Origin of the sequence: Bacteriovorax sp. BAL6_X (assembly GCF_000443995.1) — a bacterium.
Taxonomy (GTDB): Bacteria; Bdellovibrionota; Bacteriovoracia; order Bacteriovoracales; family Bacteriovoracaceae; genus Halobacteriovorax_A.
In genome coordinates this window covers 1-230686 of the sequence record NZ_AUMC01000010.1, presented here as the reverse complement: position 1 = coordinate 230686, position 230686 = coordinate 1, and the positions used below count along the sequence as shown (strand labels likewise).

At 36.0% G+C, this 230686-nt stretch carries 214 protein-coding genes, 3 tRNA genes, 2 rRNA genes and 1 pseudogene (1 of these 220 cut by a window edge); 80 read left to right on the top strand and 140 right to left on the bottom strand.

What is annotated here, in order from left to right:
* The 15 genes from M902_RS11620 to ybeY all read right to left on the bottom strand — a co-directional run.
* Positions 1-965, bottom strand: partial view of a 30S ribosomal protein S1 gene (locus tag M902_RS11620; protein WP_021267924.1) — the 5' portion only. Its footprint begins 766 nt before the window's first position; 965 of the gene's 1731 nt are visible here — the first part of the coding sequence; the start codon lies at positions 963-965; its stop codon lies beyond the left edge, outside the window.
* Positions 966-1131: 166 nt separating this feature from the next.
* Positions 1132-2277: a hypothetical protein gene (locus M902_RS11615; RefSeq protein WP_040314742.1), complete on the bottom strand. Its 1146-nt coding sequence runs from the start codon at positions 2275-2277 to the stop codon at positions 1132-1134.
* Positions 2278-2282: 5 nt separating this feature from the next.
* On the bottom strand, positions 2283-3362 hold the full coding sequence (locus M902_RS11610) for a DUF3108 domain-containing protein (RefSeq protein WP_021268421.1): 1080 nt from the start codon (positions 3360-3362) through the stop codon (positions 2283-2285).
* A gap of 1 nt (position 3363) precedes the next feature.
* Complete coding sequence (gene lpxK / locus M902_RS11605; protein ID WP_021268038.1) at positions 3364-4437, bottom strand: tetraacyldisaccharide 4'-kinase; 1074 nt, start codon at positions 4435-4437, stop codon at positions 3364-3366.
* A gap of 9 nt (positions 4438-4446) precedes the next feature.
* A complete protein-coding gene (lpxB, locus tag M902_RS11600; protein WP_021268015.1) occupies positions 4447-5577 on the bottom strand; it encodes a lipid-A-disaccharide synthase in 1131 nt (376 codons plus the stop codon).
* The gene (locus M902_RS11595; RefSeq protein WP_021268146.1) at positions 5574-6521 is read right to left on the bottom strand and encodes a Gfo/Idh/MocA family protein; all 948 of its coding nucleotides are present in this window, start codon (positions 6519-6521) and stop codon (positions 5574-5576) included. The genes lpxB and M902_RS11595 overlap by 4 nt, the downstream gene beginning before the upstream one ends.
* Positions 6522-6533: 12 nt before the next feature.
* On the bottom strand, positions 6534-7328 hold the full coding sequence (lpxA, locus tag M902_RS11590) for an acyl-ACP--UDP-N-acetylglucosamine O-acyltransferase (protein ID WP_021268332.1): 795 nt from the start codon (positions 7326-7328) through the stop codon (positions 6534-6536).
* Between the two features lie 12 nt (positions 7329-7340).
* Positions 7341-7820: a 3-hydroxyacyl-ACP dehydratase FabZ family protein gene (locus tag M902_RS11585; RefSeq protein WP_021268699.1), complete on the bottom strand. Its 480-nt coding sequence runs from the start codon at positions 7818-7820 to the stop codon at positions 7341-7343.
* 13 nt (positions 7821-7833) lie between these two features.
* A complete protein-coding gene (gene lpxD / locus M902_RS16105) occupies positions 7834-8850 on the bottom strand; it encodes a UDP-3-O-(3-hydroxymyristoyl)glucosamine N-acyltransferase (protein ID WP_021268557.1) in 1017 nt (338 codons plus the stop codon).
* Positions 8851-8923: 73 nt separating this feature from the next.
* Positions 8924-9424, bottom strand: a complete 501-nt coding sequence (locus tag M902_RS11575) for an OmpH family outer membrane protein (RefSeq protein WP_021267868.1) — start codon at positions 9422-9424, stop codon at positions 8924-8926.
* A 16-nt stretch (positions 9425-9440) separates the two neighbouring features.
* Positions 9441-11735 (bottom strand): outer membrane protein assembly factor BamA, encoded by a 2295-nt coding sequence (bamA, locus tag M902_RS11570; RefSeq protein ID WP_021267833.1) that lies wholly within the window; start codon positions 11733-11735, stop codon positions 9441-9443.
* A 128-nt stretch (positions 11736-11863) separates the two neighbouring features.
* Positions 11864-12520, bottom strand: a complete 657-nt coding sequence (locus M902_RS11565; RefSeq protein WP_021268248.1) for an ABC transporter ATP-binding protein — start codon at positions 12518-12520, stop codon at positions 11864-11866.
* Complete coding sequence (locus M902_RS11560; RefSeq protein WP_021268295.1) at positions 12521-13714, bottom strand: FtsX-like permease family protein; 1194 nt, start codon at positions 13712-13714, stop codon at positions 12521-12523.
* Between the two features lies 1 nt (position 13715).
* Positions 13716-14829, bottom strand: a protein-coding gene (gene prfB, locus M902_RS11555) for a peptide chain release factor 2 (protein WP_232215064.1) whose coding sequence is annotated in 2 segments (ribosomal slippage) — positions 13716-14756 and positions 14758-14829 — 1113 coding nt in all. Because the reading frame shifts where the segments join, the coding sequence is not laid out codon by codon here.
* A 28-nt stretch (positions 14830-14857) separates the two neighbouring features.
* Positions 14858-15406: an rRNA maturation RNase YbeY gene (gene ybeY / locus M902_RS11550; RefSeq protein WP_021268453.1), complete on the bottom strand. Its 549-nt coding sequence runs from the start codon at positions 15404-15406 to the stop codon at positions 14858-14860.
* A gap of 72 nt (positions 15407-15478) precedes the next feature.
* On the opposite strand from ybeY, the gene mazG reads away from it, so the two are divergent.
* Together mazG and coaE are read left to right on the top strand one after the other, a co-directional pair.
* Complete coding sequence (gene mazG / locus M902_RS11545) at positions 15479-16285, top strand: nucleoside triphosphate pyrophosphohydrolase (protein ID WP_021268635.1); 807 nt, start codon at positions 15479-15481, stop codon at positions 16283-16285.
* A 2-nt stretch (positions 16286-16287) separates the two neighbouring features.
* Positions 16288-16938 (top strand): dephospho-CoA kinase, encoded by a 651-nt coding sequence (gene coaE / locus M902_RS11540; RefSeq protein ID WP_021267759.1) that lies wholly within the window; start codon positions 16288-16290, stop codon positions 16936-16938.
* Between the two features lie 32 nt (positions 16939-16970).
* Here coaE and M902_RS11535 read toward each other — a convergent pair whose 3' ends face one another.
* The 17 genes from M902_RS11535 to M902_RS11455 all read right to left on the bottom strand — a co-directional run bounded on the left by M902_RS11535 (position 16971) and on the right by M902_RS11455 (position 33995).
* On the bottom strand, positions 16971-19271 hold the full coding sequence (locus tag M902_RS11535) for a hypothetical protein (RefSeq protein ID WP_021268624.1): 2301 nt from the start codon (positions 19269-19271) through the stop codon (positions 16971-16973).
* A 208-nt stretch (positions 19272-19479) separates the two neighbouring features.
* Positions 19480-20265 (bottom strand): FliA/WhiG family RNA polymerase sigma factor, encoded by a 786-nt coding sequence (locus tag M902_RS11530; protein ID WP_021268065.1) that lies wholly within the window; start codon positions 20263-20265, stop codon positions 19480-19482.
* A 16-nt stretch (positions 20266-20281) separates the two neighbouring features.
* On the bottom strand, positions 20282-21178 hold the full coding sequence (locus tag M902_RS11525) for an AAA family ATPase (RefSeq protein ID WP_021267957.1): 897 nt from the start codon (positions 21176-21178) through the stop codon (positions 20282-20284).
* Between the two features lie 48 nt (positions 21179-21226).
* Complete coding sequence (locus M902_RS11520; RefSeq protein ID WP_156979830.1) at positions 21227-22690, bottom strand: hypothetical protein; 1464 nt, start codon at positions 22688-22690, stop codon at positions 21227-21229.
* 7 nt (positions 22691-22697) lie between these two features.
* Positions 22698-24773: a flagellar biosynthesis protein FlhA gene (flhA, locus tag M902_RS11515; RefSeq protein WP_021268270.1), complete on the bottom strand. Its 2076-nt coding sequence runs from the start codon at positions 24771-24773 to the stop codon at positions 22698-22700.
* A gap of 20 nt (positions 24774-24793) precedes the next feature.
* Complete coding sequence (gene flhB / locus M902_RS11510; protein ID WP_021268423.1) at positions 24794-25870, bottom strand: flagellar biosynthesis protein FlhB; 1077 nt, start codon at positions 25868-25870, stop codon at positions 24794-24796.
* Between the two features lie 10 nt (positions 25871-25880).
* On the bottom strand, positions 25881-26657 hold the full coding sequence (locus tag M902_RS11505) for a flagellar biosynthetic protein FliR (protein WP_021268508.1): 777 nt from the start codon (positions 26655-26657) through the stop codon (positions 25881-25883).
* Between the two features lie 10 nt (positions 26658-26667).
* Positions 26668-26937 (bottom strand): flagellar biosynthesis protein FliQ, encoded by a 270-nt coding sequence (gene fliQ / locus M902_RS11500; RefSeq protein WP_021267947.1) that lies wholly within the window; start codon positions 26935-26937, stop codon positions 26668-26670.
* A gap of 8 nt (positions 26938-26945) precedes the next feature.
* On the bottom strand, positions 26946-27695 hold the full coding sequence (fliP, locus tag M902_RS11495) for a flagellar type III secretion system pore protein FliP (protein WP_021268666.1): 750 nt from the start codon (positions 27693-27695) through the stop codon (positions 26946-26948).
* A gap of 31 nt (positions 27696-27726) precedes the next feature.
* Entirely contained in the window at positions 27727-28896 is a 1170-nt protein-coding gene (locus M902_RS11490; protein WP_021268701.1) for a flagellar biosynthetic protein FliO, read from the bottom strand.
* A 22-nt stretch (positions 28897-28918) separates the two neighbouring features.
* The gene (gene fliN / locus M902_RS11485) at positions 28919-29299 is read right to left on the bottom strand and encodes a flagellar motor switch protein FliN (RefSeq protein ID WP_021268549.1); all 381 of its coding nucleotides are present in this window, start codon (positions 29297-29299) and stop codon (positions 28919-28921) included.
* Between the two features lie 15 nt (positions 29300-29314).
* A complete protein-coding gene (gene fliM / locus M902_RS11480) occupies positions 29315-30337 on the bottom strand; it encodes a flagellar motor switch protein FliM (RefSeq protein ID WP_021267929.1) in 1023 nt (340 codons plus the stop codon).
* 67 nt (positions 30338-30404) lie between these two features.
* On the bottom strand, positions 30405-30938 hold the full coding sequence (gene fliL, locus M902_RS16100; RefSeq protein WP_021268075.1) for a flagellar basal body-associated protein FliL: 534 nt from the start codon (positions 30936-30938) through the stop codon (positions 30405-30407).
* A 290-nt stretch (positions 30939-31228) separates the two neighbouring features.
* On the bottom strand, positions 31229-31507 hold the full coding sequence (locus M902_RS11470) for an HU family DNA-binding protein (protein WP_021268333.1): 279 nt from the start codon (positions 31505-31507) through the stop codon (positions 31229-31231).
* Between the two features lie 119 nt (positions 31508-31626).
* Positions 31627-32064 carry a hypothetical protein gene (locus M902_RS11465; protein WP_021268012.1) on the bottom strand — a complete coding sequence of 146 codons (438 nt, stop codon included), beginning with the start codon at positions 32062-32064 and terminating at the stop codon, positions 31627-31629.
* A 91-nt stretch (positions 32065-32155) separates the two neighbouring features.
* Positions 32156-32947 (bottom strand): thioredoxin domain-containing protein, encoded by a 792-nt coding sequence (locus M902_RS11460; protein ID WP_021268568.1) that lies wholly within the window; start codon positions 32945-32947, stop codon positions 32156-32158.
* A 76-nt stretch (positions 32948-33023) separates the two neighbouring features.
* Positions 33024-33995 (bottom strand): hypothetical protein, encoded by a 972-nt coding sequence (locus M902_RS11455; protein WP_021268680.1) that lies wholly within the window; start codon positions 33993-33995, stop codon positions 33024-33026.
* A gap of 119 nt (positions 33996-34114) precedes the next feature.
* On the opposite strand from M902_RS11455, the gene M902_RS11450 reads away from it, so the two are divergent.
* Positions 34115-34816: a hypothetical protein gene (locus M902_RS11450; protein ID WP_021268158.1), complete on the top strand. Its 702-nt coding sequence runs from the start codon at positions 34115-34117 to the stop codon at positions 34814-34816.
* Between the two features lie 9 nt (positions 34817-34825).
* Here M902_RS11450 and M902_RS11445 read toward each other — a convergent pair whose 3' ends face one another.
* Both M902_RS11445 and M902_RS11440 read right to left on the bottom strand, forming a co-directional pair.
* A complete protein-coding gene (locus tag M902_RS11445) occupies positions 34826-35977 on the bottom strand; it encodes a SpoIID/LytB domain-containing protein (RefSeq protein WP_198011896.1) in 1152 nt (383 codons plus the stop codon).
* 77 nt (positions 35978-36054) lie between these two features.
* Positions 36055-36918, bottom strand: coding sequence for a uracil-DNA glycosylase (locus tag M902_RS11440; protein WP_021267973.1), 864 nt, complete (start codon positions 36916-36918; stop codon positions 36055-36057).
* Between the two features lie 163 nt (positions 36919-37081).
* Between M902_RS11440 and M902_RS11435 the strand changes: the two genes are divergently transcribed.
* Entirely contained in the window at positions 37082-37294 is a 213-nt protein-coding gene (locus M902_RS11435) for a hypothetical protein (RefSeq protein WP_021267851.1), read from the top strand.
* A 4-nt stretch (positions 37295-37298) separates the two neighbouring features.
* Here the strand turns inward: M902_RS11435 and uvrC are convergent, their stop codons facing one another.
* A complete protein-coding gene (gene uvrC, locus M902_RS11430; protein WP_021268274.1) occupies positions 37299-39179 on the bottom strand; it encodes an excinuclease ABC subunit UvrC in 1881 nt (626 codons plus the stop codon).
* A gap of 89 nt (positions 39180-39268) precedes the next feature.
* On the opposite strand from uvrC, the gene M902_RS11425 reads away from it, so the two are divergent.
* Positions 39269-39688: a hypothetical protein gene (locus M902_RS11425; protein WP_021268659.1), complete on the top strand. Its 420-nt coding sequence runs from the start codon at positions 39269-39271 to the stop codon at positions 39686-39688.
* Positions 39689-39864: 176 nt separating this feature from the next.
* Here M902_RS11425 and M902_RS16095 read toward each other — a convergent pair whose 3' ends face one another.
* Positions 39865-41664: a hypothetical protein gene (locus tag M902_RS16095; protein WP_021268116.1), complete on the bottom strand. Its 1800-nt coding sequence runs from the start codon at positions 41662-41664 to the stop codon at positions 39865-39867.
* A gap of 153 nt (positions 41665-41817) precedes the next feature.
* Between M902_RS16095 and M902_RS11415 the strand changes: the two genes are divergently transcribed.
* The gene (locus tag M902_RS11415) at positions 41818-42363 is read left to right on the top strand and encodes a hypothetical protein (RefSeq protein WP_021267818.1); all 546 of its coding nucleotides are present in this window, start codon (positions 41818-41820) and stop codon (positions 42361-42363) included.
* Positions 42364-42618: 255 nt separating this feature from the next.
* Here the strand turns inward: M902_RS11415 and M902_RS11410 are convergent, their stop codons facing one another.
* Together M902_RS11410 and murJ are read right to left on the bottom strand one after the other, a co-directional pair.
* Positions 42619-43059, bottom strand: a complete 441-nt coding sequence (locus M902_RS11410; RefSeq protein WP_021268496.1) for a DUF507 family protein — start codon at positions 43057-43059, stop codon at positions 42619-42621.
* Between the two features lie 80 nt (positions 43060-43139).
* Positions 43140-44801: a murein biosynthesis integral membrane protein MurJ gene (gene murJ / locus M902_RS11405; protein ID WP_021268558.1), complete on the bottom strand. Its 1662-nt coding sequence runs from the start codon at positions 44799-44801 to the stop codon at positions 43140-43142.
* Between murJ and M902_RS11400 the strand changes: the two genes are divergently transcribed.
* The 3 genes from M902_RS11400 to feoB all read left to right on the top strand — a co-directional run bounded on the left by M902_RS11400 (position 44800) and on the right by feoB (position 47645).
* Positions 44800-45345, top strand: coding sequence for a dCMP deaminase family protein (locus tag M902_RS11400; RefSeq protein ID WP_052607433.1), 546 nt, complete (start codon positions 44800-44802; stop codon positions 45343-45345). The genes murJ and M902_RS11400 overlap by 2 nt on opposite strands.
* A gap of 96 nt (positions 45346-45441) precedes the next feature.
* On the top strand, positions 45442-45672 hold the full coding sequence (locus M902_RS11395) for a FeoA family protein (RefSeq protein WP_021268024.1): 231 nt from the start codon (positions 45442-45444) through the stop codon (positions 45670-45672).
* Complete coding sequence (feoB, locus tag M902_RS11390; protein ID WP_021268300.1) at positions 45672-47645, top strand: ferrous iron transport protein B; 1974 nt, start codon at positions 45672-45674, stop codon at positions 47643-47645. The genes M902_RS11395 and feoB overlap by 1 nt, the downstream gene beginning before the upstream one ends.
* Here the strand turns inward: feoB and M902_RS11385 are convergent.
* From M902_RS11385 to M902_RS11375, 3 genes are all read right to left on the bottom strand, one after another.
* A complete protein-coding gene (locus M902_RS11385; RefSeq protein WP_021268444.1) occupies positions 47642-48742 on the bottom strand; it encodes a hypothetical protein in 1101 nt (366 codons plus the stop codon). The genes feoB and M902_RS11385 overlap by 4 nt on opposite strands.
* 104 nt (positions 48743-48846) lie before the next feature.
* Positions 48847-49344: a macro domain-containing protein gene (locus M902_RS11380; RefSeq protein ID WP_021267909.1), complete on the bottom strand. Its 498-nt coding sequence runs from the start codon at positions 49342-49344 to the stop codon at positions 48847-48849.
* A 24-nt stretch (positions 49345-49368) separates the two neighbouring features.
* The gene (locus M902_RS11375) at positions 49369-50064 is read right to left on the bottom strand and encodes a transglycosylase SLT domain-containing protein (protein WP_040314734.1); all 696 of its coding nucleotides are present in this window, start codon (positions 50062-50064) and stop codon (positions 49369-49371) included.
* A 157-nt stretch (positions 50065-50221) separates the two neighbouring features.
* Here M902_RS11375 and M902_RS11370 point away from each other — a divergent pair, with 157 nt between their 5' ends.
* Both M902_RS11370 and M902_RS11365 read left to right on the top strand, forming a co-directional pair.
* Entirely contained in the window at positions 50222-51169 is a 948-nt protein-coding gene (locus tag M902_RS11370; protein ID WP_021268638.1) for a D-isomer specific 2-hydroxyacid dehydrogenase family protein, read from the top strand.
* A 2-nt stretch (positions 51170-51171) separates the two neighbouring features.
* Positions 51172-52440, top strand: a complete 1269-nt coding sequence (locus M902_RS11365; protein WP_021268704.1) for an adenylosuccinate synthase — start codon at positions 51172-51174, stop codon at positions 52438-52440.
* Positions 52441-52899: 459 nt separating this feature from the next.
* On the opposite strand, the gene mtaB is transcribed toward M902_RS11365, so the two are convergent.
* Positions 52900-54222: a tRNA (N(6)-L-threonylcarbamoyladenosine(37)-C(2))-methylthiotransferase MtaB gene (mtaB, locus tag M902_RS11360; RefSeq protein ID WP_021268697.1), complete on the bottom strand. Its 1323-nt coding sequence runs from the start codon at positions 54220-54222 to the stop codon at positions 52900-52902.
* A 201-nt stretch (positions 54223-54423) separates the two neighbouring features.
* Between mtaB and M902_RS11355 the strand changes: the two genes are divergently transcribed.
* Positions 54424-54500 (top strand) — tRNA-Lys (locus M902_RS11355).
* 41 nt (positions 54501-54541) lie between these two features.
* Positions 54542-54619, top strand: a tRNA-Glu gene (locus M902_RS11350).
* 79 nt (positions 54620-54698) lie between these two features.
* Here M902_RS11350 and M902_RS11345 read toward each other — a convergent pair.
* The 6 genes from M902_RS11345 to M902_RS11320 form a co-directional block, all read right to left on the bottom strand.
* A complete protein-coding gene (locus tag M902_RS11345; protein WP_021268304.1) occupies positions 54699-55901 on the bottom strand; it encodes a site-specific integrase in 1203 nt (400 codons plus the stop codon).
* A 3-nt stretch (positions 55902-55904) separates the two neighbouring features.
* Positions 55905-56201, bottom strand: coding sequence for an AlpA family transcriptional regulator (locus M902_RS11340; protein WP_156979828.1), 297 nt, complete (start codon positions 56199-56201; stop codon positions 55905-55907).
* A 374-nt stretch (positions 56202-56575) separates the two neighbouring features.
* A complete protein-coding gene (locus M902_RS11335) occupies positions 56576-57328 on the bottom strand; it encodes a hypothetical protein (protein ID WP_021268079.1) in 753 nt (250 codons plus the stop codon).
* The gene (locus M902_RS11330; protein ID WP_021267993.1) at positions 57315-57794 is read right to left on the bottom strand and encodes a hypothetical protein; all 480 of its coding nucleotides are present in this window, start codon (positions 57792-57794) and stop codon (positions 57315-57317) included. Before M902_RS11330 ends, M902_RS11335 begins: the two co-directional genes overlap by 14 nt.
* Positions 57795-57802: 8 nt before the next feature.
* Positions 57803-58405, bottom strand: a complete 603-nt coding sequence (locus M902_RS11325; RefSeq protein ID WP_021268397.1) for a hypothetical protein — start codon at positions 58403-58405, stop codon at positions 57803-57805.
* Positions 58395-58889, bottom strand: coding sequence for a hypothetical protein (locus M902_RS11320; protein ID WP_021268286.1), 495 nt, complete (start codon positions 58887-58889; stop codon positions 58395-58397). Before M902_RS11320 ends, M902_RS11325 begins: the two co-directional genes overlap by 11 nt.
* 197 nt (positions 58890-59086) lie before the next feature.
* Between M902_RS11320 and M902_RS11315 the strand changes: the two genes are divergently transcribed.
* The 3 genes from M902_RS11315 to M902_RS16785 are packed head-to-tail and all read left to right on the top strand — an operon-like array spanning position 59087 to position 60399.
* Complete coding sequence (locus tag M902_RS11315; protein WP_021268578.1) at positions 59087-59866, top strand: hypothetical protein; 780 nt, start codon at positions 59087-59089, stop codon at positions 59864-59866.
* 39 nt (positions 59867-59905) lie between these two features.
* Positions 59906-60268 (top strand): hypothetical protein, encoded by a 363-nt coding sequence (locus tag M902_RS11310; protein ID WP_040314730.1) that lies wholly within the window; start codon positions 59906-59908, stop codon positions 60266-60268.
* Positions 60265-60399 (top strand): hypothetical protein, encoded by a 135-nt coding sequence (locus tag M902_RS16785; protein ID WP_021267826.1) that lies wholly within the window; start codon positions 60265-60267, stop codon positions 60397-60399. Before M902_RS11310 ends, M902_RS16785 begins: the two co-directional genes overlap by 4 nt.
* 424 nt (positions 60400-60823) lie before the next feature.
* Here the strand turns inward: M902_RS16785 and M902_RS11300 are convergent, their stop codons facing one another.
* Positions 60824-61603 carry an alpha/beta hydrolase gene (locus M902_RS11300; protein ID WP_021268560.1) on the bottom strand — a complete coding sequence of 260 codons (780 nt, stop codon included), beginning with the start codon at positions 61601-61603 and terminating at the stop codon, positions 60824-60826.
* A 34-nt stretch (positions 61604-61637) separates the two neighbouring features.
* Positions 61638-63170, bottom strand: a complete 1533-nt coding sequence (locus tag M902_RS11295; protein WP_021267987.1) for a DUF4105 domain-containing protein — start codon at positions 63168-63170, stop codon at positions 61638-61640.
* A 36-nt stretch (positions 63171-63206) separates the two neighbouring features.
* Here M902_RS11295 and M902_RS11290 point away from each other — a divergent pair, with 36 nt between their 5' ends.
* From M902_RS11290 to M902_RS11280, 3 genes are all read left to right on the top strand, one after another.
* Entirely contained in the window at positions 63207-63581 is a 375-nt protein-coding gene (locus M902_RS11290) for a PEGA domain-containing protein (protein ID WP_021268339.1), read from the top strand.
* A 779-nt stretch (positions 63582-64360) separates the two neighbouring features.
* Positions 64361-65245, top strand: coding sequence for a hypothetical protein (locus M902_RS11285; protein WP_021268484.1), 885 nt, complete (start codon positions 64361-64363; stop codon positions 65243-65245).
* Between the two features lie 201 nt (positions 65246-65446).
* Positions 65447-66886 carry a hypothetical protein gene (locus M902_RS11280; RefSeq protein ID WP_156979826.1) on the top strand — a complete coding sequence of 480 codons (1440 nt, stop codon included), beginning with the start codon at positions 65447-65449 and terminating at the stop codon, positions 66884-66886.
* Between the two features lie 11 nt (positions 66887-66897).
* Here the strand turns inward: M902_RS11280 and M902_RS11275 are convergent, their stop codons facing one another.
* On the bottom strand, positions 66898-67719 hold the full coding sequence (locus M902_RS11275) for an SDR family NAD(P)-dependent oxidoreductase (RefSeq protein WP_021268250.1): 822 nt from the start codon (positions 67717-67719) through the stop codon (positions 66898-66900).
* Positions 67720-67890: 171 nt separating this feature from the next.
* Between M902_RS11275 and M902_RS11270 the strand changes: the two genes are divergently transcribed.
* Positions 67891-68730: a lipid A-modifier LpxR family protein gene (locus M902_RS11270; protein ID WP_021267782.1), complete on the top strand. Its 840-nt coding sequence runs from the start codon at positions 67891-67893 to the stop codon at positions 68728-68730.
* Here the strand turns inward: M902_RS11270 and M902_RS11265 are convergent.
* Positions 68716-69261, bottom strand: a complete 546-nt coding sequence (locus M902_RS11265) for a GNAT family N-acetyltransferase (RefSeq protein ID WP_021267843.1) — start codon at positions 69259-69261, stop codon at positions 68716-68718. The two genes, M902_RS11270 and M902_RS11265, sit on opposite strands and share 15 nt — an antisense overlap.
* Positions 69262-69440: 179 nt before the next feature.
* Here M902_RS11265 and M902_RS11260 point away from each other — a divergent pair, with 179 nt between their 5' ends.
* A complete protein-coding gene (locus M902_RS11260) occupies positions 69441-69665 on the top strand; it encodes a hypothetical protein (RefSeq protein ID WP_021268098.1) in 225 nt (74 codons plus the stop codon).
* 77 nt (positions 69666-69742) lie between these two features.
* Positions 69743-70165, top strand: a complete 423-nt coding sequence (locus M902_RS11255; protein WP_156979823.1) for a MarR family winged helix-turn-helix transcriptional regulator — start codon at positions 69743-69745, stop codon at positions 70163-70165.
* Here the strand turns inward: M902_RS11255 and M902_RS11250 are convergent.
* The gene (locus M902_RS11250; protein WP_021267980.1) at positions 70162-71031 is read right to left on the bottom strand and encodes a radical SAM/SPASM domain-containing protein; all 870 of its coding nucleotides are present in this window, start codon (positions 71029-71031) and stop codon (positions 70162-70164) included. The two genes, M902_RS11255 and M902_RS11250, sit on opposite strands and share 4 nt — an antisense overlap.
* 101 nt (positions 71032-71132) lie before the next feature.
* Here M902_RS11250 and M902_RS11245 point away from each other — a divergent pair, with 101 nt between their 5' ends.
* On the top strand, positions 71133-72011 hold the full coding sequence (locus M902_RS11245; protein ID WP_021268747.1) for a hypothetical protein: 879 nt from the start codon (positions 71133-71135) through the stop codon (positions 72009-72011).
* A 30-nt stretch (positions 72012-72041) separates the two neighbouring features.
* On the opposite strand, the gene M902_RS11240 is transcribed toward M902_RS11245, so the two are convergent.
* The 5 genes from M902_RS11240 to M902_RS11220 form a co-directional block, all read right to left on the bottom strand.
* Positions 72042-73154, bottom strand: coding sequence for a hypothetical protein (locus tag M902_RS11240; RefSeq protein WP_021267835.1), 1113 nt, complete (start codon positions 73152-73154; stop codon positions 72042-72044).
* 22 nt (positions 73155-73176) lie between these two features.
* Entirely contained in the window at positions 73177-74130 is a 954-nt protein-coding gene (locus M902_RS11235) for a hypothetical protein (RefSeq protein ID WP_021268412.1), read from the bottom strand.
* A 40-nt stretch (positions 74131-74170) separates the two neighbouring features.
* The gene (locus M902_RS16090) at positions 74171-76219 is read right to left on the bottom strand and encodes a DUF4105 domain-containing protein (protein WP_021268585.1); all 2049 of its coding nucleotides are present in this window, start codon (positions 76217-76219) and stop codon (positions 74171-74173) included.
* A 133-nt stretch (positions 76220-76352) separates the two neighbouring features.
* On the bottom strand, positions 76353-76637 hold the full coding sequence (locus tag M902_RS11225; RefSeq protein WP_021268131.1) for a hypothetical protein: 285 nt from the start codon (positions 76635-76637) through the stop codon (positions 76353-76355).
* A 74-nt stretch (positions 76638-76711) separates the two neighbouring features.
* Entirely contained in the window at positions 76712-77320 is a 609-nt protein-coding gene (locus M902_RS11220) for a TetR/AcrR family transcriptional regulator (protein ID WP_021268273.1), read from the bottom strand.
* A 267-nt stretch (positions 77321-77587) separates the two neighbouring features.
* Here M902_RS11220 and M902_RS11215 point away from each other — a divergent pair, with 267 nt between their 5' ends.
* From M902_RS11215 to M902_RS11205, 3 genes are all read left to right on the top strand, one after another.
* Positions 77588-78241, top strand: a complete 654-nt coding sequence (locus M902_RS11215) for a lysophospholipid acyltransferase family protein (protein ID WP_021268247.1) — start codon at positions 77588-77590, stop codon at positions 78239-78241.
* A gap of 154 nt (positions 78242-78395) precedes the next feature.
* The gene (locus M902_RS16800; protein WP_021268702.1) at positions 78396-80102 is read left to right on the top strand and encodes an ABC transporter ATP-binding protein; all 1707 of its coding nucleotides are present in this window, start codon (positions 78396-78398) and stop codon (positions 80100-80102) included.
* Positions 80103-80209: 107 nt separating this feature from the next.
* Positions 80210-81184, top strand: a complete 975-nt coding sequence (locus tag M902_RS11205; protein ID WP_021268011.1) for a YheT family hydrolase — start codon at positions 80210-80212, stop codon at positions 81182-81184.
* A gap of 27 nt (positions 81185-81211) precedes the next feature.
* Here M902_RS11205 and M902_RS11200 read toward each other — a convergent pair whose 3' ends face one another.
* A complete protein-coding gene (locus tag M902_RS11200) occupies positions 81212-82357 on the bottom strand; it encodes a serine protease (RefSeq protein ID WP_021267960.1) in 1146 nt (381 codons plus the stop codon).
* Positions 82358-82548: 191 nt separating this feature from the next.
* Positions 82549-83478: a hydrogen peroxide-inducible genes activator gene (locus M902_RS11195; RefSeq protein WP_021268307.1), complete on the bottom strand. Its 930-nt coding sequence runs from the start codon at positions 83476-83478 to the stop codon at positions 82549-82551.
* Positions 83479-83544: 66 nt separating this feature from the next.
* Between M902_RS11195 and M902_RS11190 the strand changes: the two genes are divergently transcribed.
* The 5 genes from M902_RS11190 to M902_RS11170 are packed head-to-tail and all read left to right on the top strand — an operon-like array spanning position 83545 to position 89880.
* Complete coding sequence (locus M902_RS11190; RefSeq protein ID WP_021268199.1) at positions 83545-84954, top strand: sodium:solute symporter; 1410 nt, start codon at positions 83545-83547, stop codon at positions 84952-84954.
* A 60-nt stretch (positions 84955-85014) separates the two neighbouring features.
* A complete protein-coding gene (locus tag M902_RS11185) occupies positions 85015-87348 on the top strand; it encodes an NADP-dependent malic enzyme (protein ID WP_021268550.1) in 2334 nt (777 codons plus the stop codon).
* Positions 87349-87364: 16 nt separating this feature from the next.
* Positions 87365-87751, top strand: a complete 387-nt coding sequence (locus M902_RS11180; RefSeq protein WP_021268428.1) for a Rid family detoxifying hydrolase — start codon at positions 87365-87367, stop codon at positions 87749-87751.
* Between the two features lie 13 nt (positions 87752-87764).
* The gene (locus tag M902_RS11175) at positions 87765-88403 is read left to right on the top strand and encodes a YdcF family protein (protein ID WP_021267848.1); all 639 of its coding nucleotides are present in this window, start codon (positions 87765-87767) and stop codon (positions 88401-88403) included.
* A 19-nt stretch (positions 88404-88422) separates the two neighbouring features.
* Positions 88423-89880, top strand: coding sequence for a M17 family metallopeptidase (locus M902_RS11170; RefSeq protein WP_021268683.1), 1458 nt, complete (start codon positions 88423-88425; stop codon positions 89878-89880).
* A gap of 188 nt (positions 89881-90068) precedes the next feature.
* Here M902_RS11170 and M902_RS11160 read toward each other — a convergent pair whose 3' ends face one another.
* The 4 genes from M902_RS11160 to M902_RS11145 form a co-directional block, all read right to left on the bottom strand.
* A complete protein-coding gene (locus M902_RS11160) occupies positions 90069-92255 on the bottom strand; it encodes a bifunctional (p)ppGpp synthetase/guanosine-3',5'-bis(diphosphate) 3'-pyrophosphohydrolase (RefSeq protein ID WP_021268329.1) in 2187 nt (728 codons plus the stop codon).
* On the bottom strand, positions 92255-92821 hold the full coding sequence (gene gmk, locus M902_RS11155; RefSeq protein WP_021268205.1) for a guanylate kinase: 567 nt from the start codon (positions 92819-92821) through the stop codon (positions 92255-92257). Before gmk ends, M902_RS11160 begins: the two co-directional genes overlap by 1 nt.
* A 4-nt stretch (positions 92822-92825) precedes the next feature.
* A complete protein-coding gene (locus tag M902_RS11150) occupies positions 92826-93707 on the bottom strand; it encodes a YicC/YloC family endoribonuclease (protein ID WP_040314719.1) in 882 nt (293 codons plus the stop codon).
* Positions 93708-93812: 105 nt separating this feature from the next.
* Complete coding sequence (locus M902_RS11145) at positions 93813-94469, bottom strand: hypothetical protein (protein WP_021267976.1); 657 nt, start codon at positions 94467-94469, stop codon at positions 93813-93815.
* A gap of 200 nt (positions 94470-94669) precedes the next feature.
* Here M902_RS11145 and M902_RS11140 point away from each other — a divergent pair, with 200 nt between their 5' ends.
* Entirely contained in the window at positions 94670-95539 is an 870-nt protein-coding gene (locus tag M902_RS11140; RefSeq protein WP_021268705.1) for a flagellar basal body-associated FliL family protein, read from the top strand.
* On the opposite strand, the gene M902_RS16085 is transcribed toward M902_RS11140, so the two are convergent.
* On the bottom strand, positions 95528-96769 hold the full coding sequence (locus tag M902_RS16085; protein WP_021268594.1) for a sigma-54 dependent transcriptional regulator: 1242 nt from the start codon (positions 96767-96769) through the stop codon (positions 95528-95530). The genes M902_RS11140 and M902_RS16085 overlap by 12 nt on opposite strands.
* 53 nt (positions 96770-96822) lie before the next feature.
* Here M902_RS16085 and yihA point away from each other — a divergent pair, with 53 nt between their 5' ends.
* Positions 96823-97500, top strand: a complete 678-nt coding sequence (yihA, locus tag M902_RS11130) for a ribosome biogenesis GTP-binding protein YihA/YsxC (RefSeq protein WP_021268543.1) — start codon at positions 96823-96825, stop codon at positions 97498-97500.
* 1 nt (position 97501) lies between these two features.
* On the opposite strand, the gene M902_RS11125 is transcribed toward yihA, so the two are convergent.
* Positions 97502-97801: a hypothetical protein gene (locus tag M902_RS11125; RefSeq protein WP_021268648.1), complete on the bottom strand. Its 300-nt coding sequence runs from the start codon at positions 97799-97801 to the stop codon at positions 97502-97504.
* Between the two features lie 60 nt (positions 97802-97861).
* On the opposite strand from M902_RS11125, the gene M902_RS16080 reads away from it, so the two are divergent.
* Positions 97862-98782 carry a lysophospholipid acyltransferase family protein gene (locus tag M902_RS16080; protein WP_021268278.1) on the top strand — a complete coding sequence of 307 codons (921 nt, stop codon included), beginning with the start codon at positions 97862-97864 and terminating at the stop codon, positions 98780-98782.
* Complete coding sequence (locus M902_RS11115; RefSeq protein WP_021268483.1) at positions 98775-99719, top strand: NAD-dependent epimerase/dehydratase family protein; 945 nt, start codon at positions 98775-98777, stop codon at positions 99717-99719. The genes M902_RS16080 and M902_RS11115 overlap by 8 nt, the downstream gene beginning before the upstream one ends.
* 6 nt (positions 99720-99725) lie before the next feature.
* Here the strand turns inward: M902_RS11115 and M902_RS11110 are convergent, their stop codons facing one another.
* The gene (locus tag M902_RS11110; RefSeq protein ID WP_021268227.1) at positions 99726-101630 is read right to left on the bottom strand and encodes an alkyl sulfatase dimerization domain-containing protein; all 1905 of its coding nucleotides are present in this window, start codon (positions 101628-101630) and stop codon (positions 99726-99728) included.
* Positions 101631-101816: 186 nt separating this feature from the next.
* On the opposite strand from M902_RS11110, the gene M902_RS11105 reads away from it, so the two are divergent.
* Positions 101817-101902, top strand: a tRNA-Leu gene (locus M902_RS11105).
* Positions 101903-102369: 467 nt separating this feature from the next.
* Here the strand turns inward: M902_RS11105 and M902_RS11100 are convergent.
* The 5 genes from M902_RS11100 to M902_RS11080 form a co-directional block, all read right to left on the bottom strand.
* Entirely contained in the window at positions 102370-102771 is a 402-nt protein-coding gene (locus tag M902_RS11100; RefSeq protein WP_021268625.1) for a hypothetical protein, read from the bottom strand.
* A 119-nt stretch (positions 102772-102890) separates the two neighbouring features.
* Positions 102891-104996, bottom strand: coding sequence for a hypothetical protein (locus M902_RS11095; protein WP_040314718.1), 2106 nt, complete (start codon positions 104994-104996; stop codon positions 102891-102893).
* 87 nt (positions 104997-105083) lie between these two features.
* A complete protein-coding gene (locus tag M902_RS11090; protein WP_255345305.1) occupies positions 105084-105368 on the bottom strand; it encodes a restriction endonuclease in 285 nt (94 codons plus the stop codon).
* 22 nt (positions 105369-105390) lie between these two features.
* Positions 105391-106212 (bottom strand): S-formylglutathione hydrolase, encoded by an 822-nt coding sequence (fghA, locus tag M902_RS11085; RefSeq protein ID WP_021267930.1) that lies wholly within the window; start codon positions 106210-106212, stop codon positions 105391-105393.
* A 7-nt stretch (positions 106213-106219) separates the two neighbouring features.
* The gene (locus M902_RS11080; RefSeq protein ID WP_021268140.1) at positions 106220-107335 is read right to left on the bottom strand and encodes an S-(hydroxymethyl)glutathione dehydrogenase/class III alcohol dehydrogenase; all 1116 of its coding nucleotides are present in this window, start codon (positions 107333-107335) and stop codon (positions 106220-106222) included.
* A gap of 95 nt (positions 107336-107430) precedes the next feature.
* On the opposite strand from M902_RS11080, the gene M902_RS11075 reads away from it, so the two are divergent.
* Entirely contained in the window at positions 107431-108309 is an 879-nt protein-coding gene (locus M902_RS11075; RefSeq protein WP_021267781.1) for a LysR family transcriptional regulator, read from the top strand.
* Here the strand turns inward: M902_RS11075 and M902_RS11070 are convergent.
* Together M902_RS11070 and M902_RS11065 are read right to left on the bottom strand one after the other, a co-directional pair.
* Positions 108306-108791, bottom strand: coding sequence for a hemerythrin domain-containing protein (locus M902_RS11070; protein WP_021267889.1), 486 nt, complete (start codon positions 108789-108791; stop codon positions 108306-108308). The genes M902_RS11075 and M902_RS11070 overlap by 4 nt on opposite strands.
* Positions 108792-108921: 130 nt before the next feature.
* Positions 108922-109248 (bottom strand): DOPA 4,5-dioxygenase family protein, encoded by a 327-nt coding sequence (locus tag M902_RS11065; protein WP_021268739.1) that lies wholly within the window; start codon positions 109246-109248, stop codon positions 108922-108924.
* 85 nt (positions 109249-109333) lie between these two features.
* Between M902_RS11065 and M902_RS11060 the strand changes: the two genes are divergently transcribed.
* Entirely contained in the window at positions 109334-110746 is a 1413-nt protein-coding gene (locus M902_RS11060) for an anion permease (RefSeq protein WP_021268254.1), read from the top strand.
* A 97-nt stretch (positions 110747-110843) separates the two neighbouring features.
* On the opposite strand, the gene M902_RS11055 is transcribed toward M902_RS11060, so the two are convergent.
* From M902_RS11055 to M902_RS11025, 7 genes are all read right to left on the bottom strand, one after another.
* The gene (locus M902_RS11055) at positions 110844-112502 is read right to left on the bottom strand and encodes a methyl-accepting chemotaxis protein (RefSeq protein WP_040314715.1); all 1659 of its coding nucleotides are present in this window, start codon (positions 112500-112502) and stop codon (positions 110844-110846) included.
* 27 nt (positions 112503-112529) lie between these two features.
* Entirely contained in the window at positions 112530-114413 is a 1884-nt protein-coding gene (cheB, locus tag M902_RS16075; protein WP_021267982.1) for a chemotaxis-specific protein-glutamate methyltransferase CheB, read from the bottom strand.
* Positions 114414-114443: 30 nt separating this feature from the next.
* Positions 114444-116537 carry a methyl-accepting chemotaxis protein gene (locus M902_RS11045; RefSeq protein ID WP_021267787.1) on the bottom strand — a complete coding sequence of 698 codons (2094 nt, stop codon included), beginning with the start codon at positions 116535-116537 and terminating at the stop codon, positions 114444-114446.
* 35 nt (positions 116538-116572) lie between these two features.
* Positions 116573-117040: a chemotaxis protein CheW gene (locus M902_RS11040; RefSeq protein ID WP_021267899.1), complete on the bottom strand. Its 468-nt coding sequence runs from the start codon at positions 117038-117040 to the stop codon at positions 116573-116575.
* Between the two features lie 33 nt (positions 117041-117073).
* Positions 117074-119080: a chemotaxis protein CheA gene (locus tag M902_RS16070; protein ID WP_021268440.1), complete on the bottom strand. Its 2007-nt coding sequence runs from the start codon at positions 119078-119080 to the stop codon at positions 117074-117076.
* Between the two features lie 148 nt (positions 119081-119228).
* On the bottom strand, positions 119229-120065 hold the full coding sequence (locus tag M902_RS11030) for a chemotaxis protein CheX (RefSeq protein WP_021268567.1): 837 nt from the start codon (positions 120063-120065) through the stop codon (positions 119229-119231).
* Positions 120066-120077: 12 nt separating this feature from the next.
* A complete protein-coding gene (locus M902_RS11025; protein ID WP_021268216.1) occupies positions 120078-120491 on the bottom strand; it encodes a response regulator in 414 nt (137 codons plus the stop codon).
* A 378-nt stretch (positions 120492-120869) separates the two neighbouring features.
* On the opposite strand from M902_RS11025, the gene M902_RS11020 reads away from it, so the two are divergent.
* Complete coding sequence (locus tag M902_RS11020; protein WP_156979820.1) at positions 120870-122873, top strand: hypothetical protein; 2004 nt, start codon at positions 120870-120872, stop codon at positions 122871-122873.
* Between the two features lie 57 nt (positions 122874-122930).
* On the opposite strand, the gene M902_RS11015 is transcribed toward M902_RS11020, so the two are convergent.
* From M902_RS11015 to M902_RS11000, 4 genes are all read right to left on the bottom strand, one after another.
* Positions 122931-123962, bottom strand: a complete 1032-nt coding sequence (locus M902_RS11015; protein WP_021268380.1) for a pseudouridine synthase — start codon at positions 123960-123962, stop codon at positions 122931-122933.
* A gap of 105 nt (positions 123963-124067) precedes the next feature.
* Positions 124068-125588, bottom strand: a complete 1521-nt coding sequence (gene scpB / locus M902_RS16065; protein WP_021268297.1) for an SMC-Scp complex subunit ScpB — start codon at positions 125586-125588, stop codon at positions 124068-124070.
* A gap of 24 nt (positions 125589-125612) precedes the next feature.
* Positions 125613-126518 (bottom strand): ScpA family protein, encoded by a 906-nt coding sequence (locus M902_RS11005; protein ID WP_021268692.1) that lies wholly within the window; start codon positions 126516-126518, stop codon positions 125613-125615.
* Positions 126519-126551: 33 nt separating this feature from the next.
* Positions 126552-127211 carry a site-2 protease family protein gene (locus M902_RS11000; RefSeq protein WP_040314713.1) on the bottom strand — a complete coding sequence of 220 codons (660 nt, stop codon included), beginning with the start codon at positions 127209-127211 and terminating at the stop codon, positions 126552-126554.
* A gap of 138 nt (positions 127212-127349) precedes the next feature.
* On the opposite strand from M902_RS11000, the gene M902_RS16060 reads away from it, so the two are divergent.
* The 5 genes from M902_RS16060 to M902_RS10975 all read left to right on the top strand — a co-directional run bounded on the left by M902_RS16060 (position 127350) and on the right by M902_RS10975 (position 130223).
* Entirely contained in the window at positions 127350-127760 is a 411-nt protein-coding gene (locus tag M902_RS16060) for an NUDIX domain-containing protein (protein ID WP_021268652.1), read from the top strand.
* Positions 127748-128704: a hypothetical protein gene (locus tag M902_RS10990; RefSeq protein ID WP_021268490.1), complete on the top strand. Its 957-nt coding sequence runs from the start codon at positions 127748-127750 to the stop codon at positions 128702-128704. Before M902_RS16060 ends, M902_RS10990 begins: the two co-directional genes overlap by 13 nt.
* Positions 128701-129672 (top strand): hypothetical protein, encoded by a 972-nt coding sequence (locus M902_RS10985; RefSeq protein ID WP_021268319.1) that lies wholly within the window; start codon positions 128701-128703, stop codon positions 129670-129672. The genes M902_RS10990 and M902_RS10985 overlap by 4 nt, the downstream gene beginning before the upstream one ends.
* Before the next feature lie 135 nt (positions 129673-129807).
* Positions 129808-130020 (top strand): hypothetical protein, encoded by a 213-nt coding sequence (locus M902_RS10980; RefSeq protein ID WP_021268232.1) that lies wholly within the window; start codon positions 129808-129810, stop codon positions 130018-130020.
* A gap of 8 nt (positions 130021-130028) precedes the next feature.
* Positions 130029-130223 carry a hypothetical protein gene (locus M902_RS10975; protein ID WP_021268094.1) on the top strand — a complete coding sequence of 65 codons (195 nt, stop codon included), beginning with the start codon at positions 130029-130031 and terminating at the stop codon, positions 130221-130223.
* Between the two features lie 92 nt (positions 130224-130315).
* Here the strand turns inward: M902_RS10975 and M902_RS10970 are convergent, their stop codons facing one another.
* Positions 130316-131119 carry a hypothetical protein gene (locus tag M902_RS10970; protein ID WP_021268182.1) on the bottom strand — a complete coding sequence of 268 codons (804 nt, stop codon included), beginning with the start codon at positions 131117-131119 and terminating at the stop codon, positions 130316-130318.
* A 155-nt stretch (positions 131120-131274) separates the two neighbouring features.
* Between M902_RS10970 and trmB the strand changes: the two genes are divergently transcribed.
* The 5 genes and pseudogenes from trmB to M902_RS16055 all read left to right on the top strand — a co-directional run bounded on the left by trmB (position 131275) and on the right by M902_RS16055 (position 138950).
* Positions 131275-132027, top strand: a complete 753-nt coding sequence (gene trmB, locus M902_RS10965; RefSeq protein ID WP_021268719.1) for a tRNA (guanosine(46)-N7)-methyltransferase TrmB — start codon at positions 131275-131277, stop codon at positions 132025-132027.
* Between the two features lie 21 nt (positions 132028-132048).
* On the top strand, positions 132049-133941 hold the full coding sequence (dnaG, locus tag M902_RS10960; protein WP_021267916.1) for a DNA primase: 1893 nt from the start codon (positions 132049-132051) through the stop codon (positions 133939-133941).
* Positions 133942-133960: 19 nt separating this feature from the next.
* Positions 133961-134302: pseudogene (locus tag M902_RS16835) on the top strand (RNA polymerase sigma factor region1.1 domain-containing protein); the annotation flags it as partial.
* A complete protein-coding gene (rpoD, locus tag M902_RS10955) occupies positions 134276-135712 on the top strand; it encodes an RNA polymerase sigma factor RpoD (protein WP_232215063.1) in 1437 nt (478 codons plus the stop codon). The pseudogene M902_RS16835 and the gene rpoD, both read left to right, overlap by 27 nt.
* A 103-nt stretch (positions 135713-135815) precedes the next feature.
* Positions 135816-138950 carry a DEAD/DEAH box helicase gene (locus M902_RS16055; RefSeq protein WP_021268551.1) on the top strand — a complete coding sequence of 1045 codons (3135 nt, stop codon included), beginning with the start codon at positions 135816-135818 and terminating at the stop codon, positions 138948-138950.
* Here the strand turns inward: M902_RS16055 and M902_RS10945 are convergent.
* Both M902_RS10945 and M902_RS10940 read right to left on the bottom strand, forming a co-directional pair.
* A complete protein-coding gene (locus tag M902_RS10945; protein ID WP_021268529.1) occupies positions 138947-139687 on the bottom strand; it encodes an inositol monophosphatase family protein in 741 nt (246 codons plus the stop codon). The genes M902_RS16055 and M902_RS10945 overlap by 4 nt on opposite strands.
* A gap of 21 nt (positions 139688-139708) precedes the next feature.
* Positions 139709-140593: an aldose 1-epimerase gene (locus tag M902_RS10940; protein ID WP_021268619.1), complete on the bottom strand. Its 885-nt coding sequence runs from the start codon at positions 140591-140593 to the stop codon at positions 139709-139711.
* Between the two features lie 340 nt (positions 140594-140933).
* Here M902_RS10940 and M902_RS10935 point away from each other — a divergent pair, with 340 nt between their 5' ends.
* Genes M902_RS10935 through M902_RS10925 form a run of 3 tightly spaced genes read left to right on the top strand, consistent with a single transcriptional unit; the run spans position 140934 to position 146542 of the window.
* Positions 140934-141878: a methylenetetrahydrofolate reductase gene (locus M902_RS10935; RefSeq protein WP_021268464.1), complete on the top strand. Its 945-nt coding sequence runs from the start codon at positions 140934-140936 to the stop codon at positions 141876-141878.
* On the top strand, positions 141878-145552 hold the full coding sequence (gene metH / locus M902_RS10930) for a methionine synthase (protein WP_021268112.1): 3675 nt from the start codon (positions 141878-141880) through the stop codon (positions 145550-145552). The genes M902_RS10935 and metH overlap by 1 nt, the downstream gene beginning before the upstream one ends.
* A 9-nt stretch (positions 145553-145561) precedes the next feature.
* Positions 145562-146542, top strand: a complete 981-nt coding sequence (locus M902_RS10925; RefSeq protein WP_021268219.1) for a glycosyltransferase — start codon at positions 145562-145564, stop codon at positions 146540-146542.
* 18 nt (positions 146543-146560) lie between these two features.
* Here M902_RS10925 and M902_RS10920 read toward each other — a convergent pair whose 3' ends face one another.
* On the bottom strand, positions 146561-148273 hold the full coding sequence (locus M902_RS10920; RefSeq protein WP_021267822.1) for an ABC transporter ATP-binding protein: 1713 nt from the start codon (positions 148271-148273) through the stop codon (positions 146561-146563).
* Positions 148274-148342: 69 nt separating this feature from the next.
* Between M902_RS10920 and M902_RS10915 the strand changes: the two genes are divergently transcribed.
* A complete protein-coding gene (locus M902_RS10915; RefSeq protein WP_040314710.1) occupies positions 148343-148753 on the top strand; it encodes a hypothetical protein in 411 nt (136 codons plus the stop codon).
* Positions 148754-148763: 10 nt separating this feature from the next.
* Here M902_RS10915 and M902_RS10910 read toward each other — a convergent pair whose 3' ends face one another.
* A complete protein-coding gene (locus tag M902_RS10910; RefSeq protein WP_021268642.1) occupies positions 148764-149258 on the bottom strand; it encodes a hypothetical protein in 495 nt (164 codons plus the stop codon).
* A gap of 9 nt (positions 149259-149267) precedes the next feature.
* Positions 149268-149570, bottom strand: a complete 303-nt coding sequence (locus tag M902_RS10905) for a hypothetical protein (protein WP_021268662.1) — start codon at positions 149568-149570, stop codon at positions 149268-149270.
* 114 nt (positions 149571-149684) lie between these two features.
* Between M902_RS10905 and M902_RS10900 the strand changes: the two genes are divergently transcribed.
* Complete coding sequence (locus M902_RS10900) at positions 149685-150464, top strand: endonuclease/exonuclease/phosphatase family protein (RefSeq protein WP_021268411.1); 780 nt, start codon at positions 149685-149687, stop codon at positions 150462-150464.
* Here M902_RS10900 and M902_RS10895 read toward each other — a convergent pair.
* A complete protein-coding gene (locus tag M902_RS10895; protein WP_021268427.1) occupies positions 150428-151330 on the bottom strand; it encodes a phosphatidylserine decarboxylase in 903 nt (300 codons plus the stop codon). The two genes, M902_RS10900 and M902_RS10895, sit on opposite strands and share 37 nt — an antisense overlap.
* A gap of 114 nt (positions 151331-151444) precedes the next feature.
* Here M902_RS10895 and M902_RS10890 point away from each other — a divergent pair, with 114 nt between their 5' ends.
* Complete coding sequence (locus M902_RS10890; RefSeq protein WP_021268545.1) at positions 151445-152536, top strand: S1C family serine protease; 1092 nt, start codon at positions 151445-151447, stop codon at positions 152534-152536.
* 2 nt (positions 152537-152538) lie between these two features.
* On the opposite strand, the gene M902_RS10885 is transcribed toward M902_RS10890, so the two are convergent.
* From M902_RS10885 to lepB, 11 genes are all read right to left on the bottom strand, one after another.
* Positions 152539-153459: an iron ABC transporter permease gene (locus M902_RS10885; protein ID WP_021268688.1), complete on the bottom strand. Its 921-nt coding sequence runs from the start codon at positions 153457-153459 to the stop codon at positions 152539-152541.
* A complete protein-coding gene (locus tag M902_RS10880; protein ID WP_021267881.1) occupies positions 153456-154118 on the bottom strand; it encodes an ATP-binding cassette domain-containing protein in 663 nt (220 codons plus the stop codon). The genes M902_RS10885 and M902_RS10880 overlap by 4 nt, the downstream gene beginning before the upstream one ends.
* A complete protein-coding gene (locus tag M902_RS10875; RefSeq protein ID WP_021267952.1) occupies positions 154115-154900 on the bottom strand; it encodes an ABC transporter substrate-binding protein in 786 nt (261 codons plus the stop codon). The genes M902_RS10880 and M902_RS10875 overlap by 4 nt, the downstream gene beginning before the upstream one ends.
* A 10-nt stretch (positions 154901-154910) precedes the next feature.
* Positions 154911-155921, bottom strand: a complete 1011-nt coding sequence (locus tag M902_RS10870; RefSeq protein WP_021268081.1) for an ABC transporter permease subunit — start codon at positions 155919-155921, stop codon at positions 154911-154913.
* Complete coding sequence (locus M902_RS10865) at positions 155918-156877, bottom strand: ABC transporter permease subunit (protein ID WP_232215055.1); 960 nt, start codon at positions 156875-156877, stop codon at positions 155918-155920. Before M902_RS10865 ends, M902_RS10870 begins: the two co-directional genes overlap by 4 nt.
* A gap of 80 nt (positions 156878-156957) precedes the next feature.
* Positions 156958-158607, bottom strand: a complete 1650-nt coding sequence (locus M902_RS10860; protein ID WP_021268318.1) for an ABC transporter substrate-binding protein — start codon at positions 158605-158607, stop codon at positions 156958-156960.
* 122 nt (positions 158608-158729) lie between these two features.
* The gene (locus tag M902_RS10855; protein ID WP_021268314.1) at positions 158730-159428 is read right to left on the bottom strand and encodes a hypothetical protein; all 699 of its coding nucleotides are present in this window, start codon (positions 159426-159428) and stop codon (positions 158730-158732) included.
* Between the two features lie 47 nt (positions 159429-159475).
* Positions 159476-160159, bottom strand: a complete 684-nt coding sequence (locus M902_RS10850; RefSeq protein ID WP_052607432.1) for a bifunctional 2-polyprenyl-6-hydroxyphenol methylase/3-demethylubiquinol 3-O-methyltransferase UbiG — start codon at positions 160157-160159, stop codon at positions 159476-159478.
* Positions 160137-160532: a hypothetical protein gene (locus M902_RS10845; protein WP_021268546.1), complete on the bottom strand. Its 396-nt coding sequence runs from the start codon at positions 160530-160532 to the stop codon at positions 160137-160139. The genes M902_RS10850 and M902_RS10845 overlap by 23 nt, the downstream gene beginning before the upstream one ends.
* 17 nt (positions 160533-160549) lie before the next feature.
* Positions 160550-160993 (bottom strand): hypothetical protein, encoded by a 444-nt coding sequence (locus M902_RS10840; protein WP_156979818.1) that lies wholly within the window; start codon positions 160991-160993, stop codon positions 160550-160552.
* A 647-nt stretch (positions 160994-161640) separates the two neighbouring features.
* Positions 161641-162405, bottom strand: coding sequence for a signal peptidase I (gene lepB, locus M902_RS10835; RefSeq protein WP_021268276.1), 765 nt, complete (start codon positions 162403-162405; stop codon positions 161641-161643).
* 141 nt (positions 162406-162546) lie between these two features.
* Between lepB and M902_RS10830 the strand changes: the two genes are divergently transcribed.
* Positions 162547-162939 carry a hypothetical protein gene (locus M902_RS10830; protein WP_021268597.1) on the top strand — a complete coding sequence of 131 codons (393 nt, stop codon included), beginning with the start codon at positions 162547-162549 and terminating at the stop codon, positions 162937-162939.
* A 23-nt stretch (positions 162940-162962) separates the two neighbouring features.
* Here M902_RS10830 and M902_RS10825 read toward each other — a convergent pair whose 3' ends face one another.
* From M902_RS10825 to groES, 3 genes are all read right to left on the bottom strand, one after another.
* Complete coding sequence (locus M902_RS10825; protein ID WP_021267991.1) at positions 162963-163370, bottom strand: response regulator; 408 nt, start codon at positions 163368-163370, stop codon at positions 162963-162965.
* 257 nt (positions 163371-163627) lie between these two features.
* Entirely contained in the window at positions 163628-165268 is a 1641-nt protein-coding gene (gene groL / locus M902_RS10820; protein WP_021268326.1) for a chaperonin GroEL, read from the bottom strand.
* A gap of 28 nt (positions 165269-165296) precedes the next feature.
* Complete coding sequence (gene groES / locus M902_RS10815; RefSeq protein WP_021267794.1) at positions 165297-165584, bottom strand: co-chaperone GroES; 288 nt, start codon at positions 165582-165584, stop codon at positions 165297-165299.
* A 227-nt stretch (positions 165585-165811) separates the two neighbouring features.
* On the opposite strand from groES, the gene M902_RS10810 reads away from it, so the two are divergent.
* The 7 genes from M902_RS10810 (at position 165812) to M902_RS10785 (ending at position 174131) form a co-directional block, all read left to right on the top strand.
* On the top strand, positions 165812-167557 hold the full coding sequence (locus M902_RS10810; RefSeq protein WP_021267914.1) for a chloride channel protein: 1746 nt from the start codon (positions 165812-165814) through the stop codon (positions 167555-167557).
* Between the two features lie 138 nt (positions 167558-167695).
* Positions 167696-168193 (top strand): hypothetical protein, encoded by a 498-nt coding sequence (locus M902_RS10805; protein WP_021268003.1) that lies wholly within the window; start codon positions 167696-167698, stop codon positions 168191-168193.
* A gap of 384 nt (positions 168194-168577) precedes the next feature.
* A complete protein-coding gene (locus M902_RS16775) occupies positions 168578-168706 on the top strand; it encodes a hypothetical protein (protein ID WP_021268559.1) in 129 nt (42 codons plus the stop codon).
* 71 nt (positions 168707-168777) lie between these two features.
* Positions 168778-170424: a hypothetical protein gene (locus M902_RS10800; protein WP_021268437.1), complete on the top strand. Its 1647-nt coding sequence runs from the start codon at positions 168778-168780 to the stop codon at positions 170422-170424.
* Between the two features lie 25 nt (positions 170425-170449).
* Positions 170450-170974: a hypothetical protein gene (locus M902_RS10795; RefSeq protein WP_021268342.1), complete on the top strand. Its 525-nt coding sequence runs from the start codon at positions 170450-170452 to the stop codon at positions 170972-170974.
* A gap of 56 nt (positions 170975-171030) precedes the next feature.
* Positions 171031-173661 (top strand): hypothetical protein, encoded by a 2631-nt coding sequence (locus tag M902_RS10790; protein ID WP_021268097.1) that lies wholly within the window; start codon positions 171031-171033, stop codon positions 173659-173661.
* Positions 173649-174131 carry a hypothetical protein gene (locus M902_RS10785; protein WP_040314703.1) on the top strand — a complete coding sequence of 161 codons (483 nt, stop codon included), beginning with the start codon at positions 173649-173651 and terminating at the stop codon, positions 174129-174131. The genes M902_RS10790 and M902_RS10785 overlap by 13 nt, the downstream gene beginning before the upstream one ends.
* Here M902_RS10785 and polA read toward each other — a convergent pair.
* Positions 174123-176780, bottom strand: a complete 2658-nt coding sequence (gene polA / locus M902_RS10780; RefSeq protein WP_021268198.1) for a DNA polymerase I — start codon at positions 176778-176780, stop codon at positions 174123-174125. The two genes, M902_RS10785 and polA, sit on opposite strands and share 9 nt — an antisense overlap.
* Positions 176781-176853: 73 nt before the next feature.
* Between polA and M902_RS10775 the strand changes: the two genes are divergently transcribed.
* Positions 176854-177324 (top strand): GAF domain-containing protein, encoded by a 471-nt coding sequence (locus tag M902_RS10775; RefSeq protein WP_021268189.1) that lies wholly within the window; start codon positions 176854-176856, stop codon positions 177322-177324.
* On the opposite strand, the gene M902_RS10770 is transcribed toward M902_RS10775, so the two are convergent.
* The gene (locus tag M902_RS10770; protein WP_021267934.1) at positions 177321-177818 is read right to left on the bottom strand and encodes an RDD family protein; all 498 of its coding nucleotides are present in this window, start codon (positions 177816-177818) and stop codon (positions 177321-177323) included. The two genes, M902_RS10775 and M902_RS10770, sit on opposite strands and share 4 nt — an antisense overlap.
* A gap of 196 nt (positions 177819-178014) precedes the next feature.
* Between M902_RS10770 and trxA the strand changes: the two genes are divergently transcribed.
* The 5 genes from trxA to M902_RS10745 all read left to right on the top strand — a co-directional run bounded on the left by trxA (position 178015) and on the right by M902_RS10745 (position 180788).
* Positions 178015-178338 (top strand): thioredoxin, encoded by a 324-nt coding sequence (trxA, locus tag M902_RS10765; protein ID WP_021268010.1) that lies wholly within the window; start codon positions 178015-178017, stop codon positions 178336-178338.
* 45 nt (positions 178339-178383) lie between these two features.
* Positions 178384-178965 carry a D-sedoheptulose 7-phosphate isomerase gene (gene gmhA, locus M902_RS10760; RefSeq protein ID WP_021268590.1) on the top strand — a complete coding sequence of 194 codons (582 nt, stop codon included), beginning with the start codon at positions 178384-178386 and terminating at the stop codon, positions 178963-178965.
* Between the two features lie 111 nt (positions 178966-179076).
* Positions 179077-179727, top strand: a complete 651-nt coding sequence (locus M902_RS10755) for a MotA/TolQ/ExbB proton channel family protein (protein WP_021268125.1) — start codon at positions 179077-179079, stop codon at positions 179725-179727.
* 2 nt (positions 179728-179729) lie between these two features.
* Positions 179730-180257 (top strand): biopolymer transporter ExbD, encoded by a 528-nt coding sequence (locus M902_RS10750; protein ID WP_021267811.1) that lies wholly within the window; start codon positions 179730-179732, stop codon positions 180255-180257.
* Between the two features lie 21 nt (positions 180258-180278).
* Positions 180279-180788 carry a biopolymer transporter ExbD gene (locus M902_RS10745; RefSeq protein ID WP_021268040.1) on the top strand — a complete coding sequence of 170 codons (510 nt, stop codon included), beginning with the start codon at positions 180279-180281 and terminating at the stop codon, positions 180786-180788.
* A 99-nt stretch (positions 180789-180887) separates the two neighbouring features.
* Here M902_RS10745 and M902_RS10740 read toward each other — a convergent pair whose 3' ends face one another.
* The 10 genes from M902_RS10740 to M902_RS10695 form a co-directional block, all read right to left on the bottom strand.
* Positions 180888-182171, bottom strand: coding sequence for a hypothetical protein (locus M902_RS10740; protein WP_021268609.1), 1284 nt, complete (start codon positions 182169-182171; stop codon positions 180888-180890).
* A gap of 1 nt (position 182172) precedes the next feature.
* Entirely contained in the window at positions 182173-182934 is a 762-nt protein-coding gene (locus tag M902_RS10735) for an outer membrane lipoprotein-sorting protein (RefSeq protein ID WP_021268630.1), read from the bottom strand.
* A 159-nt stretch (positions 182935-183093) separates the two neighbouring features.
* A complete protein-coding gene (locus tag M902_RS10730; protein WP_021268649.1) occupies positions 183094-184980 on the bottom strand; it encodes an AgmX/PglI C-terminal domain-containing protein in 1887 nt (628 codons plus the stop codon).
* 9 nt (positions 184981-184989) lie between these two features.
* The gene (locus M902_RS10725; RefSeq protein WP_021268589.1) at positions 184990-185250 is read right to left on the bottom strand and encodes a hypothetical protein; all 261 of its coding nucleotides are present in this window, start codon (positions 185248-185250) and stop codon (positions 184990-184992) included.
* Positions 185250-186137: a hypothetical protein gene (locus tag M902_RS10720; RefSeq protein WP_021268406.1), complete on the bottom strand. Its 888-nt coding sequence runs from the start codon at positions 186135-186137 to the stop codon at positions 185250-185252. The genes M902_RS10725 and M902_RS10720 overlap by 1 nt, the downstream gene beginning before the upstream one ends.
* Positions 186137-188965, bottom strand: a complete 2829-nt coding sequence (locus tag M902_RS10715) for a tetratricopeptide repeat protein (RefSeq protein ID WP_021268235.1) — start codon at positions 188963-188965, stop codon at positions 186137-186139. Before M902_RS10715 ends, M902_RS10720 begins: the two co-directional genes overlap by 1 nt.
* Entirely contained in the window at positions 188962-190356 is a 1395-nt protein-coding gene (locus M902_RS10710; protein ID WP_021268138.1) for a hypothetical protein, read from the bottom strand. Before M902_RS10710 ends, M902_RS10715 begins: the two co-directional genes overlap by 4 nt.
* Positions 190357-190367: 11 nt before the next feature.
* Positions 190368-191081 carry an outer membrane beta-barrel domain-containing protein gene (locus M902_RS10705; protein ID WP_021268060.1) on the bottom strand — a complete coding sequence of 238 codons (714 nt, stop codon included), beginning with the start codon at positions 191079-191081 and terminating at the stop codon, positions 190368-190370.
* Between the two features lie 77 nt (positions 191082-191158).
* Positions 191159-194356, bottom strand: coding sequence for an exodeoxyribonuclease V subunit beta (locus M902_RS10700; protein WP_021267922.1), 3198 nt, complete (start codon positions 194354-194356; stop codon positions 191159-191161).
* Positions 194356-196662: a PD-(D/E)XK nuclease family protein gene (locus tag M902_RS10695; protein WP_021267862.1), complete on the bottom strand. Its 2307-nt coding sequence runs from the start codon at positions 196660-196662 to the stop codon at positions 194356-194358. Before M902_RS10695 ends, M902_RS10700 begins: the two co-directional genes overlap by 1 nt.
* A gap of 76 nt (positions 196663-196738) precedes the next feature.
* Between M902_RS10695 and M902_RS10690 the strand changes: the two genes are divergently transcribed.
* Entirely contained in the window at positions 196739-197587 is an 849-nt protein-coding gene (locus M902_RS10690) for an Hsp33 family molecular chaperone HslO (protein WP_021268249.1), read from the top strand.
* On the opposite strand, the gene M902_RS10685 is transcribed toward M902_RS10690, so the two are convergent.
* Positions 197584-198576 (bottom strand): hypothetical protein, encoded by a 993-nt coding sequence (locus M902_RS10685; RefSeq protein WP_021267998.1) that lies wholly within the window; start codon positions 198574-198576, stop codon positions 197584-197586. The two genes, M902_RS10690 and M902_RS10685, sit on opposite strands and share 4 nt — an antisense overlap.
* 105 nt (positions 198577-198681) lie before the next feature.
* On the opposite strand from M902_RS10685, the gene M902_RS10680 reads away from it, so the two are divergent.
* The 5 genes from M902_RS10680 to M902_RS10660 all read left to right on the top strand — a co-directional run bounded on the left by M902_RS10680 (position 198682) and on the right by M902_RS10660 (position 207212).
* On the top strand, positions 198682-200712 hold the full coding sequence (locus tag M902_RS10680; RefSeq protein ID WP_021268325.1) for a (Fe-S)-binding protein: 2031 nt from the start codon (positions 198682-198684) through the stop codon (positions 200710-200712).
* Positions 200672-202633, top strand: coding sequence for a hypothetical protein (locus M902_RS10675; RefSeq protein ID WP_156979815.1), 1962 nt, complete (start codon positions 200672-200674; stop codon positions 202631-202633). Before M902_RS10680 ends, M902_RS10675 begins: the two co-directional genes overlap by 41 nt.
* Positions 202620-203672, top strand: coding sequence for a hypothetical protein (locus M902_RS10670; RefSeq protein ID WP_021268403.1), 1053 nt, complete (start codon positions 202620-202622; stop codon positions 203670-203672). Before M902_RS10675 ends, M902_RS10670 begins: the two co-directional genes overlap by 14 nt.
* A complete protein-coding gene (locus M902_RS10665; protein WP_021268509.1) occupies positions 203669-204424 on the top strand; it encodes a hypothetical protein in 756 nt (251 codons plus the stop codon). Before M902_RS10670 ends, M902_RS10665 begins: the two co-directional genes overlap by 4 nt.
* A 121-nt stretch (positions 204425-204545) precedes the next feature.
* Complete coding sequence (locus M902_RS10660; RefSeq protein ID WP_021267810.1) at positions 204546-207212, top strand: valine--tRNA ligase; 2667 nt, start codon at positions 204546-204548, stop codon at positions 207210-207212.
* Between the two features lie 28 nt (positions 207213-207240).
* Here M902_RS10660 and M902_RS10655 read toward each other — a convergent pair whose 3' ends face one another.
* Genes M902_RS10655 through M902_RS10640 form a run of 4 tightly spaced genes read right to left on the bottom strand, consistent with a single transcriptional unit; the run spans position 207241 to position 209892 of the window.
* Positions 207241-207777: a GNAT family N-acetyltransferase gene (locus tag M902_RS10655; protein ID WP_021268136.1), complete on the bottom strand. Its 537-nt coding sequence runs from the start codon at positions 207775-207777 to the stop codon at positions 207241-207243.
* A 52-nt stretch (positions 207778-207829) separates the two neighbouring features.
* A complete protein-coding gene (locus tag M902_RS10650; RefSeq protein ID WP_021267913.1) occupies positions 207830-208762 on the bottom strand; it encodes a hypothetical protein in 933 nt (310 codons plus the stop codon).
* Positions 208737-209477 (bottom strand): EI24 domain-containing protein, encoded by a 741-nt coding sequence (locus M902_RS10645; RefSeq protein WP_021268580.1) that lies wholly within the window; start codon positions 209475-209477, stop codon positions 208737-208739. The genes M902_RS10650 and M902_RS10645 overlap by 26 nt, the downstream gene beginning before the upstream one ends.
* Before the next feature lie 10 nt (positions 209478-209487).
* Complete coding sequence (locus M902_RS10640) at positions 209488-209892, bottom strand: DUF309 domain-containing protein (RefSeq protein ID WP_021268377.1); 405 nt, start codon at positions 209890-209892, stop codon at positions 209488-209490.
* 126 nt (positions 209893-210018) lie between these two features.
* On the opposite strand from M902_RS10640, the gene hisC reads away from it, so the two are divergent.
* The 5 genes from hisC (at position 210019) to M902_RS10615 (ending at position 214678) form a co-directional block, all read left to right on the top strand.
* Positions 210019-211152, top strand: coding sequence for a histidinol-phosphate transaminase (gene hisC / locus M902_RS10635; RefSeq protein ID WP_021268302.1), 1134 nt, complete (start codon positions 210019-210021; stop codon positions 211150-211152).
* On the top strand, positions 211149-212153 hold the full coding sequence (locus M902_RS10630; RefSeq protein ID WP_021268244.1) for a fumarylacetoacetate hydrolase family protein: 1005 nt from the start codon (positions 211149-211151) through the stop codon (positions 212151-212153). Before hisC ends, M902_RS10630 begins: the two co-directional genes overlap by 4 nt.
* Positions 212153-213259: a homogentisate 1,2-dioxygenase gene (locus M902_RS10625; protein ID WP_021268410.1), complete on the top strand. Its 1107-nt coding sequence runs from the start codon at positions 212153-212155 to the stop codon at positions 213257-213259. Before M902_RS10630 ends, M902_RS10625 begins: the two co-directional genes overlap by 1 nt.
* Before the next feature lie 2 nt (positions 213260-213261).
* Positions 213262-213891: a flavin reductase family protein gene (locus tag M902_RS10620; RefSeq protein ID WP_021267767.1), complete on the top strand. Its 630-nt coding sequence runs from the start codon at positions 213262-213264 to the stop codon at positions 213889-213891.
* Between the two features lie 133 nt (positions 213892-214024).
* On the top strand, positions 214025-214678 hold the full coding sequence (locus M902_RS10615) for a hypothetical protein (RefSeq protein ID WP_021267841.1): 654 nt from the start codon (positions 214025-214027) through the stop codon (positions 214676-214678).
* Between the two features lie 36 nt (positions 214679-214714).
* On the opposite strand, the gene M902_RS10610 is transcribed toward M902_RS10615, so the two are convergent.
* The 17 genes from M902_RS10610 to M902_RS10530 all read right to left on the bottom strand — a co-directional run.
* On the bottom strand, positions 214715-215461 hold the full coding sequence (locus M902_RS10610; RefSeq protein ID WP_021267893.1) for a hypothetical protein: 747 nt from the start codon (positions 215459-215461) through the stop codon (positions 214715-214717).
* Positions 215462-215555: 94 nt separating this feature from the next.
* On the bottom strand, positions 215556-216836 hold the full coding sequence (gene tig / locus M902_RS10605) for a trigger factor (RefSeq protein WP_021268654.1): 1281 nt from the start codon (positions 216834-216836) through the stop codon (positions 215556-215558).
* A 103-nt stretch (positions 216837-216939) separates the two neighbouring features.
* Positions 216940-217704, bottom strand: coding sequence for a tRNA pseudouridine(38-40) synthase TruA (gene truA / locus M902_RS10600; protein ID WP_021268029.1), 765 nt, complete (start codon positions 217702-217704; stop codon positions 216940-216942).
* Positions 217691-218665: a hypothetical protein gene (locus M902_RS10595; RefSeq protein ID WP_021268422.1), complete on the bottom strand. Its 975-nt coding sequence runs from the start codon at positions 218663-218665 to the stop codon at positions 217691-217693. The genes truA and M902_RS10595 overlap by 14 nt, the downstream gene beginning before the upstream one ends.
* Positions 218646-219407 (bottom strand): CDP-diacylglycerol--serine O-phosphatidyltransferase, encoded by a 762-nt coding sequence (pssA, locus tag M902_RS10590; RefSeq protein WP_021268157.1) that lies wholly within the window; start codon positions 219405-219407, stop codon positions 218646-218648. The genes M902_RS10595 and pssA overlap by 20 nt, the downstream gene beginning before the upstream one ends.
* A 13-nt stretch (positions 219408-219420) precedes the next feature.
* A complete protein-coding gene (locus tag M902_RS10585) occupies positions 219421-219867 on the bottom strand; it encodes a hypothetical protein (RefSeq protein ID WP_021268110.1) in 447 nt (148 codons plus the stop codon).
* Between the two features lie 177 nt (positions 219868-220044).
* Positions 220045-220641 carry a hypothetical protein gene (locus M902_RS10580; protein WP_021267968.1) on the bottom strand — a complete coding sequence of 199 codons (597 nt, stop codon included), beginning with the start codon at positions 220639-220641 and terminating at the stop codon, positions 220045-220047.
* The gene (rseP, locus tag M902_RS10575; RefSeq protein WP_021267838.1) at positions 220641-222191 is read right to left on the bottom strand and encodes an RIP metalloprotease RseP; all 1551 of its coding nucleotides are present in this window, start codon (positions 222189-222191) and stop codon (positions 220641-220643) included. Before rseP ends, M902_RS10580 begins: the two co-directional genes overlap by 1 nt.
* An 8-nt stretch (positions 222192-222199) precedes the next feature.
* Complete coding sequence (locus M902_RS16050) at positions 222200-223018, bottom strand: phosphatidate cytidylyltransferase (RefSeq protein WP_021268267.1); 819 nt, start codon at positions 223016-223018, stop codon at positions 222200-222202.
* 11 nt (positions 223019-223029) lie between these two features.
* Complete coding sequence (gene uppS / locus M902_RS10565) at positions 223030-223785, bottom strand: polyprenyl diphosphate synthase (RefSeq protein WP_021268667.1); 756 nt, start codon at positions 223783-223785, stop codon at positions 223030-223032.
* Positions 223786-223800: 15 nt separating this feature from the next.
* Positions 223801-224358: a ribosome recycling factor gene (gene frr, locus M902_RS10560; RefSeq protein ID WP_021268360.1), complete on the bottom strand. Its 558-nt coding sequence runs from the start codon at positions 224356-224358 to the stop codon at positions 223801-223803.
* Between the two features lie 17 nt (positions 224359-224375).
* Positions 224376-225083: a UMP kinase gene (gene pyrH, locus M902_RS10555; RefSeq protein WP_021268728.1), complete on the bottom strand. Its 708-nt coding sequence runs from the start codon at positions 225081-225083 to the stop codon at positions 224376-224378.
* Positions 225084-225161: 78 nt separating this feature from the next.
* Positions 225162-226046, bottom strand: coding sequence for a translation elongation factor Ts (gene tsf / locus M902_RS10550; RefSeq protein WP_021268363.1), 885 nt, complete (start codon positions 226044-226046; stop codon positions 225162-225164).
* 26 nt (positions 226047-226072) lie between these two features.
* Positions 226073-226852 (bottom strand): 30S ribosomal protein S2, encoded by a 780-nt coding sequence (gene rpsB, locus M902_RS10545; protein ID WP_021268438.1) that lies wholly within the window; start codon positions 226850-226852, stop codon positions 226073-226075.
* A 185-nt stretch (positions 226853-227037) separates the two neighbouring features.
* Entirely contained in the window at positions 227038-229482 is a 2445-nt protein-coding gene (locus M902_RS16045; protein WP_021268009.1) for a DNA translocase FtsK, read from the bottom strand.
* A gap of 148 nt (positions 229483-229630) precedes the next feature.
* Positions 229631-229747 (bottom strand): 5S ribosomal RNA (gene rrf, locus M902_RS10535).
* A 114-nt stretch (positions 229748-229861) separates the two neighbouring features.
* A 23S ribosomal RNA gene (locus tag M902_RS10530) occupies positions 229862-230686 on the bottom strand; the annotation flags it as partial.

The following is a 230686-nucleotide window of genomic DNA, read 5'->3' as shown; positions in this document are numbered from 1 at the left end:
TCATCAAGTTCAATGAAGATACCGTAATCTTTAACAGATACGATTTCACCTTTAACTTTTGTACCAGCAACATACTTCTCGTGTGCAGCTTCCCAAGGATTTTCTTGAACTTGCTTAAGACCAAGAGATACTCTTTCTTTTTCTTTATCAAACTTAAGAATCTTAACTTCGATTTCGTCACCAAGAGTAAGGATATTTGATGGGTGCTTAACACGTCCCCATGACATATCAGTGATGTGTAGAAGACCGTCAATTCCACCTAGATCGATGAATGCACCGTAATCAGTGATGTTTTTAACGATACCTTTAACAACCATTCCTTCTTCAATTTGAGAAAGAACTTCACCACGTAGTTTACCTCTTTCTTCTTGAAGAATAGCTCTTCTAGAAAGAACGATGTTCCCACGTTTCTTGTTGAATTTGATAACTTTGAATTCCATCTTTTTACCGATGAATTTATCAAGGTTTCTAGTTGGTCTAACATCAATTTGTGAACCAGGTAAGAAAGCCTTAACACCGATATCAACAGAAAGACCACCCTTAACTTTTGCTACAACTGTACCAGTAACTGGAGTACCGTCTTCACATGCTTCAGAAATTTTATCCCAAGCTTTAAGGATTTGTGCTTTGTCCATTGAAAGAACTAGGTTACCTAGGTGAGACTCTAGTTTATCAAGATAAACTTCAATTTCGTCACCAAGTGCAACTTTTAGAGAACCATCGTAGTTAGTGAATTCTCTTTTTGGAACAAGACCTTCTTGCTTGTATCCAATGTCAACAAGTACATAATCAGGTGAGATGTTTACAATTTTACCTTTGAAAACTTCACCTTCTGTAAATGTTGGAGTTTCTGTCGAATCTAATAGCTTCGAAAACTCTGTTTCATCTCTTGTCTCAACGTCTTCGCCAAGAACAACTTCGTAACCTTGCATCCAAGATTGTTTTAGATTGTTTAAATCTGTCATAATTTACCTCACGGCAGACAACTGAAAGTGTCCAATCAGTGCCTTAATTTTTGATATCTAAAGGCAAGGCCTTTAGTGTAAATCTCTTCTACTGAAGACAATTTACTTTAAAATGATTTTGCGCATCTTATTATTTACGGGGCCCTACGTCAACAATAAAAACTTATTAATTATAAAACCTTAGGCGTTTATTCAGGTGTTTCTCGTACAGTTTAAATAGGTTATATTTATAGCCATCAATACCGTGCTCATTCCAAAGCTCATCGCGAGAATTTAAACAAGATTCCTTATACTTAGTATTATTTTGGACAATATCCTTAACCTTGGCCCTTAGCTCTCTGGCATCACCCTGACGATAGGTTGCAAGTGAGCCATGATAGATACGATGCAACTCTTCAGTTGTAGCATTTCGTGGCACAGCTGTAGGAATTCCCTTTAAAATTGCAAGAAGTGCATAATCTTCAATAGGCGACTTTGATGTATATGAAATCCAAATATCCGAGCGAATTTCATAAATATTGTCATGCTCATGAAATTCAACATAATTTTCAAGTTTGAATTCAGCAATCCTATCCTTGATGGGATTAAAGAGGATATTTCTCTCCCACTTTCGATTAGAGAAAATATGCAGCTTAAATCTCTTTGGTAATTCATTATCTAAATTTAGTGCCCACAAAGATTCTAAGCATACAGAAAGGTCGTTTAATTCAACTTCATGGTCATTTACCCAACAAGAGAGGTGAATGAGGTTTTCTTCGTCAAAAGTGTACTTTTTTTCAAAGTTAATCTTATCAACACCAAGGCCTGAAGAGTAAATTTTGCGAATTGGCACGTCCATATGAGTATTAATTGAATCAATCATTTCTCTAAAAGGAATGAAGATAAGATCAATCCTTCCAATCAGACGGCGATACCAAAATTGCTTGTAGAATTTACTAACTTCAAAGTTTATAGTGAAAAAGAGTGCGGTTAAATTTCTCTTTCTTAAAAACGAGGCCAGCGGCCATAAGAAATTAAGTTGGTAGCAGTGAACGATATTGATATCGTAGCGTTTAATTATACCTCTAAGTCTTGAGAGCTTGTACCAATTCCATACACGAAGCTTCGTTGTCCCTGTGTGAAAGATACAATCGATTCCGGCCTTTTTACATTCACGATGAAGAAATGAATCTTTTAGGCAGTAGATAAAGATATTATGGCCTATTTCTTTTAACAAAATACTATCTCTTAAAAGCATACGCTCCTTCGAACCTGAACTATAGGTTGGAGAAACGTAGAGAATATTTTGTTGTTTTCTAAAAATATTGACCATTAATTTTACTTACCAGTATCCTTTCCCGCTTTGTGAGAAATTAACTCCCCTTTAACTGTTCCAATTTTAACCTTTGCAGAGAACTTAAGTACAGTTCTACTTTCATCGGTTGATATCCAAAAATTAATATCGCCCGACTTCTTTAATACACCAGGGAATTCTGTTTGAGCCGTAATCTTATAGGCCTTATACGACTTCTCCATGACTGTAATATTTTCGATATCATCAACAGTGGCCTTAAGAAGCCAAGCCTTACCTCTTGTAATGATTGGAAAATCAAAACTTGTTCCAATCTTCATAGGAATACCTCGAATAAAATAAAGGGCCGAAAAAGAATCAGTAAAGTAACGCGGTAGATATTCAACCTTTTTTACTTTCTTAGTCTTCCCTTTCTTTAATCGATTATAGAAAAAGTACGTCTTTAATTCATCGTGATCAAATAGCTGAAGATCATCGACGATTTGGCCAGACTCCCGTTGCTTCATCTCATATTTTAAAGAAGAAAACTTCCCCTTATCAGCGTCAACATACACGTCTAAAGTATCTTTAAGTTTATAAATTCCTTCAAAATATTCAGCAGATTCTAAGAGCGCATTAACATGAAGAACTTCTTTTTCTCCAATTTTTGCCATTGGTTGAGTACTGATTGTTGCGATCCCCGCCTTAAAGATCGACCAACTAATTTCATACTTAAATTCTTCACCTTCAAAAAATATAGGTCTGTAAGAGTCCCAATATTTTTGTGATTCTTTATCAAAATTTAAAAAAACTTTCGGATAGTCTTCACTTTCTTGAGGGTTTACTTTTACCTTTGGAGTCTCTTTAACTACAGGCTTAGCTTTAACGACTTTTTCTTTTGCCTTCTCAACTCTACCTATTCTTTTCTCTTCAATAGAAGAAGAAATTGGAGGAGCTGTGGGTTTTTCCAATTCAGAATCGGTAGTTTTAAATTTATCAAGGGTCTCACTTTCTTCAGAAGAGAAGATCTCCACAAGGTCCACATCATCACTATCACTTTTCATAAGCGCACCAGCACAACCGAAAAGAAGTAAAGCAATAAGACTTAAAGAAAAAATATTTTTCACTCTAACCTCTAACAACCGAATTGATTCTATCTTTTACAAATTGTTCGCCTTTTATAAATTCGATACCAATTTGTAGGTAGTGAATTTTATCACTACTTGAGCACCTCTTCATTTTAACAATATCTTTCTCAGTTGTAAGAATGATGGCATCCTTTTCTTGTGCTAATTCGACAAGTCCATCTAACTCACTAACTTTATAGAGGTGATGGTCAGGAAAATTAAAATCGTCAACTATATTTGCATCGAGTTGCTTAACTAATTTTAAGAATGCTTCAGGAGAAGCAAGTCCGGAAACACAGATTACACTTTTGCCCTTTAGGTCAGTTAAAGCATAATCTTCTTCGTGAAGAAGATTCTTAATTGCACTTGGTGCATATTTAAAAAAGCCACTTGGTGTATTTGCTTTACAATTATCTAAAATATATGACTCTAGAGATTCTAGTTTTTCTTCGCTAACGAGATCGGCCCTACCGAATAAAACGATATCAGCTTCTTTTAATGCACTTACACCTTCTCTCAGGTATCCTCTTGGTGGACAATGATATTTTGACATTGGAAGTAGTGAGTCGAAAAGAACAATATTCAAATTGCGATTGATCTTTAAGTGTTGAAAGCCATCGTCTAGGAGGACAACATCGGCCTTTTCTTCCTCATAATATCTTCTTAGATTGTCACTTCGGTCTGCACCTACAACAACACTTGCATTTTTCAAGTTACGGCTCAAAACTAGGGCCTCATCACCAAAGACAAAAGGATTCTCGCTGATTTTCTTACCTGTTTTAATTATTCCACTCGATTTCTCAAGTTCACCTTTGTAACCTCTTGTTAAGACCATCGTTTTTTTATTTAGAATGTCATTTAAATAATTTCCGATCCAAAGAGTAAAAGGAGTCTTACCAGTTCCACCAAGAGAGAGGTTTCCAATACTAATGATAGGAACTTCAAATGATGATGATTTTAAAATACCCATCTTAAAAGCAAATCTTCTTAAGCGATAAATCCACTCCCACAAAAAACTAATTGGAGTTAAGGCCACAGAAAAAAAGTTAATGAGTTTTATATTAATATTATTCATGATTCCTCATTATAAATAAGCACTTTTAATTTTTTCGAGAAGATATTGAGAAACTTCGATATCCTCACCTTCTGTTAAGTCTCTTAGTTTCTGAAGTTCACTAAGAACAAAACCATAGCGTTCTTTGTCATCAAACAAGTCCTTGGCCTTACGAACAAGATTATATTCACTAAATCCTTCACCTAATAATTCCGGATATACTGCATGACCAAGAATTAAATTTGGAATTGAAACAAAGCCCTTATACTTAACGATATTTTCCGCAATAAACATATTGAACAAATTCAGGTCATACGCAATCACACTAGGAATGCGATATAAGGCCAATGAAAGGTTTACAGTTCCACTGGTTGCAAATGAAAAGTCCGCTTCCTTAAGAGCTGTATCTAATTCACGATCCTCATAAATCCTATCAAACTCACCTTCAAAGCGAGAAAATAGTTTATCATCAACCGAGCTGGCCTTAACAATGGAAAGCCTAAAATTATAATTTTCTTTCAATTTTCGGCAGGCCCTAATAAACTGAGGTAACATGAATTCAATTTCAAAGCGTCGGCTTCCAGGCAGAAGAAGTATATTAAAATCTCCATTCTTAAAATCAACTTCACGTCTTTGAAATCCCTCAAGAAGAGGCTTTGTTTTCTTGAGTAGCGGGTGTTCAATTGTAATGGCCTTACTTACACCACGATCCATAAACCATTTTTTTTCAAACGGAAGGATGCAAAAGAGTGTATCAACAGAAGCCTGAAGGTATTTTGTACGCCACTCTTTCCAAACCCAGGCTTGAGGTGCCACATAGTAAAGAACCTTGACCCCAAGCTTTTCAAGCTTCATGGCCAATTTAAGATTGAATGTTTGAAAATCAATTAAGATGGCAACCTTAGTTCCGCGCTTCTTTACTTCATCAACAATGCGATTATAGGCCCCATAATAAAAAGGAACTTTCTTAACTGCCTCTGTAACTCCCCAAGTAGAAAAATCTTTAAGATCATAAAGTAACTCAACTCCTTGCTCTTTCATAAGCTCACCCCCTACTCCGTAGAATTGAGTATCAGGAGCTCCCTTTGAAAGAGTCTCAAGGAATGTCATTGCATGTTCTTCACCAGATTTTTCACCAGCAATAATTAAGCAGCTTTTCAATTAAGTTCTACCTCAATATTTTTTTCAAGCGATTCATTAACGGCAGCAATTAATTCCATTGCAGCAATTCCATCATCAATTGTTACAAACTCTTTTGTGTCATTTAAGATGGCGTTATAGAAACGCTCTTGTTCGATTAGTAAGTGATCACGTTTTTCGTAATCAAATTCATTAATAATTTGCTCCTCACCAGCTTTAATATCTGTTGAGTAAGAAGCTTTATTATTTAATAGGTCAACTCTAAGAATTCCCTTCGCAGAATTTATTTGTACACTTCTCTCAGTCTTTACATCGTTTCTTGAGTTCTCAATTGTCACGAGACGATCGCCATAACTTAACAGCGCCTTAACATGATCAAACTTATCAGTAAGAACTTTCATCCCATAAGCTCTGATGCTCTTAGGTTTTCCAAAAAGCATAAGGGCCAGATCCAGGTCGTGAATCATAAGGTCTTCCACAACACCAACATCTGCGGCCCTTCCCTTAAAAGGAGAATTTCTAACAATAGTAGCAACACTAGAGCTTGCAGTAATATCTTTAAACTCTTCCAGACGCTCCCACACTTGGTGGCATCTCTCACTATGTCCAACTTGTAACTTAACACCCTTATTTGTAGCAATTGATTTTAGATCTCTTGCCTCTTCTACTGTAACTGTAACTGGTTTCTCACAAAAAACATGCTTACCTTCTTCAAGTAAGAACTTTGCAATTTCGAAGTGAAAACTTGTTGGCGTTGCAATTACAGCGGCATCAATATCTTCAATGACTTCTTTAATATCAGAGACAATCTTGATGTCAGGGTATTTTTCTTTTGCTTTCTCTTGGTTAGCGGCAAATGGTTCAACAATTGCAATTAACTCACAATTATCTAAGTTATATGCTTTTTGAGCATGCCATTGACCTAAGTGTCCATAACCAATTGAAGCAACTTTTACTTTAGACATAATTAATTCCTATTAGCTTAAAAATGGCGCAATACCCATTTTAGTCGTTACAATATGCTCTTTAATGCGCGCGATAATTTCATTATTTGCATATGGCTTCATTAGCTCTTCAGTTTCAACGAATGTACGTGGCGAGTATGTTGAAGCTTCCATATCACGGAAGAAATCAACAATTTCAGAAATTGCATTTCTTTCAACCCCAGCACGACGAAGACCGATGATATTGATTCCACGAAGCTTTGCGCGGTTACCATAGGCCGTACAATAAAGAGGAATATCTTTATCAATAGCTGAAGCACCACCGATATAAGCACCTTCTGCAACTTTTACAAATTGAGAAATATTAGTTCCACCACCGATGATAACTTTATTACCAACTTTTACGTGACCTGCAAGATTTGTTGAGTTTGCCATGATAACACGATCACCAACAACAACATCATGACCTAAGTGAACTTTTGCCATCAGAAGACAGTTATTACCAAGAGTCGTTTTTTGACGATCCTTCATTGTCCCTCTGTGAATTGATACATACTCACGAAGAACATTATTATCACCGATCTCAACTTCTGTTGGATCTTCACTATAAGTTAAGTCTTGTGGTTCTTCACCAATTGAACAGAATTGATAGATTTTATTATTATCACCAATTCTTGTAATACCATTAATTATTACGTGATTGCGAATGTCACAATTTTTTCCAATTTTAACTTTTGGGCCGATGATACAGTATGCACCAACAGTTGTTCCTTCTCCAATTTCAGCAGACTCGTGAATAATTGCAGTTGGGTGAAATCTCTCGCTCATGGAGGCTCCTTCTTAATTTTCTTTTACTTTAAAAGATGCAAGAACCTGACACTGGCTTACTAGGTCACCTTCGTGAAAGATTTTGCAATCGTTTTGTAAGAAACCAGTACGCATTTTTGTACATACAGTTTCAATATCTAATTTCATACCAGGGTGAACTGGTTTTCTAAACTTTGCGCCCTCAATTGATAATAGCGCAACTTCGAATTCACCTTCTTCTAAATTTTTGTAATAAAGCTTTAATTGAAATGAAGTAAATTGTGCCATCATTTCGACCTGAACAACACCAGGAAGAATCGGGTTTCCAGGAAAGTGTCCTGCAAAGATTGGGTGATCTTCACGAGTTGTATAATTTCCTTTTACAACTGCGCCAACGAGATCTTTTAACTCATTAACTTCCCCTACTGCTTCTACACTTGTAATCTCATCCACGAATAAAAATGGTTCGCGATGAGGGAGAATTTGCATTACTTGTTCTTTGTTTAATTGCATACGTTACCTTCCGTTAAATATTCTTTCGTAAAAAAGCAATTCCTCGTAAAAATTCACGCATAGGTCTTGCCGGATATCCACCAACGACTTCCTTCGGCTTCACGTTTCCAATAGCGATACTGCCTCCTGCAAGTTGAGCGGCCATCCCGACTTCTAAGTTGTCAGCGACAGCGGCCTTTCCACCAAGAACAGCGTAGTCTCCAATCTTTGTGCTGCCACCAAGTCCGACTTGCCCACAGAGAATAACTCCATTACCAATTTGAACGTTATGTGCGACCTGCACTTGATTATCAATTTTAGCGCCACTTCCAATACGTGTTGGTGAAAATGTTCCCTGGTCAATACTAGAATTTGAACCAATTTCAACATCATCACCAATTACAACTCCACCGAAGTGCCAAATCTTATGATGAACACCTTGATAAAAGTTATAACCGAATCCATCACTACCTATAGTCGTACCAGAGTGGATTCGACAATTCTTTCCAATGACAGTTTGAGGATAAATTGTCACGTTAGGATAAATTGTACAATTTTCGGCAATTTGAACATTTGGTAAAATCACACAACCTGGCATGATAGTGCAATCAGCAGCAATTTCGACACCTTCCCCAATAAAAGTATTCTCAGCTATTTTTACAGAAGGATGGATTGTGGCCATGCCACTTTTTCGGCCATCTAGATCATAGCTAAGTGAACCAAGTTTATCGTCGAAAAATATTTTTGATGCTTTTGTAATTGAGATAGGAATATTCGTTGAAGAGACTAATACCTTTGAATTCTCTTCAAGTTCCTTTTTCAATGAATCTTCTAGAGAGTCAAAGAGTTTTGCATCGACAATTAATGCAAGGTTATCGCTAGCTTTGGCCTCTTGATACTTCCTCAAGAACTTCTTAGCACCAATAAAGAGTATTCTTCCTTCAATAATCTCTTCCATCGAAGAAATTCCCGTCACTTCGTAATCAGAATTTCCAGATAGAAAACTCATATCGCTATCGTTTTCGATAATATTTTTAATCAGAATGGACATTTTATCCCCTCCTTTAAAACGACAAAAGGGAATACCTATGTATTCCCTTCATGAGTCTTTTTTTATTAGCAAATTACTTATGTTTTTTATCGTAAGCTTTAATTACATCTTCAGTAATGTCAGTTACTTTTTTGATGTAAAGAATTGGAGTTGTTGAAGTTTCATAAGTCCAATCTAGACCTTTGCTTTTTGATACTTCTTCTACAACACCTTTAATTTTATTTAAAATTGGTCCCTTTGCAGTTTGTTCCATCTTAGCAAGCTCACCTTGGTACTGTTGCATCTTCTGCTGGAAACCAAAGAACTTCTTTTGTAGTTCTTGACCTTTTTGTTGCTTAGTTTTTTCATTCATAACAAGAGCTTGTTTTTCAAACTTCTCTTTTTCTTTTACTAGAGTTTCTTCTTCTTTCTTAAGCTCAGCCTGCTTCTTATCAATTTCTTTTTGCAGCTTATCTTTGATTTTTTTAGATTCTTTCACTGTTAATAGAACTTTTTGAACATCAACACGACCAATATTCATTGCCGATGCAGCTAATGAAGAGAAAAGTAATCCAATCACTAATAAATTTTTCATATCGTCTCCTTACGAATTAGAATAATTGTCCAATATCAAAGTGGAATTTCGTACCGTCATTCATATCTGGGTCTGGGTTAATAGGAACCCCCCACTCAAATCTTAAAACACCAATTGGTGAGAACCAACGGAAACCAAAACCATAATCCATATATATCTTATCGATATCTTCTATTCTCTTTGCTGTACCAGCATCGAAGAATGTTACAAATTTAAGACCCGCTTCTTTTGCAAGAGGGTGCTCAAGCTCAAAAGTTGTAAAAGCTGTAAATGGAGCACCAATATTAAATGACTCTGTTTTATCAGGAGTCCCTGGGTCATTATCGTGATCATATGTCACAGACTCTTTTGGCCCAATATCTTCGATATCGTAACCACGTAAGTTTCTAGCACCACCAAGAGAGAATTTTTCATTTCTAGGAACTGGAATTCCTTGCTTTTCTTCAATTTTCCCCGTGTAGAAACGACTTCTAAACACTAGCTCTTTCCATACAGGATAAAAGTAGCGTAAATCAATTTCATTTTTCCACCACTTTTTATCACCACCTAAACCAGCGTACTCAGTTGCAAGGTTCCAGTAGTATCCATCTGTAGGTTCAAAACGGTTATTTCTCTTATCTTTTACAACAGCAAGGCGCACTGAAGATGTTACACCATCTTCATTTTCATCAACTGTTGGATCTTTAATATCTGTTAACTCAGTTTCTTCAAGTTTATAAGTTGTATAAAGTCTTGTATAATCGAAGATTGGGTAACCAATACGAGCAGCAAAACCATGCTTCTTATAGTCATATGAGTCTAGCTGAGTATCAACAGTTCTAAAGACCTCACCTCCGAGAGTCCATTTCGAATCCATAAAATATGGTTCAGTAAATGAAAGAGAGAAATTTTGCTGTTCTTTTGCGATATTAGTTGAAAACGATAGTTGCTGTCCTAAACCTCTAAAGTTATTTTGAGAAATCGAAGCTTGGAAGAAACCACCTGTGGCAGTTGAATAACCAGCACCTAATGAGATTTGTCCTGTACTCTTCTCTTTAACACTAATTTCAACATCAAGAACATCATCTTGCCCAGGAGAAGAGACCGTATTGAAAATAACACTTCCTGGCTCAAAGAAACCTAGGCGATTTACGTTTTCTTTCGACTCACGTAGCCCTGAACCAGAATACTTTCCACCTTCATGAATCTTAAGTTCACGACGGATGACCTTGTCTCGAGTTTTTGTATTTCCTGTTACCGAGATACGACCAAATTTAGCGAGCTTCCCTTTTTCAAATGAGTATTGGATATCAACTCTATTCTCACCTGGAACTAATTGGATATTTCTAATGACGTTGGCAAATGCATAACCTAAGTCTTGATATGACTCAGTTAAAGTTTGGATATCTTTTCTAAGTAATTCTTCGGAGTAAACTTCTCCGGCCTTAAGCTTAGTCTTCTCTCTTAACTCATCTTCTGTAAAAAGAAGTTCACCTTGAAAGTACACATCACGTACATCAAATTTTGGACCTTCCTTAATTTTAACAGTAATGAAAACCCATTTCTTATCTTCAGAAACTGTAACCTCAGGAACTGCTACATTAACTTGTAGGTAACCCTTCGTTGAATAGAAGTATTTAATTCTTTCGATATCTGTCTTGAAATTAAGTTCTTTGAAATTTCCTGAACCTGAAAGGAATGAGAAAAGACTCTCCTCTCTTGTTTCCATAATCGACTTAACTTCTTCTTCAGCAAAAGCAGTTAACCCTAGAAACGTAACCTTTTTAACTCGAACCTTATCGTATTCACTAATATTGTAAACAAGATGAACATTCTCTTTATCAACTTGTCTAATTTCATACGAAACATTTGCTAGGTAGAAGCCTTTCTCTTCATAAGTTTTCTCCATTTGGCGAACATCGGCTTGAATCGAGTTAACATCAAGAATTGAATACTCTCTTGTTTTAAGGCCTTCGCTCAAATCGTCTTTATCAACTTCATCATTACCTCTAAATACAATCTTAGCGATAATAGGCTTTTCAATAACTTTAAAAATTAGCTTGTTGCCATCTTGATGTGCTTCTACTGATTCGAAATATTTTAGGTTATATATTGTTTTGATATCATCAAAGAGTGTTTCATTCGTTAGAGTAAGGCCCGCACGAGAACGTAACTTATCGAGTACAGCTTCCTTCTCTACTTTCTTCAAACCTTGAACTTCAACACTTGAGATTTTAAATAAACGTACACGTGGTCCAATTTCACTTGCATGAATATTTAAGGTAATTGAAAAAACAATTATATATATAAAACTCTTCAAAGAGTTAATCATCTAGTCTCCGTGATCCAGCGATCTTGTCATGTGTGTGTGCAGACAAAAAATACTTGAGTAAAAAAATATCAATAATCTTACAAAGTTACAAAAAGAAAAACGAACATCCTGCACAAAAAAATGATAATTTAATGCAGAACCCCATCAATCATCGTATGAATACGACTAAACTTTCGAGACATCTCCTCATCATGAGTAACTACAAGAAGAGTTGTACCAAGCTCTCGAGATAGCTCAAAAATCAAGTCGGCCACAATTTTTGAGTTCTTTGAGTCAAGATTACCTGTTGGCTCGTCGCACAGTAGTAGCTTAGGACGCAATGATAGCGCACGAATTAGGTTAATACGCTGCTGTTGACCGCCTGAGATTTCATAAGGATAGCGCTTAAGACATTCAGCTACGCCTAGAGTCTTGGCCAGCGAATGAATATACTTCTTCACATTTGACACATCATGTCCTCCAAGACGTGCTGGAAGTAAAATATTTTCCAGGCAAGTAAGAGATGAGAGTAAAAAGTGAAATTGGAAAACAAATCCTATTTTGGAGTTGCGATAATTTGCTAGCTTCGCATCATTCATTTGGCCAATATTTAAGTTATCGACAGTAATTTGACCGGAAGTAATATTTTCTAGGCCACCTATCAAATACAAAAGAGTCGACTTACCACAACCAGATGAACCTTTAATAACACATTGTTCACCCTGAGATAATTCGAGATCAACACCCTTTAGGATATGTGAGTTTCCAAAGTCTTTGTAAACATTCGATACACTTAAAACTGCCATTTACGAAAACTCCTCTCTTAAACCTTGGGCCATTGATTTTGAATCTAGTCTTTTAAGAACTATAAAAGTTAAAAATATAATAAAGATAAATGAAATAAATCCAACAATAAAAATATCTCTTAATGATAAGAATAGCTCAATACGGTTTAAGTGGTAGACATCTGTTGGAAGAGAGAAAATATCAAGCGTCCCTAAAAGATAGTCAAATATTTCAACACAAATAAGCGAGCCTATAAAAGCAAGAAGCCAGATCCCAATATTTTGAACTAGCCATAGTGTTCTAAACTTTTTTGGAGATAGTCCAATTGCATAGAGTAAGAATATTTCTTGAGAGCGTCTTTCCTTAGAGAAAATAATAAAAGCAAGACAATTGAAAATGGCCAAAACAACCACAATTGAAAAGACAATTGAGATCATGTACTTTTCAAATTCGACGGCCTTAAGAAAAGTTGCAAAGTCACTCCAATACGGAGCGATGCTGTATTCATAATAGAAGACACTCTTCATATCGGCTACGACTTCATTAATCTTAGCTAAGCTACGATATTCAGGCCTTAGCCTTAGACTCATTAAATTGATTCGATCCTTAACCCCAAGAAGAGTTTGAATTTTTTTTAAATTCACATAAACAAAACGACTGCGGTACTCATGAATCTTAAAGGTTTTTATATCTTTGATTTTTAAGACTGCATTTGTTGGTAAATAACGTTCACCTAATTTCCCCGCAGAGAAACTAAACTTAAGAGTATCACCAATTTTAACTTTTAAATCCTGAGCAAGAAGATCACCGATAATAACTTCATTTTCTTTCGGTTCAACAAGTCCATTATCTAGTTGATTAATTTGTTTATTAACACCAACGACAAAGACAGCCTTTCCCTTCTCGTCTTTATTAACAAACGATTGGGTACGAAGCATTGGTATCTTTGTTTCTATTGGAAAATTATTAAGGTCTTTTTGTTCGTTTTCGTTTAATTCAAAAAATCCATTTGTGGCAGTAAGAATAATTTCACCACTTCCTGCATTTAGCGATTTTTTAAGGGTAACTCCAAAGCCATCCATTAGTGCTAAACTACAAAGAATGACTGCTAATGAAAACATTAAGCCTAATATTGTGGCAGCTATAAAGTAGCGTGACGATCGATCTCGAAAAAAAAGTAATTGAAAATCTTTAAACAGATAGAAAAAACTCAATTTACTCTTCCTTCATCCCATCAACTGACCATCTTAAGTAAGCATCCATAAAGCCATCAATATCACCATCCAAAACTTTTTCAGCTTGTGATGATTCGAAATTAGTTCTGTGGTCCTTAACCATTTTATAAGGGTGTAGAACATAAGAGCGAATCTGTGCTCCCCATCCAATTTCTTTCTTATTAGCTTCTTCTTCAGCAGCTGCTGCTCTTTGCTTCTCTAGTTCTAACTCGTATAAACGAGACTTAAGAACTTTCATTGCTTGAATTTTATTTTGTAACTGTGATCTTTCATTCTGACAGGTAACAACTAGACCTGTAGGAAAGTGTGTAATTCTAACGGCAGAATCAGTAGTGTTAACCGACTGTCCTCCAGCTCCACCTGAGCGATAAACATCAATTCGAATATCTTTATCAGCAACTTCAATTTCAATATCATCATCCACTTCTGGAGAGACAAATATTGAAGCAAACGAAGTATGGCGACGATTGGCCGAATCGAATGGAGAAATACGAACAAGGCGATGAACACCTGTTTCAGACTTTAAATTTCCGTAGGCGTAATTACCTTCAATTAGCATCGTAGCAGATTTAATTCCAGCACTATCACCATCTTGTACATCAAGAACTTGAACTTTAAAGTTCTTGTGTTCGGCCCAACGATTAACCATCCTAAAGAGCATACTGGCCCAGTCACATGATTCTGTTCCACCGGCACCAGCATTGATACTAACAATAGCATTATTTGAATCGGCATCATCGGAAAGAAGAACCTTCAGTTCTGCTTTATTAAATTCATCGACAAATTCATCAGCAATCTCAATCGCCCCAGTTGTAGAGTCTTCATCCCCTTCAGCTGCGTACTCTATTAAAATTTCGAATTCATCATATAAGTCTTTTAATTTTGTATAAGTATTAACGACATCTTCTAAAAGGTTTTTTTCTTTTTGAACTTTGGCAGCGTTCTGATTGTCGTCCCAGAAGCCAGGCATGGCCTCCATATCTTGAATTTCACTTATGCGTGCTGACTTTTGGTCAACATCAAAGTGACCTCCTTAAACTAGCAAGCTTATCATCGTAACTTACCATCAGTGACTTTTTCTCACCAAGGGCTATGCGAGTACTTTCTTCCATTTCTACTTTCCTATTTCTTTTGCCTAGATTTTTTAATTTTAGTTAGAATCTCTTTTTCAAGAGCTTCCATAATTTCTTCTTCCTCTTGCGAGATTTCGTGATCATATCCTAACAAATGAAGAAGTCCGTGACAAAATAAGTGAATAACTTCTTGCTCAAGTTCTAGATCAAACTCTCTAGCTTGTTTTGCTGCTACATTTCGACTAATGATTATATCACCAAGCATTACTGGCCCAGGAAGAACGAAATCCGTACTGTCTGGACGTAAGCTCTCATACATAGGAAAAGATAGAACATCTGTTGTTTTATTCTTACCTCGATGATCGCGATTAATTTGCTTCATGCGAGAATCCCCACAAAAATGAAGATCCACTTCAATCTCTTCATGAACTTTTTTATCTAAACAAGTGTTCTTTGAGTAAAGAAAATTACTTATGACAACAAGTGAGTCTTTTAGCATATTTTCACAGGCTTTAAGTCCCCAATCACTTCTAGAATTGTCAGCTAAGTTAACAATAAGTCTTGATTTGTTCACTTGAATAGTTGCGCTATGGGCCATTATTTCCAATCTCTTTTTAAGGGTGTATTATTCTGTCTTAGGTTACATAGATTATATTATCAAGGCAAAGTTATGTCACTAAGCGAAATGGAAAGATTAAGAGAAGTTGTTGCAAAGTTAAGAGATCCTAAAGATGGTTGTCCATGGGATCTAGAGCAAACTCACAAATCCCTTTTAAAGTATTTAATGGAAGAATCTTATGAGTTCATGCATGCAGTGGAAGACGGTAACTACAAGAAAATGGAAGACGAATTAGGTGACGTTCTTCTACAAGTTGTTCTTCACTCTCAATTAGCAAGTGAAGTATCTAAGTTTGATCTTAACTCTGTTGCCAAAACCATCGCTGATAAAATGGTAAGACGCCATCCCCATGTGTTTACTAATAACAAGGCCAAAGATGTTGCAGAAATTAAGCAACGTTGGGAAGAAATAAAAAAGGCCGAAAAAGCAAACGAAGAAAGCCTTAAGAAATATGAAATCTGTAATGAACTCCTCTCTTTTCCGGCCCTTACAAGTGCTGCAAAAATTGGAAAGAAAACGAATAAAATAAACTTTGACTGGGAAGATTACACGCAAGTAATGTATAAAGTTGAAGAGGAGTGGCAGGAGCTAAAAGAAGAACTCACTCCAGGGCGCGAGCTCAATAAAGAAAGAGTCCAAGAAGAAATGGGAGACCTTTTATTTTCAGTTGCACAACTTGCAAGACATCTTGATCTTGATCCTGAAGTTACATTGCGAGAAGCAAACTTAAAATTTAAAAGGCGATTTAATCAGCTTGAAGACATTGCCAGAGAAGAAGGCATTATCATTCGTGAAAGCTCTCAGGACGAACTTGAAACTCTCTGGTCTCGCGTTAAAGAAATCGAAAAAAGCAACTAGTTATGAAAGCATCATCTATTAAGCTAAAAAAAGAATTTATCACTCTAAAAAAAGATAAGCGTCTTTATCAAATGCCTTGTCCTGTTGTTGGACTAACTGGTGGAATCGCTACAGGAAAGTCAACTGTATCAAAGATATTACATGAAAAAGGCTTCCCTATTATTGATGCAGATTTACTTGTCAAAGAAGTATATAAAACACAAGAGTCTCTTGAGCACCTACAGAGTTACTACCCACGTGTTATCGAAGTAGATAGCACAATTAACTTTAAGCTACTACGGGAATATTTTTTTCAAGACATACAAATCCAAAATGATATCGAAAGCCTAATCTATCGTCAGCTTCCCGAAGCTTTCTTAAAAGCTTTTAAAGATCTCGGCTCTCCAAAAGTTGTGATCTACGACGTTCCTCTTTTATTTGAAAAGAATCTCGATTCTTTCATTGATCACAAGGTCGTAGTTTATTGCTCACGTGCAAAGCAAGTTGAGCGCCTAATGGCCCGTGATGGTATTGAAAAAGACTTGGCCTGTAAAATTCTAGCAAAACAAATAGATATCGAGGAAAAAGCAAAGCTTGCTGATACTGTCATCGATAACTCAGGTCAGCCTGAAGATTTGAATTTAAATATGTTTTTAGATCACTTTGATTTATAGAAATAAAAAAGGCTCCAATAAGGAGCCTTTTTTTACAATATTGGATTACTATCTGCAACAGTATGCTCTATCTCGCCATTTTGGCTACGAAGATTTTGGAAACTGCCATACAGCCCTCGAAGAGAAGAGATAAGTTCTTCATCTTCCTCTTGAGCAAATCGTGAAAGATGTTGAGTTTGAGTGGCCACATCATTAATTTCACTTCTAATTGCTTTGAAAGTATCTTTAATAGTACCAACATCTGGTACTTCTTTACTATCCATAATAATTTGAACCTTAGATAGGCCAACATCTAGCTGTGTTGAAACTTTTGAAAAACTTCCTAGTGTTGAATTAAATTCTTTAAGCTCACCAGCGAACTTCCCTACTGTTACATCACTAGCTACTCCACGTTGGATTTGATCAATAATTTGAGAACTTCTTGCTCTAAATAGCTCAACCTGTGACTTTAATGATTTAAATTGATCACGTGATCTTACAAGCCCTGCATAAGCTGCTTTATTCTCATTAATAATTTCAACAATCTCACCTGATCGTGTTGCTAATTCAATTTCTTCATCAAATAAGCGGTTTGTCATTTCGATCATATATCGATTCATTTCTTCAAACTTAGCTCTCATTTCGACAACTGATACAATTTTATCTTTTGCAATTTTAAATTTATTAATCGCATCTTTTTGTAAATCTTTTTGACCTTCAAAAATAATTCTAACGTCATCAATAATCTTGTATTGTTCAAATAAATTATTTTCTAGAAGCTCAATTTCTTTTAAGAATGAAGCTTTCTGCATTAAGAAATGGTCATTAACCTTTGTGAATTTCTCATATACATTATCAATTCCTGCTGCAGAAAAGTCTTGCTGTAGCTTCTCTCTAAAATCACCATTAAATTTATCATCAATAAGCGCATCGAGAGATTTCCAAACAGGAGAAACTACCGACTTCATCTGATTAGATAATGTTTCCTCTAAACTTCTTAATGGATAAAAGATAACCATAATACGTTTTTGATCTGCGTACTCAACTGGCGAAACATACATTTCGAAAGGAGCAGCTTCTTTGTCATTTTCTGTTTTAACTTGAATCTGATAGATGCCTGCTACACCATCTCTCACAGCACTTATAACCGGATCGTTTTCACCGAGATTTGTAAATGTACTTAAATAATCCCAAGTTATGCTCATATCTTTTTTAGCGCTATCGATACTCCAGTGTTCATAAAATAAAGAGTTGGCCCAAACAGCATTTAGATTTGAATCTAGAAGTAGTGATGAGAAAGGCATTGCATCTTGAAAAATTGAACCAAAACTCATTCTCTTGTGGATATAACCACGATATTTTTCAATCTCTTCTTTAAATGGATGTGACCACTCCCCTTTGAGTGAAGCTTTCACTGGTATTACTCCATCCTTTATAAGATCTAGCGAAGTTGCTTCAAGCATTTTCTTTGCTCTTTTTTCAGAGTAAGCAAACATAAAAAGTCCACCAGCAAAGATTGTCACTAGAATTCCAATAATTGCGACAAGTCCATAAAGAGTTGTTTGTGAAGTTTGATTTAATTCAATCTTTTGATAAGTCAGTTTTGGACCAAATTTCTCACTCCACGCAAGATAGCTCTTATTTGTAGTTTTCCAAATGCTATCAAAATCACGAAGTGTATTAAGAGACTTTTCTAAAAGATTTAATTCTGTTCTTAAAGTTCCAAGACGAACAACAATAAGGTTCTTATCTTCATCCGAAAGAACTGATCTCATTGTTACCTTTTCCATATAGTCCACATCACCTGCTATCGATGCATGTAGACGTTTTAAATTTCCGTAACTATAAAAATTAGAACTCTTAGTTGTTCCAACAGATATTTTCGTTTTAATTTTATTCGAAATTCTTGTTAGCGTTCTCCACTGATTATGGACAACAAAATTTTGGAAACCAATCATCTTCGTTCTAAGAACATTAATAAGTGTTGATTTATTTGCAGAAGTTGTTATGTCATCTAACTTTTTTCTAAGATCAGAGAAATTATTACTAAGAGTCTCATATTCAGTAATATTTACGATTTCATTTAGTTCTGTAATAGAATTTTGAAATTTTTCAAATTCAGAAGTTGCCTCTTTTGTACGATCAACTCTTACTAACTCTTTAATACCTTCAAGGGTATTAGAATTTTTCACTTCTTCAAACTTAGAAGTTGATTCGTACACCATTGTCATACGATCAAAATTAGCAGGGCCATTCTTCCAAAAGGACCAAACCCCGTAGGAAATAAGTGCTGTCGTTAGAATAAGAGAAACAGAGAAATAGATAAACAACGGCTTACTGAAACGAAGCTTCATTATAGGTCTCCTAAATGTCGGAATCGGAAAATCACTTCCATATGTTAACGGTCCTTCACATCCTGTGAACGTAAGAAATTTCTACATTTATTATGCAATTTTTTAATTGAATTTTAAAGACTTAATTAATTTATTTTATAGGCAAACAAAGGCCCTTTATATTAAAGGGCCTGAGTAAAAAAGTATGTTTTTTCGTTTTAAATTTTGATTAACTAACTAGTTCTTCATAACCTTCAAACATATTTTGCAGCTTAGCTTTAAGCTTCATTACAGCTTGAGTATGTAATTGAGAAACACGTGACTCCGTTACATCTAGTACCTGACCAATTTCCTTAAGGTTTAAGTCTTCGTAGTAGTATAGAGAAAGAACAAGTCTCTGCTTTTCTGGAAGTTGTTCGATTCCCTCTTTAATTTTGTCTCTGAAGTTTTTATTTGAAACAGCAGTAAATGGATTCATTGCTTTACTGTCTTCATTTAGTCCGGCCATTGCACGCTTATCATTGCGATTAAATGTCGCTGAGTCATCAATGTTAAGGATAGAGACTGATTTTGCTTTATTTAGCATCGTGTGAAATTCTTCTTTAGAACACTCTAGTTCTTTACACATTTCATCATCAGTTGCTGGACGGCCAAGTTCAGATTCCAACTTTGAATATGCACGATCAATTAACTTTGCCTTCTCTCTTACAGAACGAGGTACCCAGTCTTGAGAACGAAGTTCATCTAAGATTGCTCCTCTAATTCTAAATTCTGCATAAGTTTTAAATTTATTATCACGTGAAGGATCAAATTTTTCAATTGCATCCATTAGTCCAATAACACCACATGAAATTAGATCATCTAATTCAATATTTGATGGTAGGCGTGATGCAATTTTTTGTGCAATATACTTAATTAATGGAGCGTATTCTACTACGATCTCATCTTTTACTTTTGGATCTACAGTTGATCTATAATCTTTTAAATTCTTTAACTTTTTGGCCAACGATGACATCTCTCTCACTCCTTGATTAAGCTAGTTGCTGTGGGTTACTACCAGCACGACTGAATCCCTTCAGCAACGCAGGCGCGACTCGACTAGTACTGTCCTCGTCGGTAAATTTATTAATGATATTAGTGTAATATTTCGAAAGGGAATTCTTTTCCGTTTTCAAAAGAGCGTGATCAAATTTGTCAGATGGAATTTCTAAATTCTTCACACCTCCTAATACACTTAGGTTCGCTTGCATAAAGCTAGCAACAGTATCCACTAGAGATTTCACTACTTTTCGATACTGTTGATTTGAATCAACTCTATTCACAATGAGGTGATTATTTTTAATTTGATATTTTTGATTTAGAATTTTAATTAAGGCGTATGTATCAGTGATAGAAGAACGGTCAGGATTAACAACCATAAAACGATAATCAGCGTACGCCTGTAGATTTATCGTCTCTTTGTTGACGCCAGCTGGACAATCTAGAATCACGTGATCATATTCACTTCTATGTGCCGCAATAATATCGATAATAAATTTATCGTGCTCAAAGCTAGTATCGAATAAATCACTATTACCATTACAACCACTTAGAAGGTGTATATTTCCAAGTTTGTATAGACATTCATCAAATGATTTTTCTAGTGAAAGAAGGGAGTAAAAATTATCGTTTAGAGGTAGTCCTAATTTAACGGCAGTATTTGAAAGGTTATAATCGCAATCGATTAAAAGAACCTTCTTGCCTTTAGTACTAAGTTCGTTGGCAATCATTAAAGCAGTAGTGGTCTTCCCTACACCGCCTTTACCTGATCCAACTGCAATAATTTCACATTCTTCATTAAGGTAATTAAGAGGGGTTTTAACATTCAATTCGCAGCTATCATCACTACGGTGTGACAACAACCATGTTGAAAGATCGTTTCTGGACATCCTGTCTCCTAAACAAAACTTAAAAATTTAATCTAATAACAAAAAAAGCTACAGCTTAAAAATACCGGCCAAAATCCTTTCGGCGGTTGCAGCTTCTAGGTCATCAGGAACAATCTCACCCGTTCCAAAAAACTTATAAGGTAACGAGTTAAAGTCAATTGCAAGATTAAAGAGTGACCCATAATTCAAGCATTGATCTAAGTGTGTTACCACTAAACCATTTGCAATATTTGCATAACGATTTAGTACTTTTCTATTATACAACTCTGTATTGATTCCCGATAGACAGATTAAAACTTCCACATTTTCAAAACTACGTCTTAATCCATCAACGAACTTCTTGATTTCATTGATTTCTTGGTTTGTTGCCTTGTAGTCGATAAAAACATTTTTCTTTGTTTCTATTGATTTTCTTGTTTGAGCAACGATTTCAGAAATTGATTCACAGATATTTGATTCAACATTAAAAAACTTTTCAGAAAAAGAAGTATTATCTTTAAATCCTGTGTTGGCCTTATTTCTAATAATTACAGAGTCCTGCTTAAGAGCAGAAAGCTTTGTTAGCATAGAGCTCTGACCACATGAAGCATCAGAAATAAGAACTGTTACAGTTTTAGACTCTTCATTATCAACAGAAGAAAAAAGTGGCATTGCCGTTCTTACTTCCCCCATCATTTCTTTTAGTGCAAATTCGAAAACTGTATCTGGGTTTTCTTTTTCTTCATCAGATAATTCAAAATTTGCCTTACGTACAACCTTTTGAATATATCTTTCTTCGATATCTAAGCTTCTAAAGATTGTTACCATCTCTTTAACACCAAGGGCCTGAGGTTTAGTCATCACCTGAACACTTTGGCTTAATTCAAATATTTTCTTTTCAAGCTCATCAATTTTATTTCTTTGAGTTTCCATTAACTCACTTACTTCTTCACTATTTGCACGTGTTTCATGAAGAGGTTGAGACTGAACTGATCTTGCATGTTGAACCTGTGGTCTTTCAACAATAACTTCTTCCTGAATTTCTTCTTCAAGAGAGAAGTCCCCATTTAAAAAATCATTAAAGTGTTCAGACTCAGCATTTGCAGCGGCTTTTTTTACTTCTTCACGATCAATAGAATTTAGAAAATCATCAAGTCCAGAGTTTGCTTGAGAAGAGTTTTCTTCAACAGCACTCACCTTTCGGTTAAGGCCTAAACTTCCATATCCATTTAGTGAGTTAGTTTGTGCTTGTCCATTAGTATTTTGATCGTGTGAATTTATCATATTTGCAATATAAGATGAGTTGTTTTTATAAAATGAATCTTTTTGTTCCGGATTAAGAACGTTATCAACCTTGGCCTTCTTAGTGTAGTTTTTTTCAGAAATTGCAGCAGTGATTTCAATTTTCTTCTTTTTAAAAGCGCCTTTAATTCCTTTATTAGTCTGTGTCTTAAGAATAATTGCGTCAGGTCCTAGCTCGGCCTTAATATTCGCTAATGCCTCATCTAAAGAATCTGCTTCAAATTTTCTCACGTACATCCTATAACCTCACCGTTCCAAGTGACCTAATATTCACATCCGGACTTAATTCATTATGACTTACTACAATCAAGTTTGGTATGAATTTTTCTGTCAATTTCTTAAAGTGACCGCGAATAACTGGTGAGCAAAGAACAATCATCTTTTCTCCCATGTTTGTGGCCTCCTCTATTTTCTCATTTAAACTGGCCAAAATCGATTGGGTAATTCTTGGGTCTAAAGAAACTTGTTGACCATTTTCTGTTTGTATGAGATTGCCAGCAACCTGTTCTTCTATTTTACGATCTAACGTAAATATCGGCAAATCACCATTGGCAGACTTTATAGATTCAGTAATAGTGCGGTATAACGATTGTCTGACGTTTTCAGTCAGAAGATCTGTATCCTTAATTCTTGTGCCATGTTCAGAAAGAGACTCTAGGATCGTACGTAGGTCTCTGATGGAAACATTTTCCCTTAAAAGGTTCTGTAACACCTTTAAAACTGCCCCAAGAGGAAGGATTTCTGGAACAAGATCAGCAACAATTTTAGGATAGTGTTCTTTAAAATTATCCATAACTCGAACAAGTTCCTGGCGACCAAATAACTCATGTAAATTAGTTCTTAAGATCTCAGTTAAGTGAGTTGCTAGAACAGTTGACAGATCCACTACAGTATAACCGTTAAATCCGGCATCATCCTTCTGGTCTTCAGTAATCCATACAGCAGGTAAGCCAAATACTGGTTCAATTGTTTCAATGCCATCAATTGGCTCAATAACACTTCCAGGGTCCATTGCAAGGTAGTGATCTGGTACAAGTTCACCTTGAGCAACCTCCACACCTTTAATCTTTAGTGAGTATCCACCAGGAGCAAGCTCAAGATTGTCCTTAATTCGTACAGAAGGAATAATTACACCCCAATCTAGTGCAAATTGCTTTCTCATATAAGTGATACGCTCAAGAAGGTCACCATTTTGAGATGAATCCACTAGATTAACTAGTCCATATCCTACCTCAAGTTCAACAAGCTCAAGATTAAGAAGATCTTCTAGTGACTCAGGAGTTGATTTCTTTTCCTCTTCAACAACTGTTTCAGCAGCAAGCTTCTCTTGAACAATTTCATTTTCCATTTTATTTGAAACATAAACGAGGACCAGGCCTACTGTGATAAATGGAAGTTTAGGCAAACCTGGAATCATTGCAAAGATTAGAAGTACACATCCAGCAATTAGAACAGCTTTTGGGTGAAGCTTAAATTGCTTACTCATTTGAGCACCAAGATTATCTTCACTTGTATTTCTTGTTGCAATAATACCGGCAGCAGTTGAAATAATTAGAGCAGGAATTTGTGAAACAAGTCCATCCCCTACCGTTAGAAGAGTATATGTTTCAGCAGCACTTCCAAAACTCATTTTATACTGACCAACACCAACGATTATCCCACCGATGATATTAATGGCCGTAATTAAGATCCCTGCAATAGCATCCCCTCGAACAAACTTCGAAGCACCATCCATTGACCCGTAAAAATCTGCTTCTTCAGCAACCTCAGCACGTCTTCTCTTTGCATCTTCATCATTAATCAGACCAGCATTTAAGTCAGCATCAATGGCCATCTGCTTACCAGGCATTGCATCGAGTGTGAACCTTGCGCCTACTTCAGCAACCCTTCCAGCACCTTTGGTGATTACCATAAAGTTGATAATTACCAGAATAATAAAAACAATGATACCAACAACAAAGTTTCCCTCAACAACGAACTCGCCGAAACTTCGAATGATTTCACCGGCGGCACTCGTTCCTTCACTTCCTGAACGAAGTAGAATGTTACGAGTTGAAGCAACGTTAAGAGAGAGTCTAAATAATGTTGTTACAAGAAGAACTGCAGGAAAAGTTGAGAAATCTAGAGGTTTCTTAGTATAGACAGAAACCAATAGAATAATAATTGCGAATGATAGTGTAATTGCTAAAAGTAAATCGAGTACCACTGGTGGTACCGGAATAATCATAACGGCCAGAACTGCTAGAATACCGATCGCTACTGCGAGGTCTGAATTTTCTGTTAATACTTTTAATCTCTTAAAGATATCATCCATGATACTTTCCTAAAATTTAATTAGCTAATAGCTTTTTGCTTTTTCTTAAGCTTATAAACAAACGCCAGTACTTCAGCGACTGCTTTATATAAAGTACGTGGGACTCCTTCCCCTACTTTAACTGACTTATATAGTGCTCGTGCTAAAGGAACGTTTTCAACAATTGGAATATTATGTTCTTTAGCAATTTCTCTAATTCTAAGCGCAAGATGATCTGCACCCTTTCCAACAATACCAGGAGCGATCATCGTCTCTTGGTCATATTTTATGACAATAGAAATGTGAGTTGGATTAGTTACAATAACATCCGCAGATTGTACATCTGCAAGCATTCTCTTTTGTGCTTGCTCTCGTTGGATTTGGCGAATTCTTTGCTTCACTTCAGGAGAACCATCTTGCTCTTTTGACTCTCTCTTTGCTTCTTCTTTTGTCATCATAAGTTTTTTCTTATGAGCATACTTTTGATATGCGAAGTCTCCAGCGGCAACTACGACAAGACCTGCAAGGATTGAAAAACCAAGTTTTACCAGAATGTCTTTTCCAATAACAAAGGCTTGAAAAAAGTCAACGTGTAGAAAACCTACAAATTGCGTAATATCATCCTTCATATATAAGTAAACAATTCCAAGAACAATGATAAATTTAAAAACACCTTTAATTGCTTCAACAACTGCCTTCATCGAAAATAGGTTCTTGGTCCCTTTAATCGGATCTATTCTTTCTGGTTTAAATTCTAGAACTTCAGGTGCGTAGATAAATCCAATTTGAGCAACATTTGCAATGATACCAGCACAAAGAGAGACAATACAAACTGGTGCAGCACAAACTAAAGCTGTTGTAGCCGTTTTATTCGCAATTGTTTTCAGAGACTTCTCAGTGAAAGCAGTTGCAGGATCAAGGTGCATAATCCATCTAATAAACTCTTCCATTTCTTGATAAATAAAAAGAAGAGAAAGGGCCAGAGTCATGATACAGGCAGCCAGCACTAACACACTCGTTAGTTCTTTCGAAGATGCAACCTCCCCCTTTCTTTTCGATTCGTCAATTCGATGCTGGGAAGGGTCTTCCGTTTTTTCTTGATCTGTATCTTCGGCCACGACTTACCCCTTAAATGATAAAGTTAAACCACTCGCCAAGCCTTTCCGTATACATTCTAAATGCTACTTGAAAGAACTCATCGCTTGTTGCCGTAAATACTAGTAGACCTAGTCCAATATTGACGACAAAGCTAACCATAATGATATTCATTTGTGGAACAGTACGAGCAATAATTCCTAGAACCGTACTGATGAGCATATTTGTAAAAATTAATGGTGTCGCCAGCATAATTGCTGCAATAAAAATTGATTTGAATGCTTCGATATAGAAGATATGCGACTTTGCAAATACACCAAAATCATAAATATGAATCGTGTAAAAAGATTGAAAAATCCCTTTAAACATTGGTAATAAAGCACCTGATGAAACAACCATAACGAGAACAGTCCATTGTATTAGCCTTTCGAAAGGACCTACTTGCTGACCAGAAGAAGGATCGAAGTAGCGAATGGCCGCAAATCCAATTTGCTGGGTAATAATACTACCTGCAGACAGGAAGATACCCATAATTGATTTTACCAAATATCCAATTATCAATCCAATAAGTGTGTAAATAATAGTTAGGGCCCAGAACTGGTCCTTACCCACAAACATAATATCTTTGATTACTTCACCCTGAATATACGGATAGAAGCAAAAGCTCATCACTAGTGTCGATAAGATCTTAACAATCATAGGAATTGGTAAGTTATCGTAAATAGGAAGCTGAAAATTAATAGCCAGCAGTCTGGTAAAAATTAACCAGAATGCAATGATTGGGACAATGTCAGTAATTTGAATTGTCATCTAACTTGGCCTACCTTCCAGTAACAAGACTTGGAATAGAAATAATTAGATCTTTTGTAAATGTTGTTAACTGATCCGTCATCCACGGAGCAGTAAGAACAAGCGCGCCAACAATCACTAGGATCTTTGGAATAAATGAAAGTGTCTGCTCATTGATTTGAGTAACAGCTTGAAAAATTGAAACTAAAATACCCATAATAAGTGCACCTGCCAACATTGGTGCAGATATCATCAGTCCAATTGTAATTGCTTGTCTTGCGATGTCAGAAAAAAAGTCCATGATTACTCCTAATTAAACGAACGTAAAAGTGATCCAGTAACAAGTTGCCAACCGTCCACAAGAACAAATAGTAAAAGTTTAAATGGTAGTGAAATAACGACTGGAGGAAGCATCATCATCCCCATGGCCATTAGAACAGAAGCCACAACCATATCTAAAATTAGAAATGGAATATAAAGTAAGAAACCAATTTGAAATGCTGTCTTTAGTTCTGAAATAATAAATGCTGGAATTAAAAAGTGAATAGGTACATCATCAATTGATTGTGGTGCCTGACGATTTGTTACATCATAGAAAAGTCCAATATCGGCCTTACGAACCTGCTTATTCATAAACTTTCTAAGAGAACCTTCAATACGATCAACTGCTAAAGTTGTCGTAATTTTCTTATCCATATATGGTTTAACTGCATTTGCATAAATCTCTTCGCCTGTTGGCTGCATAACAAAAACAGAAAGGAAAAGGGCAAAGCCGATAAGAAGCTGATTTGGTGGCATACTTTGCGTACCAATTGCTTGTCTCATGAAAGACAGAACAACGATAATTCTTGTAAAACAAGTACAAAGAATTAAAACCGCCGGTGCAAGTGTTAGTACCGTAAAAAGAATTGTAAGTTCGATTGTATCAACGAGATCAACGCCCTGTCCGAAATTAACAGAAAGACCTGGAAGACCCAGGTTAGTTGATTGTTGAGCAAAGATCGTACTTAGCCATCCCCCAATACTAAATATTAATAATGCTCTTAAAAAATTATTCATCCAACTTCCTATTGAATTGATTTTAATAAAATTATTGTAAAGACTTCATGTCCTTAACTTTTTTCTTAATTTGTGCTGTTAAGCTAACTTTCTCTTCTTGATTAGCTTGTCCTGCAAGACTATTTAAAATGTCTTGTTGCGAAGAAGCTGTCGAGTTACTTGCTTCTTTCATATTTTGAGTAACTTCTTTCAGTTTAAATTCTTTTGAGCCAGAATTTGCCGTATCTAAGTTTGTATCAAAATTAGATCCAGTAAGAGCCTTCTCACCCTCTTTAAAGAATTCTGTAGTATCTTGAATCTCAGTTAAAAAATCCATTCCCTTTTCAGATTGGGCCATTAAGAAAACTTGTTTTTGAACTCTAACAACAAGAAGGCTTCTCTTTGGAGCAAGATAAGTTGTCGATAGTACCTCAACCATTTTTGCATTTGAGAAAAGACCAAGACCACCTTTTTTTAACATTCCCTTTCTAAAGAAATTCATTAGAAAAAAGATACCTGCTGCAAATAGAGCAAAAAACCCAATAAATTTAAAAATATAAGTCGACATCTGAAATCCACCTTTTTCAACACCTGAAGAAAGATTGCTTACAGTGTCTTCAATCTGCTCATTCTTCTCTTTAGCAAGAGCAAGTAAAGACTCACTAGTCTTTTCTAGCTTTACATTATTCTTGTTTTTATTATTTGTTACTTCTTCTTTATCTTTTAACAACTTAGCAAGATAGCCTTCATCATAAGCTTCAGCATTCTTTTGCTTAACAGGGTCCTTCTTAGTAGGAGCTGCTTTTGTTACTGCAACTTGTTTCTTATTTGCAGTGATAGGAAAGTACATCTTAATTTCATTATCACTAACTTCTAAACTAACTTTATCTTCATTACCTTTAATGTCATACGGGAGAATAGCGCGAACGCGAGCAACATCCTTAGTAAATTGATAAGCTAGAAGTTTCGTATCAAACTTTTCATTAACAGATACTTGCTTTTCAATCTTTGGCCATACGATTGTATCTTTTAAAGCTACTTGAATAATATCATCCTTAATTGTTAACTCAGGAGTTGTATCAAACTTCCCTTTGAGCCCAACAGTAACAATACCTGTTGAACCACTTTTAGTTAACTTAACCTTCCCTACTTCAACTCTAGCAAATGCATTCGTTGTCATAAGTGAAAGTGCTAAAAATAATAATTTAAGTTGTCTGGCCATGATTAATTCCTACGTTTCTCTACTACTTTAGATTTTCAATTCTCTCGATCGGCGAAATAATATCAGTAAGACGAATACCAAATTTTTCGTTTACAACGACAACTTCACCTTTTGCTACTAACTTCCCATTAACTAAGATCTCAAGAGGTTCACCTGCTAGTTTATCAAGTTCTAATACCGAGCCTTGCCCTAGCTGTAGAAGATCTTTAATGATTACTTCTGTTCTTCCTAGCTCTACTGTTACTTTCAGTGGAATATCTAGAATAAAGTCTAGGTTTTGAACCTTTAACTTATTAATGGCATCGTCACCTGCTCTGATTTCATCAGCAAGTTTTTCGACTTCCATAGTGTTAAAATTCTCTAGACCTTGTGTTTGGTTATTTAGTTCTGTTTGATCACTCATTTATATCTCCCTTAATTATTCGACTTCAATATCCATAGAAACTTTAGGTGTTTTATCAACGTGAGTTACCTGCACCGCTCGGTTTCCTTTGTATGTTCCAATGAGACACTTTAGTTTTTCCACACCTTGAATTGCTCCCTTTACCTCGCTTGATGCTTCTTGGTTAAGAGGAATAATATCTCCAGTTTGAAGAGTTAAAAGGTCTCCTACAGTCATTTCAGCTTCACCAAGTTTCACAACGATTTCGGCCTTTGTATCTTTAATGTGCTCATTCATAGCACTAGTCCAGATACTATCGGCCATATCATTATCAGTTTGGTAATTTGATGAAAGCTTTTGCTTAATTGGTTCAATCGTTGAGTAAGGAACAACAATCATAATTGTTCCAGAAGCTGATTCAAATTCAACTTCAAGAGTTGTTGCGATAATTACATCTGATGGAGGAACAACACCAACGAATTGTGGATTAATTTCAGTTCTTACGTATTGAGCATCAATACGGTGAACCTGCGCCCACGCCTCTTCAAGGTCAGCAATGGCCATATCCATAACTTTTCTCATGAATGAAAGTTCAATCGCTGTGAATTCTTTTCCTTCGATCTTTGTGAAAGGACGATCCGTACCACCAAAGTATGAATCGATAATTGCGTAAGCAAGCTTTGATTCAAATACTAGTAAAGCAGGACCTCTTAGTTCATTAAACTTCATGATACACATACACGATGGAATCGGAAGTGTGTTTACAAACTCACCAAATTTTAAAAGGTCTGTTGAGATCATCGAAATCGTCGAGATCTTTCTTAGAGAGTTTGAAAGTGATACACGAAATGAACGAATGAATCTTTCGTAGATGATTTCAAGAATAGGCATTCGCCCACGAATGACTCGGTCTTGATTTGTTAAGTCATAGGGCTGAATATTCTCGTCTTCAGCTTCATCATCGAAATCCCCACCTTCACCTAGAAAATCATCTGCGTCACCATCGTTTACAGCGTTTAATAGAGCGTCGACTTCGTCTTGACTTAAAACCTGTGCCATCGTTCCCCTCCTAGGATTTGATGATCTTGGCATCCTGCCAAAAATTAAACTTAATACTTTATATTAACTAGTTGATCTGGAAACCAACGTAGTAAACATCTAAAACTTTTCCATCAACTAAGTATGAGTTGATAGCTGATTTAATCTCTTCTTTTAGGTATTCCTTACCTTGAACTTTAAGAAGATCATTTGGCCTCTTAGAGTTCAAAATACTAATGATTGAATCTCTAATCTGAGGCTTTCTTGCCTTATACTCTTCCTCTTTTGCACCTAGAGAAAGTTTTAATACCGCGTTTAAACGGATGTAGCGTTGTGGCCCGTCACCTTGTGCAAGGTTGGCCGTGAAGCTATCAAGTGGAAATAGCTTTCCTTCCTCTTCCTGTGCTTCACCAGTTTGTACAACCTCTTTATCTTGAGATTGTTCGGCCATTTGTGCCTTAACAATATCTTCCACAGACGACTGCTGTGAGATCTTTAAATGTGTTTGGTACTGAAAGTAAGCGATAACACCCATTAATACGATATTCAGTAGTAGAGCTACTGTTAGTAGAGGGTTCTTTCCACTTCCTTGGTATGAATTGTCAGCACTTCCATCTGCCATAATCTATAAATCCTTTACTTCACACAGAAAAAAATTCCTTTAAAAACTGTGCCTCGTCAAAAATTATACATCTAGCGGCCATTTTCTACAAGATAGTAAAGTATGTTCCGGAAGATTCTGCCCATTAATTTTGAAATTTTAAGACTTTATGAGGAATGTAAAAAAGTGGTGGTGTCAAAATGTCGACGTTTTTTTGACGCTTAGGAGGATTGATAGGCAAAATTTGCCCTAAAAATAAGAAAGCCTCCATAATGGAGGCTTCTTATTATGAAACTAATTTCAAACAAAAATTAGAACATTTCCTTCCAAGCTTTACCTGGCTTGAATTTTGGAAGTGTCTTAGCTTTGATTTTAATTTTTTCACCAGTTGCTGGGTTGATACCAGTTCTAGCTGCTCTTCTTACTTTAGTGAAAGTACCAAAACCGATTAGTGAAACATCGTCACCTTTCTTAACTGCTTTCTTGATTGTTTCAAGAGTAGTTGAAACGAATGCATCTGCATCTTTCTTTGTTAGGTGGCTAAGTTCTTTGTTTTTTAAGATTGCTTCTACAAGTTCTTTTCTGTTCATTTTAACTCCAAATAGTTAGTTATTTAGTTGTTGTAGAAATAGGATGAAGTTTGAAACACGCTTTGACAAGGCTTTTTAGCGTTTTTTTTAACTTTTGAAGGTTTTTTTTATTTTAATGCTTATTTTAAGTTTTTTTCTTGCCAAACTACTATCTCTTCCTCTAATGCGATTCTCACGGCTTTTAGCCACTCTCCTTCAAGTTCTTTATGATCCTCAAGGTCTTTAATTTCAACAAAAAGTTGAATAAAAACAGGACCTAGTTGATGATAAAAAATTTTCATTGTTGGGATATTAATATCGACAGGAAGACGATGAGCAAGCTTATCCAAGCTTTTTTCAAGCTCTAAAATCTCTTGTGCTAAATCAAAAATAGAATTGATTTTTAATAAAGATGTTAGGTGATTAATGTAAGCAGAATTTAAAACATTTTGTTCTAATAAAGAATGTGGAATATCATCTTGAAGAAAATCTTCAATTGTATAATCAATTTGTCTTGCTGATTCACGAAAGAATTCTTTGTTAACTTTCACTTGATTCTGATCAAAGAAGTTTACCATTTTAACCTCCAATGATCATATTATAACACGGAAAAATAAAAAGGCCCACCAAGTGGCGGGCCTTAATATTTCAACTGAACTTGATCAGTAATTAGATATCAAGTTTACCTTTTTCTTTAAGAAGACCAAGAATCATCTCAAAGTGAGAAAGTGGGTAAGCACCTTTAACTGGAACTCCATTGATTACAAAACCAGGTGTTCCCTGAATTTCAAACTTTCTTGCTTCAGCTTCGTCTTGTGCAATTCTTTTCTCAACAGCTTCAGACTTAACATCCTTAGCAAGTTTCGTCATATTAACACCAAGATCTTTTGCAGTTTTCTTTAGGTATTTTTCTTTTAGGTTTCTTAGCTTTTGTTGACCTTCTTGAGTGAAAAGTACATCGTGAAATTTAAATGCTTTCTCTTCAGATTGAAGTCTAACTGCTTCGTAGTAAGCAGCTGCAATTCTCGCTTCTGAGTGGAAAGAAAGAGGAAGATGCTTGTAAATAAACTGTACCTTACCTTTGTACTTTTCAAGCATTGGTTTAACAACATTATCAAAGCCTCTTGTACAGTAAGGACACTGAAAGTCAGAGTACTCAACTAGAGTAATAATTCCACCTTTAGTACCTCTAACCGATTCGTCTTCTCTGATTTGTGGTTTAAGAGGGTTTTCAATAAACTCGTGAAGTTTTTTGTTTTCCTCTTCTTCTCTTTTCTTCGCCATTGCTTCTTTTGCGTTTTGAGCTGCAACTTGAAGAGCTTCCATAACTTCTGCAGGGTTAGCTTTAATTGCTTCTGCTAGAATCGTTGGATCATCTTTTAATGCTTTTTTGATTTCATCTTTACCTACACAACTCGTAAGTAAAACTAATGACATTACAATGCCTAATGCTTTTTTCATTACTATCCCTTTTGTTATTATGAACAAATTTCACATCAAATTATTATTATGATTTTACTTGAACAAAGTTAAATACTCAATCATCTTTTACTGAGTACTCTTTTTCCATATAGTCCAAATACTTGTTGATGGCACGCGTCTGATGACGAACATATTTGTAGCCGATAAGGTGAACTCTTGATGTATATCGTCCACTAATAAAAGATCTCATTGTCGCAAAAATACCAAATGCTGGAGTCGCAACTTTGTTATAAAGATAGCCCATGAAAAAGCCATAAGAAATAATATTGATAATAATCGTAATACCTACAATATCGTCCTGAATTAAGGCCATGTTACTAAAGTAGTCTTTAGTAATTTTACCATTCGTAAAGACTTCGTTAACCACAGAAATAACAGCATCAAAAAGAGCGTAATTAATAATTAAAATGATCATACCAGTTAGAATGCATGTGATGGCAACGTAGATACTCTTGTGGACAAAAAACATTGTCTCAAAGACTGGTTTATGTATCCTTCTGTATTTAGACGGAACTTCAATTTGAGTTAATTTCCCATTCATCCTCAGAGTCGAAGTGGTTGTAAAGAACCAATCACTAAAACTAGATAATAATCTTAACTCAGATTTAAGTTCCCCATCAAAAGAATTTACTTTTTCTTCAGATCCTAGAGAGTCCAAACAATACTGTGCAATCTCATCAAATGGTCTAAGCATCAATTGCGCAAGGACAATTCCCGCAACCAATAAGAAAGCAATGGAGATAATCATCCAAGGTAGAACTTCCAATAAACCAATTTGAAGATAGTCATAAATTAATGAATCAATAATATAATCAATATCCTTACGATAGGTTGTAATATAGATAATCGTTGATTTTAAAAGTATCCAGTTGAGTATAAATCCAACGATAATTGAAATAAATGGAATGATTGCAAAGATGAGCCCCATCTTTAAACGAAACTTTGCCTGGTCATCCTTTTTAAAATCTTTGAAGGATCCAGTTATAATCTTAAACATTGATTCTTTTACTTGTTCATAAGCTGTCATAATTACTTACTATTTCGGTTAATTTGAAAAAATTCTTAATTAATTTTATCAATTTCTAAAGAAATCCTTAATCCTCACCGATACAAGTAATAGCGTGAAAACTAATATTTGAGGATATTATGAAAAAGTTTAAATTATTAATGGTTTTGACAATTGCTTCAATGCTTGTAACAAGCTGTGGCCAAGACTCAAAAAGTAGCAGTGGTGGTTACTACTCTGGTTGGGGTAATAGCGGAAGTGGTTCAAATACAGGATCAACAGGTATGGACTCACAAGGACAGGCTTTATTTGATAGTATTATTAATAGCGGTGTTTTCAACTGTACCTACGGTCAAGATTCAAACAATATGTTTAACAATAACTACCTAAAAATTGGCAATAGAAGAGGAACAATCGTTGCTAATGTTCAGGGAGGCAACAGTTATAACAACTCAACAGTTGCAGGAAATATTCAAGAAGGGATGCTTCCAAATGAATCAAATCAACACTTCGTTGGTGTTAACGGTTTTGGTGACTTTGTTATTTTTACAAAAGTTTTAAGTGGAAATAATGTTGTTGGGTACAATATGCGTCTTTCACTTTGTTCACGATATTTTAGTTATCAAAACTATAACTTCCCTATCATTGCTGATGAACGAGGGCTTCAAGGCGTTCAGCTAAAAAACGCTGTGACTCTAGATTCGCCAACAAATTGTCCAGCAGGAACTGTTGATGCTGCTCACTTACTAGTTGTAGCTGATTACTACCAGTATTCACAACCATTCCAAGGACAACTTGATCCAGTAGGTATAAATGTAAGTTTTTCAACACCATGTCTTTAAGAGAATAGTCTAATAAAGTTTTAAAACATTTAATTTCGGAAAATAATGGGCCAGTATTTCACGATGGCCCTTTCCTTTTTGAGCAAGACCTAAAGAACCAACCTGACATAAACCAACACCATGCCCATTCCCCTTTCCAACAAAGTGAAGACCAGCTCCACCAACATCTACCATATAGAAATGGTTTGAAGGAAATTCAACTCGGCCAAAGTAGCGACGAAATAAACTCTTTTTGATTTTAATTTTCTTTACGCCATTTTGAACATAAAGATTTGTTTGATCTCTCTTATCTGGGTATAAGAATAACTTCTTCTTTAAACTTTGTTTCTCAATAAACTCTTTTTTCATTGCCCATTTTAGAAATTTCTTAAAGCGAAGTTTTGTAATTTTTGAATCCCAGTTTTTCTTCTTCTGGCAGTAGTCACACTTTACCGTTGAGTATCCATGTACATCATTTCTCCACACATCAGAAGGAACTAATGTCGTTCCTCCACAACTTGCATGAAAGAATGCTGGAACAAGATTCCCCTTTCCATTAGTAAGAACTAATCCTGCAGTATCTTTTGCGGCCTCAAGCGTACTTGCCGTCACATCATTAAATGTTCCATTAACTTGATGTTTTTCAGAATTTTCTAAATCATAAAGAGTGTCATTCTTAAGCCCTGAAATCATCATATGGTGAAGAGCATAAGTACGAGCGGCTACTGCCTGTGCTTTAAGGGCCTCAATTGGCCAAGAAGCATTCATTTCTTTTGCAAGTAGTGTTGCAATATAATCATCAAGATCCATTTCGTTGACAACATCACAAGAATTACCGTCAGCACTCGTCACAATATGCATCTGCCCCATAAATTGTTTACGCTCAAAACTAATGAGTCCTGTTTGAGATGTTAAAGATGCTAAGTACTGAGGTTTTACAGTTTTAAGAGATTGTAGATTTTGACAATTAACTTTTATCTTCTTAAATCCTTTAAAACTTTTGCGACTTCTGGTTGCGACTACCTTACGAGTAAGATCAACGCCTTCAAGAAGAACATTATCAAGATCTTTGGCAACTCTCACCTTTATTGTGTGACCTGATCGTATATTTTGTAGTGGGCTAATTCTCGCCAGAGAATTCAATGAAGAAAGTATAATGATAGAGATAAATAAATTTCTCAACGAATATCGTCCTGATTTGTGCGGCATCCTTGCCCTGCAACTTCTCTAGTAAATGATATATGATTTTACTAAGCTACTCAACTTGAGAGAAATTTTATCGCTTTTTGCATATCTGTCCATGCTGTTTTCTTCATGGATTCATTTACCTCTAGTAATTTAGGGTGAAATAGTGGCATGACATCGATTAACTGAGCATTCCCATCAACTTCTATTTGAATCGAGTGAAACTCTCCATGAACGTTAGCAAGACGAACACGTTTATCTAGGCATAAGTTTGTAGCAGCTGCACCAAGACTAATGAGTAGCCTAGGCTTAAAGTGGGCACAACAAGTGAAAAGGAATTCACGAGCATCTTTTTTAATAAATGGAACACGAATAAAGCGGCCACTTGAAATTTTCATGGCCTTAATCATTCGCCCCATAATATCTTGATCAGATTCAATCATTGATAAAGGTAGAAAGTCTGGAAGCTCCCCTTCTTCAATCTCATCAAGTCCAAAGAAGATAATATCAACTTCACCTTGATAGTCTTTGAAACCAGGAATTGATTCTAAGTCCCAAGAAGTACTATATTGTGAAAGGAATTTATTGATATCGTTATTAACTTTGATAGTACGAGAAGATTCAACGGTACTTGAAGCTGCTGCAATATCAATCTTACGCTTTGGAGGTGTAATAGGAACCTCTATTTTAGGCGCTAAGACTGTTTGCTCTACTGATGCAGCTTCTTGCTGAGGGACAACAACAGTCGGCTTAGATGCTTGTTTAAAAGCCACCGTGACTTCTTGCGAAGCCTTACTAGAAGTAAGTTTGCGCTCTTTTAGCTTAGGGTACCAAAGTGTATTTTCGAATAACTTGGCATAGTAATTCGGCTTCTCATCTCGTGTGAGTTTTAAAACGTTATTAAAATCTTTAGTTAATTTGGTTAAAAATTGTGCCATTACTTTATTTCCTATGGGTAAAATATCCCTAAGTCATTAAAAAAAAAAGCATAAATTTCAGAACATTGATAAGTCTCCGATAAATCAACTACATCCACTGCTTGGGACACTCTGCACAATCTCGAATCCCCAGTGGTAATTATTATTTAAAGGAGTTGCTACAATGTCATTCGATCCAGATTTCCAATTTGAAAACTTTGAAGAGTTATTTGGTGATGCCGATCAAGTACATAAGGTTTTAAATGATTGTCCAGTATGTGGCTCTAAGATGGTTCACACACACCTATCGGATTATAAAAACTTGTACATACACGAGAATTCGAGATGTACTGATTGCGGGCACGGCAATCGTAAAAAAATCCACCACCTAAACTAGACAATTATTTCTGAGGGAATTCGGCCATAAGCTTGGTATGAATTCTCTCAGCAATGCCTTCCTTAATATCCAATTTATGACTAATTTCAATTACCGACAACTGAGACAGTTCTTTTAGATTTAAGTCCATATTCTCGTGAATAGTTTTTAGCGTCTTCTCACCAATTCCTTCAATATCATCAAACCACGAAGTGAATATGCGATCCCTTTCTTTCTTATGGTGAAGTTTACGAGAAAAGCGGTGGGCCTCATCTCTCATTTGCACTACAATTCTCATAAGAGATGGTGTCTTCTTTAAGATATAAGGATTAATTCGATTTGGGATAATAAGCCTTTCATCAGAACTTGAGACCTCTTTATCTTTAAATGATTCCTGCTTACTTGTTTTAATCTTTGCAATTCCCACAACAGGAATATCAAGTTTAAAGTCTTCAAGCACGGCCAAGAAACTTGAGACTTGTCCCTTTCCACCATCAACGATAAAGACATCCGGAAGTTTTCCTTTTTTAAGTCTGCGTGAAAGTACTTCTCTCATCATCGCAAAGTCGTTATTCCCTTCAGGTCTTTCTTCTAAGTGATAATAACGATATTGTGTTTTATCAGGCTTCCCTTCACGAAAAACAATTTGCGAAGCTGTTGGAGACTTCCCTTGCCAGATGGCAACGTCAAAGCATTCAAGGATCTTTGGCGTCTCTTTTAAATTTAAAAGTTCTTTTAATTTATTTAAACCAACCCAAGGGCCATCAAGATTCTTCACTCTAAAGCGCTGGTGCTCTCTTGCGTGATCTAGTGTTAAATCATAAAGAGTTTTCATCTTACCAATAGGCTTTTGAACTTCAACTTCTTGATCAAGAACTTCATTAAAAGCTTCACTAATCATTGAAAGGTCAGCTTTTTTCTCATCGAGATAAATACGACTTGGAAGTTTTTCTTTAGTGTTTGAATAATATTGAAATAGGAATGTTTGAAAGAGTTCATGATTTTCACTCTCACTATCCCCTTTTCCAAAATGATAGTTTTTGTGACCTAAAAGAATTCCTGACCTCATCATATAGATTGAAATATCAACTTCTAACTCTCCAACGTGATAAGCAACAATATCAAAATCTTTCTCTGTTGAGAGTTCAACATTTTGTTTTTCATAGCTTTGAGAAAATGACTTTAGCTCTTCAATGCTATCGCGAATTTCCGCTGCCCTTTCAAAGTACTCTCTTTCAGCAGCGGCGAACATTTTTTCTTCTAGAATCTTTAAAACATTTCTACTTTGGCCCTCAAAGAAATTTATCACGTAATTAAGATCCTTGAAGTAATCTTTTTCAGAAATATAATCCACACAAGGAGCCGAACATTGCTTCATTTGATAAATAAGGCATGGGCGTTTTCTCTTTCGCATCTCCTCTATTGAGCAGTCTCTTAAAGTGAATGATTTAGTTAATATGCGAGATATCTTTAAAATATTACTTCCCGTTGTAAAAGGCCCAAATAACTTAATTTTCTTTTTTCTCTTTGGCCTTCTTGTGTAAACAAGACGTGGGAATTTTTCATTCAAATCAATCTGGATATAGGGATAACTTTTATCGTCTTTTAATTGAATATTATATTTGGGAATGTGCTTTTTAATTAAGTTATTTTCTAAGATGTATGCTTCGGCATCAGTCTTAGTCATAATAAAGTCAAAGTCTTGAATATGAGAAACAAGGATTTGGGTTTTAGGTGACTTTTCTGAACTATTAAAATAGCTGGAAACTCGACTACGAAGGTTTTTTGCCTTTCCGATATAAAGAATCTCTTCGATGCCGGCACGCTTACGCTTCATTAAATAGCATCCAGATTTTGTCGGTAAATGTTTTGCTTTTTCCAGCAGTGCTAAAGTATTTTTCTTCATTATAATTATCTACACATAACCTTTTATTCTCTTTACTTTAATCCTATTCACCATTAAATTGATCTAATTAAGCAAAAGGAAGAGAGAATATGTCAAAACTAGGTGTTGGTAAGGAAATTGTAACATATTGTAGCAAATGTAAATTAGATCTTGCTCATTTAATTGTAGCAATGAAGGATACAGATACTCCATACAAAGTTCTGTGTAATACTTGTAAAGCAACTCATGCTTACAAGCCAAAAAAAGTAGTATCTCCAAGTGCTACACGTCGAAAAGCTACGACAAAGAAGAGAATTTCAACAGAAGAAAAAATCATTAATGTTTGGGAAAATGCCCTTGAAAAACTTGAGGGTGAACCTATTACATATAGCATTCGCCACAAATTTGAAGTTGGCGACGTGCTAGCTCACCCAACTTTTGGGCCAGGGCTAGTCGAAAAAAGTCTCGATGCTAATAAGATCGAAGTACTTTTCAGAGGATCAATTAAAATTCTTATGCATAATAAATAAATATAAAAAGAGCTTGATAAGCTCTTTTTTTATTTATACGTCCTTCGTTTGAAATGAAGATATACACGAGAGAAAGACCTTTAGGTCTTTCGGTTCGTAACAAACGCAAAATTATACAAAGAAAAGCCTCCCATACGGGAGGCTTTCTTATAATCTCTCATCTCTCTATTTATTTTTTAGTTAGCACCCCAGTTAAATCCGGCACCACCATTTACACCAATACTAAATTGGCCATTAAGACCACCACCGGCCAATGATCCGTAGTTAGTCCCTGAATTATAGTAACCGTTATAAGAGTTAGCATAAATATTTTGTTGAGCATTGTATAAGTTCTGATACAGTGCTTGGTTAGCATATGCTACGTTTCCTTGGTTCTGGTAATTACCTTGAGCAACAGCTTGTCCTTGAAGCCCATTGATATAGCTTTGAAATTGTTGTGCTTGATAACCATTATTATAGTTTCCATTTGCACCCCAGTTTCCATTGGCACCCCAACCACCGTTAGCGTTACCATTTAGGCCCCAAGAGTTTCCACCATTAGTACCCCAACCTGCATTACCATTCATGCCCCAGCCGTTACCACCGTTAGATCCCCAACCTCCGTTGATTCCCCAACCGCCATTAATATTTCCGTTTCCACCTGGAAAAGTATTTCCACAAGCACATGGTGCTGAAATACACATACAAGCAGGGTTTCCACCACCATTGGCCCAACCGCCGTTGCCCCAGTTACCGTTTCCACCGCCGTTGATTCCCCAACCGCCAGAAATAACACCACCGTTTCCAGGATATGTTGGATATACTCCACCATTATTACCCCAGCCACCGTTGGCACCGCCGTTGATTCCCCAACCTAGGTTCACACCAGCATTGATACCTGTTCCAGGATACATTCCCCAACCAGATCCAGGGTACATTCCCCAACCTGCGCCAGTGTTCATCCCTGGGTATGCGCCAGTGCTACCAATATTAAGTCCAAAATTTAAACCAGTATTCATTCCGAAACCATTACCCATTCCGAAACCATTACCCATTCCAAAACCATTGCCCATTCCCATGCCAAAATTAGCACCAAAGCCAGTTCCAAAACCAGTTCCGTAAGGGTATCCACCCATTCCCATGCCCATTCCAAAGCCTGAGTTCATACCGAAACCTGGGTACATTCCACCGTAGATATTTCCTGGATACATTCCTGGGTGTCCACCCATACCCATTCCGCCATTGATATTTACACCAAAGCCAGCGTTACCACCTGTTAGGAGTCCAGCAAGTGCCGAACCGGCAAGAGAACCTAGTGGGTTCATATAAACATTAGCTTGGTAATTTCCACCAAAGCCATTGCCCATTCCGTTACCCATACCATTACCCATTCCCATGCCCCATCCGGCATTTCCATAGATATTACCACCGAAGTTAGGTCCACCCATTCCACCTAGGAATCCAGATGTGTAACCTTGGCCCAGCCAACCATTACCTACACCACCGAAAGCTCCAGCAGTAAGACCAAGTCCTCCGGCGTACATACCGTAGCCATAGCCGTTACAAGAATTAAGCATTGATGCTTGCTCTTTTGGAAGAACAGGATTTGCACCTCTTTCAATGTTATGATCTAAATAGTTATCGATTTGGCCATGACATGACTTAATTCCATTTTCATAAGCATTGGCCCTTGCTTCTACAGAATCGGCTTGGTGTTTAGTGGCGAAAAAAACACTCCCCATTGCTGCAAGTGAAGGAATTGCAACTTTTGCAACTTCGGCCCACTCATTTCTTTCAGGAAGTTTAGGTAAACAATCGACACAGAAGTCATTACTTCCAGAGCTTCCACGAGATGCTCTTGTTACACATGCTTGAGCGTCATCTTCATAGCCATTGTCTCTTAAATAGATACAATCACTGATGTCGATCTCAGCATATGTATTTAGCATCATCATCGCCAATAAGATGCTTTTAGTGCCAATAAGTCTTAACTTCATAGTTTTCTCCATAAAAACTTTAACAATCCTCAACTACTTAACGACACTTTATGAATGAAACTTGAGTAAACTATCGACTTTTTCTATAAACTATTGATTTAACTGATTAATATTACGTTTACGAAGCTTAAATTTAGCGATAAATTGCGAGTTATGAGTAATATTTTTTGGTGGATTCTCCTCATTTGTGTCTTAATTTTTGCTACTTATGCGGCATTTGTTATTAAAGGTGAAAAAAAAGTCGCCTTAAAGAATGCTGTAAGCTTCCCCTTCCATGGACTTGAAATTCCAATTCCACCTTGGTGGACCCTCACTAGCGACAGTAGTGAATTAAAAGTATTTGAAAGAACTGACACACGTTATGAATGGCAGTCTCGCTTTAGCTTTACTGATAAAAACTATGCTGATTTACAAGCGGCCTTTGAAGAGCTGGCCATAAATAATGAACTTGTCTTTGATAAAGATACGTCCATTATTCATGGACCAAAATCTTTTCAAAAATTATATGAACAAGGAATCGAAACCCTTCGCGTTGAAGGTACGGCCACAAAAGCTCATGAACTTCGTGTCTACTACGATGCTGCTCTTTTAAAAACTGAAGATGGAATTGTCATTTTAGAAAGTGAAAGTTCTGTCTTAAATGGTTTGCTTGAAGGACCGTTTTTCGAACAATCTCTACACAATATTAAAAAGCTATAAGGGTACGTCGATACTTTTCGACAATTCTTAGACTTACACACAATATTAAGAAGAATATTCAAAGCATTCCTTTAAAAGTAGTGAAATTTAAAGATGAAAATAAGTAAAGCTTTTAACAAAGTGATACTTTAATTAGACAGAGTAATAGTGACGTTTTTTTTAGTTTTTTATAAAAGAAAAAAATTATAAACCCATGAATTGTCGAAAAGTATCGACGTACCAAATACAAAAAAAGCTCCTTTCGGAGCTTTTTTATTAACGTGTCTTAAATGTTCTAATATTTTGTACTAGGAAGTTGTGAATTTCTTCGTCTGTTCCGAAGACATCATCAATGAATTCACAATCAATTAAGAATGCAGTCATACGATTTGCAATATTGTGTAGTGATTCTACTAAGTATAGACCACCAATATTTTCACCACTGAATGACTTAATAATTTCTTTACGAGCATGGTTGAACATTTCAGACTCAGTTACGTCCTCAGGCATATTATCTACACCCATTTTCTCTTCAACCTCTTCGATTGCTTGATCGCGAATATCTTCATCAGTTGCAAGTGATACACCAAATTCAGTCGCCATTGATTCGATAAGTTTTTCACGGTTTGCAATATCGAATTCAATAACACCCTTTTCCTTAAGTGTATTAATTGTATGACTCGCTAAATTTTCGAGTGTTTCAAAATTTGTTCTCATTTACTGCTCCAAATGTGTAATCTCTTTAAGTTTAACGACTTGCCACTCATGAAGCAAGAAAATTTATGATTACTTCCATTCTAATTTCGACGTATTATCTTATTTAAGAAGCGCTGAATTAAAACATAATCCCCTAAGACACTAAGCGCAATAATGTAGGCAATAGCACCTGCACATGCTGCAATAACGAAGGCCGCGAGATTATCGAGAGTCGAAAAAATATTATTTGGGAAGTATCCACGCACATACTGTGTAGCATAAAAAGCCAGTAATGAGCTCAAACCGATTTTAAAAAATCTAAGTGGGAAGAAGAATTGCAGCTTCAAGTCCAACAGTTTGAACAATAGAATCGACTGAACAAGGATGATAAAGATCATCGAAATCGAAGTTCCCATCGCAAGAATTTTAAATCCATAAGTATCAACAAGTGAGAAACAGAAGATAATGTTAATCCCAACAGCGATCGAAGAAATGATCACAGGAATTTTCGGCTTATCTAATGTGTAAAAGCTTGGAGAAAAGACTTTATAGAGCCCATAGAATGGCAGACCAAATAAGTAAGCATAAAGAGCTTCCGTTACCATCTTCGTATCATCAAGGCCAAATGCTCCTCGTTGAAAAGAAATAGCGACGCAGTCTTGAGCTAGAGCAAACATTAGTGCCATTGCAGGCATGAGAACAAAAAGACTCGTTATATAACTTGTTTGAAGTGCACCCTTCGCTTCTTCTTCTTTACCTCCCCTCCAAAGTTCAGAGAAATAAACTAGATTTGAGTTACCAATTGAAACACCAAGAATGCCGACAGGAAATTGAAAGAGTCTAAATGCATATTGGAGCCAAGAGACAGCACCCACAACAGTTCCCGTTGCCAAGAAGGTTGAAACTAAGAGATTAATTTGAGTGGCCGCTACACCTATTGTTCCAATACTCATGCGTTTTAAAATTTCTTTTACATCACTTGAAAAAAGCTCAATCCCATCAAGCTTTACAAGGCCCTTTGAAAGGAGCATTGGCACTTGAATAAGCATTTGTAAGAAGCCACCAACAAGAACACCTACACCAAGAGAAACAATTGGGTGAAGGTTTCGTGCCTCTAAGAACTTAGGTAGCGTTATCATTGAGGCAATCATGATAATATTAAATACGGCCGGGGCCATTGCTGGCGCAAAGAACATCTTATAAGTGTTAAGAACTCCCATAAACAAGGCGGCGACTGAAACAAATGCAAGAAAAGGCGACATCATTCTTGTCAATAGCACAGACATTTCCAACCGATTTACATCAGAAGTAAAAAGTTCATTTGTTAAAATCTGAATAATTTGTGGTGCAAAAATAAAAATCAACAAACAAAAAATTGAAGTGATAGCAAATAAGACGATGGCCATGGACCAAAGAAGTTTACGAGCATGCTCATCACCATCCTTCTTGGCCGAAGTAAATATTGGAACAAATGCAGATGAGAATGACCCCTCTGCAAATAGATCACGCAACATATTTGGTATACGAAAGGCAATTTGGTAGGCATCAGTAAGCCCTGAGGCACCAAAGAGCTTGGCCATTAAAATTTCTCTAGCAAAACCCAGAACACGACTTGATAGAGTCGCGATGGCCATCTTAATAGAGGATAGTAAAAAATTCTTCCTGTGTTCTCTTGTCATTCCAATATTTTGCACCACCCTATCTGACTTAACAAGCTTCCAGTAGTTGCCAAGTGAAGGATTATTAACTAATCTTGCTGCCATGAGAACAGAGCTTGAGAAGTCGATTAATCACATTCAAACAAAGAGTGCCGTAAACTGGGATGAATACTTTATGCTTCAGGCCATTATGGCAAGTTTCAAAAGTAAGGACCCGGCAACGAAAGTGGGATGTGTATTTGTTGATGAGAACAACCACCAAATAACTTTTGGTTACAATGGCTTTGTTGCGGGAATTGATGAAACTAAACTTCCTTGGGGTAAGGAGAGGACTCTCCCTCTTGAGCAACAAAAATATGGCTACGTTGTTCACGCCGAGGCCAATGCAATTCTTCACTCCAATCACAAGCTCTCTGGTGCAACTTGTTACGTCACCCTCTTCCCTTGTCACGAATGCGCCAAGCTTCTTGCTTCTTCAAAGATCAAAGAAATCGTATACTTACAAGATAAGCACGCGGGAACTGAGTCAAATCGCATCTCCCGTCGTATTTTTGATTTAACGGGAGTTAAGTATCGCCAGCTCTCACTTGGTGAGCACGTACTTGATTCACTTATCGCGCACTTTACAGATGCCTTCTATCGCGAGTAACCCATCTTATAAACATGGTTCATATCATTAAAGAGTTCCTAGACAAGTTTGACTAATAAAACTATAGTAAGCCTATTCAGACGTATGGAGCAAACTATGGTTTTATCGAAGGTTAAAAAAGGCGTAAATGTTAAGATTCTCTCATTTGATAAGGGGCTTAAACATAAAACAATCATGACAGGACTTGGAATTCTTCCAGGTGATGCTATTCAAGTAATCGCTCCTTCATTTCTAGGCTCTCCACTAACTCTTAAGTTAACAGATGGTGAAACTGTTGCACTTCGTCTCAGCGAAGCATGTCTCATCAATGTTGAGGAATTAAATTAATGAGAAAAATTTTACTTATTGGCCCTGCAAACTCGGGAAAGTCAGCGATCTTTAATCTTCTTTCAGGAGCAAATCGAAAGGTTGCAAACTACAATGGTATAACAGTAGATACTGCTACTGCGGGTCTAATTTCTAATGCACGACATGAAAAAAAATTAGCAGTAGTTGACCTTCCAGGTATCTACTCACTAGTTCCTTCTTCTATTGACGAAGCTGTAACTGTTTCAACTTTAATTGGAAGAAATAACCAAGTAACGGAATTTCACGATATCGTTTGTGTTGTTGACTGTGCACGCTTAGACTCATCTCTATCACTTGCCTTAGCTGTTAAAGAGCTTTTTGGTGGAAAGATAAAAATCATCTTCAACAAGTACGACCTTGATGTTACAAAAAATTATGATTTTGATAAAATTGGCGAACATATTGGTGTTCCTTATATAAAATTCTCGACAATGAGGGATAGTGGAGCAACTCTTGAGAACTTCTTAAGGGACAATGCTTCAGATGAAATTCTTTTACCTTCAGGAAAAATCAAACTTTCAAATGAATCAACAGAATACAATCCTTTCAATGTAAGCTTTGAGGAAGATCAATTTGTAGAACTTCAAAATGAAGTCTCGGCCCTTTCTCAAATTGAAAAATACCAAAGGGAAGCAAGAGATTTAAAAGCATCTTATGCTATAGGAAAGAATAAAAGCTTGATTCAGCTTTCAAATAAGATCGATCAATTTGTTCTGCATCCGCTCCTAGGTGGAATTATCTTTTTAGCGATTTTCTATCTAATCTTCCATTCTATTTATACATGGGCAGGTCCTGCTATGGATCTAATTGACGGCGGAGTTGGTGCGTTTGGAGAATATATTGCAACTCTTCTTCCAGAGGGAATGCTAAATAGCTTTATCGTTGATGGGATCATTGCAGGTGTTGGTGGTGTTGTTATCTTCCTTCCACAAATTATGATTCTATTCTTTTTACTTAGCTTATTAGAGCAAAGTGGATATATCTCACGTGCCTCAATTATCACAGACCGCGCGATGTCTTACTTTGGACTTAATGGAAAGGCCTTCCTTCCATACCTTTCAGGGTTTGCTTGTTCTGTTCCGGCCATTATGGCAACGAGAACAATTTCAGATAAGAAAGAAAGACTTGCAACACTAATGACAATTCCACTAATTACTTGTTCAGCAAGATTACCTGTTTATATTCTTCTAATTGGAACATTTGTTCCTGAGAAAACTGTTTTTGGAATCTTTAATTCTCAAGCACTTGCCTTTTTCTTCCTTTATTTCTTAGGAAGTATTGTGGCACTTATTATTGCAAAGATTTTCAGACTTACTCTTTATAAAGGAAGTACAACTTCATTTATTATTGAGTTACCACTTTATCAAATGCCAACTTTCAAGCCTGCATTTAAGTCAATGATCTTCAAAGGGAAAGTATTTCTTAAGAAGGCCGGGACAATCATCCTAGGTCTTTCAATGGTGATCTGGTTTCTTTCAACTTTTCCAAAACCAGCACAAGAGATGCTTGTTGGAAAAACAGAAGCAGAAGCTGCTGCGATCTCTCTTGAGCATTCAACGATTGGTCAATTTGGAAAATTAATTGAGCCAGTTATCAAGCCTCTTGGATACAATTGGAAAATGGGAGTTGGTATTACGGTTGCGATGGGTGCCCGTGAACTCTTCGTTTCAACTCTAGGAACTATCTATGCTCTTGGTGATGTGGATGAGGAATCAACAACTCTAAGAGAAAGATTAAGAGCTGAAATTGATCCAGAAACAAATGAGCCAGTATTTAACACGGCCGTTGCTTGGTCACTACTAATCTTTTTTGCCTTTGCTATGCAATGTATCTCAACACTTGGAATTGTTCGCAGAGAAACAGATGGATGGGGACATGTCTTCCTAATGTTTGGATATATGACAATTCTCGCCTATGGTGGAGCATTTGTTACTTACCACCTACTCATTTAATTACAACTTTTATCTTTAGATACTATCGATAACCTCACGGCATCACTTAGAAGTAAGCCGATGTCGCGAGGGTCTCTTTCAAAAATTACTGTCACCATTTCATTCTCTTTAAACTCATGCTTTCCTAAGCCTAGCCAACCACTCTTATTCTCGGGCATATTATAACTAACAAAAGTCGTAAAGATTTCCACATCTTCTTGAAAGATACTCACTTTAACATTCGACAAAGCACCAACTATAGTTGGACGATATATTTGTAAGCAATAATCAGTTCTCTTTGGCATGAAGTTATAAGTTGAATAGGCATAGTCATCTTCACTCATGCGCACACTATTGCCTTGTGCTCCTTTAAGTTTACTATCTATCCATTCACCATATTCTCGATATCCATCCGTTCCTTTAAAAGTTTTCTGATCAACGGCCTTGGCCACAACCGTTGCACTCTCATCAAGCTCTTTATAAATCGTTCCTTGGCAATCTTCGTAATCACCAAGCTTTTTGAAGATAACCTCATCAGCTCTTAATAGAAGTGGGTCTTCAGCACCCTTTGAAATAATCACACGGCCCTCCTGACCAGAGGTAAAAGAGAATTCACCTAAGGGATAAAGGCCTTTCTCACCAATTGGTAGCCTTAGGCTAAAATTGGCCAGACCAATTTCTTCAACACCATCAAAAATATCAACGATTACACTGTCCGTTGCATTCATTGATGGTACTCGGTAGTACCAGATACAATATGTAGAATCCCCTAATAGGTCCGTTGTATATATTGCCCTTGCACTAGAGTCATTAGTATATCGGCTAATACTTCCCTGATAACCTTTTAGAGTATCCTGAAACCAATTCCCCTCTTGTATAAAACCGACACTATCATCGAGGGAGTTTGGTTTTGAGATATCAAAGAAGTTTCCAATAACAACTATCTCTTCGCCTTCGACAAAAGTACTAGCGGGTACTCTTGAGCTGACATTTAGTGATTGATCGACAATCATCTCACTTTTTACTTTTCTAAGATTGTGCCCCCTTCCAAGACAGGCCACAAGGAAAGTGATGGCCAACAAGGGGAATAAAATAGTGAACACTCTTCGTTTTTTCATAATTGTGCCTCTGATATCTACCTTATCAGTTGTTCACAGAAATTCTAAAATGAAGAAGGGTAAATTAACTCAAGTATTATTAAGAGATCACTCTTTTATAGAGGCTACAGAATTGTTTTGTAGATCTCATAACTTTCATCATCAAAGCAACAGAAGATCACATCATCAAATTCTTCAATAGCATCAAAACTCTTTACTGCCGAAGTTGCAGTAATGGCCGCCTCAATTTTTGGATAGCCAAAGATACCTGTTGAGATACATGGGAATGCAATTGACTTACATTCATTCTCAAGGGCCAAAGATAATGCGTAGATATAGCATTTTTCAAGTAAGTCTGCTTCACCATTTGCTCCACCTTCCCACTTTGGTCCAACAGCATGAATGATAAATTCCGCAGGAATATTATAGGCACGAGTCAATCTTGCTTCCCCAACAGGACAACCACCTGCTTCAGCAAGCTCCTTGGCAAGTTCTTCGCCACAGGCAGCATGAATGGCACCATCAACGCCTCCTCCAGCTTTAAGTTCACTATTAGCTGCATTCACAATGGCATCAACATCAAGAGTTGTTATATCGGCTTTAATTACTTGAATATTTTTCATAAGGAATTTCTAGCACGAATCAGTTTAGATTTCATCGTAAAACTTTAAGATTGTGCGTGCATACCAATATTTTCTCTCTCCAGGCTCTCCGTTGTAGTCAACTAATGCCTCGTAATAATTGGTTATTAGGTCATCTTGGAAGTTCTTTGCTAAATAGACCTTTAGTAGAATTGCCCCATAAACAAGAGATAGGTCGAGATCATCTAAGAATAGTAATTTCTGCTGTGTCCAGCTCCTCTCTCGAAGCCACAAATGACTCCAATCAGGCATGCCATCTAGTAAAATATTATTTAGATAGAGAGTATTATGTAAACTTGCGTAACTTGGGCCTCGTTGACCCAGTTGATCAGATACTTCCTGGGCACCAATTGACGTGAATTGAGTTAGTCCCACAGCACCAGTTGGAGAGACAGCTTCACGTATGAAATTTGACTCCATTCGAATTAGCGCAAGAAATAGCTTCGCATCCACTTCGAATAGCTCAGCAACTTCAATAACTCGCTCAGTAATCAGTGTGGCCTCGGCCACTGTAACGGCCGGATTCTGCTCTAAAATATATGATAGGAAATCCCTTTTCGAGTACTCTCGAGTAATTTGATAATTCCTAATCATATCCTCGTGACTAACAAAGTATCCCTCAGGAATATAGGAAGCAAGAGAAGCTGATAAAAACAGTTGTGTGAATATAAGTATACCTAATAATTTCTTTAAAATTCTCATATTTTTCAAACTATTAATTTTTTGCATCATGGTAATTATGGTTAACGAAAAACTAAATAGCAACTTACAAAAAGTTTCTAATATTAGGGTTACATGTAGCAAGTTGCGTTCTATAATCGCAATACAAGAAAAACTTAAAAAATCCATGGAGGCCTGAGTGAAACCATTTATCGTCGTTTGTGATGGAATGGATGCAGAAGTTTTTGCATCTCTGCAAGCTATCAACGAATTAGAAGTTCACCCAAAAGCAAAGTTAACTCAAGACGAGATTAAAGAATTACTACCAAAAGCAAATGCTCTTGTTATTAGATCATCAACAACAATTGGAGAAGAATATCTTGAACTTGCTCCAAATCTTAAATATGTAATCCGCGCAGGTGCCGGAACAGATAATATTGATAAAGTTAAATGTGGCGAGCGAGGAGTTAAAGTTTCAAATACTCCAGGTGCCAATAATAACTCTGCAGCAGAACACGCTATCGCACTTATGATGACAGTTCTAAGACATACAGCTGCAGCAGACGCCACAATGAAAAATGGTGGATGGGATAAATCAAAGTACACTGGAAACGAATTAGCTAATAAAAAAATTGGTATCGTCGGCTTTGGACAAATTGGAAAGATCGTTGCTAAACGTCTTCAAGGATTTGATCCACAAGTTAAATTCTTTGATCCATTTTGTGAATCAAGTGAACTTGATTATGTTTCTAAAGCAAATACTGTCGAAGAAATTTTTGAAACTTGTGACATCATTACACTTCACACTCCACTAATGGATGCAACGAAAGGAATGGTGAACAAGGACCTATTTAATAAAATGCAACCTCATGCAATTCTTGTAAACGCTTCTCGCGGTGGAATTGTTAACGAGGAAGATCTAGCTGTTGCTCTAAAGGATAAAAAATTTAAAGCTGCTGGCTTTGATGTTTTCGCAACTGAGCCATTAGAAGAAGACTCTCCTCTTCGCAAGATTTCTAATCTTGTACTAACACCACACCTAGGAGCTTCTACAGATGAAGCTCAATTAAGAGTTGGAGAGATGGCCGTAAATCAACTGAAAGAATTCTTTTTAAACGATAATTTACTACATGAGGTTAAAGCTTAATTATGAAATCACTTGCGATTATTGGCTCTCAATGGGGAGATGAAGGTAAAGGAAAAATCACTGACCTACTTGGTTTAAAATGCGATGTTGTTGTTCGCTACCAAGGAGGAAACAACGCTGGTCACACGATTATCGTTGGAACAAAGAAAGTTGTCCTTCATTTAATTCCTTCAGGTATTTTACATGATCACTGTGTATCGGTTATTGGTCACGGTGTTGTTCTTGATCCAGAAGCATTCTCTAAAGAATTAGAAAATGTAAAAAACTCTGGGTTATCAGTTACTCCTGAAAAGCTAAGAATATCTTCAAACACTTCTGTTATCACTTACTACAACCGTCTACTAGATGGTCAACGTGAAGCGAAGGGACCTGTTAAGATTGGGACAACAGGAAAAGGAATTGGCCCAGCTTATGAAGATAAGATTTCTCGCAAGGGAATTAAAGTAAAGGATCTATTTAACAAGGAGATCCTAACTGAAAAATTAAAAGCAAATCTTTTAGAGAAAGAAACTCTTTTTAAAAATCTCTATGAGTGCGAATATCCAAGTGTTGAAGAAGAGGTTGAAAGACTGATGACACTTGCAAAAGAAATTGAACCATTTGTTTGCGATACATTTAGCTTCCTAGATGAAGCTAAACGAACTGGAAAGAAAATCCTTTTTGAAGGTGCTCAAGGAGTGCTTCTTGATATCGACTTTGGTTCATACCCATTCGTAACATCTTCATCAACAGCATACGCAGGTATCTATTCAGGAGCAGGTCTTCCTGGTGGAACAGTTGAAGAAGTCCTAGGGATTACAAAAGCCTACACGACAAGAGTTGGAGAAGGGCCATTCCCAACTGAACTCTTTGATCAAATGGGTGAAGATATTCAAACTAAGGGTGGCGAGTTCGGTGCAACTACAGGACGCAAGAGAAGATGTGGATGGCTAGACCTTCCTCTTCTAAAATACTCTGTTAAATGCTCAAACCTAACTTCGATCGCTTTAACTAAACTAGATGTGTTATCTGAGATGGGACCTCTTAAAGTTTGTACAGGATATGAGTACGAAGGTCGTACGATCGATTGTGCTTACCCAGGAATTGATCTAGCGAAGGTTAAACCAATTCTAAAAGAAGTAGCAGGCTTTAACGATGACTTTAAAGGTGAGCTTTCACAAGAAGTTAAAGACTATATCGCTCTTATCGAAGAAGCGATCCAAATTCCAGTTGGTATCATCGCCTTCGGACCGGAAAGATCAGAAATCAAATTCCTAAAAGAATATTTTTAAGTATAAAGAACTTCGGCCCTGAGTTACCTCAGGGCCTATATCCATCTTGTGTCGGTTTTTTTTGAGATGGCCGTCGCAGAAAACCATCATTGAGACGAGTGCCTAATTCAAAGCTACTCATAGATTGTGTGTGGTATATGCTCTATCGCATCTTTATAAGCGCGATGGATTTAAAATTTACAAAGCCCTTGTGCTACCGCGGGAGAGAGAGATGTACGCAGTAGCACAAAGATTTTTTATCAGTAAGACACTTCTTCAGATTCAGAGAGGGACTTGAGAAATTAAAATCGGCAAGTGGAGTTTTTAAAAGCAGAACAAAAAATTCTAAGGCTTGCCAACCTTGTTTCCTACTGACAAGACTAGAATACAAAACCTCACCTACCCAAGTGTTCAAGTTGTGTTAGGAAAACGTTTTTAAATGTTAATTAATTGTCAAAAAGACCGTGCGCGCTGCGGCAACTAGCATAATTCAGCAAAAACTTTATTGTCTTTAAATTCAATTAAGCGAACTTGATGAATTTGATTCTTTAAATCACCATCATGTGCAACTTTAACGCGAATAAAATTTGAAGTATAACCTTCCCATAGGCCTTGCTTATCTTTTCTTTCAAAAAGGACTTGCGATATCTCTCCGATAAAGTCTTCTGAAAACATATTAAGCTTAGCATCTCCAAGCATCATCAGAGTCTTCACTCGACTCTTTTTAACTGGGTGCTGAATGTGATCTTCCATACGTGCAGCAACAGTATTCTTTCTTTTAGAATATGGAAAAACATGGAAGTGAGTAATTGGTAATTCTTTTAGCAGGTTAAAAGTATCTTGAAATTGTTCGTCTGTTTCTCCAGGGAAACCACAGATAACATCTGCACCAATACCTGCGTTTGGAAAACGCGTGATAATCTTATTAATGATTGTTTTATAATCTTCAACAGAATACTTACGCTTCATATTTGTTAGGATCTCATCATTTCCACTTTGCATTGGTACATGGAAGTGATCAAGAAACTTAGGATTAGCTTGCATATAATCAAGAAGCTCATCAGTAATTGTATTTGGCTCAACACTCCCCAGTCGAATTCTCTCTAAACCTTCAAGAGCATTTAACTCTTGTAAAAGGTCTAAAAGTTTTTCACCGGAAGTTGTTTCATATTCACCGATATTTACACCAGTAAGAACAATTTCTTTAAAGCCTTGAGCAACGACTGATTTTGCTTCTTCTATTGCCTGTGCAATTGAAACTGCTTTAGAGCGTCCACGGGCAAAAGGAATAATACAGAATGAACATACATAATTGCATCCATCTTGAATCTTTAAGAAAGCTCTCGTGTGCCCTTCTTCTTTAGAAGTAGCGGCTCCAAAGAAATCTTTCGACTTATCAATATGAATTGTATCTGTTTCGTCTTCGCTTAAGTAATCAAAGACTTTATATTTTTCACTTGTTCCTAAAACAAGATCAACGCCTGTCATCTTTGCAATTTTTGGTGCATCCATTTGAGCGTAACAACCGGCCACAACAATCTTTCCATCAGGAGAAGATCGATGCGCTTTACGAATAAGATTACGACAAGTCGAATCTGCACTATCTGTTACAGTACATGTGTTAATAAAAGTAACATCAGCTTGCTCTCCAAATTCAACAACTTTATACCCACGCTCAACAAAGCCTTGAGAAATTGTTCCTGTCTCAGAAAAATTTAAACGACAACCCAAAGTATGAAATGCTACTTTTTTTCCGTCCAAATTTTCTAAATCATTATTTATAGAATTTACTTCTGTTGTCACTGAAGCCTACCTCTTAAAACACTAGTAATAATGGGCTAAATTAGCTCACAAGGCCTTTAATGACAAGGTGGGCGATAAAAAATACTAAGGGTAAACAAAATTAACTTCTTAAAAAAATTACACTTTTTTTTTATTTTTTTTAAATTCCCTGTTGACTTCTGAACCAAGATTACTTATATTCAATCTCACCAAAACACAGATGGTCTCTTAGCTCAGTTGGTTAGAGCATCTCCCTTTTAAGGAGAGGGTCCTGCGTTCGAGTCGCAGAGAGATCACCATTTTATGTTTTTTGGTTTCCAAATCCGGGAAATAAGTTAGCGCTCCCATCGTCTAGCCCGGTCTAGGACACCGCCTTTTCACGGCGGTAACAGGGGTTCGAATCCCCTTGGGAGTACCAGTTTTATAAAGAAGCCAGACCTAGTCTGGCTTTTTTATTTTCTAGACCCTACTTGGTCTGTTTTGGTCTGGTCGACCACCTAACCACCACATTTAAGCTCAATTTCATTTAAATATTCAAAGACATCATTTACGGCCTTCTTATTGGCCTCAGTCGGTAAACTCGCATATTGCTGAGCTACTTGAATATCCTTGTGCCTCGTTACAGCTTGGGCCATATCCACACTTCCGGTCACTCGCCTTGTGATCGTTCCCATACTATGTCTCATAATATGAGTCGAACTAAAGCGATCTGCTAGTCCTGCTTTTCTTAGGGCCTTATTGTATTGAAACTGAATCTGTCTGTAAGTTAGAGGCTCACCATCTTTATGAAAGACAAAGCCATTTTGACTAAGTGGCAATCTTCTTCTCATAATTTCCTCAATTCTCTTATTAATTGAGGCGTAGCTAATTTCACCGTTCTTAGTTGTCTCTTTTAGATAGTCGAACTTCTTCGTTTTGTTCGACCAGATACACACATATTGAACACGAATCTCCATTTCTTTTAAATCCACGCACTCGGCTTGAAGGCCTGCAACTTCACTTACTCTTGCCCCCATATAGAATTGGGTTTCGGCAAAGTCTCTCCAAAATTCAGAAAGCTCACTAAAGAAAGCAATTAGCTCCTCTGGTTTAAGCTTCTTATTTCTCATTGGAGTTTTCTTTATAAGCCCTGCTTGCTTATGCCTTGGAAGAATTGGAACGATAAACATTGCATCGTAATTAATTCGGTACCAATTTAGTAGTGCCTTAAGACATTTAAGATCATCGTTGAAGTTATAGCGTTTACTCTTCTCTTTAATGGCCTTTTCTTTATGATCAAACATAAAGCGATCTATTAAAGACGCATTTATTTCAACCATTAGATAATCCATTAAAGGATTGTAAAAACTTAACTTAGAAAGCCTATGCTCCATTGATGACTTTTCTAAAGACGGCAAATGTAATTCCTTATACAGCTCCCACACATCCCTAAAGCGATAACCTAAGTCTTCGCCGTTTGGTTTTACATGCAGCTTTGGAATAAACAATTTCTTCCTTGGCCCTAATTCTTCACACTTAGCTTCCAATAATTTAGCAGGAAGTGCAGGGTGAAAACTATTACGCCAAAAAAGTGCCTGCTTTAAGGAATCGAATTTCTTCGAATACTGTTTTCCATTTAGATATTTGATAGCTAAATATCTTCCGTTCTTCGTGTCTTTTTTAATTCCTGTGTAGTTTGAAAGTTTTTGATACTTACTCATTTTTTAATCTCCTTCGTAAACCCAATCAAGGATTTCCTCAGGAATAAAAAACAGTAGTCCACCTTTCTTTCTCTTTGGTATTTTCTCATCTGATACAAGATTATAGATATGCCCCTTTGTGCACTCTAGGAATCTTGCCACATCATCCACTCGCCATATTCGTTTTTTAAAGAGCTCTGAGACGCCACCAGATTGGCCAAATAAGCCATCTAAACTTATGCCCTCACCTAATATCATCTCTTGGCCATGATACCTTGATAAGCAGTATTTGCAATGTATATCAAAACTATTTTTCTTCAACTCCCCTCCTTCTAACAACTTAACTCCAAAAACCTTACCTACGAACTACATCCTTCCCCCCCCATGTTAGCGCCGGAAATTGACTCCATCTCTAAAAGCAACGAGAGAGAGAGGGAGTCAAATTCTCGGCGCGGATTATATGAATTATTCCCATAGCTTAACGAAGAATAAAAAAATCATATCCTCTTCATTCAACACAACATCACATATCAATCGACATGCAATCGCTGCTCATTCGCAAAGCCAAATTTCTACATACAATGCTTAAATTCGATAAATCAATAGGCTGTAACCACGGTGGTTATTTATTTTATAAGTGCGGGAATTTAGGTGGCGTGAAATGTTCACGGTGAACAATAGAATAGTAAAATATACTACATCATCTTAGACTTAAATAAATCAGTATTTCTAATGTATTCTCTTGCTAAATCGGAAGTTGGGTTTAATACATAATTCGCCCAGGCTAAATTTTCAATAAGTAATAGAGAAATTGTTGTTAACTGAAAACCAACTCCAGAGCTATAGTTTCCAAGTACATTTGAACTTTTTAAAAATCCTTTAGAAATGAATGAGTCAATGACAAATACAGACATAGAAAAAGGGTCTTTACCAAACTTCTTAAAATAAGGGTTTGACTCTAAGTTGAATACTTCTTTGGAAATATACATTCTAACTGAATCATCTCCATTCATTTTAAGATTATTCAAGTCATCCATATTTAAACTATGCTCGGAAGTGTCTTTTAAGGATACTAGAAAAATCATTAGAAACATCTCGACTTCTAAATCATCTACATCACCCAAGCCACGCAATAAGACAGATTCGCTATATGGAGAAGAATTAAATAGTTTAGAATTATTAAGTGTAAATAGCCTCGAAAGAGCTAATCTTGTAATATCTGAAGTACTTTCAATTGATTTTTTTACATAATCAAAAAGCTTATTTTTTGAAAATTCAGTTTCAAACCAACTTAAAAACTCTACTTCCTGAGAAGGGTCTAAAATTCCCTCCGACTCTAAAGATTTTCTACAGCCATCAATAAATTTATTGAAGCGTATTTCTTGAATTTTATTAAAAACCTTTGTAACTACCTTATAAGAATTTTTAACTACACTAATTTCCTTCATTCTTATCCAAGAGTGGCTTTGTTCTCAGATCAGTAATTTCAATATTCTGACCAACATCTCGAACATAATTTACCAAGTTATATGACGGAATTATAAAAGTAACCATATTTGAATAAAGCATCCCATGAAGCTTCTCTCTTACAAATGGAAACATTGACGCAATCATATTCGCAACAAGAGGAATCTCATTAAGTTTTGTTAGCCCCAGAGGAACTTCTCCATTTAAAGTGAAGTCTGCTCTACACTCTGCCTGAACTAATGAGTTCCCAATCTTCTTATCCTCTCCAACTACATTTGTAAGTTGAACTCCAAATAAGATTACAACTCTTCCTTCTTCATCAATTGTTGCACCAGCACGATAAGCAGGGGCCCAATTAGAAAGGTCATTTCCTTGATCTTTAATAGAACAGATCATGTCAGGGAATCTAACTGTGCGCATATTATAACTTGTAATTTTATTACTCATATCTCACCTTAAGCGGCCATTGGCATTGCATAATCATCTGCAGTATTATCTGTAGGATTAATCATCCATAAATAAGACTTATCTTCTTTTGAGCGGGTAGCATTATTGTTCTCGTATGTATGCTCATTCATTTCATCAACCTGCACGGCTTCAGCCTTCACAAGGAAATGATAGTCAGCGAGATCAAATCTAAATGCTTTATCATGTAACTCTTTTACAAAGTTAAAGTTTTCTTCACTTCGTGCAACAAGTCTCATTAATAAATCGGCAGACTTATTAGGACTTGAGTACCCTTTCTCCCATTTAATAAAAGCCTTATGGTTAAAACAAAAGAATTTTGCAGCATCTGCCTTGGTTTTAAAAGGCATAGATTCTCTGATTTCAGCAATTCTAGCAGGTGTTAAGCTCTCGTAACTTAATTCTTCAATTTTTTCATTAAGCGCCTTTATCTGCGCCCCACTCATCCACTCTGATCCACATTTCTGACATCGACACATCTCAGCGTCTTTAATAATAATAGCTTCACCATTTGGTTTCTTTTTATCAGAAACAAACTCAAAGTTAATTACATCGTAATCAATAGAAAGACATTCTAAACATTTACTTTTCATAATAAACCTCGTTTCCTTTTGTATCTTCGTGAAAACTAATACCAACTGAACCTATCAAACTACGGTCATTGACCCAATCATTACTACTACATTCAAAAATAAGAACTAGTTTAAAATAACAAAGCTCATCTTTATCGCATAACTTCATACAGAGCGGCATCTCGAAAGCCTCACGCTGAAGACAATCATTATGAGTTGAGTATATAGTTCTATGTAAACTCAATTGTTCTGCAGCAATACCAAATAATTCTTCACCACCGCCAATATTAAATCGTGCAACATTCTCATAGGTGGCACTTGATACGCCCGACTTACCTCTATGCAAAAAAGCTATCTCAGAAGGTTCAAAATCAAAACCGCATATCTCATTAAATAGCTTTATAATTTCATTAATTAAAGTTGGGTCACTAATTAAAATTGCCCCCTTGGAAGCTTGCCAACTTTTAGCTGTAGCCAAATAATCGACATTCTTCTCTGGATTCATTTTAACACTCCGACCCAAAAGGTTCAATATTGCACTTTCGGACATTATAATATTTATAGGTAATAAGACAAGCAGAATTCAGACCCATAACCACCTGATATTACACCAGACATAAGATATTTTCTCAAATTTCAACATTTATGTAAATAAATTCACTATAATAAAAAACATGACTAACTATTTAGATAGAGTACTTAATGAGTGAGCCAAAAAATTGTCATTACCTTTCAAGATCATTAACAAAGCCATGGGAATGCGAAAACACAAGAAAACTTAGAGTATATGACTTCAATGAAAACAAGATTGTTGAGCATTCATCAAAAACCTACTTCTCAAGAGACAGCCTCTTAACAAAAGAAGAAGAACATTTTTTTAGAGACTATATAGAATCACCTCTAGGAATGTATAAATCGACTCTGATTGGAAGTGGTGAGACTTCGAACTGGAAAATATGGCGAGCTCTCCATATGTATATTATCTTCCAAACGGCACGAATCAGTTTACTTAAATCTGATAGAAGCTATATGGATCAACTGATAGGAATGTCAGAAGAAGAAATCGACTTGATTACATATAAAAGATTTGAACAGAATAATATTTTAGAATTACCTATTGATAATTCAAAATTTCTCTGCGTTCCTGAAATAGGATTCTTTGGATTCCTAATACCATCACTCAAGCGTTCAAATTCAATATTTGAACGAATAAATATTGTTCCAATAACACCCTCCAACGCATTAATAGTAGCACCTAAATCAGTGACTAAAGAACAATTGCTATCAATAAGAGAATTGATCCCACAACTTTCAGTTGGCCCCTCATCAGATCACAATAAAGTAATAATCCCCTACAGCTTAGATGCAAGAGATGAAGAGATTATAGATTACCTAAATAAAACAAAAAGTGGGTTAGATGGAATATTTAAGGAAATTTTAAATTTTGAATATGAATTAAAACATATCCTCAGAAACGAGTAATTCATCAGAGAAACTCCCAAAGCATGATATAATTGGTTTATGAAGTTAAATGAATGGACTGTTATACTAACAAATGAAAGTTTGAGCATCGACAATGGATATCAATCTAAGGCTTATCCTCGATATACCTACGTTAACAACCAGCAATATGAAATCTTCAAGCGATATGATGACATAAAGACTTTTGATATATTGCTAAACTTTTTTGAAGAGTCATTTAGCGATTACAGAAAGAGCTATAGCGACACATTTTTATCAAAGATTCTTAAGCCCAAAGTATTACTAAAGTATCCACATTCATTAAGAGAGAGCTTACTTGGCTTTGAAGAAGCTATATTTAGTGAGGCAATAGAAACAGCTGGAGCAAGAGAAGTTATCTTTGAAATATTGGAAGACCAATGAAAAATTTTAAGAAATGGATATGGGATGACGCCAACTGGTCATTCAAAGATAATTGGCTCGCTTATATGACAATAGTACTGATTATACTTCCTATTATAGGAACATATCTTCTAGGACAAATTCTCGAATAAAGGGCTAATTATGTGGCTTGAAACCTTCCAATCATATTCAGTAGAAGGATGGGAGATGCAAATGGCTTTCTCACTCCCCTTTATATTTATACTTTTTTACTTCTCTCATAAGCTTCGATCAGCAAAAGAAAAGCTATCACTCGAAAGAGTTGAGGAGAAAAGAAACTTTTATAAAAAGCAAATTAGGGCAATAATACTTAGTGCTTCTCTAATTTTCATCTTATGGGCATCTATTCTACAACTGATCTAACTAACTTGGTCTGGTCAACACATGAAATGCCATGAAATCAAATGAAATACGATGAGAGGAAAGAAAGATAAACGACTGATTTTACTCCTAAGCCTTTGTTAATATTGAATTATTTTTTGTATCTGGATATCCCCTTGGGAGTACCAGTTTTATATTAGGCCCTAATATCTTTGATCACTTCTTAAGTTTTTTAATGAGAACTTCTTTATTTTGGTAACTAATGCGAGAATGAGCATAAGTATCAGATATGATTACATCTTTTTGTTTAGAGCTTATTCTTCCATACATTTCCATTGTTGTTTTAAATGGAATAACATGATCCTTTTTATTCACTAAAACAATAACTTTCTTTCTATTATAGTTAGCTTCAAGAGTTCCACTCTCTAGAATAACTTTTCCAATAAACTTAACGACAGAGTTTGAAGCTTTATCATCTACAAGCTTATGAAATGAATCAAAACTAGATTCGAGAATAATCGTACTACACTTTACATTGCTCCTCTCACTCAATACATATGCGACTCCATAGCCGCCTAAGGATTGGCCATACATAATACAATTATCAACTTCACGACTAAAGTAATCGACAAAAGATAGCGTATCTAACTTGAAGTTATTAAGTGTCGCACTTCCTTCAGATGAGCCATAGCCACTATAGTCTAACATATAAACTTTATAGCCCCTATCAACTAGCCAGTTAATACTATGAATATGAGCAGAGTTATTTTGAGCATTACCATGAAAATGCAAGATTGTTCCTATGGCTTCACCTTTTGGAATTATTTTCCAGACACTTAGACTATTACCAGATTTTGATTTTATGAAAGTCTTTTGAACTTCATTTTCAATTGGAGCTAAGTCAAGATAGTCTTCTTGGTCTGGATGAAAAATTAAAAATCGACTACAGGAACTTAAAAGTGTTGTAAGTAATAAGAAGAGAACTATTTCTTTCATAATTAAATATATAAGAAACAGTTTATGTACACAGTTAAAGAATATCTAAGTAATATTTAAAACCTGTTAAGATCTCTGTATTGTTAGAATCGTTCTTTATACTCATCTCTAAGTTATAGTTACGAATAGAATATAGTATTTTAAACTTATGAAAAATATCGTCTATGTTGCCATATTCTGCTGAGTAGATTGCTCTTAGCTCATTAGTTAAATCTGTAAAAAAAGATAATTTTAAAAATGTATCGTTTAAAGTGTTAAACCCGACAAGTGGTATAATAGAGTACTCTTCACCAAAGCGTAGACCGAAAAATAATTCACCTTCAATTTCTTCTTCGTAATATGAATTTAAGTTCCAACTTATCTTAGGTAAAGAAGTTGTAAAAATTGGATAATCAGATACATCGATAATTCTTATATTTGCATTCGCCTTTTCAGAGTCAATTGTTAACCCAAGACCTAATAGTTCAAACGAAGTATATGAGTTAATATTAAATTGCTGATCCTCTATATTTTTAGAAACTAGTTTAAAATGAAATCGAGATCGTTTATCTGTACTATAAGTAAATTCAAGAGAGCTTCCTAAATTTTTAAGATTTATATTATCGAAGTAATGATTATCAATAAGCTCAACATCTGTTTGACTTTTATAAGCATATTGAGAGTTCCATTTTTTTTTATACATAAATTGATATTCATCAGAGTAATACTGTGCCGTATCATCATTGCTAGCGAGAAGAATTTTATCAACGGTTGTACGTGCTACAACAGCAGATTTGTTCTGAATCCTTTTAAACAATGAAAAAGGTGCATTGAGATATTTTGGTTTATGAAATCTTTCATCAACATTTCCAAGGAGTCTTGATAGAAAATAGGCACAGTTTTTTGTGAAAAAATAATAAGGTAGTTTTATCTTTTGTACTTCATACAAACTTAGAATTAAGTTATCAATTTTTTCACGAGAATAATTAAGGTTAATATTAATAAAATTACGTTGTTCTTGAATCGAATACTCCAATAAACTTATTGAGTATTTTTTACGTGAATAATATCCATCAAATTGCCCAGAGATACCATTTTTCAAATATTCAATAGCACCGATATTTTCCGGTGGCCGGGCAGAAAACTCAATCACATCAGCATCACCATCTGGTGTAATACTATCGTGAAATACAATTAATATATGGCCAAAAGAAGAAGCTGGTCCATTTATAGATTCAGTAGCAAATGTCAAAGAAACAAACTGCTTTTGAAATGAGTCATAAAAGGACGCCAGTTTGGGACACGACCTTAAGATATTCTCAATTTTTTCTTTCTTATTAATTCGTAAATATCTAAATGGATAATTACATTTGTACTTCTTCTTATGTTCAAGAGACACTTTTACATTCTCATTAATTTCTGATGGAATTGTATCTTCTTCCCCCAAATAAAAGTAGTTGCTATTAGCCAGTTTTCTATTATCATCAAAGAGTAAAGAATTTACTAAGAAACGATCATTTAATGCCTTATTATCTAATGCAAAAACATTAAAACTGAACGAAAGAAATATGAGTAAATAATTTATCATACGTCAAAATAATATCACTACAGGAGGGAGAAGTTTATGAGAAATCTATTTATTTTAGTAACATTATTTGTCTTAACATCATGTGCAACTGTATTAAAAGGTACAGATCAATCGATTACATTCACAAGTAGCCCAGAAGGTGCTGTTGTACTAATTGACGGAGTAGAAAGAGGAGTTACACCTCTTACTGTTAAGCTTAAAAAAAATCAATTTGATACAATAATGATCAAAAAGAAAGGCTACAAAACTGTTTCTAGACCACTTGAAAAGAGTTTTGATGGCGTAGCTATTATCAACGTATTCTGGGATCTTTCAACAACAGATGCAGTCACTGGTGCTATTTATGAATATTCTCCAAATAGCTACCACTTTGAACTTAGAAAAAAATCTAAAACAACAGCTATGAGATGAATAAAATTTGAGCATAAACTACTAGAAAGAAATGAAGTAAACAAAGAAATTAGAAGATATATCTATAGTTACTTCAATGAGTTAAAAAATTGTAATGAGGATTGTTATTATAATAAATATCTAATGAATAACTTGGATATCACGGCAAACGATTTACAAGAAAAAGTACTTAAATCAAATTCTGCTTATAACCTAATTAAAAATCTTAAAGTAAACGAGGTGGCACAATAGGCCACCTTCTTTTCACACGGTAACAGGGGTACGAATCCCCTTGCGAATATCTGTTTTATAAAAGGCCCTAATTATCTAGGGATTCAAACTTTCACTAAATTAATATTTCCCAATTTCTAGCTTCGCTCTTTGACTTCTTAAAGCACATTCATCTGTACTTTAAAACTCATTATATACATCAACAGACTTCTATATAGCAGGACTTTCAACAGGTGTAATTCTTCGTTCATATGAAAGTTTGAAGTTTCACCTTAGGTACTCCTTAAAATTTTATGTACCAAAACAATATGAATACCTTGAAGAAGCAGCCCTTGATACCTCATATCGTATTAACAAGAGATTAGGTTTTATCTTTAGTCTAAATGCATCTGAAAACTCCACGAGAAGTATCCAATCAATCAAGCTAGACTTGAATTACTACCTTTGATACGTGGTATGTACCTTCATTTTTACACACTTCGTTTACAAAAAGACTCAATAAAAACACTCTCAACTAATCTAGCAAAATTTACAAAGACATATATCAAAGCTCTAAATATCGAGGAATTATGAAAAAGCTTATTTTAATTTTACCAATTATCTTAATTGCGATTTATTACTTAGTCGTAAATCCTAAGCAAGCACAAGATGACATTTTAACGACAACAACAAAAGAAGTACAAAAGGCATCGATAGAATCATCTTCGACTCCCCTAGTAGAAAATAATACATTAAAGAAAACAGTTGATACACCTGAGGTATTAAGTGAAAAGAAAGTACTTATCAAAAAACTTTTGAAAGACCTTTCAAATGCTAAACTCAATCAAACATTTGAAAACGCATTTAAAAATAAAAAATTTAATGAGCAGTCCCCAGAAAAAAAAGAAAAGCTACTAGAGCTTGTAAGAAATTTTCCATTCCAAGAAAAGCTTGAAAAATCATACGAGAACTTAAGTCTTGATGAACTTGAGGCCATCGCAGAAATTCAAGATAGTGAGACTTCTAAAAAGCTTCAAGAAAATGCACAACAAACTCAGGAAAAAATAGTCGACCACATTACCAATGGCAAAAATTACGAGCTTCCAGAAGACAAAAAAGAGTTAGTGAATGGCATTATTGATGAAGCCTCACTTCTTGAGCAGTCTACTGCCTCATCTAAGAGCTTAATTCAGGCCATGATGATTCATACAGAGCAAGAAAAGAGTCCGACTTTAAATATAAATGAAGTCGTTAGCAATGCTCAAAAACAAACAGATGCGATCTTGGCCGCGCAGGGAAAGAATATAAAGATGGCACTCGATATGTCATACGATAGTCTCTCAAAAGAAGAGCTTGAATCTCATCTGCATATGCTCCAAAAAATCGATGCAAAGAAAGCCTACCAAGCGGCCCTTAAGGCCAGCAACTCCGTTTACAAAGAGTTTATGATTGAGTTCTTAAAAGTTATGAAATAAACCAAGGCCGCTTCTTTAAGCGGCTTTGTTCTTTCCATCAAGGTCACTAAGTTCACTTGAATTTTATAACTCATTAAAATTACGTTAGCCAATACTGGACTAAATATGTACTTTTTTAAAATATAATGTATTGTATAATAATTATAGTTTTAAGAGGTTGTAACTACTAGTTAGTTAATTATGTTTGGACAGGGCAAGATTTTGGTTAATGATTATTACCATTTAGATCAGAAGTATCGAGAATTCTTCGAGATGCACTTTCTCGCAGGCCTTCTAATGTCTGTTCTGTATGTTGTATTCTATTTTTATAATATAGAACCACACCTATTAACTACGTTCAATTATATGATCGCCTTCGACCTCATTATGGCAATTGTCTTTTACAAGAAACTTTTTAAAAATAACCTTACCTTTGTCATTTTCTTCTCAGTAGTTGTCGAAAGTCTACTCTGGTCGATCTACCCTCGCTTAGCTGACTATTCAGCAACGAGCTCTCTATGTTATATTGCGGGAATCATTGTGTTGGCCTTTCACCTCCAGCACACAAATATCAAGTACTGTCTCATCCACTTTATAATTATAAGCACTAATAACTATTTTCTAGAGGACCAGAATCTCGTTATCGTGACGTTTCTTCATATTTTCATTACAACTGTTAGCTCGATTCAGTCGATTACCTTTAAGGAGAATGCTAATCAAATTTGGCATAAGAAAGAACTTCACAAAAATATTTTAAACTTAAAAAGTTACTTTACTCACAATTTATTAAATCCTATCAACAATATGCTTGCTATGATTTCCTCTGGCCTTAATGACAGAGATAAGATTAAAAATAGCTTAAGGGTTAATAGTAGTCGTATTGAAGACTTTCTAAAGAAAGAATTTGACGATGTTGATCATTTACTTGACCACCAAGTTGATATCTTTAATGTACCAATTTTTAATAATTTCAAAAAGTCTTCAATAATCGTTATTCTATCGATGAGCCTCTTTTATACTTTCTTTGCTGTTGATTTATTTAAACCGATTTCAAATATTTCTTATTCTGGTTTAGCGATAGTTTTAAACTTTCTACTCTTTGCTTTTCATCTATACAAAACGACAAATCACTTTTCGATTCAAAAGATCAGCTATATTTATCTCTTCAATGCTCAACTATTATTTACTCTTAAATTTTACTTGAACTCAAACTCTCCAATTGCGCTTCCACTACTTTTAAGCAGTTACTTGTTTACGATTGTCTTGGCCGCCAACACTAGAGTTAAATATATCTACAGTCTCACACTAACAGCATGCCTACTTTCACTGGCCATTAACGACATTGTCGATTCTATATTATTTATATCTTTTATTGTTTACTTCTCAAAAGTTGTAATTGGCTTCTTTCATAAACAAGAGTCAATTTATAAAAGTATTAAAAAACTTGTTAAGCAAGAAACTTCAATGATGTTCTCTCAAGAAATTGAAGCAAAACTCCTTCCTCTATTTCAAAAACTTCAAGATAGCATCGATCACTATTTATATAATGAAGAGCTTGAAAACGACACAGAGGAAGTCATAGAAAGTGCCCACAACTTCACAGAAGTTATCCACTTATTAAATAATAATGATCATATTAAGAGAACACATAAGAGCCTATAATCAAAGTGAAGCTAGCTTCTTTGAGAAAGAGAAATTGCTTCTTCTATTTCACTGCCCTTAAATCCGCGACGTTCAATATAGCGCCTAAAAAACCCACTCGCCTTCGCAACGAGAGTCTTACGCTTCGGAATAACGACAAGCTCTGCTCTCTCCTCTATACCAGTAATAATATCAGAGATAACCTCCTCAATAGTAATCATCTTCCAAGGACCTTCTTTATTACCGCCCCATAGTTTATTTCCAACTGGATCGCTTGTGACCCCATCCATTAATGGAGATGGAAAAAAAGTTGGATGATAACTACCAATACCAACTCCTAAATGTTTCACTTCCATTCGGACGCTGTTACAAACAGCATGAAGACCTGCTTTACTAGCGGAGTATGAAGCCTGTAGTGGACAATGGACAAATGAGGCCATCGAACATATTGCGGCCATATAGCCAGAACTATCAGAAATATAGGGAAGAGCAGCTTTAAAAGTTCTCCAGGCCCCATTTAGGTTAATGTCGATCACTCGTGAAAAATCTTTTTCACTTGAGGAAACCATTGGGGCAATTTTTGTAATACCAGCATTTGCAATAATGATATCGATTTTTCCAAAGTGCTTATTGACCTTTGCCATTGCAAGCTCAATTGAATTAAGGTTTGTCACATCAACTTCAAGTGCTAGGCCACCCAGCTCACTTGCTTGTAAATTTATCTTTTCAGAATCAATATCCATCAAGGCCAATAGAGCGCCCTTTTTCGCTAACTCTAAACAAAGAGCTTGGCCTAGACCTCCTGTAGAGCCAGTAATGGCAATGACTTTATTCTTTAGGCAAATTCTATTCATAATGAAATACTTATAACATGAAGAAATCAACAATGAGATTTATTGTAAACAATACAAGATATTCTTAATATAGCCTATATAACTTATTAAAATTACGGCCATATATTTTTGTAAACAAGCAAAGTTGGCCATCTCTAATTACTTGGATATTGAAAGTGATATAATTATCTGATGAAGTTGTTCTTCATATTAACCCTATTCAATTTGGCCATCTCGACTTTTGCCCAAAGTAAGCCCAAGAATGAGTTTTCAATAAAAATTGAAAACGATGCTGCTTTTCAGACGGATCGATACTATTCCAATGGCCTTGAGCTTATGTATCAAAGGAGATTTTATTCCCAGGGCTCCCTTACGAAGTTTCGCCTCGGTGTCTCCCACAAAATCTACACCCCAGAAGCGACGTTAAGTACGACAGTTGTTGAAGGCGATCATCCATATACAGGACTCCTCTACGGAATATTAGGTTTTTCCCACGTTAACAGTAACTATTATTTCCGCGCTGATCTTTGGACTGGACAACAAGGGCCAAATGCGAAGGCCGGTATCTTACAAAATCTCTTTCATAAGATGACTCCCTCTTCACAAGTGAATGGTTGGCAAAATCAAACAAGTAATCAATATTTTTTTAATGGTGAGTTTAAAATTATTAAGATAAATCGTGGCCCAATTTTTGAGCTATCTCCATGGCTACAAGGACACTATGGCGGCCTTAAACGTGACATTGAAATTGGCCTAAAACTTGGGATGAGGCTTGGGTTCTTAGAATTCTTCGCCAATGGCTCAGCTGTTGCAAATTATTTTGATGCTGTCCTTCAGGGCTCAAAGAAAGTCAATTCGGTCTATGTTATTTCAGATGAAGACATGGAAGATATTTACTATAAAGCAGACGCAGGATTTAACTTCTTCTTTAGTGCTATGAGAATAACACTAAAGGCCAACTGGAATGGAGCTCAGTTTAAAGGGGCCTCTAACCACACATATGCAACCCTTGAGACATCATTTTACTTCTGATCTTAAAATTGAATAGTACTTCATATCCCAATGCTTCCCACGATGATAGATTTCATTGCGAAGTAGTCCCTCATACTTAAAACCTAGCTTTTGCATGACCCTTTCACTTTGTATATTCTCGGCCTTACATCGACACTGAATTCGCTCAATATCAAAGTTCTCAAAGCAGTAGCTAACAACTTCCTGGGCAGCCTCAACAACAATCCCCTTTCCCCAAAAGTCATCATTAAGTACATAGGCAAGTTCCATGCACTTGTTTTTTGTTGAAACCCAAAAACAACCAACACAACCAATTAGCCTATCATCACCTTTAAGGGTAATTGCAAATGGCTCAGGAACCTGTTGTTCGTAGTTTGAAAAAGCATACTTCTCAATAAAGTCGACACTATCTTCTACCGTCTCATGAGGCTCCCAAAGGGTATACTTCGAGATATGTGGCTTCTTTCCATATTCAAATACCGCATCCTTGTCACTGAGCCTTACTTCTCTTAGTACAAGTCTTTTTGTTTCAATTCTTGGTGGTTGCCACATAATTTACCCTTCTATACCCGATCTTAACTGACAGATTTTATTATAACGACAAAAGTTTTACACAAAAAGTGTATTTTTTTATTGTACGGAATTTAGGAAAGGAATAATATATAACCAAGTTATATAACTGGGATATATAATTACATTATATATTTAACATAAACCAATGAGGATTAATTATGAAAAAGTTATTACTTCTAGTTCTACTATCATCAGCTTTCGTTTCTTATGCTAATGAGGACTGGTCAGATTCAGTTGCTACAGATGAATCAGCAGTAGTTGAAGAGTCTTCTCCAGCAGCCGACTGTACAGTAACAGGTGATTGTGTTGAAACAACAGAAGCTTCAGATACATCTCTAGATGCTGAACTTTCAGACGATTCTGATCTGGAAGTTGTGCAATAATTAAAAAACCTTCCGCAGCAGCTCTCCAGCTGCTGCATTAATTTACGATCGGTGTCTCCTTGGTTTATACTAAAGACGTGAAAGACCTAGAATTTTCAAGAATACTTTTAGATGTAATGCCAATCATTATCCGCTCAATTCGTAGTGAGCTCAGACAAGCGGCATCCCCCCATATCTCCTACCCTCAATTTAGGGCACTCTCTAATATTGGAAGAGGATTAAATACAGTTGGGGAGTTGGCCGACCACCACGGAATTAGCCAGCCGGCCATGACTAAAACAATTAATATTTTGGTTGATGAAGACCTTGTGACCAGAAATAAGTCGAGTGAGGATGCGAGGTTGACGATCTTAACTCTTAGTACAAAAGGTCAGAAGTTATACAATGATGTCTGGAGCGAAGTTCAAGAAAAGATTTCACTTAAGCTAAGAGACTTTCCAATCAAAAATCGTAAGATGATGGTTGCAAATCTTCAAAAGCTAAAGAGTATTATTGATTAATTTTTTTGAAAACGATTGATATACGTACAGTGCTGACAAAATTTCTCAACACGAATATTATTATCGAAGCCCTGTCTCATTGCTACAGCTCTAGGTGAACTAAGAATGTTTTTTAAATTTTCATCTAAAACATTACCAAGTGGTATCTGGCTCTCTTTATCAAGACAGCAAGGAACAACTGTACCATCTGCATGAATCCCAATATGAGTCTTTAAAGCGTGACACTTCCCTGTTTCCCCTTGATGAGGTAAATCCCAAGATGGCCAATCGAAATGAGTGTCAAAATGAAGATATACCTTATTCCAAATCCTCTTACTCTTTATCGATTCAACCTGCGTACGCCGATTTATTTCAATATCGTAGAAGCGCTCTAGAGTCTCAAAGACCTCTTCATTTTCTTTTATGATTTGTTCACTTCGCCCAAGATTCCATAAACGATAATTTACATAAGTTTCAGGAGAGACTTCATGAAGTTCTCTAGAGAATTCTAAAATTGGTCTTAAATATGTATTAAAATCTCGATTAGGAAAATTATCCTTATAACTTTGAATAGAGAAGTTGATTTGTCTCAAAACTTTACTCTTTAAAAGAACATCCTTACGTCCAGCAATGACAACTCCATTAGTCGTAATCTGCACAGGAACACCATTGTCTTCACAAATCTCCATGATCTTTGTAAAATTAGGATGGGCCAAAGGCTCACCCATTAAGTGAAGACATACTTGTTTCGCCAGGGGCTTGGCCTGAACGAGAATTCTTTCAAAATCCTCTGGACCCATAACCTTCTTATCGCGCTCAACAACAGGACAGAACGTACACTGTAAGTTACAAATATTTGAAATTTCGATAAAGATTCTGTCTAGCATGAGACTTTCTAACACGCTTCATCAAGATTTGTCAGGTTTTTTTGACGAAGAAGAATTACGACTCGATAATATTTATATTAATTAAATTCAGGGAGGAAGAGATGAAACAAGTTCTATTAGTCGTGATTATATCTTTAATTGCATTTGCATCGGAGGCCAACCTTGATTCATTCTGTGCTACAAAGAAAGGCGATACTGGCCATTACAAATCCGGAGATAATTACTATATTTTCAAAGGGCCATTTCTTTATAAATTCGAAGAGGATCAAATTAGGTTAATCTTTTCAAAGTACGAGATTCGTTCTGTTAAAGAGTATAATGGAAAGCTCTACATCCTAACGCCAGATTATGTTTTTGTTCATAGTCTAAATGATTACGAATTCATCACAAGCTTTCCAACATCAAACCAAAATATAGTAAAGAAGCATCAAACGGCTCAAGATTTGACTATCATGGATGATAAACTCTTTATCGCTCATGGCTCCCTTGGACTCATTAAGATTGATCTTGCTGCTTATAATATTGAATCAATTCATAATTTTGATCTTCCACATGATCCAAGCCAAGTATCGACTGCAACTGGGATCGACAACGATGGGGAGAAGCTCTTTGTTATGCTCGATAATGTGACTTATAATTTCTCAACAAAGAAGAGGGCCTTTGAAGGACTTGTAATTTTAGATAATAACATGAATCAACAAAAGGTAATTTCGATTCGTCAAAGTAGAGAAGCACTACATATGCCAAAGGCAGTCATTCATGACGGATATTTAGTTTCAAAAAATATTCAAAATTTATATTTTTATAAAATCAGTGACTTTGGAAAGGCCAAAACGCTTTGGCCGAAAAGAAGGCTCTTCGACTTTGCTGGTGACGACCTAGCTTCAACACCTGCAATTATTGATGGGAAGGTCTATGGTTGTTTTAATCAATATGATGGAATCAGTTTTAAATACTTTCACAGAGAATTTAAGTTATAAAAAAAGCCTAGGTTATCCTAGGCTTTTTTATTATTTTAATCCGTATAGCGATTCTAATTTTTGATCGAGCTCTGGTACAGTTAGCCTCATCTTAATATACGTATCTATTAAGTTATCATTTAGAAGCAGATTTAAGTCTTCACCATTTTCAAGCTGTTCGTTGATATTGTGGCGAATCAGATCACGTAACCCCTCAAGTCCTTCAATATCACCTCTTTCAACCATGGCCTCAACTTGTGCTCTTTCTCTTCTATTGAAATCAAAAAGGTGTGAGATACCAGAAGTTGCCTGAGAAACGAGGTAGAAAGCAGCTCCAACACCTTCGGATGTTAAAGAAATCCCTTTTCCAGTGTACTCAGTACCCTTCTCAAGATTATCAGTACCAATTAAGATCTCAGTTAATTTTGATGATTCGATACTTGCTTTCTCAATCAAGTCTAGAATCTCCTCTAGAGTCATTCCTGTAATATCAATTGGCTTCTCAAGAACTTTTGATAGAAATTTGTTAAGATCAGTAAGTAGCTCACTCCCCTTAGTTGTTCCATCCAATGCTAACTCAATTAATTTTTCAATATGAGTCATTCGTGTCGCTTTTGAAAGAAGATCAGCGATCTCCTCAGTGGTCATTGTTGAAATATCAAGAGGCTTTTCAAGAACTCGAGATAAGAATTCATTGATATCTGTCAAAAGCTCCGATGCTTCAGATGTTCCCTCGAATGCGAGATCAATAATCTTAGTTAAGAACTCTTCTGTCTTATCTGAACTAGGCTCTAAATAAACATAGATCTTTCTTGAAACCTCAAGAGAAGATTTCGTCGCCTTACCTGAGACTTCAAAAACCATAGCAATTCCGTCCGCAGTTAGACGAAATGCTGGTTTTGAAAACTCTGAGAGATTAACAATTTCTTTAGCAACTTTTTCCGATGCACGATATGAAGATTGTAGACCTTTAGAGATTAGGGCCTCTAATTTCTCACGAGTAAAGTCCGCAACTTTAATTGTTTGTCTAGTTGTACTCTTACCTGCATCATAAATTACCTCTGAAGCTTTGGAAGAAGCATCAAATGCGGCGTCCCTAATATCGGCTCCTACTGCGTGAATAGATAATAGAGTGAGTAGAATTGTCGAAGTTGTCTTTTTCATTATTAATCCCTTTATATTTTAATTATTTTACAATTTGGTTACCGTAAAGCTCTTCTAATTTAACATCTAAATTAGGGACTGATAGTCTAAGCTTGATATAAGTATCAATAGCATTGTCATCAAGAAGTCTGTTTAGGTCTTCACCATTTCCAATCTCTTCATTGATATTGTGTCTAATTAGATCACGTAGTCCTGCGAGACCTTCAACATCTCCTCTTTCAACCATTTGCTCAATTTGCTCTCTTTCTTTTCTGTTGAAATCAAATAATTCAGAAATACCTGTTGTTGCTTGTGAAACTAGGTAAAATGCTGCACCAATCCCTTCTGAAGTAAGCGAAATCCCTTTTCCTGAGTATTCAATACCTTTTTCAAAGTTTTCTGCACCAAGAAGAAATTCTGTAGCTTCTGACGACTTCTCACTTGCTTTTCCAATTAGCTTAAAGATTTCTTCAACAGTCATTTTAGTTACATCAATAGGCTTCTCTAGAACTCTTGAAAGGAATTCATTGATATCAGTAAGAAGCTCAGAAGCTTCTGATGTTCCTTCAAATGCAAGCTCAAGAAGTTCTGTTAGGAATTCACCCGTTGCTTCAAGAGTCGGTTCAAGAAAGATATAGATTTTTTTTGATACTTTTAAAGTTTGCTTTGTTCCCTTTCCAGAGATTTCAAATACCATTGCAAGGCCATCAGCAGTAAAACGGAAAGCTGGTTTAGAAACTTCAGATAGTTTAACGATTTCTTTTGCTAGTTTTTCAGAAGCCTTATACGATGACTCTAAGTTCTTTGAGATAAATGCCTTTAGGTGCTCACCTGTGAAGTCAGCAACTTCAACTGTTTTATCAGTAGCACTTTTTCCAGCATCGTAGATTGCTTCAGAAACTTTAGAAGAAGCACCTAGAGTTGCATCTCTTACTTCAATAGCATTTGCTTGAAGTGCGATAAGTGTCATAAGTGTAGCCGTAGTAAGTTTTTTCATTGTTTCTCTCCTCTTTTGCGTTTTAAATTCCAGTAAATTATTAGTTATATGCTTTCATTGAAATGATTCTCGCTTGATCACGAATATTTCTAATTAAATCTAATAGTCTTGCTAAGTCCTGAACTTCTTTTTCATAATTACTTTTCACGTCTTCTAAAAGTTGATTTTCGATTTTTTCCAGCTCTGCGCTCTTCACATTATGCCTATCAAAGTCAGAGTCCCTTAAAACGAGAGGGATTCCATAGCTAGAATCATTGGCCTGCACGCGGCTAGACTTTCTCATTTCATTCCACTCTTGAATTCTTTTTCCAAGTGGTGTCTCATCTTCCATATTCTTGTCTAGAAAGTTTCCAACCTCTTCATCAATTGATGATTGTTTAATCTTAAAGATTGCACCTGTAAGAATTGAAAGATCATTTAGCTTTCCTTCAACATCAACTGTTTCACTTAAAGCATTTAATTCTTCGAATTTTTCAAATAAACGATCGACATCAAAATCTTCTAAGATATCTTTAATAAATTTCTCTCTTTTTACTGTCTTATACTTGTGATCACGTCCTGGAACACGACGTCTTCTAATGTTATAATCCGAAGCTTCAACTCCAAATAGAGACTTCTTCACTTCTTTAAGAAGCTCGATATCACTTGGAAAGAACATTCCTTTCTTTTGTGCATTCTCAAGGTTTTCAAGATCTTCTTCTTTTGAGAATTCACTTTCTGTAAACTTATCAAGTAAAGAATAAGGTAAGATTACTCTCTCATAAGCAAATTCATTATTTGGCAGAGCTGATTGAAACAGCTCATTTGATTCTGATGCACAGTTATTAGTGATAAATTTATAATCCCCCTCGTACTCCCAATAAATCTCTAACACTTTATTGATGAAGTCCGTCTTTTGTTCTTCTGAAAGATAAATTGGTTGGCTGATAAGATCTCTTAGCTCTCCACCGTTATATTCATTAATAACTTCAGGAAAAGAAAGCATGAATAAAACAGAGTCATACCCACCTAGAACACCCTTTAACATGTCACTTTTGATATCTGTTACGTTTGCACGGTAAGAAAGAACAACATGATAAAGCTTATCTTTTAAACATTTCTCGTCCACCTTCTTTCTAAAAGGTGCACAAAGAACGATACGAAACATTGAGTGACCAAATCCAGAAATCATTGAATCACCTTTTGAAGCTAATAAATAATCAATTCGATAAACACGACTTGGATCGATATCTCTAGTCACCTTTAGGTCATCCAGTACGATCTCAGAAAAGATCTTACAATTGAAATTAGGGAATGGAATATGGTTAAGTAGTTCGCTATAAAACTTGTAGTAAGATGGCCTTCTACACTTATACTCTTCGTCCATTAGGAAAAACTCAAAATTAACAGCATTATGCTCTTTTAAGTTTTCAAATTCATATGCATCAACCGATCGCTTTGATGAAAGATTCTTTGTCTTCTTAGAAAAGAAGCCTTTCTTCCAATTTGCAAGTTTATAGAATGAGAATAAACCACTAATTGAGTTTTTATTTGTATCCTGAGAAAGAATGGCACGACATTCATCACTTGAATGATTGCGCTCCTCTTTTTCCTTGCGACAAACTCTTGCTTTTTGCTTGTGCTCTTTAGTTCTAACTTTTTTTAGATCATATAGATGTGCTAGCTCATGAAGGATTGTTGCCTGTGCTTTTCTTACGTAGTTCTTATGGCCACAATTAAACTGTTCAATACTTTCATCACCATTAATAATTTCTTTGATAAAAAGAGATGTGATTTTAATCTCATCGCGATTAAAATAGCTCACGCTTCCGTACTTTACTGACACGGCTTCATTACAACGATCTTTTGGAAAATTTCTAATATTTTTATTCTCTTTAAAGTCCGAAAAAGTCACTTCGACTTCTTTCCCAATGGCATCTCTTATAGAGGCAGGAATTTTCTCATCAACCTGCGTGATAAATACTTCAAGAGTTTTTACGAATTCTTTTGGAACACTATCTCTATTAAGCTTAAGAATCTGCCCACCATAAGCAAATGTCGCACCCGTTAATAAAGTAGTCAGTAAACTCTTGAAAATTAGGTTTCGCATAATATTCCTTAAACAGTTGTACAAAGTTTGTTCAGCAATTTTGTCGATAGAAAGCTGTAACTTGGTTCAATTTCTTTTATTTGGAATATTATGTTGCAACTGGGATGCCAGTTTAGAATTGGTTCACTTAGAGTCAATAAAGACGTATTCGATCACTCTTTAAAGAACTTAGTTCTTCACCACATATATTAATTGGTGCTTGTCCTCGTGGGCCCAGTGGTACAGTCTCTAAAAGAGTTCCCTCCACATCTCTATCATCGACATGGCCACGGCATTCAATTGCACTTGATGTATATGAGATCACTTTGTATTGATAAATACTTGCAGGGGCCCTTAGCGGAGAATCGACTCCCTCGTTAAAACATGACAATAGGAGAACGATAAAGAATATGATTGAGAATATTTTCTTGAAGGACATATTATCTACTTCGGACAACTATTGATGAGAGCGGACTTAATAAAGGTAAAAAGGGAGCCGCAGCTCCCTTAAGATTAATTCGAATTAAGTCCACCTAGTAAGTGGCGTGAAGTGAAGCGTATATAATCAATACTCTCCTCTGCCCCAAAGGAAGAAGTATATGCATGAAAGCTTGATAAGAAGTGGTGCCACAGCATTCTTCTAAAACCTACTTCCTCTTCGGTGCGAATAATAATTCCAGCACTTCTAAACAGTGGTTGCACCCAGCCCCAATAGAGATCAACGATCTGCGGAGTCAATCTCGCGGCAACAGAGTCATTATCGGCCATATTTTTAGTATTGTACGCAAGAGATAAAAATTCATCAGCGATATTCTTATGAATCATTAATTCCTGAAAAATCGCTTTGTAATTATTTGCAAGGTTATCTGCGTTTGATTCATTTTCTTCAACGCGGAAAGGCTTGTTCGTAATTGCAGAATTTAAGTTTTCTCTAAATAGACTGAAGATGACATCCTCTTTCGACTTAAAGTAATTATAGTAAGTTCCAATCCCCAATCCACACACTTGGGCCAATTCTCGCATTCCTACTTCATCAACCCCTTTTTGAGTAAATAATTCCATTGAGTTTTTTAGAATCATTTCTCTCGTTCTCTGTTTCTTGATTTCTCGTAAACCTGCCATAACACCTCCTTCATGGTCAGCGTAGAACAAGTAGCTCCCGAGCTAATTGGTCGAGAACTCTTTCTATTTTGATCATAGTCGATTCATGGATGACGCTCATCTTAATTAAGTTAAAAGATGGTAATTCGTAGGTAAAATTTTAGTCAGCTGATCTTCATCATTGCCTATTATATGGACTTTTTGAGAGATTATTGTCTATTTTATAAACACTTATTTTTTTAAAATTGCTTAATTTACGAAGAATCTTAACTTTGAGATAATGACGAAATGTCTATATTATTAAAAATTGTTCCCACATTAGTTTCTTGGTACCTAAGATTTGTTAAACTCACATCAAAAATTGTTGTTCTAAATCCAGAGAATTTAGAACTTGCAAAAAAAATGGGGAAACACGGTAATTACACTTTAGCAGTATGGCACGAGCACTATCCTACTTCAGTTTTAACAGAGCTAGACACAGGACTAGTTACCATGGCATCACAATCAAAAGATGGAAGTCTGGCCGCAGACACAATTTCCAAACTTGGTTTTACTCCAACTCGTGGAAGCTCTTCACGTGGCGGAGCCAAAGCACTACAATCCATGATTGAGCAGATCAATGAGAAGAGACTTAATTCTGCAATCACTGTCGACGGCCCTCGAGGACCAAGCTATGTACCTAAAAAAGGGATACTTGTCGTGAGCCACGAATGCGAAGCGCCAGTTCTTTGTATCCAGTCGGTATCAACTCGTCGTTTCTGCATTTCCAAAAGCTGGGACAAAACAAAGATCCCTAAACCATTTGGTCGCATTTACATTGCCTATGGCCACCCATTTCAGGTAGACAGTCTAAACAATGACTATTTAACAACCTATTGCGAGCAAATTGTCACGACGCAACAATGCCTTTCTGATCAAATTAGCAAGTATGTAGAACTATAAAATATTGAAATCATATAGAATTACCGAGAATTTTTGATGAATTAAGTCGTGAAATAATGTGTCGTTAGTGGTACAAATTTAAGTTACTATAAAGAACCCAAAAAATTTTATTATAATTAAGAATTGATCAATATTGTTTAAAAAGTGAGATGCTATGGCAGAGAATATGCTGGAAATTAAAAACCTTACAGTTGAATTTCAAACAGAAGATGAAAAAGTTAAGGCCGTAAAAAGCTTAAACCTAAGTATTCCTAAAGGAAAAACTGTTGGGCTTGTTGGTGAATCTGGTTCAGGTAAGTCAGTAACATCTTTAGCAATTATGGGACTTATTCCTAACCCTCCTGGAAGAATTAGCGAAGGTGAAATTCTATTCAATGGTGAAGACCTAACAAAGGCTTCTAATGAAAGAATGAGAGAGCTTCGTGGTAATAAGATTGCAATGATCTTCCAAGAGCCAATGACATCTTTAAACCCTGTTTTTACAACTGGTAATCAAATTGATGAAGTGCTTATGCTTCACCAAGGAATGAATAAAGAACAAGCTCGTAAGAGAACAATTGAATTATATGAAGAAGTTGGTATTCCTTCTCCAGAAGAATCGGTTGATAAATATCCACACCAAATGTCAGGTGGTCAAAAGCAACGTGTTATGATCGCAATGGCAATGGCATGTGAGCCGGAACTTCTAATTTGTGACGAGCCAACAACAGCTCTTGACGTTACAATTCAAAAGCAAGTTCTTGAGCTAATGTTTGATCTTCAAAGAAGACATAATATGAGTATGCTTTTCATTACGCATGACCTTGCAGTTATTGCAGACATTGCTGATGAAGTTGCTGTTATGTTCAGAGGTGATCTCGTTGAACAAAATACAACGAAGGCACTTTTCGAAAATCCAAAACACCCTTACACAAAAGGTCTTCTAGCTTGTCGTCCAAGTCTAGATGAGAACCCAGTAAGACTTCTTACTGTTGATGACTTCTTAAATGCAAAAGAAGATATTGATGTATCAGCACTTGAAATGAAAAAGCCAAGAGAAATTAATGAAACTGATAACCCAGTTCTTCTTGAAGTTAAAAACTTCAACAAGCACTTCCCAATTAAAGGTGGAATCTTTGGCCGTACTGTAGATTGGTTTAAGGCCGTTGACGATGTAACTCTTCAAGTAAGAAAAGGTCGTACACTTGGTCTAGTTGGTGAGTCAGGTTGTGGTAAAACTACTCTTGGTCGTACAATCCTTAGACTTCTAGAGCCAACAGCAGGTGAAGTAATTTACGACGGTGTTAACGTAACAAACTTAAATAAAACTCAAATGAGAGAGATGCGTGAGAGAATGCAAATCATTTTCCAAGACCCATACTCTTCTCTTAACCCACGTATGACTATTGGTGATATTGTTACTGAACCAATGGTTATTCACGGAATCGGTGGAACAAAGAAAGAAAGATACGCAGTAGCTGCTGACCTTCTAGAAAAAGTAGGCCTAAAAGGTGATCACCTTAACCGCTACCCACACGAGTTCTCTGGCGGACAACGTCAAAGAATCTGTATTGCTCGTGCACTTTCTCTTAAGCCAGAGTTCATCATTTGTGATGAGTCGGTTTCAGCACTAGATGTATCAGTTCAAGCACAAGTACTTAACCTTCTTCAAGATCTTCAAGATGAACTAGGTCTTACTTATATCTTCATTTCTCACGATCTATCTGTTGTTAAGTATATCTCAGATGAAATTGGTGTAATGAACAAAGGTAAAATTGTTGAATACGGTCCAGCACACGAGGTTTACCGTAACCCACAAGATGAGTACACGAAGAAACTTCTAAGCGCTATTCCTAGAGGTGTTCCAAAAGAATTACTTTAATTAATTTTCTAAACTAAATTTTAGATAAATTTACAGGAAAGGAGGTCAATGACCTCCTTTTTTTATTTCCATTTTTTACGCTATAATAGAGAGACGGAGGAAACGAAATGCCTGTTATTGAATCAAGCTATACTTGTCATCAGTCTCTAAAGAATGGTCACCTACAAACAATCATTCCCTTTTTTATTAGAAGAACTCCAAAGCATGAATTTGAAAAAAGAACCCTGACAACACCAGACGGGGATTTTCTTCGATATTACAAATCATCGACAAACTCTCCTCTTGAGAAAAAACACTTAATCATCATTTCCCATGGCCTAGAGGGAAACGGTAGAGACCGCTACATTGTCGATATGATGAAGAAGTTTAACTCTCACGGCTATGATGTCATCTCATGGGATATGCGCTCATGTGGAGGAGCTCTTAACCGTACTCAAAAGTTTTATAACGCTCAAGACTATCACGACCTGAAATTTCTCATTGATAGTGTCACAGAAGACTATGTTCACGTGTCCCTGATGGGTATAAGCCTTGGTGGCGCCATCACAGCAAACTACCTAGGACGACACCCTGAAGCTGTAAATCATAAAATCTACCGTGGTTTTATCCTCTCATCACCAATGGACTTGAATGGCTGCTCAGTAAAGTTAAAAACTGAGATCTCACGTCATATCTATCGTCATGTCTTTGTTTACTCAATGAGAAAGAAAGTTATTGAGAAGGCCAAACTAATGGAGCTGCCAGTAGACCTCAATAAAGTAAGAAATATCAAACATATCGATGAGTTTGACGAGTATGTTACGGCACCGATTTACGGCTACCGCGATGGTTACCACTACCGAGAAGAGGCATCACCTATTGCCCACTTGGAAAAGATTCGTGTCCCACTCTACATACTAAATGCTTACGATGATCCCTTCTTATCAGAAGAAAGTTATCCTTATGAGTTGGCCCAAAGGAAGAGTAATTTATACCTTGAGGTCCCAAAAAATGGTGGTCATGTTGGATTTATTAAATCACCCTCAGAAAAATATTATTGGTATGAACAACGAATTTTAGATTTTTTAAAAATGAAGATATAAGAAAGGCCTCCAACTGGAGGCCCTATTTTATTTTTTAAATTGAACTTTATATTTTGCTTTTGATCCCGCGTAACCATAAACCTTGATATAGTAAGTATTAGAAGAATTCACTCTTAATCTCACGGCCTCATTGTCACTTGAAGATTCTTTACGAGAGACAACTTTAAAAGATGAACCCATTTTCTTTAAAACTTCAAAGTCTAAATCACCTTCACTATGAGAAAAGAAGATTCTAAAGTCTAAAACTTCACCTGCTTTCATTTCAGCTTTATAGAAATCAACATCTTCTTCACTGTCGATTTCAACATTTTCAGAGAATCCTGAACCTAACTCCGTTGCCGTTTGTGCAGTATTATTATCAGAGCTTGGTTTGTCTGTTGAATCGTTATCATCTTGATCTTGCGCTAAAACACTTGGGAAGTTTTCTAGGATAAATGGAACTATTCGACTCATTGATACTGCACCATTATAAACTCCGCGTCCTGCCCATCCGCCATAACCAGCGTGGTGAATAGCATATACCTTATCAGAGTCAGCATTAAATACTGGTGAACCAGATGATCCTCCTAAAGTATCAGCATCATATAAAACATCTCCTCTAAGCCCTACCACTTTTCCTTCAGATACTTTCTTCGTCCAGTCACAATTGTAATCAGTATAGTAATCACAATTTTGGTGGATAACATAAACACTATCTCCCTCAACCGGCTCAGTTGTATCTAAAACAACTTTACCGTAAGTCTGTCCAGGGGACCCTTCACACTTTACAAGAGCAAAGTCTAAATCCTCATCATTACCGATGAACTCATCACATGTGATCTCACCTTGGTTTTCCTTTGAAATACCTTTTTCATGTTTCATAAAAACTTTCATTCCAATGATATCAGCTGCGCTTGTGATACAGTGATGGTTTGTCATTAGAACGTTATCGGAAATTAAAAAGCCAGTGCAACGGCCACTGTTTGAGAATTGAATGTCAGCTACAGCTTTCGAATTCTTTCTAACATCTGAAGAATCATCAAAGGCTATCACTTCTTGCCAGTCTACATCACCAACAATAATAGATCCGGTTGCTACATCTGCATCTGCGGAAGCTGGAACACTTTTCCCACATGAAACTGTTAAAAATGTGGAAACAACAACTAATAAAAACATGCAACTTCTTACTGACATTACCCTCTCCTCCAATCTTCCTTATGGAATCTTTCAAGCCCTTTTATGAACTTGTTGACTGAGTAATTTATAGAAAATTAAACATGATATAAGAACCGAGGTGTCTTTTTTATAGGCCAATAATGGCCAAAATTAAGCAAATGTCAGAAATGATCAAAAAATTACAATAAATAGCGGTGCTAAAATGTCACCTAATCAATAGGAATTATTGAAACATCGGCATTTTTATAGCTCTTAAGCTCTTTTGGAATAACTTTAAGGATCATTCCTTCCAGTGCATCAATAACCTTCTCTTTGTAAAAGATTCGTCCGTAAACTATAGAGACTTCACGAGTTGGAACCGGAGGCGAAAATGAGCGAAGCATTTTCTTTCGAGCACCTGTTAAATCCAACATATCGAGATGAGGAATAATCGTATAACCACTATCCTTGGCCACAAGATTCTTAATTGTCTCTAGAGACCCACTCTCAAAGTGTTGAAAGCCTTTAACTTTCTGGCAAAGGTTTAAGACCTGGCCACGTAGACAATGACCTTCCTGAAGGAGCCAAAGTCCATCTTTGTCTAAGTCTGAGTAATCTAATTGACTCTTGTGATAGAGTTCGTGATCTTTAGCAATAAAGCCGTAGAGTGGTTCATAAAATAGTACTCTTTCAACGAGCTGATTATTATGAAGTGGAGTAACAAGAAGCCCTGCATCTAATTCATCGCGGTCAAGTTTCTCAATAATTTCATCAGTCGTTCTCTCTTCGATTATCAGATCAACTTTTGGAAACTCTTTTACGAAGCGACTTAGGAAAAGAGGTACAAGGTAAGGTGCCAAAGTTGGAATGACTCCTAGCTTGAACTCGCCTTCTATACCGACAATTGGATCACTTGCAATATCTTTTAATTTTTTAAACTCTTTATTAACAACCCTAGCTTGAGCAATAAATGTTTCACCCTCAATAGTTGGAACGATTGGATTCTTAGAGCGATCAAATATAACAAAACCTAAACTATCTTCTAGCTTTTGTATTTGCATACTCAATGTTGGTTGAGAGACATGACACTCTTCAGATGCTTTTCTAAAGTGACGGTGTTTATCGACTGCTAATACATATTCCAGCTGAGTTATAGTCATAACAAGAGTTCCTGAAGGTTGATTTATAATTTCTATACTATATCATACTTCATAATCGGAGACTATATGAACAACAGCATTGATTTATTTCAAAGTCTATCATCTTTAGACTTATTTATATTTTTTGCCATCTTAGGCTTAACTATTACCAGTGTTATTTATGGCCAATACCGTATGAATAAGTCCTCAGAAAAAGAGTCATTTCTCGATCTACTGATCATGGGAAGAAGACTTACACTGCCTCTTTTTGTGGCGACACTTGTCGCAACTTGGTATGGCGGAATTTTTGGAGTAACTGAGATTGCCTTTAATCAGGGAATTTACAACTTTATCACTCAAGGTGTTTTCTGGTACATCGCCTATATTATTTTTGCTTTCTTTCTCATTGATAAAATTGAGCCTTATCACGCAGTTACTCTCCCAGATCTAGTTGAAAAAATGTTTGGGCCTCGCTCAGCAAAACTCACTGCAGTTTTTAACTTCTTCAATGTTCTCCCAATTGCTTACGGAATTAGTTTAGGTATTTTTCTGCAACTAATTTTTGGTGGATCACTATTACTTAACACAAGTCTTGGAGTTGGGTTCGTTGTTCTCTACTCAATGTGGGGCGGATTGAGATCAGTTGTATTTTCCGACCTCATTCAATTCTTTGTGATGTGTATAGCAGTTGCTTTAGTTCTAGGATTCTCTTTCTTTGAATTTGGTGGCATCTCATATTTAAAAGCAAACCTACCTGAGTCCTACTGGTCATTAACTGGTAAAAACTCATTAGCAACTACTTTTGTCTGGGGTTTTATCGCCCTATCAACTCTAGTCGATCCAAATTTTTACCAACGCTGTTTTTCGGCCACAAGTGGAGAAGTTTCAAAGAAAGGTATTTTAATCTCAACTTTCATTTGGTTTTGTTTTGATATCTGTACGACGTTTGGAGCGATGTATGCAAAAGCCGCAATCCCAGACGCTCAGAGCGCACATGCTTACCTAACATATGCAATTCAAATTCTGCCTCATGGACTTAAGGGGTTTTTATTAGCAGGGATTCTTGCAACAATATTATCAACACTTGATTCCTACCTATTTATTGCAGGAACAAACTTGGCCTATGACCTTGCACCTAAGAAATACAAAGGTCGTATTTGGATTCACCACTTTGGTGTTATTTTTGTTGCCGTTTTAACTGTGATTATGTCTGAATACTTCCAGGGCAATATAAAATCTGTTTGGAAGACTCTTGGTTCATTTTCTGCATCATGTCTACTGCTACCAGTCGTTTATGGCTACCTCTTTCCGAAACGAATCAGTGACAACCAGTTTGTGACGGCCTGTTTAGTAGGTGTTGTCACAGTTGCCACATGGCGCCATATTTCAAGAACTGGCATTTACGCCAATATTGACGAACTCTATATTGGTATTATTGCAACAAGTCTAACTCTGCTCATTTATCACCTAATTAGGGATAAAAAGCTAGTCGGATAAGGGCCTCAAGTGTATCCTTTGTACTTAATTTCGTAGGATTTTAAGTTCAAAGGATTACATATGACTGATAATAAAAAAGTCACGGACAAACCGAGCGCGGATGCTCAAAAAATTGAAAAAGCACTAAATTACCACTCAATGGGACGCCCTGGAAAAATCGAAGTTGTTGCAACAAAACCATGTTTAACAGCATCTGATTTAACAAAAGCATACTCTCCAGGTGTTGCTCACCCATGTCTAGAAATTGCAAAGAACCCGGATGATGTTTACAAGTACACAGCTAAAGGAAATCTTGTGGCCGTTGTTTCAAACGGTTCTGCTGTTCTTGGTCTTGGAAATATCGGAGCTGCTGCTGGTAAGCCAGTAATGGAAGGAAAAGGTATTCTTTTCAAGCGCTTCGCCGATATCGATGTATTTGATATTGAAGTTGAAGAGTCAACTGTTGATGGAATGGTTAATGTTGTTAAGGCACTTGAACCAACTTTTGGTGGTATCAACCTTGAAGATATTAAAGCACCAGAATGTTTTGAAATCGAAAAACAATTAATTGAAAAAATGGATATTCCAGTATTCCATGATGACCAGCACGGTACTGCAATTATTGCAGCAGCAGGTTTCATCAACGCACTAGAATTATCTAAGAAAAAAATTGATAAAGTAAAAGTTGTATTCTCTGGTGCAGGTGCCGCTTCAATGGCATGTGCAAAGCTTTTCTTCCACCTTGGAGTAAAGCCAGAAAACTTAATTATGACAGATTCACGTGGTGTTATTTATAAAGGCCGTGAAGATGGAATGAATAAATACAAAGAAGAGTTTGCAAACGAAACAGATGCAAGAACTCTTGGGGATGCAATGGTTGATGCTGATGTATTTATCGGTTGTTCAGCTAAGGGTGTTTTAACAAAAGAAATGGTTAAGACGATGGCAAAAAGCCCAATCATCTTTGCTATGGCAAACCCTGATCCAGAAATTCTTCCAAGTGAAGTTGAAGAAGTTCGTGATGATGCAATTATGGCAACAGGACGCTCTGACTTCCCTAACCAAGTTAATAACGTTCTAGGTTTCCCTTCAATCTTTAGAGGAGCACTTGATGTTCGCGCACGTAAGATTAATGAAGAGATGAAGCTTGCTGCAGTTTATGCTCTTGCTGAACTTGCAAAAGAAGAAGTTCCTGACGAAGTAAAACTTGCTTACCAAGGTGAAGACTTCAAATACGGAAAGAATTATATTATTCCAAAACCATTTGATACACGTGTTCTTGTAAGACTTGCTCCAGCTGTTGCTAAAGCGGCCATGGATACGGGTGTTGCTAGAATGAATATCGATGATCTTCAAGAATACTCTGAGTACCTAGCAAGTCGTTTATCGGCATCAGGTGCTTTCATGAAAACTGTTCGTGATCGTCTTGCTTCACAAATCAAAGCACGTGATGGAAAGAAAGTTAGAATGGTTTTTGCAGAAGGTGTTAACACAAGAATTCTTCACGTAGCAAAAACTCTTGCAGAAGGTGATACAATTCAACCGATCCTTCTTGGGCACCCTGATGATATCAAAGCAAAAATTAAGTCTCTTAACTTAGAAGATGTTCTAGATGATAGCATTGAGATAATTCGTCCACGCAAAGCTCCAAACTTCAAAGAATTCTATACTGAATACTGTGAAATGAAGCAAAGAGAAGGTGTTTCCCTTAATGCGGCCGAAGACTTAATGATTCAAGAGAATTTTTACGGTTCAATGATGGTGAAGAAAGGGCTAGCAGATGCTTTTATAGCAGGGCCAACTCTAAATTATAGTGACTGCCTAAAGCCAGCACTAAGTGTAATTGGAGCTCAACCAGGTAAAAAAGCAGCGGGTGTTTTTATCCTAGTATTTAAGGACCGTGTTCTATTCCTTGCAGATACAACTGTACAACCTGATCCTTCAGCAGAAGATCTTGTAGAAATTGCAAAATCAACTCAGCATCTTTACAAGTCGCTTATGAGAAGAGAGCCAAGAATTGCTTTCTTAAGTTATTCAAACTTTGGAGATTCAAAACTTCCTGATGCAAAGAAGATGAAGACGGCAACAAAACTAGCGAAGGAAAAATACCCAGAGCTTAAGATCGAAGGTGAAATGCAAGCTGACGTTGCAGTAAATGCAGGAATTATGGACCACCTATTTGACTTCAGTGAACTTGGTGGTTCGGCTGATATCCTTATCTTCCCTGAGCTTAACTCTGCAAATATCTCTTACAAGCTTCTTGCTCAACTGAGTGAAGCTTCTGCAATTGGGCCAATTCTTGCTCCAATGAATCAGACAGTTAATATCATTCAAAGAACAGCTTCAATTAAAGAGATCGTTGACTCTTGTCGCTTAACGGCCCTTAGATCATTAGAAGAGCCAAAGCACGACTAATAGGAAGGATAATTATATGAGCTTTAAAAAGAATATTATTGCAACAGATAAGGCACCAAGCGCGGTTGGTACATACTCGCAAGGTGTTGAATATAATGGAACTTACTTCTTTTCAGGTCAGATTGGAATTGATCCAGCGACTAGTGAATTAAAAGAAGGATTTGTTCCTCAACTTAATCAAATTATGAAGAATATTGATGGTCTTCTAGAGTCTCAAAACCTAACTCGTGAGCACATCATCAAAACTTCAATTTTTGTTACTGACCTAGCCAATTTTGGTGAGGTTAATGCTGCTTATGAAGCTTACTTTACAGCTCCATACCCAGCAAGAAGCTGTGTTCAAGTTCCAGCACTTCCTAAGGGAGCTGTGGTAGAAATTGAAGTTATCGCAGCGAAAGGATAGATAATACTGTTTTATGTTTGATAAGAAGTATGTATTTGAAACAAAACAAACAAGATCTTGGAGAAAGGCCCTAGAGCTTTTCTCTAAGTTTGTTATTTTTATTCTAGGTTATTCACTTCTTTCTTATACTCTCATCCTCTACTCTCAAAATGAAAACGTTAAAACAAAAGAAACTTTCTATAAGAAACGACCTGATATTATCGTTGTCTTTACTGGAGATAGAGGTCGCATTCAAGAAGCAATTCGCTTAGCAAAAGAATACAATCAAGAGAATATTCTCATTTCAGGAGTTCATACAAAAAACAATGTAAGTACTCTTATACAAAGTCATCAAATCACTGATGAAATTAATCATGACTTTCTCGACATTGATTACAATGCAAAAAATACATATGAGAATGTATTAGAAACACTTCAAGCTCTTCGTAAAAAGAGTAATATTGACTCAGTATTAATTGTATCGCACGACTACCATATTCTTCGAATCAAATCGATTATCGAATATCGTCGTCGTAAAAGCGATCACTACAAGTTCTTTTTCTGGGGAGTAAAGTCACCACTAAACTCTTTCAGAAGTCTTAAAATTATCTACAAAGAAGTATTTAAATACTTCAGAACACTTACTTACTTGGCCTTGGCCAGTGAAGATTAAAATTTAAATAGGAGGAATAATGAATATCGTTCCATCAATCATGGCAACTAAGAAAAGTGGCCCAAAAACACTTCGTTCAACAGTAACGAAAATTTACTTACTAACAGCTAGCGCATTAGAAGAAAGTAATATCACTCATTCTGAGCATATCCCAGAGTGGATCATTGGTAGAATTGGAGAAGAGAAAGAAGTTAGTATCCTTGGTAGTGAAGGCCCTATTATCTTCAAGGTTATTGAAGAAGTTAAAGCTGAAGAGCAACATTATAACCTGATTGCAGATAGTAGCTATTCACTTGCAAGAGAGGCTCTAGGATCTCTTGTTGGTCAGATCACAAAAGAAAGATCGAAGAAAGTAGAAGTTAACTTCTACGGACTTGACCAAGAAATGATTACTGGTGCAATCGTAGGTTTGGAACTTGCCCTTTACCGTTTTAAAGAAGAATTAAGCTTTGGTGCAATCTCTTTCTTTAATGACGGAAAGAAAGTAACGAAGTCGATAGTAGACTCAGCTCTATCTATAGCACAATCAATTAATACAGCAAGGCACTTAGTTAATCTTCCTGCAAATATATTAAATCCTGTAACTTATGCGAATGCTGTTAAGAAGTACTTTGCAAAATCAACAACAATGAAAGTTACTGTTTACGATGAGAAGAAGCTTGCCAAGGAAAACTGTGGGCTAATTCTAAGTGTTGGACAAGCGTCTGCTACACCTCCAAGAATTGTTCATCTTAAATACAGACCAACTGGAGCAAAAGGGAAACCAACTGCTATTGTTGGTAAAGGGATCACATTTGACTGTGGTGGACTAAATGTTAAGAGTGGCGCAGGTATGGGCGTAATGAAAAAAGATATGGGTGGTTCAGCAACTGTTATGGGCTTTGCAACTTGGCTTGAGAAATCAGGCGTAAAAAAGAAGGTCGATCTTTACCTCGCTCTTGCAGAAAACTCTATTAATGAGTTAGCTTCTCGACCAGGAGACATCTACACTTCACGCAATGGCCTAAAGGTTGAAATTGGTAATACTGATGCAGAAGGAAGACTAGCTCTTGCAGATGCTATGGATATTGCAATCACTCAAAAAGAAAAGCCTGAAGTTCTAATTGATTTTGCAACACTAACTGGAGCAGCAAAAGTTTCGATGGGTGACTTTGTTACAAGTATGTTTGCAAACGATGACGAGCTTGCTGACAAGCTTCTAAAGGCCTCTCAAAAGAATGGTGACCTTTCTTGGCGTATGCCTTTATATAGACCTTACTACAAAGGCTTCAAATCGAACTTTGCTGATATGAATAATATGTCTAAGGTAAAAGGTGGCTCTATTGGTGCAGCACTTTTCTTAGAGAAATTCATTGGTGACACTAAATGGGCACACTTTGATATCTTTGGTTGGACAAGTGGATTTAGACCATCACTTGCTCAAGAAGGTGGTTCTGGTCAAGGTGTTGAAACTTTAATTGGATATTTTCAAAATTAATTGGCTAAGAGGAGCTTTCCCATTGCTCCTCAGACAACGTCCACTCTCGGCTCCTGCCTGCGTGGACATACCGTTCATCCTGAACATAAAAGCCGGGCCTGAACCCGGCTTACTGAATATAAATTTCATTTTATTGCGATGGGAGCTAGCATAGCGAAACATAGACTGGCTTTGGCCAGTCAATTTCGCTATCCTCTTGTAACAGAGATCACGGAGTCTAGTGCTTCAAGTCCAGAAATCGTCTTAAGAAGTTCCGAGTAATCCTTAACTTCAATTTCAAAGATTAAGCTCCCCTTTCTATCTTGCGTTGACTTCGCCATAGCTGAGCGAATATTAACACCAAGATTTCCAATCTCTTTAGAGATCATTGAAAGAATACCTGGACGATCATGAGTAAGAACTCGAATATTTACTGGATGCTTGAACGTAAAATTCTCATTCCATTCAACGGCAATTTGTCTTCCAACATCACCTACATCGTAGCGAGTACAGTCTGAACGATGAATCGTAATTCCACGGCCACGAGTGATATATCCTATAATAGGATCCCCTGGAATAGGGTTACAACAACGGGCCATACGAACCATTAGGTCATCCATACCATCAACAATTACAGCATTATCTTTATGGGCACGTTTTTTAGCAGTACGAGAAATTGTTGAAGTTAGAGAAGAAATTTCTTTCTTCTTTGCATCATCAACTTTTTCATCTTTAAGGCCTGGAATACATTCGATAACTTTATCAACGTGAAGTTTCCCAGCACCTACGTTATTGTAGATTTCACTATATGTTTTTACATTTGTTAAATTTTCTTTCGCATAATCAAGCTCATTACGCTTTAAAACGGCTTTTAAAGTCGTACCAAGAACCTTGAATGCCTTATCAAGAGTTTCCTTACCTACTTCAATATTGCGCTCTCTTTCGGCCTTAAGAAGCCATGACTTAATCTTGGCCTTTGCCTTAGAAGACTTAACAATATTTAGCCAGTCTTTATTAGGAGTTTGAGTTTTAGAAGTTAAGATTTCAATCGTATCCCCTGAGCGTAGAACGTACTTTAATGGTACCATTCTGCCGTTTACTTTCGCACCAACACAACGATGTCCAATATCGGTATGGACACGATAGGCAAAGTCTAGTGGTGTTGAGTTATCTTGTAATTCAAAAACATCCCCATTAGGAGTGAAGACAAAAACACCACCAACATCTAAGTCATTCTTAACATGAGACATGAACTCAGAACTATTATCAGTATCCTTATTGTACTCAAGAAGCTCTTGGACCCAATCTAGTTTTGTCTTTCCAGAAGACATTCCTTCTTTGTACTTCCAGTGAGCAGCGATCCCTCGTTCAGCAACTTCATGCATCTCTTGGGTACGAATCTGAATTTCAATTCTTTCTGCCTTAGGTCCAACTACAGTCGTGTGAAGAGACTGGTAATTGTTTACCTTCGGAATCGCAATATAGTCTTTAAAACGGCCAGGAATTGGTGTGAATGCGGAGTGGATTACACCAAGGGCCTTATAACATTCAGTAATATTATTAACAATTATTCTAAAAGCTAGAATATCGTGAATTTGTTCGAAATCAACACCACGAGAAACCATCTTCTTATAAATTGAATAAAAGTGTTTTGAACGCCCTGTAATGTCGGCCTTAACAGAGTATTCAAAAAGCTTTTCTGTTACAACCCCAATCGTGTCTCCAATATAGATTTCACGATCACTCTTTTTCATCGCAACTTTTTCGGCCAAGCGATAGTAAACATCAGGGTGTAAGTAGCGAAGACAAATATCTTCTAGTTCAATTTTAACTGAGTTGATACCTAGTCTCGATGCTAATGGAACATAGATATCAAGTGTTTCTTCGGCAATACGCTTTTGTTTTTCTTCACGTACATACTGAAGAGTTTTCATATTGTGCATGCGATCTGCAAGCTTAACAATAATAACTCGCAGGTCTTGTGCCATTGCAACAACCATTTTTCGGAAGTTTTCCGCTTGTGATTGCTCCTTTGACTTAAACTTCATTTTAGAGATCTTAGTGAGGCCAACAACAATTTGGGCAATCTCAGTCGTAAACTCTTTTTCAATTTCTTCAGGAGTAACACTACAATCTTCCACGACATCGTGAAGAAGGCCTGCAATAATCGTATCAAGGTCCATATGAAGCTTAACGAGGGTTGCAGCAACATTCAGCGGGTGAATGATATACTTCTCTCCAGAGCTTCGCATTTGTCCCTCATGAGACTTTTCTGCGAAGAGATAAGCTTTTCTTAAAAGAGTGAAATCCGCGTCTGGATAATAAGTTTCGACACGTCGACAAAGTTCATCAATATTTAATTCTCGCTCATGGGCGAAATCGAGTTGCTGGTACATTACTTTCTTAAGATTCCTTCAAAAATATCTTTTAATTCAATATATGCCGTCTCAAGGTCATCATTGACCACAAGATAATCGTAATCATTCTTTCTTAGTAACTCACGTTTTGCATTATCAAGACGAATATTTAAACTTTCATCTGTCTCGGTACCACGGCCACGAAGCCTTTGTTCTAATACCTCAACACTAGGTGGAGCAATAAAGATCACGCGTGCTCGGTCACCAAAGTACTCCTTAAACGAATCGGTACCTTGGACATCGAGATCGAAAAGTAAATTATGCCCTTTGGCTATTTCATTCTCCACGAACTCTTTTGATGTACCGTAATAATTCCCGTGAACCTGTGCCCACTCTAAGAATGCATCTTGCTCTTTCATAACAAGAAACTTATCTACTGTAATAAAGTTATAGTGCTTTCCATTATCTTCACCTTCACGTGCTTTACGTGTCGTAAAAGAAACAGATTCCAAAAGATCATGGAATTCATTTTTAATTCTCTTAATCAGAGTCGATTTCCCTGATCCAGATGGTGCAACAATAACTATAATTTTACCTTCACTCATAATACTACTCGAGGTTTAAACCTTGCTCTCGAATCTTTTCTAACTGAACCTTCATTTGAACAACAGCTTCAGAAATCTCTTGAAGAGTTGACTTCGATCCCGTCGTGTTCGTTTCACGGTTAAGTTCTTGAATAAGAAAATCAATTTGACGGCCAACTTCTCCACCTTTTGTCAGCAGATCATTAAGTTTAGAAAGGTGGGCATTTATACGATTAATTTCCTCATGAATATCCATCTTTTCTAAGTAGAAGATTACCTCTTGCATAAAGCGAGGTTCATCTACAGGCATCGCCGTTTTATACTCATCAAATCGCTTCTCAAGTCTTTCCTTTACGGCCGCTTGAAATTCATCTGACTTATCATTTACAATATTAAAATATTCTTCATAAGATTTTTGATGCTTTTTAATAACATCAACCATCTTCTGACCTTCAGTCTCACGTGATTCTTTTAAATTTTCAATAGCACCCTTAAGGGCATCAATTGCAAATTTATTCATCTCATCAATTGAAGACTCATCGACTTCTTTCATAAATTCATTACGTAAAAAATCAGTTGGCTTTATATCAATTTTAACTTCATTTTTATCGGCCAGGTTCTTCATCGAACTGATAAAAGCGTTCACTTTTTCACTATCAATATCATCAAAACGTGATTTCGTTTCTAGACGTTTATAGCTAACGTTTATATCAAAACTTCCTCGTTTGAAATTCTGTGAAATAAGATTTCTCATTTCAAGTTCAACACTATTGAATAGTGAAGACATTTTAAATCGAATATCTTTAAAACGATGATTTACAGTCTTGATCTCAACTGTAACTTGAAGGCTTTCACTACCTGCTTCGGCCTTACCAAAGCCAGTCATTGAATATATATTTTTCGCCATTTCCTCTCCCAATGAATGACTTTTTTAACTCAAATACACAGCGATATCAACCGCTAGAAGTAATAATATTCGATATTTATTATACTTCCCTAGCTATTTCCTAGACTACTCTAGAGACCAACCTTCTACCTTTCCTTGGCTAAAGTAGACATATTTACGGTCTCCATTTTCAAAGAAGGTCCAACGCTCATTTTCAAGCTGAGGATTACCTGCCGTGTCAACACGATGAGGATTCCCCCATCTATCAATTACATTCTTCTTATCCATTCCAAGAGCTATTTCGCGGTGGGCCTGAGCTCTTGGTGAATAATGAAAAATTGAAGCAGGCTTACGTGCATCAAATTTTCTTTGTTTCTCGTACTGTACAAGAGTTTTGCCATATTGTTGCTGCTCAGCTCTTGTTAGAGTTAAGTAGTAGAGCTTCTGCGAATCATTATCGAACATTCTTTCCTTGCGTTTAAAAGCTTCACGATCCTCAGGACGCATACTATCCAATTTTCCTTGAAGCTCCATTTTAAGACGTCTTTCTTGTGACCAGGCAGGATAATCCTTCTCGCTAGATGGTGTTCTTCTCATCATTTCATCCCTACTATATTTTACATAGCTTGGGTCTCCACCAACCGTATCAAAGGCTTCACCAGGGCTAAATAGTGAGAATCCCTCATCTTCTTCTCCCATTACATCAAGAAACTGGCGATCTATCGAGATCGGCCCACATGAAATAATGGCCAAAAGTGAAAGTAATGATAATGCTCTAAGCATGTCTTCTCCTTAAATAATTCTCCCCATCACCCCTTCTTTACGGTGTAATTATTGAGATTTCTTAAGAATCCATTCAGCTTCCTCTACATCCAGAAAAAACTTCCTAGCCTATTAAATTGCTCAAGAATTAACACCACATACTCAGGTATTTTGACCACTTGCCGATAAGTACTACAGAGATAGATTGGGGATATTTCGTAATGATGAATAAATGGTTAAAAATTGAAAAATATTTAAATGGTTTGCTTTCAAATCTGGCCATTTTTTTTACTGGAATTACACCTGATAAGATCAAGCAAATCTACCATAACTTCTTTGCCACATTTACTGGCCTTATCAAAAAACTTTTAGCTCTACCAGAGTTTCTGACGGGGCCAACGAGGAAATGGCTTAGGCTTAAACTTGCGGCATTCGTCACATTTATGCTGGCAAAGAAACAAAGTTTGGCAACTATTGGCGAGGCCATCAAAAACTTTAAACTCTCAGGTGAAGCTCCTCTTATGGCATACAATACCGTCAAGGGATTTTGGTCGAAGAATGTAGCGATGAAGCTTGCAGCAGTTTCACCAGCAAAGGCCGTTGGTATAACTTGTAGCCTAACGGTATTTTCACTTACAGGGATTTCTGTTTATCAGAATATTCAGGAAATCTCAGATAAAACTTCACCTAAGCAAGAAAGAAAAATAGCAAGTGCAGATGAACTTGAAAAAGCTAAATGGGGCCGTTCTCGTTATCGTCTTGCAAATAAGAGAACAATTTTTTTGAGAAACGTGGATGTTCCTATTTATATTAAAAATAGAAATGGAATGAAGTCTCTCCTTATCGATGTTCTTCTTGAGACTAATAACCGCTACACAGCACAGTATTTCTATAAGCCGGAAAATGAAATTTTAATACGTGACCGTCTTAACGAGTCTCTTCAAGCAGTTGTACCGAACTTTCCCCTTGAGCCTGAAGGTAAGAAGATCATCAAAGAGAAAGTACGCTACGAAGTCAATAAATTGATAGAAGATTTAAAAATCGACGGCAACGTTGAAAGAGTTTATATCGACTCAATTCTAAATGGATAAAACAGTTCGAAGAGTCTGATTTGTAACCCCTAAGACTTTTGCTGAAACTTTGATATTCTGATCACAATGATTATAAATTTTCAAAAAGTAATGGTACTTCATTTCTCGATAGGAATAAAATTGATGATCATCCTGAGATACCATTTCTATATGATTTAGTTTCATGAGTGATTCATCAATTTCACAATAAGTCAGAAGATTAGTCTTACCTTTCAAATACTTCTTTCTAAGATGAGCATTAAGTTGTCTAATATTTCCAGGCCATGAATAATTTTGATAAAACCTCTTTAGTTTCGGATGTATCGTTATACCATGTTTGAACTCATACGAGTTTAGCAGTTGATCTAAGCGTTTTTCGCACTCACGTAAAGAATCAAGTCTGATAACTTCCTCAGAAGAGACACGAAAGAAAAAATCTGCCCTCATCTTTCCCTCTTGGACAAGCTTTTCAAGAGATCTACCTGAGGCAACAATAACTCTTGTCTTTATAAATTCAGCTTGATTTGATCCTACAGGATAAAAAAGTCCATCATCTAGAAATAAGAGTAACTTAGCTTGCGTCTCCTTTGAAATAGAGTCAATTTCATCTAAGAATAGGGTCCCTCCATTTGCAATTTTTAATGCTCCATCTTTATCACTCAAAGCACCTGTAAATGACCCTTTCTTATGACCAAATAACTCAGATTCTAAAATATTTTGAGAATATGAACTCAAGTTTAAGTGCACAAAATTTCCACTGACACCACTCTGTTCATGTAGAGTTTTTGCTAAGTGCGTTTTGCCAGTCCCAGTTTCCCCTTCAATTAATACGTTAAGTTTTGGATGAACTCGGTAGTCAAGGCCAAGCTCCTGTTCAACATCATCACATAAGCAACGGATACGATTACGGCCAAAAGCTACTTCATCTCCTTTTCTTAAATAGGCATGGGATGAGAATGTACCATTAATTCTAAATGTCGCTCCATTTATTCCTGACAGACAGAATGTATCACCAACATTAGTCTTAACAATTGATAGATTATACTCGGCCTCTTCTTGTTCAGAAAGTATTGGTAGAGTGATGCTTAAGGGCTCAACAATGAGGTCCTTTCCTGTTAAATCAATACGATAGGCCGTTCGATTCAATAAAATCCGACGTTTTGGGCCGAATAAAGGTGTAATTTCTATAGAATTTCCATGGACACAAAATGTGTCTTTTACAAGCTTGTCTAACTTTGGTACTTCTAGCATATATAACTCCTTAGAATTTAAGCAAAATCGTTGATAAACGGAAGAGAAGTAAAATGGAATACAAAATTGCCAAAGGGACAACTCAATTCAAATACGGAATGACAGACGTTAACCAATTAATTGAATGGTTAAACGCAGAAAAACCAATTGGCGTTAGCTTCATTGGCCGCTCTAATGCTGGAAAATCATCAACGATTAATTCTTTATTCGGTAAAAGCACAGCTGTTACTTCTAAGACTCCAGGGCGTACACGCCAAGTTAATATCTTCTCTTTTCAATTAGAGAAAGAAGGTAAGGTTGTTGATGATATCCCACCGTTTTACCTATTCGACCTTCCAGGTTATGGTCATGCAAAAGTATCTAAAGAGATTCATGCTCATTGGGCAAATCTAATGGATGAGTTCTTTAGAAACTGCGGAGAACAAAACCTAATGCTTAATCTTCAAGATGCTCGTCATCCTAACCAAAAGGCCGACCTAGTTTTTAGAGACTACCTAAGTCCATTTGGCCACGAAGCATTTTTATTATTTAATAAGCTTGATAAACTTAAGACACAAAAAGAGCGAGCTGCTTTAAATAAGTTAAAGCCAGAAATCTTTAAAGAGCATAAGTGGGTAACTCAGATTCACTTTATTTCGGCCCTAAAAGGACAAGGTGTTCCTCAACTAGAAAATGCCATAATTAATTATTTGTTATTACAAAATGAGATAGCAAATACTCAACAAGGCTAAACTAGTCTTTTGAGCATTTCGACTTAATATTAGAGACATCTTCTTCTATGAGGTGAAGTTGATCTTCATATTCCTTAATTTCTTTTAAGAGCTCATCGACCCTTGGATTTTCCCACTCGAGAATTCCTGACTTTAAGTGCTTGGCAGCCAACTGCCCCAACTCTTGATACTTCTCATTAAGCAGAGTATTTGTATGGGATGCCGTAAGCATCTTCTTTCCGATAACAGTTGCTTTTGATAGTTCTTGAGAGCACTCATCAACTATTTTCTTAAGCTTGGTTTTCCATTCCTCTTTTTGCATAATTCACTCTTTCAGATAGAATAAATAATAGATCGTCCCCTATTTTACAAAAAGATATGTATGATTTCATTAGATTTTTTAGCAAAAAAATTTTCTTCTTTTGAACAGGTTCTTGAAAGCAAGCTTACAAGTTACAAGGACATGCTCACTAATGAAGAGAAAGACAATCTTGAAAAAACTTATAAAAGTCTTTTGGAATTATATGGACAAAGTGAAGACCCATGGGGGCTTAGTATACCTAAAGCGCGTAAAAGTTTTGAGATACTATACACTATTTATCGTCACTACTTTAAGGTACGACTTTTTGGAAAAGAAAATATCAAAGATGAACAATATATGGTCATTTCAAACCACTCCGGTCAAATTGCCATTGATGGCCTTATGATAGGATGTGCCTTCGCGTTTGAAAATGCTCCCCCTAGAGTTCTTCGGCCAATGGTTGAACGCTTTTTTACCGCACTACCATTTATCAACAAGTGGTCTTCAGAGTGTGGTGCTGTTCTTGGTGATCGCGACAATTGTCTAAATCTTTTGAAGCGTGGAGAATCTCTTCTAATCTTTCCAGAAGGAGTTAGAGGAGTTTCAAAAAGTACAAGCAACTTTTATAAAGTTCAAGAGTTTACACCTGGTTTTTTTCGCATGGCCTTAAAGAGTGGTGTAAAAATCCTTCCTGTTGCTGTTGTTGGAGCTGAAGAGATCTTTCCTTATGTCTATCAAGCAAGTTCAATTGCGAATTTTTTAAAGTTACCAGCTCTTCCGTTAAGTGCGAATTACTTTCCACTACCATCTCCTATAGATATTCACGTAGGAAATCCAATTGAGTTACCAACCGACATCAATTCAGATAGTGAAGATAGTTTGATCAATCCGCATATTCGTGAAATAGAAAGAATTATCCAATCAATGCTCAACGAAGGAAGAAAAAATCGAAGGCCATGGGCATTTACAAAAAAAATGTTAAAGGAAGAGATCGATGAATAGTACACGTTCAATCCTAATCATCGGAGCCTCGGGTGGTCTTTCAAATATCTTATGCGGACTACTAGCAAAGAGAATTCCTGATGCGAGAATTGTTGGAATAGATTCAAGATCAATGAAGAATGAAGTTGATTTTGAAAATTTCACCTTTCATCGAATGCGCTACACTCGCAGAAATTTTGAAAAACTGTTTCGTGAAAATAGATTTGAAACAATTTATCAGATCGGTAGAATATCTCCTCCTGGTGGGAGTGCCGAAGAACGCTTAAGTTTTAGTCTTATTAATACAAATAAGGTTTTAGAACTTGCTGAGAAGTATTCCATAAAAAAATTTATTATGCTCAGCACTTTCCATGTCTACGGGGCGCAAGCAGATAATCCAGTATTTATTAATGAAGACTACCCTTTAAAAGCTAGTATCAAACACCCAGAGCTTCGAGATGTGACAGAAGTCGATGCTCTTTGTACTAACTGGATGTGGAAAAACAGAGAAAATATTGAAACCGTTGTTCTTAGGCCATGTAATATTATTGGGCCACAAATTGATAATACAATTTCAAGATACTTAACCTCTAATATGACTCCTGTGCCTGTTGATTTTAACCCCATGATGCAATTCATTCATGAATATGACATGGCAAATATTTTATTTCAATCTCTCGATAAACTACCTACAGGTGTTTACAACGTTGCCCCTAGTGAAGCAATCTCACTCCAAGAGGCAAAAAAAATAACTGGCACTAGAGACTTTCCATTTCCAGTATTTACCTTAGAAGTTCTTTCAAAAGCGATTCGAAAGATCTGGCCATTCCCTAGCTACTTCATCGATTTTGTTATGTACTCATGTATTATTGATAATTCAAAAATAAATCAATTTATTACTGAAAATGTATATCAATATGACAGCAGAAAAACCCTTTCATTAATACGAAAGGGCTAAATATAATTATTCCTCTTCACTTGCTAGTGTTCTTTCTTTTACTGTATTTAAAGCTGGATCGTTTTCCCAATCATATATAACATCGAAATTAGAAAAGGCTTCTACAATTTCTTCTTTAGTCCCCCTTTCAATTCCAATATCAGCTGAAGCAATAAAGTCTTCGACTGAGCCAAGATTGTTGTACAGCTTTGTAAAAGTATCTTTATTCATATGAACTTCAAGATCTTTTCTCTTATCAATCCTTCTTCTATCACTTACAAAGTCGACTACTGCATTTCTAATATGCAGGCCATATTTTTCACCATAGCCGAAATTAATAGCAATGAATTTTTCAGTCCCTTGTGCTCGACTAGGATTAATTCTAATACGATAATTATTTACAAATGAACTAGCATTACTTCTTACTTGATTGAATGTTGCAGGAGCATTCTTAATAATTGCAACTTTTCCTTCCGCAGCTCTAGCTTGGCTTAATGCCCAACTTCGTGCTGTAGTAGCAAGGCTTCGGTATCCAATTTGTTTTAAACAATTTGCTTTAATTTGATTATTATCACTACTCTTATTTACACGAACTAAGTAATTCGCAAGCTGACAAGACCATTGATAGTCACCATCTCTATAAGCATAATCCGCAAGAGACTTGACTCTGGCCTCTCCCCCCATAGAAAGAACAATTCTCTTCGCTTCGTCATCAGGATGAAGTTTATAAAGAGTTGTTGCATCACGATTAAATTGTCCAAATATTGCATGATAAATACGTGGTGGCATTGATGAGAGTGGCCCATAGTTTTCAATCAATGTTGGTTCTGTTTTTAAGTAATCTGGAATTGTCACAAAGTATCTTAACTCATCTGGACCCATGCCCAGTGATATGCCCTTTAAAGTCTGATCTAAAACAAAAGAAAGCCCGTCTTGATAGTTTTGTAAGCGTTGAGCGACTTTATCACTACCCTTTATACTTGTAGAATGTGTACTCATAAGTATTTCAGGATTTAGCTTTTTAATAAATTCAACAGATCTCTTCCATTCTTCAGGGTTTCGATACTTTCCACCGCGAAGACTATAGATATTTGGAAACCAACCCCACATGACGTTATTGAGGACGGCCTTTTTAGAAGGTATATGAACTAGGACTTGGTTAGAAGTATCTGTCCCAACACCTTTTGTATAAAAAGTCATACCTACACCTGCAATCGTAAGACGTTGGCCATTCCTCACTGGTGTATTTACTGGAATGAAGCCATTGTTATCAGGAATAACCGTATTCTTAAACCTTGCATCGTCACCTTTATCGGGCAAGTATAGGTTAAATTGTTCTACAGACCTGGCCATGAGAACCCCTCCCACCTCAGGATGAAGTGCCTCAACACCACCTGAAGCGGCCATAACTTTATTTGTATTTGGGTGTCCAATAATCTTGATATTTCTATTTCCACGACGTCTTTCTTGCTCAACGAAGGATTTTGCTCCTAGACTATAATGCTCATGCGAATAGATAATGGCCCTAACAGGAAGTCTTGTTACCTTTCTCATCTCGCTATAGAAAATATTTGCATCGTGCTCGTTATCACCAGTATCATAAACAATTACTCCATCTTTACCGATAATAAAATGCGAGTTAACAATACTGTCACTGCCAATGGTATAGAGTCCACGTCCTAAATTAACGGTTGTTAATTTATCGTAAGATCCACGTTTTTCACTCTGCTGAGATAAATTCCAATAATTTAACGTCTCACTATCAACAAGTGCACCATTATCAAGTTTTGATAACTTCTTATCCTTTGCCTTCATCATAGGGTTATCGTAAATGAGGGTATTTACGCTTAGGGCACTTCCCATAAAGGATGTCCCTCTTCCCACAAAAAATGAGATAGCACACAGAATAAAAACAAGAAATCCGACTTTCATATTTCTTCCTTTGTAGAGTTTTTTCAAGAAGTCTTTCGACATAAAACAAGGGAAGGAAAACTAAAGTTCAGTTAACAAAAGTAATATAAACTTCATTTAAATCATGCAAGGCGTTGCAAAAAATGTGCATAACTTTTAACAATTGACTGATTTCCCTGAAATGAATAGACTTATTCTATTCTCAATGGCCCGGTGGTGGAATGGTAGACACAGCGGATTCAAAATCCGCCGGTAGCAATACTGTGCGAGTTCAAGTCTCGCCCGGGCCACCACCTCAAATTACACTATTTATTTTTACGAACAATAAAGGTCTACGATTTTACTGGCGCTAACGCTTGTAAAATCTCCACGAGATAGTAAACTCCAATGCTTCAAAACCCTTCGGCTTTTGCCGCACTGTAGATGCCCGGGCCACCACCTCAAATTACACTATTTATTTTTACGAACAATAAAGGTCTACGATTTTACTGGCGCTAACGCTTGTAAAATCTCCACGAGATAGTAAACTCCAATGCTTCAAAACCCTTCGGCTTTTGCCGCACTGTAGATGCCCGGGCCACCATAATAAAAAAGCCCAGGTTAATCCTGGGCTTTTTTATTATTGTTGTCTGGATATAGAATTTTAATTCGATTCGAGTTTAGGAGCAGGATGCGACGTTTGTCAGCGAAGGCGGGGCATCCAATTGCTCCTGTTTATAAGCCGAAGCTGACCAAGTCTCGCCTGCATAATTACAAGCTTCTACTCTAAATCATCAAATGAGATAGTCCACTTGTAAGGATTAAACCCACAAGAAGATCCAGTAACCGTTGCTCTCGAAACTTGTGTAAATGAGTTAATTAGTACAGAAGGAACTTCTACACGATCAAATAGATATACTAAAGGCGTCGCCTCACTCTCTTCTAAAAGATAAGTCATATTGCCAGTATTTAGAGACCATACAGCAGGGTTAAAACCCTTAACACTATCAATAATATCAAATTCAACCTTATTACAAGGCCCACTTACTTTAAGAGGAACTTGATAATTATTAGCAAGCTCAACTACCAGTTGAGTTTCTTCACTAGTTAGACTCTTAGATACTGCTTTAGCTGAAACATTAAACGACACAAATGCAATTAGAAAAATAATCATTGATTTCATCAATTTTCTCCCTATTAAAGTTAATATAATATTTCGTACTTATAGCACGTAAAAGTTATTAGACAATCAGGTGTAAATAAAATACACATAAAAAAAGGCCAGTTAATTCTGGCCTCTTACTATCTTGAAATTGTTGAAAGATTTGAACACTTATGGACTTTATAGAACTTTTGAAGCCCAACTGTTTTGTCACGATTATTGATGATTTCCATCATAATCTGACCGAGTCGATCTCCTCTAAGTCCCTTTTGTCCGAATTTATTATCTAGGTAATCCTGCGCTTCTTCTAGAGTTAGGGTTTTCCCATAGAACTCAATAGTACGAACAACATTCTCTGCTTGAGTAAGAGAGTATTTCTTACCTTCTACTTCAACATCTTCACGCCCAAGCTCTCTTTGCATTGCAATCTTCTTTAGGTAATTTCTTGCTGTGATAATACGACGAGCAAGGATGGCCGAATCATTGTGTGACTTGATTCTCTTTCTGTCTGCATTATCAGCATCACCAAAAATATCATTATTTGTTGCTATAAAGTCATAACCTAACTCCGATAGCTTTTGAGCATAAACCCAAATTTCTCTCGTTGTCTGTACATCAACACAAGCATTTAACTGGGCATCTTCGCCAAGATCAGCTGAGTCACCCGACTTAGTGATTTCGTAATTTTTCTCTAATTTTTTATACTTTTGATTAAAGTTTTTATTTTGCTCTTCTGAAAGACTTCTCATCTTATCTAAGAATTCACGTCCATATTTTCCGTATACGTGATTACGTACAACATCAAGAGACTTAATAATTTCTCTAAGATCACCATCTTTTGAATCTACCGAAGAATATTCTTTTTTTGCGATAATAGCAGCTAAACGATTATCTACTTCTGAAATAGCATTAAAAGCATCAGTGATTCCTTTTTCTCTCTTTTTTAGATCATCACTCTTAAGCAGCTCTTTATACTCTTTTACAGAGAGACTTTCTTCACCAAGAGAAATTATAAAAGTATCATCAAAATTATCACGGGCCTTCTTTCTCTTATCTTTAATATTGTTTAAAACTCGGTTAAATGAACTGGCCATGTCTGTAAGAAATTTCTGATTGAAATCCTTTACACTCATTTCCATTAGCTCCATTGCATTATCCAGCTTACTAAGTTTCTGTTTAAATAGCATATTTAAGAAACGATCTGCACCTTGAGATTCTTCGATATATTCATCTAAGTACTCTTCTAGTAGAGGCTTTAAATAAGCAAGCTCTCCAAGAATTTCAGCTTGTTGGAATGTAGCAGACTTTCCAGGCTTATCGGAAAGAGGAGTTTTCATTTTTTCATAAAGACCGGAAATTAACTTCTCTACATCAGCATCTACCTTTGCAACTTCAGCATCTTTAATCTTTTCAAACTCTACTTCAACATTATCTTTAGCTTTCTTCAGAGACTCAAGATCTTTCTTCACTTGGGCCACTAGCACCTCAGAAATTTCCTTATCAGTATAGTGTCTGTCAGTGTCAATATCAAAAACCTCAAGTGCTTTTACTTGGTTTCTAACATCATAGTAGGCACAATTAAGCTTAACAAAGGTATTGATATCTTCTTCGTTTTCAAATTGAAAACGGTCATTAAAAATACTATTCACAAATCTTAGAATTGAGGCGACAGCTAAACCACCATAAGCAACAGTTACACCAGATGGAGAATATAAACCAAATTGAGAAAAAGTCTGAATAACGTCAGCGGAGCGTTCTAAGAAAGATGTTCGATCAAGACTTGAACACTTATTATTTGAAAAGAGTGTGTTTACACCATTCATAACCTGCATAAGAGGAATACCATTTATATCAACTTGATCAGCAGAAGGAATCACATCAACGGTTTCTTTCCCCTGCTCTTCTTTTAGCTTATTTAACTCCTCTTCAAGTTCATTTGAACTGTTAAGAACTTGTTCTATTAATGACTCATTACCATCAAAACAGTCATCTTTAAAAACTGTAACAATTGCTTTTAAACTACTTAAGGCTTCTTCATAAGAGCGTGTATTATTTAAAGGACAGAACTCTGGACGCGTAAGCGGAAGTTTATTACGAGTCACAATATCCTTAATATCTCCACCAAGCTTAGGGTCGAGTTTGCTATATTTTAAGGTTTTTACATAATTCTCAAAATCACCGGCCGCAGCACTAACAGATGTTATTAATAAAAGTGATGACAGAAATGTAGACATTAGTCTTTTCATAATTATCTTCCCCATGATTACGCACGGCAAAAGTATGCCACTTTTATGAACGATAATTAGAAAATAAGAGTTATGCTGTAATTATTACTAAAGATAAACAACTGAAATCACATATTTCTGAGCACTTAACTTAGCTAAATAACGGGCATAAACATAGAGAGGTATCTTCACATCATTTTTATAATACTTTCGATTGTGAAATTTACATTCACAATAGATATCGCCGTCAGGCCTTTTTGCAACAACATCGACCTCATGGCCAACAAACTTACCTTTCTTAATGACAGAAACTTTCGTTTTATAGCCATTTGACTTGAACATTTCTGCACAAAGTATTTCAAAAGGATAACCTGTTGGCCCAAGTTTATAGATGGCCCTATCTTTATCTTATATCTTAAGAAATTAAGTGTTTTAAGTGATCTTCAATAAAAGAAGCAATGAAGTAATAGCTATGATCGTAACCTTCACGATAATTAACAACCAATTCCTGATTTAAATCAGCACATATATTCTCGAAGTTCTTTGTTTTTAACTGCTCTTCAAAGAACTCATCATCAAGGCCTTGCTCTATTAAAATCTTCTTAGAGTGAGTAATCCCACCTTTAACTAATTCACAAGCATCGTATTGTTTCCAATCTTCTTCGTTGTCCCCAAGGTAGCCAGTAAAAGCTTTCTTTCCCCAAGGAACTTGAGTTGGGTTTACAATTGGAGAAAAGGCAGAGATAGCATGAAATAAATCAGGGTTTTTTAGACCTATAATCAGTGCACCATGTCCACCCATTGAGTGGCCAGTTATGGAAAACTTAACATCACCATAAGACTCTTTTAGCATTGGTATAAATTCGCTAACGATATAATCATACATCTTATAGTGATCTCTATAACCTTCAGTCGTTGCATTGAGGTAGAAGCCCGCACCTGAGCCAAAATCGTAACTATCGTGCTCACCAGGTAGGTCAAGTCCACGTGGAGAAGTATCTGGACATACAATCATTGTCTTACTATCAGCAAGAAAAGCCTGTGCTCCAGCTTTTGTAATAAAGTTTTCTTCCGTGCACGTTAGACCAGACAACCAAATAATTATATTTTCAATTTTCTCACTAGCGGGCCTGAAGTATGAAAACTTCATATCTGTTTTTGTCATACTTGAAGTGTGGAGACAAAATGCTGTCTCCCCACCAAACGATTTATGTGATTTCAGTTTTTCAAATTTCATAACAACCCTACATTGTGTAATCAATTACCGTTCTAATTGATTTTCCTTCATGCATTAGATCAAATGCCTTATTAATCTCCTCTAATGGTAACTTAAAAGTTACAAGATCATCTAGATTAATTTCACCAGACATATAACGATCAACATACCCAGGAAGCTCTGTTCTTCCTTTTACGCCACCAAAAGCACTACCACGCCAAACACGTCCAGTTACGAGCTGGAATGGACGAGTACTGATCTCTTGTCCGGCCCCGGCAACACCTATAATAATTGATTCTCCCCAGCCTTTATGACAACACTCTAGGGCCGATCTCATTAAATTAACATTTCCAACACATTCAAATGAGTAATCTACTCCACCGTCAGTTAACTCTATGATGACTTCTTGAATCGTTTTGTCGTAATTTTTTGGATTGATAAAATCTGTTGCACCAAACTTCATCGCCATATCTTTTTTATCGTCATTAATATCGATTGCAATAATTCTAGATGCCTTGGCCATTTTTGCACCTTGAAGAACAGATAGACCAATTCCTCCCATACCAAAAACAGCAATTGTTGCACCCTCTTCTACTTTAGCAGTGTTGAAAACTGCACCGATTCCAGTTGTTACTCCACAACCAAGAAGACAGACCTTATCAAGAGGCGCCTCTTTACTAACCTTTGCTAGAGACACTTCTGCAACAACTGTATACTCGGCAAAAGTTGAAGTTCCCATATAGTGATGAATCATCTTTCCATCTTTAGAGAAGCGACTTGTCCCATCTGGCATAAGTCCTCTACCTTGAGTTTCACGAACAGAAGAGCACAGGTTTGTCTTTCCAGACTTACACATCTTACACTCACCACACTCAGCAGTGTATAGAGGAATAACATGGTCACCTACTTCAACACTTGTTACGCCTTCACCTACTTCAACAACAACACCGCCACCTTCGTGACCGAGAATAACAGGGAATAAACCTTCAGGATCGGCACCCGAAAGAGTAAATGCATCGGTATGACATACACCAGTAGCATGCATCTTAACTAGAACTTCACCTTTTTTTGGTCCCTCTAGATCGACTTCTTCAATTTTAAGTGGCTCATTTGGTCCCCAAGCAACAGCTGCTTTTACTTTCATATTTAGTACCTCCGGTATTTGTTAGTTAATTGATCTATTTTAGGCCCATTTTAAATTGTTGACAACTGTGACGTTATTCGACAAATTGTTTACATATGGAAACAATCAAAGACCTAAGTCATATCTATAGTTTTATAATAGTTGCACAATATCGATCATTTACAAAGGCAGCTGATGCCCTAAATGTTTCACGTTCACACTTAAGCAAGGCCGTTAAAGAACTTGAAGACAAGTTAGGACAGCCACTCCTTAAGAGAAATACGCGTTTCATCGACTTTACTGATTTTGGTAAAAATTACTTTGAAATTTGTGCGAATCATATCCAAGAAATAGAAAGATTTACTAAACAATCTAAAGAAAGTTTTGAGGCGACTAAAGATAAAATAAGAATCTCTTTGGCCGGTGCATACGGAGAAGATATCATTGCTCCGATGATCTCAAATATTATGATGAAACATCCTGGTATTGAGGCAGAATTAGTTTTCTCTACTGAGTTAATTGATATTACTTCTCATGAGTTTGATCTTGCCATTCGAGTTACCTCTAAAAAGCCAAAGAAAGGCTTTGCAATTCAAATCGCTGATCGTAAGGAGTTTGTTTGTGCTTCACCAAATTATATTAATAAATTTGGACAACCAAAGAAACCAAAAGACCTTAACTCACACAATTGTCTAATTGGAAATAATGATACTTGGCAATTTTCAAATGATGGCCAAAAAGAGAGTATAAAAATTAAGGGGAGTTTTAAAAGTTCAAATGGACGTGCACAAATGAATGCGGCCATTCAAGGATTAGGAATTTGCAAACTTCCAGGAGTATATGTTTTAGATCATATTAGAAATAAAACATTATTTCCTTTGCTTAGTGAGTACACAAATCAGTCAATTCCGATTTGGGCAGTTATGCCGTCGAAGAAGTCAATTTCACCTACAGTGAAATTGATACTTCAAGAATTTGGTGTTGTACTTTTTTAAACGGCTGCACCATTTCTATTTTCATAATATGAAAGAAATGAATACATGACTTCATTCTCGTAATTCATATGCCTACAAAGATTATCAACGACCTTCCTTACTTTCCTATAAAGACCTTCCCACTCAGGGCAAGTCTCTTTTTGAAGTTCATAATCTTGTACCATTTTAATCAAACCTCTAAGCTCTTTCTCTTGTTCCATATGTTCCTGGGTCATTTCCTTAATGTACTCATATGCATCACTACAATTCTCCCTAAGAATTAAAGGGAAAATATACCTTTCTTCATTTTGCATATCTGCCTCTAGAATTATCCAAAATCTTAATAAAAACTCAGATATCCCACGAGGTGCCCCTGGCCTATCTTTTGAAGACTCTGCTACTGCTTGCGATAAAATAATAAGACTTTTAAAATCTGCACGAATTTGTTGATGAAAAGAAACAAGTTTATCTACTTGCTCTTTAAAATTAGAAACTTCACTCACTTACTTTACCCCTGCAGTAATAACTAAACTTCTGATAAGTATAGCAACCAGCGCGGAGCGCAATATGATTTACATCAGCTTTATGTTTTTATGACATAAATCAACTTGTCATATTTAGTACTATCTTAAATTACTTAAAAATATCTAATTTAAGTTCCAGGATCTCACCCATCCAAAGAGTATTTTGAGTATGATCAAGATAATCATTTCCCGTGTTAGCATGAGTAAAAACAGTTAAGCCATCTCTATTTTCAAGTAACCAAGGAATCATCTCGTTCAATTTATCTGCGGCAAAAAGGAACTGACAGCTCCAACGAGGGTGAGGCCCAACCTCTTTCTGGTGCGCTCGACCTACTTGAATAAAATCTAATGCCTTAGCTTTCTCAATAACTAGTAGGGCCTTCGCATAAGTCGATTCATCGTAATATAAATGTGCATGATATGATGTAATTTCCATGAGCGTATCTTCTTAAATTTTTTCTTAAATTGCAACATTCTCATCATCGGCCTTAAGATAAATTTATTTAAGAGGAAAAACTATCATGAAATATGAAGTAAAAATAATTAGGCTTACTTGTGTTATTGCAATCGGAGCTTTCATTTGGAGTCGTCCAATACCAGATTCCCTTGAACCAAATGCATGGCATCTCTTTGCCATATTCTTAAGTACTATTTTAGGAATTATCATTAAGGCCATGCCCATGGGCTCCATATGTATAGCTGGCCTTTCAATAAGCTTACTAACACAGACACTTAAAATAAAAGGAGAGGCCCTTTCTGGATTTTCCAATAGTACTATTTGGTTAATAGTTACAGCATTTTTTATTGCACAAGGTTTTATAAAAACAGGATTAGGCTCTCGTATTTCTTACTACTTTATATACCTACTTGGTAGAAGAACACTAGGTCTCGCTTACGGCCTAGCAATTAGTGATTTAATACTTGCACCTGCAACACCATCGAATACAGCAAGAGGTGGTGGAATTATATTCCCGATAATGAAGTCACTTAGTCTTAGCTATGATTCAAAACCCAATGATCCTTCTGGCCGTAAAATTGGACACTACTTAACACTAAGTTGTTTTCAAGTTTGCATGGTAACATCTGCAATGTTTATTACTTCAATGGCGGCAAATCCCCTTATCCAACAATTTGCGGAAGACAATGGAGTCAAGATAACATGGGCAGGCTGGGCCCTCGCTGCAAGTGTTCCAGGTATCGTTTCCTTAATCGCTGTTCCATTAGTTATATATATTATTTATCCTCCAACAATAAAAGAAACTCCTCGTGCACAGGAGATAGCAAAAATGAAACTAGAAGAAATGGGTTCCATGAGCAAACAAGAATGGATAATGATAGCTACTTTTATTTTTCTTATCACGCTCTGGATCTTAGGTAGTACATTAAAAGTAAACGCAACGACGACGGCCTTTTGCGGCTTATCCATTCTTTTAATTTCAGGTGTTCTGAATTGGGATGATATCAAGTCAGAGAAAGGAGCTTGGGATACTCTAATTTGGTTTGGTGTCCTTGTCATGATGGCAGATTACTTAAATAAGTTTGGCTTTGTTCCTTGGTTTAGCAAATATGTCGCAATGGAAGTTTCAGCTCTTACATGGACTCTTGCTTTTCCTATTTTGGCAGGGATTTACTTCTATTCACATTACTTCTTTGCTTCGGCCACAGCTCATGTCACTGCGATGGCCGCAGTCTTTATAGGAGTGGGAATACAAGTTGGAGTTCCTCCATACTTAATGGCCATAACATTAGGTTTTTTTTCAAATCTCTTTGGCTCACTAACACACTACGGATCGGGGCCAGCACCTGTTTTCTTTGGTTCCGGTTACGTTGAGTTATCAGAATGGTGGAAAATGGGATTTCTTATTTCCATAGTAAATATTATAATTTGGATGATTATTGGTGGTGCTTGGTGGAAGTTACTAGGGTTATTTTAAAACCTTAGCTTTTAATAGAGATTACATAAAGAATTAATTTAATATGGCAAAGAAAAGGGCACAAAATGTGCCCTCGAATATTTAAAATATTTATATTTTACGCTGCTTTCTTTGTTTCTGCATTTCTTTTGGTCTTATTAAAGTTAACAACATTACTAACTGCATGTCTCGCAGATTTTATCTGAGCAATAATCAAACCTTTTAAATCAGTAATATCCTCACCAATATGATTTACAGCTTGGCTTAACTCTGATGAAGCAGTATTTAAATCATGTGCTGATTGACTTGTTAGGCTTGCAGAACTTGAGATTTCTTGCATAGCTTTACTGACTTCTTCAACACCTATTAACTGTTCTTTTGAAGCATTAGCGACTTCATTAGAGTTTGCAGAAACTTCATCAAAGTTTCTTAACACCTGAGTAAATACTTCTTGGCACTGATTACTAATTTCAACACTTTTATTAATTTTATCTCTACTTAGATTTAATGATTCATTAACATCACGACTTGAGACATCAACAATATCTGTAACCTTCTTAAGACTATCAACAAGTAGCTTTGAAATCTCATCAGCAGACTCGCCACTCATCTTAGCAAGATTACCAACTTCTTCTGCAACGACAGAAAAACCTTTACCATTTTCTCCAGCTCTTGCTGCTTCTACAGAGGCATTGAACGAAAGTAACTTCGTCTGAAAAACAATATCGTTGATAACCTGTGTTTTAACATTGATCTCTTCAAACACTTTAACAATCTCATTTAATTCACTATTACTTTTCTCTACTGTATTCGCTAGTGTCGTTGTACTGTTTTCAACATCTTTCACACCGCGCCCGAGGTCACCGAGTGACTTCACACCATCAGTCACTAACTCTTGGCTTTTTTGAATTAGAGAAGCAACATTATTAGAACCATCAGTATTACTCTTAATCATTTGAGATATCTCATGTAGAGAGCTTGATGTTTCAGTTGCAGCGGCAGAAAGTTGTTCAGAAATAGAGCTAAGTGCGACAGACTTATTTTTAAATGTATTTGAAACATTTTCTAGGTTTTGACCTTCATTAGAAATTGACTCAACAATATTATTGATACGTCCATCAATTCGTCTTGCCATAAAAATGCAAATCCCAACAGATCCAAATAAGCTAACAATTGAAATAATCGACATTAAGAAGATCGAATTAGAGTAAGTCTCATCTGCTTCTTTAAATTCTTCATCTCCCATCCCAAGGATTAACTCTTGTAGTTGATCTAGACTATCTCTAGCCCCTTCGAATTTAGAATTAACTGGCCCTAATGAGTTTGTAATAAGCTCTGCTTTAGAGAATTTACGAATATTTCCTTCTTTATCTAGTGGGAATTTATCTGCGGCCGTTTTCTCAAATGCTTCTAGACCTTCGTTAAACTTCTTAGATATTTCAATTTCTTTAGGTGAGTCACCTAAGACAGTATACTTTTTAAATCGGTCAACGACTTGTTGTTTATTAGTAAAGTAATCATCGGCCAAAGCCTTTCTTTGTTTATCTGATAGGCCCTCAAGTAGAAGTGTTCTTTCGGCCACTAACATCTGTTGAAAATCACGATCAGCTTGCACCAGACTATTAATACTTGGTAATCTTTTTGAAAACACTGTATACAAGTGTGATTTAACTGATGTTAATGATTGATAACCAACAAATGCAATGATCAGCTGTATACTAAGCATAGTAGCTGACAAAGCAATCAATTGTTTTTTAATTGTCCATTGTCCTTTCATAAATAGTCCTCAAACTCCCTCAAAATTCTATTTCTTCGCAACTCTCGTTAAGATTTGTTCAGTAATCTTATCCAGTGGTAGAGAAATACATGAAGCACCTAATTCAAATGCTTTCTTCGGCATTCCATAAACAACTGAACTTTCCTCATCTTGTGTAATTGTGAAAGTATCATTCTCTTTCAATTTAAGGAGCCCTTTTGCCCCATCGGCTCCCATTCCTGTAAGAAGTGCTGCCGTTACTCTATGCCCTTTAAGTTGGGCGAGGTTTTCAAATAAGTAGTCTACACTTGGTCGGTGCCCAGAATATATCGGCGTTTCACTATCTAACTTGATCATTAATTTACTCTTTCCAATAACTCCCATATGAATTCCTCCTGGAGCAATATATACAGTGTTATGCTTTACCTCTTCTCCATCAGTTGCTTCAACAACATCAAATGGGCATAACTCATTAAGGCGATTAGCGAATGCAGTCGAAAATACTGGAGGAATATGCTGTACAATAAGAACTGGTGGAAATTCTTTAGGAAAACTCATAAGAAGCTGTTTAATTGCTTCAGTTCCACCTGTCGATGCACCAATTGTAATTAGCTGACTTCCTGAGAAGTCGAAATTGTTTGCCCCAACCCAACTTGTGAGCTTCTGCCTCTTAGACTTAACAATACTATTATATGCAAGATCAATTTTCTCTAATAAGGCCTTTTTAAATTTAAAGATGTCATCGAAAGATGGCTTCTTTAAATAATCAAACGCACCATCTTCAAGACATCTCATGACAATATCACCATCACTCTTACTTACCGAACTAATCATGATCGCCTGTAGTGGCCGATCCTTTGGAAGGTTTTTTAGAACATCATACCCACTCATTTTTGGCATATTAATATCTAAAGTAATAACATCTGGCCTAAGCTCTTTTATCTTTTCTAATCCATCTTGTCCGTCGACAGCTTCACCAACAACTTCATATCCAGGATCACCTGTAAGACACTTTTTAATTAACTTTCTCACAGTGCCTGAATCATCGATAATTAATATCTTCTTAACTTGAGCTTCTTTAACTTTAAGACTTCTCTTTGTCTCATGATTTGTTTTAAAATAAATTGATTGGCCAAGGCTTTGGAAGCCTTCATGTCGCCTTAATGTTTCAGAGATCCCTATTAAAAGATACCCCTTGTTTGTGACACAGTTTGAAAACTTTTTTATAACTTTATCGATTTGCTCTTCACTGAAGTAGATAAAGACATTTCGGCATAGAATTAAGTCATATTTGTCATTGTACTCAGGGCTATTTTGATTTATCAAATTGTGAACTTTAAATTTACAGTTTTTTTTAAGTTCATCACTGACTTTAACAAAAGGAGCGATTTCACCGCTTCCTCGATACCAATTACCTTCGAGATAATCCTTAGGAACCTTTTGAAGTTCTTTCCAATAGTAAACGCCTTTTTTTGCGTGTTTTATAGACTTCTCGCATATATCAGTTGCTACAATTTCAAACTTAAAACTAGGATCAATCTCTTTGATGTGCTTCTTAAGAATCATTGCAAGGCTATATACTTCATCACCTTTACTACAGGCAGCACACCAAACTTTCAAAGTATCACGCCCACTATTTTTTACTCGTTCAATAATCTTAGGAATTGACTTGATGATAAAATCAAATTGATTTTTCTCTCTCATAAAGAAAGTATAATGAGTTGTTAAAAGCGATATTAACTCACTCCTTTCTTGATTCCCAGGAGATTTAATTAACGTTAAGTACTCATCGGCATCTTTTAAGCGAAGCTCGACAATTCTCTTATCGATACGAGACTTCACCATCGCATCATTTTGTGCCGTAAAGTGCGTCCCTGTCTCCTGTGACATCATTTGAGCTATTTCAATATAACTTCTAGCAAGATTACTCATTCAATCTCTTCCTATTATAAATAATTATTTTTAAACTGCCTTATCAAATCTAGCATCATTCTCGCTTGGGTATTCATCAGAATCCACTTCAAGAACTGGATCATCAAAACCCATTTCTTCAGCTTCTGGTGCAATCTTAGTAGCTTCTTGTTTAACAACTTCAGTAACTAGTGGCTTTTCAAAGACAGGAAATTCTTCAACAACCTCTTTTTCAATTACTGTATCTGACTTAACAGGCGCTGATGATACTGATTCGACTAATGTATTTCGATCCATCGTAAATTCTTGAACCTTACCTAATACCTCACTCTCTAGTTCTTCAACAATTCCATTAAGAATTGATGTTTGCTCTGATAGACTTTCCGCAAAGCCAGAAGTTTCTTGCGCAATTGTCGAGTTAGTATGTGTTACTTCATCAAGTTCATTCATTGCATCTGAAATATTATTAATCCCCTCAGCTTGCTCTTCAGCTGCTGTTGAGATTTCAGTCATCATTTTAGTTACAGCATCTACATTATCAACTACACTATCTAGGATTTTCCCGCAGTTTTCTGAAACATCTACACCTTTAGTAATACTTATCTGAGCTTCAGAAATAAGTTTTTTTACATTAACTTGAGTTTCATCAACGATTGATTGAACCTTTTTGATTGACCCACCAAGAAGTTCTTCAATTTCAAGAGCTGCATTACCACTCATTTGAGCTAAGTTTCCGACTTCCTCAGCAACAACTGCAAACCCCTTACCATGCTCACCAGCTCTCGCGGCTTCTACAGAAGCGTTAAAAGAAAGAAGCTTAGTTTGGAATACGATATCGTTGATTACCTTAGTCTTTTCAGAAATCTCATTAATAACATCAACAATCTTTACAATTTCTTCGTTATTACGATTCATTTCTTTCATAATATCTTCGTTATTACCGTTAATTTGTCCAATGGCCTCAACCATATCATTAACCGCATTCTTACCTTCTAGAGCTACTCGTTGAGACTCATCCGCTTTTTGACTTGATATCTTTGCATTCTCAACACTTTTGTTTACCATCGCAGTAATTTCATTAAGGGTCGCTACTGTTTCTTGAATAGCACTTGCTTGTTGAGTTACAGATGATGACACCTTAGAAGAGGCCATACTCATATTAGTTGAAGACTTTTCAGTAACATGTGATGAATCACGTAGTCTTTCACTAAGGCCAATAATCTTCTTAATTGACTTAGCAAAGTTATATTGAAAGCCGTAAGCAAAAGCAGCAATAATCGCGAATAGGATTGGAATATAGAAGCTTATCTTCTCTTCTAGTGCATTACTTGCTTCAATTTTCTCACTAGTTTTTTTATCAATTAACGAAATATCTTTTTGAATTAAATTAATTATTTTATTTGATTCTTCGAAAGCTATGGCCATATGCTTCTCAAGTGTTAGTTGATTCTCATATAGTTTAACGAAAGTCTTTACATAATTATCAACTGACTTACTTACATCGTTATAAATATATTGCCTATACTTTCGAGCAATTAGTTCTTTTTTAAGTTTCTCACCTTCTACAATTGCTTTATCTGAATACTTCTTTGATCTTCTTAAAAGAAAGTCTTTCTCATGACGACGAAGAGTTAAAAGTGAAACCTTAAAACTTGGATTTAAGTCATATTTTTTGATCTTAGATTCGATATCGTGTGCATAACGTCGTAACTCACCTCTTAACCCCTCTTTAGAGTCACCTTCAATCTTTAATACATTACGTGTGAGATCGAAGTTCTTTGAGTACTGGTCATAATACTTTGTAAGTTCATCCCAATTTATTTCATTTGAGTATTCAACTTCTAAACTTTTTATCCCCTCGAAAACCTCATCATTTATCTTCTCTAATTCTATAAATCGTTTCACATCTTCAGGATTTTGAGAAATCATATATTGTTTTTCATTAGAAATTTGTTCTGCAAGATTTGCTGCTAATGTTCTCATTGAATCTTTCATACGGAGGTCATTTTGAACTGTATGCTTTAAATTCTTAACGAGCCCATAGTAAGAGTAAATTGAAATGGTCAACCCTATACCAAACATTGTAAAGATACCAATAAAGCTCAGTATCGTTTTTTTGTTCATTGACATACTTGTCTTTTTCATTAATTCCCCCAGTCTTCTAGACACAATTTTTTTTTCTAAGCAGCTTTCTTTACAAGGCCATTTAACTCATCGATATTTAAAATTGACTCTAGATCAACTAATTGAATTAATGCTTCATTATTACGATATACTCTATTCAGACGATCACGTTTTTTTGTTTCTACTGAAGCGACTTCTTGAATTTGTTCTTCGTCTACTGAAAGAACTTTACAAATATTATCAACGACAATTCCTAAACAAAGCTGTCCAAACTCGACAATAATAACTGCTTCTTCATTTGACTCAGCTGGTTTAACACCGAGACGAGTACGTAGATCAATAATTGAAATAACCTGTCCACGTAGATTCATAATCCCTACATAATAACTTGGACTAAAAGGTACGTTAGTTGTTTCAGGAACAGAGATTAGCTCTCTTACTTGCAAAAGTGGAATTGCGTAGTGCTCATCTCCAAGTTTAAATTCAAGGTACCTTTTTGTTACATCAGTTGTCTCATTTTCCATATTATCCCCACATATCAAGTTATATTTTAAAAATTATGCCGCGTTACTTACTTGTCTTTGGCCTTTCGTTTTACTTACTTTATTAACAACGAGTTCTTTTAAGTCTAGGATTAGCGCCGGTCGTCCATTTCCAAGAATCGAACTTCCCATAAAGCCTTGAGTGTTTTTAATATCATTTCCAAGACTCTTAATAACAACTTGCTGACGTCTTAGAACATCATCAACAACAATTGCAAAATCCATATCTTCAGTTCTTACAACAAGAGCAATCTCATTTACCGAAGGCTCTTTTACATTATGCTTTAAAAGTTTACTTAGCCTAAATGCAGGTAAGACTTGTCCTCTTAGAACAATGCAACCACCTACATTATTTACTTTCTTATAATTTTCTTCTGTTACAGAAACTGTTTCGTGAATTAGATTTAGTGGAACAACATAATTTTCGTCACTAACTCTTGTCACCATCCCTTCTATAATTGCCATTGTTAGAGGAAGCTTTATTCTAAAAGCAGAACCTGAACCGACCTCTGATTTAACTTCAACGGCCCCAGAAATATCTTGAATATTCTTTTTAACAACATCCATTCCAACTCCACGGCCAGAAATTTCACTTACGGCCTCTTTTGTTGAAAAACCTGGAGCAAAAATTAAGTTAATCGCATCTTGATCACTTAATTTATCAGCATTTTTGATTACGCCTTTTTCAATGGCCTTATTCTTAATTATATCAGGATCAATTCCCTTGCCATCATCGACGACTTCAATAACAAGACTATTACCTTCATGATATGCCTTAATTTGTATCTCTCCAGCATCGGACTTTCCTACAGCTTTTCTATCATCAACACTCTTTTCAAGCCCGTGGTCAACAGCATTTCTTACGATATGTACTAAAGGATCTGAAAGTTGTTCAAGAATATTCTTATCAACCTCTGTCTCCTCTCCAACAATAGTAAGGTTTACTTTCTTACCAAGTGCTTTGGAAGTATCTCTTACAATTCTTTGAAGTTTTGAAAATGTTGTCTTAAGTGGAACCATTCTCATTTTCATTGAAATATCTTGAATTTCTTTAGTAATCTTTGATAAGTGACTTACACTTTTTCTAACATGCTCATCAGCTACGAGATCATTACATTCACTAAGAACCGTTTGCAGAATTACAAGCTCTCCAACATAGTTATTAAGCTTCTCAACACGACTGATACCAATACGAATTGTCTCTTCAGGCTTTGCTGGCTTTTTAGGTACTGCAACGGAGGTAGGTTTCTTTTCCTCTTTTTTTGCAGCAGCGTCTAAACTTACCACATTATCTGTAATAGGAGCCTCTTTTGGAGATGTCGATTCATTCAATAGCGCATCAAGATCATTTGGTATATTTGAAATAGCAGCTGCTTCAACAGGCTTAACTTCCTCAGTTGAATTAAAAGACTCTCCATACAGCATTCGATCGAGATCACTGATATCAGAATCGCTAGGACGAGAGTCAGCTACGACTTCTTCTTCAAAGCTTACTGATTGCTCATTATCAAGAATATCTTGTAACTCTTCGTCTTCAAAGTCGTCTTGCTCTTCCTCTTCTTCCTCATTTATAATAGCTTCAAACTCTGCTTCATTAGGAATATTCGAAATTCTAAGATCATCATGCTCTATATCAGCACTAGAAACATCTTTAATTAGCTGGATAATATCATCTGAATTAAATTTAGCATCAATATCATCTCTAAGAGCAGAGATCATATTATTTAAATGATCAGAACACTTGAGAAAAACATCAATAACTTCAGCACAGATTTCAACTTCACCCTTTTTAACCTTAAGGATTAATTCCTCCATCTCATGAGTAAACTCAGCTACATCACTGAACTCCACTGCTCTTGATGTTCCCTTTAGGTTGTGAGCTAGACGAAAGATTTTATCAATATGTTCATCTGTATTATCGACACCGGACTCTAATTCTAGGAAAGATTCTTCACAGTCTTCAAGCAGTTGAACTGCTTCTTCAAGGAAATCCATCTTTAATTCTAATTCAAATTCATCCATAATCACATCTTGTCTTTTGTGTTAATATCTCTTCATTATTCGGACAAAACTTTTATTTAATTAGTGTTTTTAGAGGCTTACTTCAAATTTCTATAAACAATCTTAATTTTATGACATTGATCATATTCATTTTTTTACAAGTATCTAATTATTCGTTTGCACCTAGTAGAATATAGATATAAAAAGAGCCCATTTTTGTCGCAAGAGGAATCATAAGAGACTCATATTTACTTAAATCAACTTCAGAGAAGTTCTCTTTAAGTAAAACTGATGGAATTGCACGATCAATAACAATCCCTCTATTTTGATTTAAGCTGGCCTTTGCTTGTCCTAAGGTAATATTTGTAAACTCTGCTATCGCATCTTTTACATCATCATTAAGTTCAGTATAGTCTTCACCAAAAATTTGATTATAAATACTTATAAAAACAATATCTGGGAAACATATAAGAAGCCTTCCATTAAATTGCTCATTTTGAACATCAATGGAACCAATCAATCCTATCTCATAACTTTCGAAATCTTTTGCTTTTGAAACCTTCCCAGGTAATACTTTTAAATTTGCCTGAACCCCAAAAGTATCAATTGCTGCTTGGATAAAGGGGTTTACAAAGTTTACATCTAATTCAATTCTTTTCTTTTTAAGATTCAGTTCTTGAAGTCTTTTTGAAATCGAATCTGTAAAATTGAAACGTTCATCAACATAATCACTCTTAAGTTCTCTAATAAGCTTAGAACGTGCATTAATTGTATATATTAGAATTGACTTTTCTTCTGCTGATTTAAATAACCTAAAAATTTCGTTATAAATTTTCGGAGAAATATATTCAACACTCTTAAAGTCTAGAATTATTAACTTATCTTTCTCATCCTCTAATATCGCATCAAAGATCATCGACAATGACTTAACACAGTCTTGATCAATATCGCCCGAGAAGGCCAAAACAGAAAAGTGAGATTTTGTAATTCTCTCTACCATACCCATGAAAGCCTCCTATTAACCTTGTGGAAACCTTTTCTTCATGGCCAGGGCCAACCTCTTTTTAAAAGATGCTTGATCAAATGGTTTAATTACATAGCCGTCGACATCACTAGCAATGGCCTCTTGAATTTGAGCAACATCTTGTTCAGCAGTTACCATAACGAATGGCATTGTTTTAAAGTTTTCGCTACCTCTGATAGTTTTTAATAGATCTAAACCTGTAGCATTTGGCATACTCCAGTCAGAAATAATGAACGATATCTCATTCGGTCCACCCTTATTCTCTACAATCTTTTTAAGAGCATCTTTTCCATCAACGGCCTCGACAAATCTATCGGCCCCTAAATCACGTAGTAACTTTTTAACGATCTTCCTCATTGTGCTCATGTCATCCACAATTAAAAAAGAAAACTTTTTAAGATCTTCCATATACTCTTTCTCCTACTCAATAATCTTCAACTAATATATCACTTGGGAATTTTGCCAAATAGCGACCTTAATTTTCCCAGCAAATAAAAAAAGTTTTGACTCTCCCATTAAACTTAATATATCTGGTTAGTTATCGGCTCTTATGATTTTTTTTTTATGCTCAATTGTGTCAAAGCTTATATTTTCCCTAAATTATTTATATTGGATAAAAAGCTTGTAATATTCGATACTTGCCAACGAAGTGCCAAATATATTTTGTGGCCTAAAAAAGATCTCAATAAAGTAAATAGTCCATAAAAAATGCTTATACTTTGTTCAAACTTATAAGAATTACATTTAACGACTTTTCAACTATTTAATATGATATTAGTTATAGACATGAGCAGGTTAAAAACTCTGATAATTATCCTAACTACGTCTATGAGCTTTGCAACTAAGCAGCCGCAAACAAGTAACGTCTCGACACCTCAAGAAGTCGCTCAAAATAACTCTTCAGGTACATATTCAAAGTTTAAGTACTTCCTTAGAGATCACCTTTCAAAAGAAAATATCAATCGTAAGTTGATTGATGCCTTCAATAGTTTAAAAATCAATTTAGACGTAGATATTTTCAAAATCAATATTGCCGACGGGCTCTCTCTTAGAGGAAAATACGAATACGAAGTAGAAAAGTCATATATTCAAGGAAACTACACTCGTCGCGATCAGTTTAATTTTAGAATTCATCACGACACGAAGAATGCATTTTTTTCGGAGCTTCAGACACCTTTCTTTCTAAAGGTTGATCGTAATAATGAAGTTGTAATCTCAAGACAATTTGATAAGAAAACTGATGCAATGAAAGCACTTCCTTTCAATGTTGCCAAAATTCCAATTCGCTCTAAATATGTCGACGAACTAAATCCGGGAGACTTTATCTCTATTCCGGCCTCAATGGCGTTAACAACAGGATTTAGCTATAATAAAGCAATTCCTCTACTTAATACTGGCCTTACAGGTTTTTATACAATGGCCGGTGACTTCCTAATTCAAGTATATAAGCTCGAAGATCAAAAGGTACGAGTTAAAATAATCGCTCAAAAGAAAAAGTCGACTGGATTAAGCTTTAAAAGTAGATTTGCAATCGAGTTGGTTAGCTTTGAAATCTTAGGACAAGAAGTTGATTATGAATATAAACTAGACTGGTTTAAACTCGATGCTTCCCGTACAAAAGGTAATATTATACTTGCCGACTATGTCTTCAATCTAAAAGATGATGAAGTCAGGGAGATATACGACAGATTGTTTAATAATGTCTTTAAATTTAAAGAAGCTAAACTTTTTGCTGAATCATTAAACTCTGACCTACTTGATAAGTATTATGTCGTTAACCTTGAAGATGTTGACCGCATTGCTAAAGTTGACGAAGGCCGAGAAAACCCAAGAGTAGAAAGAGTCTTTAAAGGGCACAATAGATATAAATCAAAATCATCAGGAATTCAGCTTAATCTTGATATTTTAAAATTAAGTGCAAAGAGCCATTATGTTAACAATCGTTTTAATTTTGAAAGACTTGATGGCTCCACAGTTGCTTTCTACTACCCGAATTATACAAAAACTAAGGAGTCAAAGATCTCCATTGAAATCTTTGATACCAAGGAAAAAGAAATCCTATCATATTTTGGATTAACGTCTTCACATAGTGATGATAAATTTTTAAATGTTGGGATGAACTTCAATCGTGTCGATAATGAATTTAAGAGGCTCGAACAAAGAAGGTATCTAAGAATTTTAAAAGGGATTCTTCCAAGCATTGTACGTGATGAAGTCATAGCACGTATCCCTAAAGAGAAGAGATACGTAAACTTTAATTCAAGAGTCACGATGATTTTGAAAAAAGAAGCATTCTCTTATCTTAACCTTATCCCATTTGAAGAGTTTCGTTATCGATTAGCTGAGCATCTCAGAGGAAAAAGAGTTATACGCTCATCAAGTCGCGATAAGGATTCTAGAACTCGCCCTTTTAATGTCCCTGAAGACGAATACCAACGAAAGACAAAGAAACTTGCGAAGTACTTTTATGACATCATTCATAGTGATATACCTTATAACGAGAAGGTCGATAAGTTCACGACTAAACTTAGAAGAATGCATAATGAACAGTATATTATGCAACTTCTAGTAGAGCTTCTGCCTAAGGAGGATATTGAAAAGTACCTCTACCTTGATGTGTATATTATTGATGACTCTGAGACATTAGTGGACTTAAGAATCGGTACAAATAACTACCAAGAAATCTATAATCAACTTGAGTACCTTAACCGTTACATTAGAGGAACGGATGAAGACCTAAGAATTGATGATCGGGTTGATCGAATTGAAGATATGCAAGAAATAGATTAAATAATGTTTTAAATATGAAGATAATAAAAAAGCCCCTTTTTTTAAGGGGCTTTTTTTTTATTTAATAAATTCTACGTGAGTATGTTTTTGTTGATTTTCTTTCTTGGCAAGACGAGCCTTTTTCTTATTTTGTCTCTTCTTGAATGCTGCTTCCTTCTCTTCGTAAGCTTGTCTTCTAATCTCTTTCTCTTTTGCCTTCTTCGTTTCAGCAATTTCTTTAATCGATTTGAAGTAAGTCTCTCTTCTAAATTTAGTAAAGGCCTTATCATCGGCAGCTGTACAGCCTTGATGCCCTTTCTTTTTTAAGTTTACAGACTTTTTACTTGAGATATACTCGACAGCGTCTTTCGTCTTATTCCCTGCCATGTCAATTCCAATAGCATTTAATAAGTTCTTTCTATTAACAAGGCGGTATGAGCCTGGAGCAATCCCTTCAACAGTTAGTCCACCAATAGCAACACGCTTTAGCTTATCTACAGTAAGTCCAGCACCTTCACACATACGACGAATCTCACGGTTCTTACCTTCATTAATTCTAAACTCTAACCAAGTCTTTGTTTCAAGTTGTTTAATAACACGAACCGCTTGTGGCTTTGTCATTACACCATCAATATATACACCTGCTCTTAACTTCTTAAGTAGGAACTCATTGATTGCACCAAAAACTTTTACCTCGTATACCTTAGTAATTTCAGAGCTTGGGTGAATAACAAGATTTGCGAAATCTCCATCATTCGTCATTAATAGAAGACCTTCAGAAAGGTAATCAAGACGGCCAACAGGATAAATTCGCTCACTAATCTCTTTACAAAGATCAATAACAGTTTCTCTGCCCTCTGGATCATTAACAGTTGTCATAACCCCACGAGGTTTATTCATAATCATGTAGATTTTTTCTACTGAACCAAGGTCTGCGGCCTTACCGTCAACTTCAACAGCATCGATAGATGGATCTACCTTAGTTCCTAGTTCACGAATAGCAATACCATTAACCTTTACACGTCCTTGAACGATTAGGTCTTCGGCTTTACGACGTGAAGTGATCCCACAATCTGCAATAAATTTTTGTAAACGTACTAATTTAGACATTTGACTCTCCTATCTGCCATCTCGGCGGTTAAAAGCTATAAAGAAAAAGCTTACGTCTAAATAGAACTAAACGTAAGCTTTTACAAGTATTTAAGTAATTATTTCTTATTCAATATGAGACTCAGAATCTCCTAAGTCCTTGTTATTTAAAAAATCTAGGTCAAGATCTAGGTCTTTTGCCCCATTAATTAAATTTTGAGTTGTTTCATTGATACTGTCGTCAAGATCAACATCCATCTCATCTTGAGGAAGAGCTGAATCTCCACCAAATAATTTAGCAAAAGCATCATCAAGGGCCTGCGCTAGATGATCGGCTTCTTCATCTGATTTTGACTCATCAATAATAGCGATTTCTTCAACTTCTTCTGCTGCAACTTCAATATCCGCTTCATCATCCTCTTCATTGATTACTGCTTCTTGAGCTTCTGTATTCTCAGAAGAAAGAATAGCCTCAGCAACTTCTTCAAGTGCTTCCTCTACTGACATATCTTTAATAACTTCACCTGAGTCAAGATCGATCATTTCAAAATCATCTTCCTCTTCTTCAGGGATATTAAACGGTCCTTTTGTTAAATCAGCAATAACCTCTGGGCAAGTGATCGCCGTAAAGACTTCTGACTCCGCAGACTCTTTATTTGCACCAGTAACAAGAGAGTTATCGAGGTGCTGCTCAAGTAAGTCAAAAGCAGTTAAAACAGGTGTCGCTTCCTCCCCTTCAGTAGTCTTTGCAGACTTACGTCTTCTTTCTTGAACCTTAAGAGATTTAGTAAATGCCGTTTCCGAATCAATTGATTTGATCGACATTGCGATATTATCTAGTTCTTCAATTTCATCTTGATCAAAACGTGATGCTAAATCCGCGTTTACAAGAGTCTTGATATCTTCAATTTTCCCTACACCTTGAGTAGCAATCTCAGCTAGTTCATGCTCTGGTGGTAATTGGTCAATATTTGCGAGGTTAAATACTTCTAAGAATTCAGGAGTTGTTCCATAAAGAACTGGACGTCCAACTTCTTCTGAGCGGCCAACAACTTTAACAAGTCTCTTATCCATTAGGCCACGAACGATGTGAGAACTATCTACCCCACGAATTTTTTCAACTTCGATTTTTGAAACCGGCTGCTTATAAGCAATGATTGCAAGTACTTCAAGAGCCGTTGGAGAAAGTACTAATTCATTAATCTTAAATAGGTCTTGAACATATTTTGAGAATGTTGCCTTCGTTCTAAACTGATAACCATTTGCTACTTCTTGTAGACGAATTCCATGGTGCTTTAATTCGTACTCATCTTGTAGACGAGTAATTGCCTCGTGAACAACACGTAGAGGGATATCTTCATCAATTAATGACTTAATCTTCATTAGTGGTACAGGCTTATCATTCATGAATACAATCGTTTCAATTGCTCCACAGATTGTTTCTTCATTTAGTCCAGTTCTAGCTTTCCAAAGCTTATCTTCTTGCATCTTCTCATCAGCAAAATCAGACTCGAGCTTTAAGTACTCCTCTGGAAACTCTAGGTCTTCATCAGTTGGCATAAGGGCTATTTCTAACTCTTCCACCATCTCTTCATCTGTTGATAGAAACTCTAGATTTGCTTCTGTAACTGTTGTATTCTCTTCCATTTGTGTGCTCTCTCTAAGTAGTGATTAGTGCGCTACTTGTTCCATATTTTCTAATTCTTGTGTATCGATCTTATCTTTTGATTCATTCTCCTCATCAAAACCATCGGCTTGAGTTACATCGAAATCATCAAGAGTCTTCACAACATCAACATAAACTTGCCCAAAGCTTTCATTTTGGAAAACTTGAACACGCTTAAGTCTTGCTAGTTCAAGAAGTGAGATAAAAGTAATAACAACGTTATCAATTGTATTCTTACCATCTGCAGACATCTTTGCAGTATCTTCACCAGTTGTTGTTGCCATACGACTATTACTATCATTTTCTAGTAATTCTTCTAAATTTGTTTTCTGTCCAACTTGTAGATATGTTTTTAAGAACTCTAATTTCTCTTTAATCGATAAACGGTCACGCTTAATAACTGTATACTTACGATTTTGACGGAAAATGAAGTCAATCATTGTATCCGTTAACTTCTCTAGCTCCATCGGTGTAAGAATCGAGTTAACAATTTCCTTACGATTTACCTTTGGTTTAACAAAAATATCTTTCCCCGTTTGAGGAAGTTCTAAAAGCTTTTGCCCCATCTTTTGGTAGAGTGCCAACTCTTCTAGACGACGAACGAGCTCTGCATGAGAAGTGATATTTAAAGAGCCTTCAGCACCAAGCTGATTTTGTAGCTTTGCCTGCTCTTCTTCAGTTACAGCATTCTTTGACTTTAGAAGAACTAATGTAGCTGCAAGGAATAGGTAGTCACCTGCAATATCAAAGTTAAGCTCTTTCATATTTGCAAGATAGTCTAAGTACTGCTTAGTAATTTTCGTAAGGTTTAATTCCTTAATCGACATTTGCTCTTTTTGAATAAGAAGCAAAAGCAGTGAAAGTGGACCATCAAATGTATCCGTTTTAACCTTAATCGTTGTGTCTAACATGTGTTAATTCCCTCAAATCCCTCAATTAACAAACTAAGAGAGAATACCTGCAAAAGTATTCATTAATACCATCCCCAAACTCATAACCGGTCTGATCATGTAGCCAAAGATTGGTGTAAACCAAAGAATTAGAATAAAAATAAAACTAAATCTTTGAAGTTCTTCATATTTTCGTGCTGAGTTGTAATCTAAATAAGCTGCAACCATCTTCGATCCATCAAGTGGAGGAAATGGAATTAAGTTAAAGACTGCCAGTAGGATATTAATAAATACCGAATACTGAAGCATATCCATAAATTGCGTCTTTAATGAGAACGTCGATGGAACATAAGCATAGACCATTCCAAAGAATAGCGCTGATAAAATCATAAGAATCAGGTTCGCTCCAGGCCCTGCAAAGCTAACCCAAAAGATACCTGACTTCATATTTTTAAAACGGCGAACATCAACAGGTACAGGCTTGGCCCAACCAAAAGGAACACCACCTAGCATAATACCAACCATAGGAAAAATAACTGTTCCCACAAAATCAACGTGTGGAATTGGATTAAGAGTTAGTCGACCTATTCTCTCGGCCGTATCATCACCATATCTTCTGGCCATCCAAGCGTGACCAAACTCATGAAATGAGATCGCTAAAAGAAAGCCCGGGAGGGCCAAAGTTAATGTATTGATAATTCGCATTATATCCATCGCAATAATCTACCAAAAACCACGGGAATCGACAAAAGTTTGCGATACAAAATGAACGGAATGTAAGACAAATTAAAGAAATTAACCTCCAAATTTGCCCAAGGCATTGAAATTAAATTTTTTTGCTATAATAAACCTATGAATACGCGTCATAAAAAGGTTCAAGTTGTCACCGTGCACAATGATTTAAAAGCAATTCTTCTATTGGAAATGAAGGAGGATCGTGGTTTTGGCTGGCAGAATGTAACAGGATCTGTTGACCCAGGAGAAGGTATTTTAGATGCGGCCAAGCGTGAATTACTTGAAGAAACTTCAATTGATAACGCTGAAATTATCGAAATTGATCAAACTTTTGAGTTTCATGACCGCTGGAGTAAGGATGTTACAGAGTATTGTTTCCTTGCAAGAACAAGCCAAAATGAAATCGTTATCTCCCCTCAAGAACACCAAGGGTATAAATGGGTACCACTTAATCAAGTAACAAAAAAAGATTTTAAATACGAAAGTAACTTCATTGCATTTCAAAAGGCACTTGAATGTCTAGACTAATTACTCTTACTATCATTGGTCTTTTATCTCAGAAGCTTTGTTTTGCTCAAGCCTCTTCTGATAAGCTTTTTGAGGATCTTAGAAGAATAAGCAAGAAAGAAGAGAAAGTTAAAACAAAGGCGAAGCCACGTTTTAAGTATATAAAAAATAACCTTAGGGCCAAAACCTTTCGAAGTGTAATTCTAGCAAACTCTTTAATTGAATCACTTGATGGAAAGAGCTACTACCGTATACAAAAGAATACTATTATTCGAACAAAGGAAGTCTCTCCTGGTTCACGCTACTTCTTCATCCTCCCAAATGACGGTAATGAGGATAACGTGAAGTACGTTACGTTAAGTACAAATCTTGATCACCTTGAAACGATTTTAACTTTTAATAATGAAAAGTTCACACCTTTTGATCAAACCAAATTCAAGGCCATTGAATACGACAAGAAACAAATTCATACCTATACTCAAATCAGTGCAGGACTAGGAAGTTCTACACCAAACTTTTTTTTAGATAATATCTCTTTATCAAGTACAACTATTGCTGCTGAAGCAGGTGTTGAAACTTTTGAGAATATACCTGTGTTCTTTAGTGCTGAATACCTTGCTCAAAATAGTGGCCAAGAAGTTCAATTCACTTCGTTTTCTATTGGCCTAAGAGTAGAGTACCGCTTTCACATTAATAAGAAATCATTTATTGCGGCCGGTTTGAATACTCAAAGATCTCTCTATACATCAGCTACGATAAATGACTTAAAAGTTGGCCATACAATTGATTCCTTTGGGCTCAATTTTAATTACAACTACGCCAAGTACTTTGTTAGGCTAGATCTAAAAAAGCAAAATTATGCATTCGATTCCAATGTAAACTTTCCAGCTGCAAACCTTACTAATAACAACTCGGCAACTGCTATTAGTATCAATATTGGAAAAGAATTTGAGGTTTCAATATGATCAAAAAGCTTTTACTTTTATTGCTTTTTACAACATCTGTTCTCGCTACTGATGGAATTATTCGTGTCCATGAAGCGCCAGTCATAAGTAAACCACATGAAGATGGCATCATACTTATGAAGCTAAGAAAAGGGACAAAAATCTACTTACATCCAAACTATTTAAATGAAGAGGCCTACTACGTCACACTGACAAGAGATGGGCGAAAGGCCTATATTCGAAAAGATTTCATTAAACTGATATTAAATAATGAATCGGAAGACCTAGGTCATACGATTTATGTAAAAAATGATCCTACTGATTATGTTATCGCGGAGCCACTTCCAGATGAATACCCCTTAAAAGGGCGTCCACTTAACCGCTCCCAATTTGATCTTATCTTTAAAAAGGGAGTTTCTTCTCGCTACGCTTACAACTCAGAAGTTCAACAAGAGAGTACCGGATTTGAAGGCAGCCTTAATGTTAAATACTTAAGTCCTACGACTTTTGATGATGGTCATCGCCTCTACTACGGCTTCTTTGGCGGCATTACAACGGGACAAGCGGAATACCGACTGAGTGGAGATATTTTTACGACAGAAAGTAATATTCACTATACTTTTGGACCTATCGTTTCTTACACATTTCACAAAAGACAATATTTTGAAATAGAATCAATGCTACAAGTTGGGCTTAATTACCAAAGACGCTTTGTGAACCAAGATGATCAAACTAATGGCCTAGCTGAAGAAAAGCTCTTTAGTGGACTATTTTTTAATGTAAGACTTTCCATCAACCTATCTCACAAGAAGATATTTGACTCACCTTCTTTCTATCTTTACCACGGGCCAGTTATCGACATTCGTCTTCCATCAACACTTGAATCTGATGGTCAATTTATTAACTCTCAGTTATGGCCAGACAACAAAATCTCAACAAACCTCGAAGGAACGTTTGGTTACAACGTTGGATTCACCTATCGCTACTAGTACTTTGGGCCGACCGGCAAAGATTACCGCTAAGAAGTAATACTTATATTTTTTTAAAAGAAAAAATTAAAGAGACGATAAAGTTAGTGTCATTGTTTTAGCAAGGACTGCAAAACTATTTCAGGAGGAAGGTTTATGACAATTCAACACAAAGGTACAGAAGTTCTTTTTCAAAAACTAGGTAACAACTGGTTTATCTTTGCAGAAATCAACAACGAAGTAATTTATTCAACAATGCCAGAAGGCATGGATCCATATTCAACAAAATTAGAATTATACGAAGTCATTGAAGAACATATGAAAAGAGTTTCTACAATGAAAAAAGGCGCAGCAGAAGCGGCTGCTTAGGAACTTCCATGGGTGTAAAAAAGTATACACACTTATATAAGGGTGCTGACTCACGTGAAAACGCAGCACCTACTACCTCTCAAACGCGAAATCAGCAAAAAAAAGAGGTAGAACAACTACAAGAACTCATTCAAAAGCGCCTTGAGAACCCTCAAGAAGCTAAAAAAGCAGCACGAATTATTGAACAAATGCTAAAGGGCTAGTTGCGATTAAAGCTGGCAACAGCTTCAATAAGACCCCTAAGCTCACACTGCTTTAAAACTTGGACGACTTCAGTGTTCACATTGTAGATCTTTCAACCCTCAGCTTCATTCAAAACAAGACTCTGTCCTACAAAACTCTTTGTAAAATTATTAAACGACTGGCCTTCCATCTTCTTCATTCCTGACACGAGTGCGCGATAAAGCCGTTTATTTGTTTTTCGTACATAGAGATAAACTGGATAGCGATAATAGATAAAGTTCTTCGTATCAATTAGTAGGTTTTCCTTTTGGTTGATAATTTCGATAAAGGCTTCAGACACTCCTCTAAGTGTATAATCTGCTCGACTATCAGATAAGGCACCATAGATTTCATCAAACGTATCGACTGCAATTAATTTGAATTTATACTTTTCTAGAATTTTATAATCACGCCAATTCTTATTAAAAGAAACTCGTTTTTTCTTATATTCCTCCGGAGATTTTATCGCTTCAAATTTTAAACGATCCTTATATTCATACACAGGTAAGCGAAGTCCCATTAATCCTGACAAAATAGGAGCTTCTATCTTTTTAAAATCTGATAAGTCCCAGTTTTCAGATGGTGAGTAAATTATATCTCCATTCTTATAAGCACCTGAATCAACACACTCTTTTTCATTGCCACAATCAAGTGCCGTAACTTTAAAATCTCCAAAATCATTACGTGAAAGAGCTAGAATCTCTTCTAAGAAATAGCGAAAGTATTGGTGGCGATAATGTCCCTGGAGAATCTTTACTTCGTGATCTTTATAGACGGTAGCGGGAGCAGCTGAAGCTGGTCCTCTCCTCATAGCATCGAAAGCAGGAGTCGCATGCGAAAAAATAAATATAAGAAATAGATAAAAAATAAACTTCATACTACAGTTTCTAAAGCTTTTGAGTAAATTAATAGTTAATTTTACCTAATATTTATTTACAAAGATTCAGACAATAGCATGTATAAAGGTTTTAAAGCCTTGCCTGAGTGCCTTCAATTTGATAACTAGGTGCAATAATCATTTAGGAGTAAAAGTTGCCAGTAAAATCAGACGCTCAAGAAGCGACAAACGATCCATTTGCGTACGACCAAGACCAAGACAAGTCATTTGCTAAGGACTTTCAGTACAAGCACCGCAACCCATACCACGACAAATTAGAAGAATTTAATGAATTTGTTCTAAGGGACGAAGAAGCTGAAGTTCACAGTGGAAAATGGAACAAAGAGGTGTTTTCGCAAGATGGTGAGCTGTGTCTTGAGATCGGAACTGGTTATGGCCACTTTATGCTACAATATTGTGATGCTTATCGTGATCAGAATTTTGTAGGACTGGATTATCGCTTCAAGAGAAGTTACGCCTTAGCTAAGAAGCTAAAGTCACTTCCTTATCGCAATTTTAAATATTTAAGGGCCAAAGGTGAAAGAATTGAGCACCTTTTTGCTGAAAATGAGCTAGATAAAGTATTCTACTTCTTCCCTGATCCTTGGCCAAAGGCCCGTCATCATAAGAAGAGACTTTTTCAACTCCCTTTCCTAGAAAGGGCATATAAAGTTATCAAACCAGGTGGATACTTCTATGTTAAGACGGATCACGATGGTTATGCAGAGTGGATGAAAGAAGTTATCGAGAAGCAAGACCTCTTTGAGCTTGAACTTGAGACAAAAGATCTATGGAACGATGCTCCGGATCACTTACTTTGCCAATTTAAAACAAAGTTTGAGAAAATATTTATCGAGCAAGGTGTAAATATTAAAGCTTTTGTTCTAAAATCCAAAAAAGCAAAATAAAAAGCTAGGTTAGTCACACACATGTCATTACAAAGACTGCGCGAAAAGATCGTCAATGAAATCCCGATTTCTGATTTAATCGAGCGCTATGGCGTGCACTTAGTTCGCAAAGGTAATAACCTTTACGGTGTCTGCCCTTTCCATGATGACACAAACCCTTCCATGTCTGTTGTTAATGACAAGAAAATCTATAAGTGTTTTTCTTGTGGTGCTGGTCACAGTCACTTTGACTTCGTAATGAATCTCCAAAGTATGGAGTTCATCGAGGCCATGAAGGATATCTGTGATAAATTTGGCATTGATTTCGACTCATATACGAATACAAAAGAGAAATCGAAAGAGTTCATTTATGCTGAAAAGATTCTTAAGGTCGCTTCAACTATTTACTTCCAATCGGGACGTAATCTAAAGCCAGAGCAATACCTAGACTTTTTAAAGAATCGTCATTTGAGCAATGAAATTGCCGACCTCTACCAGCTTGGATTTGCACCAAAGAAAAATAGTATTTATGACTATATCTGTTCCCTTCCAGCTAAAGACCGTGGAGAAATTCTTCAAACGGCCTTAAAAATAGGAATCGTTAAGTATAACGCCGATAATAAGTCCCATTATGATACTTTCCGTGAGCGTATAATGTTTCCGATTTGGGACCACTACGGTAAAGTAATCGGCTTCACTAGCCGACGAATTCATGAATATCAACACGCTAAGTACATGAATTCTATAGAGTCGTTCATCTTTAATAAAAGAAACCTACTCTATGGCCTCCATCTTGCAAAATCATTCATTAGAAAGCGCGATAGCGTGATTATAGTTGAAGGAAATATGGACCAAATTGCAAACTACAAGAAGGGTTTTGAAAATAGTGTCGCTATCATGGGGACTGCACTTGGCGACAACTCTCTTCGAACACTTAAGTCCATGACAAAGAATATTTATCTCTCCCTCGATAATGATGAGGCCGGCTTTAAGGCTTCTCAAAGGGCAAATCGCCAATTCCTAGAATCTGGTATCATACCTAAGTTTGTCGACCTTAATCCTCATAAAGATCCAGACGATTTCCTAGAAAAAGAAGGTATCATTGCTTATCAAGATAGAATCGATAATGCACTTCCGTTCATTGATTATGAATTTTCTAAATTACTACCTGATCGCAAGATTGAGATCCTCGATGAAAAGCTGGCACTGCTAAGACAGGCTTTTGATCTTGTCTCACCTCTAGGTAAGGATCTAAATGCAATTGAAAGACTCGTTGGTTGGGCAAAGCAGCTAAACCTTGAGTCGAGCAAAGATAGCATCATCGAAAATTATGAAAATTTCTTAAAAGATGAGAAATCTCAAAGCTTTAAGCCTGCCGTTGTCGAAGAGACACCACACGCAGAAATGCTTCCTCCTGAGTATGACGAAGACTACATGGCAAGCTTTCATGAAATTGATGCAAATGAGATGCCAATAATGGATGAAGTAGAGGCTCCAATCTCACGCACAGAGAAGACTTTACTGCTTGCAATCGTTGAACATCCGGATTGTCTTGAGTATGATGAAATGACCGATCTGCTTGATTTTATGCACTCAGATAGGGTAAAAGAGTATGTTTTAAATCTAAAAAATTTAATCTTTGAAATAGATGAGAGGGAATTTAGAAATTTTGCGCTTTCGAGTTCTTCCAAGTACGGCCTACATGAAATTATTGATGATGGCATTAGAAATAAATACAAAGGAATCAAACTAGAAAAAGAGAGAGCGGTTAAAATTATTAAAGACCTCAAAGTAAAACTTGAAAGAGTTAGTCTAGAAGAAGAAAGCGATCGCTTAGTAACAGAGAGAGGAAATGTTACCACTCAAACAGAGCTTACTGAGTTGAACGCGAAGATTATTGAAATCCGTAAAAAGCTTCATGCTTTAAAAAAGTAAAAGACTGGAGAAACCAAACATGTCAAGTGCTGCACAATTTTTAAAATCGAAGGGTTTCGAAAAACTTATCGCACGCGGTAAGGATCAAGACTCCCTAACTCCAGAAGAAATTAACGATGCTATTCCAGCAAGTTTAATTGCTCCTGAAGAACTTGACCTCATTATGCTAGCTATTAGTGAATCAGAAATTGAAGTTACTGAAGCCGAAGTTGAAGAGGAAGATGAAGGAATCAAACTTGACGGTACTGAAATTATTGAAGAAACGCTTTCGAAAGAAGAGAGAGCTGAACTTAGAAGTGCCTCAACTGATCCTGTAAAATTATATCTAAAGAGAATGGGCTCTGTTGCCCTTCTAACAAGAGAAGGCGAAGTTGTAATTGCGAAAGAAATTGAAGAAGGAGAAAGAGAAATCATTCTTTCTTCGCTAAAGTCTTCTCACGCAATTGCAGAAATTATCACGTTAAAAGATAGAATCAATGAACTAGAAAACCCTACGGAGTTCGTAAGAGAGCTTGTACGTGGTCTAGACGATGAATCGACTCAAAAAGATGTTGATAAAGTTAAGAAGACAATCATTAAAGTTTGTGATGAGCTAAAAGAAATTTATGACTCTGCACTTAACGAAGATGATGGAACTCTTGATAAGTTCTCAAAGACTGAAAAAACAAAAATGGATGCTATTGCAACTGAACTTGCAGATCTAACTTTTAATAGAAAGATCATTAATAGCTTCGTTGAGCCAGTTAAGAAATACTACCTTCAATTTAAAGACCTTTACGAGCAACAAGATCGTATCTTTAAGTTCTTAGAAGTAGAAACAATTGAAGCTTACCGTGATCTTCATGAGAAGATTATGGAAGACGATGCATTTAAGCGTGCTTTTGCAAAAGAGCTTTACACTACAGATGCAAAGGTAGAGCAACTAGTTCGTAACCAAGAGGATATTCTTAGAAAACTTAGAAGACTATCTCAAGAAGCTGGAATGAGCTTTGATGATATCGAAACAGTTTATAAGATTATCACGAATGGTGAAGAAAGAGCTGACCGCGCGAAAGCTCAGCTAGTTGAAGCAAACTTAAGACTTGTTGTTTCAATCGCTAAGAAATACACAAACCGTGGTCTACAATTCCTTGATCTTATCCAGGAAGGTAATATCGGTTTAATGAAAGCGGTTGATAAATTTGAGTACCGTCGTGGTTATAAGTTCTCAACTTATGCAACTTGGTGGATTCGTCAGGCCATTACTCGTGCCATTGCTGACCAAGCAAGAACAATCCGTATCCCAGTTCACATGATTGAAACAATTAACAAGATGGTTAGAACTCAAAGACAACTTATTCAAGAACTTGGGCGTGAGCCAACTCCAGAAGAAATTGCTGAGAAGATGGAAATGCCAGTAGATAAGGTTAAAAAAGTTCAAAAGATCTCTAAGGAGCCAATCTCTCTAGAAACACCAATCGGTGAAGAAGAAGATTCATCTCTAGGAGACTTCATTGAAGATAAGAAGATTATTTCACCTGCAGATGCTGTAATGAGTATTACATTATCTGAGCAAACTCGTTCAGTACTTTCAACTCTTACACCAAGAGAAGAAAAGGTTCTAAGAATGAGATTTGGTATCGGTGAAAAATCTGACCACACTCTAGAAGAGGTTGGACAGGACTTCTTCGTAACTCGTGAACGTATTAGACAGATCGAAGCTAAAGCTCTTCGTAAGCTAAGACATCCTTCTCGAGCGAAACTACTTAAATCGTATATCGAAAATAACTAAGTAAATTAGGCCCCTATTCAGGGGCCTTTCTCTTAACAGAACTAAGACTATTACATTCTTTATTTTTGCGTTATAATAAGGCTTTTAGACATAAAAGTAATATATGACACAAGAACCTGGACTCGATCTAGCAAAAAAATATTTTTCAACTCTGGCAATTTCTAAGGCCAGAAAAGTTCTCAGCCTTGGGAAGGTCTCACTTTCATTTAAGAAAGGAAGTCTTGATGGTTACCTCATTACAACGGGAATCATTAAAGAAGATCGTCCTTATGAGTCCAAGGTAGTCTATAAGAAAAGGCTTGAGGGAACAGATGAATCGCCACTATCAACGTCCTGTGATTGTCTAGAGTGGACACAAGAAAAGCACTGTCATCATACAGCGGCTCTTTTTATGTACTATATTGCTACAAATAATGACCAGTCTGATACGAGTACTCACCTCCCTCCGATTGGTGGATACGGTGTTTACCCACTTGAATATGGGACAATTATTAGTGGTCCACACGAGTTAGAAAATGCGCCACATGGGCCGACTTATTCAACATTAAATTACTCACTAACAAATAAGAAAACGATTGAGTTTCCTATTCCTGAAAACCTCTCGGGAAAGTTAGTCTTTAATATCACTCCTAATAAAGAACAAAGAGTTGATTTTCAAGATGACTTAAAATCAAGTATTCGATTTGCTTTACTAGATGAAGAAGGTAAAACTCACCGTGATATTAGTATCTTTGAAAGTTTATATCTTTTTAACTGGGATACTGGAGAGCTCTTTTCACTTCCAAGTGAATTAAAAGAGTTCTTCTCAACTCTTAGATCAAACTTGTCTACATATAAGATCGACGACGCCTTAAATCTTGCCTACTCAGAAAGACTTGAGAGGTATATCTCTTTTGAAGTTGAGAGCAAACAATTTGATATTACAAATATTGAGTCACCTGACTTAAGAATTTATATCAATAACTCTCAAAGAAAAGGTTATAACAATTTCTCGGTCGAATTCTTCAATAAAGAAGAAAAGAGAACGAGGCCTCCACAATTTATGGCCTCACTTACGTTTGAAGGTGGCTACCTTGATTTATTTCGAAAAAAGATTGAAGCATATCATTTTCTAAGAGAAGTTCAGCATTACTTTGAAACTGGTGTTGATAGCTACAAGAAGTCTCTTTCGGGTAAATCGAAAAAATCTGCTTGGATCAGACTTATTTCAGAAGTAGTTAGTAAAGACTACACACTTAGCTTCGATCACGAAAATCATAAGCTATACAAATACGACAACAAACTACAACGTCTACTATTTAAAGTAATGGTAACAGAATTTGGAGACCACTTCTTCCGCTACTCGTATCTATACAGAGATTCAAATGAAGTTATTTTCCAAGTCTCTATGTCACAAATTACACAAGGCCTATCGAAATTATTTACAGTAACAAAGCCATATGGTGTAGAGATTTTTTATAATAATAATGAAATTAAAAACTGGAACTCTCGCATTCGCTTTGAAAGAAAACAAATTGGACGCTCTGGTTGGTTTGACCTTGAACTAGAGATAAATGACGTCGACCAAGAAGTACTTAAGAATGTTGATCTGGATAATAGCATAGCTATTACAAAAGATGGTGTCATCTTACTAAATAATGAACAAAAGGATCTTTTAAAATTTGTTCAAAAATATACAAAATTTGAAGCAAAAGAAGAGATTCAGGACGGGAAATTTAAGAAGTTCATCCTACCTTTTTCACGTGCCAGAATCTTTGAATTATTTGAACTTAAAAAGATTGGCCTTGAAGGTGCCTTAACGGATGAAGAAATAGCACTTTGTGAAAGACTTCAAAATCTTGAGGGTATCCCAGACTACCCAATTTCAGAACATCTAGGTTCAACTCTTAGAGCATATCAAAAGACTGGTTATAATTGGCTTAAATTTCTTCACGAAAATAAGCTTGGTGCTTGTCTGGCCGATGATATGGGTCTTGGTAAGACCATTCAAACCATCGCTTTTATTGAAAGTATTTACGACAAAATTGATAGAGTTCTAATTGTTTGTCCTGTTTCCCTACTTCTTAACTGGGAAAATGAATTTAAAAAGTTCTCGGATATTGATGTTCACATCTTCCATGGAGCAGATAGAGAACTTCCTGAAGACAGTAAAGCAAAAGTCATCCTAACTTCGTATGGAATTCTTAAAAGAGAACTTGAAGCTCAGTTTGAAGAAACTAATTATGATGTTCTTGTTCTTGATGAAGTTCAGCACTTAAAGAATATGCGCTCACTTGGAGCATCTTCTGCAAGAAAGATCAATGCCGACTTTAGAATCTGTCTAACTGGTACACCTGTTGAAAATGATCTTGCTGAGTTCTTTAATATTATTGACCTAAGTATTCCTGGTATCTGGGGAGACTTAAGATTTTTAAGATCAAGCTCGACACCTAAATCAAGAGTCTACGCAAGAAAAACGGCTGCACCTTTCATTCTTAGACGCACAAAGAACCAAGTTCTTACAGATCTACCTCCTAAGATTGAAAACAATGTCCTTCTTAGTTTTGATGAAAGTGAAGAAGAATTTTACAAAAATAAACTGCAATCAATTAAAGATAATATTCAAAATGCTCCTAAGAATAAGAAGTATGGTGAAATCCTTAAGGGACTTCTTGAGCTTCGCCAGAGCTGCCTATGGCAAAACCATAGTAATAAAACGACTAAAGATATTAGAAGTCTTTCATCAACGAAAGTTGATTATCTTATTGAGAGTTTAGAGCAAATTGTTGAAGAAGGTCACCAAGTTATCGTCTTCTCTCAATTTACGACATACTTAGATATTATTGGAACAGCTTTTGATAGTCAGTGTTGGAAGTACTCTCGAATAGATGGTTCTTTAAACGTAAAAAAGCGTCAAGCAGCTGTTGATGAGTTCCAAAGTGGAAAAACAAAACTCTTTCTAATCTCCCTCAAGGCCGGTGGTGTTGGGCTTAACTTAACAGCAGCAAGTTATGTTTTTATTATGGATCCTTGGTGGAACCCTGCCGTTGAATCACAAGCTATCGATAGAGCATATCGTATTGGTCAAAAGAATACTCTAAACGTATTTAGACCTATTATTAAAGGCTCTGTTGAAGAGAAGGTATTAAAACTTCAAGAAATAAAACGTGAACTTTTCAAAGAACTACTTCCTGAAGATGATGAAGAATTATTCAGTGGAAAACTCACAATGAAGGATTTTGAAGAGTTATTTAATTAAGACTTCTTTAAGCGATTAACTTCTTCATGAACAGCTTCTTTCAATTCATCTCGACAGAAAATAAATGGCCCTGTTAGTTTTTTGCTGGAAAGATCCTTAATTTCTTCCGAATGGATCCCTCTTGAATGGCAAATAATTACTCCAGCAGCGATATCCCAGATATTTTTATCACGAAATGAGACAACACATTCTGCTGCACCTGCAGCAAGCAGCCCTAATTTAAATGCAATGGAACCAAGCGGAGTAATTCTGAAGTTATGCTTAAAATCTAGCTTATTAGCACCCTTCTCCCACTCCGAGCGTGAAATCATTATATTTACGGCCTCAGCATGAGCATGACGACTCCCAAGAGGATACTTAATATCACTAGTAATTTCAAAACCAGTAAATGGATTATAAATCCAACCAAAGTTTCGATCGTCGTAAATATCAGCTGAAAACAATATCGCCAATGAGACTGCACACTCACCATAACCTTTCGCAAATTCACGAGTTCCATCAATTGGATCCAGTACGATTACAGGGAACTCAAAGCTTTCTTGATCTTCTTCTGAGAAAAAATTAAAGTCATAATTAGAATCATGAAAAACTTTTTTTACTTGGTCCGAAACAAAGATATCAAACTCTGTTACAATACTCTTATCCGCCTTTCTTTCAATCGACATATCTCCCCACACCATAGTGTCGAGCTTAGTATGAATACTGTTTTTTATTTCTTCTAATTCTTTACGATACATTTTTGATCCTAGCGGATATGCCTAACGAATGTGAAAGACAAACTCGTGTTTAAAAGTCTTTTCTTGCTCTAAATCAATTAATCCTTCTTTTGTATAGAAGTCATTGTTTGAATCAAGCGCGTCAGTTACTCCAAATGCTGGAGCAATCCTAACAAAGTTTGCACCAGGATAAGTCCATATTGAAAGATAAGGAATATTTCCCAAGTCTATATTAACTGACTTCTCGTTTAAAATATTCTTAAGAGCAACGCTTTTTGACTTAATATCCTTAAATACCATCTCTCCTCCTCTAAAGTTTTCTTGAGAGAAGAAAACACGACAGTCTTGAACAACTTTCTTATTGTCCGCATCATGAAAGTTAACAAGGTCATTTTCTAAGAAGTAAGCTCCACGCTCTTCTTCAGTAGAGAATTCAATAAAGCAATCTTCATGACCTTCTGGACCTAGAGGAACATTGAAAGTCGGAGCAAAACCTAGCGAAAAGAACATTTCTTTCTTATCTAAATTTTTTATTACAAATGAGACTGTAAGCTTTGGTCCATAAACCATATAGGTCACTTCGATACTATAGCGAAATGGAAAAATAAGCTCTGTGTCTTGGTTATTCGTATGAACAAAAGTGATTCTGTCTTTACGTTGATTTTTCACTTCAAATTGAAAGTCTTTTAAGAAGCCATCCTTTTGCATGTGATAATACTTACGCCCTAACCAATACTGATCATCTTTAAGCTTTCCTACAATTGGAAAGATAAGTTGTGGCTTCCAAGGGTTTAGTGTTGGATGGCCTTGCCATAGATATTCAACATATGATTCAAGATCAAATATTGATAACAGTCCAGCTCCCTGCTTCGTAACAGAAACTCTAATAAACTCACTTTCTAAATGGTAAATCTGATCTTTATTCATCAAATTATCCTCTACTACATAATGATATCAGTTTTTGGCCCAACGTGAAACTCATAAGCAATTGAATATAGGCAATATATTTCATTGTGGGATAGATCCCTCATTTCAAATGTGAAAAAAGTCCAAATATATAATCCCCTAGGCTAAAAACTCTATAAGTTTGAAGCATAGATGATGTTTAAAACTAACTAAATTCCTTCCTTCAAAATTATCTAAATATTCCATTTACCCAATTCATTCGAATTAACCTAAGGCCCCAGAAAAAGGGGCCCTCGCCTTTTCTTATTGCTCATAAATGATTAAAATAAGGTATCAAATTTACACATAGGAAAATACACTAATGAAAGTTATCGAGCATATCGACAAGGCAACAAATCCACTTTTTAGTTTTGAGATTGTACCACCACCTAGAGGCAAAAATATTTCGGCCGTAACAGATATTGTTAAGCAGCTTTTACCATTTAATCCGGCCTGGATTGATGTAACGGCCCATTCAGCAGGGGCTTATTACAATGAAAAAAATGACGGTTCAGTGGAAAGAAAAATTTATAAAAAGCGCCCAGGTACAGTTGGTATTTGTGGGGTCATTCAAAATCGCTTTAAGATTGATACGGTAACTCACCTTCTGACTCAAGGATTTACAAAAGAAGAAACTGAAGATGCTCTTATTGAGCTAAACTACCTTGGAATTCACAACGTACTCGCACTTCGTGGAGATGCACTTAACTACAATAAAAAGTATGATCTTTCACGCCAAAGAAATTTCTATGCAAAAGATTTAGTCGAACAAATTGATAACGTTAAAAAAGGTATCTACCTTGATGAGATTTCTAATAGCTTACCTCTCGATTTTTCAGTAGGTGTAGCAGGCTATCCTGAAAAACACTTTGAAGCACCAAATCTTGCAACTGATATTAAATACCTTAAAGAGAAAGTTGATGCTGGTGCCGATTATATCGTAACTCAGATGTTCTTTGATAATTCAAAGTATTTCGAGTTCGTAGATAAATGTCGTGAGGCAGGTATTACATGTCCAATTGTTCCAGGAATAAAAGTAATTAAAAGTATGGGTCAACTTTCAAATGTTCCAAGACATTTCTATGTCGACTTTCCTGATGAATTTGTTAATGAAGCAACAGAAAACCCAGAACATATTAAAGAGATAGGTATTAAGTGGGCAAGAAAGCAAACAGAAGAGTTATTAAATGCCAATGTTCCTTCTGTTCACTTTTATGTCATGAATGATAGTGCAAATGTTACAGAAGTTCTAAAAGGTTTATTTTAATGAGACATATTCATAAAGAACTCGAATCAATATTAAAGAATAGAATTCTCTTTCTAGACGGGGCCATGGGTACAATGGTTCAACAGTATCACCTCACAGAAGAAGATTTTCGAGGAAAGCGATTCCGAGAAACAAAAATCGACTTGAAAGGAAATAACGATTTACTGAACCTGACTAAGCCAGAAATTATTAAAGAAATCCATACGAAATACCTAGCTGCTGGTTCAGATATTATTGAAACAAATACATTTTCGGCGACTCGTATTGCTCAAGATGATTATCACTTAAGTGAAATTGCTTACGAGCTAAATGTAGAGGCGGCAAAAATTGCGAAAGCGGCATGCCTTGATTTCATGAAAGAAAACCCTGAGCGTAAATGTTTTGTTGCAGGAGCTCTGGGGCCAACGAATAAAACCGCTTCAATTTCTCCAGATGTAAACAATCCAGCTTATAGAGGGATTACATTTGATGAGCTAGTGAACAACTACTATGAGCAAACAAAAGGGCTTATTGAGGGTGGTGCTGATCTTCTTTTAGCAGAGACTTCATTTGACACACTAAATTTGAAAGCGGCCATCTTTGCCATGAGAAAGTATCTTAATGATCATAATCTTGATACTCCGATTATGCTTTCAGTAACAATTACTGATGCTTCTGGAAGAACGCTTTCAGGACAAACTGTTGAAGCCTTCTGGAATTCAGTTGAACATGCTAGACCTTTTAGTGTTGGAATTAATTGTGCTCTTGGTGCCAAAGAGATGCGCCCATATATTGAAGAGTTATCAAGGGTATCAGACTGCTTAATCTCTTGTTACCCAAATGCAGGGTTACCTAATCCACTAAGTGACACTGGCTATGATGAAAAGCCAAATCAAACAGCATCGCTGTTAGAAGAGTTTGCGCAGTCAGGACTCGTCAATATTGTTGGTGGTTGTTGTGGAACAACACCTGAGCATATCAATGCAATTTATAATCATTTAAAAGATATCAGGCCACGTGAGAAACATGTCTTACCTAAAAATCAAAGATTATCAGGTCTAGAGCCTCTTAATCTCGATTATATTGGTGAGCGCCCATTTATCATGGTCGGAGAACGCACAAATGTTACCGGTTCTCCAAGATTTGCACGTCTAATTCGTGAAGAAAACTTTGAAGCTGCTTTGGATATCGCCCGTCAACAAGTTGAAAATGGTGCCAATATTATCGATATCAACTTTGATGAAGGTCTCCTTGACTCAAAAGCTTGTATGGTAAAGTTTCTAAACCTAATCGCTTCTGAGCCTGACATTTGCAAAGTCCCAATTATGATTGACTCATCTAAATGGGATGTCATCGAAGAAGGACTTAAATGTATACAGGGAAAAGGGATTGTTAACTCAATTTCACTAAAGGAAGGCGAAGAAGTTTTCAAAGAACATGCAAAAAAAATCCTTCAATACGGAGCAGCTGTTGTTGTTATGGCCTTTGATGAAAAAGGACAAGCAGCCTCTAAAGAAGAAAAGGTATCAATTTGCCAGCGTGCCTTCAAGATCCTCACTGAAGAAGTTGGATTCCCTGCAACTGATATTATTTTTGATCCAAACGTCCTAACTGTTGGTACAGGGATTGAAGAACATAATGATTATGCAATCAACTTCATTGATGCCGTAAGAGAAATCAAAGAGACATGCCCAGGAGCTTTAACAAGCGGAGGTATTTCAAATATATCTTTTTCATTTCGTGGTAACAATATTGTTCGCGAAGCAATGCATAGCTCATTTCTCTACCATGCCATAAAAGCAGGTTTAGACATGGGAATTGTAAATGCTGGAATGCTTGAAGTTTACGAAAACGTAGAACCTGAGCTTATGAAAAAGATCGAAGATGTACTCTTTAATCGCTCAGAGAATGCGACTGATGACTTAATTGAATATGCTGAAAAATTCAAAGGTATAAAATCAAAATCCAAAGAAGATGATTTGACTTGGCGAGAAGGAAGCCTTGGAGAGCGTATTACTCACGCACTTGTAAAAGGTATCGGTAAGTTTATCGAAGAAGATGTTGAACAAGCAAGGCAAGAACTAGGTATTCCTTTAAATGTCATCGAAGGACCTCTAATGGATGGAATGAAAGTCGTTGGAGACCTTTTTGGAGCAGGAAAAATGTTTCTGCCTCAAGTTGTTAAGAGTGCCCGTGTCATGAAACAGGCAGTTGCTTACCTTGAGCCATATATGGAAAAGGATGCTGACGGTAAAAGTAAAAAGAATACATTTGTAATAGCCACAGTAAAAGGTGACGTTCATGATATTGGAAAAAATATTGTTGGTGTTGTTCTAGCCTGTAATGGATACAACGTCGTTGACTTAGGCGTCATGGTAAGCTGTGAAGATATTATAAAAGCAGCAAAAGAACATGATGCCAAGTTCATCGGCTTAAGTGGACTGATCACTCCTTCTCTTGATGAGATGATTTATAACGTTGCTGAATTTAATCGTCAGGGCCTCGAAATCCCAGTACTAATTGGAGGAGCTACAACATCCAAAACTCACACCGCAGTTAAGATTGCACCAGAATGTACTAGTACAGTTGTTCACGTGGGCGATGCCTCGCAAACGGTAGGGATCTGCAATAGTCTTTTAAGTGAAAAGCTAAAGGACGAATTCTTAAAAGATTTAAAAGAATCACAAAGAAGAACAAAAAAATATTTTGAAAATAAAAAAGATAGTGGACAAGCTACTATTGCAATAGAAGTGGCCCGTGATTACTTAAGAGTTGACCCAGAGAAAACTTTTGTCCAATTCACTCCTCCATTTATTGGAACTCAGAAGTTTGAGGATATTAGCGTATCAGAAATTGCAAAGTATATCGACTGGTCTCCTTTCTTTTGGACTTGGGAATTAAAAGGGCTCTATCCTCATATCTTGTCTCATAAAGATTATGGAGAAGAAGCAAAGAAACTTTACGATGAAGCACAAAATATTCTTGATGACATTATTGATAATAAACGTTTCTCACCAAAAGCAGTTTTAAGCTTTTGGCCAGCTTATTCAAAAGATGAATCAGTTATTCTTCTCGATGAAGATAAGAATGAATTTGGTACCTTTAATTTTTTAAGACAACAAAAAGAAAAAACACAAAAAGATCGCCCTTACCTATCTCTTGCTGATTATATTCTTCCGCAGGGAGAAAAGCAGGACTACATCGGTTCCTTTGTTGTCACAATGGGTGATGAAGTCGAGAAATATGCTAAGAGTTTTGAAGATAAGGGTGATGACTATACATCTATTATGATTAAGGCAGTCGGTGATCGCCTAGCAGAGGCATACGCAGAGTTAATTCATGAAAGAGCACGCCAAATGTGTGGAATTGAAGAAGAACGCAAGTTCTCACTTGATGAGCTTATTAAAGAAAAATACACAGGAATTCGACCTGCTGCAGGTTATCCAGCATGCCCAGATCATACCGAAAAATCAAAGTTATGGGATTATATGAATGTCAAAGAGAATACAGGAGCATACCTAACTGAAAATTTCGCTATGTATCCAGCAAGCTCAGTTTCGGGCTACATATTCTTTAATCCTTGTGCTAAGTACTTTAATATTTTAAATATTGCCCAAGACCAAATTGAGCTTTACTCAAAGGCCAAAGGTCAGGACATAGAAACAACAAAGAAATGGCTTAGGCCAATACTATAGGATAGAAAAATGCACGTATGTATTCCATACCACAAGGTATTACCAGTAAAAACTTATGGTGGTGTTGAAAGACTTGTCTTTTGGCACATGAAAGAATTAATTAAATTTGGTCACCAAGTTACCTTTATTGGCCCAGAACAAAGCCAAGTAGCAGAATATGGAATTAATCATATTGCATGTGAAAAGATTGAGGAATGGCAAAAATTCGTACCAGACAATATCGATGTTATTCATGGTTTCGATAATATAAAAGTTGAACTTGATATTCCTTACGTTATTAATATCGGAGGGAATGGCTTTCCAGGTGAAAAATTTGATTTAAATACAGTATTTGTTTCAAAATCTCATGCCCGCCACCACGGCTCAACAAGCTATGTAAACAACTGCCTTGATATGAATGAATATCCGGCCGTTTATAAAGAAAGTAAGATTTCTGAAATCAAAAGCCTACTCTTTCTTGCAAAGGCTTCTTGGCGAGTAAAGAACCTTCAACAATCAGTAAAGATTGCAAGACAAACAAACAAGCACCTCCACATTTGTGGTGGTGGTTCTAAGTTCTTTGGTTGGCACCCTTTAATTCACAACCATGGCATGGTTGGTGGCCAAGAGAAGTTAGATTATATGCGACAGTGTGATGCCCTTCTCTTTGCTGTTCGTTGGCATGAGCCTTTCGGTCTTGCTATCATCGAAGCGATGACTCAAGGGCTACCTGTCTTTGGCTCAAGCTTTGGTTCACTACCTGATTTAATTGCCCCTGGCACAGGCCGTACATTCTACTCTCACGAAGAGATCATTGAATACTTTAATACAACAAAGGATGTCTATGATCGTGACTTTATTCGAAACTATGCAATCAAAAACTTCTCAATGGAAAGATTCACTTCTGACTTTATTGAAAAGTATGAAATTGTTATGTCAGGAAAAAAACTTAATGATGTAGAGCCTGAGTGGATTCACCCATTTAGAGCAGGAAAAAGGCTACCTTTCTAAGGTAGCCTTTAGTATTTTCTAAGATTTTACACTTAACTCATATAATTTCTTATACTCACCACCAAGAGTCATTAATTCCTCATGGCGACCTTGTTCAATCATTCTTCCATCTTTTAAAACAATGATTTTGTCATAATTTTGAATCGTTGAAAGCCTGTGCGCTACTGCTACAACTGTTTTATTTTTAGCAAGCTCATTAAGAGACTGCTGCACAACCTTTTCTGATTCATTATCAAGAGCAGAAGTTGCTTCATCGAATAAGAAGACATCATTATTTTGTAGGTATGCACGAGCAATTGTCAGACGTTGGGCCTGTCCTCCAGAAAGTCTTAAGCCACGATCTCCAATAACCGTTTCAAGTCCACTTGGAAGCTCATTTATATAATCTGTCGCATGAGCAACTTTCAATGCTTCTTGGATTTGCGCTTCACTAACTTCCTTACCAAGAGTTAAGTTTTCTCTTACCGTTGTGTTAAATAGAAAGATATCTTGTGATACAAGGCCGAAATAGTGACGTAGAGACTTTAAAGTGAACTCACTAGAGTCTGCACCATCAATCTTATAACTTCCCTTTTTAACTGGGTATAGGCCAAGAAGAACATTAATTAGTGTTGATTTCCCAGAACCAGAAAGACCAACTAGCGCAACCTTCTCTCCTTTATTAATATCAAAACTTAAATCGTTTATTACCTGATGATCACCATAAGAAAAGTCTAAGTTCTTAAATGAAATTTTATCACTTAACTCAGTGTGCTCTTTTATTCCCCCATCCTCTTCATTATCTACCTTTAAAAATTTGAAGATACGCTTTTCTGCTGCTTGGGCCTGGCTAATCTTAAGATTCGCTTCATTCGTTTTTCTAATCGGATCTTGAATCATCGCCATGATAGCAATAAAAGTAATAAATTCCCCTGTTGTCATCGCATTACCAGTGATTTTCACTTGAGCAAAAACAATAACTGAAGAAAGAATTAATGTTGTCATAAACTCAACAAGGGGATGTGAAAGCTGCCTCATGACTTCTGCTTTCATTTGAAAACGAAAGAAATCATTTTGATAAGACTTGAAAAAGTTTCTTGTATAATCCTGAAGGTTGAAGGCCTTTATAATTTTTTGTCCTCCAACACCTTCGCCAATAACATGAGTCATATCTGAAAGTCTAGATTGTACATCTGCTTGGTGTGCCTTAACTCTTTTTCCAAAGAATCCAAAAATTAAAAGCATAATTGGAAGAAGCGCAAATGTAACGAGAGTAAGCTGCCAATCTAAGTAGAATGCATATCCTAATAAAACAATTAATGTGATTGGCTCCCTAATTAAAGTAAGAAGGCCACTAATACCTTGAGAGTAAATCATCGTATCATTTAAGATCGTTGAAATAACATCACCTTGTTTTGTTGTTGTATAAAAAGAAATTGGAATATCTTGAATCTTTGAATATATCTTAGTTCTAATTTCACAAACTGCATCGTTCATCGCAAATTGCATCCAGTAAAAATGAAAGAATCGTACTGGTAAGTTAATAAGAGCAAGTAGACAAGCAAGGCCTACAATCCCTAGAATTTCTTCGAGCGTCGACTCTGGAGAAAGACCCTTTGTAAAAAGTGGATTGATAAGTGCCATCTGACCACCTTTAATAAGTGCCATACCAATACCGAAAATCATACTTCCGATAACTCTGGCACGATGGCGATGGATCAATGGCCATATATTTTTAATAGTTTCAATCATGAAAAACCCTTGCTAAATTAGATATAATTAACTTTGCTAGTTTAGAACAAAATAACTAGTTTGCACACCATGTTAGGTATTATGATTGAAAAGTATTTTAGAAGACTCAGAGCACAATACACGGTGGCCTTCCTCTCAGATGCAAGGCTAAGTCTACTATTGGAGAATATTCACTCAGAAGAAGAATTGAAAATAATCTTTAGTTACCTACAAAAGCATCTAAAATCTTCTCCTAGTCAAAAAGAGAATGGTGAACTCTTATTTAGCCTAATCGATAAAACTCAATACTCAGTTCGTGCTTGGATTGAGGCCATACTCACATTTGATTTATGGCTGAAAGAAAATGAAAGAGAGACAGATTTTAAAACAATGATTGGCTATATCGAATGCTCTACACTGTCTCCCGAAAATAAAATTTTAAAATATCAATTGAAGGAACTTGTCGCCAAAATGCTTAACGAGTTTGGGTATGTTGGTTAGCTAGCTTGACTTACTTTGCTAAAGCAAGAGAGCTATTGATCAAATCACTATAATTTCCATGCCCCCACATAATAACTTTCTGTTTCTTTACAATATTATGCGAACTCTTTTTGTGACTCTTCTGAAGTTCTTCAACAAAACTATTTAATTGATCAAGCATTGATTTAAGAATTAACTCTTCTGTTTTGTTAACATATACCTTTTGCAATTTTAAGGAACGATCATTTTTTTGATTAAAGTAGTTAGCGACCATTGATTTTGATACTTCGTTAACCTCTTTCTTTATATTCTCAGGGGTATTCGCAATTAACAAACTATTTGCATCCTTATTGATTGAATAAGTACTACTTTGTCTCTGTAGAATACCTTTTTTATTTAAACGAATACAAAGACTTCCAACTAAAGAAAGATCCATTCCTGTCTCATTAGATATTTGAAATATTGTCTTCTGAGATTTTCCACAAACTTCCAGTATCGCTCTTTCAACCATTAATAAACGTGACATATCTTCTCCCTATAACCCTGCTAACTTTCTGATAAAAAACTTTTCTTCTAAATTACTTACAATTTCATTGCAATCATTACGACTTAAACTAAATGAATGTTTTTCTAAAAATTTGATTAATAAGCTCAATTCCGAAGAGTTATTTTCCATTTTCTCTTTGATTTTAAAGTACTCACTTGTTTTCATTTCTGCACCATTCATCAATCTAAACAAACGTGTTGTTTGCATCTCAAAAATCGCAGCTAGTTGCTTATACGTATGCTTTGGGAAACGCTTTCTAACTTCTTTAACTAATTGTTCTTGTTGAACCATAAAACCTCCTTAACAGGCATGTTTTTAATTAAGAAGTCATTTTTTAACCACTTGTGTCGATTCTGGAGTTTTCTATTTTTCTATTGATGAAAAATATGTTTTCATTAATGGAATATGTTTAATTTCACTGTAATTTCTTCAAATATTCGCTTTAATAATCCGGCCGATGGAGTTCACTCATGGGATGGAAGACGTGTCATTCTTGCAAATGCACTAAACAACTATCGACCTGCTGTTGTTGGAACTCAAGAAGGCTGGGAGCCTCAGCTTAGAGACTTTCAAGAACTTCTAGATGGACTAGAGATCATTGATACAAATCGAGAATGGATTGAAGATCGAATGTATCCTTCTCTATATTATCGCCCAGAAATATTTGAACTAATTAACTCTGGAGATATTTGGCTTTCTGAAACTCCTTATATTGCAGCATCAAAATCATTTGGAAGTGCCTTTCCAAGACTATGCACATGGGCAATTTTAAAGGCAAAAGAAAATGGAAAGCATTACTTCTTTGTTAACGCACATTTAGATCATCTCGAGTCAAGTACGCGCCAAGAACAAATAAAAGTACTTATTAATGAAGTAGAAAAAGTAAGAGCTGATTACCCACTTATTTTAACGGGTGACTTTAATGAATCTCCATTTGAAAGAGTTAGAAAAGAATTAAATGAAAGTAAGCTAAATCTAACTGACCCATGGATTGATTTGGGACACGAAGAGTGTGAAAGTCACCATAGCTTTAATGGCTTCCGCGAAGGTGGTTCTCGTATCGACTGGATTCTTCACTCAAAAGACTTATTAAAATGTGAGCAGATACATCTTCACAAAGAAAGTTCTGACGGAGTTTATCCATCAGATCACTTTCCAGTTTGTGCTACTTTATCGGCCAAATGAATATAAGTTTCAATACCATTTTTAGTATTATTCAAAATATCTGAAGTAGGCGTCCACTTCCCCTTTTCGCCAATAACAATAACTGTTGAGCCACCAAATAAGAAGTAACCTTTTTCATCACCTCTTGAAAATGTTGCTAACTCACTTGATTGAACAATACGGCCTACCATTGTTGCCCCAACTTCTACGTAAGCAATTTTACCAAACTCTTTCGTTTCCATTACTGTCACTTCGCGAATATTCGTACTGAAAATATCATTCTTTTTACGAAGAGCAAGTGGATTGACAGAGTGGTATCCACCACCAATCTTGTAATAATCAATAACTTCTCCATCAAGAGGATAGTGAAATCTGTGATAATCGACAGGGCATAATCTTGCGAGTAAAAGTGGCCCATCTTCAAAAATTCTCTCCCACTTTGCATTTTGTAGTAATTCAGTTGAATTTAAGAATTTACCTTTAACTGGAATCTTTACTTGGTTAGTAATTGACTCGTATCCAAAATATCTAGCTTCAGCAAAAGCCGACATCGAATCAGCTTCATCAAGAAATGGCCTCTTTCCATCTTTAAATCTACGTATAAAAAATTCATTAAAGCTTCCATAGGGATCATCCTTAGAGCGCCCTTCAGTTGGTAAAAACTCATCCATATTGATCTGGTAATCTTTAACAAATTTTGGAATCTTATTTTTAGTAAAATTCATATTTTGAATTTCGCCATACATACAAGAGACGATTGATGAAGTAATTGCACCAGATATCAGCTTTCCAAGCGGATTTCCATACAAGAAGTTGATTGCGGAATCTCCGTAAACTTTCTCCACTTCCATTTGATTTGTATAACGATTAAAATAATTAATATCCACGAGTGACCTCAGAATTCTTACAGAAATTTTACATTTCTGTGTTACAAAATTTTTTATACTATGATTATATATGTATAATGAGATGAGCGTCAAAAAGAGATAATGAGGAATATTATGAAAAGCAAATTTAGGCCATTCTTTTTAATTCTTATTCTATTAACATCCTTTAATTCAAATGCTTTGTTTGATGAAAATAAAGCTGTTTTAGAGAGTGAACGAAATACGATTTCAGTATTTGATCGCTCGGTGAACTCAGTCGTAAATATTTCAACTCTTGGTCGCATGAGAACCAGAAGAGGATTTTTCTTTTCAATGACAAATAAGCAAGTTGTCAAAGGAGAAGGATCTGGTTGGGTCTGGGATGACAAGGGCCATATCATTACAAATTATCACGTCGTTGAGGGTGGAGAAAACTTTCTTATAAGGTTTAACAATAATAAGAAAGAGTATAAGGCCAAGTTAGTTGGAACAGAGCCGGCAAAGGATATTGCCGTTCTAAAGTTAATCGAAGTCCCAAGAGATATTAAACCTCTTAACAGAGGAGATTCTGATAAAGTCAGAGTTGGTCAAAAGGCCATTGCCATTGGTTCACCATTTGGACTAGATGCGACGGTCACAACAGGAATTATCTCAGCAAAGAATCGTGGAGTTCAAGGTATTGGAGGAGTTGAAATTCGAGGGATGCTCCAAACAGACTCTTCAATAAACCCTGGAAACTCAGGAGGACCATTATTTGACTCTTCTGGAAAAGTAATCGGTGTCAATACAATGATTTTTTCAAACTCGGGGTCATCAGCAGGTGTCGGTTTCGCTATCCCTATCAATATTGTCAGTAAAGTAGTTCCACAAATTATTAAGTATGGAATGGTAAAAAGACCAGGTCTTGGAATTGCTATTGCAGAAAAAAGAGAGCTTTCTTATTTTTATGGTATTGACGTTGAAAAAGGACTTCCTATTCAAAGTGTTCGCCCAGGTGGCCCATCTGAAAAAGCAGGCCTAAAAGGTCTAGTCCAAGATCCTCGTACCAGAAGTATTATTCTTGGTGATGTCATACTAAAGATTGATGGAAAAGAGATTAATGACTTTGATGATATTTTCAATACCCTATATGAGTACAAAGTTGGGGATAAGGTCGAAGTTCTCTATCGTAGAGGAACAGCTCTTAAAAAGGCCATCGTAAAACTAGAAGAAATTAACAGAAATTAATTTTATTGCTTTCTAAATAGTTGGAGTGCCAACACTGGTGCTCCAATACATGCTGTAATCGCTCCAATCGGTACAATGCTATTCTCCAAAACAATTCTTGAAATAAAGTCACAAAACACTAAGAAGCCACCACCTAAAATAAAGGTAGGTATTAAACTTCTCTCGTAATTAGCACTAACAAGTCTTCTTATAATATGTGGAATAATTAAACCCACAAAACCAATTGGTCCACATTGCCAAACAACTACGGCGATTAGAATATTCGAGATAAGAATTAATGTAGCATTGATCTTACGAGTTGGAACTCCTCTCGTTTGAGCAAAGTCTTCCCCAATAGAAATGAGAGTTAAGCTTCTTTTATGTATGATAAAGAAGATTAGCCCTAGAATGTATATAGGGGCCGTATAAAATAGTCCCTCAAATCCTACGATAGAAAGACTTCCCATCATCCAACGAATTAATCTCGCAATACTTTCATTACCAAGCATACTTTGAACAAAGACAATGGCGCTAGATGAGAAGATAGAAAGACATACACCAAAAAGTAGAACTCTTTGAGAAGAGAACTTATTAAGATAAAGAAATAATAAGATAAGTAGAAAAATTGATGAAAGAGCAACATAGGCTCCTAAGGAGAAAGAGTTAAACCCTAATTCAGCAATAGCAAGTCCAAGGGCCGCCACACTTGAGAATCCCAGCGTATATGGCGTTGCAAGTGGATTTCTAAAAATCACCTGAGTCGTACTGCCAATAACAGAAAGTATTCCACCAACGAGAAAGGCCAAATAAACACGTGGAAGCCTTAAGTTTTCTAAAATATAAAGGCCCTGTACATCTAAATTAATTAATCCCTCACGACCTATAAATGGTGTCAGAGCTACAGCAATAATAACGACTAGGTATAAGAGCATTGTCTTCTTCACAGAATATACCTCTTATTATCCATGACATGGTAATTAAACTTCTTATGAAATATCTTATCAAACACCTTATATTCAAATGCCTCATCGATAGTCGAATCAAAACTTAATTTTAAATTCTCAAATGCCACAAGTCGGCTACATATATTGATAATAAAGTTAAAGTCATGAGAAACAACGAAACAACTTTTCTTATAGTCTTGAAGAAAATGACTTAAGCTCTCTACATAAATTGGATCTAAGAAATTCGTTGGTTCATCTAATAATGTTAATTCACAGTCATAGTAAAAGGCGCTAATAAGATTAAGTCTTTGTTTCTCTCCACCACTAAGTGTTGACACCTTTCTCGACAAAAGACATTCAAAGTTAAAATGTGAAACTAACTTTTTAAGATAATCTAAGTCTTGTGCCTTACTACCACGTGCATAGTTTAAAACTTCCTGGGCGGCCATATCACTTTGAATAGAAGAACAATCACCACAATATGCAACATCACCTTCGACAAAGCACTTTCCTTGAAAATCGACAAGATTTGCAACGGCCTTGAGAAAGCTCGATTTCCCCGCACCATTTGGACCAATAACACCACAGTGACCAGATTCAAACGAGAATTCTTTAACAGATAACCTATTTTGAATTGATAAATTTTCACAATGAATCACTTCAAAATCTCCCTAAAATCCTTTACAAGTAACAATGTTCTAGGCCCTAGAACAACTGCATAATCTTTTTCGTATAGATAAATTTTATCTTTAAAAAAGGAATTCTTCCAATCTTCTTCTGATTTTACTTTTCGATCAGAGATTCGAAGAATTAAATCAAATTTTGAAGTCAGTAAACTTTCAAGACTTCTTATCGGATAACCCGATTCCGTTACAATATTCTTAGCACCTAATTTTGTTAATATCTCATGATAATAATTGTCGACACCAATCGCCCTGACTTCATGTAATTTACCATCTTTGAATTTTTCATCAATGATCATTAAAACCCTTTTTCCTTTTGAAATAGGTTTTAAAAGAGCATCTAAGTTATTAGAGAAGTTTTCAATCTTCTGATCTTTATTGAGCTTAAACTTCTTATTGAAAATCTTAAGCATTTCAACTGCATCACCTAGTCTCTTATAAGGAGTCGTGATGACATCAACACCAAGCTTTTCGAGGTTCTTTTTGACTCGTCCCCCCTGAACCTCCGCCAAGAGAACAGAAGTGACTTTATCACTTACTACTTTTTCGAGGTTAATTTCAAATGAAGAACCATAGCGAGGAAGCTTCTTTGCATCTTCTGGATAATTACAGTAATTAGAAACACCAACAAGCAAGCCACCAGCATCAAGGTAGAACATTGATTCAGTAAAGCTAGGTAGTGTAGATAGAATTCGATAATTTTTTGCGTGAGAATTTAAGAAAAGAATGGCGGAGAATATTAAGATGAATATTCTCACGCCAACCTCATTATTTCATTTTTGGATCAAGTGCATCTCTTACCCCATCCCCTACAAGAACGAGTAAGAATAAACTAGAAAATAGTGCTGCTGATGGATAAACAGCAAGCCACCATGCAATTCTAAAGTTCTGGTGAGCTTGATTTAAAAGCTCTCCCCAAGAAGGTGTTGGAACTGCAAGACCAAACCCAAGATAATCTAGAGAAGCAAGACCAGAGATCCCAGCTGCAATAGAGAATGGTGCGAATGTAATAATCGGACCAAGAGAGTTTGGAAGAATATGCTTAATGATAATACGAGAAGTTGATGCTCCCATACCTCGAGCAGCTTCTACGAATTCTTGTTTTCTATTTTTTAAGAACTCACCACGAGCGTAATAACTAACACCCATCCATCCAAAGATAGAAGAGATGAAAATTAAAAGCGTTAAAGTCGGCTTAAAGATAGAAATCATCGTAAGTAGTAATAAGAATACTGGTACAGTACTAAAGATTTCAACAACACGCTGGCCGAAGAAGTCCACTTTCCCACCAAAGTATCCCATGATACCACCAAAGAAAACTCCCATTATAGTCGACAGTAGCCATACTAGAAATGCGTAAGCAATCGAATACTTATATCCATAAAGAAGACGAGTGAATACATCACGCCCTCTATCATCTGTCCCCATGATATTTTCATCACTAGGAGGTGCAGGATACTCATATACGTCTCTATTAGATTCAAATGGATCCCATTGAACTAAAGGCCAAACAACACTATCCATTTCTAGAGTTCGATAATTAGTAACGTAAACATTAGTAATACCAAACTCTTTAGGGTGGTAGTCCTTGAATACTGGAAAGTAAGACTTTCCTTGGTAAGTCATATAAATCGGCTTGCTATTAGCAATTAATGGTGCCGATAAAGTTAAAAGTACAGAAGCAAAAAGAAGAACTACTGCAACAACAGCAGATTTTCTCTTTTTAAAGCGTCTCCATCTTTTAAGTGTAAGTTCGTTTTCAATAAATCTTTCAATCATGAGAAATCAATCCTTGGATCAACAACAGTGTAAAGAATATCACTGATTAAGTTACCTAAGAACATTAGGACAGTTTGAATAAAGAACAGTCCCATAATTACGTTATAATCTCTTTCTAGTAGTGATTGGTAACCAAGTAGACCAATCCCATCTAGGTTAAAGATCCTTTCAATAAGAAGAGATCCTGCAAAGAATAGAGATAAGAAGTGTCCAAATCCAGTTACAATTGGAATTAAGGCATTTCTTAAAGCGTGCTTATAGTAAACCATCTTATCTGATAAACCTTTTGCTCTAGCAGTACGAACATAATCTTGCGAGATTACATCTAGCATAGAGTTTCTCATAAGAAGAGTAAGAACTGTAAACTGCCCGACCATATACGCAATAAGCGGAAGAACAAAGTGCCAAACTCTATCAGAGATCTTTCCAAAGAAACCAAGGTCATCGTAATAATCTGAAACAAGGTCACCAATCGGAAACCAATCCACAAATGTCCCACCAGCAAAGTAAACAAGAAGTAAGATACCTAACATAAACGGTGGAATTGAATAAAGCGCAGATAGAATAAACGATGATGCTGCATCAAATTTGGTTCCTGCCTTAACGGCCTTAATGACCCCGAGAGGGATACATATTAGATAGGACATTATAAAGGACACTAAACCAAATTGAATTGATACTGGTAGTTTACTCATAACAACATCAATTACTGGTTCTTCATATGTAAATGACTCTCCAAAATCAAGTGTTGCAAGATTCTTTAGCCAAATCACATAACGAACATGAAGTGGTTTATCAAAACCATATTGTTTCTTAAGTGCCTCAACTACTTCTTGAGATACTGCGCCATTGTTAGAGCTTGTATCAGTTGTTGTTTGACCAACTCCACCAAATCTCATTTGCTGAAGCTTTTGTTCAATTGGCGAACCTGGTGCTAGGTTAACCATAACAAACATAAGGATACTGACCCCGAGCAACGTCGGGACCATAATCATTAATCTTCTTAGGATATAATTAAACAAGTCGTCTCTCCTACTTACTTAGCTGGTTTAATCGACCACTTACTTCCGTATCCAACGCCGTAAGTAAAAGTATCTTTCTCTTTTTGCATACGCTTAGTATGTCCGTAGAAAGTGTAACGATCATTAAATAGGAAAATATATGGGTAGTCTTCAGCAATTAGCTTGTATACTTTTTTAAGCATTGTCTTTCTTGCCTCTTTATCAAGAGTAAGTTGCGCCTGGTCGATTAGCTTATCAACTTCTTTATTTGAATAAGAAATAAAGTTAGATCCGTTATTAGCAGCTGAATCTGAGTGCCAGATTTGCTTTGGATCCCAATCTAGTGATCCACCAGACCATGCAAGAGTAACAGCATCAAAGTTTCTTTCATCAAGTGCTTTAATGAATGAGTTCCACTCAATGTACTTAACTTCAATAGCAACACCAGCTTTCTTTGCATCTTGTTGATACATAGTTAGGTATTTAGAAAAAGTTTTTGAAGGGTTTAAGATTGTGAAAGCAAGTTTAGTCTTCTTTCCATCAATCATTTTATCAAGAACAGCGTCACCGTCTGAGTCTTTCCAACCATCATTCTTTAGAATTTTAATTGCTTCTTCAACATTAAAAGGAATCGCTTTAACGTCTTTATTTGCATATTCAGATTGAACGTATAGTGGACCAGTTGCTAGAACAGAGTATCCAAAACGGAACTTCTTATTCATCTCTTCACGGTTCATTAGGTAGTTCATTGCTTTACGAACTTCTTTTGATTTAAAGATTGGGCTCTTAAAGTTCCAACCTACAAATCCGTAACCTTTTACTGACTTATTTTCTGTTTTAACTTTTAAAACATCTTTACCCCATCTTGGGCCATTTGTTTTTTGCTCATACTCTTCAGGTGAAAGAGCATTGAAGTCTAAGTCACCTTTTTCAAGTCTTTGAATAGCAACAGAAGATTCATTGATAAATCTCATGAAGATTTCACCGTATGAGTAATCATTCTTATAAAGATCAGTTTTATATCCCCACCAATCTTTATTTTGAACTAGAGAGATACCTTTACCTCTTCTAAGCTCTTTAAAGATATAAGGACCAGTACCAACTAAAGTCTTGTTAAGTTCTTTTTCTTGCTCTTCAGTTGGGTTTTCATAGATGTGCTTTGGAACGATTGCAAGGTATCCACCACTAGCAATTGACATTAAGTTACCAAAGTATTTTTTACTGGCCTTAAAACGAATTGTTCTTGGACCTTCAATGATCGCTTCTTTAAAGTTAGCGAAGTAAGACTTCATGTGAGCTGTCTTATACTTATTTTCTGGATGAGTTACCGCATCAAAAGAAAATTTTACATCTTCTACAGTAAGAGGCTTTCCATCATGCCACTTAACACCTTCTCTAATTTTGAAAACAAAATCATAACCATCATTTTCAATTGACCATGATTCAGCAAGAGCAGGTTGCCACTCATTTGTTTCAATGTCTTTAGTTAGAAGACCTTCAAGTACATAACCATGAACATTAGATGAGTATGCATCAGTTGATGATAACGGGTTCAGAGTTGTAGGTGTACCACTTAGATTGTAGTAAAAAGTGTTGTTTGATTTTTTAGCTCCACCGCTTTTATTACACCCTACTACAGACAATAGAAGTGTACTTAAAAGAAGTAAAAAGATTCCTTTTTTCATAAACTTATCCTTTTTATATTTAGCGAGTCACAATATAAAATTTTACACCAAATGGCTAGAATGCACATTAGGATGTACGCGTTCGTCTGTCTAGATGCTAAAATTATTTACAAAAGAGATAATTATTTTGTGATGTAATTCCTTGGATCCAAAGACCATCGGTCCTCTTTAAGATTCTTAGACTCAATGCGATATTGCTGTAATTTATAATCAACTTCATTTAAACGAGTTTGAATGCCTTCAGTGTTACGAACAAGCTGCTGATGGTCATCTTCAAGTCGACGCAACTCATCACGCCACTCTTTTTCAAGCTTTTGACGCAACAGATCGTATCGTGCATTGATAGTTTCGACTCTTTGCGTGTACGTCGTAATATCTTGTTTATTACGACTAATTTTTGACTCAAGTGCCAATTTCTTCTTAGCAAGTATTTCTATTAATTCATTACCCATCGCAACATTATTAACGAGGTCTTGTGAATAAAAGTTATAGTATCTTCCCGTTGAAAATGCGGACTTGCGATTGCAATCATCATATCTTGGAATACGCAGTAATATGTAATGACTAGTGCGACCCATCACGATGGCCTTACATTTTGAGGACTCTTGGTGAAGTCCCCATAAATCAACTTCGTCTAATTTATTAATATATTTGATATTATCAAAATCAACCTTGAAGCGAACAAGTCTCGCACTACCTTCAATATGTGAAACCCTGCCAGAAAAATAACCTAGCTCTTTATTGAATTCGAGAATATTTGCATAACAAACAATTCCACTCAAGAATGTAGTTACTAAGATGAAGTACTTCACTCTTTCCATTGTGCCATATTAAATTATTTTAGATAGTTGCGGGAAAGAGATGCCTTTTATTCAGGCTTTTGAGCGATGATCGATTGAGTAAGCTCGGCATTGTGACGTGGCTCTTCATATTTAAGAATTTTGAAATCATTGAACATGCTTAATAGCTCCGCAGGTTTTAAAAAATATGAATCGACGCTCTGCTCTTTGTATTTCTTCTTGTGCTCAGTCGTGTAGCCTTCATAAATAATAACTCCGCCAGGTCTAAGCCACTTCTTCAACTTTTCAGAAACTTCTCTATCAACATAGTAGAAGCAAATAATTGCATCTAGTGAGTTATTTGCAATTTTTAAATCATCAACTGATTTGTGAATTGTCTTAATACGAACACCTGCTTGTCTTGCAAGTCTTAGGGACTTATCAATAGCAACTGAGCTAATATCAACACCTGTTACTTTATAACCTTTTGAAGCAAGGAAGACAGCGTTTCTCCCCTCACCCATTCCAATATCTAGAACAGTCGCACCTCTAGGAATCTGCTGATAATTTTTTGCTAGAAAGTGAGCCGGGGACTTTCCATAGATATAATCATGCTGGGCAAATTTCTTATCCCACATATTTGAGGCTTTTTCTTGGACCCTTTGGCCAGTCAATAATTCATAGCGAGAACCAGAAATACTCTGACGTGCGAAGGCATCGCGAAATAGGCAAGATAATATAATGATGAGTTTAAGCAATAGCGCTTTCTTCATGGGTCTCAAGCTCCGCATTTAGATAAAGATTTAATTGTTCATACTTGTTTTTCACCATTTTTACCATAGCATGGACTTTATCTTCAATTGTTGCGGGCATATCTTCTGTATGCGCAAGATACCAATGGAGGTCATCCACGGTATTATAGAAATCTTCAAGATTAACAATCAGCTCTTCAGATAAGAGCATAAGTTGTGCAACCGTTATGGTTTTAAAATTTGATCTAAAAATTGCATTGAAATGTTCGCGAGTACGCTTCATCGATAAGATCTGCAGATACTCTCTTTCGCGGTGAATGATTTTATCAGCAAGTCTGGCCGCATCTTGCCTTAGAATAATAAGTAAACGACTTACTTCCTTTGAAATTCTCATTCTCTCTCAATTCCTTTTTAATACTCAGGTAGCTTTGCTCTCTTCCCACCTGGCCAGCGAGAAGAATTTGTCACAAGTTTACTGAATATCTCTTGTCCTGCACGATCGGCCATACGAAACATACTGACAGGAAGTCTTTCTTGAAAGACCTTCTTGGTTTTTAGGATGGCATCATCGTGAGTAATAGCAAATGAACTATATTCAAATAAAGTGATACTTCCCTGCCTAAGCATGAAGTTCATATATCTTTTTAATAACTTTTGATAATTAATCAGTGCTCGAATATCGCGAACGCAACAAATTACAAATTGATGTTCCTTCATTCTGATGGATTTAAAATCATCAAGCTTCATTGGTACAAGCTTCATTCCAAATTCCGAGAACACGCGAGACATATAGAGAAATTCTTCTCCTAGAGCTCGTTCAAATTGTAAATAGATGACATAGTTTGATTTTCTCACAATGAGCACATCGGTTCATTGCAAGCGTTAGTTAAAGGCGAAAAGGGCTGCGGAAAATAATTCCTTAGAATGTAGAAAGGCCGAGAGTACTCCTTTCTTAAAACCACACACGTTACTCTCGGCCTCTATAAGCTTTGGGTCAAATCATAGGGAGAGAGGGATGTCTCCAAAGCTTATCTATAAACTTCCATGTTTTCTTCGTGTCCTTCCGTGGACACTCTAAATAAACAACAATGTTTTAAAAAGGGGCCTAGAGGTGGTTTTGATTAAGCTTCTTGCTTTTTACAATTCTGTTGCCCTGTCCTCTAGGCCCATTTTTTTCCTGAAAGCGACCTTACATTCATAAGTGTAACTCTCAGTTTCCATAGCAACGTCCTATTGCTAAATCCCAAAATCGTCCTAATCTTGGGGAGGCCCCCTGGCCTCTGGATACTTATATATAAGCAGGTATCGTGCCAAAACTGGTAAATAATAGATTCAATAACTTACAAAAACTTTACAATTGAAGTGTGCAAAATGCCCCACAGGCCGCACTATAGAAAGATCAGTGGTCCTACAAAAACAACCACTTAGCATAGGACCAAAAAGGAACTAGTACCCGAGTACTTTCCTTTGTGGCCCCATAGTGAATTTATTGTCAGGAAAACTTAAAGAGATGTACCGATTCGACTTGGTCTAAAGTGAAATGGCTTGTCGGACCAAGGGTACACCATCGACATCCACACCATGAATGCCTTACCACGAATATTCTTTATAGGGACAAATCCCCAAACACGAGAATCACTTGAATAATCTCTGTTATCGCCCATTACAAAAACGTGTCCATCAGGAACAGTTACCTTTTCTTGATTTAGATGTCTAAAGAATGTTGGATTCTCACCTACTGTGAACTTCTTCTCACCAATTGTTTGGTAATAGAACTTCATATCTTCAGGATTAAGTGAAGGTTCTTTATCATATAGACTTCTTAGCTCTTTATCCTCTTCACCTTCGACAGCTGTCTTCTCAATCTTCTTACCATTAATGAACAGTTCATTTTCATAAACTTCAATTGTATCCCCAGGTAGACCAATTGTTCTCTTTACGAAAAGAATTGAGGGATTTATTGGATATTCGAAAACAACAATGTCACCGCGTTCTGGGAGAGATTGTCCACCGATATAGATTGGGTTAAAAAACTCAGTAAATGGAACCTTAAGGCCATAAGACATTTTATTTACAACAATCGAGTCACCAATCGCATTTGTAGGAAGTAATGATCCTGTTGGGATATGGTAGTGGTCAATAAAAGTCGATCTAAAACCAAAAACGATTAAAATAATTTTAATCCATGATAATGCTTCATCTTTAAACCATTGACCTGATAGAAAAGCAGGTTTCTGCTCCTCAACTTCTTGCGTTTTATTAAACATATTTCCTCACTTTATTAACTTTAAAAATTATAACGAGTTGTCCCTAAAAAGTATAAGGCTAATTGCGTTAGACACTTTGGTTGCACATCCTTCATAAAACTGCATAAAATAATATTATTCATAGAACTTTAGGGAGGAATTATGAAATCAGCTTTAGTATCGATTGTATTTTTAGTTTTTACTATTTTTAATGTAAGTGCCTCGAGTGAACAAGAAAGATATTTTCCATCACACTGTTCAAACTTCGGAGACAAGGTGAACTACTCATTCACAAGTTGTATCAACTCAAATTTTAGGCGTGCCGAATTTGAGCTACCCAATCTTTTTCTTCAATATTGCAATAACTTTGGAGATGACCTGAGCTTCTCATTTGAAAGTTGTGTTAACAGTAATTTTAGAAGAATTGAAAGTGAGCTAGGAATGTTTCTTAGTCACTGTATGAATATTGGAAGAGGTGTTAGTTACTCATTCGTTAGTTGTGTTAATCGCAACTTTAGTGACATTAGCTATGAGCTAAGAAAACAAGATCAGTAGAAATTACTCATATCACAAGCGGCCTATAGGGCCGCTTCTATATTTAGAACAGATTTCATTTTATCTTCTAAGACATTCGCTGAAAAAGGCTTTAATAAATAATTATTCGCCCCCAATTCGATTGTTCTTTTAATAATAGAAACAGAATTCTCCGAGCTAACCATAACAACAGGTAGGTCTGCCAACCTCTTATCCGATCTTAATTGAAATAAAAAATCTAGGCCATCGGAGTTCGGCATATGAACATCACAAAAAACAATTTGATAAGGAGAGCCATTTTCATGTGCCTCAACAACTTTCCTTAAAGCTGAAGCACCATCAATTGCTTCATTAATATTTTCAACACCGATATCATTTAAAATGCTTATTACTGAATTTCTAATATAATCGAGATCATCAACAACAAGTGCCTTGATACTTGAATACTCCATGTTCTTTCCCCTTCAAATGAACTCTTTCGTAATAAATATTATATCGGAATTCCACTAAATTACTTTACTCACTAAAGGTAAGTCGCGTAAGGCTTTGAAAATTCAGAGCATAAAATAGGATAGTTTATAAAACTTACGCCTTGAAGAGTTGGCTTTTGAATATCAGTCGGCCTGTTGCTAACTTTCCCATTGGCCCTGAAACAACAAAGCCGGGCTTGAACCCGGCTTGTTGAAAATAATTCTTTAGATATAGTTTTCTACATCATCCCAGGCATTCCACCCATTCCGCCACCCATTGGAGGCATCGCTGGAGCGTCTTCCTTAGGAATATCAGCAATCATTGTTTCAGTTGTCAGCATAAGACCTGCAACTGAAGCAGCATTTTGAAGAGCTGAACGAGTAACCTTAACAGGATCAATAATTCCCGCAGCAATTAGATCTTCGTATCTTTCGTCACGAGCATTGAATCCGTATTTTGCATCTTCGTTCTTCTTAACTTCGTTAACAACAACAGAACCTTCAAGTCCTGCGTTAGTTGCAATTTGTCTAAGAGGCGCTTCTACAGCTCTTTGAACGATTTTAATTCCGTGCATTTCTTCTTCACGGTTAGCTTTAAGTTCTTTAAGAACGTTTGCTGCTTTTACAAGAGCAGATCCACCACCAACAACAATACCTTCTTCAACAGCGGCTCTTGTTGCGTTTAGTGCATCTTCAACACGATCTTTCTTTTCCTTCATTTCTGTTTCAGTTGGAGCTCCAACATTTACAACAGCTACACCACCAGAAAGCTTAGCCAGTCTTTCTTGTAGTTTTTCTCTATCGTAGTCAGAAGTCGTTTCTGCAATTTGAGCTTTGATTTGAGAGACACGTGCTTCTACAGCAGCTTCATCACCTGCACCATCAACAATCGTTGTATTTTCTTTATCAATAGAGATTTTCTTAGCCGAACCTAGGTGCTCAAGAGCAGCAGTTTCAAGGCTCATTCCAAGCTCTTCAGAAATTACCGTACCGCCAGTTAGTGCTGCAATATCTTTTAGCATTTCTTTTCTTCTATCACCAAAACCTGGAGCCTTAACAGCTGCAACATTTAATGTTCCTCTTAGCTTGTTAACAACAAGAGTAGTGATCGCCTCACCTTCTACATCTTCAGCAATGATAAGAAGTGGTCTTGAAGTTTGAACCGCTTTTTCAAGAATTGGAAGAAGTTCCTTCATATTAGAAACTTTCTTATCAGTAATTAGGATATTTGCATTATCAAATGAAACTTCCATTTTTTCTGAATTAGTTACAAAGTATGGAGAAAGGTAACCGCGGTCAAATTGCATCCCTTCAACAACATCTAGAGTTGTTTCGGCAGTCTTAGACTCTTCAATTGTGATAACACCATCTTTTCCAACTTTATCCATTGCTTCAGCAAGAAGAGTTCCAATCTCTTTATCATTATTAGCTGAGATTGTTCCAACTTGCTCGATCTCTTCATTAGTCTTAATCTCTTTTGCTACAGTTCTTAGTTCAGAAACGATTTTTTCTACAGCAGTATCAATCCCTCTTTTAAGATCCATTGGATTATGACCAGCAGTTACAAGCTTAGCACCTTCAGTATAGATTGCTTGAGCAAGAACTGTTGCAGTTGTCGTACCGTCACCAGCATCTTCGTTTGTCTTTTGAGCCACTTCTTTAACCATTTGAGCGCCCATATTTTGAAAGTTATTTTCTAATTCAATTTCTTTTGCAACAGAAACACCATCTTTAGTGATGTGTGGAGCACCAAATGATTTTTGGATAACTACGTTTCTACCTTTAGGCCCTAGAGTAACTCTAACAGCATTAGCTAGTTGATTTACACCTTCTAAGATTAGTCCTCTTGCTTCTTCTGAGTACTTTAATTCTTTTGCCATTTTTATCTCCTATCTATTAATCAATTGATTAAACTAAAATTCCTAAAATATCTGATTCTTTCATAATAATGTATTCAACACCATCAAGCTTAACTTCGCTTCCGGCATACTTACCAAAAAGAACCTTATCACCTTCTTTCACTGCCAGTGCAGCAACAGATCCATTATCTAGACGATACCCTGGTCCAACCGCAATTACTTCACCTTCACTTGGCTTTTCTGAGTTATTATCTGGAATATAAATTCCACCAGCTGTCTTTGTTTCATTTTCAATTCTTTTGATTAAAACTCTATCTTGTAATGGTTTAACTTGCATAAATCCTCCAGTTAAATACATTTTTAATTTAATACTTATTATTTATACATAAGGTGGTAGTGAACGGATACATGTCAAGGTCTGCCAAAGCGAAAAAATCATATTTTTTCACATTTATATTAGCGCAAAGCAAAAATATCCTTCACGGAATATCAAAATTGTGAGATATTCCAAAAAAATTAACCAGTTAACTTATCTTTATAAGGAGTCGCTCCGATAATTAGCATATGAAACTAAAGTTTAATGAAAAACTTTTAGGTAAATTCCTGCAAAACGAAGCCGCAGAGGAAAGAACATTTTTTGTCCTTACGCTCATTACAGGTGTTACATCAGCTCTTATCGCCGTCGGTCTACAAAAAGGTGTTCACTGGATTCAACATATCCTCCAAACAGATACAACATTTACATGGCAATCTGTCGTTCTCGGTGGAGCGGCCCTCTTTATTTCCGGCTGGCTAACTACTCGAAAATTTCCTTTCTCTGAAGGATCAGGAATCCCGAAGGTTCGCGCGGCCCTTGTTGTTGACCATGGAAGGATTAGTTTAAAAGATACTTTTGCAAAAGCAGTGACTACTTTACTTGCACTAGGCTCAGGAGTCTCACTCGGACGAGAAGGGCCTACTGTAACTATTGCTTCAGGCGTTGCCTCTTGGCTTGGTTATTCATTTCATATTTCTAAAAAGAGAGTTAAGGCCCTCGTTGCCGTTGGAGCCGCAGGCGGTATTGCTGCTGCATTTGCAACTCCAATCTCAGCTGTTGTTTTTACATTAGAAGAAGTTGTTGGTGATCTGAATGCCAAAGTTCTAGGTTCAATTGTTATCTCATCAGTTGTGGCATCAATTACAGGACAAATGCTGACAGGACAGCATCACATGTTTGAGCAACTTTATTATAAAATGCACGATCATCGTGAACTACTGTTCTATTTACTCATTGGAATTAGTTGCGCTTTTATTGGCCCTCTTTGGATGAAGTCTGTTTTGGCCTTTAGAGAATTCAATCGAAAGCACATGAAGAGCCATAAGCTAACTTATATGATGATTGTTTTTCTAATCATTGCATTGATGACTCAAGTTCACTCCAGTGTTATTGGAAGTGGACACGGAACTTTAGAAGACACATTACTTTCACTAATTCTCGACCCGAAAGTTTTATTCTTAATGTTTTGTTTAAAATTCTTAGCAACATCTCTTTGTTACTCAGCAGGGATTTCTGGTGGATTATTCATGCCTACACTTTTAATGGGTGCAACACTAGGAAGTTTAATAGGCTCCCTTGCAAGTGTTTTCTTTCCAGAGATTACAACGAATACTGGGGCATACGCACTAGTTGGTATGGGTGCATTCTTTGTCACAGTTATACGTGCTCCATTCACTTCCATCCTAATCGTATTTGAGTTAACTAGAGACTACAATATTATTCTGCCACTTATGATTGCAAATATTATTGCCTATATGCTGTCTTCTAAGCCGACAGAAAGTGAATCGATCTACGAACAAATTTCTGCACAAGATGGAATTCACTTACCAACAAGAGATGATCTCGATGTACTTGATCAGCTACATGTTGAAGATGCAATGATAAAAGACATCGTTACATATGGTGCGACTCTAACAGTTAGTGAAACACTAAAAGACATTCAAAAACACAATCCTGAACTTCAAGGATTTCCTGTTTTAAAAAATGGAAGACTACTTGGAATGATGTCAACATCAGAGCTTAAAGTTCAACTTGCAAAAGGAAATGGTGATATAAAAATTGAACATTTTTGCGAGAAAAAAATTATAAAAATCTATCCAGACCAAAGCTTATACATTGCACTCCACAGATTAAAAAGATTCCAAATCTCCCGTCTACCAGTCGTTTCGAGACTTGATGAAAAAAGAATCATTGGCATTCTCACGCCAAAAGATATCGTAAAACAATTTGGTTATCAAATAACAGAATCAAAAGAAAACGAAGCTAACACTTAACCTTTTCTTAAAAGCCGGTTAATTAAGTACAAATTCAAGCCTTCTAACCTTGACCCTCTCGACTTTCAAAAAAACGATTGCTACAAATTCATTCATCAATATTTTTTATCTAACAACCTAACTAAAAAGGAGAGGGTAATGAAAAAATTACTATTAGCTTCGGCTCTTTTAATGGGAGCCTTCTCGACGCAAGCGGCGAGAGTACAATTTAATTTTGATGTATATTCATCAGGCTCATCAATTTATCCGTGTAATGCCGGTATTAAGCACAAAGAGCCGAGAGGACAAGTTTGTTATAACCCAAATACCTATGAGTCATGTACGCCGAAACGCGGTGGTGGCTATGGTGGAGCAGAACCTCTAGTCGGAGATGGAGATGGACTAGACAATCTTTTTGCAGGACTTGACGCTCAACCAGAGTCTTACAACGGTTCGTGTGACCCTCAAACAGGTGAAGGTTGTGACTGTGTTTGTACTGGTGAACAAAATGGGGATCATGAAGCAACAATTGATTTCATGAAAGCAAAAATCACAAAATGGAAAGATCACGGTGATCCACAAGGTTACTCATGGTACAAGAAAGCTGTTGCAGACAATCACTCTGGTAACTATGCAACACTTCTACCACACGTTTAGCAATTCGACCATAGAATCAAAGAACTTACGGTTAACCTATCTTCAGAAAGATATGGTGCTGAGTACTTCGTTGACATTTGTTACAGAGCAACTCAGATCGATTTTGGTAACAAGAAGCCGAAATACAAGTTTGAAAGAAAGGTAACTGTTACAGACCTTAAGAGTCCAAATGACTACACTGGTGACAAGTTCCCACGCTATGGTGATGTATGGGCAAACCAAACATACCAAGAACTTGCTAACTTAAAAGTTAAGTCAGAAATCTTCTGTGTTGATAAAGGTTACGGTGGTCACTACTCTCTTGGATTTGCTAAGAAAGATCTTTCCGTAAACGATATTGCAGATTTCACAGATATCTTCAACAAAAGCGACCTTAAGGGTTGTATGGTTAGATACACTTTCAAAGAAAAAACACGTGGTAGAGATCCAATCGATACAGTAAGAAGATGGAAGCTACATGGTGCAAATATCTGTACTGATACAGCTATCACATCTAAACACTTATCTTACTAAGAATTAATTTTAAGTACACTGGGCAAGGCTAACGCCTTGCCCTCTTTTCAAAGAAACTATGGGGTGGGGAAATGAAAATACTTATCATAACAATAATTCATGCATTATTTTCAATGGCCTTTGCGTGTAAAGTCAACTCCCTTAATAAAGAGTTAAATATCACCTTCTCACCATTTCAAAGTTCGAAGTTTATTTACAACGAAAAGGGGAACGAACTTAAGGATGGTATCAAATTTGATATAACTGACTGTATACCAACGGCTGCAAACGATGAATATCTTATGATAAGTTTAGGTGTTGAAAATAATATGTTCGATGACAGTGTTCAAACATACAGCATTAATGACATGAACACGATAAATAGCAAAAACACTAAGTATTGTCGAATTGAAGACAAATACAATGATAACTTATCTATTAGCGTTGATTTCTTACACAAGCGCCTACTAAACAGACGAGAATTAATAAGCAAATGTACAGAGCTTAAAATAACAGATTATTCAAAAAAAGGTTTAAACATCTCCCTCAATCAGAATGGATGCATAGTAAATAAAGTCAACAATCACACAGCAATTTTTGAAGGCTACTTTTGTTTTGCAAAACCTTATATTGACTCGAAATTTGAGTTAGACTTCTCTGTAAAAGACGAGTGTCTTAATGAAGAGTTTTATCGAGAACGAGAAATGGAACTTCAAGATGTACTTGCCACTTTAGACTTCTATATTTCCGGAGATGACAGTGGTAGTTCACCAAAACTAAAATTCGTTAAAGACTACAAGCTAAGACTTACTGCAACCGCAGAAGGAATTATTAAGAGTGAGAAAACAGTACTCGAGAATGATCCAAAGTGGCCAATAGAGTGGCATGTTAACAATATAGAAATGGGTAAGATTAAAGTAAGTGGACATGGTAATGAATCAATAAAACTAGATTCTAGTGTTTTCATAAATAACACATGTCAAAAAACATGCGTTAATGGAATATGCTCATCACCATGTAGTTATACTCAACCAGTCGTTGGTGAGTACCTGTTAAGTGAAGTAAAAAAGGATGGTGAAAGAGAATTTATTTCTCTTTGGTATGATGGTGGAATTACACCAAGTAATTGGTCAGGCTTACTCAATGGAGCAGGACAACTACTACCAAAGAATACTTTCAAAGAAGGTGCTGTATATGAGTTAGAAATCAATTTAGAAGATCAAGAGTTTTACTACCTCATGTTTAAAAATAGTATCACGAGTAGACTAAAACTAAATAATAAAACGATCCCTGAAATCGATAGAGAAGCAGGTGCGCTTAGAGCACTAAACGAATTCAACAGTATTGAAGTACTTCAATCACTTCCTGAATTTCCTGTCTTCGACTATTTAAGATTCACAGGTAATACACATGTGGCAGTTAAGAATAGTGTTAATTCAATTAGCCGAGTATTTAAAGACTTTTTGTGGCCACCATATATACAGAGATACTGTCATAATAAAAAATGTATAAATACTAAAGATCACCAACTTACACTAAAGGTACAATTCAAAGTATCCAAGGATGAAGATAGATTTAAAGTGGAGTATTTGACATACAAAAAATTATCAAACGTACAAGGGAACAAATTAATCGAAGCTTATGAACCACCATTTTCAACATGTATGAAACCAGGAACTGACCATAGTGACGACGATGACTGGGATGATAACGATGGCATTGGTGACATAGACTTTTAACAGCATGGAATTGAGGAGAACAAAGATGAAAAGATTACTGTTAGTATTTTTAATTATGACATCATCTGTTTATGCAAATGATGTCGACAACATGTTTGGAGGCGGAGAGGATCAATTTGAATTTGAAAAATTCTCTAATGAAGAGATTTTGCTACGAATTGAAGAGGATATTAAGGTTTCATGTCGTAAAGGTGAATGTACTCTCTTTTCAAATGAGAATAAGTTTGCTGGTTTTGAAGTTGGCTTCAATATCGGTGAAGGAATGAATCAACAAGCAGGAAGTGGAGTAAATATCTATACAGGAGGTTACGGTGGCCAAATCAGTGGAGAATACTGGGGAGTTAACGTTAGATACTACAACGGTAAATGTACTCAACGTATTAAGGTACCTAGGTCTGTTTATATTGCTATTAACCGTTATATGTATGGTCTACTTGACACAGATGGTAATACACGCCGTGGCTTCACTCCTGCTGATGAAGCAATGATCCTTTTCTATACAACGATCATAGGAAGAGCAAGTGGCTGTACAGCAAATAATGGAAGCTAAATTAATTAAGCTTTTCTTTAATTGTTAAAAAAGATTCAAAATTATAAAACCTCTCTATGTTGAGAGGTTTTTTATTTCTATTCTTAATTACTTTTACGGCCTATGCGAAAATCAAATGGCATGATTGGCAACATCAAGAGTTATATGACTTGATTACGCCACTAACAACAATCGACTTAAACAACCGTGCCTCCTGCGCAATCGATTCTAAGAAACCCACAACATCAATGTTTGTTTTCTTAAATAATACAATACCTGCTAAAGCAGCATATCGTCTCGCAAATCGTACTGGTCAAGACAAAACAAAAGTCATTAAAGAGCTAATTAGAGATTATCGAAATAAGGTAACGCGCCTTCTCTATGAAATTCATCAAAAACTCATTCATCAAGAAATTCCACTCCTACCCTACCTAGATAGTGAAAACAATATTCCTGTCAAATATCAAAAGATCTTAAAAGAGTGTTATGGCAAACTAGAGTGTCCAAAGCTCAATAATTACATGGATGCACTATGGACAAGCTCACATAAGTTAAAACATCGACTATATGATAGCTTTGAAGATAGTAATTATATTCAGAAAAAATATGTCAAAGAAAATGAAACATTTAAGTGTATTAGAATAAAAAAGTTTGGCCCACTACAAGCAAATCTTTTTGGCCAAAAGCCTTCTGTTCAAGACCTTAACCGTATCGCACAAGAGTTACTAGACCTAGACGAAAGAGTAACTGATTGTCGACTAGAAGATATCGACCAGATTGATAACCTACAAGTATCTGGCTACCAGTTTGATATAGAAGGAATAAAAAAGAGGTATTGGGAGAAAAAAATTGGGTTTGATTACTGGAACTCGATGAAACTCTACTTCGCTTGGGCAATGAAAAACTTGAAAGTTGAGAACTCTAAATACGAACAAATTATTAGAAATTCGAATACCCAAGACTATATACTGTTTTCACCTAGTGGATGTAAGAGTGACATCATTCCTGCTTGTAATAACAAAAGACTCGCAGAAAACTCATTTAGAGAGTTCTCCCGTAAGAATTTTGAGAAGGATGCTCTTGAACTCGACATCTTGTCCCCTATATCTGAAGGGGTTCAAAATGATCTTCTAAAAGATCCATTTACGAGTGTTAATCAGGATATTCTCGATATCGCCTCGTATAACGATGCTGATAAATGGATAGAACATATATTCAAAAATCAAACTCAAACTAAGAACTACGTTAAAAATAAACTCATTGATTCATTAACTTTCTTCTCCCTTGTGAGAAATCGTCTTAAGCCAGAAGAAGTTAAAGAACAGCTCGCATTTTATTTTAGGAACTTAGATGGTAATACGATCAAAAATGATCTTTATTACCTATGTGCGGAAACTTCTGTTATTTCGGATGACATCTTTAGTTTCACAAAGAAACATATCGAAGGCCTTAAAGGAACAGATCTTATCGACAACCTTGACCTTATTTTTTCAAAGAAGCCTTATGATGATGTTATCGATTATTATAAGTCCCTAATGGATGAAACTCGTGCCTACTGTAAAAGCCTAGATCAAAAAAACATTTGGAATGGTGAATTTGATATCGAGCTTGAGGGCTTTCATCAGTGGTATATAGATAAGACCAGAGCAGCAAAAACTTTTGAAACATTTCCAGAACAACACTACGAGAGTGACGCGCTCTCGCAAGATTTTATAACTTATGAGAATGGAGACATCATTTGTCGTTCAATAAGTCACTGTTTAAGAAAGTCTATTATCAATATTATAGAAACGTCTCGCGCTAGTTACTACGGGGACCTTTTCTGGAAGGCAAAGTTCTCACAAGCTTCAGCAGATTTAATTAACCCCTACGCAGATCGAGTCTCTTGCAAGGTATATGATCCTTACTTTAAAACAAAGCAAGTCATGACTCAATTTGTGTCAGATATTGGTCAGGGATTAATGAGTTTTTTCACTCCTGGTGTTCTTTATACAAGAGTGAGCTTAACACCTGGCTACGTTACTTCCTTTAATAAGATGATAAAAGATGGGCAAATAGAATTTAATAAAGACTATGAAAAATCAAAAGTTAACGTTGAGCTAATTACTGAATTTGGGCCATTGATTGGAGTTCCTTGTGCACTATCAATTACAGGGAGCACTAAGAGCCCGACGAATTTATATCATTTCAGAGGTATCTCTGTTGGTGCTTGCTTTGATCGTGGCGGTGGTGACATAATCGCAAATAGTGGATCTGATGTATCTTCTACAGATCCTAATCGACGAGCTGCATGTGCTGCATGTCGAATCAACTTTGAAGGCATATCTAACACACTCACCTACTTTAATTCTAAACTCGGTCCATTCTTCTATGTGGCAAGGGCACTTTACAGTTTATATAAGGGCCTAACTGATTTTGATAATATCCCTAGAAGATGGGAGCTAGACTTAGAAAAACTTAAAACCACATATCAACGTTTTGGTGAGATTCCCAAGAGATGCCGTTCGACTCTTTTAAATGGAAACCACTGTTTAAGTAATCAAGAGGAGAAACTAGCTGTAGAGGCAGTTCTTGAGAAAAATTTAACTATATTCGCTTCGAAGAGAGTTGTTAATGGTTACAAATTTAAAGTCAGAGAATGTAAAAATGATTTAACTGTTAGAGTAGAGCAAAATTTTGCGAGGTTATTTTCATCATGCGACCAATAATACTATTATTTCTCTTACCAATTATTAGCACTTATGCATTAAGTGTTAATATTATTTGGACACCAGGCTTTACAAAAGAGCTACACCTAGAGTGTTCTAATATAGGTTGCCTTGATGGACAAAGTTCAGACATAATTGAAGAAGCTATTTGTGATGAATGTTTTTCTGACTCAGTCAACTCTACATTTATATTCAACAATATAACAACCTACCTGCATCCAAATGAATTGATAACTCTTGATGAGTTTATCACTTACCTTTACACAGCGGACTTTATTTCAATCAACTACAACTCTCCCTATGATCTTGTTTCAAGTCGCTCTATGGAAATTAAGAAATTACTCTATAAAGATTTGTGCCCGAATAAGCACGATGCAATTATATTTTTTAAAAGAGGATATGCTGATACATTTTCCTCCCCAGAGCTTATTTACTGTGGAGAGGAAATATATACTGCACAATTATTTTAGATCGTACCAGTTAACACCAAATGCAGGATCGACTTTTAGTGGAACTTTTAATTCGACAACGTTTTCCATACCTTCTTTAATAAGAGTCTTCATCTCATCAAGCTCTGACTCAAGAACATCAAAAATAAGCTCATCGTGTACCTGAAGAATCATTTTAGACTTAAGGCCACGTTTCTTCATTTCTGCATCGATATTAATCATTGCACATTTAATGATATCAGCCGCTGTTCCCTGAATAGGTGAATTAATGGCCATACGCTCGGCATTGGCCTTCACTGTTCGATTATTAGAATGAATGTCAGGAAGGAATCTCTTTCTTCCATACATTGTAATTGAATAACCTGTTTTCTCAGCATCTTCCTTAAGCCCATCTAAGAAGCCTTTGATCTTTGAGAATCTCTCAAAGTATTTTTCAATATACGCCTTAGCATCTTTTCTTGAAATTTTAAGGGCCGAAGCTAAACCAAATGAAGACTGTCCATACATAAGGCCAAAGTTTACTGCCTTAGCTTTTGAACGCTCATCACTTGTAACTTCCTCAAGGGCAATGCCGTTAATTTCACTTGCCGTTTGCGCGTGAATATCTTTGTCTTCATTGAATGCCTTAATCATTGTTGGATCTTCACTATAGTGAGCAAGGATTCTAAGTTCAACTTGTGAATAATCGGCAGCTAAAAGTAAGTTACCAGGTGTAGCTATAAATGCCTTTCTCACAAGTCGTCCCGTTTCGGAACGAATTGGAATATTTTGAAGGTTTGGGTTCACACTTGAAAGTCGGCCAGTTTGAGCAACGTGCTGATTAAAGCTTGTATGAACCTTTCCTGTTTTAGCATTTACAATTTCAGGAAGGGCCTTCACATATGTTGAAAGAATCTTTCCTAATTCACGATACTGTAGAATTAAGCCTGGGACCTCGTTAATATTTTTTGAATCAAGCTCCTCTAGTACAGATGAATCTGTTGAGTAACCTGTCTTCGTCTTTTTAACAACAGGGAATGATAATTCATTAAATAAGAACTCCCCTACTTGTTTTGGTGAATTCAAATTAATTGTGTCATTCATTGAATATGAATCAACTTTCTTTTGAATTTTATCTAAAGACTCTTGCAGATCTTTTGCCATTTCATAAAGGTATTCTTTATTTAAGTGTACACCTTCAAACTCCATTTCAGCTAATATTGAAATTAGCTTGTTATCTATATCTTCATATACACTAACAAGTTCTTTTTCTTTAAGTTCTTCTTTTAGCTGATTTGCAAGCCTAAAGACTGCGATCGATCTTAGCCCAGAATAAGAAGCCTTATCTTCACTCGTTTCAAGTGAGGTAATGAAAGGAGTCTTCTTATCAAGAGTCGTTACTTTTACATTTACATTAGATGCGATAACTTCAAGATTATGTCTTGTACTTGGGCTTACATTATAGTGGGCCAAAGTGACATCAAAATTCTTGGCCCTAAAAACTAGTCCACGTCGAAGTAAGTGAGAATAGTCACGTTTCGAATGCTCGCTATATACCTCTATCGACTCATTACCCCATATTAACTCTAGTAATTCTTTTTCATTAGAATCATTCACTTCGACAAAGAATGAATTGTTATCATCAAATGAAATACTTAAACCTACAAGATTACGAGCATGAATATCTTCACTATCAAACTCAGTTTGGACCGCAAGGGCCGCTTGATCTTTAAGAATCGCTTTTAATTCTTCAAGAGTCGTAACCTTGTGCTCAAATGGAGATGTCAGCTCTTCACCTTCTCCTTCATCGCCATTAGCAATAGAAAGTTGGTATTTTAGATCTTCCATTCTCTTAATCATTGAATTCATACCAAGATCTTTTAAAAATGTCAGAAGCTCCTCTGAAGGATAGAATCTAATCTCAGAATCCTCTGCCTGACATTCTAAATCAATATCTGTAACAATTTTAATTAATTCTTTCGAAAGCTTCGCATCCTCAACATGTTCAGTAAAAGCAGTTGTTAATTTCTTACCTTTAAATGTATCTGAAACTTCAAAACATTTCTCAAGAGTATCGTGCTCGGCAAGTAACTTTGCAGCTCCCTTTGCACCAATACCACGCATACCTGGAATATTATCAGAAGTGTCCCCAACCATTGATAAGTAATCTACGATCTGATCAGGGCGTACCCCCATCTTTTCAAAGACACCTTTCTCATCATAAGTAACATCCTTCATCGTATCGAGCATCTTAATATTGTCACCAACAAATTGCATAAGGTCCTTATCTCCTGAGGCAATTAGGATTTCATCAAAGTCATCTTTCCATTGAATAACAGTTGACCCAATAATATCGTCGGCCTCATATGTTTCATTTGCAACATTGAGAAGCCCCATCTTGTCGATAAGTTCTTTAATAAGTGCAAACTGAGGAACAAGCTCTTCAGGTGGTTCAGAACGATTGGCCTTATACTGATCATAAAGCTCATTTCTAAAAGAGCCGCCCGAAGTATCTCGAGCAAGAAGCATATGTGTTGGCCTATAATTGGCCATAATTTTTAATAACATTGAAAGTACACCATAAGTAGCATTAACTGGTGTTCCATCCGGAGCATTCATTGAACGAATTGCAAAAAATGCACGGAATATAAAATTACTGACGTCGACGACGATTAATCTTTTCTTTGACATAAAATCTCCAATTTATGCTATAAATCTAGCCAATTATGTTGAATCTGTTAATGATTAATATGGAGAATCGACCATGGACAATGCACAAAAGATTGAGATTTATAATAGAGTAAAGCGTGATATCTTTGCTATTTGTGAGGGCGAAAGTAGCACTATCGCAAAAATGGCCACAATTTCTTGTGTTTTAAAACAAGCATTTTCACATTATTACTGGTGTGGGTTCTACATGGTTGACCCAAATAAGGAACAAGAGCTTGTCGTTGGCCCATACCAAGGAACGCTTGGTTGTCTTCGCATCCCTTTTGGTAAGGGGGTTTGCGGAACTGCTGCTCAACTTCTTGAAACACAAATCGTTGAAGATGTTCATGCAATTGCCAACCACATCACTTGTGACCCAAAGAGTCAGTCAGAGATTGTTATTCCGGTAATTGAAAATAAAAAATTAATTGCAGTTCTTGATGTTGATAGCGATAGACTTGCAAGCTTCAATGAAATTGATAAATCTAATTTAGAAGAGATTATCAATACTATTTTTCTTAATTAAGCCTGCGATCCTTGGTCTTCAAACCAATTTGTTTTACGCTTCTTAATTGCAAGCATCGTATCATCGTTTGCCATAACAGTTGTGTCGGCCATAACGTCACCTAACCTATGGCCTGAGTCTAACTTATAAAGAAGATATAACTCAATCCCAACAATTGGAATCCCTACTATTACTGCCATAAACCAACCAGCGACAGGGATAATGGCAAACACTAATGGAATAATAAAAGGCAGATTTCTAATAAAGCTTTGCTTAAGAGAACAAGGTGATCCATCAACTAAAGAAATGACCCTAAAGCCGATAAACTTCTTACCAACAGACTGTCCATTTTGAATTGAGTCAGCAAAAGTTAGATAGACGATCGAAAGAAGAATACCAATTGGATACAAGAATAGAGACAAGACAACGACAATAAAAAGGTCAATTGCCTTTGCGAGTATGCGTGAATAACGTGCAACCTTAATGGCCGACTTTAAAAGGTACTTTCTATCCATACAATTATCTTATCCTATGAATTTTATTAGAAAACAAGGCATTTTTTGCACCTAGTCCAAACAATAGATATTAACTAAAGAAATGCTTAACTTCTCTATCAGTCAATAGACTTTGATTAATAGCCAAAAATAGGATTTTAATATATAACTTTAGACTGAGACTAAATAGAGCACATACGCTCTGGAGGATAATTATATGAGTACTGTTGGTAAAACTGACGTAACAAACTTTGAATCTGATGTACTAAAAAGCGCGAAGCCAGTTCTAGTAGACTTCTGGGCAGAGTGGTGTGGACCTTGTAAAACTCTTGGGCCAGTACTTGATGAAGTGGCATCAGAAATTGGTGAAACTGCAACAATCTTAAAAGTGAACGTTGATGATAACGGTGAACTTGCTCAACAATACGGAATTAGAGGGATCCCAACAATGATCTTCTTTAAAGACGGTCAAGCAAGTAAAACTCTTGTTGGTGTTCAAACTAAAGAAGAAATTAAGAAGTCTTTAGAAGAACTTATGTAATAAAAGCCTCTACGATAGAGGCTTTTCTTTTTTGAGAAGGAATTTATGTCAAACTTTATTTCCCACGCATTTAATCACGCCCAAGAAACTCTAACTAAATTTATCGCAAATGAAGAAAACTTCGCCACTATGGAGAAAGCGATAAACGAAATGGTTACGGCCATTAAAAATGGAGGACGTGTCATTAGCTGTGGAAATGGTGGTTCAATGTGCGATGCTATGCACTTCGCAGAAGAACTAACAGGACGTTTTCGTAAAGATCGCCCGGCAATGCCAGCTATTGCTATCGCCGACTCTTCTCATATCACATGTGTGGCCAATGACTATGGTTTTGAATATATCTTTTCAAAATATGTTGAGGCCCATGGACACAAAGGAGATGTCCTTCTTGCCATCTCAACTTCAGGTAATTCACCAAATTGCCTTGAGGCCGTAAAATCTGCTCATGAAAAAGGGATGAAAGTAGTCGGTCTTCTTGGAAAAGGCGGTGGAAAGATGAAAGATCTTGTGGACTTCCCTATCGTTATTGAAGCAGATCTTTCTGATCGCATTCAAGAAATGCATATTAAAATTATTCATACGTTCATAGAGGGAATTGAGCGCCAAGTTTTCCCTCAAAATTACTAAAGAATTACGAGTAAGAATCGGCAGTTTATTCCAAGTCTTTAAAATCAAGTGCTTGACGCGAATATGAGTTAAAATATTCTTAAGTTAGTACATAATTTTAAGGAGCTATAAATGGAAGGCACAGCTGTATCATCGGTAAACACGATCGCTGCTTTTTTTCAAAACGGTGGAATCTTCATGTGGATCATTCTCTTTATTTGGGCAGTAGGTCTGGCCATTGGATTAGAAAGATTCTTTAAACTAAGCTTTAAATTTGATGTTGATGGGGCTTCATTTATGAATGAACTTCGTCGCTATATTATGGCAAATGATGTTGAAGGTGCCTCGCGTGTATGTTCAGGATCAAGCGCTGCTCTACCAAAGGTATTAAGAAGTGGACTTGAAAGAGCTTCTGCTAAACCAGAGCAAATTCAAAATGCAATCGATGCTACAGCTTTAGAAGTTATTCCAAAAGTTGAACTAAGACTTAACTACTTACAGCTAATTGCAAATATCTCAACACTATTTGGACTACTAGGAACAATTCAAGGTCTAATCGCTTCATTTGCGGCCGTTGCTGCTGCAGACCCTACACAAAAAGCAGAGCTTCTTGCAAAAGGTATTTCACAAGCGATGAACACAACATTCCTTGGTCTACTTGTTGCAATCACTATTATGATCATTCACGCTTTCCTAAGTTCAAAGTCAGAAAAGATCATCAATGAGATCGATGAGTATTCAGTTAAGTTAATGGACATCTTAAATACAGAAGAAAGTAAGTAATTATGTATAGAAAACCGAGTCGAAAATATAAGAATAAGAAAGTTGAGAGACTGAATCTAATTCCAATTTTAGATTCGGTCTTTATCTTTATCTTCTTTCTTTTAATGTCTGCAAACTTTGTGAGAATTTACGAGATTGGATCTGATGTTCCTATCATTTCTAACTCTACTCCCCCAAAGAAGAAAAAAGAAAGATTAGACCTAACTCTAAAGATTAACACAAGTAGTATTACTCTTCACTCTGGCCCGAATGAGAGACGTATTTTCACGGCCGGAAAAACAGCTGAAGGAGAATATGATCTATTCAAATTAAGAGAAAAGTTAATTGACCTTAAGAAGAGATATGTCGATGAGAAAGAAGTTATCTTCATCCCAAATGCAAATATCTCTTACGAAGAACTAATTAAAATTATGGATGCTGTTCGCGATATTAAGAAAACAGATCCAGAAGTTTGGACAAAGAGAGATGGGCAGGACGTAAAAGTTCTTGAGCTCTTTAACAATATTATTTTTGGCGATACACAATCGTAGAAATAAAGAATCAGGTTTATTATGAGAAATCGTTCAATTAGAAATAGAGGAATCAGAAGAAAGAAGGAACCCTTTGATATAGATATCACTTCCCTTCTCGACATTCTTGTTATTCTTCTTGTATTCCTAATTCGCAGTTATGATACAACGGGTGTAATTCTTAATATTCCAAAAGATATTACAATTCCACACTCGGCCTCAAAGTCTATTAATGAGCAAGGTGTTGTTGTTCAAGTTTCGACAAAGATCGTTTGGGTTGATGATAAAGAAGTCCTTAATACTGAAACTTTCAAAGGACAACTCTACTCTCAAGGTGGGAAGCTTATTGTTCCACTATATAACGAGCTCGTTGCAAAGAAGAAAGAAATTGATGATCTTGCAAAGATGACACCTAATGCGAAGAAGTTCTCGGGTATTGTGAATCTCGTTATTGATAAATCTTTGAAGTATAATTATGTTAAGAAACTTATGCATACTGCTGCAGAAGCGGGGTTTCAACAGTATAAATTCGTTGTTTTAGGGCAAGAGTAACATCGTGCGATCAAAGATTGCCCGACGGCAAGCTTTGGCGCACAAATGAATGTGACAGGAGAAAGCTAGCCGCAGGCGCGGCTTTCGGTTATATTAGCTCTAAAAGAATCTCGTTAATGTAACGCCAAACTCATCATCACCATCAAGGACGTACAGTCCTCGATTGTCGGCCTTGGCATCATCACCAATAGTCACTCCACGAAAGTTTAACTTCATCTTCCAAGCATTGTTTAAACGACGCTCATAACTTAAGTAGTATAGAGTCTCCCCTGCTCTTTCAAGGTCAATATAGAGGCCTAACATAAATTCATTAGAATACGCATCGTTTAGAGCTAGACGATGACCAATAAAGAGGTCATTTTGAAAAATCTGAGCTTGGCTTCTCTTATTCTTCCCAACACCTAGAACACGCTGGTATTCAGTATAGAACCCTGAGCTCCAGTTATTATCGTAATTATAAGTATACTCATGACCAATAGACGCTAGTTGATAATTAAAGATTTCTCTTTGCCCACCTGTATAGTCAATAATTGATACTGAATCATTTACGTTAAAGTCTGAATAAAGATATTCAAATTTAAAAGTTTGCTCACCCCAAAAATAAGTAGCAGCGGTACCATAATCAGCAACATCTAGATAATAAGCATTGATATTTCCTGCTAATAGATCAGGTACTGATGCAGCTGCAAAGATAGGTCTAGTACGATCGATATGATCCATTGCAAAGACAGTTAAGTCTAGATCACCAAACTGATGAGCATAGTAAACTGCGAATTGATCAAATTGATTATCTTCATCAGAGTCCGTAATTTTATTGCCTTTAACGACATTTTGCTTCTGAGGACTAAGGCCATCAAAGATTCTCATTTTAGAATCTGGATAGAAACCTTCTTTAAAATATGGCATATAGATAAACTTCATCGTCCCAATACTTGTGTAGTGACTTAGAACAACAGAAGTTTCCCCAAGCTTTTCAAATCGTTCAATATTGCCATCATTGATACGAGAGTTGATGACGTCCACAACATGATATGCTTCTAGACGTGACCACATAAACATATGCTGACCAACTGATGCCTGCCAATTCCCAAAACTTCGTCCTATATTAAACTCATTGAAGTCAACATAGCTATTATCCTGGTACTTCTCATCAGCACGACCAATTAGAGAAAGGTTATACTCCCATCCGCTCCAGTCGCCTCTATCTTCTAGAGCAACTTTAACAAAGGCCAATTCATTTGGCTGATCCTCACCTAAAAGAGTTTGAGCATCATCAATATAACCTCTAAAGTTTAACGAAACCTCTCCTCTACCATCAGCGAGAGAGCTAAGACTTGATAGAGTAAGTGCACCTGTGATTAATCCGTATATTAGTGTTTTCAATTTACTTTAACTTCCTCTTAGTAAGATCATTCTCATTAACGGTCTTACCAATAACTCTATTCTTCCACTTAAAAATCGACTGCTTCTTATTGTTAAGATTTAGCATAAGAATTTTATTAGCACGCCACATCTTTCTCTTACCAACAGTGTAAGATTTGAAGTCATCCATTGTAGAAGTTTTTATATGTTCATTTCTTTTGTTGTAATACTCTGACTTAACTGGTGCTAAATACTTTTGAGAAACATAAAGAACTACCTTAGAGTAAGAACTCTTTGCCTTTGCAACTCTTTCAAGTACCCAAACTTTTTGTCCTCCAACCTTGTCATCTCTTAGATATTTATAATTATATTTTTCAATTGTTTGACCACCGATATCCTCAAACGAGAACTCAGAGCCCATGAACGAGCTTCCTTTTGAGCGTGAGTTAATTTTTTTCACTCTCTTTAAAGACGGAAGATAAAGCCATTGGTCATCATCTTTTTCATTTTTCCATGTCCAAGTAAGTAGCTTAGTTCCCTTAACATCAAGTGGCTTTTTAAACTCCATTAAGCTCTTGTCAACGCCATCAAATTCTCCTGAAGCTCCTAGCATTTCGCGGATAATTTCAACACCACTTGAATCAACTAGGACAAGCTCCATCGTTGATGTGTCACCAATATAACCTTTATTCGCTTGATCCATTTTCCTAGCGATCTCTAGGCCTTTATCATTAGCAAATACAGAAAGTGTTAATAACATTAATAAAAGTTTAACTATCTTCATTAGAAACCTCGTGTTTTTTCGGTATGTTTTCCCATCAGATAGTAGCATTCACAACACAATGATTGAACATTTACTCGTGATAATGACAATGGATTCATTAAATTATTGAAAATATGCCCCTTATTTTACAACAAGGGGCGTTAGCGTTTTTTTATGAACTTAGTAAGCGCTTGAATTTAAGTTAAGTGGTACGTGAACACCAACTTCGGCCCCACCTTTTGGACGTGGGAATTGAATTGTTTTGAGATGGTTAACAACACAATTTTTTACACTTGGCGGAACACCTCGGTCAGCTTTGGCAACACTTGCCTTTGTCACGTTACCAGAGGCACCGATAACAAATTCCATTCCAAGTACTCCAGAAATACCTTTCTGTTGAACATCAAGTTCTTTTTGGTAACAGTATCTAAACTGTGGAACGTTTTCCATCAGAATTCGCATAATATCATTTCGATCCATTGAACCTAAGATTACCTCACGATACGGTACACCAGCAATATAAACTTGTTTCTTTTGAACAAGTCCATCTGTGCCAAATGATGATGAAAGTTTTCCACTCGCCTTACTACTTAATGAACCTACTTCCGCCTTTACATCTGCTTTTTGAACTTGTGCAGAATCACCTGTCGATAGTGCAGAGTTATCATCTGCAAAACTTTCACTTGCGCCAGAGCCAGCTTTAAAAGAGTTTAGAGCTCCGCCCTTGGCCATTAGAGAGTTCATTGAAGAGGTAAAAGATGTTGATTTATAAACATCAACTTTTCCGCGACTTTTTCTATTTGTCGCCAACTTCTTCACCGTTGTTTTCTTATTTGTTGTACGTGCAGGTTTAGATGCTTTCTTTTTCTTTTGTCTTACAACTTGCTTATCATTTGGCTTGCCTTGTCTGGCCTTACCTTTTTTCGGAGTAGACGTAGACTTCTGTCTTGGATCTCCCTTACTCTTTGTCACCTTTCTTGGTTTCTCAACATTAGAGACGGCCTGCTTAACTGGTGCCTTCTTTTCAACTTTCTTTTTAACTTCATTTTTAACAACATTCTTTTTCTTAGTAACACGAAGTTGTTTTGGTCGATAAAGAATTTTTGCGATTCTTTCTGGAACCTTCTCTTTTTCTATTTCTTTATCAACTTTAAAATTCAGCATTCCAGCTGCAAAGACTATAAAGAAAAGAAGACAGAAAACAAGATATTTCCTTAATTCTTTATCACGTCTAAAGATTGGAGCCGTCTTAACAATTGGAGGAGCTTCAGTTCCCCTAATAAAAACTTTTAAATTATCTTTTTCAAAAATATGAATATCATCACGGCGAAGAGAACTTTTAGCATTTTTATTATTTAAGAATGTACGATGCTTAAATCCAGGAATAGTTCCTACTGCAACATCATTCTTTCTAATATCTAGGAGTTCAACTTTTTCCTTCTTGCCTAGATATGGAAACTCAATATCATTCCCACTAGCATTTGAGCCTACTAAGTAGAATTTTCCATCTTTGTGAGGAACATAATCTAGTGAAACAATTTTTCCATTAAAAAGGATAATGACTTCAGCTGCTTCTTTATCAATACTATATTTAAAGATAGGGTAAATTTCATCTGGCTCTTCAAATATATATTCAGAAAATTTTACATTATCATCGATACTTAGAGGATAGTTAACTTGATACTCTTCATCCTTTCTAATTCTCTCATCATTAAATTTTGGCTGCTTTGGTAAGTTCTTCACAACCTCTTGAGGGTGAATTAGTTGTTGAGGAGGGAGTTGTGCAGTCGAATCAAATGTGAACGAATAATTACCTATAGTAATAGTCTCCCCACCTCTAAGTTCAGTTGTAACAATTTCCTCACCATTTACGAGTACAGGTTTTAATGAAGACATACTGTAGATTGATACCTTGTCCGCAAACTCAATAAGACAATGGATATCATCTATACCAGCACCTCTCATTCGTACATCACAAGAGTCACTTGCCCCTAAGATAATACGATTTTTCTGAGGTAGACGAATATCTTTTTTACCTTTTAAATAAAATGATCTTCCTTGATCCACTTCTACTCCCTAGCGTATACGATCCAAACCTTTCATCATTTCAAGATGAAAATTTGGTTTTGAAGGTAATTTATTTTTAAATTGACGAAGGTAGCGACTCGAAACTGTAATTTCACCAGGAGCACCTAATTCTCCATCAACACTAATCTCTTCAAGATTAAATTGTTCAAACTTCTTATATTTATAGACTACTTTTTCCTTAACAGACTTTTGTCCATAAGCTTGAGTAGTAAATAATAACAACATGGCAGACATTAAAACTTTCATCATTACATCTTCCTAATTTGTTGATAGAACGCCTTATCTTTAGAGTTCATATCAGTAGTATCTAAATCGCTTTGAATTGTGATTGCATGCTCACTCTTTAATTGCTTTAAAGAGTAGTAAAGCGCAATCTTAAGACTTGGGATATCAATATAATCGGAGTTCATTTCTTTAAGAATTGTATAAGCATACTTAGGTTTAGCATCAAAAAGGTAAGAATAAACTAATGAATTAATTACATCACGATCATTCTTATTCAGCGAGTAAAGTCGCTTAAGTAATGAAGTCGACTTTGAATACAGTCCATATCTAATGTAAATATTGGCCAGGTTAAACATTGCCGTCTTATTGTTCTTCTTAACAATTAAAACTTGCTTAAAGGCTGCAATGGCCTTCGCATCTTTATCTTCATCTACGTAGACCACACCAATATTATTAATTGCTGGGATATACTTATCGTCTAAAGCAACAGCTTTGTTGAAATATACTTTTGCAAGCCTCTTATTTCCAGACTTATAAGAGCAGATACCTTGTTGATTCCAATATGAAGGATTGGCCTTGTACTTCTCATACATTTGATCGAGTTGAGCAAGTCCTTCTTTCGTATTTCCCATATAACAAAGACCAACAAGTCCCGTTTTATTTGAATCAATTTCTTCTAGTTTATCTAACTTTACTTTGTCTAGAGACTCATCCTCGAGAACATCATCAACGAGGTCATTAATTAAATGATAGTCTGCGTCTGCATTATAGCGAATCTGACTCTTAGGTTTAAAATCTGCGTTTGTAAGATTTTCTATATGCTCACTATCTTCAAGTTGTTGAGTTGTCCCCTTATTCGAAGAAGCACATGAAAACATTAGCAGCATTGAAAGAATAGCTAAATACTTCATTAACGATTCCCCCTTTTATCCATTAAGACAGGCCCTGTCATTGTTGGAAGACCTAGGCCTTGTCGTGACAGACTCCCAAAGTTCTTCGTTAGAACATCGTTCTTATTTATTAAGTTATCTAATTCTCTTTTTAACTGACGTGACTTAGTTGCAAGGTTTACTGAAACATTTGCCATGCTTGCCTTAAAAGATTTCACATATTCAGCAGATTTACCTGTAGGTGAAAAATTTCCAACAGCAGACGAGAATTGATCAAAAGAGTTAATTAAAAGAGAGTAACTCTTAACCATTGCCTCACCTGACCCCATTGCTACGATACCAGCGACCGTTCCCTGGATGCGATCCAAGCGATTAAACTTTAGCTTCATCGTGTTATTAAACTTATTCTCTGGAAAACTAAGTGAGATAGAATTAAAGTTATTAACTTCATTCTCTAACTTATCAACTTCCATTAAAGCGACTTCATCTATTGTTTCAATTGCTAGATTCTTCTTCTTTTTCACTTTATTGTAGATATATCTTAGCTCTCCTGCATAACGTGAACTATTCTTCTGCGACCTAGAAAGCTTCGAAAGTTTACCTACATATTCAGACTTCTTATATAAGCTCTTTGTATAGGCACTTAAACGTTGACGATATATCGCATCGGCCTTACTTAGTAATTTAAAGTCAATATAGTAATCAAAGATTTGTTCATATGATGTTAGTAAAGTTGAGTTCTTGAATCGACACTTAGATTGTTCATCAACAAATCTAACAGCAGCGCTATCTTTTCGAGTAGCAAGTCCCATAACAATATAGTTTTTTAAGAGCCCCTCTTTATTCTTATTTCTAATTGAACATGTTTTTGATAATAACTTCTGCGTAAGGCCCATACCAGCATCAACTCTTTGCCTTAGAAATAATTCACTAATAATACTATTAAATGATTCATAGAACTTAGTAATCTCAGAAAGAAGCATTTCATCAATTGCGCGCTCTAACCATTTTGACATTAAATCAATATTACCTGATTCATAAAAAAGAACAGCAATATTATAAGCAGCATTTCTTTTGGCCTCTGCAGTACTTTCTTTATCTTTATAGATAAAGAGGTATCCTTTTAATGCTGTGACCTTGTCACCTTTTTGATTTGCTTTTTGAATATCTGAAAACTGAGCAACAAGAATAATTTTATTTAAATGAGTAATAAAGCCCCTTCTAAGAGGAATCCCTGTTGACTTTAATTCCCCAACAAAGCTCATAAGATCTGTCTTATTCTTTTGCGACTTATGTAAGTCAACAATTCGACCAATCATTGCCTCATTCTTTGAAATTGCTCTTGGATTTTCTTTGGCGTAAACAAAGAATAATTCCTGTGCCTTTTTAGTATTTTTTTGTTCATCAACATAATAAGAGAATAATTTTTCAACGGCCTTATTCTTTTTAACCTTTGAATCTTCATGCTTAATATATGTTGAAAAAACTTTTTCAAAGTACTTTGATCTAATTGATGCAGATGTTTTTTTATCATTTAGTACGACAATCATACCTGCTAGAGAACGTTTAAAGTATATATTATCCGTCTTATCTGAAGAGATAACCTTGTCATACATAAAGAGTGCTTGCTTATATTCAGCTGCCGCATAGTAAGATTCGCCAGCGTAGAAGAGCGCTCTCTCACTTAAGCTAGAGTCAACTTCTTGCGAAATATAGTAAAGCTCTGCTGCAATTCTTCCCTTAAACCTCATGACTTTTGGGCGTTTCTTATTGTGCGCCATCCCCAATTCTTTTTGAAGATGAGCTGCTCTCTTTGTCACATAAAAAAGCGCTTCTTTTCTTTGTTCAGGATTCAATTTTGTTTTAGTAATTGAACGAGCAAAGACAAGAAAGTTCTTGTTATTGTTATACTTATCGTAAATTTGTAGAAGTTGAACTAAAGACTTCGCCTTATATTCTTCATTCTTCCCATTAAATGCAGACTTAAACATGCTAGCGGCTTGTGAATACTTTTGTTTATCAAGAAGAAACATTCCCATATCGTAGAAGTTTTTCTCAGGAGTTCCTTTTTCATTCTGGTAAAACTGAAGTGCTCTTTTTGTGTCGCCTTTATCAGCATAGAAATAACCTACATCACGTCCGGCCATATCTTTCTTATCAATATACTTTGGACTCTTAGATAGGCTGTGAACTTCTTTCATCTGCTTAATCGCAGTATTCTTCTTTCCTACTCTAAAGTTTGACCAAGCTAGATTGTATAAGTACTTTGTATACCATTTATCATCTTTAATTTTATAGATGACAGTATCGTAGTATCTCTTAGACTTATTAAAGTCCCCTTCTCGATAGTAGATATCACCTAGTGCAAGACGTGATTTTACACCAATTAGGTCATTCTTTGGCGCCGACTTAACGGACTTAACAAATAATGACTTTGCACGATCCATTTGAACATTCTCTAGTTCATTATAAGCTAGAATATAGTAGATATGTGAACGGGCCTTTGCATTTGGTCTCTTTTTTAAGATTGCTAGGCCAATCTGTTGTGCGCGATTGTAGTAAGAGCTAGATTCTGCAAAAAACTTCTTACGATCAATACGCTTCTTAACCTTAATATCTAAATTAAAAAAGTTCTCATTCTCTTGTTCACGAATGATTCGGCCCTTTTCTAAATTAAGCTCGGCCATACGTAAATCGAGCATTGTATCGTTTTTTGAAAATCGTTTCATACGTACAAGCTCTTTAAGCTCCATATCGATTACTGAAACAATACGATCTCTTTTAGTATTAAGTTTGATACCAAAAGAATTAAAACTTATAAGAGTTGCAAATAATAAAACCTTAATCATTTCTGACACTCCGATCGAAGAGCAAATACATAATCACCTAATTCATCTGCCCAAAACTCACCATTGAATGACCAAAAGTATTGTTTTGAGTTTCTCTTAAGGTATTTAATGTCACCCCTTGCGCCCGTATCAGTAATTCCACTATACAAGCGTGCTTTTCTTGCATTTAAAGCTTCAAGTCTTAAATAACTCAAACCTACAAATGATTTTTCTAACTGAGCTGAAGTTAGCTTAAAAACCTTCTTTACATATGACCCTATAAGCTTCTGCTGTAAAAACAGTGAATCTTTTAAGTTTATCGCAAGAATTTTTCTGAGTCTTCTATTTCTAACTTTTTTAATTGATTTAATTTCTCTTAGCCCATCTTTATAACTCTTATAAAGCTGAATGAATGCTGGATCTTTTCTTACATTCTCAAGAAGCTTATTCGTCAATGAATCGTAATACTTCTTCCCATCAACATAACTATTGATAAATTTAAAGTACCACTCAAGTGAATGCTTTTTAGCAAGCATCCTATCAATTACTTGCTTAGACTTATCAAATTCTTTGTAATGATCATCGATGATATTGGACATATCATCATAAAGACATAATTTATAATAACTAAGGGCCTTTAAAACATTAATTTCAGGATTAACTACATAATTTAGAACAGGAGCTTTGTATGTTACAAGCTTACCAAGAGTCCTGTTATAGTCTCCCTTGTAATAACTATTCCAAGCCTCTTCAATTAGTAATTCAGGCCATATATATGATCTTTTATCAATATCAATAAATGCTAGTTCAGAAGCTTCTAGATTTCTTTGCTCATATTTTACTCGAGCAATACCGGCCAAGCAGTAGTCTTGATTAATTTGAAGTTGCCTTGCACGAACTTCGTCATTACTACTTGTTGATTGATCAATACAATTTTCAAATGCACCGACTGCCGCCTTAAAGCTTCTTAGCATCGTAAATGCTACACCTTCAAGGTGTAAGGCAAATGGCTTAACAGGGTGAGCAGCGGGGATAGTTCCGTTTAAAGTTTGTAGTGCTTCCTTGTACTTTCTTCTCTTCAGTTGTTTTTTTGCAAGTAGGTACTTTAGTGTTGGAGAATCTATGTTTTTAAGATAACTTTCCGGAAGTAGAATAAACTGTCTATCTCCTACTTTTGATACAACTTGTTCAAAAAGATACTCAAAATTCTTATTCGTTCTTCCTTTATATGTAACTAAGTACTCTTTCACATAAGGTACTGCTGTATGGTACATCTCTTTATCAATTAATTGTTTAATGATATTTGGATAACGAGTAATGCGGTTTTTTGATTTCGTTAAATCGGTCCATATTGACTCAAGAGCGTAAGCCTGACCCAATATTAGAAATGTTATAAGCGCTTTTTTAAACACAATAGCTTCCTTTATAAGTCAAACTGAACAGCGAAAGTTAGATCAATATTTGAATATAGTTGGTCACTTTCTGAACCTGACTCCCTTGCAGGTGCTGCTTGATATAGGATTCCGTTTATATCTGCTCTAATACTCCAAGATTGATTAATATAGAACTTAGTTGATACATCCCACATTAGTCCTGTGTGAGATTCGTCAATCGTTAGACCTGGGTTTGGTGAACCTGCCCTAACTTCTGGGCCGTTATTTGTTTCGTTAAGTTTTGCGAAACCTAGACCAAAGATCCAATCAACGTATAAAATAGTATTGAATGTATTTATTTTAGAATAAAAAGGTGCCCAAGTTGCCATAGCACCAATATAGTCATTTACAATTCTTCTAAACGGAATGGAGCCACTACCTCCACCATTACTATTTCTAACTGAAGCGGCCGTATCATTTTCTTCACCTGAATTTGAAGAGTAGATAAACTCGGCTCCAAGTTCTTCACTAAAAAAATAACCCGCTCTTAACTGCATTGAGGTTGAGTCAACGAATGCACCTGAAAGAGTCTTGCCGAATCCTCCACTCACAAAGAAGCGTTGCTGTTTTTTGAACTTACGATTTTGAAGTACATAAATTTCTTTATCTTTATCAAGCCATGAAAAATTGTAGAGATCACTTTCTGCTGCGAAAGTTTTAATCGTCATAAAAGTTAAAAATAATACAAAGATCATCCTAATCATTATAGCGTCCTGCCTTTCAAATAGTTGGATTTACAGAGATTATTTTAACATAAGATGTTAACTACAATTTAAGTCGCTTATTGGTGGCATAAATTTCCATACGTGCATGATGAACAGTGTGGAATTCTTTTTCCGACTAAGTCAGTAAGGTTTCTCCATGTCGCAAATAGGTCACTCTCAAGATCTGCTACTGAAACTTCCTCTTCAATTACGCATTTTTGGTCGAGTGCGAGGACCTTTAACTTAATTTTTTCAGTAACTTGCTCACCAACTAATACTAGACCAAGTGCATAGGTCTTTAACTGAAAGAAATATGATCGCAACTTATCATCATCTATTAATCCTGACTTAAAGTCCCAAATTTCAACTACCTGACCATTTTGATAAACTAGGCCATCAATAATTCCTGTTATCATTTGACCAAAGAAAGAAAATTTTATTTGGTGTTCACTTAAAATTTTATCATGAGATGTTTTCTTAATTTCATCTCCTACCCAACCGACAATTTCAACTTCATTACTATTATTGAATTTTAGATCACGACCTTTAATTAAATTTTCGACTAAAAAGTGTAATCGATTTCCACGATCAACATCAGAGATACCTTGAGTATGTGGTAGATCAATTTCTTTTTCTTTTGCAAACTCTTTAAGATCATCTTCTAGTTTTAACACTTGATTTAAGTAAAATTTCCTAGAGCAAAGAGCAAGTTCCGATAACTTTGTAACTGAAAGTTCAGAGATTAGGCCAATATCCACTCTATTTTCAATATTCTTAATTCCTAAAGGATCTAGAAAATAAATTGGTGGTCTCGTAGTTTCAGTAACAGTGTATTCTAAATCGAAGTTCTCAAGAGAAACTGCCTTCATTTGATAATTTCGAAGTGGGACAATCCAACTATTATCTGAGTGCTTAACATCATCACCATTAATACTAATATCAAAATATTCAATATTTTCTACGGCCCTAGTGCAAGCAACATAGAAAAGTCTTTTCGATTCTGAAAATTCTTTTTGTTTCTTTATTAACTTCTCTAAAATTAAGTTAGGTGATGAGTTTAATTTCTTACTATTGATATCAGCACTCCAAGATAGTGCACCAGGAAGTGCACCAAACTTTGATTTATCCACAACAGTACGCCCATTTGTGTGAATACCACCTAAAACAATCGTATCAAACTCTAATCCTTTAGAAGCGTGAGTCGTCATAATTCTCACTTTTGGTTGAGAAAGATAAGAGAAGCTTGCACTATAGGAGTCTTTTTCTAGAGATTTAAGAATTTTATATATTTGATCAATATCCCCTTTTGCACCACCAATAATTCCATTAATTTTTTCGGAGTTATTTTTGTAAGCAGAACTTGATAGGCCTAGGTCAAAAACAAATGACCAAAACGCGTATTCAATATTACTATTGAGATAAGTATCTTTCACCTTAATCAAGTCTAATATATCCATACTTTGATATGATTCATAGTAGTGGCCACAAACCCCTTCAATTATGAAATTATAATATCGAGCTATTGCTTTAAGCCTTTTTTCGTCAGCACCTTCCTTAACACCTTCTATTAAGAAATTCACAAATGCCTTAAATATAATAACAAGTGGATCTTCCCCGTACGGAATTTTAACTTGGGCCACAAATGGAATTGACGCCGACATAAGATTAGAAATTAGCTGTTTCGAGGGCGCAAGAGTACGATACAATATACATATCTCTTCACTAGGATTTTCACTTTGCTTACGTTTAATTAACTCACAAATTGCAGAGGCTTCAATATTATCATATACAGTGGAAGACTTCTTTTCTAATTCAAGCTCTAGATCTACTTTGTGACACTTCACAGTTCCTAAACCTGCTTCTTTTACATCTGGGTAGCTTTGATAATCCACTTTCACACTATACTTATCATGACCTTGATACTTTTCCCCTAGGCCAAAAATTGTTTCAAAGAACTGGTTATTAAAGTTTACGACCGTTTCTTCAGAACGATAGTTATTAGACATATAGAGATTCTGAGGAATTACTCGTTCTGTTTGGTTAAAGACTGCAATTTCTCCACCTCTAAATCCGTAAATGGCCTGTTTTCGATCTCCAACACACATTAAGCGATTAAATTCTTCACCAATAACATGTTTTATAATCTGATACTGTCCGGGAGAGGTATCCTGATACTCATCAACAATAATATAATCAAAATTTTCTTGGCATAGCCTACGCGATTCTTCGCTCTCCTCTAACGACTTAAGAGTTAAGTATTCAATATCTGAAAAATCAATTCCAGGGTAATTATAATAATGTTCTTCAATATAATTAAATAACTCTTTATATAGAGTTAGCCACTCACGGTATATTTCTTTATGCTCAAAGAAGGCATCGTAGTTTTCAGATTCCTTATCATAGAACTTTAATAGAGAGTTACATTGATCAATAAGCTCTCCAACCTCTAACGGTATTCCTTTCGATTTTCGAGGCTTATTAGACTTATAGATTTCACAAAAACGTTTTATATTTTCCCAACTATAATTTTTAGACAAGAAAAAAGATTCAGATGCATTAAGGTGCTTCCACCAAGCTTTCTTGCTATGCTCATCAGAGTATGTATCGCTTGAATAGTGGTTACTAAAGACTTCATTACAACCAAGTAGACCTAATATATTATCGAAATATTCACCCTCATTGAATGAGACATCACTTACATCGATACTTGACCATTCATACCTTAGTTCAGGGCTTGCAAATACAAATTGCATCGAACTTACAAGCGCATCAATATTCTTTAAGAATATTTCAATCTTTTGTTCTTTCAAGTTACGTGCGAACCATTGTTTGGTTAGTTCTTCAATTTTTACATTTATTTTGAAACGATCAACAATATCAAGATTGGCCGGTGCTCCAAAAATATAACCACGTTTAATTAATTTCAAACAAAAACTATGAATAGTTGAAATACCAAGTGACTCAAGAGCTTCATCAATTATTTTTTTCTTAGTGCTATCATTCACACTTGAGAAGCGATCAAACATACGAGACTGTAACTCTCCGGCCGCTTCTTTTGTAAACGTCATCACTACAATCTTAGAGAGGTATGACTTAAGCTGTCCTAAAATGTCAGTATTACCAGCTTCGAAAAGAGCATCGTATTTCTTCTCAATTAAATATGCTAAGTGTTCAATAATAACTCTAGTCTTACCAGAACCTGCTCCAGCATTAAGAAGTACACCACCATTATGCATAACTGCTTTTTCTTGTTCTGAATTTAATTGAATGGCCATTATTTATCTCCACCTTTTGCACAAATTGGATTTGCAACGCAGAAGGTACATATACTAGAGTTCAGGGGATTTGCCGGCCATGACTCGGCTTTTCTCATTGAAACCATTGTTTCACTCATAAACTCATTAAACTCTTCTTTATTATAACTTTCTATTCTATTTGTTCTTGAATGGAATTCATTAAAAAACTTTTCTTCACCTAGAAATATTGAATCTTTTAAATTTTCAAGACAAAGGTAGCCTCCACCTTTTAAGTGGTGCTCTATGCCCCAAGCCTCAAAATAGGCAAGAAGCTGAATTTTTCGAAATTCATTAATATCTGTTTTTGACGGAATAGCACCTCCAGATGTCTTGAAGTCATAAATATAATAATCACTTCCATCTTTAATAACTAAGTCGATTGATCCCTTATAGCTTTCGTTTACTTTTGAGATATCTCTTTCAAAAAAGAACTCTACATTTTTTTCATTTTTAATCTCAAGTAGTTTATAAATAATTCCACTACAGTAAGATTCAACAGAGAGCTTTAAGCTTTCTATATCAATTTTTTCGGGAAGTAGTGACTTCTCATCAATAAATCGTTTGAAGGTATTAGAAATTAGCTCCTTAAGTATTCCTCGATCATAATGTTCATGTAATTCTAAGTACGACTCGATAACACTGTGATTAATTGTTCCAATATAGCGACGATCAATAAAGGCCGAAGAAGAAACATCGAGATCAACACGTTGGGCGTACTTTAGATGCCATTTTTTTGGACAATCAATATATGTCTGAATAAAAGATGGTGATAGTTTCTCAGGGACAGTAGCTTTTTGGTCATAAACCGTTTCAAAACTCTTTCTTTTACTTCCATCCATGTGTTCTGGGTTTAGTTCAACACCCTCAAATAAGTTTTCAGCTATCGAACTCCCATGAGTTAAACCTTCTTCTAATATTAAGCTTCCACCACTCTTTATAAATCGCCTAATTTGATTTCTTAAAATTACAATATCAAGATTCTTACTTTGTAGAGGGCCAAACGCACTAAAAATAACAAGCACGTCATTTGAAAATCGTTGAGAAGAACTTAAGGCACCTAAGTCATCTTTAGAAATATAAAGGTATTGTTGATCAGCATTCTCAAATGTTAATAAATTATCTCTTGTTCCAATTGTACCGGTATCAGTCATTGAAATATTTACGACAGATGTTCTTGGAAGATTTAATCCTAGAACTTCTTTTAAAAGCTTCAAGTCAGCGTTATAGATATTTTCATTCACTGTAGCCTTCTCACTAAAACTAATCACTTCTTTCTTGAAAGCTAGAATCGTTTTAAAGAGCATAAAGCCATTTTCATTCATATGAGATAGAGCAAGCTTATCGAGGAAAGTAATTAGTTCCTCTGCCGTTAGATGACCTTTGTTTAAATTAAGCTGTTCTTGAACTTTTGAAGTAAGTTGATCAACACTAGTAAAGAATAGTGCAAAGTCAGTTTTAAACCTTTTTTGCGCAAGAAGAATTGAGTTCACTTGAGTTAAGTCTAAACCATTAGAAAAACTTAAAATTTGTTTTTCACCTGAGATTAAATCACTTAAATATTCAGCACTTCTTCCAGAAGGTATTGAAATATATTCACTAGATATCCACTCTAACTCTTCTGCCTCTTTTGCTTGTTCAAGCTCAATCCAGTTCGGCCAAAAGATTTTATTATCACATTGATTAAAAACAGATTTCTCAAATGGGACAAAAACACTGGCCACTTTTCCCATCCCTTTTAACATATCAATCTGGTTTGCATTAAGGTGGTCAAAACCAATAAATATATAACCCACATTCTCTTGCGGCCTAAAGCTTTCACTCACTAATTGATAAGATTTTTGTTCATCAACAATATGAAATGTTTCAAGGTAAGTATGAAATCTCATTAAACCTGAAATACAATCTTTTTCAAGTGTGGCCAACTGACTCAACTCTTCGATAAGAGCGCCACTTAAGTCAAATGAGCGAACTTCGGTAAATAGTTCAAAACAAAAGTGAAACTTCTCATAATCATCATTGACGGCAGATTTCCAAAATGTCCAAAGATCAACCATAAGCTCAGACTTTGACAACTTAGCTTGTTCATCAGTTAAACTAATATGATCCGATAGAAACTTAGCAACAGTAATGGTTTCACTATTCTTCGCATGTCCTTTACGAATAAGATAATCGCGATACAAGTCTGAACGCTGCGGCGAAGGACAAATAATTTGCCAGTTATCAATATTTTCATTTTCTACAAATAACTCATCAAAATGATTTTTATATAAATAGAGGTTTAACACGTAATATTAGCCTTTTTAAATGACACTTTAAGTAAAAAACGATATATACAAAAGCGCCTACAAGGAGAATTTTACTGTGATTAAAGAAAGCCGTCTATTCAACTTCATTAATAAAGAGAAAACCTTCGCAATTTCTTTTCTAGAAGGTCAAAAAGTTATCCATGATCTAGCACTTATTCACAGTGTCAATAATCAGGGTTTCGGATTCTTTAGAGATTGTACTCTTTCAATTCTTCCTATAATTAATTTTTTAAAGCCTCAAGAAAATATGGGAATCTTTATTGATTCTGAAAACCCTTACTTTCGCTTTAAGCTAGAGATGAACCAGGCCGGTTTTTTTAGAACTCTAATTCTTCCAGAAGATCTTCCGGCCGTACCAGAGAAAATTAGTGGCAAGCTTAGAACAGCAAAACAATTTCCATATAGTAAAACTCCATATACGAGTATTATCAATGTCGATAATCGCTCTATCAAAGAGCTTATGAATGACTTCTTTGATAAATCTTATCAGATGAAGTCTCAAGTTATTATCAGTGATGACAGTGATCAGGTTATACTTCTCACTAAGCTTCCCGAAGTAAATGTTGATAAAGAAGAGATCGTTGAGTCTGTAAGCTTAAAAGATTATATCAAGCAAAACAAAGAGAACTTCGATAATATTTTCAAACAAGCTCTAAATGAGGATAATGAAATTCAAAAAGCTTTTGAAGAACTCGATTTTGATTTTTTAAAATCAACTGAAATTAAATTTAAGTGTAACTGCTCAAGAGACCGTATGGTCACAGGTGTAGCAGGAGTTGTTCGCTCTAGTGGTTTTGCTGATGTATTTCACAATGATGCTTCAATTGAAACTAAGTGTGATTACTGTAAAACAGCATATCTAATCACAAAAGATGAAGTAAATAGTATTTTAAATCTACACTAAAACGGAAGAGTCGTTTCTTCTGATCGCCAGAAGAAGCGGCCGTTTAAATCCGACTCAAGATAAATTCCACAAAAATTTTCAGCAAGTGCACCATCGGCCCAAACAGGAGACATCAATTGTGATTTCTTATTTGAAGCAATCGGAATTGATTTCCATTTCTTATTAACCTTTCGCCAATCAATAGCCTTTGGAGATACCGAGCTTACAACAATTAAGTAGTCGTTTGTTGTACTAACCTTCTTTCTTACCTGAGCTAAGAAATTATTAAGGTAAGACATATATTTTGCAAACTCCTTTGCATCCTGTTTTTTTAAGATCTCATAAAGATCGTAATCAACAATGTTTACAAATCGACGATTTGAATCATTCATTGAATCAAAGATATGCTCAAAAAGATTCATCGTATTTGAAAAACATTTACCACCACGACAAGACTGGTCTTTGTATATTTCACCAATCTTATACTCAGCTGACTTTTGAAAATGAAAAGACTTTGCTTCATTTACAGTTTTTGCACCTGAAATGAATAAACGAGTATTTTGATAAAAATTTGCATTACACTTATTTATCTTTCCTAAGTTCGGTGCCTTCCCTCGATAGATGACCGAGTTACTATATCCAGAATTAACAAACACATCCCAAAGACTCTTTCTTTGATATTTATCGCATGTTTGATTAGCCAAACCATAACCGTTAATTTGGGCCAGTAGCTGATCCTCAATACTTGGAGTAATTGTCATCATATTATATGACCACATTTTTCCAAAACAGGCGAAGTTTTCTAACTCAGTCTTGGCCGTATAATTTAGATTTTTAAAATGCAGATAACCCATGTGTTCTTCACTTAAACCGGGTATTTGAATAAAGATTAGGTTTTGTGGATAGTTATTAAATGAATGCTTCTTTAAGTTAATCGTATTAACTCTCGAACATGAAAAAAATATTCCGAGAAGTAATAAAAATATTAAGTTTTTTTTATCGTACATCATAATTTCCGACTCATTAAATAGGGATTCTTATGATATATTATCATATATATAAGATTGAAATTATTAAAATTAATATTCATGTTTAAAAAGTAAGCGAGGGAAGAAATGAATCAAACTCTTGATGCTGCCACGCGAGAAATATTTTGGAATATTCCATTCTCGTTTAAGGTTGTCATGTACATCCTATTTTTTGCGGCAGTCTTTGTTATGTTCAAAGGTCTGTATCAAAAAATTCAATTTATCACTGGAAAGAAAGGTGTTGATGCCATTAAAGGCCTAAAAGACCTTCTGCCAGAAAAACTAAACTGGGGAGCATTCTTTAAGACAATGCTTCTAACAGGTAAAGTTCCACGTTTTAGAAATGTTGCACTTTTTCACGGCCTAATCTTTTGGGGATTTGTTATCCTTTGGATTGCCACGGACTTAGTTGCCATTCACGCAGATACTCCTTTTAAAATTTATAAAGGACCTGTTTATATCGTTATCTCTTTCCTAGCTGATATGGCAGGACTTATGGTTCTTGCAGGAATCGGACTTGCTTACAAAAGAAGATATATTGATAAACCTGATTACCTACAAGCAACGAGACCAAAGCAAGAGTTATTTATGTACGCTATGCTAATTTGTCTTGTTGTTCTTGGTTACTTAATTGAAGGTGTAAGGATTATGGGAACTGGTATGCCTGTTGGTGAAGCAACTTGGTCGCCGGTTGGTTGGTTCCTTGCAACAATCTTTTCAGCAATCCCACTTTCAGAACAAACTTGGGCGTACTCATATCGCGCAATGTGGATGGTTCACATGGCAAATACAATGTTATTTGTTGCTGCTTGTGGAACAACAAAGTTCTCACATATCTTCGTACTTCCATTTGCTGCTCTAGTAACTCCACCAAGACGTGGTGCTGTTCTTGAGCCAATGAACTTTGAAGATGAAACAGCTGAAACTTTCGGTCTAGGTAAAATCTCCGAGCTTACTCTTAAGAACAAACTTGACCTTCTTGCATGTGTTGAGTGTGGACGTTGTACACAAGTATGTCCTGCAAATCTTGCGGAGCGACCTCTAGACCCTAAGAAAATCATTACAAAAGCTCGTGACCTTGCTTTTGAAACAGCGGCCAAAGGCGAAACTGATGCAGACTTCTGGGAAAATACAACTTACTCTTCAATCGAGCTAGACTCATGTACGACATGTGGTGCTTGTATGGAAGAGTGTCCAGCAAATATTGAGCACGTTGATATTATTATGGGTGCTAAAAGATACAAAACTCTAACCCTTGGTGAAATTCCTGCAGATGCTGCAACAGCAGTTCAAAAAGTTCAAATTAACGGAAACCCTTGGGGTATCTCTCAAGATGATCGCTTCAAGTGGGCCGATGGTCTTGATGTACCAGTAATCGAAGCAGGCAAGAAAGTTGATTACCTTTACTATGTTGGTTGTGCCGGTTCATACGATGCCTCTAACCAAAAAGTTGTTCAAGATACAGTTAAGCTTCTAAAGAAAGCAGGTGTATCATTTGCCGTTATGGGGAAAACAGAAAAATGTAATGGTGACCCAATCAGACGCTTTGGAGATGAATACTCATTCTTTGAAATTGCGATTGAGAATATTGCTAATATGAGACAATACGACTTCGATAAAGTAGTAACTCACTGTCCACACTGTCTTCATACAATTGGCAAGGAATATGCTAAATTTGATGATGGTGACTTTACAACAGTTCACCACACTGAACTTCTTGCAGACCTACTACGTTCTGGAAAATTAAAGCCAGAAAAGAAAGTTGAAGAAAATCTTACTTTCCACGATCCATGTTACTTAGGTCGTCACCACGGTGAATACAATGCTCCTAGAGAAATTCTTCAGGCAGCTGGTGTTGAGATCAAAGAAATGGATAAGAAAGAAGATACTGCCCTATGCTGCGGAATGGGCGGTGGAAATATGTGGTATGAAGTTGAAGCTGGTACAGATTTAGCTGCTGGACGCCTAGAGCATGTAGGTGAAAAGAAAGTTGATAAATTAGCTACGGCCTGCTCTTTCTGTATGATAAACTTTAAGGGTGGAATTAGCGAAAAAACAGGTACTGAAAACCTTGAGATTGAAGACGTTGCTTCAATCCTTGCAAAAACTATCGATTAAATCAATTATACTAGGCTCAGTTCTAGCTGGGCCTAGCTTTTTTCAAAATCAAATACTTGCCCAAACCACTCAAGAAAATCAAACCAGCCTATTAGAAACATTTGAAGAAAAGTTAAATACTTTTCAAAATGAGATTAATGACAAAATTCTTAACCCTCCAAGTGATAAGGTAGTTTTTAGACAAAACTTTAAAGATGAAGAGGCCATTGAGTTATCAAAGAGGCAATTAAATGCAATCATTCTTTATAGTGAACAAGATTTTACAGAATTATTTCATGTGAATAAGTGCTCAATATATACCCTATTAAAAAATCGTCTAATTAGAATCAACAATCGACCTCTTTTAAATGTAGAAACAACAATTACATCAGGGAGCTCTACTTCAACGGCCCTCGTTCCAATTGATGCCTTCTTGGCGCATTATTATAAGAGCAATTGCCGACTCTCATTTAAGCAATCTCGTCTATTTGAAAAAGGACTATTGAAGGATACTTTCAAAAAGTTAACTCCTAAATTTCCAAAAAATCAAACTCAGTGTCTTAATCAATACAAGGACTTAAAGAGTAACATCAATCTTGACCATATCTGTAGTGCCCCCTACACAATTAAATTAGCAGATAACCTCTCACAAAGATTAAGAGATAATTCACTTAGTATTTCAGAGCGAAGCTATATTAACTCTCTAAGACGACAATCTAAGACCTATACTGATGAGATTAGCGAAAGAGACATTTTATATTTTAAGAATTTTTGTAGTAACTTAAGTCGTGAAGAATTATTTTGTAAAAACTATTCTAAGCAAGATTTTTGGTCATTAATTATAAATAAACAAAAGTCTCCTGATTACATTGAAGTGCGCTGCCGTAATATTTTATCAAAAAACTCAGAAGAAGATAAATTGTCAGAACTAGATTATTTAAAATGTATTTCACTTTTACGAAAAGAACCAAATCGTTGTATGACTCAGGGGCCAGCAATAGGATCAGTCCTCTACCCAATGCCTAGTTGTCATGAGATCTCTGAAACATTAAAGCTTTCGAGACTAAAGAATAATTTCAATGACTGCCCAAGAAATATTGGTAATTTTGCTATCGTAAATGGTTCACGAGTGATTAAGCATTTTGCAACTAATGATATTAAGAGCAAAGACTGCGTTTTCCCATCATACGAGAAAATCTACGGCCTATATCTTGAATCAGATGAAGAAGAAAAGTGGCCACTTCGTATTTGCTATAGTTCTAACAATGGGAAAAAGTGTCTACCTTTTATTCCTGGAAATTCAAAAGAAAATTACAATGCTTTAAATATGGTTGTTGCAAATGCACTATTTCAAACAAAAATAATCTCAAGCAGAATTAAGTGTGAACAAGTTTCTAAAAAGCAATATAACCCGCTTCGCCTTAAGTATAAGGCAGGATGCTGGATTGTTCCACAAGAGCTTGCCTGTCGTTCTGAAAGTTGTAAATACGATGTGATGATTGATAACCGTAAGGCACTTGAGATCTGGAGTGAAGGCTCACTTACCTTTGACTACTTTAAGACAAAGTATAACTCATCTGATGCTGACATTCACAGTAGAATTCTATCTGTTTTGAATATTAAAGAACAAGAAATCAATTCACTTACTTCTTTAAAGTTCTTTTTAGATAACAAAAAGAATGGAATTATTCACGGCCAAGGATGTGCAGAGGATATTTACCCTTCTCACTATCAACTCAGAAAGATCGGGGTTTGTACACCAATGCCATTTATTATTGATGGATACAGTGAAATTAATAATAACACTTACCTAAGCTTTAGAAGTGCCATGGATGATATTAACTCTCCTCGCTCAGTATTGTGGGCGAATGCCTTTACTGCTCTTTCTAGGTATTCAACATTGAGCCCTCTAAAGAATTGGGAGTTATATGGCCTTTACTAATTTCACAAAACTCGTTACTTCATCACTTCTTGCGATAAGTGTGTTTTCGAAGTCAGCACTACTTGAGTTATCCACGAGGCAAAACGTTCACAATCTAAAATATGACGATTTAAATGGAATTACTTTCTACTTAAAAGGAAAGAATGCAATAGCATACTCAGCAAAGAATCGCGCCAACACAGTCTTAGAAAAGAAAACGGATAGTGAATTTGATGTTATTAAGGCATCTGATGATCTCTATATCATTAGCGTTAAAGGTGAACACTACAAAGACTTTTCATACATCTCTGAATCAGAAATATATTTTTATCATATCAAAAAGAATCAATTAGACTTCGTTGGAAAAGGTAGCTACCCAAAATTTCATCATAAAAGTAATTATATCTCTTACACAAAAGAAGACGAAAGTAAGTTATATATTGAAGTCGTAAATATAAAAAACAATCTCGATCGATTTTCAATTCCGCTAATAACAAAAGATATACTTCACCAGAGTGAAGTAGAGATATTTGATGATAGTCTTATCTATTACACAGACAAGAATCTTGAATTTAAAATCAATCTTAATATTTTTAATAATCGTTCTAAGAAAAATTATCTTCTTCACCAGTTCGATAAAGCAAATCAGGTAATCAGCCTAGCGAGTTCCGACAATAAAGTATTCATCCTCGAATCATCTGGTGGTAAGAATCCATATATGGATTTAACAGAGTTAGAAAAAGGAAGAGTAGATTTTACAAAAAGAACTCCACTTATAAACACTCAGTCAGGACCGGCCTTCAATTTAAACATTCTAAATAATGAGCTATTCTTTATTTTGACATTAAAAAGTGAGAACTCTAACCTCTTTAATCAAAGAGAGATTGTGTCTTTCAACCTAGAAGATAAGAAGCTCTACCAAAGAACTGATTTGAACTATATTTCAAATATTGTGCTTCATAATAAATCAATCTTAGTTCCTTATAAGGACAAGATCTACTTGTTAAAGAATAAGGAAGGGAAATTTAGTATCAATAAAGAGATTAAATCAAAACTATGAGATTACTAATCATATTACTTATCACATTCAAAATTTTTGCATCTGAACCAACACAACAAGAGCTTAAATTTTCACCAAGTCTTAGTCCGATGCTTAAGAATTTGGTAACAGAGCTTTATCTTAATAGTAAGATAAACCAAGAGTATATTATTGGACTTAGTAAGAATCTGACCTCACCTCTTGATAATGATTTTATCGAGTTAATGATTCTAAACACTATCTTAAATACAAAGTTGAATAAACAGTATGAGCATGTAAATATCTCTCAAGCACTCTACAATGAGCTTGATCAGAATATTAAATCCATCGAAGCTAATTTTCCATTTTCAAAAACAATATCTGCGAAGATTTTAAAAGATATTGGTGAGTTATTAACAAATAGAAATTTAAGAGAGTACAACGCTTATATTAAAAATAGAGATTTAAAAATTTCACCAGAATTAAAGGTCTTCATGAACCGAATTAGCTATCTACAATATTGGATTGATACGCTAAGGAAGCCAAGTTCAATTCGTAATGCAACACTATTAAAGACAAACCTAGAAATTCTCAACTCCCTAAATCGTAATTTAAGTATTACGGCCGCAACTTACAAAAAAGATAATGATATCTCTTATATCTCGATAAATGACATTGATCTGATCAAGGCCAGAAGACAAGTTGATAAGCTTCTCTTTAACAACGCGCCTAGCAAAGACCCTGATTACAAGGCCCCTCAAGAGCTGCCAGAGCCCGTCGAAAACTGGGAGTAAGATTAAAGGTGGCGTGTACTTTTTGGGGATTTCAACTATTTACCCATCTATTTTTAAAAGAAATAACGTGTATCCTATGATATATAATTTCAATTAGTTAAATCGAAAAAAGGAAGAAATTGTGACAAAAAATTTCGATGAGCTACCTAAAACATATAGCTCTAATGATGTAGAAAAGAAGTGGTATCAAAAATGGGAAAATGAAAAGTATTTTACTCCTAAAGCAGGAAAGACTGGTGAGTCTTTTTGCGTCATTATGCCACCTCCAAACGTCACAGGAATTCTTCACGCAGGTCACGCTCTTGATATCACAACTCAAGACGCCCTTATTCGTTTTAAAAGAATGAAAGGTTACGAAACCCTCTTCCTTCCAGGAATGGATCACGCAGGTATTGCAACTCAATCAAAAGTTGAAGAGCTAATCTGGAATGAAGAAAAGAAAACTAAGCATGACTACTCTCGTGAAGACTTCTTAAAGAAGATCTGGGAATGGAAAGAACAATATGGTGGCGTAATCGCTAACCAACAAAGAGTAATGGGAGCAAGCTGTGATTGGGACTACTCAATGTTCACAATGGATCCGGAAGCAAACGAAGCCGTAAGACGCGCTTTCGTTACTCTCTACAATGAAGGTTTAATTTATCAATCAGACTATATCGTTAACTGGGACCCAAAACTTCAATCAGCGATTTCTGATGCAGAAGTTGATCACAAAGAAGTTAACGGTGCCTTCTATCATATTCTCTACTCTGTTAAAGATAGTGATATCAAATTAGAAGTTGCTACAACGAGACCAGAAACACTACTTGGTGATACGGCCGTTGCAGTTAACCCAAATGACGAAAGATTTGCTCACCTAATTGGTAAGAAAGCAATCGTTCCACTTTGCAACCGTGAAGTTCCAATTGTTGGTGACGAACACGTTGATATTGAAAAAGGTACAGGTTGCCTAAAAGTTACTCCAGGTCACGACTTCAATGACTTTGAAATTGGAAAGAGACATAATCTTGAAATCATCAATATCCTTAATCTAGATGGAACTCTAAATGAGCACGGTCTTGAGTGGCAAGGCCTACCTTGTAAAAAGGCTCGTAAGGGTGTTATTGAAAAGCTTAAAGAGCTTGAACTATTCGTTAAAGAAGAAAAGCACGTGCACCAAGTTGGTCACGGAGAGAGATCAGGTGTTGTTATTGAACCAATGATCTCAAAGCAATGGTTTGTAAATGTTCACGATATGGCAGCAGAGGCCGTAGCAAAAGTTGAGGATGATACAACTCGTTTCTATCCGAAAGGATGGGAGAATACTTACTTTGCTTGGCTACGTGAACCAAAGAACTGGTGTGTTTCTCGCCAACTTCTATGGGGACATAGAATTCCAGTATTTACATGTAACTCTTGTGAAAACCAATGGGCAGATGAAGCTCTTGAGCCTGAATCATGTCCAAAGTGTAGCGCAAAAGATTACACGCAAGATCCTGATGTTCTTGATACATGGTTCTCATCAGGGCTATGGCCAATGTCGACACTTGGTTGGCCAAATGAAGAGAGAATGAAAGAGCGCGGTTTTGATAAGTTCTATCCGACTTCAGTACTAATCACTGGCTTTGATATTATCTTCTTCTGGGTTGCTAGAATGATGATGATGGGAACTAAGTTTTCAAACCAAGTACCATTCGATAAGGTTTATATCCACGCAATCGTTAGAGATAAGCTAGGGCGCAAAATGAGTAAGTCTCTTGGTAACGGTATTGATCCACTTGAGATGGTTGAGCAATATGGAGCAGATGCTTTCCGCTTCACTCTTGCTGCCGGTTCAGGTTACAACCGTGCCATCAACCTAGACCCAGAAAGAATAGCTGGTTATAGAAACTTTATTAATAAGATTTGGAATGCTTTCCGTTTCATCTCTCCGTTCTTAGATCTTGCTCAAAAAGAGCTTCCATCAAACCTTGATGATCAAGAGAAATGGATTCTATCAGAGCTGAACGATGCAACAAAAATTGTGAATGAATCTCTCGATTCTTTCCGCTACGATGATGCTTGTTCTGAAGTTTACTCTTTTGTCTACGATAAGTTCTGTTCTTGGTTTATCGAACTTTCAAAGAATACTCTTAACGGTGAAGACGAAATATCTAAAGTACAAAGAGCAACAGTTCTAAAATATTGTTTTAGAAAGATTACTGCCCTTCTTCACCCTATTACTCCTTTTATAACAGAAGAGCTTTGGGGTTATTTAAAAGAAGACAGTGAAGACCTACTAATCTCAGCAGACTACCCTGAGTATGATGCTGCACTTAACTTCCCTAGTGAACAAGTTAAGATGAATAAATTTATTGAAGTTGTTTCAGGAATTCGTTTCCTTAGACAATCAGTAAATATAAAACCGAAGGATGAAGTTGAGGTAGTTCTTCTAACTGACGATAAAGAGGCATCTTCTTACTTTGCAGACAATATGGCCGGTATGCAAGATTTAGCTCGTGCAAAAGATGTATCAATAGCAGCAAAGACTAGCGAAAACCCAAAGAAGTGTATCATGAAGGCAACGACTCACACTGATATCTTCTTAAAGCTTGATGGTGTGATTGATCTTGATGCGCAAATCAAGCGACTTGAGAAAGATTTCGATAAAACTCAAAAAGAATTTGATAAGATTGGAAAAAAACTTAATAACGAAAAATTTATGGCAAACGCACCAGAGGAAGTAGTTGTTGAAGTAAAACAAAAAGCAAGTGACTTTGAAGAAAAACTAAACTCACTTAAAGAACAAATTGAACAATTCAAATCATAAAAAAAGGGCCCTATGATTAGGGCCTTTTTTATATCTCAAAATAAAAATATTCTTCTTGATAAATCTCACCATTAAACTCGAAGGGTGACTCTTTTAAAACTTTTCCTCCATTTTCAATAAAGAATCCTTTTGAAGGATTTTCTTTAAAGGTACAAAGGTAAAAACAATCATATCCTCGATTTTTAAAGTCTTTAATTACAGCTTCGAATAGCTTTTGTCCCATGCCAGACTTCTGATACTTTTTTAATATATAAAAGTCATAGATTTCACCTGGAATACCATGTTCATGCTCACGAGCTGGCCCATAATCAATAAAACCAACCACATCACCATCTGGTGCATGAAAGACAAGAGTTCCCCCCTCCGTGGGCCTTCGAGGAATTTTTCGTTCCCAAACTTGTTGTACATCTGAATACTTTAAAGAATAGAGATAATCTTTAGAGAGAATGCCTTTGTAATTTTCCCAAAAGCAATCAACATAGATTCTGGCCAATGACTTGATATCATCCACTTCCACAGGAACGATTTCAAAAGGAGCAAATGTGAGATCTTTTGCGGCCACCATAGAAATATTTTAGCAATATTATAGCGGCCTCGCAAACATGTCTTTTTTAGAACTATGGAACTAGTCTAAGTGACTGATAATTAAGTATATAATCTTCTAGATCCGGAAAAGTTTTTAGCTGAATTAATTCGTTAATTCCGTATGATAAAAGCGTTGATCCACTAAAACAAAGACGACCAATTGTCTCAGGCATATGCTTCCATTCAGGAATTGTCTGCTCTTCATCACCAACTAAGAAGGCTACTTGGCCACGATTACGGCCCATTTGTGCTGTTGCAAGTGATTTAGTAATCACAGCATCAAACTCATCAATACGACGACGAAGAATATTTGAAGATTCACTAAATAAACTTATTCTTTTACTTACCTTAACTCCATCATAAGCCTCTAGTGCTTCACTTGGAATATACCCATGTAGTTTCAAAGTCGGTAAACACTCCGCTAGAAAATTCATCCTTTCTACAAATTCGACATCATATTTATGTGGATAATTAATAAATATATTTGAGATTTTCTTATGTGTAAAAGTGTGATCAATATTAGAGCATTTGAAATCACCTTCTACTGCCTTTAAAGCACTCACTTTCTTTTCATCTAAGTAGTCTCCACTATACTCTGGTAATGATACTTGATAAAAAAAACTTTTTGGTCCACCTTGTAAACCTATCTTCACATTTGCTCTAAAAGCTAGCCCAAGAACTGCCGAGTACATATCATTTACATAATCAATATAGTAATCTGTATTAAAGACTTCGTGTAGATTTGCTGCAAACTTATGGGCCGCAAACATTGATTCCGTTTCTTTCTTTGAAATGGAATAGGCCCAACTTCTTTCAGGTAACCAAAAATCATCTATCCGAGTTACATCTGTATAAACAATTGCTACTTGATTATCCTCATGCTCTTTAAGAATGGCATTCACTACAGGTAAGATCGAAGCGAATTCTGCTTCATCACCTTTAATCCTGAGTAGGAACTTCTTCACTTGGAGCCCTCTCTTTAATTCTTAATTCACAGTAAATTACTGTAAAGAAAACAACAGCAAGTGGAAGAAAGAATAGGTTTAAGATTGGAACAGAAATAAGGATCATAAATCCAACTCCACCTAGTAAATAAGGTAGAAAACCAGATTTTACATCCCCTATGCACTCCGCAAAAGTTAGGTTATTTCTAGACCAAGAATAATCAATAAATGAAATCGCAAGGATCAGTCCTCCGAGAACAAATGTAATCGGAGGAAAGAAAAACCCAATACCAATATTGATAATAGATAGAATTACAATCACACCAATTTTTTTAAGTTCATTCATGAGAATACTAGGTAGTCTTTTTAAAGTCTGAGCAAGTGTATCACTCGTATCTTTTTGTAATTTATAAATCATCTCAACTCGCGAGCTGAGCATATCATTAAAAGGAGAAGCAATAACTGAGACCACAATAAAGAATGTCCAGTTAATAATGACCCCTAGAAGAATAATTAAAACTCCAGAAAAGACAGTACTCACCCAGCCCTGATCAGGGTACTTCTCATTGATATAACCATGTCCCCAAGTCGAGACTTCACTAAAGGCATAGTGCCCTAGTGAATAATAAAGTATAAAACCAATTAAGACCGGACAAAGAGCGATCAAGATAATTTTCTTGTCTGACTTAAGAATATTCATTGAACGAAAAAAGAAATATGGAAGTTTTCCAATCATTTTGACTCCATTAATTTTGAACTGGGAATTTAAAAGCTTTCAATTTTGAAAAGTCTCTTAAAGTTGCCTTTGTCGGAATGGCCTTCACAATACTTTTTAAATTCTGCCAGTCTAAGTACCTATCCATTATATCCGACTCCACATGATTTTTTTCAATGAAGTCAATTTTACCTTTGGCCTTATTGACCATCCCACTCGCTCCATTAAGATTGTCATCTTCATGGTGGTAAAGTGCTGTTGCAAGTTGAATCACAACCCAATACACATAACGCGCATTGTCTCCAATGGAATCCATCCAAAGGTCTTCAACAACCTCATGACACATCCAGTAATGACCTGTATTAAATAAGTTAAGCCCCTCTTGGATTAGTTCAAGATGCTCAGTAGTAAATTGTCCAAAGTAATAATCATTCATAGTAGATTAAGTCTAATTCATCTCATTCTCTTAGACATGATGCAATGACCAAAACTATTCAATCGGCCTTAAAGACGATAGAATTTCTCAAATTTAATTAAACTAAAATATGAAATAGGAAGAGTGATGCATCATAAAGATCTCGTACCAGAATACTTAAAAAATCTACAAGTTTACCAAGCTGGTAAACCAATCGATGAAGTAGTTAGAGAAAAGGGACTCACAAAAGTTTCTAAACTAGCTTCGAATGAAAACCCACTTGGGCCATCTCCTTATGCTATTCGTGAAATGACTCGTGGACTCTGGGACCTTCACCGCTATCCAGATATGCATGCCTATGCGCTAAAATCAAAACTAGCAAAGATGTATGATCTACAACTCGACAATATTATTCTTGGAAATGGTTCAGAAGGAATTATGGCCTATATTGCTCGCGCCTTCCTTAAGCCAGATGATGAAGTTCTAACTTGTGATAATACTTTCATTGGCTTTTATATTCTTGCCAGAAGTGTTGGAGCAAAACTTAATAAAGTCCCACTGACAGAAGACTACCGCTTCGACGTAAAAGCACTTGCAGAGAATATATCTGATAAAACTAAGATCATTTATATTGCAAATCCTAATAATCCAACAGGAACTTATATTACAAAAGAAGAGTTCGATTACCTTATGAAATTCGTGCCTCCTCATGTTCTTGTAATTCTAGATGAAGCTTATTTTGAATTTGCTCAAGAGTTTGATGATTACCCTGATTCGATGAACTACCGTTATGACAATGTTCTTACACTTAGAACATTCTCTAAAGCTTATGGACTTTCAGGTATTCGTGTCGGCTATGGCTTTGGTCACCCTGAATTAATTGGCTACCTTACAAGAGTGAAACTACCTTTTGAACCAAATCTAATTGGACAACTAGGAGCAGTGGGTGCTCTTGAAGATAGGCCACACCTTGAGCGTACACTTAGAAATAATCGCAAGCGTTATGATGAACTTATGGAGTTTTTAACAGCGAGACATTTTGCTCCAATAAAGTCAGTTACAAACTTTGTTACAATTAAAACTGGTAGTAGTGAAGCAAGTGACTTTATATTTGAAGAGCTTCTAAATGAAGGCGTCATTATTAGAAAGTTAGTCGCTAACGAGATGCCAGAATTTATTCGTATCAGTATTGGAACGAAGGATGAAATGTATCACTTCTATGAAGCGTTCGATCGCGTACTACCAGCATATAATAAAAGATTTAGAAAGGAACTTGCATGAAAATTTGCCAATATGTAAATCATGGAACTCATCGCCCAGAACCTCGTCTAGGTATCTTATTAGACAATGGACTCGTAATTGACCCTAATAATGTTTGGGCATGTGATTATGAAAGAGAAGGATATTTCAACTTTTGGCAAAGAGCTAACCATACTTGCCCACCTTCTCTTTTAGAAGTTTTACAAACGAAAGATGATCCTATCGACTTCCTGGGTGAATGTTATGGCCTTTACCTATTCTTAGAAAAAGTTGGTGACCTTACTCTTAGAGATGGAACACCAATTGCTTTTAAATCTGATGAGATTAATCTTAAAGCACCAATTGATAAAATCCCAAACTACCGCGACTTCTACGCACATGAAAAGCACGTCGCTGCTGGTTTTAAAAAAAGAAATGAGCCAATTCCGGAAGCATGGTATGAAATCCCGGCTTACTACAAAGGGCCAACACATGGATTCATTGGACACAACCAAGAAGTTCTATGGCCACATTATACAAATATTCTAGACTACGAGTTAGAACTAGGAATGGTCATTGCAAAAGATGGTATTAATATTCGCGAAGAAGATGCAAAAGATCACATCTTTGGATTTACAATTCTAAATGATATTTCGGCCCGTGATATCCAAAAGAAAGAAATGGCCGTACGCCTTGGACCAGCAAAAGGTAAAGACTTTTGTTCTGTCATTGGACCAGTAATCACAACATTTGATGAATTCGATTTTAAAGAGCCAAATCTTAAAATGACAGCAACAGTTAACGGTGAAAAATGGTCAGAAGGATTCTCTGGAGACTCTCACTATAGCTGGGCACAAATGATTGCTCACGTCTCGCAAGATGAATGGGTATTATCTGGAGACCTATTCGGCTCGGGTACTGTTGGAACTGGATGTGGTTTAGAAATTGATAAGTGGCTTAAGCCAGGCGATGAAATCACTCTAGAAGTAGAAGGGATTGGAAAACTAACAAACAAGATTGGACCACAAAGAGGTACAAGATAATGGCAACAGATAATAAAATGGAAAGCTTCAAAGCAAGTGGTGTTTATACAAAGCAAGCTCACGTTGATATTCCGGAAGGCTTATACGAAGAAGAACATGGACGAAATGGCTTTTTTGGCCGTGTAAGCCAACTCTACCATACTCAACCTCCTGTCAACTGGACTAATATTTCAGGAGATTTAAAACCAAAGAATCTTCCATCTCTTTTTAGTCATAATGACCTACAGGATGATTTCCGTGCAATTTTAACAAATAATGACTGTGAACTTAGTCTAGGAACATTAACAAAATCACTCGATTATTTTTTAAGAAATGCTGACTTTGATGAGCTCTACTTTGTACACGAAGGTAGTGGTACTTTTGAAACAACCTATGGCCATGTACCATTTGTAAAAGGTGACTACATCGTTATACCTCGTGGAACAACTTATACCGTGAAAATTTCACAAGCTGCAAAGTTCTTTCAAGTTGAATCAAACTCTGAATTTGAAGAACCTTCACGTGGACTTCTTGGTCCCAATGCCCTTTATGATCAAACAGCAAAGTTCACACCTGAAGCAGCACTTGGAAGTGATCAAGATTGGCCACAGTATGATGTAAGAGTAAAAAGACTTGGAGAAATCACAACAATTACATATCCATTTAATCCTCTTACTGCTAAAGGCTGGAAAGGTTCTGTCTATCCATGGAAGATCTCAATCTATGATATCTGTCCAATCATGAGCCACCGTTATCATATTCCACCATCAGGGCACACAACTTTTGTAGCAAGAAACTTCGTTGTTTGTTCTTTTGTTGAAAGGCCTCTTGAGGATAAGAAACATAAAGTTTTAAAGGTTCCTTTCTATCATTCAAATATCGATTTTGATGAGGTTCTTTTCTATCACCAAGGGAATTTCTTCTCACGTGATAATATCGATGCAGGTGCTTTAACTTTTCACCCTCAGGGTGTTCACCATGGTCCGCACCCAAAGGCCTTCGAAGCAGGTGAAGATAAGTTATACACAGATGAGTATGCTGTCATGGTTGATACTCGCTATCCTTTAAAACCAACTAAATGGTTTGAAGAAAATGAAAACAAAGACTACTGGAAAAGTTGGATGTAATTATGGCAATTTTTGATACAACGAAACAAGATTTTAAAGACAATTATAAATTATTAATCGGCTCAGTTGTTCCAAGGCCAATCGCTGTTGTTTCAACTGTTAATGAAGATGGTACAAGTAATATTGCACCATTCTCATTTTTCACAGTGGTAAGTGCAAATCCAATGATCATCGGATTCACTCCAATGATTCGCTCAAGCGACGGAGAACAAAAAGACACTCTAAAGAATATTCTTCGCCAAAAAGAGTTCGTCGTAAACTTTGTGACTCAACATAACTACGAAAAAGTAAACTTATGTTCAACAGAGCTTCCTCATGGTGAATCAGAATTCGACTTTGCTAAACTTACAGAATTAGATTCTGAAGTTGTAACGCCAAAGAGAATGAAAGAGTCACCAATCCACTTTGAGTGTAAACTTAGGGATACACTAAGCTATGGAGATATTCCAGGAACAGGTACTTTCGTGACAGGTGAAGTTGTTCGTGTTCACGTGGAAGACGAACTCCTTGATAGTGGTAGAATCGATCAAGATAAATATGCCCCAATAGGTAGAGGCGCAGGAAATGACTGGATCGTCTGTGATCACAGGGTTCAAATTGAGCGTTTAATGAAGGCCCAAATTCAAAAATAATTAATAATTTCAAGCCCTTAGGGGCTTGAATACTATCTATACACCCCTAGTAATTTTTCCATTTTTGACCACCTTGCTGTCAATTTTCGCTAATATTTCCTTGAACACACCTTAATAAAGAAGAGGAATTTTTATGAAAAGACTACTGATTACAGCTATGATCCTAACAGGAGCTACGGCCCAAGCGGATCTATTTGATAACCTTACGGCAAATTTAAATCTTTCACCTTCTCAGTCTAATAACTTAAGAAATGGACTTGCTTCAATCCTAAGTGGCAGTGGTAGCTCCTCAGTAAGAGAAGCTGAAAAACTAAGCTTTAATAAATGTTTTGAAATGTTAAAAGAAGCAAAACAAGAACAGGTTAAAAGCGACAAAGACTTTATCAAATCAGGCTATGCGACAGGAAGTTTTTATTCAAATGTTATTGAAGGTGACTATCAACAATTCCATGATAGAAACGAAGAAGTTAGTAAGTTTGGTCGCACTCTCATGAGAGGAATTACGAATCTTGATAGTATTAGATTTAATAGTACAACTTCTGTAAAACATGCTCCTCATCTTGATTACTATTGTTCAAGCTATATGGATATTGAAAATGTATCTAAAGTAATTGTAGAAAATAAAGAGTGCCGCAAGGTTGATTTAGCGCTAAATGCAATTGATGCTAATACAAAGAAGAAGTACAAAGCAACAGCTTCTAACTTTTTCTGCGAAGGTGAAAGCATAGTGAAAACTGATTTTACAGGTAAGAGATTCGAAGTAATTTACGAAATGAATGAAATTTAAAAATAGAAAAGCCGTTTTAAACGGCTTTTATTTTATCTAAAACATATAGCCTAAATTTAGGCCATAAGTGAAATCATCTGAATTCTTATTATCGTAAGAAGAATTCAAAAATGAGTAACCTGTCTCCATCTGAATATATACCCTATCAAAATCAAATCTTACACCAGGAAGTACTAAAATAACCTCCGGAGACTGTTCTCCGTCATAAGAGATTGTTGCTCCATCCTTTAGGACACCATCAACTTTGTACTCCATAAATACAGTATTTAAATAGAATAGAACCGATGGATTAGCACGATAACCAATATTCAAAGCTGCTCCAAGTGACTTGGCCTTCAAATCAGTAGTATATACTGTCGAATCAGTATTTAGTGAGCCATCTTCATGATAGCCAAAGCCAAACTCTCCTTGAAGAGACATCTTTAAACCAACAGTTTTTCTGTCACCACCAATAAATTGATATTTAACTTTTAAAAGATCAGAAGTATCAGGATAAGTTTGTAGTCCAATATCAAGTCTTGGAAGTAGCCCGACATCACCTTTAAATGACAAAAGAGGCTCAGGCCCACTAACAGTCTCCGCTGTAGTTGTACCACTAATAATAAAGTCATAGCCTTCAGCAAGATCGACATCATAGCCGCTAGCAACACCTATTGCGATATCGACCTTACCTAACCCACCAGTAGTTTCAGGACTATCCATACGAGCAGTAGGAATATTGTAATCAAGCTGAGCACAACCTACGAATGTAACTAATACTAATAAGAAACTAAGAAATCTCATAAACTCTCCTATAATTAATTTATTAAATTATATTGGAGTTTTAGATAATTTAAAGATAGAAAAAAAAAGGCCCGCAGAAAGCGGGCCCTTAGTATTATTTAATTTTTAATTCTGAGTGAAGTTTTGCAAAAGTTTTTTCTTCACGGATTGCATACATAAGATTTGCTTTCATACGCTCATCTTTTGTGTAAAATTCTTTTACTTGGTCAGCAGTTAGACCAGAAAGGCTTGCGCTTTCTTCGATTTTTGCATCAAAGTCTGCATCAGTTGATTCAACTTCGTACTTATTTGCAAGGTGGTCTAGAATTAGCCCTGACTTAACTTGGAAAAGAGCTTTTTCATCTAAGTCACCTGCCCATTTTTCAAAGTACTCACCTAGCATATCTTCAGTGAAACCTTGTTGCTTAAGATTATTTGCAAGATCATTCTTTAGGTGCTCTTTTTGTTGAGCAATCATAGTTGATGGAACGTCAAAGCTATTTTCAGAGATTAGTTTTTCAAGAATTTCTTGATTTAACTTCTCAGCTGCTTGTCTTTCATTTTGCTTAGTTAAGTTCTCTTGAGTTTTAGCTTTAAAATCTTCTACAGATTCAAAACCTAGCTCTTTAGCTACTTCATCAGTAAAGTCCGGAAGTTTTCTTTCTTTGATTTCAAGAAGTTCAACATGGAACTTAACTTTTGCTTCTTTCAGTTCTTCTACGTGATACTCTGATGGGAAAGTTACTTCTAGAGTCTTCTTCTCACCAGCTTTCATACCAGTCATTTGTTCTTCGAATCCTGGGATGAATTGACCAGAACCAATCTCTAAAAGGTATTCTTCACCTTTCATATTTTCAGGTTTTTCACCATCAGCTTTTTCACCTTCGAAGTTCATAACAGCGAATAGTCCGTTAGCAAGTGCTGTACCTTCAGCTGCTTCAACCATTTCTGCTTTTGGAGCAAGGTAGTTCTTACGTACTTTATCAACATCTTCTTCAGTTACTTCAACTGTATCTTTTGTGAAAGATAGTTTTGAGAAATCTTTAAGTTCTACAGTTGGGAAGATTTCAACAACAGCATCAAATGATACAGACTTTCCATCTTTGTAATCCATATTTTCAAAGTTAGGGTAACCAACTACTTTAAGATCTTCTTTATTGATTGCTTCAAAAAGTTCTTTTTGAACGAAACGATTTAGAGCATCACCTTCAACTTGTGGACGGTATAGTTTTTCAACCATAGCGATTGGCGCTTTACCTTTTCTGAAACCTTTGATTGAAACTGATTTTTGCTTCTCTTTAAGAGCAACTGAAATTTGCTCAGATAGATCTAGGTTATCGAATGAAAAAGATAATTTTTTTGTGCAGTCATTAACTTGTTCTACTTTATAAGTCATGAATAAATCCTCACTTCGCTATGCGACAATATTAACATTATGAATAGCCGAAATTAGCTAGAATATGGCAAAAAGTCAATGAATATAAGGGGTTTCAAATGGCCTAATACTCTACCTTAACCAAAAATAGGCCCTGTGGTGGTGCTGTCGGAGCAACCTTTTTAACACTCGGAGTTGTCAACTGGCCCACAATAACTTCTCTTGAAATCTTTCCTTGAGCGTACGACCAGATACTAGAAACAATTAAGCGAACCATCTGCTTTAAGAAGCCGTTACCAGTTATTTCCATAATAAAGACATTTTCTTTAAGCCCTGGCCCATAACTCATTTCACTTTCAAATACATAGCAGCTTGTCACCTTGCGAATTGTCGACTTAACAGGTGTTCCTTTCGTAGAAAAGCCCTCAAAATCATGCTCACCGATAAATAGCTGACATGCTTCATTTAACTTATCTAACTCCAAATCATTTCCAAGATAAGTTACATAATTCCTTAAGTAAGGATTAGGCTGTTTCTTGATTGAGAATACATATCGATATGTCTTACTCTCAGCGTTAAAAACTGGTTGAAAATCGTCAGGTGCATATTCAGAGTCTAAAACTTTTATTGCTTCAGGTAATTGACTATTAAGCGCACGCATAAGTGCTTTTGGATCAATTTCAATTGGAAGAGTTACACGAGTAACTTGAGAAATTGCGTGAACGCCTGTATCAGTTCTTCCGCAACCAACAACTTGTATATCATCAGACTTAGATAATTGTTTTAAAACTTTTTCAATTTCACCTTGGATACTTTGCTGGCCAATCTGCTTCTGCCATCCAAAGTAATCTGTTCCATCGTAAGAAAACGTAACTTTATAGATACTCAAAGTTAAAGCCTATACCAAAAGAAACTCCGCTTACGCTAAAGTCCTCTCTTTTAAATCCTGAAATATCCATTGTCTTGGCCATAAGACTAATACTCATTTCACTAACATCACTAAATTTTTTCAAGTCCATTCCAAAACTTGGAAAGATATTATAAATCGAAAAGTCTATTGAAGCTGAGGCATTATAACCATAACCAACTTGGCGTATATCCTTGTCATCATCACCTTGTTCACGGTCATCTCTATTTTGCCAAATAGGAGCAATTACTGGCCCACCTTGGGCAGTAATAGAAACTTTTTTTCCAAAGTTTAACTTTGCACCAAGATTCAAATCGATTGGGAATAACCATAGATTAAATGTAGTTCTAGAAATTGATCCGCCTCCAAACTTCCCCTTTCCAGAGTTAAAAGAAACACCAAGATTTCCTTGAAAGAAGGTCGAGACAATATTTCTTTGAAAATAACTTCGATAATTAAATGTAAGATAACCTGCCTGAATCGAGTCAGCTTCTGAGTCATCATTTTGAAATGTTGATTCGAAAGTTCCCGTACTATCTGAATAATCGTAAGTATCGTAGATATACGTAAAACCAATTTGAGAATCAGATTGTTGATAAGTATTTTTTAATAAATCTTCAGTCTTATACTCAACATATGAGTTTGGGCTTGGATCTCTTAAAATTGAATCTTCATCAGTGGCCGTTTTTAACCACTCCTTATCTTGAGAACTCATTACAGCATTTTTAAGCTCTTCATCTGTATACTGCTGAGGAGTTGAACCAAAGATATCTGGAATAGAATTCTTATCTTCCTCCTCACTTCTATCATTATCATTTTCATAAGGAGAAGAAGATGAATCTAACTCTCCAGGAAGAGGTTGATTAAAATCAACAGAAAAACTATTCCCACCAACAACTAATAATGTACAAATTAAGAATTTTTTAAGACTCGCTTTCTTCATCTTTTTCTTCCCAGTCGAATAATTCAACTTTAGTATCCTTACTAAAAATATTATACACTAAACATCCAACAACATAGGCAGTAATCAGCACAAAAATCATCAGTTGCTCGTAAATAAGGATTAATACTAGAATGAGAAGAATCATCGCAAGAACCTTGCGGCGATTTTTTCTTACATAATCCGAATTTTTAAATGAATTAAACGGAATATTTGAGATCATTAGTAGGGAATAGAAAATCACGTATGCCGCTGCATAATAGCTCTGATACTCACCAAAGTTGAACTCTAGTGTCACCATAATAAAGCCAATAATCGCTAAGGCGCCTCCAGGAATTGGAAGCCCTTGGAAGTAATTAGATGGTACCTTATTAATATTTGCATTAAATCTTGCAAGTCTTAGAGCACCACATAGTAGATACAAAAACGAGATAACAACTCCTGGTCTTCCAAGATTTTGAAAATACTTAAAGTAAATAATTAAGGCCGGTGCCATACCAAAAGAGATAACATCACTAATAGAGTCAAATTGTTCACCAAATTGAGACTGAGTCCCTGTAAGGCGAGCAATTCTTCCGTCAACACTATCAAAGATTGCACCCAGTAGTAGAATCATACAAGCAGGATAGAACATACCCTTTGTTGCCATAATAATTGAGGCAAATCCACATCCCATATTTAATGCTGTAAAAACATTTGGTAAGAAAAAAGTTAGCTTATGTGGTTGTCCGTCATATCTTGTCATTTGAATTTCCTTCTTATTCTTCTAAATAGCGACCTATGATTGTTTCTCCGCCCCTAACCTTTTCATTCATGGCCACAAGGGGTTCAGAGTTTTCAACTTGCATCTTAACAGTAGCACCAAATGGATAGAAACCAATGTCAACTTGTCTTCTTCCAAGATCCCCTGGTAATACAATTAGCTCTGGATCACGTTTAAAAAATGAATTTATAAAAAATAGTCTAATCTTTCTATCATTAGAGTCTTCTAAGGTAACTTTTGTACCAAAGTCTTTATCATTAAAAACAACGTTATCTACTCTCGCCGAAATTGGTAAATATATCCCAAATCCACTCAATAGTCCCATTCTAATTGATAGCTCAGAAACGTTATCAGATATTTTACTAATACCAATAACTTTCCCTGTTACAGGAGCATAAATTGATCCACGAGTAGTTACTTGATCTTCTTTAAATGAGCTCAATTTCCTTCTAAAAAGGAATAGAAATACACCTACAATTACAAGGTAAATCAAAAATAAGTAAAAGCCGAATAATAGTAATAACAGAAATGCTACTACTATAATAAAGTTGATTGTGGACTTAGATAGATAAAATATTTTCACTTTAATAATTTATCAATATTCAACTGACATGTCATACTAAGACTTTTTAAATTCGACATGAAGAGGACGAAAATAATAAGGCCTCTGCCTCATTCTTTCACTTACAACTTTTCTAAAAACCGGTCCGGGATTCTTGCGAAGTACATCACGAGTATCTCCTTCACAATACGCAGAAAGCTCATTTACACCATGAGTATATAATTGTGACTTATCCACAATACCCGAGTAAAATGCATCAAATTCAGTTTGTGATAGAAGCTTCTCTTCCTCATTTGTACGAATATAATACTCTTTCTTAAATGCAGGAAACATCCAATGAGTCGAATCCTGTCCAAGAATACTTGGAATATCAGAGCTATAAAATGAGAAAACTTCAATATCATCTAGCTCAAAAACTTGAGCAAATCCCTCTCCCACTCTCATTCCGGTATACGAGCCAGGGCCAGCAATTGAGATTAGGCCTTTAATATGACTCACATCAAGGCCGTGCTTTGAAAGTAGAGAGTGAATATTTTCATGAAGAACTTCAGAAGTCTTTTTTGTTTCAACAACAACATCTTCAATCCAAGAGAAGTTTTCGTCTAAAATTCCAAAGTGGAGAAGATGTGATGTATCAATAAATAAGTAAATCATTAGAAGAATCGCGTAAAATCGTTAAACAACGCCCCAATCATTAGTAGTAGAAGAATTGAAAGACCAAATTGCTGAGCAATCTCTAATTTTCTTCTTGATAGTGGACCACCATTAATGGCCTCTAAAATTAGAAAGACAATATGCCCACCATCTAATACAGGAATTGGGAATAAGTTAATAACACCAAGGTTGATAGAAATTAACGCCATCAACTGGAAAAAATAAGAAATTGAAGTATTGAAAGAATCTGAAGCAACTTTACCTATAGTTAGTGGCCCACCAATATTCTTTAATGAAACTTCCGCTGTAATTAGTTTTTTAAAACCTTCAAATGTTTTAACAACGCCATCCCATGTACGATATAAACTTCTTGGAATAGCTTTGAAGAAATTCATTGGCTCAGTTGTAACATATTTACCAGCGGCATAAATACCGTGGCTGTAAACACCAATTAGCTTAACAGTTTTTCCATTTTCAGTTCTAACGTCAGGAGTAATGTTAAACTCTTTAACCTCACCCTTTCTTATAACTTTTAGTGAAGCTTGACCTTCATTTTCTTGGATCTCACCTCTTAACTCATCAAATGAGTTAACTTCTTTTCCATTTACCGAAGTAATAATATCTCCGGCCAAAAGACCTGCCTTATCTGCAGGAGACTTCATTTGAACACTTTTAACAACTAAGTCCATAGGAAAGTAGTTATGAGTAAAAAGAGCGTGCTTAAGTCCATTCGTTACATCTAAGTGTGCAACGGCCTTAGCTTCCTTATCAAATATCGGCTGACTTGTTTCACTATCGATAGACTTCACAGGAAATAGATCGAGGTGCCCAGCTTCAATGGCCAATTCTTCTAAGCTATAGTCAGTATTTGGTTTATTGCCTTTAGAAACAATAAATAGATTACCATCTGCTGATTTAACAATTGGGAGTAGTAAGAATGGAGGATACTTCACCATTTCTTCAAAGAATTGTTCAGGCTTCATATCAACCTTCACAACTTCTTTACGACCAAGGCGCACAACAGTTAAAGAACTAATGTGGCCATCACTCTCCAGTACGATATCACTTGGAGAAGTTACCAGATGTTCATTAACTTTATTAACAATGTCGCCACTTCTAAAGCCTAACTTATAAAAACGTGTCTCTTTGGCAACATTTCCAATTTTAATTTCTGGAACTTTTTCACCTGTTAAGAAAAGAGCAAAGAAGATAAAGAATGCAAGAATAAAGTTAGCAAGTGGACCTCCAAAAACAATCCAAAATCTTTGCCACTTTTTCTTATGAATAAAAGAAAACTTCTTTTCTTCTTCAGAGATACCATCTTTGTTAAATGGATCATCTCCAAACATCTTCACATATCCACCAAGAGGAATTAAAGAGATGGCATACTCAGTATCACCTTTTTTCCATCTAAATAATTTTGGACCAAAACCAATTGAAAAGACTTCAACTCTTACACCAAAGAGTCTTGCAAATAAAAAATGCCCTAGCTCATGAAAAAATACGAGAGGACCTAAAAATAAAATAAATATAATAATTTTCTCTAACATACTAATCCTTATAAAATCTTGTAACTCAATAATAGTGTGTAAAACGGTATAACAAAGAGAAGACTATCAATTCGATCGTAAACTCCACCGTGCCCAGGAATTAAGTTCGAGCTATCTTTTACACCTATTTGTCTTTTCAACTTAGACTGAATTAAGTCACCAACTTGACTCAAAATACCTAAAATAAAAAAGATCAGTATATATTTTACCGCAAAATCACCTATTAAATAATACCATACTAAAGTTCCCAATAGGCCTGATGTTGTGGCCCCGCCAATTAAACCTTCAACAGTCTTATTAGGGCTTACAGTCGGCCACAGCTTCGTCTTTCCAAAGTTCTTTCCAAAAAACCAAGCACCAGTATCCATACCAAAGTTAAATACTAATAGAATAATTACAAGAGCTTGCCAATTGGCACGATTAAGAAGTGAATGAAGATTAAGAAATGGAATCAAGAATATTACCATGCTTAAAATTGTTACTCGTTTTAGAAGATTAACAAAATTCATCGAGTCCATTGGAGAAATGAACAAGTAGCCAATTAGAACAAGATTTAAAAAGCACCCAATAGAAGGAATAAGAAGTCCATCAAATAAGTGATTGTTATTCATCGCCCAAAACTGTATTCCAAGTAAAAGAACAAAGTTAATAAGTGTAAAAATACTTGTTACCTTGAGGGAAAGAAAGTTTTTTGCGAATTCATAGAAGCAAGCTGCACTAACAACAATTAGAAGGGCCTCAATACCAACAACTCCAATTGAATATGCTAATGCGACGATACCTATCATTACAATGGCAGATAGGACTCTTTTTTGAGTATTTGTCATTTTAAGTCCGTTTAATTTATTAATCTAATATTCTTTCTAATCTTATTTTTTGAAGCGGCCAGTGATTCAGTTTCACAAACTTGCCCAAAACGTCTTTCGCGTTTTTCGACTTCATAAATAATATTTTCAAATTCTTTACATGTGAAATTTGGCCACATCGTTTCCGTGAAATATAATTCACCGTATGCAATTTGCCATAAAAGAAAGTTTGAGATTCTTTGATCTCCCCCAGTTCTAATCATTAGATCAACATCACCTAATTCAGGGGCGTGAAGGGCCTGAGAAATATTTTCCTCAGTAACTTCAATATCCTCAGCAATTAGTTTGTTTACAGCACTAATAATTTCAGCGCGTCCACCATAACCAAATGCAAAAGTAAGTTTTAAACCAGTATTATCTTTCGACTCATCTTTTAGTCGATTAATAATTTCAATTGTATCTTTAGGAAGTTTTGAAATATCACCAATAATATTGAACTTAATATTATTTTTTAAAACCCTCGTTCTCTCTTTAATAAGAAATTTCTTTAAAAGAAGAAAAAGAGTTCTAATTTCAGAAGGTGGGCGGCCCCAGTTCTCAGTAGAGAAAGCATAAAGAGTCAGGGCCTTAATTCCCATGTCGTCAGCTTTTTGTACAACATCACTAACAACAGAACTTCCACGCACATGTCCCCATACACGACGATGAGCGCGGTTCTGTGCCCAGCGCCCATTGCCATCCATAATAATTGCAACATGTTTTAATTTAGACGTTTGAAAGTTCATCATTTATTCAAGTAAAGATTAAAGAGTTAGAAGTTCTTTCTCTTTTGCTGCAATGATCTCATCTACTTGCTTTGTATACTTATCTGTTACAGTCTGAATTTCAGTTTGAAACTTCTTTGAATCATCTTCAGAAATTTCTTTTGCTTTTTCAGCTTTCTTTACAAGTTCATTTCCGTCACGACGAGCGTTACGAATTGCGATTTTACTATCTTCACCAATCTTTTTAATTTCTTTTACCTGCTCTTTTCTTGTTTGTTCAGTAAGTGCAGGGAATGCAATTCTAATTAGATTACCGTCATTTGATGGGTTAAGCCCTAAGTTTGCATTGATGATTGATTTTTCAATTTCACTGATAAGAGTTTTATCAAATGGTTGAATTTGAAGAAGCCTTGCTTCAGGAGTTGAAACCTGCCCAACTTGATTAACTGGAGTTGGAGAACCATAGTAATCTACAGTAACACCATCTAATACAGAAGCTGATGCTCGACCAGTTCTAATTTTTGTTAATTGATGCTTTAGTGAATCAATTGACTTTGACATACCAGTTTCTAATGATGATTTAATTTCATTAATCATAATATACCTCTTATAAATTATTTAATTACTTTAGTTCCAATGCTCTCGCCTGCTACGGCCTTTGCAATATTACCTTTTTCAAACATATTAAATACCACAATTTCCATCTCATTATCCATACAAAGTGAGATAGCAGCAGAATCCATTACCTTGATTCCTTTATTTAATACATCGATATATTTTAATTGATCAAACTTGACTGCGTCATCATATTTCATAGGATCTTTATCATAGATTCCGTCAACTTTTGTCGCTTTAAAAATTACCTGTGCATCAATTTCATTTGCTCTTAGGGCCGCGGCCGTATCTGTCGTAAAGTAAGGATTTCCCGTACCTGCTGCGAAAATAACAACACGCTTCTTTTCAAGGTGCCTCTCTGCACGGCGTCTGATATATGGCTCACATACCTCTTGCATATTAATAGCCGACATTACTCTCGTAAATACACCTTTTTGCTCAAGAGAATCTTGCATTGCAAGTGCATTTATGACAGTCGCCAACATTCCCATATGATCTGAAGAAGTACGATCCATACCTCTTGTCGCTCCCGCTACACCACGGTGAATATTTCCACCACCAACAACGATAGCAACTTCTACACCCATTGCTACTAGTTCTTTAACCTCTTCAGAAATTTGGTTAAGAACATCGTGAGTTACACCATAACCAGCTTCACCAGCTAAGGCCTCACCAGAAAGTTTTAATAGTATTCTTTTATATTTCATATGTCCCCAATAACACTACAATCAAATTGCAAAAAAAAAGGGCTTAAAAAAGCCCTTTCTTATATTTAGTAATTAATTTTACTGTTGAGTCATCTTAGCAACTTCTTCAGCTAAGTTGTCTTCTTTCTTCTCAATCCCTTCACCAAGGTTGATTTTATGGAAAGCTTTAACAGTAATGTCACCACCAACTTTACCAGCTACGTCAGCAACAAGCTTCTTGATAGTAAAGTCTGGGTTCTTAATGAATACTTGCTCAATTAGACATACTTCTTTAGCAAGTTTTCCAAGTTTACCTTTAACGATCTGATCGATCATGTTTTCAGGCTTACCCTCTTCTTTAAGTTGTGCACGGTAAACTTCTTCCTCTCTCTTTTTGTAATCTTCGTCAATATCATCTGAAGTTAAGAAAGATGGGTTAGCCGCTGCAACGTGCATTGCGATATCTTTTGCAAGTTCCGCAATTTCAGGAGCATCAGTCTTATCAGTTCCTAGCTCAACTAGAACACCAATTTTTCCACCGTGGTTATATGAACCAAGAACGCCTGTTGTTTCAACTGCAGCAAATCTTCTTAGGTCGATTTTCTCACCACATTTCATAGTAAGTTCAGTTGTTTCAGCATTCTTAGCATCTTTAAGTTCTTCAATAGAAGCTGGCTTATTTGAAAGAGTCCAAGCAGCAACATTACTTGCGAAACCTTGGAAATCGTCACCTTTAGCAACAAAGTCAGTTTCACAGTTAACTTCAAGAATAACACCCTTGTTACCTTCTACTACAGATACAACTGTACCTTCAGCAGCAACACGGCTTGCTTTCTTAGCAGCTTTTGCTAGACCTTTAGTTCTTAGGAAATCTACTGCTGCCTCTAGGTCACCATTAGTTTCTGTAAGAGCTTTCTTACAGTCCATCATACCTGCACCAGTTTTTTCTCTTAATTCTTTAACAGCACTTGCCGTAATAGCCATTTTTTACCTCGCTAATTAATTATTAATTATTCTTCTTCACCAGCTAAATCGATGTCTTTTTCATACTTAGAAAGAATTTCTTCTTCTAGAGCTTTATCAGTAACTTGGTTACCAGCTGCTTTAGCTTTGCTTGCGCTACCAGCGATAGCACCTGCGAAGTAATCAGAGAAAAGAGTGATCGACTTGATTGCATCGTCGTTACCAGGAACAACGTAGTCAACACCTTCTGGGTCACAGTTAGTATCAACGATTGCAACAACAGGAATACCTAGCTTATTAGCTTCTTTAACAGCAATTCTTTCATTGTTTGGATCAACAACAACGATTGCACCTGGAAGCTTTCTCATATCCTTGATACCACCAAGGTTTTTCTCTAGCTTTTCAACTTCTTTACCAACTTTAATTCTTTCTTTCTTAGTTAGTAACTCGAAGTCACCTGTTTCTTTCATTTTCTCAACTTTTCTTAGCTTATCGATTGAAAGGTTGATTGTTTTGTAGTTTGTAAGCATCCCACCTAGCCATCTGTTAGTTACATAATATGCACCACATGACTTAGCAGCAGTCTTAACAGTTTCAGAAGCTTGTCTTTTTGTAGCTACGAAAAGAATTGGCTTACCTTCAGAAGAAGTCTTCTTTAGGAAGTCATAAGCTTTTTTTGCTAAAGGAATAGTTTTAGCAAGGTCAACAATATAGATCCCGTTTCTTTCACCAAATACATATGGCTTCATCTTAGGATTCCACTTGTGAGTCTGGTGACCAAAGTGTGCACCTGCTTTTAAAAGATCATTAATGTTTAATTCTGACATACGAACTCCACAGTTGGTTAAATACACTGACTCGAACCGAATGGACCAACCCTTCGAGCAGCTGTTTATTTCGCGATATTGCGATGGTGCATTTTTAACACGATGACACTGCGGATTCAATATTTTTTTGTAATATTTTTAGAGGAATTATTGGCCCTAACTTACTGAAAGAAAGGGCCTTTTAATTATAGTGTTGGTGAGTTTCCATCAACGAGAACGCGACGCGGCTTAGCTCCCTGAGCAGGACCTACAACCCCACGTTTTTCAAGTTCCTCAATAAGATTTGCTGCTCTATTATAACCAATTCTTAATCTTCTCTGTAACATAGATGCTGATGCTGAGCGAGATTCCATAACAACCTTTACGGCTTCATCATAAAGTGCATCACCTGAATTTGATGAAGATGCTGGTGTGATATGTGAACCATATGAGTATTCATCTGTTTCAACTTCTCCACCATTCTCAAGAAATTCCATTGCTTTTTCATCAAAACCAGAATCAAGGGCCTCTAGCTTCTGCGTTAGGGCCTCAATTTCTACTTCATCGACATATGAAGAGTGAACACGTTGAGTGTTAATACCATGTTTATAAAGCATATCCCCTTTACCAAGTAGTCTTTCAGCACCAATTTTATCAAGAATCGTACTTGAGTCGGTACGTGAAGATACCCTAAAGGCAACACGTGTCGGAAAGTTTGACTTAATAACACCTGTAATAACGTCAACAGAAGGTCTTTGTGTTGCAAGAACAAGGTGAATACCTGCAGCACGGGCCTTGGCAGCGATACGAGCAATATTATTTTCAATCTCTTTCCCTGCTTTAGTTAATACAAGGTCAGCAAATTCATCAACAATAATTACAATATAAGGTAGCTCATAATCTTCAGCAGTTGTGTCTTCATAGTGATGGTGAATTTTAGCAAGCATTTCTGGAGTCGCTCTTTTAAGCTTTTCATTGAAGCCAGAAATGTTTCGAACACCAAAGTCAGCAAGAATTCCATAGCGACGATCCATTTCCTGACAGGCCCAAAGAAGCGCTATTGATGCAGTTTTAGCATCAGTTACAACAGGCATTAACAAGTGTGGAAGTTTTGCATAAAGTGCCATTTCTAGCTGTTTAGGGTCAATAAGTATGAGCTTCATTTTCTTAGGTGACTTCTTAACTAGTAGTGAAACAAGAAGTGAGTTAATGAATACTGACTTACCAGCACCAGTTGCACCAGCAACTAGCATGTGTGGACACGTCGCTAAATCAATAACAAAAGATTCACCAAAAGCGTTCTTACCCATAGCAATTGGAAGTGAATACTTAGCATTCTGAAACTCTTTAGAGCTCAACACTTCATCTAAATATATGATATCACGAGGATTTCTTGGTACTTCAACACCGACAGTATCCTTACCCATCATGGCAGGAACAACACGAATAGGAGCCCCATAAAGAGCTAGAGATAAATCATCAGCGAGACCTGCAATTTTCGAAACCTTAACACCAGCTCCAGGTCTAAACTCGAAAGTATCAACAACTGGACCTTTTAATACGTTTACAATTTCACCTTCAATTTTAAACTCTGTAAGCTTTGACTCCAAGAGAGTAATGATTTGTTCAAAGTAGGCCTTATCAGGTTCATTTGAAACTTTTTCAATTGTTGCTTCAGTAGCAGTATCGACAATATTAAAGTATTGATTATCAGTAGATGTATCGGCCATACGATTAAGAGGAGCTGTAACAAGAATCTTTTTAACTTGAGGCTCTCTCTCTACAGCTTCTTCAGATTGTTTATTATTTTCATCACTCGTCTTTAAAGCATCAGCATTTTCTTGAGAACTTTTAACTACTGTATTAGATTCATCGAATGTAGGACGAGTTATCTGAGGTTTAATTACAGCATCTTCAATATCATCATCTTCATCAACTGATACTTCTTCAGCTGTTGTCTTTGTTTTTAAAATATTTTGTGGCTTTATCTTATTAAGTGAAGCAAAGAGAGAACTTTCTTTCTTATCTTCTTCTTTTTTCTTATCATCTTTGAGAATACTATCCATTCTTTTACGAAGACTGTTGTCGTGTTCAATTTGAGCAACAGGCTTTTTCTTCTCAAAAGGAGCAGCTAATGTTTGCTTTATCTGTATAGTTTTAGCGGGAACAGCTTTCGTAAAATTAAAAGCCTTAATAATACATTCTTTAAATCCACCTCTAAATGTACCAAATAGAAACAGGCCAAAAGCAACGCCTGTATAGATCCCTAACCAAAGTGAAGTAAAAGCGTTCTTTAAAATATATTGTAAGCCTATCCCAAGTGCATCATGAAAAAAGAAAAATGATACAGTCCCAGAGAAGAAGACTAATGGAAAAAAGTTTAAGACATCAACCATATATTCACGCTTGTCATAAATGAATGTATGGCAAAGAGAAAATACAAAAAAAGGAATCAGAACCCAAGGACCACTAAAATAAGAACCAAACTTAATCAGTGAGAAGAAATAGTAACTTAAAATATTTCCCGAGTTATCTGATGTAATCGTAAAGTAATTATCCGGTAAATCATTTCCAAAATAGAAAGAAATAAAAGAGAATAAAGTTAAGATAAATAGGATAACTAGTTGAGTTTTAAGGATATTTTTCTTCATATATCTATTGTATATGAAATGTAAGTAAAGGCAAAAGAAAAGGCCGAAAACCCTTCTAGAAGCAAGACAAAAACAAATAATGATTTTTAAAAGAATTTATGGCCACAAACAAAAAAAGCCAGATCATAAGATCTGGCTTTTTATATAGAAGGTGCGTCTTCCTAGTCTCACACCAAGTTACCCTGGCACTACCTTCGGCGCAAGCGGGCTTAACTGCTGAGTTCGGGATGGTATCAGGTGTTTCCCCGCCGCTATCGACACACCAAAAATTTAATTCTTGGTATATTTAATTCTTTTTTTCGACCTTTGCAAGTCTATTAAGCGATATTTTCACACTTAAAAAACAATATCAAATAGAAGTGAACTTAAAAGTAAAAGTTAAATAAAGCAAAAAGACTAATTAGTATCGCTCAGCTCAACACATTACTGCGCTTACACATGCGACCTATCAAGCTCGTAGTCTACAAGCTGTCTTATAGAAATCTTATCTCATGATGGGCTTCCCACTTAGATGCTTTCAGCGGTTATCCCTTCCGAACTTAGCTACTCGGCAATGCAACTGGCGTCACAACCGATACACCATAGGTTCGTCCAACCCGGTCCTCTCGTACTAAGGTCAGATTCACTCAAATTTCTTACGCCCACGGAGGATAGAGACCGAACTGTCTCACGACGTTCTGAACCCAGCTCGCGTACCGCTTTAATAGACGAACAGTCTAACCCTTGGGACCTGCTCCAGCCCCAGGATGCGATGAGCCGACATCGAGGTGCCAAACCTCCCCGTCGATGTGAACTCTTGGGGGAGATCAGCCTGTTATCCCCGGAGTACCTTTTATCCGTTGAGCGATGGCCCTTCCACTCGGAACCACCGGATCACTAACACCGTCTTTCGACCCTGCTCCACTTGTTTGTGTTGCAGTCAAGCTCCCTTATGCGTTTACACTCTACAGCCGGTTTCCATGCGGCCTGAGGGAACCTTTGTGCGCCTCCGTTACTCTTTAGGAGGCGACCGCCCCAGTCAAACTGCCCACCAGACATTGTCCCCCCACCGGATTACGATGGTAGGTTAGGATTTCAAATAGCAAAGGGTGGTATTTCAAGGATGCCTAATCGTACGCCGGAACGCACGCCTCAACAGCTCCCACCTATCCTACGCATTACTATTCAAAAGCCAATGTCAAGCTACAGTAAAGGTTCACGGGGT

Bases quoted from the DNA above. Each gene is read 5' to 3' on its own strand.
- M902_RS11615 (WP_040314742.1), bottom strand. From the start codon at position 2,277: ATGGTCAATATTTTTAGAAAACAACAAAATATTCTCTACGTTTCTCCA.
- lpxK (WP_021268038.1), bottom strand. From the start codon at position 4,437: ATGAATAATATTAATATAAAACTCATTAACTTTTTTTCTGTGGCCTTA.
- M902_RS11595 (WP_021268146.1), bottom strand. From the start codon at position 6,521: ATGTCTAAAGTAAAAGTTGCTTCAATTGGTTATGGACACTTAGGTCAA.
- lpxA (WP_021268332.1), bottom strand. From the start codon at position 7,328: ATGAGCGAGAGATTTCACCCAACTGCAATTATTCACGAGTCTGCTGAA.
- M902_RS11585 (WP_021268699.1), bottom strand. From the start codon at position 7,820: ATGCAATTAAACAAAGAACAAGTAATGCAAATTCTCCCTCATCGCGAA.
- lpxD (WP_021268557.1), bottom strand. From the start codon at position 8,850: ATGTCCATTCTGATTAAAAATATTATCGAAAACGATAGCGATATGAGT.
- M902_RS11575 (WP_021267868.1), bottom strand. From the start codon at position 9,424: ATGAAAAATTTATTAGTGATTGGATTACTTTTCTCTTCATTAGCTGCA.
- bamA (WP_021267833.1), bottom strand. From the start codon at position 11,735: ATGATTAACTCTTTGAAGAGTTTTATATATATAATTGTTTTTTCAATT.
- M902_RS11565 (WP_021268248.1), bottom strand. From the start codon at position 12,520: ATGGCAGTTTTAAGTGTATCGAATGTTTACAAAGACTTTGGAAACTCA.
- ybeY (WP_021268453.1), bottom strand. From the start codon at position 15,406: ATGGCCCATAGCGCAACTATTCAAGTGAACAAATCAAGACTTATTGTT.
- mazG (WP_021268635.1), top strand. From the start codon at position 15,479: ATGTCACTAAGCGAAATGGAAAGATTAAGAGAAGTTGTTGCAAAGTTA.
- coaE (WP_021267759.1), top strand. From the start codon at position 16,288: ATGAAAGCATCATCTATTAAGCTAAAAAAAGAATTTATCACTCTAAAA.
- M902_RS11535 (WP_021268624.1), bottom strand. From the start codon at position 19,271: ATGAAGCTTCGTTTCAGTAAGCCGTTGTTTATCTATTTCTCTGTTTCT.
- M902_RS11530 (WP_021268065.1), bottom strand. From the start codon at position 20,265: ATGTCATCGTTGGCCAAAAAGTTAAAGAATTTAAAAGATTATAGATCA.
- M902_RS11525 (WP_021267957.1), bottom strand. From the start codon at position 21,178: ATGTCCAGAAACGATCTTTCAACATGGTTGTTGTCACACCGTAGTGAT.
- flhA (WP_021268270.1), bottom strand. From the start codon at position 24,773: ATGGATGATATCTTTAAGAGATTAAAAGTATTAACAGAAAATTCAGAC.
- M902_RS11505 (WP_021268508.1), bottom strand. From the start codon at position 26,657: ATGACAATTCAAATTACTGACATTGTCCCAATCATTGCATTCTGGTTA.
- fliQ (WP_021267947.1), bottom strand. From the start codon at position 26,937: ATGGACTTTTTTTCTGACATCGCAAGACAAGCAATTACAATTGGACTG.
- fliP (WP_021268666.1), bottom strand. From the start codon at position 27,695: ATGAATAATTTTTTAAGAGCATTATTAATATTTAGTATTGGGGGATGG.
- M902_RS11490 (WP_021268701.1), bottom strand. From the start codon at position 28,896: ATGGCCAGACAACTTAAATTATTATTTTTAGCACTTTCACTTATGACA.
- fliN (WP_021268549.1), bottom strand. From the start codon at position 29,299: ATGAGTGATCAAACAGAACTAAATAACCAAACACAAGGTCTAGAGAAT.
- fliM (WP_021267929.1), bottom strand. From the start codon at position 30,337: ATGGCACAGGTTTTAAGTCAAGACGAAGTCGACGCTCTATTAAACGCT.
- fliL (WP_021268075.1), bottom strand. From the start codon at position 30,938: ATGGCAGATGGAAGTGCTGACAATTCATACCAAGGAAGTGGAAAGAAC.
- M902_RS11470 (WP_021268333.1), bottom strand. From the start codon at position 31,507: ATGAACAGAAAAGAACTTGTAGAAGCAATCTTAAAAAACAAAGAACTT.
- M902_RS11465 (WP_021268012.1), bottom strand. From the start codon at position 32,064: ATGGTAAACTTCTTTGATCAGAATCAAGTGAAAGTTAACAAAGAATTC.
- M902_RS11460 (WP_021268568.1), bottom strand. From the start codon at position 32,947: ATGAAAAAAGCATTAGGCATTGTAATGTCATTAGTTTTACTTACGAGT.
- M902_RS11455 (WP_021268680.1), bottom strand. From the start codon at position 33,995: ATGACAGCTTATGAACAAGTAAAAGAATCAATGTTTAAGATTATAACT.
- M902_RS11450 (WP_021268158.1), top strand. From the start codon at position 34,115: ATGAAAAAGTTTAAATTATTAATGGTTTTGACAATTGCTTCAATGCTT.
- M902_RS11440 (WP_021267973.1), bottom strand. From the start codon at position 36,918: ATGGCACAATTTTTAACCAAATTAACTAAAGATTTTAATAACGTTTTA.
- M902_RS11435 (WP_021267851.1), top strand. From the start codon at position 37,082: ATGTCATTCGATCCAGATTTCCAATTTGAAAACTTTGAAGAGTTATTT.
- uvrC (WP_021268274.1), bottom strand. From the start codon at position 39,179: ATGAAGAAAAATACTTTAGCACTGCTGGAAAAAGCAAAACATTTACCG.
- M902_RS11425 (WP_021268659.1), top strand. From the start codon at position 39,269: ATGTCAAAACTAGGTGTTGGTAAGGAAATTGTAACATATTGTAGCAAA.
- M902_RS16095 (WP_021268116.1), bottom strand. From the start codon at position 41,664: ATGAAGTTAAGACTTATTGGCACTAAAAGCATCTTATTGGCGATGATG.
- M902_RS11415 (WP_021267818.1), top strand. From the start codon at position 41,818: ATGAGTAATATTTTTTGGTGGATTCTCCTCATTTGTGTCTTAATTTTT.
- M902_RS11410 (WP_021268496.1), bottom strand. From the start codon at position 43,059: ATGAGAACAAATTTTGAAACACTCGAAAATTTAGCGAGTCATACAATT.
- M902_RS11400 (WP_052607433.1), top strand. From the start codon at position 44,800: ATGAGAACAGAGCTTGAGAAGTCGATTAATCACATTCAAACAAAGAGT.
- murJ (WP_021268558.1), bottom strand. From the start codon at position 44,801: ATGGCAGCAAGATTAGTTAATAATCCTTCACTTGGCAACTACTGGAAG.
- M902_RS11395 (WP_021268024.1), top strand. From the start codon at position 45,442: ATGGTTTTATCGAAGGTTAAAAAAGGCGTAAATGTTAAGATTCTCTCA.
- feoB (WP_021268300.1), top strand. From the start codon at position 45,672: ATGAGAAAAATTTTACTTATTGGCCCTGCAAACTCGGGAAAGTCAGCG.
- M902_RS11385 (WP_021268444.1), bottom strand. From the start codon at position 48,742: ATGAAAAAACGAAGAGTGTTCACTATTTTATTCCCCTTGTTGGCCATC.
- M902_RS11380 (WP_021267909.1), bottom strand. From the start codon at position 49,344: ATGAAAAATATTCAAGTAATTAAAGCCGATATAACAACTCTTGATGTT.
- M902_RS11375 (WP_040314734.1), bottom strand. From the start codon at position 50,064: ATGAGAATTTTAAAGAAATTATTAGGTATACTTATATTCACACAACTG.
- M902_RS11365 (WP_021268704.1), top strand. From the start codon at position 51,172: ATGAAATCACTTGCGATTATTGGCTCTCAATGGGGAGATGAAGGTAAA.
- M902_RS11345 (WP_021268304.1), bottom strand. From the start codon at position 55,901: ATGAGTAAGTATCAAAAACTTTCAAACTACACAGGAATTAAAAAAGAC.
- M902_RS11335 (WP_021268079.1), bottom strand. From the start codon at position 57,328: ATGAAGGAAATTAGTGTAGTTAAAAATTCTTATAAGGTAGTTACAAAG.
- M902_RS11330 (WP_021267993.1), bottom strand. From the start codon at position 57,794: ATGAGTAATAAAATTACAAGTTATAATATGCGCACAGTTAGATTCCCT.
- M902_RS11325 (WP_021268397.1), bottom strand. From the start codon at position 58,405: ATGAAAAGTAAATGTTTAGAATGTCTTTCTATTGATTACGATGTAATT.
- M902_RS11320 (WP_021268286.1), bottom strand. From the start codon at position 58,889: ATGAATCCAGAGAAGAATGTCGATTATTTGGCTACAGCTAAAAGTTGG.
- M902_RS11315 (WP_021268578.1), top strand. From the start codon at position 59,087: ATGAGTGAGCCAAAAAATTGTCATTACCTTTCAAGATCATTAACAAAG.
- M902_RS11310 (WP_040314730.1), top strand. From the start codon at position 59,906: ATGAAGTTAAATGAATGGACTGTTATACTAACAAATGAAAGTTTGAGC.
- M902_RS16785 (WP_021267826.1), top strand. From the start codon at position 60,265: ATGAAAAATTTTAAGAAATGGATATGGGATGACGCCAACTGGTCATTC.
- M902_RS11300 (WP_021268560.1), bottom strand. From the start codon at position 61,603: ATGAAAGAAATAGTTCTCTTCTTATTACTTACAACACTTTTAAGTTCC.
- M902_RS11295 (WP_021267987.1), bottom strand. From the start codon at position 63,170: ATGATAAATTATTTACTCATATTTCTTTCGTTCAGTTTTAATGTTTTT.
- M902_RS11290 (WP_021268339.1), top strand. From the start codon at position 63,207: ATGAGAAATCTATTTATTTTAGTAACATTATTTGTCTTAACATCATGT.
- M902_RS11285 (WP_021268484.1), top strand. From the start codon at position 64,361: ATGAAAAAGCTTATTTTAATTTTACCAATTATCTTAATTGCGATTTAT.
- M902_RS11275 (WP_021268250.1), bottom strand. From the start codon at position 67,719: ATGAATAGAATTTGCCTAAAGAATAAAGTCATTGCCATTACTGGCTCT.
- M902_RS11270 (WP_021267782.1), top strand. From the start codon at position 67,891: ATGAAGTTGTTCTTCATATTAACCCTATTCAATTTGGCCATCTCGACT.
- M902_RS11265 (WP_021267843.1), bottom strand. From the start codon at position 69,261: ATGTGGCAACCACCAAGAATTGAAACAAAAAGACTTGTACTAAGAGAA.
- M902_RS11260 (WP_021268098.1), top strand. From the start codon at position 69,441: ATGAAAAAGTTATTACTTCTAGTTCTACTATCATCAGCTTTCGTTTCT.
- M902_RS11250 (WP_021267980.1), bottom strand. From the start codon at position 71,031: ATGCTAGACAGAATCTTTATCGAAATTTCAAATATTTGTAACTTACAG.
- M902_RS11245 (WP_021268747.1), top strand. From the start codon at position 71,133: ATGAAACAAGTTCTATTAGTCGTGATTATATCTTTAATTGCATTTGCA.
- M902_RS11240 (WP_021267835.1), bottom strand. From the start codon at position 73,154: ATGAAAAAGACAACTTCGACAATTCTACTCACTCTATTATCTATTCAC.
- M902_RS11235 (WP_021268412.1), bottom strand. From the start codon at position 74,130: ATGAAAAAACTTACTACGGCTACACTTATGACACTTATCGCACTTCAA.
- M902_RS16090 (WP_021268585.1), bottom strand. From the start codon at position 76,219: ATGCGAAACCTAATTTTCAAGAGTTTACTGACTACTTTATTAACGGGT.
- M902_RS11225 (WP_021268131.1), bottom strand. From the start codon at position 76,637: ATGTCCTTCAAGAAAATATTCTCAATCATATTCTTTATCGTTCTCCTA.
- M902_RS11220 (WP_021268273.1), bottom strand. From the start codon at position 77,320: ATGGCAGGTTTACGAGAAATCAAGAAACAGAGAACGAGAGAAATGATT.
- M902_RS11215 (WP_021268247.1), top strand. From the start codon at position 77,588: ATGTCTATATTATTAAAAATTGTTCCCACATTAGTTTCTTGGTACCTA.
- M902_RS16800 (WP_021268702.1), top strand. From the start codon at position 78,396: ATGGCAGAGAATATGCTGGAAATTAAAAACCTTACAGTTGAATTTCAA.
- M902_RS11205 (WP_021268011.1), top strand. From the start codon at position 80,210: ATGCCTGTTATTGAATCAAGCTATACTTGTCATCAGTCTCTAAAGAAT.
- M902_RS11200 (WP_021267960.1), bottom strand. From the start codon at position 82,357: ATGTCAGTAAGAAGTTGCATGTTTTTATTAGTTGTTGTTTCCACATTT.
- M902_RS11195 (WP_021268307.1), bottom strand. From the start codon at position 83,478: ATGACTATAACTCAGCTGGAATATGTATTAGCAGTCGATAAACACCGT.
- M902_RS11190 (WP_021268199.1), top strand. From the start codon at position 83,545: ATGAACAACAGCATTGATTTATTTCAAAGTCTATCATCTTTAGACTTA.
- M902_RS11185 (WP_021268550.1), top strand. From the start codon at position 85,015: ATGACTGATAATAAAAAAGTCACGGACAAACCGAGCGCGGATGCTCAA.
- M902_RS11180 (WP_021268428.1), top strand. From the start codon at position 87,365: ATGAGCTTTAAAAAGAATATTATTGCAACAGATAAGGCACCAAGCGCG.
- M902_RS11175 (WP_021267848.1), top strand. From the start codon at position 87,765: ATGTTTGATAAGAAGTATGTATTTGAAACAAAACAAACAAGATCTTGG.
- M902_RS11170 (WP_021268683.1), top strand. From the start codon at position 88,423: ATGAATATCGTTCCATCAATCATGGCAACTAAGAAAAGTGGCCCAAAA.
- M902_RS11160 (WP_021268329.1), bottom strand. From the start codon at position 92,255: ATGTACCAGCAACTCGATTTCGCCCATGAGCGAGAATTAAATATTGAT.
- gmk (WP_021268205.1), bottom strand. From the start codon at position 92,821: ATGAGTGAAGGTAAAATTATAGTTATTGTTGCACCATCTGGATCAGGG.
- M902_RS11150 (WP_040314719.1), bottom strand. From the start codon at position 93,707: ATGGCGAAAAATATATATTCAATGACTGGCTTTGGTAAGGCCGAAGCA.
- M902_RS11145 (WP_021267976.1), bottom strand. From the start codon at position 94,469: ATGCTTAGAGCATTATCATTACTTTCACTTTTGGCCATTATTTCATGT.
- M902_RS11140 (WP_021268705.1), top strand. From the start codon at position 94,670: ATGATGAATAAATGGTTAAAAATTGAAAAATATTTAAATGGTTTGCTT.
- M902_RS16085 (WP_021268594.1), bottom strand. From the start codon at position 96,769: ATGCTAGAAGTACCAAAGTTAGACAAGCTTGTAAAAGACACATTTTGT.
- yihA (WP_021268543.1), top strand. From the start codon at position 96,823: ATGGAATACAAAATTGCCAAAGGGACAACTCAATTCAAATACGGAATG.
- M902_RS11125 (WP_021268648.1), bottom strand. From the start codon at position 97,801: ATGCAAAAAGAGGAATGGAAAACCAAGCTTAAGAAAATAGTTGATGAG.
- M902_RS16080 (WP_021268278.1), top strand. From the start codon at position 97,862: ATGATTTCATTAGATTTTTTAGCAAAAAAATTTTCTTCTTTTGAACAG.
- M902_RS11115 (WP_021268483.1), top strand. From the start codon at position 98,775: ATGAATAGTACACGTTCAATCCTAATCATCGGAGCCTCGGGTGGTCTT.
- M902_RS11110 (WP_021268227.1), bottom strand. From the start codon at position 101,630: ATGAAAGTCGGATTTCTTGTTTTTATTCTGTGTGCTATCTCATTTTTT.
- M902_RS11100 (WP_021268625.1), bottom strand. From the start codon at position 102,771: ATGAAATCAATGATTATTTTTCTAATTGCATTTGTGTCGTTTAATGTT.
- M902_RS11095 (WP_040314718.1), bottom strand. From the start codon at position 104,996: ATGAAAAGACTAATGTCTACATTTCTGTCATCACTTTTATTAATAACA.
- fghA (WP_021267930.1), bottom strand. From the start codon at position 106,212: ATGAAATTTGAAAAACTGAAATCACATAAATCGTTTGGTGGGGAGACA.
- M902_RS11080 (WP_021268140.1), bottom strand. From the start codon at position 107,335: ATGAAAGTAAAAGCAGCTGTTGCTTGGGGACCAAATGAGCCACTTAAA.
- M902_RS11075 (WP_021267781.1), top strand. From the start codon at position 107,431: ATGGAAACAATCAAAGACCTAAGTCATATCTATAGTTTTATAATAGTT.
- M902_RS11065 (WP_021268739.1), bottom strand. From the start codon at position 109,248: ATGGAAATTACATCATATCATGCACATTTATATTACGATGAATCGACT.
- M902_RS11060 (WP_021268254.1), top strand. From the start codon at position 109,334: ATGAAATATGAAGTAAAAATAATTAGGCTTACTTGTGTTATTGCAATC.
- M902_RS11055 (WP_040314715.1), bottom strand. From the start codon at position 112,502: ATGAAAGGACAATGGACAATTAAAAAACAATTGATTGCTTTGTCAGCT.
- cheB (WP_021267982.1), bottom strand. From the start codon at position 114,413: ATGAGTAATCTTGCTAGAAGTTATATTGAAATAGCTCAAATGATGTCA.
- M902_RS11045 (WP_021267787.1), bottom strand. From the start codon at position 116,537: ATGAAAAAGACAAGTATGTCAATGAACAAAAAAACGATACTGAGCTTT.
- M902_RS11040 (WP_021267899.1), bottom strand. From the start codon at position 117,040: ATGGAAAATGAGACAACTGATGTAACAAAAAGGTACCTTGAATTTAAA.
- M902_RS16070 (WP_021268440.1), bottom strand. From the start codon at position 119,080: ATGGATGAATTTGAATTAGAATTAAAGATGGATTTCCTTGAAGAAGCA.
- M902_RS11030 (WP_021268567.1), bottom strand. From the start codon at position 120,065: ATGGGTATGGTAGAGAGAATTACAAAATCTCACTTTTCTGTTTTGGCC.
- M902_RS11025 (WP_021268216.1), bottom strand. From the start codon at position 120,491: ATGGAAGATCTTAAAAAGTTTTCTTTTTTAATTGTGGATGACATGAGC.
- M902_RS11020 (WP_156979820.1), top strand. From the start codon at position 120,870: ATGAGCAGGTTAAAAACTCTGATAATTATCCTAACTACGTCTATGAGC.
- M902_RS11015 (WP_021268380.1), bottom strand. From the start codon at position 123,962: ATGTCTAAATTAGTACGTTTACAAAAATTTATTGCAGATTGTGGGATC.
- scpB (WP_021268297.1), bottom strand. From the start codon at position 125,588: ATGGAAGAGAATACAACAGTTACAGAAGCAAATCTAGAGTTTCTATCA.
- M902_RS11005 (WP_021268692.1), bottom strand. From the start codon at position 126,518: ATGTTAGACACAACGATTAAGGTTAAAACGGATACATTTGATGGTCCA.
- M902_RS11000 (WP_040314713.1), bottom strand. From the start codon at position 127,211: ATGGATATAATGCGAATTATCAATACATTAACTTTGGCCCTCCCGGGC.
- M902_RS16060 (WP_021268652.1), top strand. From the start codon at position 127,350: ATGAATACGCGTCATAAAAAGGTTCAAGTTGTCACCGTGCACAATGAT.
- M902_RS10990 (WP_021268490.1), top strand. From the start codon at position 127,748: ATGTCTAGACTAATTACTCTTACTATCATTGGTCTTTTATCTCAGAAG.
- M902_RS10985 (WP_021268319.1), top strand. From the start codon at position 128,701: ATGATCAAAAAGCTTTTACTTTTATTGCTTTTTACAACATCTGTTCTC.
- M902_RS10980 (WP_021268232.1), top strand. From the start codon at position 129,808: ATGACAATTCAACACAAAGGTACAGAAGTTCTTTTTCAAAAACTAGGT.
- M902_RS10975 (WP_021268094.1), top strand. From the start codon at position 130,029: ATGGGTGTAAAAAAGTATACACACTTATATAAGGGTGCTGACTCACGT.
- M902_RS10970 (WP_021268182.1), bottom strand. From the start codon at position 131,119: ATGAAGTTTATTTTTTATCTATTTCTTATATTTATTTTTTCGCATGCG.
- dnaG (WP_021267916.1), top strand. From the start codon at position 132,049: ATGTCATTACAAAGACTGCGCGAAAAGATCGTCAATGAAATCCCGATT.
- rpoD (WP_232215063.1), top strand. From the start codon at position 134,276: ATGGGCTCTGTTGCCCTTCTAACAAGAGAAGGCGAAGTTGTAATTGCG.
- M902_RS16055 (WP_021268551.1), top strand. From the start codon at position 135,816: ATGACACAAGAACCTGGACTCGATCTAGCAAAAAAATATTTTTCAACT.
- M902_RS10945 (WP_021268529.1), bottom strand. From the start codon at position 139,687: ATGTATCGTAAAGAATTAGAAGAAATAAAAAACAGTATTCATACTAAG.
- M902_RS10940 (WP_021268619.1), bottom strand. From the start codon at position 140,593: ATGAATAAAGATCAGATTTACCATTTAGAAAGTGAGTTTATTAGAGTT.
- M902_RS10935 (WP_021268464.1), top strand. From the start codon at position 140,934: ATGAAAGTTATCGAGCATATCGACAAGGCAACAAATCCACTTTTTAGT.
- metH (WP_021268112.1), top strand. From the start codon at position 141,878: ATGAGACATATTCATAAAGAACTCGAATCAATATTAAAGAATAGAATT.
- M902_RS10925 (WP_021268219.1), top strand. From the start codon at position 145,562: ATGCACGTATGTATTCCATACCACAAGGTATTACCAGTAAAAACTTAT.
- M902_RS10920 (WP_021267822.1), bottom strand. From the start codon at position 148,273: ATGATTGAAACTATTAAAAATATATGGCCATTGATCCATCGCCATCGT.
- M902_RS10915 (WP_040314710.1), top strand. From the start codon at position 148,343: ATGTTAGGTATTATGATTGAAAAGTATTTTAGAAGACTCAGAGCACAA.
- M902_RS10910 (WP_021268642.1), bottom strand. From the start codon at position 149,258: ATGTCACGTTTATTAATGGTTGAAAGAGCGATACTGGAAGTTTGTGGA.
- M902_RS10905 (WP_021268662.1), bottom strand. From the start codon at position 149,570: ATGGTTCAACAAGAACAATTAGTTAAAGAAGTTAGAAAGCGTTTCCCA.
- M902_RS10900 (WP_021268411.1), top strand. From the start codon at position 149,685: ATGTTTAATTTCACTGTAATTTCTTCAAATATTCGCTTTAATAATCCG.
- M902_RS10890 (WP_021268545.1), top strand. From the start codon at position 151,445: ATGAAAAGCAAATTTAGGCCATTCTTTTTAATTCTTATTCTATTAACA.
- M902_RS10870 (WP_021268081.1), bottom strand. From the start codon at position 155,921: ATGATTGAAAGATTTATTGAAAACGAACTTACACTTAAAAGATGGAGA.
- M902_RS10865 (WP_232215055.1), bottom strand. From the start codon at position 156,877: ATGTTTGTTATGGTTAACCTAGCACCAGGTTCGCCAATTGAACAAAAG.
- M902_RS10860 (WP_021268318.1), bottom strand. From the start codon at position 158,607: ATGAAAAAAGGAATCTTTTTACTTCTTTTAAGTACACTTCTATTGTCT.
- M902_RS10855 (WP_021268314.1), bottom strand. From the start codon at position 159,428: ATGGAAAGAGTGAAGTACTTCATCTTAGTAACTACATTCTTGAGTGGA.
- M902_RS10850 (WP_052607432.1), bottom strand. From the start codon at position 160,159: ATGAAGAAAGCGCTATTGCTTAAACTCATCATTATATTATCTTGCCTA.
- M902_RS10845 (WP_021268546.1), bottom strand. From the start codon at position 160,532: ATGAGAATTTCAAAGGAAGTAAGTCGTTTACTTATTATTCTAAGGCAA.
- lepB (WP_021268276.1), bottom strand. From the start codon at position 162,405: ATGTTTAATAAAACGCAAGAAGTTGAGGAGCAGAAACCTGCTTTTCTA.
- M902_RS10830 (WP_021268597.1), top strand. From the start codon at position 162,547: ATGAAATCAGCTTTAGTATCGATTGTATTTTTAGTTTTTACTATTTTT.
- M902_RS10825 (WP_021267991.1), bottom strand. From the start codon at position 163,370: ATGGAGTATTCAAGTATCAAGGCACTTGTTGTTGATGATCTCGATTAT.
- groL (WP_021268326.1), bottom strand. From the start codon at position 165,268: ATGGCAAAAGAATTAAAGTACTCAGAAGAAGCAAGAGGACTAATCTTA.
- groES (WP_021267794.1), bottom strand. From the start codon at position 165,584: ATGCAAGTTAAACCATTACAAGATAGAGTTTTAATCAAAAGAATTGAA.
- M902_RS10810 (WP_021267914.1), top strand. From the start codon at position 165,812: ATGAAACTAAAGTTTAATGAAAAACTTTTAGGTAAATTCCTGCAAAAC.
- M902_RS10805 (WP_021268003.1), top strand. From the start codon at position 167,696: ATGAAAAAATTACTATTAGCTTCGGCTCTTTTAATGGGAGCCTTCTCG.
- M902_RS16775 (WP_021268559.1), top strand. From the start codon at position 168,578: ATGGTTAGATACACTTTCAAAGAAAAAACACGTGGTAGAGATCCAATC.
- M902_RS10800 (WP_021268437.1), top strand. From the start codon at position 168,778: ATGAAAATACTTATCATAACAATAATTCATGCATTATTTTCAATGGCC.
- M902_RS10795 (WP_021268342.1), top strand. From the start codon at position 170,450: ATGAAAAGATTACTGTTAGTATTTTTAATTATGACATCATCTGTTTAT.
- M902_RS10790 (WP_021268097.1), top strand. From the start codon at position 171,031: ATGTTGAGAGGTTTTTTATTTCTATTCTTAATTACTTTTACGGCCTAT.
- M902_RS10785 (WP_040314703.1), top strand. From the start codon at position 173,649: ATGCGACCAATAATACTATTATTTCTCTTACCAATTATTAGCACTTAT.
- polA (WP_021268198.1), bottom strand. From the start codon at position 176,780: ATGTCAAAGAAAAGATTAATCGTCGTCGACGTCAGTAATTTTATATTC.
- M902_RS10775 (WP_021268189.1), top strand. From the start codon at position 176,854: ATGGACAATGCACAAAAGATTGAGATTTATAATAGAGTAAAGCGTGAT.
- M902_RS10770 (WP_021267934.1), bottom strand. From the start codon at position 177,818: ATGGATAGAAAGTACCTTTTAAAGTCGGCCATTAAGGTTGCACGTTAT.
- trxA (WP_021268010.1), top strand. From the start codon at position 178,015: ATGAGTACTGTTGGTAAAACTGACGTAACAAACTTTGAATCTGATGTA.
- gmhA (WP_021268590.1), top strand. From the start codon at position 178,384: ATGTCAAACTTTATTTCCCACGCATTTAATCACGCCCAAGAAACTCTA.
- M902_RS10755 (WP_021268125.1), top strand. From the start codon at position 179,077: ATGGAAGGCACAGCTGTATCATCGGTAAACACGATCGCTGCTTTTTTT.
- M902_RS10750 (WP_021267811.1), top strand. From the start codon at position 179,730: ATGTATAGAAAACCGAGTCGAAAATATAAGAATAAGAAAGTTGAGAGA.
- M902_RS10745 (WP_021268040.1), top strand. From the start codon at position 180,279: ATGAGAAATCGTTCAATTAGAAATAGAGGAATCAGAAGAAAGAAGGAA.
- M902_RS10735 (WP_021268630.1), bottom strand. From the start codon at position 182,934: ATGAAGATAGTTAAACTTTTATTAATGTTATTAACACTTTCTGTATTT.
- M902_RS10725 (WP_021268589.1), bottom strand. From the start codon at position 185,250: ATGATGAAAGTTTTAATGTCTGCCATGTTGTTATTATTTACTACTCAA.
- M902_RS10720 (WP_021268406.1), bottom strand. From the start codon at position 186,137: ATGAAGTATTTAGCTATTCTTTCAATGCTGCTAATGTTTTCATGTGCT.
- M902_RS10715 (WP_021268235.1), bottom strand. From the start codon at position 188,965: ATGATTAAGGTTTTATTATTTGCAACTCTTATAAGTTTTAATTCTTTT.
- M902_RS10705 (WP_021268060.1), bottom strand. From the start codon at position 191,081: ATGATTAGGATGATCTTTGTATTATTTTTAACTTTTATGACGATTAAA.
- M902_RS10700 (WP_021267922.1), bottom strand. From the start codon at position 194,356: ATGGCCATTCAATTAAATTCAGAACAAGAAAAAGCAGTTATGCATAAT.
- M902_RS10685 (WP_021267998.1), bottom strand. From the start codon at position 198,576: ATGATGTACGATAAAAAAAACTTAATATTTTTATTACTTCTCGGAATA.
- M902_RS10680 (WP_021268325.1), top strand. From the start codon at position 198,682: ATGAATCAAACTCTTGATGCTGCCACGCGAGAAATATTTTGGAATATT.
- M902_RS10670 (WP_021268403.1), top strand. From the start codon at position 202,620: ATGGCCTTTACTAATTTCACAAAACTCGTTACTTCATCACTTCTTGCG.
- M902_RS10665 (WP_021268509.1), top strand. From the start codon at position 203,669: ATGAGATTACTAATCATATTACTTATCACATTCAAAATTTTTGCATCT.
- M902_RS10655 (WP_021268136.1), bottom strand. From the start codon at position 207,777: ATGGTGGCCGCAAAAGATCTCACATTTGCTCCTTTTGAAATCGTTCCT.
- M902_RS10645 (WP_021268580.1), bottom strand. From the start codon at position 209,477: ATGATTGGAAAACTTCCATATTTCTTTTTTCGTTCAATGAATATTCTT.
- M902_RS10640 (WP_021268377.1), bottom strand. From the start codon at position 209,892: ATGAATGATTATTACTTTGGACAATTTACTACTGAGCATCTTGAACTA.
- hisC (WP_021268302.1), top strand. From the start codon at position 210,019: ATGCATCATAAAGATCTCGTACCAGAATACTTAAAAAATCTACAAGTT.
- M902_RS10630 (WP_021268244.1), top strand. From the start codon at position 211,149: ATGAAAATTTGCCAATATGTAAATCATGGAACTCATCGCCCAGAACCT.
- M902_RS10625 (WP_021268410.1), top strand. From the start codon at position 212,153: ATGGCAACAGATAATAAAATGGAAAGCTTCAAAGCAAGTGGTGTTTAT.
- M902_RS10620 (WP_021267767.1), top strand. From the start codon at position 213,262: ATGGCAATTTTTGATACAACGAAACAAGATTTTAAAGACAATTATAAA.
- M902_RS10615 (WP_021267841.1), top strand. From the start codon at position 214,025: ATGAAAAGACTACTGATTACAGCTATGATCCTAACAGGAGCTACGGCC.
- M902_RS10610 (WP_021267893.1), bottom strand. From the start codon at position 215,461: ATGAGATTTCTTAGTTTCTTATTAGTATTAGTTACATTCGTAGGTTGT.
- tig (WP_021268654.1), bottom strand. From the start codon at position 216,836: ATGACTTATAAAGTAGAACAAGTTAATGACTGCACAAAAAAATTATCT.
- M902_RS10595 (WP_021268422.1), bottom strand. From the start codon at position 218,665: ATGAAGAAAGCGAGTCTTAAAAAATTCTTAATTTGTACATTATTAGTT.
- pssA (WP_021268157.1), bottom strand. From the start codon at position 219,407: ATGACAAGATATGACGGACAACCACATAAGCTAACTTTTTTCTTACCA.
- M902_RS10580 (WP_021267968.1), bottom strand. From the start codon at position 220,641: ATGATTTACTTATTTATTGATACATCACATCTTCTCCACTTTGGAATT.
- rseP (WP_021267838.1), bottom strand. From the start codon at position 222,191: ATGTTAGAGAAAATTATTATATTTATTTTATTTTTAGGTCCTCTCGTA.
- M902_RS16050 (WP_021268267.1), bottom strand. From the start codon at position 223,018: ATGACAAATACTCAAAAAAGAGTCCTATCTGCCATTGTAATGATAGGT.
- uppS (WP_021268667.1), bottom strand. From the start codon at position 223,785: ATGATGAACTTTCAAACGTCTAAATTAAAACATGTTGCAATTATTATG.
- frr (WP_021268360.1), bottom strand. From the start codon at position 224,358: ATGATTAATGAAATTAAATCATCATTAGAAACTGGTATGTCAAAGTCA.
- pyrH (WP_021268728.1), bottom strand. From the start codon at position 225,083: ATGAAATATAAAAGAATACTATTAAAACTTTCTGGTGAGGCCTTAGCT.
- tsf (WP_021268363.1), bottom strand. From the start codon at position 226,046: ATGGCTATTACGGCAAGTGCTGTTAAAGAATTAAGAGAAAAAACTGGT.
- rpsB (WP_021268438.1), bottom strand. From the start codon at position 226,852: ATGTCAGAATTAAACATTAATGATCTTTTAAAAGCAGGTGCACACTTT.
- M902_RS16045 (WP_021268009.1), bottom strand. From the start codon at position 229,482: ATGAAGAAAAATATCCTTAAAACTCAACTAGTTATCCTATTTATCTTA.